This window comes from Flavobacterium sp. IB48 (assembly GCF_016405855.1).
GTDB classification, from domain to species: domain Bacteria; phylum Bacteroidota; class Bacteroidia; order Flavobacteriales; family Flavobacteriaceae; genus Flavobacterium; species Flavobacterium ginsengisoli.
The window spans coordinates 904107-1092740 of the sequence record NZ_JAEFCA010000001.1 but is presented as its reverse complement, the minus strand read 5'-3'; the positions used below and the strand labels follow the sequence as shown (position 1 = coordinate 1092740).

Sequence of the window (188634 nt, the reverse complement as noted above, 5' to 3'; positions counted from 1 at the left end):
CTAGCTTTCTCTGCTTCAGCATCAGCTTTTGCTTTCGCATCTGCTGCTAATTTCGCTTGACGAGCTTCTTCTTCCACTCTAGCTTTTTCTTCAGCAGCTTGTTTAGCTTGTAATGCTTCTGCATCGGCTTTTGCTTTTGCTTCTGCCGCCAATCTAGCTTTCTCTGCTTCAGCATCAGCTTTTGCTTTCGCATCTGCTGCTAATTTCGCCTGACGAGCTTCTTCTTCTACTCTTGCTTTTTCTTCAGCAGCTTGTTTAGCTTGTAATGCTTCTGCATCGGCTTTTGCCTTTGCTTCTGCGGCTAATCTTGTTTTTTCTGCTTCAGCGTCAGCTTTTGCTTTCGCTTCTGCCGCTACTCTTGCTTTCTCTGCTTCTGCATCAGCTTTTGCTTTTGCGTCTGCAGCCAATTTCGCTTGACGTGCATCTTCTTCTTCTTGTAATTTTTTCGCTTCTGCTTCAGCTTTTGCTTTTGCTGTAGCTTCTGCATCAGCCTTCACTCTAGCGTCAGCAATTAATTTAGCTTGTAAAGCCTCCATATCTGCTTTTGCTTTGGCATCTGCAGCCAATCTTGCCTTCTCAGCTTCTGCATCAGCTTGTGCTTTTGCTTCCGCTGCCAATCTCACTTTTTCTGCTTCTGCATCGGCTTTAGCTTTCGCTTCAGCTTCTAATTTTGCTTTTGCCGCTGCTTCTGCATCAGCTTTCGCTTTGGCATCTGCAACAAGTTTAGCTTGAAGCGCTTCTGCATCGGCTTTTGCTTTTGCTTCAGCATCTAATTGTGCTTGGCGTGCTTCTTCAGCTTGTTTTATTTTTAGTGCTTCTGCATCAGCTTTTGCTTTTGCTTCTGCGGCTATAAGTGCTTGTCTTGCCTCTTCATCTGCTTTTGCTTTTGCATCTGCAGCTGCTTTTTCTTTAAGAGCAGCTTCCTCAGCAAGTTTTGCTTTTAAATCTGCTGCTGCTTTAGCTCTATTTGCAGCATCAATAGACGTTTTAGTCTTAGCCTCTGCAGCTGCTTTTGCTTTAGCATCTGCCGCTAATCTCGCTTGCAATGCATCTGAATCTGCTTTTGCTTTAGCATCTGCCGCTAATATTGACTGCATGTCTGCCGCTTCTGCTTTTGCTTTGGCGTCAGCTTTACGTTTTGCTTCTGCAGCATCGGCTTTCGCTTTATTGTCTGCTATTAATTTTAATCTTGCAGCCTCTGCATCAGCCTTAGCTTTTTCTGCTGCGGCCAATCTAGCTTGTCTTGCAGCTTCTGCATCAGCTTTCACTTTCTCTGCAGCAGCTAATCTTGCTTTTGCTGCAGCTTCTGCATCAGCTCTTGCTTTGTCAGCAGCCAATTGTGCAGCTGTTTTCTGCGGCGCTGGAGCTGCCACTTTTGCGGCTTCTGCTTTTGCTTTCGCAGCTGCTTCTGCATCCGCTTTAGCTTTCGCATCTGCTGCCAATTTCAATTTCATTGCCTCTGCGTCAGCTTGTGCTTTATCTGCAGCTAATTGGGCAGCTGTTTTTTGCGGTGCCGAAGCTGGTTTTGCAGCTTCTGCTTTTGCTTTAGCCGCAGCTTCTGCATCAGCTTTCGCTTTGGCATCTGCAGCCAATTTTAACTTCATTGCCTCTGCATCGGCTTTTGCTTTATCGGCAGCTAACTGAGCTTGTGTTTTCTGTGCTGCTGTTGCTGTTGGCTTATTTGCCACTGCTTGTGCTCTCGCAGCTGCCGCAGCATCTACTCTCGCTTTGTTATCTGCAGCTAATTTTAATCTGCGCTCTTCTGCATCAGCTCTTGCTTTATCAGCAGCCAATTGAGCTTGTGTTTTTTGTGTTGTAGCAACTGCTCTGTTTGCCGTTACAGTTTGTGCTCTCGCAGCAGCTGCGGCATCGGCTTTTGCTTTTGCCTCAGCAGCTAATCTTATTTTAACAGCTTCAGCATCTGCTTTAGCTTTATTGTCTGCTTCTAATTTTGCTTTTGCTGCAGCTTCTGCATCTGCTCTAACTTTCTCGGCTGCTGCCAATCTTGCTTGTTTTGCTTCTGCATCGGCTTTTGCTTTTTCTTCAGCAGCTAATCTGTTCTTTTCAGCAATTTCAGTTCTATTAACTTGAGTTGCTTGAGATTTTGGTTTAGCTGGAACTGGTTTTGGTTTTGAAGGATCAATTAGAGAACCCTCATCGTCATCTCCGTAATAGTAATTTCTATTTTTGAATTTGTAAGCAATAGCAAATTCATGAGAACCGCCCAAATTAGAGAAATTGCCCATTCCTCTTTCGTAATTGTATTCAATAGCAATACTTGGAGAAATATTAACCCCAAGTCCTGCAGAAACTCCATACAATGTATTATAGCCTAATTGTGCCCAAACTCCTTGCTGAAGTGCTAACATTCCTAGACCTGAAATAACTGTTTTATCTTTTTTAATTTCTGTTCTAACAATTCCAGAAAATTTACTTCTGTCAAAAAAACCATAACTGTCAATGTATCCCGTGTACATGGCGTGCAATTGAATTGCTCTTTCTGGATCTTCTTTTACCATTCCTGATCCAAAATTGTAAAGCACTAAATTGTTAATCGCTACTCCGAAATCAAAAAAAGTAGTACCATAGTTAATCCCTGGATTTACCGTTAAAAGTGTACTTTTTGGAAAATCTCCAGTTAGAATACTTGAATCATCTGATATAATTTTTCCTGTATTAAGACCGCTTTGATAAATTCCCGCATTTAAACCAAAAGTCAAATTACTATCTTCTTCCAGAACGATATTATGAGCGAAATTGGCAATTCCTCCAAAAACAGTCATAAGACCATAATTTTGTTGAAATAGACCAACAGCAAATGCTTCGTTTTCTCTAAAACGTCCTGAATAAGTAGCAAAATAAGTTTGTGGGTTATTCTCAAATTGAACCCATTGCCTTTTGTTATAGAAACTTACATATGGATTTGATTCTCTAACAAAGCTGAATGTTGGGTTAATTATATATCTATTAAACTTTAAAGAATTTCTGATAGGTAATGAAAACGAAACAACTCCATCCTCGCTAGCGCTTTGAGAATAGAGTACATTTGATAAACCGTAAAATAAAGTGATGAATAGTAAAAGTTTCTTCATATTATTTTATAACAGTTATTGATCCTTTTTTTTCACCTGTGTCGGATTGAATGACATAGTAATAAACGGGATTTACATTCTTAAAATCTATATTGTTTTGAGGCCAATCGCCTTGGTAATTCACGACATCCAAAACCATCTCTCCGTTTGAACTAATGATCATTACCTTTGTATTTGCATTTTTATACTCATCTGGAATATTCCAATAAGGATTCATTCCGCTTAACTTAATAATGTTCGGAATAACGCTTGATGATGCAGAATCACCATTTATTTTGAATGAAAATTCTTTACTAGCAACACAGCCAGATGCCTGAGCAATTTTTGCTTTATAAATACCTTTAACAGCTACCACATATGATGGCGATGTTTCATTAGGAATTAAGTTGCCGTTCAAATACCACTCATAAGTCGGATTTGTTGCGTCTGTAGTTATAGTAACTGTTATCGTCTCGCCTTCATTTAATTTATATCCGTCTTGAGCGTCAATGCTTGCGTTGAAACTATTGCTTTTCAAATCGATGCTTCCTGTTGCTATACAACCGCCAAAATCTACGTCTACAGAATAAACACCAGACTCGTTAGTGCTATAAGTACGATTAGTAGCTCCCGTTATGGCTGCACCATCTTTTTTCCATTGATAGCTGTTACCAGATGTAGCAGTTAAAATCGTTCCTGAACCACTGGCACAAAAAGGATTTCCTAAAGATGAGTTTATTGTAATTGCAGACCCAGAAGATGATGAAGAAACTGTAACTCTATTTGAACTGAAATTCACATTCGAACATTGGCCATAATCAAGTTCTGCATAATAAACACCTGCAGCATTTACTACTAAAGAAGACGAATTTTGTCCTGAAATTAGAACATCATCCTTGTACCATTTGTATTTAATATTCGAATAGTTTGCAGGTGATGATTCTGGCACTTCAGGAGTAAGATTATCAACTGACAAAGTAAAACTGCCTCCAGAACAGAAAGTGGCAGTATTTCTATTTTGATTTATTAAAAACGAAGACACATAATCTTTGTAGAAAACTGAAAAAGAATATGACCCTGAAAAATTTTGTGCTCTAGGACTATTAATTCCGTTACTACTTACTATTCTTAAACTGTAAGTATTAGAACCTTTTAGTGTCGTAGGAATTGCAAATTTAATGGTTTGTTCTGTTCCTGATAATTGAATAACATCTAGAGTAGTAGTAGCTGTTGGATTGGTAAAACTACCAAACTCATCAGACAATTGAACAGAAAAAGTAACATTTGAAGCAAAATTTAAATATGAAAAAGTTGCTAGATATTCATTGTATTTAGCGCCATTAACAATATCTCCAGCACAAATATCTTTAAAAGGTAGTTGTTGAGGAGATATTGATGATTGCGCATAAGTATTCGATTCAGTAAAAAAGATTATGCTGAATAATAGTAAAACTTTAAAAAAAGATAAAGTAATTTTTTGAATCATATAGTGCGTGTTCTTGCTAGATCTATACGCTCAAAAAACAAGATATCTATAAATGTTTCTGAGAAATCATATTTGTAGTTTTCAATTACTTCTTTTGCTAGAATTGAAGTAGCCGCAACCGATGAAATCTCTTCACAATCGTTAGATACAGTATTTGACTCAGCCGCTATAGTAAGGCTGTCCTTGGGGGTGGACATCCCTACTATAAACTGATTAAAATTGCCGTTTTCAACAGCATTAGTATTGTTGTTTTGGTTATTAAAAGCCATAGTTAACACACACTCAGAATCAGCAGCCTCAGTAGGTTTTTCTGCTGTATTCTGTGCATATAGAGTTAACGATATAGGCGAAACCAAAAATATTATATATAAAAAATATTTTTTCGTAGATACCATTATGTCTTGATCTTTATTTGGGCCCGTAAGACGATACATAAATTGTGTCTGGGGACTTAATTAATAAAATTTACGCGTGGGAAATAAAAATCGAAACTATTTATCTATTACCGCTAGAAGCTGTGATTTTTCCTAATTGTAATCTGAAATCTGGCTTTTTAGGATTGAAGATGTCAATGAATGTTTCTTTGTTGTCACTTTGTGACATCACGTTAAAGAACACACTGTTTCCATACCAGCTTTCTAAATCTTCATTGTTAGAATTGTATTCTGTAAAGATGTTTCCATTACATAAGTTGAAATACATTTCCTCAAATTTGATTTTTTTAAGGTTGGCATCATTGATTTCAGTTTTGCTATCTAATAATACAGCAGGGTTAAATCCAGAGATTACACTTCTTTTCATTTCAAGAGAAGCATTTTCTGCTACATAAACAGCTTCTTTTACTAAACCTGCTTGAATATCAGCTTTAATGTTTTCACTGTCGTTAACCATTGTAATATTACTTGCAACAACTAAAGTTTGTTTTTTAGTGAAATCTGTTTCACTTTTCTTCTCATAAGATTTAACCTCCATACAACGAGATCCATCTTTAGTACTAGAGAAGTAAGAAGATCTAACTGCTAAAGAGTTGAAGAAACGACATTGAACTCCTTGAGAAAATTTAAAGTCGTCGTTAACTGATTTATAAGATACGAATTTTGTAGCATTTAAGTCACCACCTAAGATTCCGAAAGAATCTCCTCCAGCATAACTTACCATAATGTTTTCAAGAACTGTTTTGCTTCCAACACCAGCAAGAGTCAAACCGTTGAAAGTATCGGCTCCTTTTACTTTTTTACCAGCAAATTCAATTCTAACGAATCTTAAAATTCCTGAGTTTGAAGCTACATTGTCTCCACCGTAAGTAGTCATTGAAGGATCAAGATCAAGGTTATAAGAACCTACATTTCCGAATTTGTTAATTGGTGCATCTCCAAGAATTACAATTCCACCCCAATCACCAGCTTTTTTCATACTGCGGTTTGAAGTAAATACAATTGGATCTGTTTCTAAACCATCAGCTACTAATTGAGCACCTTTTGTAACTACCAATGTTCCTTTTGTTTCGAAATCACCAATAATTACAGTTCCAGGTTCGATTGTTAAAACAGCATTGTTTGTAACATAAACGTTTCCTTGTAGAACGTAGATGTTTCTTTTTAGCAATTTGGTATTAACAGAAATATTTCCTGCCAAAATTTGGTTTGCTTCTCCATAATCAACTTTATTAGGCTTAAATTCAGTCCAGTTGTTTAACCAATTGGTGTAGCCCATAATTCCTTTCTCTTGTTGAGCATTCATACTCGCTACTGTCAAAAGAACGCAGATCAATTGAGTAATTTTTTTCATGATAAGGGGGGTATTACGGTTAATAATAAATTTGGGTATGCGTAAATGCAAAAACTCCTCTCGAGTTTTCTGAAGTTTTTCAGGACCCTCGAGAATGAGTTGTTTTTTTATTTTGTTTTTTAAGAATGCCTAGCTGGTATTCACTTAGACTTTCTCAAAAAAGATTTTAAAAAATGCTTTATTACATTTCGTTCAAATCGTTGAACTCGTGTAATGATTTCAATGTACTTTCGTAGAATAAGATTGCAGCGATTAGATTTCCTTTATCAGAGTAAGGCATCATTTTTCTTTGAAAATCTACCGTAGTATCCAAGAAAGTTGTTGTACCAACTGCCTGAGCATCTAAAACTTTTTTGTGTTCGTTATCGTCTGGAATACCTAAGTCTGCCATAGTAACACCTGGTTTAGTAACCAAAGCAATGTAAGGGAGAGTTTTAACTAATACTTTAATACGCTCGATGTATAATTCCAAAAGTTCACCCTTTTGCATACCACTCAATTCTTTTTGATCATGGTATTTTCGGATAAGAGCAGTTGTACTGATAATACTTCTCGGTGCGTTTTTAGCTTGTGCTGAAACAGCCGCAGTAGTTAAGATAAAAAAAGCACTAAATAGAATAATTTTCCCTTTCATAGATTCTTATTTTATAATTGGTTGTTGATAAAAACAAAAATATAGAAATTAACTTAAATTACAACTGTAATGGATTTTTTTTTCAAAAAAATATCTTAAAAAAACCTTAAAAACCAGTGTTATGTCGAGAAAATGTGCGTTTTAACGGGCTTTTTGTTAAAAATGTTAATTAAAAATCCGTAAGATATTAACTATAAAAAATAAGATTTTGACTCTATAAATAACCAAAAAAAACCTTCGTTTGACGATTTTCGGAAAAAAATATTAACAAAAACATCTTGATATTTACTAACTTGAAGATATTTATTAACAAAATTCTGTCGAAAGTGACGAGAAAAATTTTGAAAATTCGATTTCTAAATTTGAAAATTATAACTACGAAATAATCTTATCTCTAAAATTTTTGACTACACATTTTCTTCTATCTTTGCCCAATGCAATTTTCTCAAATTTTAGGGCAAGATTATATCAAAAGCCACTTGATAAAAAGTGCTGCTTCTGGTAGAATTCCCCATGCACAATTATTCGTTGGTCCGGAAGGAAGTGGTACATTAATTACCGCCATTGCCTATGCCCAATACATTTTGTGCAACAATACCGGCGACGAAAATTCAAACGGAAACGATTCTTGTAATCTAAAGTTTGATAACATATCTCATCCCGATCTGCATTTTATCTATCCAACTGTTACCACCGAAGATGTAAAGACAAAACCTAAGAGTTTAGATTTCATTCAGGATTGGCGCGGTTTTATTCAAGAAATGCCTTACGGAGGTTTATTCGACTGGTATAAAATTTTGGGTGTTCAAAACAAACAAGGAGAAATTCGTGTAGAAGATGCACAGGAAGTTTTAAAATCACTTTCGCTAAAATCTTACGAAGGCGGCTATAAAATCATGATTATCTGGATGGCAGATAAAATGAATATTGCAGCATCAAATAAACTCTTAAAACTTTTAGAAGAACCATCAGACAAAACAATGTTTATTCTGATTTCTGAAAATGAAGAAGATATTATCCAAACCATACGTTCACGTTGCCAGGTAATTCACTTTAACGGACTTCCAGAAAAAGTAATCGCTGAGGCTTTAGTTGCACAAGAAAATATAGATTCGAATCTAGCCAAAAAAATTGCGCATCAAGCACAAGGAAATTTTAATAAAGCACTTCACTTATTAAAAGAAGATGATGATGATCTTCCATTCGAGCAATGGTTTGTCAATTGGGTTCGCGCCGCTTTTAGAGCAAAAGGAAATGCTGCGGCTATTCAAGATTTAATTACTTGGAGTGAACAGATTGCTGCGCTAGGACGCGAAAGTCAGAAAAAATTTATTCAATACTGTATCGAAATGTTCCGACAAGCCTTGATGTTAAATTACCAAGCACAAAGTTTAGTTTACATTGAACCGAAAGTGGATAAATTTAAATTGGAAAATTTTGCTCCCTTCGTAAACGGAAATAACATTCACGAAATATTCAAAGAACTTTCAGATGCCATGTATCATATTGAAAGAAATGGAAATGCGAAAATAATCCTCACCGATTTATCAATCAAGTTGACTCGTTTAATTCATAAAAAATAATTCATAATGAACAATGTTGCCTCAATTCTACTTTTAGCTTTTCTAGCTTTAACTTTTTTACAATCAGGTTACGAAAAAATTTTTTATTGGAAAGATAATGTAGCTTGGCTTAAAGAGCATTTTGCCAAAACTCCATTAAAAAATCAAGTTCCATTAGCTCTTTTACATTTACTAATTTTAGAATTAATTTCTGGAATCTTGTGCGTTGTTGGAGGTATTCAATTATTCACAAATAACGGAAGAGAATTTGGTTTTTACGGAGCTATATTTTCATGTATTTGTTTGTTAATGATGCTTTTCGGACAAAGACTTGCAAAAGATTACGATGGTGCGAGAACCATTGTTATATATTTTATACCAGCTGTAATGGCTGTTTACTGGTTGAATTAATCAGTTTCAATTATTAAAAAGTTAGCCACAGATTTCACAGATTTTCACAGATTTTTTTTAATCATTTTAATCCGTGAAATCTGTGGCTGAAAAACAAAATTTATTATTCAAAAAATGAATCCAAAACATCCTTCAGAATCTCTAACTATTTTAACTGATTTAGTTTTACCGAGCGAAACAAATCCTTTAAACAATCTTTTTGGTGGCGAATTATTAGCCAGAATGGATCGCGCAGCAAGTATTGCAGCTCGCAGACATTCACGCCGAATTGTAGTAACGGCTTCTGTAAATCACGTTGCTTTTAACAGAGCAATTTCGCTTGGAAGCGTTGTAACCGTAGAGGCTAAAGTTTCAAGATCTTTTAAAAGTTCGATGGAAGTTTTTATTGATGTTTGGGTAGAAGACCGCGAATCTGGAAATAGAACAAAAGCCAATGAAGCTATCTACACTTTTGTAGCTGTAGACGACACTGGAAGACCTGTTGAAGTACCAGCAATTATTCCAGAAACCGAACTAGAAATCCAACGTTTTGATGCCGCGCTTCGTCGTAAACAATTGAGTTTATTGCTTGCAGGCAAAATAAAACCATCTGACGCTACAGAATTAAAGGCTTTATTTTTATAGACTGATTTTGTGACAATTTGGAACAATCAAACTTCAAAAAAAGAAGTAATTTTACAAATTATAAAACTGATCAATAAAGTTATAGGAGAATTTTCCTATTTTTATCCAGAAAGACAAAATAATAATTTTAGATATTAAGAAAAAAATGAGTTCAGACAAAGAAGCCAAATTAAAAGCGCTACAATTAACGCTTGATAAACTTGACAAAACCTACGGAAAAGGAACCGTAATGAAAATGGGCGACAGAGCCATTGTAGAAGTAGAAACGATTTCTTCTGGCTCATTAGGTGTTGACTTAGCTCTAGGTGTTAATGGATATCCAAAAGGAAGAATCATCGAAATATACGGTCCAGAATCTTCTGGAAAAACAACTTTGACGCTTCACGCAATTGCAGAAGCTCAAAAAGCAGGTGGTATTGCTGCCTTTATCGATGCTGAGCACGCATTTGATAGAAATTATGCTGAAAAATTAAATGTTGATATCGAGAACTTAATCATTTCTCAACCAGATAACGGAGAGCAAGCTTTAGAAATTGCCGAAAACTTAATTCGTTCTGGAGCTATAGACATTGTTGTAATTGACTCTGTTGCAGCCTTAACACCAAAAAGTGAAATTGAAGGCGAAATGGGAGATTCTAAAATGGGTCTTCACGCACGTTTAATGTCTCAAGCTTTAAGAAAACTTACTGGAACTATCAGTAAAACAAATTGTACCGTTTTCTTTATCAACCAGCTTCGTGAAAAAATTGGTGTTATGTTCGGAAATCCAGAAACTACAACTGGAGGTAACGCACTTAAATTTTACGCTTCTGTACGTTTAGATATTCGTCGTTCAGCACAAATTAAAGACGGTGAAAATGTAATTGGTAACAGAACTAAAGTTAAAATTGTTAAAAACAAAGTAGCACCGCCTTTTAAAACTGCCGAATTTGACATTATGTACGGAGAAGGAGTTTCTAAAACGGGTGAAATCTTAGATCTAGCTGTTGAATTTGATATCGTTAAAAAAGCAGGATCTTGGTTCAGCTACGGCGATACAAAACTAGGTCAAGGTCGTGATGCAGTTAAAACTTTAATTAAAGATAATCCAGAACTTGCTGAAGAACTGGAAATTAAAATTAAAGAACACATAAAAGAATTGGCAAATGCCTAAAAAATAAGTCAAAAAAAGACTATTAAAAAGCCGAGAAGATTTTTACAATCTCTCGGTTTTTTTGTTTTTAAAAATAAGATGAAATTTTGACGCAACCATTCTACAAAATCTTCATCTATTAAAAAAAACAGTGTACCATTGATACTGCCATATATCAATATTGGTATTTTTTTAGAATTTACTTTGGTTGGTTATTTGAGTAAAAACCCGTTAGCTTTCTTCATCTAGCGGGTTTTATCAAATTTTTTTTTTTTTTAAATTTCACACGCAACCTTTTTAGTTTTTCTTCATCATAATAATATGGCATTAACTTGAGTTTTTAGTTAAACTATTTATTATCAACCATTAATATTTTTAACCATGAAAGAAAAAATAGAATTGTTGTACAATAAAAACCGAAGAAAAACCAAATTAAGATTTAAAAAAGTACTGCGTTTTATTTCAGAAAAAATAATTCACAGATAATAAACTTTTGAATAAAAATAGGGGGTTTTTAATTCAAAGAAAAGCCGGTAGACTGATTAAGTCTACCGGCTTTTGTATTTTACATAATGTTTTTATGGTTATTCCTTTTGATAATCCATTAAACCATTATAAATCATATTCCTAACTTGATCTCGTAATTCTTTTCTGTTGTCGCTTGTCAATTCTTTTGTTTCTACGAAAGGTAAAATTCTAGCGCGCATCTTTCCTGGACTTCCACTCAAAAAAGTATATGAAAAACGCTCTTTATTATCTGGATAAACAATCGGCACAATCGGAATCTGATGATCGATTGCCAATCTGAATGCACCGTCTTTAAACTCGTCCAGCAAAATACTTTCGTCATCTGGAACTCCACCCTCTGGGAAAATGCAAATACTTAGACCTTGATTTAATCTACTCTGAGCTCTTTTAAAAACTTCATTTTTACTTTTGGAAGAATTTCTATCAACCAAAATACAAGTTCTCTTGTAGAAAAATCCAAAAAGCGGAATCTTTACCAGCTCCTTCTTTCCAACAAAAACAAAAGGATTTTTAATTATAGCCAACGTAAGCATAATATCGGTCATCGAGGTATGATTGGCCACGATCATGTAACTTTTGCCTTTAATAAGCTTCTGTTCCCGTTTTACGGTATAAAAGAAACCCATTCCGAAAAGGATAAATTTAGCCCAAATGCGAGCCATTTTAAAGAAATATGGATATCCTTTCTCAGAAAGAATAGAAACGACCAGAAAAGGGAACATAATGAGTATCGGAATGGCCATCAAAACATAAAACCAAACTCTCCAAAGAATCCAAAAAGCAATTTTAAATATTTTCATAGCTTCAAAAGTAGTAAAACCGAAATGAATATTATAAAGATTTTTTCTTAGTCATCGCTTATTTTAACGCAAAGAACGCAAAGGATTTTCGCAAAGGATTTTCGCAAAGTTTTTGAAGCGATTATTGTGAAGGTTTGCTTTGCGATAAGTTCGCAAAGCTCTATCTATAAATTGTTAACGACTCTTCTAATACCATTTTTTAAAAGAATTTCATTGAAATTTATGAGTAAGCCAAGTTTAAAATTTCCTAGTCTTAAATAGCTTAATGTTTGAGCTAAATGATTAACAGTAAGAGATTCCACACTTTTTATCTCGATTAACAATTTGTTTTCCGCAAGTATATCAATGCGGTATCCACAATCTAGCTTAACTTCTTCAAAAACTAACGGCAAAGATTTTTCTTTTTCAACAAAAAGTCCACGTTGCTTAATTTTATAAAACAAACATTCTTTATAAACATTTTCCAATAATCCAGGTCCAAGTTTTTTATGAATTTCAATGGCTAGTCCAATTACAATATTTGATATTTCGTTTTTCTGTCATAATTAAAAAACGTTAAATTTATAAATATTTTCTTATATTTTATAAACAAAGCTTTGCGGACTTATTGCAAAGCAATTTCTTAAAGAATTAAAACTTCTTTACTTTGCGAAAACCCTTTGCGCTCTTTGCGTTAAAAAACTACAAACTTTGTAGTTAAAAAAAACATCACGACATTTGCATTTCAGAAAAAACGAGAATGGCAAAAATACTTACTGGTGTTCAAAGCACAGGAACACCGCATTTAGGAAATTTATTAGGAGCAATTATTCCGGCAATCGAGTTATCAAACGACCCAACAAATGAATCTTATTTGTTTATCGCCGATTTGCATTCAATCACACAAATTAAAGACGGAAAAACTTTAAGAGAAAACACTTATAGCACTGCTGCTGCATGGCTTGCTTGTGGTTTAAATCCTGAAAAAGTTACTTTCTACAGACAATCTGATGTGGTTCAAACTACAGAATTGACTTGGTATTTAAGCTGTTTTTTTCCGTTTCAAAGATTAACATTAGCGCACTCTTTCAAAGATAAGGCGGATCGTTTGGACGATGTTAACGCTGGACTTTTCACTTATCCGATGTTAATGGCTGCCGATATTTTATTGTATGATGCTGAATTTGTTCCTGTTGGAAAAGATCAGTTGCAGCATTTAGAAATTACTCGCGATGTCGCGGCTCGTTTCAATCACCAAATGGGTGAAACATTTGTTCTTCCTGAAGCAAAAATTCAAGAAAACATCATGTTGATTCCAGGAACGAACGGGGGGAAAATGAGTAAATCTGCCAATAATATCATCAACATTTTCTTAGACGATAAGACTCTGCGCAAACAAGTTATGAGTATTGAAACTGATAGTACACCTCTTGAAGCACCAAAAAATCCAGATACTTGCAACGCTTTTGCTATTTATTCTTTATTAGCAAATGAAGAGCAAACTGCGCAAATGAGAGCAAACTATTTAGGTGGAAACTATGGTTACGGTCACGCTAAACAAGCTTTGTTTGAGTTAATTACTGAAAAATTCAAAACAGAAAGAGAAAAATACAACTACTACATCAACAACCTTGAAGAAGTTGATGCTTTATTGAAAAAAGGCGCTGCAAAAGCTTCTGTAATTGCCGATGGTGTTCTAGCAAAAGTTAGAGAGGTTTTAGGATTTCAAAAATAATTTATAAAACCTAACAGAATTTTAAATCTGTTAGGTTTTTTTTAAAATTTAATTTCAAAAACGGCTTTTATACTTTTCATAGTTTTGCTTATAACTTCTGCCAATTGGAATTGCATAATTTTCGATTATTAACTCCGTATTGCCAAAAGCTTTAACTTCTTTTAAATTAACTAAAAAAGAACGGTGAACACGCAAAAAACCTTTCGATTCTAAAACCTCCAAATCACTTATTTTATATTTTGCAATGATTGGTTTTCCTTCTTTTAAAACCACTTTGACGTCATTGGCCTGACTTTCAAAAAATAAAATCATTTTGAGTAAAATTTTATATTGAAGTCCTTTTGATTTCAACAATATAAATTCATCTTCTTTACTTTCAGTATTTTCCCTTAAAACACGCTCAACAGCTTTAAAAAAGCGTTCGAATGTTATTGGTTTCAATATATAATCAACCGCTTCAAGTTCAAAGCCTTCTATTGCAAATTCTCTGTATGCGGTTGTAAATATAGTTTTGGGTCTGTTTTTTAATGATTTCAAAAAATCTATTCCAGTTAAATCTGGCATTTGAATATCTAAAAAAACCAAATCAACGGTTTTAGACTTTGTCAATTTGTAAGCCTCTAAAGCATTTCCAGCGGTGCCAACCAAATGCAATTCTTCTATTTTAGAAATATGATTTTCTAAAAGTTTAATTGCAAGTGGTTCATCATCAACTATAATACAATTAATTTTCATTTGCTGGAATTATTATTTCTACACTAAAGAGATTGTCTTGATTTTGAATTAAATTGGAACTTCGACCTCCGTAAATAATTTTTAATTGTTCCTGAATTATCTTTAAGCCTAAACTTTTTTCATTGTTATTTTCTTTCGGAACAAAAGAATTCTCAATCTTAAAAATCGTTTTTTCGGCATCCGTTTTAATTAAAATTGAAATAAAAATATTTCCGGAAATGCTTCCTGCTCCATGCTTAAAAGCATTTTCTACTAAAGATAAAAACAATAAAGGCGGAACAAGATTTAAAGCACTAATTTCCTCCGCAATTTTAAGTTCTAACCTAGAATCATATCTCAGTTTTTCTAATTCGGCATAATCATGAATTACTTTCAATTCATCAGAAATCGGAATTAATTTTTTCTGGCCTTTATACAAGATATAATCCAAAATATTTGAAAGACGGCTTATCGACTCAGATGTTTTATCAGAATCAATAATTGAAAGCGAATAAATATTATTTAGCGTGTTGAATAAAAAATGTGGATTTAATTGCGTTTTTAAGGCGTTTAATTCTAATTCTGCCTTTTCTTTGAGTATTTGTACCGAATATTGTTTTTCGTTCCTTAAATCAAACATAAATGCTACGGAAACAAAAACAAAACAAGCCGTCACGATTGGAACTACGTAATAGCAGAACAAATAACTCAAATCTGTCAAAATACTTATTAAATTGTCTTGAGGTTCATTTATAAAAAAAGGTTCGGCGACATAAATCGCAAAAATTCTATTTAAAACAGAAAATAAATAAATACAGGCAATTATTGAAATAACAAATAAAAAATAATGCTTTTTATAGAACATCTTTTTTATTAAAATGAAATAAATAAAATTGGAACATAATATTTGAAAAATCAAATGACTCAAATCATACGGAATGATCATAGAAAAAAGCGGATGCTCATATTCAGCATAAATTTTGGCTTCGCCAATTAAAAAAAAAAGAAGCCAAAAACAAATCTGAAAGACAACACTTTGCTTCACGTTATAGTGTAAATTACTCTTTATCATACTTCAAAAATAGGTAATTGGGGTTCATTTTTTATAAGTTGATTGTAAACAGCTTAATTTTGATGATGAACTGCAAATAATGTCATTGAAATATGAATTTAAGTTATTCAAACATCAAAACTGACTTTACAAATACCATTAAAAAATCTGAAAAAATTCGCTATAGTTTTGCCGAAAAAAACGAATGAATTCTCAAACATCTGAAAAATTTCTTGGCCTAGATCATTTGCGCTCTTTAGCAATTTTAATGGTTCTATTATATCATTATCGCATGTTTCAACATCCAGATTGGGTTGATAAATATGGGCAATTTGGCTGGACTGGTGTAGATTTATTTTTTGTTCTTAGCGGGTTTCTCATTTCAAAACAGCTTTTTGAACAACTTAAATTCTCAAGCAACATTCGCTTCAAAGAGTTTTATATCAAACGCTTTTTCAGAATCATTCCGGCTTATGCTTTAACCCTGTTTCTTTATTTTACTTTTCCTTTTTTTAGAGAAAAAGAAGCTCTGCCTCCATTTTGGAAGTTTATCACTTTTACTCAAAACATCGGACTTGATCTTCTCCATTTTGGAACATTTTCTCATGCTTGGTCTTTATGCATAGAAGAGCAATTTTATTTAATTTTTCCCATAATTCTTCTGTTATTTTTAAAATTCAAAAAAGTATCCTACATCAAATATTTTCTGCTTTTTCTCTTGTTATTCACTTTGTCTTTAAGAATTATTTCATGGCAGTTGCTAATCGTTCCAAACCTAAATAGCTCAGATTTATGGAGAATCTGGTATATGAAAATTTATTACCCGACATACACCAGATTAGATGGTTTAACAATTGGAATTGGTATTGCATTCTTCTATGAATATTCCAAGCGTTTCAAAAATTTAGTTAATTCATATGGCAATCAATTATTCTTAATTGGGTTAATAATTGTTGGATTTTCATTTTGGATTTGCAGTAATCAAATTTCACAATTAGCATCAACGGTTGGATTTACAACTGTTTCAATTGGCTATGGATTGATTGTAATGTCTGCCATTTCAAAATCTTGCTTTTTATACCATTCAAAATCGATTTTATCGACTCAACTCGCATCACTTTCCTTTTCTATCTATCTCACACACAAAGGAATTATTCACTTAACTCAAATAGTTCTGCAAAAATTAAATATTGATAACGAAGGACAAATCGCTCTGCTCATCTGTTTTATAAACTGCATTATAATCAGCTTATTTATTAAATATTTAGTAGAAAAACCTTCTTCAAAAATTAAAAATTATGTGCTAAAAATTAAATCTTAAAAACATGAAAACAGTAATTACAATTTTATTATCATTCATTTCTTTAAACTTTACTTTTGCTCAACAAACATTAAACGATCAAGAAGAAATACATCAAATACTAAATGTATTTATGCAAAGTATTGTAAAAAAAGATTCTATAACTTTTAATAGTTTGTTTTTTAAAGAAACCGTGAATTGGATTGGTGTAATCAAAGAAAAAAGTCAAGCCAAAAGACTCGAAGCTAAGCCAACAATCACAAAAAATTATTTTACTGGCACATACAGTAGCTTTATTCAATCTATTCTGCAAAGCAAAAAAAGTGAGGAAAAGTTTGAAAAGATAATTATTCAAAATGACGATGTTATTGCCAGTGTTACATTCGATTACAGTTTTTGGTCAGAAGATTCGATGACAAATTGGGGTGAAGAATACTGGCAATTAGTTAAGATTAATGGAAAATGGAAGATAACAAGCGTTCTTTTTTCTATTGAAATTTCTAAATATTATCCTAAATCTTAATTTCAAAACAATGTTTTTCTTTTAAAGTTCCTTTTACTTTTTGTAACTTTAAGTATATTAATCATTTAAAAAAACAAAGATGGATCAGTATATTGAAGATTATAATGTTCCACCGTATGTATTTCAAATCCTAAACATCGTTTTTGGATTATTGGTGATCTATATTTTATACCGATTGTACAAACATTTTACAAGAAAATAAATATAGGATTTTCTGCGTTAAATTGATTCAAAAAGTTTTCCAGGAAGTGGCCGTATAAGACCTTTCAATTCCATATTAATCAGAATTCCAGAGAGTTTGAAAATTGGAATTTCACATTCCATTGCAATGATGTCTAATAATTCCTTTCCAGCCTTTTGAAGAAAATCGTAAATCTTTTGTTCATCAGCATCTAATTCTACAAAAAGCTGTTTCTGAATATTTTTGGGTTTTTCTTTAATATCCCAATTCAACATATAAATTAAATCTGCCGCACTTGTCAGTACGTTCGCTTTCTGAGTTTTAATCAAATTATTACAACCTTGACTGTATTTATCGGTGACTCTTCCGGGCACAGCAAAAACATCACGATTGTACTCATTTGCCATATTTGCAGTAATCAAAGATCCTCCTTTATCGGCAGATTCAATTACAATTGTTGCTTCAGTCATACCAGCAACAATACGGTTTCTACGAACAAATTTTTCTTTATCGGGATTTGAATCACTCCAAAACTCTGTTATAAATCCACCATTCTCCTCCATTTTAGCCATGTATTTTTTATGCGTTCGGGGATAAATTTGATTCAAGCCATGAGCCAAGACGCCAATTGTTTGCAAATTATAATCTATAGCCGCTTGATGTGCTACAATATCAACACCATACGCAAACCCGCTCACAATTACTGGATCTAACGGAGCTATTTCTTCAATCAACTTTTTGCAGAAATCGGTTCCGTAAGAAGTGATTTGTCTAGTGCCAACAATACTAATTATTTTTCTGTTTTTAAGATCTATGTTTCCTGCTGTAAAAAGTAAAATTGGAGCATCAAAACAATGTTTAAGTCTTTCTGGATAGCTTTCATCTTGAAAAAAAGAAACCTGAATTGTATTATTTTTAATGAACAATAATTCTTTCTCTGCCCTTTCAAATATTGTTTTGTCCTTCAAATTCTTCAACAAAACAGATCCAATACCGTCAACGGCCGCCAGCTGAGAATTTTTGGCTTTAAAAATGTCTGAAGCCGATCCAAAAGAGTGGAGCAGTTTTTTGCCTAAAATATCACCCACTCCATCAACTTTCAACAAGGCAAGTAAACTAAATAAATCCTGATCGGTCATCTTTTTAAAACATTATGTAAAATAGAAAAAATAATTTTGATTTTTTGAATCGCAAATATCATTAAAACAAAGTTATTTCTTGTTAAAATAAAATCTAATTTTTCTAAAACGAAACTCACATACAGAAACTAAACAGCTAAATATTTGAAAGCGAATTGTATAAAAATAATTCTGAATTGTTAATAAAAATTGTGAATAAAATTTTGATAACTATACGCGATGCATAACTTTGTTACTATGAAAATCGAAGTATATATCTCACAGTTATTGTATCGTTATCAGTGTGTAACGGTTCCAGGATTTGGTGCATTTTTAACCGAAACTCACTCAGCGCAGCTGAATGAAAGCACTAATTCGTTTTTTCCTCCAAAAAAAACCATTTCTTTCAACAGTCGTATCAAAAATAACGACGGTTTGTTAGCAAATCATATTGCTCAAGCTGAGAAAACATCTTACGGTTTTGCAGTTAGCGCAATTGCTTTTGAGGTTTTAAATTGGAAAAAAACTTTGGAAGAAGGTGGCGTAATCCTTTTAAAAAATATTGGAGAATTGCGCTTAAATTCAGAAAGCAATATAATTTTCAGACCGAACGATCAGACCAATTATTTGGCGACTTCTTTTGGATTAAGTCCTTTTGTTTCTCCGATGGTGAAAAAAGAGGTTTTCGAGAAAAAGATCGAAAAGATTGCAGCAAAAGAAAAAGATGCCACTTTATTATACGAAAATGAAGAAGAAACCAAATCTTCAAATCGATTCTTACGTTATGCTGCAATTCTTGTTTTAGGACTTGGAATTACAGGAAGCATTGGTTATCCTTTGTACCAAAATCAAATTGACAATCAAACACTTGTTGTAGAACAAGCTGTTCAGAAAAAAGTACAAAACAAAATTCAAGAAGCAACTTTCTTTATCAAAAGTCCGCTTCCAGCTGTAACTCTTTCTGTAGATTCTGCTGCTGTCGAAACTGTAGAGCCAACAATGCCTTATCACATTATGGCTGGTGCGTTTAGAAGTGAGCAAAATGCTAGAAAAGCTTATAACCAACTAATTAAAGATGGTTTCAAAGCGAGAATGCTGAAAGAAAACAAACACGGTTTATTTCCTGTTTTATACGGAAGTTATGCTACAATGAAAGAAGCTGAACAAGCTCAAAAAGAAATACAAAAAGGTGAAAATCCACAAGCTTGGATTCTGGTAGAAAACCTATAAAATACTTTTAATCCTGTTCGAAAGAGCAGGATTTTTTTTGCCTTTCCAGATTGAATCAAATTTGGAATTGGCCTGAATATTTCTTTCAACCATTACAAGTTCCACGCGAAACATTCCTGCCGACTTATTCGTTATCTTTGGACAAACAAAAATCACAACAACCTCATTTTCTCAAGAACTTCAAAAAAAAGATAAAAACATAGAAGAACGATATTGCTCCGCAGAAATTAAAATTGACACAAATAACTCAGAAAAAGTAACTTGAAAAGCACTTCTTGCCATTTAATACAAAAGCCCGATTTCTAAACGAATCGGGCTTTTGTTTATCGTGAAACAATATTTGCGTCTTGCGATAGAATTTCTTTTTCCAATTGATATTTTAATAACATCTAAGGCGCCTATTATTATCGCCTAAATTGTAAAATGACATTCATCTTTAAAATTCCCTTTTTTATTCGTACTGATGAGTTCCAATTGATATCAAAATATCAAAACAAAAGTATTTAGTAAGATACCTATACTTCTTTCCTAGACTTCTCGCATTATTTTATCTAAATCAAATAAATTTATAAAATAAATATTACATTATTTAACAAATAAAACTATAAAAAATAATCTTTTTCTTATATTTTATCATTATAATTGCATCTATAATCCTAAATAGTTGCATAGAATATTAACCTTTAAATGCCAAAATATTAGAAGAAAAATTAAGAATGCCGCAAGATTTATGATTGTCTTTTTAATTCTTGCTACTTCTATCAAGTGTCAAAAAGATGACAATGATGTAGGACAGACAGATGCTAAAATTATGCAATCTGCCAAAGTATGGTTTAAAAACTATGAAGCAAAAGGTGAAAATTTTGCTTTACTTAAGGACTTAAATTACAATTGGAATGATGCAGAAATTACAAATTCAAAAGATGGAACACAAACAATTATAGTTCCTATAATTGAAGTAAAAAAAGATCAAACAGAGCTTTGGGAACAAAAATTGTATATTTATAAACTATCCGAAAACAATTACGAAGCGATGGTCTTTGAAATATATCCAGATGCAGATAATTCATCAATTAATAGTCCTTCTTTTAATGGCTATATAGTAGGGTGGGATTTAAAAAAGGGTTTTGTAAAAACTGCTAAGTTCGAAAACAATAGACTTATTGAAAATGGTGTTCTTACCTTAGCCCTTAAAAACAAACAAACTACAGGTAAAGCCCCTTCAAATCAAGTCGCCTGTCCTGCCGGAATAGAATGTGATGTAGATGGAGGAGGAACTACAGATACAGGTATACAATTAAAAGAAGTTGTAGTAAACAATAATTATCAAAATCCTTCGGGAGGAGGAGGTATTATTTACAATGGCACAGGTGGTACTAATCCAAATTACTCAGATGCTGGTTCTTATACCAATCATGGTACAGGTACAGGTTCTGGTTCTGAAGGTGGAGAAGATCAAAATGGAAATTCAACAGATCCTTGCGGACAAATGAAAGCATTAATAGACGTTACAAAAACAGGAAATATGAAACCTAGTATTGATTGGTTAAAGGGAAAAGTAATGGCTTCTGTCAATAGATTGGAACACGGTGTTGAAGTAAAAAAACTCATGAATCCAGATGGGACTTACAGGTATGAGTATAATCAGATATCATCACTAGATGAATTTTCAGTTCCATTATCAACAGGCTCTTCATATATTGGTGGAGCACATTCTCACCCAAAAAATGGCTATGCAATGTTTTCTTTTGGAGATGTAAAATTTTTAAGAAATGCTTATAATGATGCATCTCCAAGCAGAAAAGAAGATGTTTTTTGTATAATGGTCGCCAAAGATAAAGCCGGGAATGTAAATACTTATTCTATAAAAGTTAACGATTTTGCGTTATTAGACAGTAAGGTAAATTCAGTCTGGAATAATCCAAATTTAAATGATAAGTCAGAAAAAGAAAAATTAAAAAAAATACATGATGAACAGGCTGTATTATATGATGAAAGCGGAGGAGCCTTAGAAGAAAGTTTTCTCAAACAATTTGGCGCTTTTGGCATATCCATTTATAAAGCAGATCCATTATTGACTAAATGGAGCAAATTAGAACTTAATCCAACTACAAAAAAAGCAAATCTTGTACCTTGTACTTAACAATAATAAAATGATTATGAAAAACTATATTAATTTTTTAGCAGTATTTTTTATTTTTTTAAATAGCTGTTCGGGACAAAGTCAGATATTAGACATAACAACACCAAAAGAAGGATTTGTCGGCATAAGAGGCGTATATTATAAAGATACAAAAAATGTGTTAAACGGGTATGATGGCACTTATGTGTATACCAATGGCAATACATCCTTGAAAATAAAACTCCAGAAAAATATAAAGACTTCTATGAATGGTGCTTATTATGAAGACTTAATTGTTGGAGAATACCAATTAATTGAAAATGGAATTGAAAAAGTCAACACATTAAGTAGATTAACTCCGACAAGCAACAGTAATAATATAAGTGGCAAAAGGGTTCTGACAGGTACTGTATTAGGCTGCGATGATTGCTCAACAGATGAAAAACGCCTTAGACTAGGTTTTAGTGATGAACTGTCTCCTCAAGTAGGAGAAATTGATATAAGAAAAACTACTGTCAATGGAAAACCTGCAATTATCGCAGAAATTTGGTATACGGGACCAATGGCTGTTAGGGAAGGCCAGCCAAAACCAAAGCCAGCAATTATAAAAGGCGGTAAATATTTGATGATAAAACAATAGCCTATATATAAAATCCTCAAGTATTACTGATACTTGAGGATTAAAAAATGGAACCTATGAAAAATTAGACGCTTACCATTCTATTTTTTATTCTGCTAAACAGCACCTGTGGACAATCTGGAGAGGTTTTCATTTCAACAATAACATCATCTGGCAATAAACAGATGAAATTATTTTTGGCGCCATAGCAAAATTTAATAGATAGAATTGTATGTCCTACTTTGGCGACGCAAATATTACCTACTAAATCCATGATTCTAAACAAACAGTAGATTACCAAGAACTTGACAAAGCAATTTTCGCCATTTAACATAAAAGCCCGGTTTCTAAACGAATCGGGCTTTTTGTTTATCGTGAAACAATTTTTGCGTCTTGCGATAGAATTTCTTTTCCGGACTGATAAACCGTCAACACTGCAGGTGGCGAATCTTTCTGACCCAAAACAATAAAATAACATCTATACTTGAAATTGCCTTTTTTAAAATCAAAATAATGATTTCCTCCTGTTCCGTCTGCAACAAAAACTCCTTTTTCGATTATAAGATCTGGATTTTCAGTCATTTCCTGTTTGATGGACCATGAAGCGTAACGATAATTATCATTTCCTAAATCATCAATTCTAATTCTGAATTTGGATGTTTCCAGAATTGCAACAGGTTTTTTAAATTTTGAAAGTGAATTATTTACTGCATTTTTCTGCTTTGCGATTAGTGCATTTTTCATTTTCAGTTCTTCATCAGATTGATGATTGATACTGATGATTCTTCCATCTGTATCGATCCACATATCTCCTCGATTGAGCATAATTCCCCTCCATCCTACTTCTGACCAATCTTTTGCAGGATCCGATTTTGTTATTTTTTCAACCAGAACTTTATCAAAAATTTGATTATATCTTTTTACAAAATCGGCCTTATCCTTTACTGACGGAATTGGATATTCTCTCTTGAACGGAAATTTTATTCGCTTTGCAATTGCTTCTTTATCGGCTGTTTTCACTTCGAAAATAAATTTCGAAATGAACTTTTGATATTCTGGTTTCAAATCCTGAGCAATCAAAAACGAAGAATTAAACACCAAAATTGTTAGCAATATTTTAAATGTTTTCATGTCAAAAATAATTTAATGCGTTAGAAATTAGATTTTTGAAAAACAGAAAACAGTGTTTCACGTAGGACGCTTCAGAAATTAATTTATGCTCGCTTTAAACATTTTCAATTCGTCCCAAGTAAATTCATCTCCATATTTTTCTTTCAAAGGACTCAAAGATTCTTCTTGATAAAACTGGAACGCTTCACGCAAGGCCAAAATTTTATAATACGGAAGAACATCAGTAATTTCGATTTTCTTCGACTGAATAAGTCTTATCAAATGGCCTTCGATAGTTTGAACATTCAATTTACGCATTCTCGCAATATCTTCAATAGAATTTTTATCCATCCACAAATCGTACGTTTCTTCGACTGTCGTTTTTTTAGCCGTTTTAAGCTCGTTTTTCTCTGTCTTAGCTGATTTGTATCGAACAACGGGTTCTTCTGTTCTAAAAATGTCTGTATTTGTCGTTTTCAGCTCTTCTCTTATCCTTTCCGTTTTGTTCGCTTTGTAATTTTTAATATTTGGCGACGTCAGCTTTTCTTTACTGATTTCTTCGCCGGCAACAACAACTTCGATCAATAACTTGGCTTTCATCAATCGCAAAACGGCTTTGGTTTGAAGATCTTCTAAAAAATTAAGTTCTTCATAGAACTCTTTAACTTTTTTAAATTTTTGAATTTCAGCCATTTTGTAGATTAGATCATCGACCAACTTATCCATTTGTTTGAAGAAATAATCGTAGGCCGCATCTACCCTTTCTTTCACAAAAAACAAATCGACCGTTTCTTTGATGAAAATTTTATTGAGTTGCGAAATGAATTTCTGCGAAGGATCTAAAAGTTGCTCCATAATTTCCATGCGCTTGTGTGCCCAAACTGCATGTTTCGTTTTTTCGGAGCCAGCAGCATTTTCGTTATAACTAAAACGATGATTTCGCCATTCTTGCGCCAATTCTCCCCAATTAAAACTGTTTATCAAATAGTTATGAATAAAATTTTTGGTTTCAAAGTGAAGTGCTTTCTCCAAAGTCTCTTCTGTTGCTCTGTTCAAAGCGTAATCCATCACATCTTGATCGTTCGAAATGCCATTCATCTGCATCGGAGAAAGCAAAATAAGCCCGTTTAACGAACGCAAACGCGAAAGTGCTACGTAGGCCTGCCCGGGTAAAAAAACTTGCGATACATCGAGCGCTGCTTTGTCAAAAGTCAAACCTTGGCTTTTGTGCACCGTAATAGCCCAAGCCAACTTGATTGGGTAATGCGCAAAAGTTCCCAAAACCTCTTCTTCGATATCTTTGGTTTGTTCGTTGACTTTGTAGCGGATATTTTTCCATTCGTACTTTTCAACTTCAAGGGTCATGTTCTCTTCTGGAAAGTGAACAAAGATTTCTTCGTCAGAAAGCGATTTGATTACGCCCATCTTTCCGTTGAAATATCTTTTTTCAAAAGACAAATCATTTTTGACGAACATGATTTGTGCTCCGACTTTCAATTTCAATTCTTCTTCGACAGGAAATATCTTTTCTGGAAAATCTCCCACCACAAATGGCGTATACACATATTCTTTACCATCTAAATCACTGATTGACTGTGAGTTGATAGAATCTGCTTTGGCATTATGCGTTGTAAGCGTTATATAACCTTTGTTCTCTTTGAAATCAAAATCTGGCTTAACATACTGATTTAGAATGGCTATGTCTTCTGGAGTAATCTGATTATTTCGAAGATTGTTCAAAACTGAGATAAAAGCATCGTCTGTCTGGCGATAGATTTTTGACAATTCAATATAAATTGGCGGATACGTTTGGAGAACATGAGAATGAAAAAAGAATTTCCCTCGGTAATAATTTTTCAGCGTTCGCCATTCTTCATCGCGAATCACTGGTGGCAACTGTAGCAAGTCTCCAATAAACAAAACCTGGACTCCACCAAAAGGCTGTGTGTTTCTTCGAACCGTCTGCATCATAAAATCAACCGCGTCCAACAAATCGGCACGCATCATACTGACTTCATCAATAACCAAAAGCTCCATGTTTTTGATTACATTTCGTTTAACGTTATTCATTTTGAAATGGCGACGAAGTGATTCCTTGTTTTCAAACTTTACCGTTTCCGTAAATTGTGCGCTCGCTTCGTAAGACGGAATAAAAGCAGAAAACGGAAGTTGAAACATGGAATGGATTGTTACTCCTCCGGCATTCAAAGCTGCGATTCCGGTTGGTGCAACGACCACAGTATTTTTATGCGTTGTCGCGATAATTTCTCGCAAAAGCGTAGTTTTTCCAGTACCTGCTTTCCCCGTAAGAAAAATAGATTTCTGAGTCTGATTAATGAATTGCAAAGTATAAGCTGCCGCTTCTGAAACGTTCTGCATTGGGCTTGTATTAAAAAAATAAAATTACCGCATTTTTATAAAAAGAAAAAACCTAAATCGCAGTGGATTTAGGTTTTCAGTAATTTAGTTAGTTTGGTAGTTTTTATTTTTTTGCTTCGCCTTCTTTTGTTTCAGCTGCTGGTTTTGCATCTGCTTTAGGCTCTGCTTTGTATTTGTCGTTTAATGCTTTTACAATATCTTTTGTGATATCGTATTTCTCTTCAGCATACAAAATTGATGCAGCATCTCCTGTTCCGTAGATGTAAGAGTAACCATTTTTCTTTCCGTAGTCTTTAATGAATTTTTTAACTCCACTAACAAGAGAATCCATTTCAACACCACTTTCTTGTTGTAATTGTTGTGCTAATGCTTGTTGTGCATAACCTAATTGCTGCTCTCTTTTTTGCAATTCAGCTCCTCTTTGCTGTGCCCAAGCTTGACCGTTTGCTTGTGCCTGGCTTTGAAAATTAGCAGCGTCTTGTTTAAAACGTGAAATCTCAGCTTGTAATTGTCTACCTTTTTCTTCCGCTTGAGCTTTGTACTTTGCCTCTAAATCTTTTGCCTCAGTGTATTCTTTCATTAAAACCGAAGTATCCACGTAAGCTGTTTTTACTTCCTTTACCTCTGCTGTTTTATTACAAGAAACTGCGAAAACTGAAAGTGCGATAATAACTAATGCTTTTTTCATTTTTTTAAATTCTATTTTTTTAAGTATTGAAGACAAAAATATAAAAAAATCAATAGCATCAGCATAAAGTTTAAAAAATGCGCAAATTTTATGATATTGTTTTTATTTATCGAAAAAATAATACCAATAATTCAACTTTATAACATAAAAACCATTGTTTTTTATCATTTTTTTAAATCAAAAAAGCTATTTCTTCATGTTTTTAAGAAATAGCTTTTTGTTTATTATTTTGAACTCTATTTGTTCTTTAGAACATAAATATGCGATGAATATTCTTTTGTGTTTTTTGCTTTCAAATTTGATTTCAAACCAACGAAAAAAGCTTTAATATAATTCATCTTTCCTGTTTTGTATTTTTCGGACAAAAGGCTCACGTAAAACGAATCAAACTTCATTGGAAGGATTTTTTCCAATTTCATATCCACTCTTTCAAAAAGCACGTGAATTGATTTTTTTGAAAAATGCCAAAAGTGAATTGGCACATCATAAGCTGCCCAAAAAGTTTGATAGTGATTTGCGTCAAACGATTTATAGTTTGGAACCGCAACAATTAAAGTTCCAGTTGGTTTTAATAAACGCTTCAGTTCTTGAATCTGAAGTTCTAAATCTGGAACGTGTTCCAAAACATGCCACATTGTAATTACATCCAAAGAATTACTTTCTAAAGTGCTAGTTTCTTCTACAAATGAAATTCCTTTTTCTTTCGCAATATTTTTTGCTCGATCGCTTGGTTCTACCCCAATGGTTTCCCAACCATCATTTTTTGCTGTTAGAAGAAAATCTCCAGTTCCAGCTCCAATATCCAAAAGTTTTCCTTTTTTCGATTGCTGGCTATTGATTAGATTCAATTTATTCTTAAGCGCAATATTTTTTACAAAATGATATGCTTTTTCAAATAACGAACGTTTGTTATCTGTATGCGAAATATAATCTTCGCTTTCGTAGTATTTGCCTAAATTTTGAAGTTCGGGCTGCGGAGAAGTAATTAGCATATCTAATTCTTCATCGTAATACAAATCAAAAATTTCTTTTGAAACAGAATGGTCTTTTACCGTAAGAAAGTGTTTTTTGTTTAAAACGTTCATTTTTTAAATTTATAGATATTTGGGTTTAATTTATAGCAAATCCTAAAAACGAAATTTTATCGCTTTTAGGATTTTTGTTTTTTTCTTTTATTCTTCTAAACTCTTTTTGATTTCTTCAAAATTGATAATTCAATACAATTGCAAATCTACTTTATTCAGCCTCTTTGCAAATTAATATCCTTTTCAAATTTGATTTTCTTTCCATCTGAAACGGCTAATAATTCAAATTATTTCAAAAAAAATCATTCTTATTTCAGCAAAAGGTTTCACGTGGAACAGAAACAATTTAAGATTTCAGACTTTAGATTCTAGATTTATTCTCGATTCTGAAATAAAAAACTAAAAGCATTATAGTTTCACGTGGAACATTTAAAAGTTTTTAGTCCCAGTTTAAAGTCTCAGTAAAAACTGAAAACTGGGAATGCAAACTTTTTTACCTTCCCATATAAATCAAAAGCACGGAAATATCACTTGGTGACACTCCGCTAATTCTTGAAGCTTGTGAAATAGTTACAGGACGAATCTTGCTTAATTTCTGTTTTGCTTCAATAGACATCGACTTGATTTTATTATAATCAAAATTGTCTGGAATTTTCACTTCTTCCAAACGATTTAATTTATCTGCATTATTTCTTTCTTTTTCGATATAACCAGAATATTTAACCTGAATTACGGCTTGTTCTACAATTTCTTCATCCAAATCATTTTCTTTGATATATGCTTCAACCTTTTCAAATTTCAACATATCTTCTAATTCAATTTGTGGACGAGAAAAAATCTTAAACATTTTATCTCCTTGAGAAATTGGTGCTGATTCTTTTGCTTCCAAAATCGGATTTGTTTCTGCAATCGTAACACTAGTTTCTTTAAAGAATTGAACCATCTTTTCAGATTCGTTTAATTTCTTTTCCATTCTTCGTAAACGATCTTCAGAAGCTAAACCAATTTCGTATGACATTGGAGTCAATCTGAAATCGGCATTATCTTGACGTAACAAAGTTCTATACTCCGCTCTTGATGTAAACATACGATATGGTTCTTCTGTTCCTTTCGTAATCAAGTCATCAATTAGAACTCCGATATACGCTTCGTCACGTTTTAAAATCAATGGATCTTTTTCGTGTACTTTCAAGTGTGCATTTATTCCAGCCATCAAACCTTGAGAAGCTGCTTCTTCGTAACCTGTAGTTCCGTTAATCTGTCCTGCAAAATATAATCCTTCAACTAACTTTGTTTCCAAAGTATGTTTTAATTGCGTTGGCGGAAAGAAATCATATTCGATTGCATAACCAGGTCTAAAGAATTTTACATTTTCAAAACCTGCAACTGAACGAAGCGCTTTGAACTGGATATCTTCTGGAAGTGAAGTTGAAAATCCGTTTACATAAACTTCACAAGTATTCCATCCTTCTGGCTCAACAAATAATTGATGACGCTCTTTATCTGCAAAACGATTTATTTTATCTTCAATCGATGGACAGTATCTTGGTCCTAAACTTTTGATTCTTCCGTTAAACATCGGAGAACGATCAAAACCTTCTCTCAAAATATCATGAACATTCAATGAGGTGTACGTCATGTAACAAGAACGCTGATGCGTTAACGGAGAAGTCACATCTGAATAAGAAAACTTAGCTGGCTTTGCATCTCCTTTTTCTTCATTCATTTTAGAATAATCTAAAGAACGTCCATCTACTCGAGGTGGCGTTCCTGTTTTCATTCTTCCAGCTTCAAAACCTGCTTTGATCAAATCTTCGGTAATTCCAGTTGCAGCACTTTCTCCTGCTCTACCACCACCGAACTGTTTTTCTCCGATATGAATTAAACCATTCAAAAAAGTACCGTTCGTCAAAACAACAGATTTGGAACGAATCTCCACACCAAGTGAAGTTCTAATCCCTTTTATCTTTCCATCTTCAATTATCAATCCTTTTACCATCTCTTGATAAAAATCAAGATTTGGAGTTGCCTCCAACATCATTCTCCATTCTTCTGCGAAACGCATTCTATCACTTTGAACTCTTGGCGACCACATTGCAGGTCCTTTTGATTTGTTCAACATCTTGAACTGAATCGCAGTCTTATCAGAAACAATTCCTGAATATCCACCAAGCGCATCAATTTCACGAACGATCTGTCCTTTAGCAATTCCACCCATCGCAGGATTACAAGACATCTGTGCTATGTTCTGCAAACTCATTGTAACCAATAAAGTTTTCGATCCCAAATTTGCAGCCGCAGCCGCAGCTTCAGAACCAGCATGGCCTGCACCAACCACAATAACATCGTATTCTTCTAAAAACATTTTGTTTTATTATTCTCCAAAAACCGCTAACGCGGTTTCTAGAATTACATTTATATTTTTCTTGTTCCACGTGGAACTTTTTTTTTTGTTTCAGGTTTCAAGTTTCAAGTTTCAAGTTCAAACTGAAACCTGTAAACTGATATCTTCAAATTCAGAAAACAAATAAAAACGTTTCACGTGGAACATCTTTTTATTTACTTTCAAACAGAACTTTCAAACAGAACTTTCAAACAGAACTTTCAAACAGAACTTTCAAATCAGAACTTTCAAATCAGAACTTTCAAATCAGAACTCCGAAACAGAATCTTTACAATAAATGTTTCACGTGAAACATTTCTAAACTTCCAAAAGAACATTTTAAGATCATGTTCCACGTGAAACATCCATTCTTTTTCTTTTAAATTCAAACTTAAAAAATCGTTCCACGTGGAACGATTTAATCCTTTATTCGAATTTCTTATATTAACGTTCCACGTGGAACGCTACAAAATTCTTTCATTTTCTTCGGATATGTTTCACGTGGAACGTTATAAAAATTTAAAAATCCAAAACGTTTCACGTGGAACATATATATAAAAAAGATGTTTAATTACTGTTCCACGTGAAACATCTTCATTTTCTCTTCTTCCTTCTGTCTCATTAATTGAGCTTCTTCCTCTGACTTATCTTTGTATCCACAGTAATGTAGTATACCATGAGATAGCACTCTTTTAAGTTCTTCAGCAAATGAAACATTGAAGTCTTTTGCATTATCTGCAACGCGTTCTACAGAAACAAAAATATCTCCATTTAACTCGTTACCAACTGAATAATCAAAACTAATTATATCAGTTAAAGTGTCGTGATCTAAATATTCTACATTAATTTTATGAAGATACTCATCATCACAAAATATATAATTGATTTCTCCTTCGTTCTTATTTTCAGAAACAATTACAGCACTAAGCCAGTCACTAAAAGCCTGCTCGTCTCCTAAAGTAAAATCTGTTTCGTAATTAAAATTTATCATTTTGTATTAAAGTATTCTTGAACTTTTTGATTAAAATTCGATCGCAAAGGTAGTGATTGTCTGTTTAATATCTCTACACTGTTTAAATATTCCAATAGTGAACTTGGCAAAGCATTGGAACGATTAGTAAATTCAGCCTTATTAGTTTCAGATTGTCTTTGTGTATCTTGACCTTGTTGCTGAACTGCGTTATTCAATTTCCATAATTCTTGCTGAATATTCAATATACGTTGCAGGTTCTCATTCTTAAATCCTTTGTTTAAAATCTGCTTTTCAGATTGTTTCATTTGGTCTATTACAGATTTACCTTGAGAGTCTAAACCTTTCTTTGCTAATTCTTTTTGAAGAGCTTCACGAAGTTTAACTTGCTCTTTGTAAATCTCCATTATAGCTTCAGCATCTCCTTCTCCATCTTCTCCTTCATTACCGTTCTTCTCTCCATTTCCATTCTTTCCATCTTTACCCGAAGAACCTTTATCTCCACTTTTGTTACCTTGTCCTTCTTTACCCTGACCATCTTTTCCTTGCCCATTTTGTCCCTGCCCAGATTTTCCATCTTTACCTTCTCCAGGTTTATCTCCAGATTGCTGTCCAGGTTTCATACCTTCTTTCATCTTATCAGCAAGTCCTTTTTGTTTCTGAATAATATCTGGCAATTGCATTCCTTGTCCGTCTCCAGGTTTAGGTTTCCCCGCTCCCGGTTTAGACATTGACATCTGCATGTTATTCAATAAATCACTTAAAAAATCGGCTAACTTATTGGCTGATGAAACTGCATATTGTTGGTGTGAAACTCCTCTTGGAATCTGAACATCGGTTAAAGTTTCTATAGCCTTATCCATGTTGTATTGAACGTTTCCAATTTCTTTAGTTACGTCTTCTGCTACCTTTGGGTTACGTAATGAAAGTGCAAACAAACTATCATCAACATGTCTAAACTGCTGTTTCAAATTCTGTTGAATCTTGATGTTTTTTGTAAATGTAGAAGAACCTAATTTCATTGCTTTAAACTGTTTCATCACATCTTCTTGTGATAAAGAATAAGCTAAAAGATTATCTAGAATCTGACGAAGCATTGCTACATCTTCTTCCAATTGTTCCTGTTCTCCACCTTCCATTTCACTCTGCATTTCTTGAGCCATAGACTTCATTTTCTTTGCAGCACTTTTCTGTTTTGGTTTAGCTCCAGAAGTATTCTTTTTACTTAATTCTTCAGAAGCTTTATTAAGATCATTGTCTACGTCTTTCTCTTTAGAAGCATCTGATGGAATATCCAAAGGTTTCTTTAAGGTCTTGTTTTCCTCTTTCAAATCTTTTAAATCTTCCTGAATTTTATCAAAAGATTTATTGATTTCATCCTGTTTTTCTTTAGTATTTTCTTTCTCTTTATTTGATAACTGTTCCTGTTGTTCTGACAGTTTATTTAATTTCTCAGCAACCTGTTCTGCTTTCTTTGAAACATAAAAACGTTTGGTTAACTCAACCAATTGTTCTAGATTACGAGATTGGTTTTTACTAATTTGCTTGAACTTTTCCATCTTATCAAACAGTTCTTCACTGTTTAATTTATCATTCAGGTTCTTCAATTCATCTAATAATTTTTGATTTTTTTCTAAATCTTTCTGTGCATTATCTAAACGCTTTTGCAAATCATCAGCAGTTTTATCTTTCTTATCGTCTTTAAACTTATCTAAATTCTGATTCATTTTTTCAGAAAACTGTTTCATCATTTCGTCTTGTTGTTTCTGACGTTTGATAAAATCATCAATCTTCTGCTGATCTTTAAACTCTAAATTATCTTTTTCTTTTCCTGTATTTTGAAGCTTATCCATTTCTGAAATCTGCTTTGTTTGGTTCTTCAAAGATTTAGATAAACTATTGATGTTTTGATTTTGCTGTTGTAATTCTTGATCCTGAATTTCATCTGTTGTAGCTACACGATCTGAAAACGTAGAAGACTTTGTACTCTTAAAACCATGTGGTGCATCGTTATCAAAAACTTCAAAATAGTACTCGTATGAAACTCCTTCTTCTACTGGAAGGTTACTTGGAAAATTAAAAACAAACTGATCAAATACTCCAGTCTTAACAGGAATGTTTCCACGCTTAACAGATTGAGGTTTATTACGTTCGTAGTATACAATTTGCAATTTCGAAAGTCCGTAGTCATCACCCAATCTTCCTAGAATATAGTTCTTGTCTAGCTTCAAACTGTCTGGCGCTGGCCCCACATTTATAGTTGGAAACTGATCTTTGATTACAGACAGCTGATAATCTAGTTTTTCGTAGTTTTTAACCTTATCATTAGACGTAAGAATTTGATATTCTGTATTTTGACTAATATTTTTACTCAATTTAAAATCATTTTCAACCTTATTGAACTTAAATACTTCATTGTCTCTTTTCCATTCAATTTCTTGTGTAGATTTGGTATTCATTTTCCAAGTTACGGTCGTTCCTTCAGGTACAATTGCATTTCCAGTTCCTTGAATTGTCTCTGATTTTTTCTTTAGATAAGAAGGAAAATTTAAAACCATTTCGAAGTTTGCAATAGATGGAACTGTGATAACTTTCAATTCGTATTCTTCTGAAACTACCGAATTTCCTTCAAAAGAAAATTGAATATTCTCAGCTGGTTTCTCCACTTTAAATTCAAACTTTCCAGGTTGAGAAGATTCCATAAAATAGCTTTCATTGCCAATATGAATCGTAACATTTTCTGGAACTACATTTCCAACAGATTCCATTTTGATAACGAAATCTTTATTCTGTTCAGCTTGTAAATTCGAATTCAAAACCACAAACTTGAAAGGAGCTGGCGGTAAAAATGCAGAATTAAAATGCACTACTCTATTCAAACTTTGAGAAATAATATTACTATTTCCTGAAATATAAAACACAGCAAAAAGTAAAATTGGAACTAAAGCCAATGGTAAATACTTTTTATTAGCTTTAAAATTGATGGCATTTCCAAAAGGAATTGGCTGCAGTGAATTTGCTTTTTGCTCAATTGAAGCTAGAACTAATTCTGAACTTTCTGAATTATTTTCAGAAGACAATTGCAAAAAGTTAGTAAGCTTATCACTCACTTCTGTAAAATGATTTCCAATAATTTTTGAAGCCTGACTATAATCAATTCCCTTTTGAAGTTTGAACAACTTGAACAAAGGAAAAAGAATTAAACGGACTAAAAGGAAAACTTCAACTCCGACAAATAACCAAAATAGAAAAGTTCTTCCTAATGGTTTTAACCAAAGAAAGTACTCCACAAAAAGCGTAAATAGAAAATATAATAATCCAAAACCGGTAAAAAGTAATATCCCTTTTATCAGTTCGTTGGTATAATATTTCTTAATGAAAGCCTCTAACTTTTGATATATTGCAGATGATGTTTTCAAAATAAATCTATTTTAATTATAACCTATAAAAGTAGTAATTATAACAATAAGTCTGAAAGTCAAAAGTCGAAAGTCAAAAGTTTAGCACACAGCTAAAAACCTTTCAAACTTTCGACTTTTGGCTTTTGACTAATATCGTATCTTTGCAACAAAATTTAAACAAATGTCAAAGCAAGTTCGTGTGCGTTTTGCACCAAGTCCGACTGGACCGTTACATATTGGCGGAGTTCGTACTGCCCTATTTAATTATTTATTTGCAAAAAAACATAATGGTGTTTTTTATCTGAGAATTGAAGATACAGATCAGACTCGTTTTGTTCCAGGTGCAGAGGCTTACATTATGGAAGCTCTTGAATGGTTAGGAATTGCTCCTGAAGAAACAGTTGGGAAAAATGAAAAATTTGGTCCATACAGACAAAGCGAACGTAAAGATTTATACCAACAATATGCAGATCAGTTGATAAATTCTGGTTGGGCATATTATGCTTTTGATACTCCTGAAGCTTTGGATGCACATAGAAAACAACACGAAGCTGAAGGAAAAACATTTATTTACAATCACCACAATCGTGAAAAACTAGATACATCATTGGTAATTTCTGCAGAAGAAACTGCTAAAAGAATTGCAAATGGAGAACATTATGTAATTCGTTTTAAAACTCCGGTTGATGAAACTTTACATTTGAAAGATATCATTCGTGGTGATGTTAAGTTTGAAACTAATCTTTTGGATGATAAAGTTTTATTCAAAAGTGACGGAATGCCAACGTACCATTTAGCGAATATTGTTGATGATCATTTGATGGAAACTTCACATGTAATTCGTGGTGAAGAATGGTTGCCTTCTATGCCTCTTCACGTTTTATTATACAAAGCATTTGGTTGGGAAGCTCCAGAATTTGCTCACTTACCTTTGATTTTGAAACCAGTTGGAAATGGAAAATTATCAAAAAGAGATGGAGACAAAATGGGATTCCCAGTATTTCCTTTAGAATGGAAAACTGAAGAAGGTGTTTCATCTGGTTATAGAGAAAAAGGATTTTTCCCAGAAGCTGTTGTAAACTTCCTTGCTCTTTTAGGATGGAATGATGGAACTGATAAAGAATTATTTTCTTTAGAAGAATTAGCAGAAGCTTTTGACTTGAACAGAGTTCACAAAGCTGGAGCAAAATTTGATCCAGAGAAAAATAAATGGTTCAACCACCAATATTTAGTAAAACAAAATGATGCTGATTTAGCAAAAACCTTCTCTCCTATTTTAGAAGAAAAAGGCTTCTCGACTCCGCTCGAAGTGACAACTCGCATTGTATCACTTATCAAAGAAAGAGCAAATTTCGTTTCTGAATTTTGGGATTTAACTGATTTCTTTTTCCAAGCGCCAACATCATATGATGAGAAAGCAAGTAAAAACTGGAAAGAAGAAACTCCTACTTTAATGCAAGAACTGATTTCTGTTTTAGAAAATATCGAAGATTTTACTTCTGCAAATATTGAAGCAATCGTAAAAGATTGGTTAACCAAAAACGAAATCGGAATGGGTAAAGTAATGCAACCTTTCCGTCTAAGTTTAGTTGGAGCTCTAAAAGGTCCTCACCTATTTGACATTGTTGAAATCATTGGAAAAGAAGAAACTATTTCTAGAATCCAGAAAGCAATTGAAACTTTATAATTAAAAATTTCATTCAAAAATAGAAACGCTAAGAAACATCGACCAAATGTTCTTAGCGTTTTTTTAATGTTTGGTAATTCCTTTTTAGAAGAATTTTCGTAATTTACCAAAATTCATAAATTAAACTAAATAACCATGAGTACAGCATTTATTATCTTTTTAGTATTGGCATTCTTCATTTTCATGTCGTCGTTCTTTACTGTGAAACAACAATCTTCCGTAATTATCGAACGATTTGGAAAATTTCAGAGTGTAAGAAATTCAGGATTACAACTTAAAATTCCGATGGTTGATAGATTGGCCGGAAGAGTAAATCTTAAAATTCAGCAACTAGATGTTATCATCGAAACTAAAACTAGAGACAACGTTTTCATCAAAATGAAAGTTTCAGTTCAGTTCAAAGTGATTCAAAATAAAGTGTATGAAGCATTTTATAAATTAGAATATCCGCATGATCAAATTACTTCTTATGTATTTGACGTAGTTCGTGCCGAAGTTCCGAAACTAAAATTGGATGACGTTTTTGAAAGAAAAGATGATATTGCGGTTGCAGTAAAACGTGAATTGAACGAAGCAATGTCAACTTACGGATATGATATTATCAATACTTTGGTTACTGATATTGATCCGGACATTCAGGTAAAAAATGCAATGAACAGAATCAACGCAGCTGATAGAGAAAAAACTGCAGCTGAATTTGAAGCAGAAAGTTCAAGAATTAGAATCGTTGCAAAAGCAAAAGCTGAAGCAGAAAGTAAACGTTTACAAGGTCAAGGTATTGCAGATCAGCGTCGTGAAATTGCAAGAGGTCTTGTAGAAAGTGTTGAAGTTTTGAACAATGTCGGTATTAATTCTCAAGAAGCTTCTGCCCTAATTGTAGTTACTCAACATTATGATACTTTACAATCTATTGGTTCTGATACAAACTCAAATTTAATTCTTCTTCCGAATTCTCCACAAGCCGGAAGCGATATGCTAAATAACATGGTTGCTTCTTTTACGGCTTCAAACCAAGTGGGCGAAATGATGAAAAAAGGAAACAAGAAAATTGAAAAACCAAAACCAACTCACAGACAATCTGGTTATGAAGATGATGTTCAACCAGATGTTCAACAATAATTTAAAAATAAAAAAGAGGCTTAATCGCCTCTTTTTCTATTTATGAACCAACCTATTACATACGGTAAAATGGTCTGTAGAATTTTTACATAAGAATTTGAAAAGTAATCTGTGTAAGATGAAATGAAACCATTTACAATATTTTGCGGTGTGATACTTTCCTTTGTTTTCTGAAAACTCAAAACCAATTTCTGATAATTGATTTCTTTTTCCAATTTCAAAATTTCTAGATCTCTTTCAATCTCAGCATACGAAGAGTATTTTTTTCTTTCCATAATTAATCATTAAAAAAGATTTCTGAAAATTTCTCCAAAATTGGTCCTTCAACAAATTTGTCTTTTATAAAGAAAAGCAAAATAGTTATTACCAAATAGATTCCTCCTACCGTCAAAAATCCGAGAGCATTACTTTCAAACAAAGAACCAAAAGCATACGCTGCGGCGAAAGATCCAAAAATCATCACCATACTGAAACACAATAAAATCAAAGTAAACTTAAAGATTAAAGTTGTTGATTTCATTGCAACCTTAAAACCCCAAAGTTTGTAATAAGCTAAATGACTTTCAATGTATTCTTTAGCTTGATCCTGAACTTTTTCAGTGTTTTCTTTTAATTCTTCAAAAGCCATATTTAAAATTTTAGATAAAAAAAAAGCACAAAACTTTCTTATAAAAATAAGCAAGTAATGTGCTTTATAAAAATATTATTTCTGAAGTTTAGCGTTTTGTGCTTTTAACTCAGCCAATTTAGTTTCTAAAAAAGTAATTACTTCTTCTGTTTTATGGCTGACATTAGAAAGTAACTCATTCAAAGTTCCGTCAAGATTATGAGTAGCACTCGTAAATTTTTCACGAAGAACTTCAGAGCTGGCATCAAAAGAATCTTTCAGATTATGTTTAGCATCATCGATACCTTCCTTAATTTTTGCTCTTGTTTTTGATCCTTTATCTGGAGCAAATAAAATTCCGATTGCCGCTCCTGCAGCCGCTGCAGCTAAAATTGCTGCTGCTGTATTTAAATTCTTAGACATGATAGTTACAATTTAAAATTATTAATAAAGATACTCTTTTTTAAAATGATAAAACTTTGATTAATTGCAATTTACAAAAAATTAACAATCTTATTAATACACATAAGCTACAGCTTCGTACTTACCATCTGCTTTTTCAACAATGCTAACAAAAGGATAACCATTTGAAGCCGATTTAGATTTAATTCTCATAGCAGTCTGGTTCTGATTTGCAATTGGCGGTTCTCCTTTTGTCCTTGTTGAGACACCTGTAAAACTCGCTGCTTGTTTCAGTCCTATTGTTTTTTCTTGCGGAAGAACAGTTACCATTTTGTAATCATCTTTTGAGTCAACTACTATTTTATCAGAAACTTTTTGAGTTTGTTTTGTTTCTTTATTTGTAATAGATGAAACTGCATATTTACTGATTTTGATTTCTTCAGAACTTCCGTTTAAAGAATAGTAAACAAAACCATTTTCAGATTTAATAAAATTTACATCAAGTTGTTCTCCGTTGTGTTTTGTAATTTGATGTGTTTGAGAAATTGCAACATTTGCAAATAATAATGCTAGTGTGAAATATAAAATTTTCATGATAATTAGATTTAAATTAAAAATTGTCAGACCTGAAATTTAAAAACTAAACTTTCACTCAAATTCAATATTATGGTATTTTGTACATTATGACACAATTTGAAAAAATATCTTTTACGGGAAATATTATCAAAATTATATCATAATAAAAATCAGAACATAAAATTGTCTTTTTAGGAAATCAGTTTTGATAATCTATTGTTTTAAAAATTACGAGTTTCTAAAAACAATAAATTTCAACTTAGATTCTTTACGGCAAATTTTAATTTTTTACAAAAATCATCTCTGACTTTTGGTATTGAGTTAAAAATAGCAGTTTTATAAACAATTGTGTGTTAACAACCCGTTAAACTGACTAAAATAACAGTAAAAACTAAAATAAAGCTCTTAAATAAACGATTATCACAAAAACGAGTTATCTATCAAACACGTTTAAAAAATGCCTTAAAATTAATTTATGAAGGTTAAAAATAATATACAAAAACTATTATTTTTAATAATTCAATCATTTTTATAAATAATAATTAAAAACTAAACTTTTAAAAAATCTATAATAAAAATCTATAAATAGAAAAACTAAAATAAAGGGCTTTGTAAATAATTAAAAACTATTATATAATATTCTTTAGTTAGTTTTATAAATAATAAATACAAACTAAATTTTAGACAATAATAATAATCAAAACTTATGATTATAAAAATTAAAGTCAAAAATATAAAAAATAAGAAAAAACCTTAATTTTAGTTTTTTTAGAAGAAAACTGGAAGCAAAAAAGTAAAAAAATAAAATAAAGAGTTTTAATGAATGAAAAGTAAAAAAAGGTCTTCTCTACTCGACTATTTTTTATTCTTCTTTAAAATTAAATTATGAAAGTCACTTTTAATATATAAAACAAATAAAAATATTAAAATTAATAGATTTTACTAATAATAGATAAAATATTAAAAATCACACATTTTAAATAATTAAATTTTATTATTAAGGATTTAAAACAAAAATTAGACATAAAAAAAGTACATAATCAAAATAAAGCTTTCTAATAGATTTAAAATAAAAAAATGAATTCCTTATCCAATAAAATTTTATTTTCGATTAAATTAAATTTATGAAAGTCAGTTTTAATCTATAAAAATTATAAAATTTTACTTTTTAATAGTTAACCTATATAATAAAAAAAAGCGCTTATAAAAGCGCTTTTAATAAATTTATCTGATATTACTTCTTCACCATTTCAGAAAGAATTTCAATTTCTCTCTCAGAAGCATTTTTTGGTGGATTTGAATATAATTTCAAAATTTCATCATCAAACTGATTTTTGAAACTTTCACTTTCAATATCTCTTAAATTTAAAAGTGCTTTTGATCTAACATAAGTCGATTCACTTTTTAGAGACATTGAATATAATTTCTTAATATCTTCTTCTTCAAAATCTGTTGATTTCCAGTTTGAATATTTCAAAATAAACTGAGAAAACAACAGCGAAGCCTTATTATTGTTGATATTCTTCTTTAAAGAATTCTGTAAAAGTGAAAAAGTCGAGATATTTTTAATGTTCTCCCCTATTGCACTTTCAATTGCAATTCTTTCTGGTTTAGTCTCAACTTTAAAATATTTGTTGATATCTTTCAAAGAATTATTAATACTGTTTTCCTCTTTTTTACCCTTTTCTTCCCAAGCATCTTTTAATCCAACTGTTTTGTTAAATACTAATTTTGAAGCAGTTGAGTCTTTATCAACAGTAAAATATCCTAAACGTTGAAACTGAAATTTATCTTCATTTTGAGCTGTTGATAAACTTGGTTCAACATATCCAGTTACAATTTCTAATGAATTTGGATTCACAAAATCTAAGAAATTCTTCTCTTTATAACTGTCTGGCGCTTCATCTGTAAACAAACGATCATACAAACGAACTTCTGCTTCTAAAGCATGTTGAATAGAAACCCAATGCAATGTTCCTGACACTTTTCTTTGGCTTGCTTCTGTCCCACTTCCACTTAAAGAATCAGTATCATATGTTACGTGAATTTCTGTGATATTTCCGTTTCCATCTTTTACAACTGATTCACCTTTAATGATATAAGCATTTTTAAGACGAACTTCTTTTCCTAAAGTCAAACGGAAAAACTTAGCTGGAGCTTCTTCCAAAAAGTCTTCTCTTTCAATATATAATTCACGAGAAAAAGGCACTTTTCTGAAACCAGCATTTTCATCTTCTTGATTATTTTCTGCTTCCAACCACTCTTCTTTTCCTTCTGGATAATTGGTAATTACCAGTTTTACAGGATCTAAAACAGCCATTACACGAGGTGCAATTTTATTCAAATCTTCACGAATACAGAATTCTAAAACCGATACATTGATCAAATTATCACGTTTTGCAATACCAATTGTATTAGCAAAATTACGTAATGAAGCAGCTGTATAACCACGTCTTCTTAATCCAGAAATGGTTGACATTCTTGGATCATCCCAACCGTTAACATGCTTTTCTTTAACTAGTTGCTGTAATTTTCTTTTACTAACAACAGTATGTGATAAATTACGTCTAGCAAATTCTCTTTGTTTTGGACGTAGTTTATTTTCATCTAAAATCTGATCTAAAAACCAATCGTATAATTCACGGTGAGGCAAGAATTCTAGTGTACAAAATGAGTGTGAAATTTGTTCTAAATAATCACTTTGTCCGTGTGCCCAATCGTACATTGGATAGATTTTCCAAGCATCTCCAGTTCTGTGGTGATGTTTGTGTAAAATTCTGTACATGATAGGATCACGCATTAACATGTTTGTTGATTTCATGTCAATTTTTGCACGAAGAATGTGTGTACCAGCCTCAAATTCACCGTTTTTCATTCTTTCGAATAAATCTAAGTTTTCTTCAACAGAACGATTTCTGTACGGACTATCAGTTCCTGGAGTTGTTGGAGTTCCTTTTTGGATCGCCATTTCTTCAGAAGTCTGACTGTCAACATACGCTTTATCTTTCTTAATTAAGAAAACTGCCCAATCGTATAATTGTTGGAAATAGTCTGATGCATAACATTCTTCAGCCCAAGTATAACCTAGCCATTCTACATCTTTTTTAATAGCATCAACAAATTCCTGCTCTTCTTTTTCAGGGTTTGTATCATCAAAACGTAAATTCACAGGAGATTGATAATCAATTCCTAAACCAAAATTTAACGCAATAGAACTCGCGTGCCCAATGTGTAAATAACCATTAGGTTCTGGTGGAAAACGAAAGCGAAGTTTAGTATTTGAAAGACCTGATTTTACGTCTTCCTCTATGATTTGTTCAATAAAATTGAGTGATTTCTCTTCTGATGCCATTATTTTATAGTAATTTTAGCAAAGATAAAAAAAAGGTTTCAGGTTTCAGGTTTAAAGTTATCTAACTGGCATAAAACCTGAAACTTTAAACGTGAAACAACATAAAAATGGGAGTTATAAAATTGAAAAATATCCGTACTTTTTCTTACCACGGATGTTTAATTGAAGAAGGAAAAATTGGATCTGATTACAAAGTAGATTTAAAAATTAAAACCAATTTACAGAAATCAGCAGAAACAGATCATCTATTAGACACTGTTGATTATGTTCATTTGAACAAAATTGTAGCTGAAGAAATGGCAATTCGTTCGCATTTATTAGAACATGTGGCCAAAAGAATCAATATTCGTGTACTGGCAGAGATAGAAATGGTAGAAAAAACAACAGTTTGGGTTTCTAAAATAAATCCGCCTATTGGTGGTGATGTTGAGTCAGTTACTATAAAAATGACGGAAATTAGAAAGTAATTTCTAAAATTAAATTCCTAAAATTTTAAAATAGTTACTATGAAACTTTTGAAATTTAAAGATTTTAGTTACTTTTGCCAACCGTTCAAGTAATGGCGTCGTGGCCGAGCGGCTAGGCTGGGCTCTGCAAAAGCTCCTACTCCGGTTCGAATCCGGACGATGCCTCAAAAAGAGATACAGAAATGTGTCTCTTTTTTTTGTGTTTAATTTTTAGGAAAAATTAATTAAATATATTGGTTCAAATCCGGACAATGCTTCAAAAAGAGATATGGAAATGTGTCTCTTTTTTTATGTATAATTAAAAAAAAATTAAAGCCTATATATTAACCCGACAGGTTTTAAAAACCTCTAGGGTTTTCTATTTAACGTAATTATACACAATCTTGTCATTTCGACGAAGGAGAAATCTCCACGAGAAGCTCTACAAAGATTGGATAATTGTTGCGGAGTTACTTGCGAAGATTTCTCCTTCGTCGAAATGACAAACTGTTGTCAACTTTGTCAAAGTTTGAAACTTTGTCAAAGTTCTAAACTAACAGTTATAAACACAAAAAAACCTCTGAAATTCAGAGGTTTAATTTTATATTTTTGAGTTATTAACAACTACTTCTTCTCTATTCTTTCGAAGGCATTTTTAACCATTTCCTTTTCTTTTGGAAACCAACCTTGAACTACTAATGCAAATCCGAAAACCATTAAAACAACGCTAATTCCTTTTTTAATTTTAAGAATATTAGTTGGAGTCATTTTTGATTTTAACTGTTTGGCTAATAAAATTTTAGCACAATCAATTAATAAATAAGTGATGATTACAGCGGCAAAAAAAGTCATCATTCTAGGAGTCTGCATTTCTAGTTTTGGTCCAACAGAAATAATTACTGCTAACCAGAATCCTAAGACTCCAATGTTGATAACGTTCAATAAAAACCCTTTTACAAACAAACTTGCGTAGTTTCTTTTTAAAATATCACGGTCAATTTCTTCGTCGTTTATTTTTTCTTCTTTTTTTAGTTTTACAAAAGAAATAATTCCATAAGAAAGCATAATTATCCCTCCAAAAATAAAAAGAGCTGGATCGTCTTTTAAACTTGAAATCAATCTGTAACTTCCTAAATAAGCGATAGCAATAAAGAAAATATCTCCTAATACTACGCCTAAATCGAAAACAATTGCAGATCTAAAACCTTTTGTAATACTGGTTTCTAATAAAACAAAAAATACTGGGCCAACCATAAAACTAAGAACAAGTCCCCATGGCAGTCCAGCCAGAATATCATTTATCATCAAATATCTCGTGTTATTTTACTTCTTCGATTTTACCACCAAAAACTGTTTTCTGATTTATTTGTTTTGGTTTTCCATAAATGTAAATAGAGCCTCCTGCGCTTACTTTTGCATCAACAAGGGTAGAAGCATTAACATCAGCTTTTCCTCCCGCAGAAACGCTTACAGTAGTCTGAGACGTCTCTAATTTGCTTGCTAGTAAATATCCTCCAGCTCCTAAACTTGCATCCTGATTTGCTGCTTTACCAGTTAATGTGATCGAACCTCCTGATACTGAGCTTACTTTTAGTTTATCAACATCTAAATCAACATTTATAACTCCACCTTCTTGTGCACTTACTTTAAATGAAGTTGCTTTGATTACGTCACTACTTGTTACAGTTGCTCCTTCATTCACATCTATTAATTCTAAATGTTTATAATACAAAGTTACTTCAAGATCATTTCCTGACAAAAGTTTTGGAAATGGCATTCTCAATTTTAAAATACCATTCTTATTAACAGCTTCTAATTCTGCTTCTCTTGTTCCTTTTATTACAATTTTATTTTCAGAACCTGGAACTAATTTTACACTTAATTTATCAAATACTTTTACGGTATCAAAATCGCCCAACTCTTTGGTAACCTGACCAAAAGACATTTGTACAAATAAAATTGCTGCTCCTATAATTAGCTTTTTCATACTTTTATTTTTAAATTAATATTTATTCTGCTCTTCTTAAAAAATGAAAATCAAGTTGTTTTTTAACTAAATCGGCATTTTTTACTTTCACATAAATTTCGTCTCCCAATTGCAATAAACGGTTTGAAGTTGCTCCAACCAATGCATATTGTCTTTCGTCAAAAGTATAGTAGTCTTCTTTTATTTCTCTGATTCTTACCATTCCTTCGCATTTGTTAGAAACGATTTCAACATAAATTCCCCATTCGGTAACACCAGAAATAACACCAAGGAATTCTTCATCCTGATGATCCTGCATGTATTTAACCTGCATGTATTTAATACTATCTCGCTCAGCATTTGTTGCTAAGTTTTCCATGTTTGAACAATGCAGGCATTTGGTTTCGTAAGTTTCTTCGTCTACAGAAGCTCCTCCATCCAAATAATACTGCAACAAACGGTGTACCATAACGTCTGGATAACGACGAATTGGCGATGTAAAATGGCTGTAATAATCAAAAGCTAAACCATAATGGCCAATATTATCAGTCGAATATTTGGCTTTGCTCATACTTCTAATAGCAAGAGTATCAATAAGATTTTGTTCTTTCTTACCGTTTACTTCTTCCATCAAAGCATTGATTGATTTGGCAATATCACCTTTTGTTCTAAAATCAATTTTATAACCAAACTTAGCAATAACTGTTTGCATTGCAACCAATTTGTCTTCGTTTGGTTCGTCGTGAATACGGTAGACAAAGGTTTTCTTCTGTTTTCCAATATATTCTGCTACTTTTCTATTGGCTAAAAGCATAAATTCTTCAATCAAATGATTGGCATCTTTTGATATTTTGAAATAAACGCCTTCAGGTTCTCCTTCTTCATTTAGATTAAATTTAACTTCAACTTTATCAAAAGAAATAGCGCCTTGTTGCATTCTTTTCTTTCTTAAAATCTTAGCTAATTCATCTAGTTTTAAAGTAGCTTCAACAATTTCATCTGAAACCACATAAGATTCTCCAGTAATAGAAATATCTACTGGAATTGTATTATTTCCTTTTGTTTCAATAATATGCTGAGCCTCTTCGTAAGCAAAACGCTGATCTGAATAAATTACAGTTCTTCCAAACCATTGGTTAATAACCTGTGCCGTTGGCGAAACTTCAAATATAGCAGAGAATGTATATTTCTCTTCATTTGGACGAAGCGAACAAGCAAAGTTAGACAACACTTCAGGAAGCATTGGCACTACTCTATCAACCAAATAAACCGAAGTTGCTCTTTGATACGCTTCATCATCCAGAATTGTACCTTCTTCTAAATAATAGGAAACATCGGCAATGTGAATACCGATTTCAAAATTTCCGTTTTCTAATTTTTTGAAAGATAAGGCATCATCAAAATCTTTTGCATCTTTTGGATCTATCGTAAACGTAAGCGTATCACGCATATCACGACGTTTTGCAATCTCAGATTCCTGAATCGAAGTATCTAGTTTTTGTGCAAAAACTTCTACTTCTACAGGGAAATCTGCTGGCAAACCATATTCTGCTAAAATTGCATGAATTTCTGTATTGTGTTCCCCAGGTTTTCCAAGCACTCGAATTACAGATCCGAACGGACTATCGGCTCTTTTTGGCCAATCTTCAATCTTCACTAAAACTACATCACCGTTTTCTGCTTCACCAAGTTTATCCTTAGGAATAAAAATATCGGTATACATTTTAGGATTTGCAGTAGACACAAAAGCAAAATTTGGCTGCATATCTATTACACCTACAAATTCTGTTTTATCTCTTTCTATAACTTCAATAACTTCACCCTCAGGTCTTTTACCTTTTCTTCTGTTATAAACGTAAACTTTTACTTTGTCTTTATCTAATGCACGATTCAAATTATTGGTAGGAATAAAAACATCTTCTTCAAACTCATCACAAATAAAATATGCCGTTTTTCTGCTCGTCATATCTATTGTTCCTTCGTAGTAGTCCTGGCTTACTGCTTTAATCAAGTATTTTCCAGGTTCTGTTTCTATAATCTTCTTTTGAGCTGCAAGAATCTTTAAATCTTTTATGATCTGATTTCTGCTTTTTGTATCGTCTAATTCTAGCTTAGCTCCTATTTGTTTGTAATTGAAAGGTTTATTAGCATTTTGCGATAAAATCTTAAGTATTTTTCCAGAGAAATCTTTCTCTTTTTTTATCGGCTTTCTAATTTTCTTACTCATATATCTTTTCTAATAAGGCTTAAAATTACAAATAAGATATCAGATAATACTTTTTAGCAAATAGAATTATTAAAAATATAACTTTTCGTACATTTACAAAAAGACCTAAAATGGAAAGCTTTAAAACGATTGCCGTATTCAATTATCTGCACGAAACAGTGGTTCTCAAACACTTACTGGAACAAGAAGGAATTCCTTATTTTTTCGAAAACGAAATGACGCTCTCAGTCGTTCCATTATACTCAACGGCACTTGGCGGAATCAAACTCAAAGTTCATCCAAACGATTTCGAAGAAGTTCAGCAAATCTTGGACAATCTCAACAATCCTCTCAAAATCGTCTAAAACAAAATTCAAACAAACTCAAAACAGAGTAAAATTCAATTCATCAAAAAATTTTTTTCCTTTTCAACTTTTTTAGTTTTCAACATATATTAAATACAACAAAAAAGATTTTTAAAAATTTAAAAAAAATTTATGGTTATTATAGCGTGTTAATATGTCGAATAAATTTTTTTTTGAAGTCATTGAAATCTCGTTTTACTTATTTATTCTGAGTTATCAACATAGTTATTTTTGGTTAAATGATTAATTTTTAAGACTTTTTGCATTTTAATTAACAACGGTTGACAACCAAATTTGAATTGATTTTGTAGATAAGTTGATATGTTGATTTGTGTTGAAAATGGTATTTTTAATATTGATAACTTTTCCAAAAATTCACGAAACTTTTCTTGCATATTTAAATCACGTTTTGGATTAAGCATTTTTCTTAAACAACCAAAAAAAACTTCTAATTTTCTTTTCGAACTTATTAACATTTTCTGTTAACTTAAAGTTAATTGAATATCAAGCAATTACAAACTCCTATTAACACCTCAAAATTTTAACAAATATTCTGAATATTATTTATTGATTTTGAGATACTTATAGAGTTATCAAAATTGTTAATAACCTATAAGGTTTTGACAGTAAGATAGTTGCAAAATAAGGGTTTTTGCAATGAATTGAACGAATGTTCACGAATTTATATTGTAATGTTTATATAGTATTGAAAAAGAAAATAATTTGTGAAAATTGGTGCAATTCGTGGCAAACATACATTTATTAAGTAAATTTGCATGACACAACTAAATAGTATAGAAAAATGAAAATTTCGATAGGAAACGACCACGCAGGGCCAGAATATAAAAAAGCAATTGTTGAAATGCTTAAAGCTAGAGGATATGAGGTAACAAATTATGGAACAGATACTGATGCTTCAGTAGATTATCCAGATTTTGGGCATCCAGTTGCCAATGATGTATCTGAAGGAAAAGCTGATTTTGGAATCGTAATCTGTGGAAGCGGTAACGGAATTGCAATGACTGTTAATAAACACCCGAAAGTAAGAGCTGGTTTATGCTGGACTAAAGAAATTGCATATTTAACTCGTTTACACAATGATGCAAATATTGTTAGTATTCCAGCGAGATTCACATCTATTCATCAAGCTGTTGAAATCGTTGAAACTTTTCTTGATACTGCTTTTGAAGGCGGAAGACACCAAAATAGAGTAAATAAAATTGCTTGTTCGTAAAAAGTCAAAAAAAAAATTCGGTGCTTCGCACCTATTCATAAACACACCGGGCCGATTTTTAATTTGCTCGGTTTTTTATTTAAGTATTTATAATTCAATTATTTAACTTCTATAAAAACATTGTTTTTTTAGTTATCAACAATGTTAATATCTACTTTTTATAATTCAAAATAGCATATATAAGTGCTGACTGGATTGCTAAAATCACAGTAAACTTTACAATAAAAGAAGTTTTACTCGTTTTATGTTTAAATAATAACATTGCTGTTAATAACCCTAGTGAACCACCCGTTAAAGCCATGAGAAACAAGGTTTTTTCAGGAACACGTCGGTTATTTTTTCGAGCTTGAGATTTGTCATATCTAGCGAAAATAAAAACGAGCACATTTATAAATAAAAAATATAGTAATAAAACTTCCATTGGCTTAAAATTAGAAACAAAGATATTATTTTAGCCGAATGATTTACTATTTTGCAGAAATGCTTTAACAAGTAAATTATATCATTTTTAAGTAAGAAAATCATTTCATTAAAAGTATGACTAATATTCAATTTATTGCCAAGTCTGTTCAAGCACCGGCAGTTAGTATTCAAAACACAGTAAAATTATTAGAGGAAGACTGTACAATTCCGTTTATTTCGCGTTACCGAAAAGATGCGACCGGAAACCTTGATGAAACTGTTATTGAGCATATTGCAAAATTGCAGAAAGAATACGATACGCTTATAAAACGTAAAGAAGCTGTTTTAAAATCGATCGAAGAGCAAAAAGCACTTACGCCAGAATTGAAGAAAAAAATTGAAGACAGTTTTGATTTACAAGAAATAGAAGATTTCTACCTTCCGTACAAAAAGAAGAAAAAAACAAAAGCCGATGTTGCGCGCGAATTTGGTTTAGAACCTTTAGCAAAACTGATTATATCTGAAAGTGATGCCGATATCGATTTTATTTCGACACAATACATTAATGAAAATATTATTAACGAAGAAGCAGCTATTCAAGGCGCAAGAGATATTGTAGCAGAATGGATTAACGAAAATATTTATGTTCGTAAACAGTTGCGTAGATTATTTCAGCGAAAAGCAACTATCGCTACAAAAGTGGTTAAAAAGAAAGCTGAAGAAGAAGGTGCACAAAAATTCAACCAATATTTTGATTGGGAAGAGCCTTTAACAAAAGCACCAGCACACCGTTTATTAGCGATGCTTCGTGCAGAAAATGAAGGTTTTATTAAAATGAAAATTGATGTTGATATCGACGATGCTTACGATGTAATTGACGAAATCATCATTAAAAAACAAAATAATACGACAGCGCATTTACAGCTGGCGATTGAAGATAGTTACAAACGTTTATTGAATCCAGCAATTGGAAACGAAACGTTACAAGAAGCAAAAGCAAAAGCCGATGCCAATTCTATTCAGGTTTTTGCTAACAATTTAGGACAACTTTTATTAGCTCCGCCGTTGGGAGAAAAACGAATTCTAGCGATCGATCCAGGATTTAGAAGCGGTTGTAAGGTAGTTTGTCTGGACGAAAAAGGAGATTTATTATACAATGAAACCATTTATCCGCACGCGCCTCAAAATGAGGAATCAATGGCGATAAAGAAAATCCGTTCGATGGTAAATGCGTATCAAATTGATGCCATTTCTATCGGAAACGGAACAGCTTCTCGCGAAACAGAATTTTTCGTCAAAAAAATTGCGTTTGATAAACCAATTCAAGTATTTGTAGTTTCTGAGGCAGGAGCATCTGTATATTCTGCGTCAAAAATTGCGAGAGAAGAATTTCCAAATTATGACGTAACGGTTCGTGGTTCGGTTTCTATCGGGCGACGACTTTCAGATCCGTTGGCCGAATTGGTAAAAATTGATCCAAAAGCGATTGGAGTAGGACAGTATCAGCACGATGTTGACCAAACAAAATTAAAAGAAGAATTAGATAATACGGTTATTCGTTGCGTAAACTCGGTTGGAATTAACATCAACACTGCAAGTAAGCATTTATTAAGTTATGTGAGTGGAATCGGGGAGAAGCTAGCAGAGAACATTGTACAATACCGTTCTGAAAACGGACCTTTTGAAGATAGAAAGCAGCTTAAGAAAGTACCTCGTTTAGGAGACAAAGCTTATCAGCAGGGAGCAGCGTTTATTAGAATTACAAATGCTAAAAATCCGTTGGATAATTCAGCAGTGCATCCAGAGGCTTATCCGGTTGTTGAAAAGATGGCGAAGGATTTGAATATTTCTTTAAATGACTTAATTGCAAACAAAGATAAAACGGCGCTTATTAAGGCCGAAAAATATGTAACACCTGAAATTGGTTTACTTACGCTAAAAGACATCATAAAAGAGCTTGAAAAGCCGGGATTGGATCCAAGAAAGTCGGCTAAGGTTTTTGAATTTGATGCCAATGTAAAATCAATCAAAGATTTGAAAACAGGAATGATATTACCAGGGATTGTGAATAACATCACCAACTTTGGCTGTTTTGTTGACATCGGAATTAAAGAAAGTGGATTAGTGCATATTTCACAGTTAAAAGCTGGTTTCGTGAGTGATGTAAACGAAGTGGTAAAATTACACCAGCATGTTGATGTGAAAGTGACTGAGGTTGATGAAGATAGAAAGAGAATTCAGTTGACGATGATTTTGTAAAAATTCCAATTTTTTTAAATTCCAAATTCCAAAAACTTGCGTAATCTTGTCATTTCGACCGAAGGGAGAAATCACAAAACTATTGAGTAGGTTCATTATGAGCCATAAAAAAATCCCAAACTACATTGTAGTTTGGGATTTTAATTTTTTCGAATTTCTTATTTTGTTTCTTCTTCTTCTTGTTTTTTAGAAGCAGCAGGTTGATCGTCTTTAGCAGCGTTTTTAAATTCCTTAATTCCACTTCCTAAACCTTTCATTAATTCTGGAATTTTTTTACCTCCAAAAAGTAATATCACAATACCTACGATAACAAGGATTTCTGTAAGACCTAATCTTCCCATGACTAACTATATTTAATGCCGAAGCAAATTGATTTTTATTAATTATCCCGCAAAGGTATATAGAAATATACGAAATAGAAGTATTTTTAGTTTAAAATATTTCAATAAGACTACGTTAAATATTTTATAAAATCGTAGATTATAGCTCTTCATGAAATTTTTTGGCCAAAAATCATGATGATTAATTACTATATTTGCTAGCATAAAGAAGGATAATGACTAAGAAAAATAAAAAGAATTTTAGAAAAAAACTGTTCATTAAAAACCGATTAGTAATTTTAAATGAAGACACTTTTGAAGAGATCTTTTCTTTTAGGCTTACTTTAATGAATGTATTTGTAACGTTTACTTTAGGCGGAATATTTCTAATTTTGGTTACTACTTTCATTATCGCATTTACTCCGCTTCGCGAATTTATTCCGGGATATTCTTCTACAGAATTGAAACGAAATGCTACGAGACTGGCAATTAAATCAGATTCTTTAGAAACGGCTTTAAAACACAATGAAATTTATATAAAAGGAATCCAGAAAGTTTTAAAAGGAGAATTAGAATATTCAAAATTTAATAAAGATTCTATATTAACAGAGTCTGTTGAAGACGCTTCAGATTTAAATATGAAAGCCTCAGAGGCCGAAATAAAACTAAGAGAAGATGTCGCTGAAACCGAAAAAGAAACGAAGACAAAATCTCAAGACAAAAAGAAAAGTGACAAAAAATAATACCACTAAAAATGTCAATTAAGTCAATTGCGGCAAAAATTTTTGCCCGAAAAATATATAAACAAACTCTTAAATGGGCAAATAAGCCAATTCAAACCCAACATGAGGTTTTTAAAAGTTTGATTGAGACTGCACAAAATACTGAATTTGGAAAAGATCATAATTTTAATGAGATAAAAACTTTTGAAGATTTTCAGAAACGTGTTCCAGTTAGAGATTATGAAGATCTAAAACAGTATGTCGAAAAGGTTGTAAAAGGAGAAGCTGATATTCTTTGGAAAGGAAAACCATTATATTTTGCTAAAACTTCTGGAACAACTTCTGGCGCAAAATTTATTCCGCTAACTAAAGAATCTATGCCATTTCATATAGAAGCGGCTCGAAATGCAATTCTTCATTATATTAACGAAACGGGAAAAGCCGATTTTGTTGACGGAAAAATGATCTTTTTGCAAGGAAGTCCTATTCTAACGGAGAAATACGGAATTAAGTTTGGAAGACTTTCTGGAATCGTGGCGCATTTTGTTCCAAAATATCTGCAGAAAAACAGAATGCCATCTTGGGAAACGAATTGTATTGAAGATTGGGAAACCAAAGTAGACGCCATTGTAGACGAAACGATACAAGAAGATATGTCTGTTATTTCTGGAATTCCGTCTTGGGTACAGATGTATTTTGAACGTTTGCAGCAAAAAAGTGGCGGTAAAAAGATTAGTGAAATATTCAAAAATTTCAATCTGTTTATTTACGGAGGCGTTAATTACGAACCATATCGTGCCAAATTTGAGCAGATGATTGGTAAGAAAGTAGATAGTATCGAATTGTTTCCAGCTTCTGAAGGTTTTTTTGCGTACCAAGATTCACAGAAAGAAAAAGGAATGTTATTACTTTTAAATTCTGGTATTTTCTATGAGTTTATAAAAGCAGATGAATTCTTTAACGAAAACCCGAAAGTATACACCATTGGCGAAGTTGAGGTAGGAGTAAACTATGTTTTGATTATTTCGACAAATGCAGGACTTTGGCGTTATAATATTGGAGATACTATTCAATTTACTTCTTTAGATCCGTATAGAGTTATAGTTTCTGGACGTATTAAACATTATATTTCGGCTTTTGGAGAACACGTAATTGCTAATGAAGTCGAAAATGCGATGAAAGAAGCTATAAATTCTACCAATATTGTTATTAACGAATTTACCGTAGCACCACAAATTACGCCAGCTAGCGGATTACCTTACCACGAATGGTTTGTAGAATTTGAAAAAGAGCCAGAAAACATGGAAGTTTTTGCCGAAAAGATTGATAACTCGATGCGAAAGCAAAACATTTATTATGACGATTTAATTACCGGAAATGTTTTAAGAAAAGTAGTGATCACTAAAGTTTCTAAAAACGGATTTCAAGATTATATGAAATCGCAAGGAAAACTGGGTGGACAGAATAAAATACCTAGATTATCAAATAATAGGGATATTGCAGATAATTTGAAGTAAAATCGGCTTTTAAAAAGGTCATCTAACAATTTGTTAAATGGGAATTCATTAAAGTTTTGTATATAATTCCTAATTTCGTTTATCGAAATATTTGTATCTTCTTAAAAAAAATGAAGAAGATTTTTAAAATAAAAAAGCATGAAAGAAACTAAACATATATCAAGATCAAGAGCACAGGAATCTTCTGCGGCGATAGAAAAAATGTACATTACAATGCGCCATTTATTCAACCGTGGTTTTTACAAACCAATGGGAGTTTCTGGTGATAGTTTAAGAGAATCATTATTAGCGTTACGTCCAGAAATTTATGGGAATATTGCAGAAGAAAAAGTAGAATTAAACGGACTTTTATACGTTATTGAGCGTCTTCCAATTGGAATTGAGCAATGCCGTTTTATTAATTTAACTTCAGACGAAGGATATTCTAAATCGCATTTTCAGCCGATTGTTCCTCCAAAAAGAAGAAGAAATTGCTACAGAATAGACGAAGAACAAATGAATGTAGAAATCACACGTGGACGTTCTGACATTTATGATATTCTAACACATTTGACTTTCATTTTTATTGAATCTCATAAAATTAAAAATAGAGTTTTAATCGATGATGGTGGAGAGGTTTCTCGCGATTGGCAGAAACTGGAGCAAGCTGTTATGCAAACTAAAAAGCTAACACAGATTGAGAAAGAAAAAGCCATTTCGCATGTTGCAAATATTTTGGCTAGAACTTTTGAGGAAGTTTTGGATATCTATGATGCTTTTGGTTCAGAAACTGCACCAGATCGTTTCTTGCACGTAATTTATTGGTTAGGAAAATTAGCAATCGAAGAAATTGTTGAAAACAATAAACGTACAATTACTTTTAGTCCAGTTTTACGTGAGCGTCTTGGTCATCATATTCATGGAGAAATCTGGGCAACAAATATTAAAGAAGTTTTAAAAGCAAACGATTTGTTGAAAAGACCAATTCACGTAATTAGTGCCAATATGCATAGTGTAATGAATTCGATCTTTGCAACACCTTTGCTGAAAACAAAATATAAAGGAAAAACAGATTTCTTTATTTACGAAGAATTAAGTAGTTCTGGTTCAAAAGAAATTAGAGCTCAAGTAGAAGATTTGGCTTTAAAAAATGGAATGATCTCGTTGCCAGATTGTTCAGGAACGAATATCGATGTTCAGATTTTTGATACAGCAAAAATTGACTGGTCAAAAACAGCATTTTCACATGCAAATGTAGGCGAAGACAAACCGGTAATCATTGTAATGGATTATGCTTTTGGTGAGCAGGCTTATGAAACTATTGATGAGCTCTTAAAACCATATAAAAAAGAAACTTTACTAAATGTAAAATCGGTTTCTATTATGGGTAAAGCAGGAATTCTAGAAGGTGGAAAAGGAGATATCATGATTCCTTCTGCTCATATTAACGAAGGAACGGCCGATAACTATTTCTTCGAAAATGAACTAACAGGTTCTATGTTCGAAGGAAATGACATTGATATTTACGAAGGAGCAATGGTTACTGTTTTAGGAACGTCATTGCAAAACAGAGATTTATTGAAGTTTTTCCACGAATCGACTTGGGGTGTAATCGGTCTAGAAATGGAAGGTTCTTATTACCAAAAAGCGATTCAGTCAGCATCAAAAATTAGAAAAAGCGTTCCGCACGATATAAAAGTTCGTTACGCCTATTATGCATCAGATAATCCTCTTGAAACAGGAAGCACTTTGGCTTCAGGCGGATTGGGAACAACTGGTGTAAAACCTACTTATTTAATTACGATTAAAATTTTAGAGCAGATTTTCAATATAAAATAAATTGTGAATGAGTACAAAAGTACCGCAGGATAATACAGATCAAGAGATTGATTTAGCTGATGTTTCAAAAAAGATTAATGGATTTTTTGAATCTACTAAAAGATCTATTTTCAATGCAATTCAGTTCTTTATTAAGAATTGGAAGATTTCGGCAATTTTAATTATTGTTGGGTTTGGTATTGGTCTTTTTTTAGACAAAACTCAAAAGAAATATGACCATCAGATTATTGTGGCGCCAAATTTTGGAAGCATAGAATATCTATATTCAAAAATTGATTTGATAAGCTCAAAAATAAATGAAGACGATAGCTTATTTTTAAAGAAAAATGTAGGTATTAAAAAACCAAATAAACTGGTTACTATAGAAATTGAACCTGTTGCAGACGTCTATAATTTTATAAATAATAAGCCTGAAAATTTTGAATTAATAAAGTTAATGGCTGATAATGGAGATATAAAAAAGATTATTTCGGATGATATAACTAGTAAGAATTACCGTTTTCATAGTATTTCAATTAGAACTGATGGTTTGATTGATGATAAAGAAATTATAGAGCCTATCTTGAAATATTTAAACGAAGCGGAATATTATAAAAAAATTCAGGAAGCACAACTGGCAAATGTCAAAGCAAAAATGGCACAAAATGAAGCCACTATTGCTCAGATAGATGGGGTATTAAATGAATTTTCTGCTAACGCAAACTCTCAAAAAAGTGATAAATTAGTTTATTATAATGAAAATAATCAGCTTAATGATGTCATTAGAACAAAAGGAGATTTAGTTAATGAACAAGGAAGCCATAGACTTGAATTAATAGGATACGATAAAATTATCAAAGATATTAGTACAACAATAAATATCGAGAAAAAAGGTATTCTTTATGGACACAAGAAATTGTTATTTCCTTTCTTGTTTATTTTAATTTATATTTCTCTACAATATTTTAAGAATTTTTACAGAAAACAAAAGTCATTAATTGTAGAAAAAACAGTCTAAAAAAAATATAATAGTATTATCGAGGTAAAGCTTTTTTTTAAAGTTTAAAAACTAAATTAGCCAAAAATTTCCAAAATGAAAACAAAACTATTTTTTGTAAGTTTAATTTTATTTGTAACGTTTACTTCTTGTAAAAAAGAAGCCAATAAAGATGAGGTTAAACCAGCCGAAGTTGAAGTAAAGAACAACAATTTTCAAGTAACGTTATCAGCAATTGTAAAAGCAGACGATAACTTTCAGTTGTATTATAGCCAGGATGCTTATGAGGTTCCTTATAAAGAAGAAAATTCTGTTTGGACAGCTGTAAAAGCTAACGAGAATCAGCAAGATATTGTTTTTAACTTACCAGAAGATGTAATTCCAAATTACATTAGAATTGATTTTGGAACTAATGAAGCGCAAAAAGAAATTGTTATTAAGAATTTTAGAATGAAATACTATAGCAAAAGTTTTGAAGCTAAAGACTCGCTATTTTTTAACTATTTTATACCAAATGATTGTATAAAAATTCTAGACAAGAAAAATTCAACTATTCAAAACTTCAAAACAAAAGAAGGAAAATATGATCCGTTGTTTTATTCAGAGAAAGCGCTTTATGATCAAATTCAATTAATCGTAAAATAACTTTACTTAATAAATATCTAAGAGCCACAATTTTGTGGCTCTTTTTATCTAGTTTCGTTATAAAAGATTCTGTAACTTTCTATCTATTTTTTAAATCATCTTGAATCTTTTGTCGCATTTGTAAACCAATCTTATTATCTTGTTTAGATCAAAATACTTAAAGATATTGCAGAATAACCGAATGAAAAATTTTGTTATTTACGGCATTGGTCAGATTATTAATCTGGTTAGTCCGCTGCTGGTTGTACCATATTTGGTTGCTATTTGCGAAAAAGAAGGATTAGGAAAGATTGGGGTTGGTTTTTCGTTTGCTTTAATATTAAATGTTTTAGTTGATTATGGTTCTTACATTAACGGAACTAAAGAAATATCAATTAACAGAAACAATCCTGAAATTATAAAAAAGAAAATAGTTTCTATTTATGTAATGAAATTGTTTTTGACTGTAATTTTACTATTTGCAGCTCTTTTACTTATTTATTTTGTCCCATTTTTTAATAAGGAACAAGCCGTTTTCTTTTTTAGTTTTTTGTATGTAATAGGTCAATTAATAAATCCCACTTGGATTTTTCAGGGTTTAGAAAATTACAAATGGATCTCTTTCATCAATATTATTTCTAAAATAATCTATGTGGCCGGTGTTTTTATTTTTATCCATAAAAAGGATGATTATATTTATGCCAATGCTTATTTGGGATTAGGATTGATAATTTCAAGTTTGATAGGATTGGCTAGTCTTATAAAAAAATACAATTTAAGGTTCTACAACAATGTTACTAAAGACGCTTTACAGTTGTTAAAAGAGGAATTCTCTCTAACATTTTCACAATTGTTTCTTTCGTTTTATCAATATCTGCCCATAATGATAATTAGTTATGTGGGCGGAAATGGCATGGCAGGACAATATAGAATTATAGAACAGATTATAATGACTTTTAGAACATATCTGCAAATGTTTTTTAATTTTATATATGCCGATGTTTGTTTGCAGATACACTTGAATTTAAAAAAAGGTATTTATAATTGGCTGAAATATAATGGCTTAAATTATCTATTTGTTCTATCATTAGTATTTATTGCATTTGTTTTAACAGAGCAGATTTTGTTATATTTCAATATTCCTTCAAATGAATTAGAATCAATGGCATTCTTTTTTAGGTTAGGTTTAATTATACCCATATTTATGGCAATTTCTTTTGCTTTAAAACAATTGCTTTTTGCATTAGACAGAAATAAGGTATATATACATATTACAATTGGTTCTTCTGTTTTTAGTTTACTTGTATTTTTTCTATTAGTAAAAAACATCGGATTACAAGGTGCTTTTATTGCTACAATTATTATGGAAATACTGGTGATAATTGCCTATTGTTTAGTTTTAAAACCAATGATTAAATTGAATAAGTAATAATGAATATCACAATTTATAAAAGTTTTCCCTATCAGATTTTATTTTTGCTTTGCATTGTGGTTTCTTTGTTTGCCAATTATGAACTTACTTTTGCTGTTTGGTCTTTAACGTTATTGATAACAATTAAAAGAAAATACTCTTTTACGATAATTCAGTACAATGCCATTTTTTTGTCCATACTTTTAATTGCAATTGTTTCTACTTTTTTCAATAAAACAACCGCTTTTTTATTTATAAGAGATTTTACGTATTTGGTTAAACCTATTTTAGGATTATTAGTAGGATATCAACTCTGCAGATTTAGTAGCAAACTAGCTTTAAAAGTATTGGTTTATACCGGATTAGCAATTTCTATTATACACTTAATAATGTTACTTTTTGCAGTAATAGAATTTAGAACTTTAAGTGTAAATCTTTTAAGAGATCGTGGAGGGTATTTTAGTGATTATGAGATTTATATAATAATTATTCTCATTTTCTATAAAGACTTTAAACTAGAAATTTCAAAGAATCAAAGATTATTTTTAATAGCAACAATAGGCTTGTCAAGTTTTTTATATTTGGCACGTACAAATTTAATTCAGTTTGTAATTTTATATGTTGGGTTAAAAGGATATTTAACCTTTAATAAAAGATCTTTAAAAGTAATTTTATCCATTGTACTGGCTGCGATTATTGGCTATGCAGCTATTGTTTATATTAATCCGAAAAGAGAAGGAAGAGGAATCCAAGCCTTTTTATATAAAATAAAAATCGCTCCAAAAGAAGCTTTTAAAACTCGAATCGACAAGGATGATTGGAAAGATTTTAATGACAATTATAGATCATTTGAGAATATAATTGCCGTAAATCAAGTTTCGGCAAACGGAAATAGAGCAATATTTTTTGGAGAAGGTTTAGGATCTACATTAAATCTCGGAAGAAAAGTATGGACCAATGATCATGAATATGTTCAGTATATTCCAATTGTACACAACGGGTATATGACAGTGTTTTTAAAATCGGGAATATTAGGCGTTTTATTTCTATTGACTTTTTTAGTTGTTTTGTTCCGACAAAAAAAATCGGATATTGACAATGTGCAAACAATAAATTATTTATTAATAGGATCAAGCGTTTTTCTGATAGTATCAAACTGGGTATTTTTAGGATTGTACTTAAAACTTGACAATAAATCGATAATAATTGGATTCTTGGTTGCTCTTAGAGAAGTAATGATTAGAGAGCATAATAGTCAAAAAAGAATAAAAAATGAGTATTAAAAACACAACTAGCATTTTTGTTGACTGCCATGTTTTTGATAGTGGTTTTCAAGGAACTAGAACATATATAAAAGGTTTATATTCTGAATTAATTACAAAACAAGATCTTCATTTTTTTCTAGTCTCTTCCCATCCCGATAATTTGGCAGCTGTTTTTGGTAATCATTCAAATGTTACTTATTTGAAGTATAAATATCAAAACAAATATTTGAGATTACTTATTGATGTTCCGCAGATTATCAAAAAGTATAAAATAGATTTTGCCCATTTTCAATATACTGTTTCGCCATTTAAAAGATGTAAATACATAGTGACAACACACGATATATTGTTTATAGATTTTCCAGAATATTTCTCTTTCTTTAGTAAAACGATCAACACGTTTTTATATAAACAAAGTGCTAAATGGTCAGAAATCAGATTAACAGTTTCAGAGTATTCCAAAGAAAAAATCCAACAGCATTTTGGAATGTCAAATTATGAGATTATTCCAAATGCAATTGATGAAATCTTTTTTGAAGCATATGATAAAGAATCAATTAAGGCTGAAGTCGCAAAAAATTTTTCATTAAAAAAGTATATTATTTATGTAAGCCGATGGGAGCCAAGAAAAAATCATCAAATGGTTTTAAAAGCTTTTTTAAATTTGGAATTATATAAAGAATACGAACTTCTTTTTTTAGGAAATGATACTTTAGAGAATCCTCAATTTACTAAAGTATTTAACAAACTCGATTCTGAAATAAAAAAGAAGATCATAACTTTAAAAAACATTGATTTTAAGACCATGTTATTATTGTTAAGAGGAGCAAATGCAGCTGTTTATCCTTCTATGGCAGAAGGTTTCGGAATTCCACCATTAGAATCAGTAGCGGCAAAAATACCGACAATTTGCTCCAATAAAACGGCAATGTCCGATTTTAGTTTTTTCAAAGATTTTTATTTTGATCCTCATAATCAAGCTGAATTTAATATAAAGCTCCAAAAAATATTGAACGAAAACTTAAGTTCAGATTTCGAAAGAATGGCAGAAGACATTAAAGAAAAATACAGCTGGAAAAAATCAGCAGAGATTTTATATCATCTTATAACAAAAACGAAATAATTTGATTTACTGATTTTTAGCAGTATTGCTTCCAAATAATTTATTCTTCGTTTGCACTAAAAAGTTATAATTTTTTGCAAATTGTTTTTTTAAAAAAGAAGCATCTTCTTTTGGAAACCAATCTGTTGTACGTGGTTTTTCAATTAGCTTTTTATGAATTTGATAGGCATATGTCGCGATTGATGTTCTATAGCTTCCTTCAGGAAAATTAGTCATATCATATCCATGAAGTGTATAAGGTGCGCATTGTTGGATAATTAAACGATTAAAAGGAACATCTAGTTCAGCTTCTTCACCAGTTCTTAAATCACAAATTTTTAAACCTCCTTTGTACTCTGGTTTCCAATCTTTATTTAAATACAAAAGTAAGTTTAACTCTCGATACCAATTTTTGTTAATAGGATGGTAATTAAAGTCTAAGTGCATATCTAGAAAACTATTTTTCTTGCCCTGATGTAATCCTCCGCCGTGATTTTTTGGGTCAACAAAAATTGATTTCGATGTTATGTAAGATATGATTTTATTGAATCTTTCAGACGAGAGATCATTATAAAGCTCATTCAATTCAGGACCTAATTCTTTATAATTTGATTTTTCAAATTTATTATTTGCAAAAGAATAATCGCGGCTTTTATTGTTGAGTTCAGGAATGCTTTTATGAGCTTTTAGTAATTTTTCTTCTTCACAAAAGGCATCTATTATTAAATGTGGAAATGGTCTGGCAGTTAAATATTTTAAACGCAAATCATCTAAATGGTTTTCCAGATATTCAAAATTAATCATAGGTGCTATTTTAGCTGCTTCCAAACAAAAGTAGAAATTAAATTAAATATTCATTAATTAAAAACGAATTTGTTTGTAATTAAATTATTAAGAATTTTAAAATTGCTATTTTTGATTTCAGATTGATAAAATTTAGATGAAAATAGCCATTCTTGGTACCAGAGGAATCCCTAATAATTATGGCGGTTTTGAGCAGTTTGCTGAAATTTTTGCTGTCTATTTAGTACAACAAAAACATGAGGTTTATGTTTATAATTCCCATAATCATGTTTTTCAAGAGAAGAACTACAAGGGAGTAATTATTATTCATCAATATGACCCTGAAAACAAAATAGGTTCTGCTGGACAATTTATTTACGATTTGAATTGTATTCTCGATTCTAGAAAGAGAAATTTTGATATTATTTTACAATTAGGATACACAAGCAGTTCTATATGGTCTTTTCTCTTACCCAAAAAAGCAGTTATTATTACCAATATGGATGGATTGGAGTGGAAGAGAACTAAATATTCGTACAATACCCAAAAATTTCTAAAGTTTGCCGAAAAGAAAGCAGTGAAAAGCAGCGATTATCTAGTGGCAGATTCTATTGGCATTAAACAATATCTGCAAGAGAAATATAGCATTGATGCAACTTACATTGCTTATGGTGCTGAACCTTTCCTTAAAGAAAACGAAGAAGTACTTTCATTATATAATGTAGAAAAAAACAAGTACAACTTATTGATTGCCCGCTTTGAACCTGAGAATAACATCGAAATAATTTTAGACGGAATTGTTGATAGTAAAGATGATAAAGACATATTGGTCGTAGGAAATAACGATAATAGTTTTGGAAATTATCTTAAAAAGAAATTTAATGCTTATTCGAATATACGTTTTATAGGAGGAATTTATAATAAAGAGCATTTAGACAATTTGAGATATTTTTCTAATCTTTATTTTCATGGGCATTCTGTAGGAGGAACAAATCCATCTTTGCTAGAAGCTATGGCAGCAAAAGCATTAATTGTAGCGCACAACAATAAATTTAACCATGCAATTTTACAAGAAAATGCATTTTACTTTTTTTATGCAGCAGATGTTAAGCGCCTGATCGAAACGGTAAATAGGAAAGAAAATAACCAAATGGTTCAGAATAACTTCGATGCAATAATTCAAGAATTTAATTGGAATAAAATAAATGAATCGTACCTCAGATTATTTGAAAAAAGCCTTCAGTAAAATCGATGAATTATGGAAAAACAAAACATTGCTAATTTTTCTTTTAAGCGCAATGTTGATTACCCTTCCGTTAAAACATTCGATAGGGAGTTTAACTTGCATTGTTTTTTTACTGGTTTCTTTAGTCAAATTTAAAAAAACACATTTTTCACTTCGTAAGGTTTTGTTGCTTCCAATTCTATTGTATGTTTTAATGCTTATGTCACTTTTTTGGACTATTGGAAGCAAGGAGACAATCAAGGGGTTACAAAAAGAAGTTTTATTTTTATTGATTCCTTTAGCATTTTGCAGCTTACCAAAAATAAATCGAAACGATATAAACAAGATTTTAAGATCGTACAGTTTTGCCATAACGGGTTTTGCGGTATTCTATATTTTAAGAGCGGTTGTAAAATTTATAAATTCTGGAAACAAAGAAGTCTTTTTTTATCACGAACTAGTTACTTTAGAGTTAAATGCGATTTATATGGCTGTTTTTGCTTCATTAGCCATGTTTTTCTTTCTTTCTAAAAAAGAAAAGTCAATTATTGATAAAATAGGACTTTCGATTCTTATTGTCTTTATATTTTTATTGTCATCTAAAAATATCATTGTAGTCGATTTAATAATGACAATAATGTATTATTCGTTTTTCTCTCCTGTTTCCAAAAAAACAAAGAAAATAATATTGTTGGCAGTCATTATAGTTTCTATAAGTTCTGTACTTTTTATTAAACCGGTTAGAGACCGATTTATAATTGAATTTGAAACCATATTTGTTGATGGATCTTTGAATAAAACTATAGAAAAGAATCAGGGACCAATCTATAATATTAGTTTAAAACAAGCGTGGAACCAAGATCAATTTCAACAAAATGATTTTTTTCCAGGTACAGCATTTAGACTTTTTCAGATAAGAATTTTTAAAGAAATGCTTGAGGAAGAGAATATTTTTTTCACAGGATTTGGATTAGATGCCTCGCAAAATAAAATAAAAGAAAAGGTCAAAGAACATAACTTATACCCGAATTACGGAGAGTTTAATTTCCATAATGAATATGTTCAAATATTTTCAGAATTAGGAATATTTGGCTTTTTAATAGTAGTAAGTATGTTGTTTGCTACGATTAGAAAAGGAATTGTCAATAAAGATTTTATACATATTGCTTTCGCAGTAACAATGATAATCTTATTTTTGACCGAATCTTTTTTGAGTCGACAAAGAGGAATAATTTTCTTTATAATTTTTTACTGCATGTTTAATTTGGTAAATAATTGTAATGAACAGAAAATAATGAAATGAAAAGAATACTTATTACTGGAGCGGCAGGATTTTTAGGATCGCATTTATGTGACAGATTTATTAAGGAAGGTTACTTTGTAATCGGAATGGATAATTTAATTACAGGAGATCTTAAAAATATTGAACATTTATTCAAATTAGAAAACTTCGAATTTTATCATCACGATATCACTAAGTTTGTTCATGTTCCTGGCGATTTAGATTATATATTGCACTTTGCATCGCCAGCAAGTCCGATTGATTATTTAAAAATTCCGATTCAGACTTTAAAAGTAGGATCTTTAGGAACACACAATTTGCTTGGATTGGCAAGAGTTAAAAAAGCAAGAATTCTAATTGCATCAACATCTGAAGTTTATGGAGACCCTTTAGTACATCCGCAAACGGAAGAATACTACGGAAACGTAAATACAATAGGTCCGCGTGGCGTTTATGACGAAGCAAAACGTTTTCAGGAATCAATCACAATGGCTTACCATACTTTTCACGGTGTAGAAACTAGAATAGTACGTATTTTTAATACATATGGTCCAAGAATGCGGCTAAACGACGGACGTGTAATTCCTGCTTTTATTGGACAGGCTTTACGTGGCGAAGATTTAACGATTTTTGGAGACGGAATGCAAACGCGTTCTTTCTGTTATGTAGACGACCAAGTAGAAGGTATTTACAGATTATTACATTCTGATTATGTTAATCCAGTAAATATTGGAAATCCTGACGAAATCACAATCAAAGATTTTGCGGAAGAAATCATAAAACTTACGGGTACAAACCAAAAAGTGGTATATCATCCACTGCCAATAAATGATCCATTACAACGTCAGCCCGATACAACAAAAGCAAAGGAATTATTAGGCTGGGAAGCAAAAGTAAGTCGTGCTGAAGGAATGAAAATTACTTATGAGTATTTCAAATCACTATCTCCGGAAGAACTGGCAAAAGAAGAACACAAAGATTTTTCGAATTATATTAAATAATAAAAAAGGGACAATATTTCTATAATATTGTCCCTTTTTCTTTTTAAATCATTTTTACTAAAAAGCATTATTTTCAATTAATTTCTTCATTTGCTCATCAAGATTGAAATGAGATTTTGCATGAAGGAAAATTGTGTTTTTCATGATTTGAATTTCTTTTTTACCAAATTCTGAAATTTGCTTTAAGGTGTCGTTTAAGTTTTTAAAATCTTCAACAGGAACCACCCATCCCAAATTATTTTCTTCAACAATATTTTCACCTTCGCCACCTCCAAAATAAAGAACAGGAAAACCTAATGCACTGTATTCGAATATTTTTGAAGGTACAGATCCATAAATTCTTGTCTTTAGTGGTACTAATGCAATATCTAAATTTTGTAAAGCTTCATGCAAAATATTTCGTTCTAACATTCCATGAAAAATAATTTTTTCATTCTGATTTTTTTCTAAAAAATTTAGAATTTGATTTTTTTCGGCACCATCCCCAAAAATGTGCAGTTCAATGTTTAGATTTTTCAAATCCAATTCTTGGATAAGTTCAAAAACACCTTGTGCAACTCCCAGTAAGCCAGCATAAAATAGTTTTATAGGTTCATTCAAATTCTGTTTTTCTTCTAATATATTTTCAATAAAATGATCAGGATAATTACGGTATAAAAAACATTTTTTTTCTGGAAATATTGAATGAATATGATCTATAATTTCATTCGATTGCCCGAAAATATGGTTTGCTTTTCTGTAAATAAAGCGTTCAATAAAGAGAAGGAATTTATGTGAAATGCTATTTTTCTTTAAAACACCAAGTTCAATAGCAGCTGTGGGCCAAAGATCAGAAACATTCAAAATTATTTTTTTTCTTCTAAGTCCAAGAGCCAAAACTGCAGTAAAAGATAACAATAAAGGTGGAGATTGTACGATTACTTTCTTTGGTATTTTAGCAAACAATAAATAAAAAAATAAAGTTGTAGAAAACGATAATGTAGAAACAATTCTTTTAAAAATATTAGAGCTGTTACTCGGATAAATCCAAAGACGTTTTAAAGTTATATTCTGAATTTTTTCGATAACAGAAAATCGACCTTTATATTCTGGAAAAAGTTCACCTTTTGGATAATTTGGAAGAGGAGAAATCACAGAAACGTTATACCCGTTTTGATCCAGTTTTAAAGCGAGCTGTTCTATTCTGTTTGCCGCAGCTCCTTTTTCCGGCGGATAATAATTGGATATAATAAGAATGTCTTTCATTATTTTTTATCCAATAAAATAGAAACAATTCTTTCAGATGCCTTTCCGTCCCATAGATCTGGAATACCGCACTTTTTAGCACCGTTTTGTAAAAAACTGCCAAAAACTTTTTTCAAATTTTGTAAAGAAGTCCCCACAATTGTATTAGATCCAATGGTTTCTGTTTCAGGTCTTTCGGTATTATCTCGCATTGTAAAACATGGAATTCCAAGAACAGTTGTTTCTTCAGAAATACCGCCGCTATCTGTAATGACAGCAAAACTATTTTTAATTAAATACATAAAATTTAGATAACCTTGAGGCAAAACAAAAATAATATTTCTAAAATCAGTTTTACTTTCTTTTAAAATAGCCTGGGTTCTTGGATGAATAGGAAAGATTATCTTTTTGTCATTTGCCAGAAGATCAATCCCTTCCAATAATTTAATAAGTGACGAAACTTCATCAACATTTGCAGGACGGTGCAAAGTTAGAATGATATATTTTTTTTCGCTTAATTGATGTTCGTTCCAAAAATCTGGGGCCGAAATTCTATTAATATTTTGATATAAAGTGTCGATCATAACATTTCCCACAAAGTGAATATTGTTAGGATCTGAACCTAATTTTAATAAATTTTCTGATGCCGAAGTTGAGGTTGTAAAAAAATAATCGCTAATACTATCTGTCAGCATTCGGTTAATTTCTTCGGGCATTGTTAAATCTCCAGAACGAATTCCGGCTTCTACATGTGCCACTTTTGTATTACATTTTTTAGCAACAATAGAACAAGCCATTGTCGAATTTACATCGCCAACAACTAAAACCAAATCACAAGGGTTTTGAATTAACTCCTTTTCAAAAGCAATCATAATTGCTGCTGTTTGTTCTGCTTGAGAACCACTTTTAACTTCTAAATTGATATCGGGTTGAGGAATGTTTAGTTCTTCAAAAAAAGTATCACTTAAATTTTTATCATAATGCTGCCCAGTATGTACTAAACGAAATGAAATATCAAATTCTTCATTTTGTTTTTTCTTTATAGCATTAATTATGGGGGCTATTTTGATAAAGTTAGGTCTTGCACCTGCAATTATGGTAATTTTCATAGATTGACTTCAGAAATTAGGACAAACTTGTTTTAAGTTTCTTTAGCAAAAGTAAAGTTTAAATTGGATTCTCGATAAATTGGAGGATTTTGTTGTGTTTAAAAATTGAATTCTCAAGAGTATTATAAAAGAAATCTTATTGAAATATAAACTTGAGGTCACAAATTGTGACCTTAAAGATTTAGAAAGTTATTTTTTATATCCAATCTTCACTCTTTCAGACTCATTTTCTTTTTTCTCAGTCAATTCATCTAAATAAGAAAAAACCAATTCAATATTTTTATCGTGGTTTTCTAACTTCTTCTGAATCTGTAAAATATCAACTTTAATTTCGGTTGTATCCAAAAGCATTTGTCTCACTTTCGTAAAAATTCTCATAATTTGAATATTGGTTTGAATTGCCTTGTCGCTTTTTAAGATACTTGAAAGCATAAGTATGCCGTGTTCAGTAAAGGCATAAGGAAGGTATTTTAAGTTTGAACCTCTACCATTCTTCAAGGTCGCAAATTGCGACCTTGAAGAATTATATTCATTTTCAGTTAGTTGAAACATAAAATCTTCTGGGAATCTTGACAAATTTCTTTTTACCTGCTCATTTAATCGCTTAGTTTCGACATCATAAAGAGAAGCCAGATCACTATCGAGCATCACTTTTTGACCACGAATAAAATATATTTTATTTGAAATTGTTTCTTCAGAAAGTAAAGAGTTATCGTCCATAAGTTTTTAAATAAAAAACAAATGTAATATTTTATTTACAAATAAGATTTAAACTGTTTCAGTTTCCCGCGATTGGTTCTTTCTAAAACTGTTTTTCGAGTAAAAGTGAAATTTAGATTGGGTTCTAAATACAAATCAATTGCTTGTTTTATTTTTTCAATTTGTTCTGAAACTAATTCTTTTTCAGCTACATATTCAATTTCAAAAGTATCAATTTGGGTTTGTTTGATGATAAATTCTTTTACGTTTCCATCATCTTCAATAATGCTTTTAGTTACATAATAAAAGGTCAAACCTGGCGATTTTTTCCCACTTGGAAGAATTGCAACATCATTTGTTCTGCCGATAAGTTTTTTAAGAATTGGTTTTTGAGGCGTACTTTTTTCATCCAAAATTCCAATATCGCCAATTTCATATCGAATGAAAGGATTTGCTTTGTTGAATAGAGACGTAATCACAATTTTTCCTTCTGTTCCATGTGGAACAGGATTATTGTTTTCATCTAAAATTTCTACAAACAAAGTTTCTGCATTTACTTGCCATTCGCCTTGCGGATTTTCAAAAGCAATCAAATCCAATTCAGAAGCGCCGTATTCGCTAATAATCGGAATGCCGAATTGTTTTTCTAACAGTTTTTTATCCGCTTCAAAGAGCATTTCCGAAGTGACAAAACAAGCTTTTAAAGTTGGACAAATTTCATTTAAAACGATATTTTTTTGTTGTAAAAATTTGGCAAATAAAACAATAGAACTTGTATAACCGTTGAGGTAATCGAATTTTTTTGTTTTGAATTTTTGAAAAAATTTTTCTAGAACTTCATCAGATAAATCAAAAACTGGAAAACGAAATCGATGTGTCAAAAAATCCTTGAAACGTTCTTTTTGATAGCCAATAAAATCCATTGGAATTCCGTAAAAACGAGCTTGATACGAATGATTAAAATCAATTCCGAACCAGCCAAATCGCATAATATTGGAAGCCCAAGTCAAGGCATGTGAATATTTGTCTTTGGCAAAAACAAAAGGAGTTCCGCTTGATCCAGAGGTTTTGTTGAGATAAACAGATTTTTTAGAATAACCTTTTGAAAGTCTTTCTTCAAGGGGTTTTTGTAAATTCTGTTTGTTTAAAATCGGAAGATTTTCCCAATTTTCGGCAGTCGTATTTCCAGCTAATGCTGCATAAAAAGAATTGTTTTTAAGATGAAAATCAACAATTTCCTTCTTTTTGTTTTCGAGAAAAACCGTAAAGTCTTCTTCAGAAAAATGAACAATTTTGTCCAATTCGGCTTTAGCTTTCTTTATCGGAAAACCATTTATTTGAAGGGAAATATCAAAAAGGCGAATCATTTTTCAGAAAAATTTTCGTCAAAAATAAGGTTTAGGAATTACTAACAATGTAGAACCAACAATTTTTTGAAGATTTAATTATTTTTTACGTGCAAAAGCAAGTATTTTTGCACCACAACTAAATACAACAACACCATGACAATTTTATTATTGGGATCAGGCGGAAGAGAGCATGCTTTTGCATGGAAAATGACACAGAGTCCGCTTTGCGAAAAACTTTTTGTAGTACCTGGAAATGCAGGAACTGCTGCAATTGCTGAAAACGTTGCAATATCTGCAACTGATTTTGAAGCAGTGAAAGCATTAGTACTTAAAGAAAATATAAGTTTAGTAGTCGTAGGACCGGAAGATCCGTTGGTAAAAGGTATTTACGATTATTTTAAAAACGATGAAAGTTTAAAACATATTCCGGTTATTGGGCCATCTCAATTAGGTGCGCAATTAGAAGGAAGTAAAGAATTTGCAAAAGAATTCTTGATGAAACATAACATTCCAACTGCAGCTTATGACAGTTTCACAGCTGAAACAGTTGAAAAAGGATGTGAGTTTTTAGAAACTTTACAGCCTCCTTACGTTTTAAAAGCAGACGGATTAGCTGCTGGAAAAGGTGTTTTGATCATTCAAGATCTTGAAGAAGCCAAAACGGAATTAAGAAACATGTTGGTTCATGCAAAATTTGGAACAGCAAGTTCAAAAGTGGTTATTGAAGAATTCTTGGATGGAATTGAATTAAGCTGTTTCGTTTTAACTGACGGAAAAAGTTATAAAATTCTTCCAACTGCAAAAGATTATAAAAGAATTGGAGAAGGAGATACAGGTTTAAATACAGGAGGAATGGGAGCAGTTTCTCCAGTTCCTTATGTTGATGCTGTTTTGATGGAAAAAATTGAAACTCGTATTGTAAAACCAACAATCGAAGGTTTCCAAAAAGACGGAATCGAATATAAAGGTTTTGTTTTTATTGGTTTAATCAATGTTAAAAACGAACCAATCGTTATTGAATACAACGTAAGAATGGGAGATCCTGAAACTGAAGTTGTGGTTCCGAGATTAAAATCTGATTTGGTTGAATTATTCTTGTCTGTTGCAGATCAGAAATTAGGAGACTTTAATTTAGAAGTTGATCCAAGAAGTGCAACAACTGTAATGGTAGTTTCTGGCGGATATCCTGAAGATTTCGAAAAAGGAAAAGTAATTTCTGGTTTAGAAAATATTGAAGATTCTATAGTTTTTCACGCAGGAACAAAATTAGATGGCGAAAATGTCGTTACTAATGGAGGACGTGTAATTGCTGTGACATCTTACGGAGATAATTTCCAAGAGGCCATAAAAAAATCTTATCAAAACATAGATAAACTAAGCTTTGATAAGATGTATTTTAGAAAAGATATCGGTTTCGATTTAATCTAAAAATAAATTCACCAGCCCTTTTTAATTAAAGGGTTTGGTTTTTTATTTTAAAAATGAATGAGCCGTTGTATCTTGGTTTTCTGTTCCAGCGTCATCAAAAATACGTAATTGTTTAATCCAATAAACGATTGCGCATGCACAGATGATCATAAAAATCCAGTTAATAGTGTTTGCACCAAACCATGTTTTTAATTCTAAATGACGTAAAAAGTCAAGAGGAGCAAACAAAATGTTAACGAATAGGTATTGAATTCCTTCAAAAAAAGCTGTCATAATTTTAAAAATTATATGTTATTTATTGTTGTGTAATGCCTTGAAGATAAAATTCGGCGAACCAAATCTTTTTTCAACTTGTTAGGTCTTTCCTTTTAAACAAGTATTATCTTTACAATCACAAAAGTATAAAATATCCTTATGATAACAAGTGTTTTTAAAAAATCTACGCCATTAAATTATTCATTGGTTGTAATTTTAATACTGGTTTTCTTTTTTATGTTCCAAATTAAAGACCCATCTTGGGTTACTTCTTATTTTTTGGCGTTTCAAAAAGTGAGTTTGTTATGCTTTATTTTGGCTTCTTTTTTTATGATTAATTTCATTGTAAAAAAGAACGGACTCAGTAAAGACAACGGTTACTCGATACTTTTTTACTTATTGTTTATTTTATTTTTCCCAACGATTTTTAATAACTCAAATGTTATCTATGCCAATTTTTTCATTTTATTGGCACTTCGAAGATTAATTTCATTGCAATCTCTTAAAGCATCAAAAGAAAAAATATTTGATGCCGCATTTTGGATTTTTGTAGCTTCTTTATTTCAATTTTGGAGTATTCTCTTTATAATTTTAGTTTATATATCTATTATTTTTCATGTTTCAAGAGATTATAGAAACTGGGTTCTGCCTTTTATAGCGCTTTTGGCCGTAACTATTTTATTCTATATGACATCATTAATTTTAAATATTGATGCAATAGCTTTCATCCAAGAAAAAGCTGTAATCGATTTTAGAATAGATTATTTTAAAAATAATTACGAAAACGCAGCACTTTCAATTTACACCGCTGTAGCGTTATTTTTTGTTACTTCGATGCTAATGACGCTATCAAACAGGCCTCAAATTGTACATTCTTCGTACAAGAAAGTTGTAGCTTGTTTTTTTATAGCTGCTTTTGTTTATATCATTTCGCCAAATAAAAGCAATGATTTATTATTATTCAGTATTGCACCATTAACGATAATGGCAACAAGTCATGTAGAATACATGCAACAGAAACTTAATAACGAGATTGTTTATTATACTCTGATTGTGTGTAGTTTATTTACTTTTTTCTCTCAATTATAATTTACTTCCGTAAGCAAGATCGCCAGCATCTCCAAGTCCAGGAACAATGTAGTTTTTCTCATTTAGTTTTTCGTCTAGAGAGGCAACCCATAGATGACAGTTTTCTGGAAGATTTTTTTCAAGGTGATCAATTCCTTCTGGAGCTGCAATAACAACAACAATATGAATTTCTGTTGGAGTAGCATTTTCTATTAATTTTTCATGAACCGCAACAATTGATTGTCCAGTGGCCAGCATTGGATCAAGAAGAAGGACTGTTTTATTATTTAAGTCAGAAATTGCCTGATATTCAACTCGAATTTCAAATTCATCGTCATTATTTGGATGATATCTGCAGGCAGAAACAAAGCTATTTTCTGCATGATCAAAATAATTTAGAAAACCATTATGTAGAGGCAATCCAGCTCTTAAAATTGGACATAGTACCAAATTTGCATCAATTTCTGTCGTCTTTTTAATTCCTAAAGGCGTTTGAATTTCAACTTCTTTGTAAGGTAAAATTTTACTCAATTCATAAGCCATGATTTCTCCAATACGTTCAATATTTCGACGAAAACGCATACTGTCGTTTTGAACCTTTACATTTCGGATCTGACCTAAAAAATGATTTAATACACTGTTGTTCTCAGAGATATAATGGATTTTCATAATATTTTTTTAGAAGATCAATTGTTTATTAGGAATAATTGAAAAATTAATGTTTTTTTTCAAAGTATAAAAGTATAAAAAGTATCTTTGTTTCATAAAAAAATAAAAACATGTTTTCAAAATTAGCATATTCTGTTTTCGAGCAAAGCATCAAAGATTATCACCAGTTTGATAATGTAGATCAGCCGATCAATAATCCTTATCCAAAAGATAAGTTCGAGCATTTGTTATATTTAAAAAATTGGATTGACACTGTTCAATGGCATTTTGAAGATATTATTCGTGATCCACAGATTGATCCAGTTGCAGCATTAACTTTAAAAAGAAGAATTGATGCATCAAATCAGGAACGTACTGATATGGTGGAATATATTGATAGCTACTTTTTACAGAAATATAGTGATGTAAAAGTAAAAGAAGGAGCAAAAATCAATTCTGAAAGCCCAGCTTGGGCTTTTGACAGATTATCTATTTTGGCTTTAAAAATTTATCACATGCATGAAGAAGCTAATCGTGCTGAAGCTTCTCAGGAACACAGAGATAAATGTCAGGAAAAATTAAATATTCTTTTAGAGCAAAGAACAGATTTATCTACAGCAATTGAAGAATTATTGACAGATATCGAAAACGGTGACAAATTCATGAAAGTTTACAAACAAATGAAAATGTACAACGACGACGATTTGAACCCAGTTTTATATCAAAATAAAAAATAATTTGGCAGACTTGTCTAGCAAAATTAAGCATATAGCCGTCATGAGACTATCCGCAATGGGAGATGTCGCCATGACGGTTCCTGTTTTACGAGCTTTTGTAAAACAATATCCAACGGTAAAACTAACCGTTATTTCTCGTCCATTTTTCAAACCTTTTTTTGACGGAATTCCTAATCTTGAGTTTTTTGCTTTTGATGAAAAAGAAAGACACAAAGGATTTCCTGGGCTTTTACGCTTATATGGAGATATAAAAAAACTGAAGATTGATGCATTTGCTGATCTTCATAATGTTTTGAGATCTAAGGTCGTGAGTTTGCTTTTCGCTTTAAGCGGAAAAAAAAGAGCAACTGTTGATAAAGGAAGAGAAGGTAAAAAAGAATTAACACGTGCTGAAAATAAGATTTTCAAGCAATTGCCAACGATGTTTGAAAGACACGTAAAAGTGTTTCAAGAACTTGGTTTTTCTATTGATTTGTCTCATCCGGAGTTTCCTAAAAAAGCAGACTTAAGTGCAGAAATTAACGATTTAATTGGACACGATTATCGAAAACTAATTGGAATTGCGCCTTTTGCGCAATACGATTCTAAAGTTTATCCTCTTGATTTAATGCAGGAAGTAATTGCAAAATTGGCCGAAAATAAAGATCAGACGATTTTACTTTTTGGTGGAGGAAAGAAGGAAATCGAAATTTTAGATTCTCTTGCACAACCATTTGAAAATGTAATAAATATGGCTGGAAAAATTAAATTTCAGCAGGAATTACAATTAATCAGCAATCTTGATGTGATGCTTTCTATGGATTCTGGAAATGCACATATCGCAGCAATGTTGGGTGTAAAAGTAGTTACGCTTTGGGGCGCGACGCATCCGTACGCAGGATTTTTGCCGTTTAACCAGAAGATGGTAGATGCTTTAACTTCAGACCGAAATCAATATCTAAAATTACCAACTTCAGTTTATGGAAACAAAATTGTCGAAGGATATGAAGATGCCATGAGAACAATTTTACCACAGCAGGTTGTTGACAAGGTTGTAGAGAAACTTTCATGAAGGATTAGAATAAACTAGAAGACATCACTTTTTATAAGCTTCGGAGAAGCGAAATATTTATAGTAAAATAGCGTCTACAATATTAAAGCTCCAACGGAGCGACATTATTATAAAAAAACATGTCGCTCCGCTGGAGCTTTTTTCTTTTGTTTTATTGTGATTCTATAAATATTTTACCCCGCTGGGGTATTTGCGATGAACAATGATTTAAGCAATATTTTTGCTTAAATCATATTTTTCATTAGAATCGAGGAAAGAATATCCTATTGTTTTTTTTCTTTTTTTGTTTACTATAATGGAAACAAAGTTATTTTTATCTTCAGTTGACAATAGAATATGCTCAAATTTTTGAGATGGATCTCTATAAACTTTATAGATTAAGTCTTGATCTTTAATTTTTTTGGATAAAATTTTAGCCGATTTAAGTCTGCTTACATAAGGCCAAATATTAAAAACATTCGAATCGGTCTTTTTTACTTCTACCATTTTGTCGGTCAAAGTTGAATTGTATTTTTCTCTTTCAAGCAACTTAGGGCCTTTTCTGTTTTTCATTTTTATAATAACCGCCAGAACGCACAGCGAAGCAGTTACAACCAGCATAATAAATAGATAGAGATGAAAGTGTTGTACGTGAGCTGTCATGATATTTAATTTTTTAAATGTTTGACAAATTTGATGTAGCTCTGTAAAATCTCAAAACAATGAGATTGAGATTGCTATAATTTTACCTCTAATTTACTAAAAATTCGGCAATATTTTGATAAAATTTTGCTTTTATTTCAATTAGAGCCAAATCTTTTCATCACGACAACGTCGATAAATATAACTTTTTAGATTTGCAATGGTTTCCTGATAATTCGGTGCGTCATAACCATAGCGTTCGTGTTCCATTTGTTCTCTTTCAATGCTATCGCATCCTTTTATAACTTCTTTAATCATGTCGAGCAAGGCAAGTTCTTTATTGTCAGTTTTTTGAAATTTTAATTCAACAATTTCATCCTGAAGCTGTTCACAATAATTAGCTAGTTTGCCAACTTCTGGCTCATCCAGAAGATATTCCTTATTTCTAAAAATTTCTCGTACAGATTTCATAAACAATTAATTTTCAATTTTTTAAATTCCAAATTCCAAGTTACATCTTTTTCAAAGTTTTAAACTTTGACAAAGAGTAGAAACGCAATTAAACAAAAAAAAATCCAAACTCCAATTGTAAAGTTGGAATTTGGAATTTTTGATATTGGAATTTAATACGACTAAACGTCGTCGTAATCAACATAAATAGTTTCTGAAGTTGGATGTGCTTGACAAGTTAAAATTAAACCTTCAGCAATTTCTCCATCTGTTAAAATAGAATTTTTCGTCATTTCTGCGGTTCCTTTCGTAACACGACCTAAACAACTACTGCAGATTCCGCCTTGACAAGAATAAGGAGCGTCGACACCTTGTTTTAGAGCTGCGTCAAGAATTGTTTGTTTTTTAGACATTTCAAAAGTAGTCTCTTCATCGTCTACTAAAACAGTAATTTTTGTGTGTCCTTCTTGAGAACCTTGAATTTCGTGCTCTTCAGAAGAAGATGTAAACAACTCAAATTTAATAGCAGATTCTTTTACGTTTTTCTCTTTTAAAACATTAGAAACAGTATTAATCATTTCTTCTGGCCCGCAAAGGAAAAATTTATCAAATTGAAGTTCTTTGTGTTTGTTGTTTAAAACAAAATTAACAGCCGATTTTTCAATTCGTCCAAATAAAGCATTTTCAGCTTTTGCTTGGCTGTATACATTATGCACAAAAAATCTTCCTACATATTGCAATTGCAAATCGTGAAGCTCTTGATGAAAGATTGTACTTTCAGGAGTTTTATTTCCGTAAACCAATACAAATGAGCTTTTTGGTTCATTCTTTAAAACTGATTTTATGATAGAAAGAACCGGAGTAATTCCGCTTCCTGCAGCAAATGCCGCATAGTTCTTTTGTCTTTCAGCATCTGGTTCAAAAGTAAATTTACCTTCTGGCTGGCCTACTTCAAGAACATCTCCTGCTTTTAATTTAGTATTGGCAAACTGAGAAAAAAGACCATTTTTTACTGCTTTTACAGCAATTCTTAATTCGCCGCTGTCTGGTGCAGAGCAAATAGAATATGCACGTCTAATTTCTTGATTGTCAAGAGTTAATTTTAAATTTATATATTGACCTGCTATAAATTTATAGTCAGATTTTAGTTCTTCAGGAACATTAAAAAGAATAGAAACAGCATCTGCAGTTTCTCTTTTAACCTCTTTAATTATAAGTTTTAAGAATGAAGGCATGATAGAATTTTTATGCAAAAGTAGCAAACCACTATTAAAATTTTAGCACGAAATTATTTTTTTTAACTTTTTTTGTAACGTTTTCCTACATTTGGGCTCTTACTACAAAAATACTTAAACCATAAACCATGATTAAGAAGTTTATTTATCTCGAATGGAAGGCTTTTACTAGATCGGCATCTTTCGGTAAAAATCTGGCAATGAAAATTGTAATAGGTTTTTTGATGATCTATTTTTCTTTAATTTTTATTGGTATGGGAGTTGGAGCATTTTATATGCTTAAAGAAATGAAATTGGAACCATTGGTGACTTTAAACAAATTTCTGATTTATTATTTTCTAGCCGATTTGATGATTCGATTGTTATTACAGTCAATTCCTGTTCTAAATATCAAACCTTTGCTAGTTCTTCCTTTAAAAAAAACGACCATTGTTCATTTTTCTTTAGGTAAAACGATTTTATCTTTTTTTAATTGGATACATGCCTTATTTTTTGTTCCATTTACTGTTGTTCTAATTTTAAACGGATATGATGTTGTTCAGATTATTTTTTGGCATTTGGGTGTAATGTCTATTATTTATATCAACAATTTTCTAAATATTATTTTGAGTAATATTGACAGATTATTTGCTCTTTTTCTATTATTGATTATAGTTTTAGGAAGTGCACAATATTATCAATTATTTGATATTACAAAGTTTACAACGCCATTTTTTCAAAGTTTTTATGAAATAGACGGATTGTTTTTGATTCCGATTCTAGTATTAATAACACTGCATTATTTTACTTTTAAATACTTTGAAAAGAATTTATATCTCGATGCAGGACTCTCTGTAAAACAAGATGTTGCTTCTACAGAAAATCTTTCGTGGCTGAATCAATTCGGGACTTTGGGAACTTTTCTTAAAAATGACATTAAACTCATCAAAAGAAATAAAAGATCCAAAACCACTATAGTAATGAGTGTTATCTTTTTATTCTACGGATTGATTTTTTTCGGAAACATGAATCAGCCGCCTGCTATGCAAATTTTTGCTGGAATTTTTGTTTCGGGCGGATTTCTATTTGTATTTGGACAATTTGTACCGAGTTGGGACAGTTCATACTATCAATTAATGATGACGCAGAATATTCCGTATAGAGGTTACATTACTGCAAAATGGTGGCTTGTTGTAATTGCAACTTTCATTTCAACAATACTTGCTTCTTTTTATCTTTTATATGGTTGGGAAACTTATCTAATTGTTGTAGTTGGAGCAATTTATAATATAGGAGTCAATTCTCATTTAGTGCTTCTGGGTGGCGCTTTTACCAAAACGCCAATTGATTTAAGTAATGCTGGCGGTGCTTTTTCTGATAAAAAAGTGTTTAATGTTAATGCAATGTTATTGTCATTGCCAAAAATATTTCTGCCATCGATATTATATTGGTTTGGTTTGCATTATGCAGATAAAACGGTTGCATTAGCCTTAGTTGCAGGAGTAGGAATCTTGGGTTTTATCTTTAAAGAAAAAGTGTTTTCATTAATAGAAAAGATATACAAAAGAGAAAAATATAGTACAATAAGTGCTTATAAACAAAAGAGTTAATTGATAATTTGTCCATTAGAAAATAAACCTAACATTGCCATGATACAAGTACATCAGCTTTCAAAAACATATAACAAAACAACAGTTTTAAATATTAATAATCTAGAAATTCCAAAAGGACAAAGTTTTGGGTTGGTAGGAAATAACGGAGCAGGAAAAACAACTTTCTTCAGTTTGCTTTTAGACCTAATCCAGCCTTCAACAGGATATATAAAAAGTAATGATATTCAGGTGAATACAAGTGAAAACTGGAAATCTTTTACAGGATCTTTTTTAGATGAAAATTTTCTTATCGGATATTTAACTCCAGAAGAATATTTTTATTTTATCGGAGATTTACGCAATCAGAATAAGGCAGATATTGATGCCTTGCTGGCGAAGCACGAGGAATTTTTTAACGGAGAAATTTTAAAGAATAAAAAATATCTTCGTGATTTATCAAAAGGAAACCAAAAGAAAGTGGGAATAATTGCTACTCTTATTGGAAATCCAGAAGTTGTAATTTTAGACGAACCTTTTGCAAATTTAGATCCAACAACGGTGAGCCGACTAAAAAAAATAATCAAAGAATTAGCCGATGATCCAAACGTAACGGTTTTAGTTTCAAGCCATGATTTACAACATACTGTCGAGGTTTGTAATCGTATTGTTGCTCTTAATAAGGGGGAGATTGTCAAAGACATTCAGACCTCAAAAGAGACCTTACAAGAACTAGAATTGTTTTTTGCTGTGTAAGAATTTCTATATTTCAAAAAGAAGCGTATTTTTACAAGTGAATATACTAAAACCAATTTTTAGTAGTTATCTGTTTTAAACTCTTTTCTATTGAAAAAGAATACTCTTAAATATAGTTTTACTCTCGTTTTTTTATTCTTTTTGATAGCTTGTTCTACCAAAAAAAATACTTTTTTGGCTCGAAGTTCTCATTCGATTGGGACAAAATATAACATTCTTTATAATGGAGGAATTGGTCTAGAAAAAGGTTTAAAGTCAATTCAGGCTAATAACGAAGATAATTTTTGGAAGATACTGCCAATTGAAAAAATGCAGTTTGATGAAAATTTTTCTGAAGGGGAAAAAACTAAAAATCCTGACTTTGAAAAGGCAGAAACCAAAGCTACAAAAGCCATTCAGAAACACTCCATGAATATTGGAGGAAGAGAAAGAAACTGGCAGATTGACGAAGCGTATCTTATGCTAGGAAAAGCGAGATATTACGACCAACGTTTCATTCCAGCAATTGAGGCTTTCAATTATATTTTATACAAATATCCAGAAAGTAATAATATTTATACCGCAAAAATTTGGCGCGAAAAAACCAATATGCGTTTAGGAAACGATGCGATTGTTCTTAAGAATATTAAAATTTTACTTAAAAAAACAGATTTAGATAAACAGACTTATGCTGATGCCAACGCTCTTTTGGCAGAAGCTTTTATTAATCTGGAACAAAAAGACAGTGCTGTTTCTAGACTTAGAGTTGCAGAACAATTTACAAGAAAGAATGAAGAACGCGCAAGGTATCGTTTTATACTTGGTCAGATGTATCAGGCAGAAGGAAAACGTGACAGCGCCATTTATTTCTATGATGCTGTTATTGATTTAAATCGAAAAGCAGATCGTAAGTATATGATGCACGCTTACGCGAAAAAAGCACAAATGTTTGATTATGGGAAAGATAATGATACGATTTTCTTAAAAACATTTAATAAATTGGTGACTGATCGTGAAAATCGTCCTTATTATGATGTTCTTTTTTATGAAATGGGAGTTTATTATGATAAAAAGAAAGATCAAGAAAATGCATTATTCTTCTACAATAAATCTTTAGGCAGAAAATCTAAAGATCCCTATTTGATGGCATCTGCTTACAGAAACATCGGAAACATGTATTTTAAAAACACAGATTATTCTATGGCAGCAAAGTATTATGATAGTACTTTGGTAAAACTGGATCCTAAAACCAGAGAATTTGCTTTTATAGAAAAAAACAGAAAAAATCTTGATGACGTAATTAAATACGAAGCTATCGCAAAACGCAATGATAGTATTATTAAGGTATACAATTTGCCACCAAGCGAAAAGAAAGATTATTTTGAAGGTTATATTGCAAAGCTTAAAAAGAAAGACGAAGAAAAAAGACTTTTAGAAGAAAAAGAAAAAGAACGATTAGCCAATATCGATCGAAATTCTCAATCGGGAATTCCAGGAAATGGAGCAGTAAACCCGCAATCTTTAGGTAAATCAATTGAACCAGAAGGGATCGTGCCGCCCGGAGGAAATGATAACGCAAGTACATTCTATTTTTATAACCCTACAACCGTTGCCTATGGAAAACTACAGTTTAAAAAAATGTGGGGTAACAGAACTATGGCCGGAAACTGGAGATTGGCAGGAATGAGAGCCATTAATAATGATGCGATGAATGATTCTATTGCAACTAAAGAAGTTGCTAACGCATTAAAAGATACCATTGTACCAGAAAAATATACTGTAGCCTATTATGTAAAACAGCTTCCAACTTCGCAAACAGCTATGGATAGCATTGGTAAAGAACGAAACTTTTCATACTATCAATTGGGACTTATATATAAGGAGAAGTTTAAAGAATATAATTTGGCAAGCGATAAGCTAGAACAATTACTTCAAAATAATCCTGAAGAAAAATTGGTATTGCCATCAATGTATAATTTATACAAAATATATCAAATTACAAACCCAGCAAAAGCTGAAGCTATAAAAACAGAGATATCTTCAAAATATCCAGATTCGAGATATGCTCATATTTTAAACAATAAAGAAGAAGATCCAAATTCTAGTCCAGACAAAGAATATCAAAAATGGTATAAACTATTTGAGCAAGAACAGTTTAACGAAGTCTTGGCAAATATTGACAATCTAATTAACCAATATTCTGGAGATGATATTGTTTCAAAATACGAATTGCTAAAGGCTAACGCTCAAGGAAAAGTATATGGTTTAGAAGCTTACAAAAAAGGACTTGAGAATGTAGCTGATAATTATCCGAATAGTGAAGAAGGTAAAAATGCAAGAGAAATTCTAGAAAAACAGGTTCCTATTTTAGAGAAACTTAATTTTACAACAACAGACACTAAAAACTGGAAAATAGTGTATCGAGTTAATAATAACGATACAAAGGCGGTTAAAAGAATTGAAGAAGCAATTAGAGTATTTTTATTAGTTGAAAATTACGAAAGATTGACAACATCATTGGATAAATACAATAAAACAGAAAGTTTTGTAGTTATTCATGGTTTAAAATCTGAGGCTTATGCAAATGATGTTGCTGGAGTTTTCAGAGATGATAAGAAATATAAAATCCCAGATCAAGCAATAATTATATCAAATGACAATTATAAAATTGTTCAAATTAAAAAAAATCTAGATACATATCTTAGCCCAAAAATCCCTTAAATCTTAACCGCCATGTTTGAAAAAGTAAAAAAAAACGGAACTGAACAATTAGGAAAAACAAATAGAATTGTTGAAGGAACATCAATAGTAGGAGATATAGTCTCTAAAGCCGATTTTAGATTAGATGGCGAATTGATAGGAAATTTTACTTCGCAAGGCAAAATAGTGATTGGGGCAAAAGGAGTTGTTAAAGGAGAAATAATTTGTAACAATGCAGATATAGAAGGAGAGTTTCATGGAAAAATAAAAGTTCTAGAAACCCTTAATATTAAATCGACTGCTCAAATACATGGAGAAGTTGCAGTAGGAAAACTTTCGATAGAACCAGGTGCCGACTTTACAGCAACCTGCACGATGCTTGCACATTCAAACACAGTTATAATGTTAGAAGATGGAAAAGGAGCCGAACAATAATAGGAGAAATAAATGGTTGGCATTTATTAACATTCCCTTTCAAATGGGAGTAATCATTTTTGTATTCTCTTATTTCGGAACTTGGCTTGATGAGAAACATCCAAGCCCCAAAGTATATTATAACACCATTTTTGTATTAGCCGGTGTTGGAGTTGCATTGTATAATGTAATCCGACAAGTAAATGATATCAATAAAACAAAGTAGTTTGTAAATAAAAAAGCCTTGAGATAAAAGTTGCATCTTTGCACAAAAATTATTTCAAATGCTTTTAAAAAATTACAAACCGTTTTTTTATTTGTTTGGCCTTGCTTTAGGGACTTATATTATTCATAAAGCAATTTTTTTCTTTAGTGAAATTAGTACGAAGAATTTTCATTACAGTTTAGAATTACTGTATTTTTCTTTCTTCGCGATTTCGTCTTTATTATACCTTATATTATTAGTAGTAAAAAAGAAGAATTTTGAAATCGTCGGAATGACGTTTTTATTCGGAACCTTTACACAAATGTTATTAGCCTATTTAGTTTTGCAGCCAATCTTAAAAAACAAAACAGGGGAGAGCGATGTTGAAAAAATTAGTTTTTTTGTAACATTTGTGCTGTTTTTGTTATTTCAGACGCTTTTAACTGCCCGATTATTAAATGAAAAGCGTTAAAATAACAATTCTTTAAAACAAGGTTTAAAAATAATTTTTCATATCCTTTTGAATATTAATAAAAAATGTACCTTTGCACCAAATTTTAGAAACGTAAAAAAATAAGATTTTCCACGATATGGTGATTTCAAACAAACCACTCAGCTTTATTCTTGCAGCTTTTGTAGCTTCTCTACCTATTATGGGTTTTGCAAATCAAGAGAATGATTCGACGCATGTACAAACTGAAACTGCTCACGAAGAGAAAGTAGTTTCACATAATGCTCCCGAAGAAGGAGAGCACGTTGCTCTAGATCCAAAGGCAAAAGTTGATGCATTTATTGATCACCACTTACAAGATTCTCACGATTTTGTTTTCTTTCAAGATGAGAAAGAAAACAAACACTACGGTTTTCCATTACCAGTTATTTTAATTGATGGTGGTCTTAAAGTTTTTTCTTCTTCAAAATTCCACTTTGGAGAAACAGTTGCAGAAGTTGATGGAAACTTCTACAAATTAGTTCACGGTAAAATTTACAAAACAGATGCAGCCGGAACAATTACTTTTAATGAGCACGGTCATCCAGAAAATGAAAAGCCATTAGATTTTTCTATTACTAAAAATGTTGTTTCAATGCTTTTCGTATCAGTATTATTATTATTAATGTTTACTGGTTTAGCAAAATCATATAAAAAAGGACCAATCCCAACTGGATTTGGTAGAGTTTTAGAACCACTTGTAATTTTCATTAGAGATGAAATTGCAGTTCCAAATATTGGAGAGAAAAAATACCGTAAATATATGGGTTACCTATTAACTGTATTTTTCTTTGTATGGATCTTGAACTTATTAGGAATGACTCCGCTAGGAATCAACGTAACAGGAAACATTGCTATTACAGTTTGTCTAGCAGCCTTTACATTTATCATTACTCAATTTAGTGCAAACAAAGATTATTGGGGTCACATCTTCTGGATGCCAGGAGTACCAGTTCCAATGAAAATTATCTTAGCTCCAATTGAGATTTTAGGAACATTAACAAAACCATTCGCATTATTAATTCGTTTGTACGCAAATATTACTGCAGGTCACGTAGTAATTATGAGTTTGATTGCAATGATTTTTGTTGGAAAAAATTTAGCAGCAGATTTGCCAATCTCATTAGGATTGACATTGTTTATCTCTGTTATTGAAATTTTAGTTGCGTTTTTGCAAGCGTTCATCTTTACAATGTTATCATCATTGTTTATCGGTATGGCAGTTCAAGATCATGATCATGCTCACCACCACGAAGACGAAACTGCGATTATTTAATTTTAGAAGTTTAATTTTATATATATAAATAGTTATGGGAACAATTCCAACTTTAGTAGGTGCTGGTTTAGTAGTAATCGGTGCAGGTTTAGGTTTAGGTAAAATCGGTGGATCTGCTATGGACGCTATTGCTCGTCAGCCAGAAGCTGCTGGTAAAATTCAAACTGCGATGATTATTATCGCGGCTTTATTAGAAGGTTTAGCATTTGCTGCTTTAATCTTAGGAAAATAATAAAGAGAGAAATAACAGCATCTTTAACGGTTGGTTAAAGATGTTGTTACTTTTAAAAAAGAAATTAAATATTTAATATAGTTATATAAAATGGATAAGTTAATTAACGATTTTTCATTCGGATTATTCTTCTGGCAAGCTTTAATCTTGGTAGTTTTGATTTTACTTTTAGTAAAATTTGCTTGGAGACCAATTATGGAATCTATTACTGCAAGAGAAGAAGGTATTAAAAATGCATTGCTTTCTGCTGAAAACGCAAAGAGAGAAATGGAAAATTTACAAGCTGACAATCAAAGAATTTTGAATGAAGCTCGTGCTGAACGTGACGCGATGTTGAAAGAAGCTCGCGAAATGAAAGAGAAAATGATTGCTGATTCTAAAAACGAAGCGCAAGAAGCTGGTCAAAAAATGATCGAACAAGCTAAAGCTGCTATCGAAAGTGAAAAAAATGCTGCAATGGCAGAATTGAAATCTCAAGTTTCTTCTCTATCATTAAGTATTGCTGAGAAATTATTGAAAGAAGAATTATCTAACAAAGAATCTCAAACTAAATTGGTTGAGAAAATGTTAGGTGACGTAAAGTTAAACTAAGATTATGGCAAGTACAAGAGCAGCAATTCGTTATGCAAAAGCAATTCTAGACTTAGCAAACTCTAAAGGTGTTGCCGAAGCTGTCAATAACGATATGAAATCAATTGCTAATGTAATTGAGACTAATGAAGAGTTGAGTACATTTATTCAAAACCCAACAACAACAGTTGAAGTTAAAGAAGGTGCTCTTTTAGAAGTTTTTGCAGATGTAAATGGAGTGACAAAAGGATTATTCCGTTTATTATTCGAAAACAAAAGATTTGAAATTCTACATGCAATTGCATTAGAATACAATAAATTATTTGATGAAAGTAATGGTGTTGAAGTAGCGAAAGTTACAACAGCAATTCCAATGGATGCTGCTTTAGAAGCTAAAGTTTTAGCAAAAGTTGCAACGTTATCAGATAAAAAAATTACAATTGAAAATGTGGTAGATCCTTCAATTATTGGTGGATTTATTTTAAGAATAGGAGATAATCAGTACAACGCTTCAGTTGCTAACAGATTACAAGTATTAAAAAGAGAGTTAACCCAAAACTAAATCTAACCTATGAGGAATTTTTTAATTTTATTTGTTTTCTGTATATCATTTCTATCGTTTGGTCAAAAGATCAAAGAAGATGATAACAAAATTTTATTTGACGGTACTGCAATTGCTAAGGTCGATAAAGATAAAACAGGTACACAATTTACATATACATCATTAGATGGTTCGACAGGGATTGTTGCCAATTTGAAAACACATAAAATTGATGCTCAAAATTCTAAAAGCTGGTTAGTGGTTACGAATTTAGATGGGTCTAAAAAAACAGAGGTAAACTTTGAGTTATTGTCTTTTACATTAAATTATAAAAAAGCAATAGCAGAGCTTCTTGCTAAAAAGTATACAATTTTCACTGCAAAAGGTATTGAAAATCTTGATGCTTTTTTTGCTGAAGAACGCCCGAGTATTTCTGCAGAAATAGAAAAAGTAAAAGAAGCAGGTAAAGTTGATGCGAAACAATTAGCCACTTTAAATTACCAAATTCATACAGCTGAAAAATTGGTTTTTTCTGGTGAAGTTCCTGAAGATGCTTTTACGTCAAAATATAGTGATGCAGAGCGTAAAGAGTTTATGTCTAAAGTGGTAGCAAAATATGTTGTTTCTTGGAAACAAGATTCATCTCCTTATCCAGTTTTGAATGTTGATATTTTGTCATTAAGCGGAAGATCTTTGGTTAAAGCTGTTGACAGAGGAGGAAAAATGGTAGTAGCTTTGACTGAGTCAAATAAAACATTTACTTATGCGCCATCTTTCGAATATACAAGCAGAAGCAGCGCAGCTGATACTGAAAGATTAGTTAAAGAAGTTGTAGATAACTCGTATTTAAATGGTCAAAAATTTATGACCTTAAGTGAGGCAGAAGTACTTTTAAGTGCTCAAAATGCTGACAAGATGGCTAAATATGAGGAAGCTAAGAAAAATTCAGCTAATATTTTTGATAAAAAAGGATATGCTATTGATCCAAAAGGTGAAAAAACAGAAGGAAAAGTAACTATTGATTTTGAAAGAATCGCTGTTCCAAAATCTAGCAATGGTATGGTAGATTTAGATAGCGGTGGTGATGGGAAACTGGTAACGGTTTTTGGTCCAAATGAAAAAGGAAATTTAAGAACATTCAATTTCAAAGCAAAAGAAAACGTAATGTTTGGTGTCTATAATGATGACAATACAGAAACAAAATACAGAGCTCTTTTGGTAAAAATTGAAAATGTTGCGCCAAAAGACAATACAGCTCTTGATTTAGGAGCTTTAGCAGGAGTGTCTTTAGCTTCAGCATCTTGGAAGTATTTTAAAGAAGTACAAGTTACAGATAAGATGAGCATCTATCAGGATATACCATCAAACACTTATGTGATTAAAGTACCGAAGCAAGAAAAAGGATTTCAGATTTTAGTAAAAAAAGGTAAAGAAGATAAATTTTTAAGTAAGTTAAAAGAATATGTAGGAGATTCTGTTGCTAGTAGTGATTTGGAAAAAATTGACTACAGCAATTTGGAGGGCTTAAAAAATCTAGTTGATTTATATTCTAATTTTAAATAAAAAGTAAAAGTAGGTAAAAATAATAATTATGGCGGAAATAAAACCTGCTGAAATTTCAGCAATATTAAGAAAGCAAGTAGAAGGTTTTGAATCTGGTGCTACGCTAGAAGAAGTAGGAACAGTACTTCAAGTTGGAGACGGTATTGCTCGTGTTTACGGGCTATCTAATGTACAATATGGAGAGTTAGTAGAATTTGATAACGGTATGGAAGGTATCGTATTGAATCTTGAAGAGGATAATGTTGGGGTTGTATTATTAGGACCATCAACTGGACTTAAAGAAGGATCTACTGCAAAAAGAACTCAACGTATTGCTTCTCTTAAAGTAGGTGAGCAAATGGTAGGGCGTGTAGTTAACACTCTTGGTTTTCCAATTGATGGAAAAGGACCAATCGGTGGAGACTTATATGAAATGCCTTTAGAAAGAAAAGCACCTGGAGTTATCTTCCGTCAGCCAGTAACTGAACCATTACAAACAGGAGTAAAAGCAGTTGATGCTATGATCCCAGTTGGACGTGGACAGCGTGAGCTTGTAATCGGTGACCGTCAAACAGGAAAATCTACTGTTTGTATCGATACAATCTTAAATCAAAAAGAATTTTACGATGCAGGAAAACCTGTATTCTGTATATATGTTGCAATTGGACAAAAAGCTTCAACTGTAGCAGGAATCGCTAAAATGTTAGAAGAAAAAGGAGCAATGGCTTATACAGTTATTGTTGCAGCTAATGCTTCTGATCCAGCTCCAATGCAAGTTTACGCTCCATTCGCTGGTGCTGCAATTGGAGAATATTTTAGAGATTCTGGTCGTCCAGCTCTTATTGTTTATGATGATTTATCTAAACAAGCTGTTGCTTACCGTGAGGTTTCTCTTTTATTAAGAAGACCACCGGGACGTGAGGCTTACCCTGGAGACGTTTTCTACTTACACTCTCGTTTATTAGAGCGTGCTTGTAAAGTAATCGCTGATGATGGTATCGCTAAAAACATGAACGATTTACCAGATTCTATCAAATCTATCGTAAAAGGTGGTGGTTCATTAACTGCATTACCAATTATCGAAACTCAAGCTGGTGACGTTTCTGCATATATCCCAACAAACGTAATTTCTATTACAGATGGTCAAATTTTCCTTGATGGAGATTTGTTCAACTCTGGGGTTCGTCCTGCAATTAACGTAGGTATCTCTGTATCTCGTGTTGGAGGTAATGCACAGATTAAATCAATGAAAAAAGTTTCGGGAACTTTAAAATTAGATCAAGCTCAATTCCGTGAATTAGAAGCTTTTGCTAAATTCGGTTCTGACTTAGATTCTGTTACTTTAAACGTAATTGAAAAAGGAAAAAGAAACGTTGAGATCTTAAAACAAGGTTTAAATGATCCTTATACAGTTGAAAACCAAGTAGCAATTATCTACGCTGGTTCTAAAAACTTGTTAAGAAATGTTCCTGTTAATAAAGTAAAAGAATTCGAAGCAGATTTCTTAGCTTACTTAAACAGCAAACATAAAGATACACTTAATGCTTTGAAAGCTGGAAAATTAGATGACGCTATTACTGACGTTATCGAAAAAGCAGCAAAAGAAGTTTCAGCAAAATATAACTAATAAGATAATTGGTAAATTAGATAATTAGAAAATGTAATCATTATTCTAATTATCTAATTTCAAAATTGTCACATTTTCTAATTAATAGATGGCAAATTTAAAGGAAATCCGTAATAGAATTACTTCCGTTTCATCGACGATGCAAATTACATCGGCTATGAAAATGGTTTCTGCTGCAAAGCTTAAGAAAGCACAAGATGCAATCACTGCAATGCGTCCTTATGCCGAGAAATTAACGGAGTTATTGCAAGATCTTTCTGCTACACTAGAAGGTGAAATAGGAGGAGATTACACTACACAACGTGAAGTAAAAAAAGTATTGTTAGTTGCTGTAACTTCAAACAGAGGTTTATGTGGTGCTTTCAATTCAAATATTATTAAAGAGATTAAAAACCGTACAGAGTTTTATGCTGGAAAGCAAGTTGACGTTTTTGCCATTGGTAAAAAAGGTGGAGATGCTTTAGCTAAAACGCATAAAATCCACGGTCATCATAATGCAATTTTTGATCATTTAACATTTGAAAATGTTGCTGGAATTGCTGATAATTTAACTCAAAAGTTTTTAACTGGAGAATACGATAGAATTGAATTGGTTTACAATCAGTTTAAAAATGCTGCGACTCAGATTGTTCAAGTAGAACAGTTTTTACCGTTAGCACCTATTAATACTGATGCAGTTGCTACTTCTGGAGATTATATTTTTGAACCAGGAAAAGAAGAGATTGTATTGGCTTTAATTCCTAAGTCTTTAAAAACACAATTATACAAAGGTATCCGTGATTCATTTGCTTCTGAGCATGGAGCACGTATGACTGCGATGCATAAAGCAACAGATAATGCTACTGAATTGAGAAACCAATTGAAATTAACTTATAACAAAGCTCGTCAGGCTGCGATTACAAGTGAGATTTTGGAAATCGTTGGTGGAGCAGAAGCTTTAAATGGATAATTTATTCCATAATATATAAAAGAAAAGCCAGCGTTAGCTGGCTTTTCTTTTTATTGGAAGTTTTATTCTTTTTTAAAAATAATTTTATAAAATGGTGATTCTCAAATTACAATTAAGTTGAGAATCACTACCATTTTATAAAAATAGACAGATAACTCTGCGTGCTTTGTCTTTCATGGGAACAAACTAGCTTTATTAATCCCAATGCTCTGTTTTTTTAAGGGTTACATTTCAGCAGAATCAATCCCTGTGCTTTGTCTTTTATGGGAACAAACAAGCTTTATTAGTCCCAGTGCTCTGTTTTTTTAGGGTTACTGCAGCTGAATCAATCCCTTATGCTTTGTCTTTTATGGGAACAAACAAGCTTTATCAGTCCCAGTGCTTCTTTTTTTATAAGGGTTGTATCTAGCTTTCTCATTCCCTTTGAAACAAATTTAAATAAAGACTGTAAAAAAAATGTTACATAATTTTTAATTAAATTTTATATATTTCACATGTTTTGATAAAAAACACATTATAATTATCTAGATATAAAGGTTTTAAGTGCGAGTATATTTTGTGTTTTTCTTTTTTTATTAAGTTTAATTTATTTTTCAAATATTAAACGTCTATTTCTTAGTTTTTATTTTAAGTACTTTTGAATTCTATTTCTTTTTTATACAATGACTTTACAAATACGAGAGCTTACTACCGCTGAAGATATGGTCGCTCAGATAAATACGATTCGATTTTTATATCCGAATATTTCGCTTGAAAAATATCAATTATTTCTCTCTGAAATGGTTCCGCATAATTATATACAGATTGCGGTATTTGAAAATGATACTTGTCTTGGACTTACTGGTTGTTGGTCTGCGACAAAACTTTGGACAGGAAAATATCTAGAAATCGACAATTTTGTTGTTAATCCTGAGTTTAGATCTAGAGGGATAGGAAAAATGTTAACCGATTATATAGAGAAGAAGGCAATAGAATTAAATTGCAGCAGTATAGTTTTGGATGCATTTACAGGAAATTTTGGAGCTCATCGATTTTATTATAATCAGGGTTATGCTCCGAAAGGATTTCATTTTGTCAAAATTTTAGATGAAAAGAAAATGACTGTCTAAAAACAATCATAAGTTTTCTTTATTGCATCAACAAAAGCACCATTAAACAAAAGAAATGGTTATTTTTGTCTTATAAACATTATTAGAATTATATTTTGGGATTATATAAAAATCTATTCAAGCAAACAGCAATTTACGGACTGGCGACAGTTTTACCAAGAATGCTAAGTTTTTTATTAGTGAGATTATATACAGGGATTTTGCCTACAGCTGAGTATGGTGAAGTTTCGATTGTATTGTCTTGGATGGTTTTCTTTAATGTGGTTCTTTCTTACGGAATGGAAACTGCATTTTTTAGGTTTTACAGTGCAGAAGATGATAAGAAAAACGTAATTGCTACTTCTACTATTTCTATTTTTTGGACCTCTATTCTATTTCTTTTTGCAGGCTTGATTTTTAGAAATACATTGGCAAATTTAGCAGAAGTCGATGTTCAGTATATTACTTATTCGGTATGGATTTTAGTTTTGGATGCATTGGTTTTAATTCCGTTTTCTAAACTTAGAGCTAATCAGAGACCTATGGTTTATGCGGCAATCAAAATTGGAAATGTTGTTATAAACTTATTACTGAATATATTTTTCCTGATGTATCTTCCAAAATTGGCAGAAGCAAATCCGAACTCTATTTGGGATAATTTATATGTACAAAACTTCCAGATTGCTTACATTTTCATTGCAAACCTTTTAGCAAGTTTGGCAACTTTTATTGTGCTTTCTCCAAATTATCTTTCGCTTGAACGAAAATTCGATCCAGTGCTTTGGAAGAAAATGATGAAATACGGACTTCCGATTTTGGTGGCAGGTTTGGCTTTTGCAGTAAATGAGCATTTTGATAAAATCCTATTAGGATATTTACTTCCTGAAAACCTTGCAAAATCTGAAGTTGGAGCTTATTCTGCTTGTTACAAATTAGGATTATTTATGGTTCTTTTTGCGACAGCTTTTAGATTAGGAATTGAGCCATTCTTTTTTAGTCATGCTAAAAATGAAAATGCACCACAGACTTACGCTGTTATAACCAAATATTTTGTGATTTTAGGATCATTGATTTTATTGGGTGTAATTGTTTTTGCAGATCTTTTAAAGTATTTATTATTAGATAATAAATCGTATTGGGAAGCGATGAAAGTTGTGCCTTTAATTATTTTGGCAAATTTCTTTTTGGGAATTTATAACAACTTGTCGGTTTGGTATAAACTGACTGATAAAACAAAAATTGGGGCTTATATTTCTATTGTAGGAGCAATTGTAACTTTGATTTTAAATTATCTTTTAATTCCAAAATACAGCTATTATGGTTCTGCAATTGCAACCATTTCGGCTTACGGAAGTATGATGCTTATTTCTTATGTTTTAGGAAATAAATATTATCCGATTCCTTATGATATGAACAAGATTGGTGCTTATTTAGGTGTTTCAATAGTATTTTCAGTAATCTCATTTTACGGATTTAGAGAAAAATATTATGTTGGAATCCCACTTCTTTTAATCTTTATGTATATGGTTTACCATTTTGAAAAAGATACTATAAAAGGAATAATGAAAAGAAAATAAGACGTTTTAAGAAAATTATATTCAAAAATGAAAATTCAAATTATCAATAAATCGCAGCACGATTTACCAAATTACGAAACAATTGCATCTGCAGGAATGGATTTGCGTGCCAATATTATAGAACCAATTACGTTAAAACCTTTAGAAAGAACTATTGTAAAAACAGGACTTTTTATAGAATTGCCAATTGGTTACGAAGCGCAGGTAAGGCCTAGAAGCGGTCTGGCAGCAAAAAAAGGGGTAACCGTTTTAAATTCGCCAGGAACTATTGATGCAGATTACAGAGGAGAAATAGGAGTAATTTTAGTAAATTTATCTAATGACGATTTTGTAATAGAAAACGGAGAACGAATTGCGCAGTTGATTATTGCAAAACACGAAAGAGCTGAATGGATTGAAGTTGAAACACTTACTGAAACATCAAGAGGTGAAGGAGGCTTTGGAAGCACTGGAGTGAAATAATAAAAAAGAAAGACCAAACCCAATGAAGATTTTTTTTAATCTTCCCATAAAATCAAATAAAAAATGAAGATAATTGTGCCAATGGCAGGCCGCGGATCAAGATTGAGGCCTCATACTTTAACAGTTCCAAAACCGTTAATCCCAGTAGCAGGAAAATCTATCGTACACCGTTTAGTTGAAGATATTGCCAAAATATTAAAAGAACCAATTGAAGAAGTTGCTTTTATCTTAGGAGATGAAGCTTTTTTTGGAGAAGATGTTGTAACAAGTTTAGAAGATTTAGCTAAAGGATTAGGAGCTAAAGCTTCAATCTATCGCCAAGATCAGCCTCTAGGAACCGGACATGCTATTATGTGTGCTAAAGAATCTCTTTCTGGACCAGCGGTAATTGCTTATGCAGACACTTTAATTAGAGCAGATTTCGAATTAGATCCAGAAGCAGATGCAGTAATCTGGGTAAAACAAGTAGAACAGCCCGAAGCTTTTGGTGTTGTAAAACTAAACCAAAATAATGAAATTATAGAATTGGTTGAAAAACCAAAAGAGTTTGTTAGCGATTTAGCTGTTATAGGAATTTATTATTTTAAAGAAGTTGGAATTTTAAGAAACGAACTTCAAAATGTTTTGGACAATAATATTCAGAATGGTGGAGAATACCAGATTAATGATGGTATCAAAGCGATGATGGCAAACGGAAAAGTTTTCAAAACAGGAAGTGTTGACGAATGGATGGATTGCGGTAACAAAGATGTTACAGTTGAAACTAATACAAGAATGTTAGGTTTTCTTCATAATGATGGCGAGCATTTGGTTGATTACGGTGTTACATTAGAAAATTCAACGATTATCCCTCCATGTTATATTGGCGAAAATGTAGTTTTGAAGAATACTACAATTGGTCCAAATGTTTCTCTTGGAAAAGGATGTCACGTAACAGACAGCACAATTAAAGACAGTTTGATACAAACATATTCTCAAATTAAAAATGCTAATCTTGATAATGCAATGATCGGAAACCATGTGAGTTACGATGGTAAATTTACAAGTATTAGTATTGGAGATTATGCTGTTTTAGAATAAAATAAATTAGCAAGGTTTCGTTTTGTTTAAAATGTAGTTTTTACAAATGATCAAAAAAAGAGTTTTTACGGTTTTATTTTTTGCTTTGTTGAGCACATCATTTTCGGTTTTTGCACAGACAGAACCCGAAGATATTGCTATGGCAACAGACGAATATCAGGACTCATTTTATGAATCATTAAAACAAAAAGGAATTGAAAATTATGATAAAGCCATTGTATCATTGGAAAAATGTATAAAACTTAAACCCAATGATGCAGTTGCTTATTTTGAATTAGGAAAAAACTATTTGTCGCTTAAACAATATCAGAATGCACAAGATGCTTTTGAAAAAGCAACACAGCTTGATCCTAAAAACAAATGGTTTTGGCTTGGAATTTATGATGTAAGTTACGAGACAAAAAATTATCCTTTGGCAATTGAAATTATTCAAAAAATTATTGTTTTTGACGAAGAATATAAAGATGATTTGATTTCGTTATATATGATTACCAATCAGTATGACAAGGCATTGACCGCGATAAATGAAATGAATGATAAGTTCGGAAAATCTGCTGAACGTGAAATTTATAAAACACAGATTTTATCTCAAGGAAAATACCAAAATGCTGAAATTGACAATCTTTTGGAACAGATTAAAAAAAATCCGAAAGAAGAATCAAATTATGTAAATCTGATTTTTTTGTATTCGAAAAATAATGAAAATGAAAAATCGCTAGAAGTAGCAAAACAATTGGCAAAAGAACTTCCTAATTCTGAATGGGGTCAAGTGAGTTCGTTTAAAGGATATTTGGATGCCAATCAAGCAGATAAAGCTATAAAATCGATGAATATGATTTTAGCAAGCTCAAAAATCGATTCAAAAATTAAACACAGAACTTTGAATGAATTTTTGATTTATGTAAATAAAAATCCACAGTATTCTGCCGATTTAGAAAAAGCCATTTCTTATTTTGACAACGATAAAGATGTTGATGTTGCCAAAGAAATTGGAAAGTTTTATCATAGTAAAGGACAATTTGAAAATGCCATTAAATATTATGAAAAAGATTTAAAGAGTCATTCAGATACTGACCTTGAGACCAATATGTTATTATTGGAGGCATATTCTCAAGTTAAGCAGTATGAACCAATGACCAAAAGAGCTATGATGCTGATCGAAGTTTATCCAAGTCAACCACAGTTTTATTACTATGCAGGTTTAGGAAGCAATCAGTTGAAACAGTTTAAAAATGCAAAAACCGTCTTAGAAATGGGTCTTGATTATGTGGTTGATGACGTAAAATTAGAATCAAATTTTAATATTCAGTTAGGAGAGGCATACAATGGATTGGGAGATGCAAAGAAAAAAGAGGAATACTTTTTGAAAGCAAATGAAGTATTAAAGAAGAAAAAATAAAAGAGAATTCAAATGAAAAAATATATATCAATACTAGCATTATCTATTGCTGTAATTTCTTGTAAAACAAAAGCAGTAGCAGTGCAAGGAAATACAAGCCAGACAATTGCACCAAAAGAAGACAAAAAAGTAATCGAAAAACATTACGACAACAAGTTAGATTTTTCGACTTTGTACATAAAAGCGAGCGCAAGATATGCTGATGAAAAACAAAGCCAAAATGTTACGGCAGAAATCAGAATTGAAAAAGACAAACAGATTCTAATAAGCGTTCGTTTCTTAGGAATTACAATGGCAAAAGCTTTGATAACACCTTCGGCAGTAAGTTATTATGAAAAAATTAATAGTACTTATTATGAAGGAGATTTTACAAGTTTGAGCAAATGGCTTGGAACAGATTTAGATTATACCAAAGTTCAAAATCTATTGATTGGAGAAGCTTTTGATGATTTAAGAAAAGGAAAATATACGCAAACTATTGTAGAAAATCTATTCAGATTAGATGAAGATAAAGATGCCAACATAAAGAAAACCTTTTTCTTAGATGGGGAAAAATATTTAATTCAGAAAGAAGAGATTTCTCAGCCATCAGAAAACAGAACATTGCAAATTGCCTATTCAGAAGCTAAAAATTTTGATCAGGGAACATTGCCTACAAGTATAGAAATCAATGCAGTTCAGCCAAAAGGCAAGACAAGCATTAACTTGAATTACAACAATATTTCATTTAATGAAGAACTTTCTTTTCCGTATAGTGTACCAAGCGGTTATAAAAAAGTTACAATTAAGTAAATTTGCAAAAATAAAAAGATAAACATGCCAAAATTTCTCCTAAGTCTAGTTTTAGTTTGTGCCACTACATTTGTATGGGCGCAAGATTCTCAGCAAGAAAAACTGGAGCAGCGTAAAGCTCAAATTCAGCAGGAAATCAGAGATAACGAAAAGATGCTTCAGTCTGTTCGAAAACAAGAGAAATCTGCTGTAAATGAATATTTAATTCAGGCGAATAAAATTAAGCTAAAAGAGAAATTAATCAATACTACGGCAAAACAAGAAAAACTGATTAGTAATGACATGTATATTAATCAGGTTCAGGTAAATAAACTTAAAAAAGAACTAAAAGTTCTAAAGGAGGATTATGCAGAAATGATTTTAAAATCATACAAAAGCCGATCTGAACAAAGCCGTGCGATGTTTATTTTATCATCTGAAAGTTTCTTGCAAGCTTACAAAAGGGCACAATATTTAAAACAATATACTACTTTTAGAAAAAATCAAGGTCTTGAAATTCAGTCAAAAACAGCTCAGTTAGTTGATTTTAACGCAAAACTTGATGGACAAAGACAGGTAAAAAAGAAGATTATAGCCGAGAATCAAAAAGAAAAAATTACGCTTGAAGTAGAGAAAAAAGAACAGCAAAAATTAGTTAATGCCCTTAAAAAAGATAAAAATAAAATTGCTGCTGATATTCGATCAAAACAAAATGAATCTAAGCGTATTGATAAACAAATTGACCGTTTAATTCGTGAAGCTATTGCGGAAGCAAACAGAAAAGCAGCTGCAGAAAGAGCAAAAGCAAATCCAGGTTCGACCGAAACAAAAACGGCACCAGTTTCTTCTTCTAAAATTGTCATGACTCCTGAAGATAAAGTTCTGGCAGCAGATTTTAAAGCAAACAGAGGAAGATTGCCTTGGCCTGTAGAGAAAGGATTTATTTCTCTTGGCTATGGAGATCAGCCACACCCACTGCACCCTTCAATTACAGTTCATAATTCTGGAGTTGAGATTACAACAGAAGACGGTGCAAACGCGAGAGCAGTATTTGCGGGAGAAGTTTCTAAGGTTATCGTTTTATCGCCAGTGAATAAAGCAGTTGTAATTCAGCACGGAGACTTTTTCACGGTATATCAAAATTTAAGTTCAGTTTCTGTTAGTCAGGGAGATAAAGTGACTATTAAACAAAATATTGGAAAAGTTAGAACAAGTGGTGATACAGGAAAAACAATCATCAAATTCTTGATTCTACAAAATACATCAAATAATAATCCAGAAGGATGGCTGCAAAGCAGATAATCTTATTCTAGATTTAAACCTAAAAAAATCCTTTCTATCGCTAAAGATAGAAAGGATTTTTTGTTTTTAATTACTTACGTTATCAGGATTTTGAACTAGAGCAGGATTAGAATCTAAATCATATCGTGGAATTTTGAATAAGAAATTTTTGGAAGGAACAAATTGCAAAGGATTGTTTACGTACATATTAATTCCGTTATCATTTCCATATTTAACATGATCGGCAACGTTTTTTCCAATTCGATTGGTTCTTAATTCGTCAAAAAATAATAACCCTTCTCCAACAAATTCCCATCCTCTTTCTTTGTAAATGGCATCAGCAAATTGTTCTTTACTTAAACCTGGAGTTAGATCTGGAAGCTTAGCTCTATTTCGCACTCTATTTACGTATGCATAAGCTGCTGCAGGACCGTTAATTTCATTTTCTGCTTCAGCATAATCTAGCAATACATCGGCATAACGAATAGCATAAGAATTTGCTTGAGGTTTTTTTAGTGTGGCCGAACTTTCGGTTCGGTCATAAAATTTCAGATTTCCTGGCGAAGCTGTTTTCCATCCTTTAGACCCAGGAAAGAAACCTTTGTCGGCTGGGACAAATTCTATGGTTTGTAAAATATGACTTGGATTTCCTTTTTCAGTAACATTTACCTTCGTTAAAAAACTGCCTTCTTTTCTAGCATCATTATCACTATATGAAAGATAATGCTGTATTGAAGGACCAAATCGATGATACATATAGCAACCCAATGTTGTTTCGGTTATGTTTACACCAAACATTACGTGGTTGTTGTTGTATTCATTTTCGACACCTCCAAACTGTAATTCAAACACAGATTCAATTCCGTTTTTGTTGTTAATGTTCCACCAAAACCATAGATCTTTAAAGTCGGGCTGCAAATCATATTGACCCGATTGAATAACTTTTGCAGTGTAATCTTTAGACTTTTGAAAAAAAGTTCTGTCTCCAGTCATACTGCCTCGGGTGAGGTATAAATCTCCAAGCAAAGCTTGCGCAGCTCCTTTTGAAGCTCTCCAAATATTATCGCTTGAATAATTAGATTTTAGAGGCAAATTTTCTTCAGCATATTCTAGATCGGAAATAATGTAGGCATAAGTTTCCTCTGTTGTTTTTCGTGGAATTGCAAGGTTTTTTAATCCTTCTGTAAAAGTTTCAGGAATCGGAACACCTCCGTACATGCGTACTAGATTGTAGTATGTTGCGGCTCTTATAAAACGAGCCTCTGCAAAATATCGCTTTTTTAGAGTTTCGTCCATTTCAACATCTGCACCTCTGCCAATAACTAAATTTGCTCTATTGATAATGTTGTAGGCATCGTCCCAATTTGTAATTACCATTTTATCAGCATTGTTCATGTCTGACCAAACATTCCAGAGTTGTGCATCATCTTTAGCGTACGCGGGAGAACCAAATTCAGTTAAGACTTCCAAGTACATGATATACTTGTAATAACCATTAAATCCATTTTGATAGCCATCATAAACACCAACCAATGCAGTATTCAATTCATCAGCATTTTTATAATAATTGCTTGGAGACAGGAAAGTATACGGTTCTTCTGCTAAATCAGTGCACTGTGAAAAAAATAGTATTGCACAACCTGAAAAGATATATTTTAGAATTTTCATGAGTATTGATTTTTAGAATTAAAATTTAGCAGTAAATCCAATAAGCATTGTTTTTACGTATGGAGATGTTACGTTTCCGCTTTCAGGATTATATCCTCTGTGATTTGCAATATTGATAAAGTTCTGCGCATTCACATACACGTTTAATTGTTTTACCCAATCAGCGTTTTTGATTACTTTAGATAAATTGTAGGCTAGTTTTATATTTTTAACTACAAAATAATTCCAGTCACCATTTGTTCTATTTGATAGATATACATCTTTTGCACCAGCTCTAGGGAAATTTCCAGAAGGGTTTTCTGGGCTCCACATTCTGTCATAAGCATACTGAGTAGGAATGTAATTTCTGTTCTGAATTTGATTTTCTCCATAAATCATATAGTTATTATCCTCATCAGAAGCCAGACCTGTTGCACCTTGCCCGTAAATATCTAATGTCAGGTTTTTATAACTTAGATTAGTTGATATCCCGTAAAAGAAATCGGGCGAAGTTGTTCCGATATTTACATAATCATCATTGTTGATGATTTTATCGTTGTTTTTGTCCACATACATTTCTTCTCCAAGTTGCGCAGTAGGACGTATTTGCTGATAAGCTGTTAATTGTTCCTGAGTTTTAATAATACCAGCAGATTCTCTCGCCCAAACACTATTTACAGGCTGTCCTACAATTAGATATTTAGCAATTCCCGCAGAAGAACTTCCAACATTTATGCGGCTTACATCTCCATAAAGGCTTACAATTTCATTTTTGTTTTTAGAAATATTACCGCCTATCTCCCATTTAAAATCAGAATCTATTACTTTTACTCTTGCAGTGACTTCAATACCGACGTTTTTGACTTCGCCAATATTCTGAAGCATACTAGAATAACCAGAAGTTGTAGGGATAGGAACGTTGTATAAAAGATCTGAAGTTTGTCTCTGATAAAAATCTAAATTCAAATCAAATCTTTTCCATAAACTTAAATCGATACCGGCATTGTATTGAATGTTACGCTCCCATTTTAGATCTGGATTTCCAATTGTCTCTACAAATCCTAAAATTGGATTATTTTCGTAAACATAATTTGCTTTAACAAGTTTAGAAAGAGATTGATAATTTCCAATTTCCTGATTACCGGTAACACCATAACTCGCTCTAAGTTTTAAAGCAGAAATGACATTACTGTTTTTAAGAAAGTTTTCTTTATCAACATTCCAGCCCAATCCCAAAGAAGGGAAAAATCCCCATTTATTGTTGGTTCCAAAACGAGATGATCCATCATAACGTCCTGTTAATGTTATAAGATATTTTTCATTATAAGCATATGAAGTCCTTGCCGTCCAGGAAATTAATTTGCTCGAATATTTGTTAGAAGAATTGGTTATACTTCCTCTGTCGGCGTACGTAATATCATTTGCTCCTGTGGCATCATTTTGAAAACCAGATCCTTTAACGCCCAAATCTTCATAAACATATTCTTGCCATGAATAAACTGCTGTTGCAGTAAGACTGTGTTTATCTTTCCAGATGTTAGAATAGCTTAAAATATTATCAGTAAGTTGAGAACTTTGTCTTCTATAATATTGTCCACCAGTTCCTGTGCTTCCAGACCCAATTCCAGCTGTAGATTTAGAAGTGTAGTATTCATATTGTTTTTCATTAGAAATATCGACACCATAATTGGTTTTAAAGGTTAAATTTTTTGCAAGTTTAAAATGCGCATACACATCTCCAAGAATACGATCTGTAGAAATTTCGTTTGTCATTTCTGATGCCTCCGAAACAGGATTCCAAGTTCCTTCAAAATAAGAACTTACGGCAGGATCTTCTGTAGCATAATACCAGCTTCCATCTGGATTTTTTACAGGTATGGTTGGCCATCCGTATCGAAAGATATCTCCAGTTGGATTATCTCGAATATCTCTCTGGGAGCGGCCAACCTGTAAATGTGTTCCAACGGTAAGCCAAGGTTTGTATTCATGATTTAAATTAGTTCTGACAGTCAATTTTTTAAAACCAGAAGCTTCTACAATTCCATCTTGCGAAAAGATGTTTCCAGAAAGAAGGTAAGTTGTATTTTCTTTTCCACCACTAAAAGACAAAGAATAGTTTTGCATAAGCGCCATATTCTGAATTATTTCGTCTTGCCAATCTGTATTGATGTTTGGAGCAGGATTTGTAGCAGAATAAACCGGCTTTCCTGTAGAATACGTATAGGCGTTGTTTATAAAACTGATAAAACTATCTCTATTTAAAGTTTTAGGCAGTCGAGTAGGAGTGGAGATTCCTTGTGTACCAACAATTTCTAAATTGTTTTGTCCTTGTTTTCCTCTTTTTGTTGTAATAAGGATAACACCATTTGCGCCTCTTGATCCGTAAATAGCAGCCGAAGAAGCGTCTTTAAGAATTTCCATAGATTCGATGTCGTTAGAACTAATGTCATTTAAATTGCTGTTTACCAAGGGAAAACCATCAACAACAATTAAAGGATCATTACCAGCACTCACAGATCCGTTTCCGCGAATTCTTATTTTCGGAGAAGAACCTGGAGAAGAATCATTGTTAAGAACTGCTACACCAGCTGCTCTTCCTTGAACAGCCTCTAACGGATTTGAACTTGTAACGGTATTTAGAACATCACCCTTAATTTGTGCAATCGAACCGGTTAAATCGCTTTTTTTCATCGTTCCGTAACCCACAACAACGACCTCCTTAAGTTCAGAAACTTCGTCAGTTAGAGTAATGTTGATGATAGAAGATTGTTCGACTGTTTTTTCAATTGTTTTAGAACCAGTAGAACTAAAAATTAAGACGCTTCCGGTATTGGCGCTTATTGAATATTTTCCATCAAAGTCAGAGGTGGTATTCGTTTGCGATCCCTTTACGACAATATTCGCTCCGGGAATGGGAATTCCGCCTGAATCAGTTATTATTCCTGTAACCATTTTGGTTTGTGCAAAACTGGTCAAGTGCACAAAAATGGAAAAGACCAAAATTATCAAATGTCTAATTTTGTTTTTCATAAGTAAAAGTTTTCGGTTAGTAAAGTTGTTTAAACTTATTTATAACCGAAACTCTTTGTATCCTGCTCTATCCTGTTAATTATGAATGAAATAACTTTTGTTTTAAAATTTTAAAGCTATTTTTTCTTTTGAATGACTGATTTAGTGGTTTTTAACTTATGAAGTATTGGTTTTGTTTTTGTCAAAAAAAAGTTAATATTTTATCAATAATAAAATTATTTAATATTTAAAAATAGATGTATTTTTTTGCTTATATCATTGTTAAAATGTAAAATAACCGATAATTTGTTTTTAGGAGAAAAATGAAAAATTGCAAAATAAAAGGCGACAAAAATAACTTCTGTCGCCTTTTACTAAAATTTATTAGATTGAATTTTTAATCGTATTGTTCTAAGAAATATTTCAAAACATCTGTTGTAGTAACAATTCCTTTCAATTCTCCATTGTCTACAACTGGAAGAGCATGAAATTCTTCTTTCACAAAAATTTCGGCCAAATCTCTTATTATAGTATCAGATGAAACAGTTTTGGGTTTAGAAGTCATAACCTGCGAAATAGTTAGCATTTCTAAAATAGCTTCATCAGCTCCATCTTGTCCATCAAATAATGCTCCAAAAGTTAAACGATTAATATCCGTACGACTAATGATTCCGACAACTTCTTTACCGTTTACAACCGGAATATGACGAATTGAGTTGGCCTTTAGTTTTTCAACAACCTTTTTTAAATCGTCATTTTGATTTACTGTAATAACGCTTTTAGTCATTATATGACTTAGTGGTTCTCTCTTTTTCATAATTTGATAGTGTTAGATTTATATCAAATATGTAAATTATTTCTGAGGAAAATAATGATATATATCAGTTTTGAGACATGAACTCAAGTTAGATTTTTTATAAGAAAATGATAAAAGAGAATAAGGAATTTTATTTAAATTTAGTTTTATGCGAAAACAATACTAAATTCATTCTTTTAGTTGAGTGCAAATTGTGAGTATTGAATTTAAAAAGTAGTATTTTTGCAGTATGGAAACAAATAGACAGAAAAAAATAGGCGGTGTTATTCAGAAAGATCTGGTTGACATTTTGCAAGGTGAAGTGAGAAAAAACGGAATTACAAACTTGGTAATTTCTGTATCCAAAGTGAGTGTAACTACAGATTTGTCTGTGGCAACAGTTTATCTAAGCATTTTTCCGCAAGAAAAAGCCAAAGAAACTTTAGAAGCAATCAAAACCAATACAACTTTAATCAAACATGATTTGTCGCAACGTGTTCGTTTGCAATTACGTCGTGTTCCGAATTTAGTATTCTTTATTGATGACTCTTTAGATTATATAGAGAAAATCGACAATGCACTTGCTGGAAAAGAAAACCCAATTGAAAATCGTGATCTTTTAGAAAAAAGAAGAAAGTCGTAATTTGAATTTCCCTTTATACATAGCCAAACGTTATATTTTTAGCAGCAGTAAAAACAATGCTATAAATATTATCAACCGCATTGCCAGCATGGGAATCATTGTTGGTACAATGGCTTTGTTTGTGGTTTTATCTGTTTTTAGCGGATTAAAGGTTTTTAGTCTTTCGTTTACAAACGAAATTGATCCGGATTTAAAATTAACAAGTACCTACGGAAAATCTTTTTTATTTGCACCAGATCAGGAAAATCAGATTAAGAAAATCAATGGTGTTGCTTCTTACACTAAAATAATAGAAGAACGTGTTTTGTTTCTATTTAAAGACAAACAGCAAGTTACTTACTTAAAAGGAGTTGACAGCATTTACCCCGTTGTTAATGATATCAAGAAAAAACTCTTTAATGGCCAATGGCTTAAACCAGATAGTTTTCAAGTTGTAATTGGTTATGGATTAGCTCAAAATTTCTCAATGGGAATTCTTGATTTTGAAAATCCGCTTCAGATTTTTGCACCAAAACCAGGAAAAGGAGCAATCGAGAACCCCGAAGAAGCTTTCACAAAAACAGATGTTTTACCTGTTGGAATTTATTCTATCAGTGAAGACTTAGATTCAAAATATGTATTCGCAGATTTAAGTTTAGTGCAGGAATTGTTAATGTACAAACCCAATCAGATTTCTGGAATTGAATTTAAATTAAAAGAAAACGCAGATGAAGACGCAATAAAAAAACAGCTTAATTCTATTTTTAAAAATAAAGTTACTTTAAAAAATAGAGCACAGCTGAATGAGTCTTTGTATAGAATGCTAAATACCGAAAACATTGCCGTTTATCTTATTTTTACATTAGTTATCATTGTGGCGCTTTTTAATTTGATTGGAGCCTTAATTATGATGATTTTAGAAAAGAAAGGAAATCTTAAAACCCTTTTCAATTTAGGAACAGACATCAATGGGCTTCGCAAAATATTTTTGCTTCAAGGAACCTTATTAAGTGTTTTTGGAGGTTTAATTGGACTTGCTTTAGGGATAATCCTCGTAATATTGCAGCAGAAGTTTGATCTTATTATGATTACACCAACTTTGGCTTACCCAGTTGTCTTTACAGTAGAAAATGTTCTAATTGTAATGACAACGATTATTTCTCTAGGTTTTGTTGCTTCACTAATTGCAAGCAGTCGAGTGAGTAAAAAACTACTTGACTAATAACTACTTAAGAAATATTAAGTATATTTACCGCCTTAAAAACTACAGCATATGATTGTTTCTGCCTAATCCTATTTTATTTTTAGAATAATTAGGATACTTACGTTTTTACTTTTTTAGTTCAGATTTATACATCTGAACCAATTTTATCATTTATCCTAAAATATCATGACAGAAACATCTATAAAGGAAAGTTTTATTTCCAAAATTTTTACCACTTTAAAACAAGCCTTAAAAGGCGACGAATCTTTTGATTATACTTCTGGAAGTATAAAAAAAGCCGTAATTCTATTGGCCATTCCGATGGTTTTGGAAATGATGATGGAATCAGTTTTTGCTTTGGTCGATTTATATTTCGTGGGGCATTTAGAACATAGCAGTTTTGCTATCCAGACCGTTGGATTAACCGAATCTGTGCTAACTGTAATTTATTCGCTCGCTATCGGAATGAGTATGGCCGCAACTGCAGTAGTTGCACGACGTATTGGCGAAAAAGATCCTGTTGCTGCAGCTAAAGCGGGAATGCAAGCCATTATCATTGCATTTGCAATTAATAGTATAATGAGCATTTTGGGAATTATATACGCAAAAGATATTTTAATTTTAATGGGTTCTTCTGTAGAATCGGCCGAACATGGTTTCCGTTTTACTCAGATTATGATTGGTTCTAGCTTGTGTATCATGCTTTTATTTCTAATTAACGGAATTTTCCGCGGAGCTGGAAATGCCGCCATTGCAATGAAAAGCCTTTGGATTGCAAATATTTGTAATATTATTTTATGTCCAGTTCTAATTAATGGTTTCGGACCAATTCCTGCTTTCGGACTAGTTGGCGCAGCTTTAGCAACTACTATCGGAAGAAGTATTGGAGTTTTGTATCAGGTTTATCATTTATTTTTTGGAAATGGAATTTTAAAAATCAAAATACCTTATTTCGCACCCGATTTTAAACAGATACGAGCTTTAGTAAAAATTGCAGCACCAGGAATTCTGCAATTTGTAATAGCATCTTGCAGTTGGATTTTCTTAGCACAATTAGTCGCGACAACTGGAGGCGATCACGGTTCTGCAGGTTATCAAACCGCTTTAAGAATTATGATGTTTTTCATACTTCCAGCTTGGGGATTGAGTAATGCAGCTGCGACTTTGGTTGGACAAAATTTAGGAGCAAAACAAATTGAGCGCGCCGAAAAATCGGTTTATACAACAGCACGATACAATGTAATTTTCATGGCTACGATTATGATTATTACTTTGGTTTTTGGACAATATATTATTTCGTTTTTCACAAATGACGAACAAGTAAAAACTATTGCAATTGAAGCATTGCAGATTATGAGCATCGGATTTATTTTCTACGGAATCGGAATGGTTTTAATCAATACTTTCAATGGAGCAGGAGATACTTGGACACCAACAGGAATTAACTTTTTCGGATTTTGGCTATTTCAAATTCCGCTTGCTTTTGTTTTAGCCAAGCATTTCAATATGGGACCAACAGGAGTTTTTATTGCTATTCCTGTTGCTGAAACCGCAATCACTTTAGCGGGAATATTTTTCTATAAAAGGGGAAAGTGGAAAAGAGTTCAAGTTTAATAAACAAAAAAGACCTTCAAATTTTGAAGGTCTTTTTTTGTATCAATATTTTTTGCCAAAGTTAATCTTTGCGTATTTTTTGTCATTTCGACGAAGGAGAAATCTCCACAAAGAAGCTCGACAAAGATTGGACTTTTGTTATAAAATTTTTAAACAAACTCATATCCAGCATAAACTTCTTCAATCTCTTTCATAATAGCGAATAAATCTTCAGGGGCATCAGTTGTAACCAGTTTTTGTTTGAATTCTTTAAACGAATGAATTCCTTTAAAATAATTGGTATAATGACGTCGCATTTCAACAATTCCTAAGCGCTCGCCTTTCCATTCCATAGACCACATTAAATGATTTCTAGCCGCTTCAACACGATCAATAACCGTTGGAGCAGGTAAGTGTTCGCCTGTCTTGAAATAGTGTTTGATTTCGTTGAAAATCCACGGATAACCAATTGCAGCACGGCCAATCATGATACCGTCAATTCCGTATTCGTTTTTATATTTTAATGCTTTTTCAGGACTGTCGATATCGCCGTTTCCGAAAATAGGCATCGTAATTCTTGGATTATTTTTTACACGTGCAATATGCGACCAGTCAGAATGGCCTTTGTACATTTGTGCGCGAGTTCTGGCGTGAATAGTTAAAGCTTGAACACCAATATCCTGAAGTCTTTCTGCTACTTCATCAATATTAATTGAGCTATCATCCCAACCTAAACGCGTTTTTACTGTAACAGGCAAATCTGTTCCTTTGATAACCGCTTTCGTTAAACGAACCATCAAATCAACATCTTTTAAAACTCCTGCTCCAGCACCACGACAAACCACTTTTTTTACTGGACATCCAAAATTGATATCTACTAAATCTGGTTTTACAGTGGAAACAATTTTAGAAGACATTTCCATTGCTTCTTCATCACCACCAAAAATCTGAATTCCAACAGGACGTTCGTAATCAAAAATATCCAGCTTCATGCGGCTTTTTATAGCGTCACGAATTAATCCTTCCGACGAAATAAATTCAGAATACATCATGTCAGCTCCATGCGTTTTGCATAATCTGCGAAACGGTGGATCACTAACATCTTCCATCGGAGCTAATAATAAAGGAAATTCGGGTAATTCTATGTTGCCAATCTTGACCATCTTCGTAATTTTTTGCAAAATTACAACATTTAGTTCAATTAAAAAGATTCTAAGCTTCTAAGATGCTAAGGTTCTGAGTTTTTTATTCTTGTTTAATTTTTTAAAAAGAAAAACTTAGAGTCTTAGATTCTCAGTATCTTAGCAACTTAGAACGAAGTTCTATAATCAAAAAATCGAATTGGTTTTCGGCTCATCGGGTTAAAAACCAACGGATTCAAAACTTCTTTTGAAGCAAATTCTATTTTTGGAGTCACTCTCAATTTTGCTCTAAAGTGATCTTTTATTTCTTGCAAAAATTCTGGAGTTTGGTTTTTCACAGCAATTTTAATCAAGATTTCATCTGTTCCTAAATCGTTTGTAGAGATTTCGATAAGGTGATTTTCGATATTATCAAAACTGCTCAAAACATCGTTCATCGCTGGCGGATAAAGCGTTGTTCCTTTATATTTAATCATTTGTTTTTTGCGTCCAACAACTGGACCAACACGTAAAGTATTTCTTCCGCAAGCACAAGGCTCATCATGAAACTGAACCATGTCGCCCGTTTTAAAACGTAATAAAGGCATAGCTTCAATTCCTAAAGTAGTAAAAGTCAATTCGCCTGTTTCTCCATTCTTTACAGGCTGATTATTTTCGTCTAAAACTTCTACAATGATCAATTCTGGATGATGGTGTCCGCCTTTTCCGTGTTCACATTCTGTAAAAGCAGTGCTCATTTCGGTAGAAGCATAAGTCGAAAACAACTTAATATTCCATTTATCAGTGATTTTTTTGGATAAAATATTCATTGAAAAATCCTGTTCTCTCAAAGATTCACCAATACAGATGGCGCCTTTTATACTCGAATTATTATAGTCAATTCCGTGTATTTCAGCATATTCAATTAATTTCAAAAGGAAAGAAGGAACCGTAATCAAATAACTCGGATTGTATTTTAAAATAGAATCCCACTGCATTTCTGGAATTCCTGCACCAACTCGAATTACGCCCACTTTCAATTTTCTAAGACCTAAAAAATAAGCCAAACCAGCCATAAATTTTCGGTCAATTGTCGTCATCAATTGAACAACATCTCCTTCTGCAATTCCGGCGCAGGCAAATGAAATTGCTTCATTATAAGCCAAACGATCTAAGTCAGAATCGGTTAAACCAAAAGTAACGGGATCTCCTAAAGTTCCTGAGGTCGAAGCGTAATCTATAATTTTATGCTGCGGAACGCACAAAAAATCATCATTATATTGTTGTAAATCCTCTTTAGTAGTAACAGGTAAATGCTGTAAATCTTCCAGTGTTTTAACTTTGGAAATATCAATATTTTGTCCTGCAAAAAGTCTTTTGTAAAAAGGGGAATTTTCGCTGATGTAAGCTAAAAGTTCGGCTAATTTTTTTTCTTGAAAAATTTTAATTTCTTCTAAAGAATCTTTTTCTATTGCTGGAATCATTGTAATTTTCTTTTGACTTTTTTTAAATATTTTTCAATTTTTTCTTTATCAGGAACTGTAGTGATCTCGTGACTCAAAGCTTTTTCAAAATTCAGCTTTGCTTGTAGAAATTCCTTTTTTTGGTAAAAGTACAATCCTGTCTTATAATATACAACCCAATAATTAGGGTTTAACGCTTGATAATTCTGAAGAAACTCTAGAGATACAGTTTCTTTTTTTTCTAAAATAGAATCTATTTTATGATCTTCAATTTTGAACTTTTTAAAATTCTGAAAAGCAACTGTTTCCAAGAAAGGATCTTTTGCTATATTCAGATTTTCTTTCTGAAACGATTTTGTTTCATTTCTATTTTCGCTAAAAATTGAAGTCAAATCATAACAAACAAATTCGCCCAATTGAAACGGATTTGCCGAAACCCAAACTAATTTTTCTTTTGGTTTAAAGATAATTCCGTGATGTGCCAACAATTGATTGAGTGCTTTTTCGTTTCCATATCCTAAAGAAATGTTTTTTAAACCGTCTTTATTTCTAAGAATTTCTGATGCAATCTCAGGATTTACTTTTGGGTTTTCAGACAGCAATTCCTGCATTCTTTCGTAACGATATTCAGAATGGCTGTTGGCAATTTGTTCGAGATTTCGTTTATCTTCTTTGAAAGCTTCTCCCTGAAAATGATTGGAACAAATTAACTGATCGCTGTTTGGAACATCATAAACGTCCATTTTATCCGGAGAAACTTCAATTAAAATGGCTTTGTTATCATTGGCGCTTCCAACCATAATTGATTCAGAAACAAAGACTTTTCTTTTTTTTGCAATAACAATAGCTTCATCTAGATTTTTGGCATGCTGTAAAATTTCGCGAGTCAAGATAGAAATCGGTGTTTTCGCGCTAAGCGGAATTTTAGATTTCGAAGCATTTATCGTTACAGTCAATCCTTCGTAATTCATTCCAGAAACAGCGCCAATCATTCCTGGCCAAGTTACCATCATAAACGGATATCCTTCTTTTGGTTTGATAAAGGCTGCGATTTTATTTTCCGCGAAAGCGTCATTCACATAAAAATCAAAATTTCGAGCCAGAATTAAATTTCCATCTTCAGATTTTTCGTCCCAAGCCGCAAAAGAAGAACAGCCAACTAAAGCCAAATCCTGTAAAGCGTGTCCAATATCATGTGCGGCATGTAAGTACAAACCGCGCTGATATTGCGGTGCGATATTATCAAAGTCGTTCGAAGTATATTGAGAAACACCGTAAATCTCCGTTTGATATTCGTCAGGAACATTCAGATACAATTTTCGATTGTACCATTTTAAAAACTGACGAAGCATTTTCTGCTGGAATTTTGACGGAATTAAATCGGTTATTTTGGAGAAAAAAATGCGTTGCTGTTTGTGTAAAAGTGAATCTGTCAGAGCACCAGTCGAAAGTCCGATTTCGAGCGGATCGCCTTCTACATATAATTCCCAAAGACCTTGTTTGTTTTTTAAAAGTGAGTTTTTTCCAGAAATAAAAATACTGTCAGATAATTTGGTGACAGCAGGTTTTGTATCATTTAAACCGGTAAGATCTGGAGTGTGTTTTTTTGATTTTGAAGTACCGCAGGAAATCATCAAACTTAAAAAACCGATGAGGAAAATATAAAGAATTCGGTTTTTCATAATGAGATTATTCAGATGCTTTTTTAATTTTTTCGAGCAGATATTCTTTTCCTACAATTTCTGAGCAGGTTATAACCGCTCCGACCGTAACTCCTAAGACACCGTGCATGTTGATACTTTGGCCTGTAAGATAAAGATTTTCTACCTTAGTTTTAGTCGGAATTAAAGTTTTCATCGGATTATTAGAATCTTTAACATATCCGTACATATTTCCGCCGTCTCCGCCAATATAATCACGATAAGAAAGTGGAGTAGAAGTATGCACTGATTTGATGCAATCTTTTATGCCAGGAAACTTTTTCTCTATTTCTTCTAAAAATTGGGTTGCTTTTTTAGCTTTGAAATTCTCATAACTTTCCCCTCGATCATTTTCTTCAAAAGTAGTATTGAAAGTGTTTTCCCAAGCTTTGACATCATCATATTTCATATAAGTCAAAAACGTCATTCCGTCTGCCCATTCTTCATCTTTTTTCGACGGATTCATAGAAGCCATAAATGTTTTTGGCCATGAATTTTCATCATATTCATAAGCAGTCCAAACATCATTTGTACTTTTAAAATGATAGTAATTGTGATTGATGTATTTAAAAGTTTTAGGTTTAAAAACGATATACAAACTGAAAGCAGAAAGTACGTTTTCTAAATTTTGAATTCTATTAAAAAACGGTTTTCTAAAGTTTTCCTGACCCGCCATTTTCAAAGTCGTTTTTGGTTCGATGTTCGAAATAAAATACGATCCAGAAACTTCGGTTCCGTCTTTCATTTGTACAGAATTTACCTTTTGGTTTTCGACTTCGATTTTGGTGACTTCTTTATGTTTGAAAAACTCGCCGCCATATTTTTTAAGCTGTTTCAGCAATTGTTTGGTAATCTGACTTCCGCCATTTACGCAACGCCAAGAACTTTCGATATACGAATTGACGACAAGCGCATGAACGTAAAAAGGCGATTTATCTGGAATTCCGGCGTAGAGAAAATTGGATCCCGCCAGAACTGCTTTTAGTTTTTCATTTTCAGTAAACGAATCGATGGTTTCTTTCGCGTTGAGCGCTAAAATTTCATCATCATATTTTCCTTGCGATTCTAGATTGTAAAGCGGAAATGTTTTGCAGACTTCTTTTATTTTCTGGCAGTATTGTTCGAGATTTTCCTTTTCTTCAGGAAAGTATTGCGTTAGTTTTTCAATGAAATTTTGAAAACCTTGCGCGTGCGGATATTCGGTTTTATCATCATCAAAAGAAATAATATCAAAACCATTTTCATCTAATTTTTTCAGATTCAAATGATCCATTATTCCGATATATTTGAAATACTGATGAAGATTTTGGCCTTCTCCTAAACCTCCGATATAATGAATTCCCGTATCAAAAATAGTTTTATCTCTAACGAAAGTCTGAAGATTTCCGCCATATTGATTGTTTTTTTCGAGTACACAAACGCTGTAGCCTTCTTTTGCCAGAATAACAGCAGAAACCAATCCGCCTAAACCGCTGCCAATTATAACTACATCGTATTGTTTTTTCATCCTTTTTTCTTTAAAACTAGTAAAGCATTTTCTTCAGAAACAATTTCAAAATTCTCAAACTGACTTTTTAAACGAGAACAATTGACTAAAATTATAAAAGAAACGTTTAGAATCCGTTTTTCGATTTCATCGTGATAGTTTTCGTCAGAAATTAAAACAATATCATATTGATTTTCAATTGCCGATTCTAACTTTTCGAGATATGTTATTTTTCTCTTTTTAACTAAATAATTCGTTTTGGCAACTAGCAATTTTTCTTCATCATTTATAAAAGAAAATATTTTTCGTTGCGGTTCGTGCAAAGCCAATAAAACATCCAATTGCCCGTAATCACTTCCTAAATGAAGGATTTTTGCTTTTGGCTGAATGTGTTTATTTAAGCTGTAATATGTTTCGAGATTCTGTTTCAAATCCTTTTTTACACTTTGCCCAATTTCAATTTCTTTGTAATCATAACTGTTGATTAACATTGTTTTGAAATAATCTGGACCTTCAAGTTCTTGTCTAATTTTGCGATATTCTGCTTTAAAGAACGAACTAATTTGTTTGGTTCTTTCGGCATAATTATTTCCAAACGAAAGATCATCTGGAGCAATTCGTTCTAAAATTGTAACTGTCAATTTTCCGTGGTGAATCACAAAATCACCTTTTGGAATTAGTTCTGAAGCACCATGAATAACAACCGGAATAATATCCAGTTTAAATTCTTCGGCAAGGAAAAAAGCACCTTTGTGGAATCGCTTAATGACATTGCTTTCGGAACGAGTTCCTTCTGGAAAAACCATTAACGAATAGCCTTGTTCTATTTTTTTTCTTAAATGTTCAACGCCGCCTTCAAGACCTTCAGAAACGGGATAAAAACCTGCTTTTCTAACAACACCGCCAAAAATAGGAGAATTGTACACCCAATCGCTTACCAAGAAAATGATTTTTGGGCTTAACATTCCGATTGAAAGAATATCTAGAAATGAAGAGTGATTAGCAATAATTACGGCCGGTTTCTCAAAAGTTTCATTGAAATTATTAATGACTTTTTTGCGAATAAAAGGATTTGAATACAATACCGATTTCATGAATTTTGAAATCACATATCGGAAAGCTTTCATTTTTGATTTTTTACTAAAAGGCAAAATCGGCATAATAGTAAAACTGAAAATCGACATTACAATGCCGCCTAAACCATAATAAGCAAACGAAATTACACCATGAACAAATGTTCGCAATTGAAAAGGAGGATTTCCTTTTTTGGGACGATTCGATAAAAACAGTTTGAATAAAATCGGATAGAAAATGAAAGTAATAATCAGCGCAGCAAAAACCCCGATTAATGAAACCAGCGAAATGGAAGTAAGAGCAGGATGTTTGGCAAAAATCATTGCACCGATTCCTAAGATTGTAGTGATAACTGCTAGAATAATTGATGTTCTATAAATGGCAATTTCGTTAACGCCATTGGTATATTCTTTTTGCAAGGCACTAGTCATGAAGATACTGAAATCGACTCCGTGACCAAAAATCAAGGTGCAGACAATCATACTGAAAATATTCATTTGAATGCCAAAAATGCCCATAATTCCTGCGGTCACAATTCCTGTTAATGCAATTGGAATACAGCTTATGATTACTAATTCGATTCTTCGGAAAAAGAAAAATAGAATTAAAATTACGGCAACAAATGAATAATTGACAAGCGAATTAAAATCGGTTTTTAGAGTGCTGAAAAACGTTTCGTTCATCTGCTGGCGATCAATCGCAATTATGTTTTCTTTTGCGGAAGCCGATTTTACAAAAACATCTCGTTGTTCTGGCGATACTTTTACTAAAGTTGAGATAGTATAAAAACCATTTTTTTCGGTTATAAATTCTTGTAATTGAAGTGCTTTAATTTTTAGAAATTCAGCTGCAGAAACAGGTTTGAAATTGAAATCTAAATGATCAAAAAACAGATTGTATGTTGTGGGTTTAAAGCCAAGCTTTGAACCTTCAGCAATTAATTCAGATTTTACAAATTCTTTTTTCTGTGAAGTCCAGAACAAATTCCATTTTTTAATTTTTTCAATTTGAGCTTGTTGCGAAAGGACAATGCCTCCAACGGAGCTGAAATTTAAAATTTTATCCTGATTTTTTGCTGCAGATAAATCATCAAAAAGTTTACTATTATGCTGTAAAGCTTCTTCCATGGTTTTTCCGTAAGAAGCGACATAAATCGTTTTGGAAGTTAAACTCGTGCTTTCTTCCAATTGTTTTTCGGCAGCTTTGATTTCTTTCGGAATAAAATTCAGCTGAGATAAATCGTTATTAAAACCAACATCATTATAAGTAAAACAGCAGATAATGGTAATAATAACGCAAAGTCCGATTAAGATTTTATTGTTGTGAAAAGAAAAATGAGCCATTTTATCGATCACATTCTTTTTATGTTCTGCCGGATTTTCTTTTGGTTTGTACAAATGCGGAACAATCAAAAGCGAGAAAACTCCCGTTGCCATAACGATAACAGCAGCAAAAATTCCGAGATCGTTTAAGGCATCCGATTTTACAAAAAGCAGACATAAAAAAGCAACAGCAGTTGTAGAACTGCTCATGATGACTGGCATTGTAATGTCTTTGTACAATGTCTTTACATCACTATTATGTTTGTAATGCGTGAGAATGTGAATAGAATAATCTATCGTAATTCCCAATAAAATAGAACCAATTCCTAATGAAATTGCTGAGATTTGTTCTCTCACAAAGTATAAAAACGCAACCGCAAACAAACCGCCAAAAACGGTCGGCAGAAAAATAATCAACGGAATTAAGACTTTTCTATAAAATAAAATCAGAATCAGCATTAAAGTAAACATCGCAATAGATGTCGTTAAAATAATATCTCCTTTAATCTGATTGGCATTGGCAACGGCAATTAAAGCAGAACCAAAATAACTGATAGACGTTTTTCCTTTAAATTGTGTATTTAGATTTTCCTGAATCGATTTCAGTTTTTCTGCAAAAATGGTATTCTTTTCTGTTTCGCTCGACGGAATATTGGATGTGATAAAAAGCAGTAATTTCTTTTTATCTTTCGTCATTACAAAACCATTTTCGAGCGTAAAATCATCGCCAATATTTAATTGCTGTAATTTTTTTAGAGCAATAAAAGAAATCCCAAACGGATCTTGCAGAATAAAATCTTTGGTTATAAATCCCGAAGGAGAAATAATCGATTTGTAATTTCCTTGAACGGTTGCTGCAATACTGTCTTTTTGAAGTTTCTTTTCGATAGCAACATAATCTTTATCATCTAGAAAAAGCGGAAGATTATTGTAAACAAAATCGATAGTTTCCTGAATGTTTTCTTCGTCAATTTTTCCTTGAATTCCTGTTATATATGGCTTGCAAGATTTAGAAACGCTGTCGGAAAATATAGTTGCCATTTCTTTCAAATCTTCGGCAGAACCATTTTTATCCAAGCTAAAAATTACGGTGGTTTTATCGGCAAAGTTTAATTGTTTTAAGACTTTGGCAGTAACATCGGTTTTATCGTTGGTTGGAATAAGTTTGGTGATATCTTCTTCAAACTTTAATCTTGAAGCGAAAAATCCAAAAACTAGAAGCATCAGAACAGCCAAAATAACCGAAAGAGATTTTCTTCGGTTTACAAATAAATGAATGGCGTAGAAGTATTGATGCATGGTTGTTTTATAAAGTTTTTTGCCACGAATTTCACAAATTTCCACGAATTAATTTGTGTTAATTGGTGAAATTCGTGGCGAAAATAAATAGATTTTTATTCGATGCGTTTCTTGGTAAAAGTGGTTAAAAGCAAATAACTTATAAGACCAACTGATAGTGCTGAAACGGTTGCTAAAATAAGACTTCCTACGATATATTGCGTAGCATTTTTTTGAATATCATCGAGAGTAATTGAACTGTCCAAAACCAGTGGCGCATCGCTAGAAACGAAAATACTTCCAACTTGAAGTGAAGCATAAATAATAAACGGAATAAAAGGCGGGAAACTTACATTTGAAGTAAGGTAAGCAATGACTTTGTTGAGTCTGAACAAAGCGGCAAAAGTAAAAAGCAATATGGTTTGAAATCCCCAGAAAGGAGAAAGTCCGATAAAAATACCTAAAGCAATGGCGGCCGATTTTTTAAAATTAGAATCGTTGCTTTCTAGAATATCTTCTAAAAAGAATTTTTTAAACCCTTTTTTTTTAGCTCTTCTAAAAAAATCTCTTGGCTTTATATACAGCAAAGCATTGGTGACCAAAACCGTATTTAAAATGCTGATTCGGGTAAAATCTTGAAACGGACGAAAATGCGAAACTCTTTCGGCAGGATCGTATAAAACCTGAATCGGAATATTTTTTACCACAATTCCTTTCCACGCAGCACGCACGATAACTTCGATTTCAAATTCAAATTTATTGGTATAAAAACGTTTTGGAAGCAATCGAAGCGGATACAATCTGAATCCAGATTGTGTGTCGTCTAGCTTAATTCCAGTTTCAAACTTGAACCAGAAATTAGAAAACTTGTTTCCAAAACTACTTTTCTTAGGAACATTTTCCTGAGTCATATTTCGGCTTCCAATCAAGAGAACATTTGGCTCTTCTTGAATTGCTTCTAAAAAAACAGGAATATCTGCAGCAAAATGCTGACCGTCAGAATCGATTGTAATGGCGTATTCAAAATCCAATTCCAATGCTTTTCTAAATCCGTTTCTGAGTGCTCGTCCTTTTCCTAAATTTTTAGGATGATGAATTTGAGTCAGTTGCGAATATGATTTTAGAATTTCGCTGGTAGAATCGGTTGAACCGTCATTAACAACAATGATATTTGTGGTGAAATCTAAAATAGAATCCAGTACTTTTTTCAGTGTTTTTTGGTTATTGTAAGTGGGTACAATAACGCAAAAGTTAGTTGAACTGAGTAATTCTTGCTGTGATTTCATGGGGAGTTTTTTGAGCTTACTTTACAAATTGCTTCTCTTTTTCGGAGAAACTTTTAGATTGTAAAACAAAGTCTTTAAGATAATCTTTCAAAGCGGCGCTTTGCGAAGCATAATACGTTGTTATGAATTTTTTATCTTCTTTAATATTTTTCTTGTAGCCAGTAATACCTGGAACATCTTCCTGAACACTCAATCGGATCATTCGCATTTCAATATTACTTGGATCACTTTTTATTGTAGCTTCAAGTAATTTTGCGCCTTCTTTAAAACGATCCATTTTCTGGCTTAATTTTTTTTCAAATTTAGAATCCAATAAAATAGAAGCCGCTTTATAAGCCACCAAAATTTTATCATCATTGCTTGAAACACCTGCAAGTTTGGCTACAAACTCTTTGGCATTGCTTTCTGATTTTGCTACATCAGAATACATTTTTCGGATTGAAGCCAAATCTGGCGTTCCAGCAAAATTCACCCATAAAAGTAATGTCAGTAACAGTTTCATAATTATATTTTTTTGTACACCGTGCTCAATTTAAGAGCAGTTGTGTCGTTAAAGTAAGTCGTGTTTTTCACTTTTACTAAATTGTCTTCCGTTGTGGTAACATCCAATTCCAATCGTAATTCTGGAGTAACCTCCGGATTAATCAGCGCCATGAATTTTACATTAGCCAAAGACTGAATCATCAGCGAGCTTTTGGTAATCGATTCTGTAAGTTCTTTGATAATCTGAATCATGCAAACACCAGGCATAATAGGATTTCCGGGGAAATGTCCTTTAAAAACCTCATGTTTCTCATTGACTAAAATTGTAATAATATATTTTGAATCAGATACTTTTTCTTCTGATAGTATTTTATAAAAATCTTGTAAAATCATATTTTTTATTTTCCAAATGAATAGGAAACCCCTAATTGAAAATTAATATTCGTGTTATAATCTCCAAATAAATAATAATTATTGGAGTCATTTTGATAATAATCGCTGCTTAAAATATCAAGCAGCCCTTTTTTGAATCGCGCTTCAAATGTCAAACCAGAAGGCAGGGCATAGGCAACTCCTAAAACCAAACCAAGATCATTTTGTGCTTTTCTCACAGCAAGATTATCATTCAATAAAATATCTAATGTTGGTCCTGCTTGAAATTGAATTCCTACTGGTAAAGTAAATTTATTCATCACAGAAAGAGACAAATAGTTTATATCAAGATCTAAATGTTCTACTTTATTGGTCTGTGTATTTTCATCAAAATAATTTCGAGCTACATTATTAGAACCTTGTCTGCTGTAATTAATCTCTGGTTGAAGGGCGTAAACTTTGGTTATTTTAATTTCTGTAAAACCACCAGCATAAAAATCAGTTTTATAATCGGCATGCATTTCAGAAATCGTCGAAAAACTAAATCCGGCTCTTAATCCAGGCTTTACGGTTACTTGTGCTTGTATATTTAAAACCAAGAAAAAAACAGCAATAAAGAAGAATATTTTTTTATTCATTTTTATTTTGTTTTAAATGTATAACTAATTCCGATTTGGAAAACTTGATTTAAGATTACATCATTATAGTAATATCCATTATTGTCATAATCATATCCGTTATAACCATAAATATCAATTAATCCTTGTTTAAGTCGAGCTTCAAAAGTTAAACCATTTGGCAAAGTATAACCAACACCTCCAACAAATGAAAGATCAAAATCTTCTGGGTTAGTATTTACATAATTATCACTAACTTTTAAATCTAAAGAAGGGCCTGCCAATAGATGAAAACCTCCACCTCCAAAGTTAAATTTTGCAACCGCTCCCAGTGTTATATAATTCAACTCATACTTTTCAGAATAATAACGGCCGTTTTCAAAATATCTTCCTTCATCACCTTGTCTAGAATAATTTATCTCTGGTTGAACCGAGAAAAATTTATTGAATTTAATATTTACCAATCCACCAACATAGAAATCTGTTTTAGAACTATTGTCATCAATATTCGTTAATGTTGATACATTCAAACCACCTCTTAGTCCTGGACTAACTTTTACTTGCGCTTCTGTTTGCATTCCGATTAATAAAACAAATGCAATTAAAACAAATTTTCTCATTTTGGGTTTGGTTTAAGTTTAGGATTAGTTTAAGTTTTTATTCTGATTTGAAATAATTCAGTTCAATTTTCAATTTAATATTCTGATGAATTATCTGAATCTTTTCGGCAAAAATATTGTTTTCTGAACTGAAAAGCAGTGTAAATTTTTCTTTTGTTTGAGAAGCATGAACGATCTTTTCTAATTTCTGATCTTTTTGGGAGATGAAAATATAATTGTCACGCTTGCCATCTGCCGATTTATATATGTCTGCCGATTCATTTTCGAATTGCTCTTGAATCGAATATTCTTTCTTTAAAAGCAATCGAAAATCTTCTTTTAAAGTATTGATCAAAATTTTTCGATCTAATTCTGATACAATAGAATTGACTTTAAAATCGGTATCTGAGATTTCAAAATCCATTAATTTGTTTCCGAATTCGGTTGTAAAAACTATTCGATGCGTAGTGTCATTTATTTTCTTGGCAATGAAAATTCCAGACAGTTCATTCCCGTAAACACTGATGTTGGTTTTATAAACATAATCGGTTTTTGAGTCTGAAAAATAGGGAACAGTATAAGATGTTTTGTCTAATTTTTTAGGCGTATAATTTTTTGTGACCGAGCCACAAGAAATTAAAATAATTGCCAGAAAGCAATTAATTAGTAAAAACTGAATCGTCGATTTTTGCATTGATCACTTTATTTTTAAGTACAATTCGAGTATAATCTTCAGATGATTCTAACAATTTTACCTGAACAACTGTTGCTTCTTCTTTGTCAAAAGTCAGTTCGATTTGTTTGATGTATTTTTTAAGCGTCGCATCTTTCGGAACAAATTTTGCCAGATTCTGACCTTTTAATTTAAAATACGAAATTGTAAATTCTTTATCATCAAACATATTTCCGCTCACACTTCCCACGATCAATTTATTAATTCGGGCAAAGATTTTACTGTTTCCAATATCAACAGCACTTTTCTTTCCTTCGTCGTTAATCAGGATTTTTCCGTTTTTGAAAGTGATGCTGTAATTGTACGGTTTTTTATATTGCCATTGAAGTAAAGCAGGTTCTTTAAAAACCATTTTTCCTGAAGTTTCAATGTCCTTCGATAAAAAATCTAAATGTTTATACTGAATAAAATCGGTACTCAAAGTCTTGATTTTTTTAGCCACAACATTTACATCTTGCTTAAAAGACGCAATTTCGACATCGGTCATTTTTTGTTCCTGCGCGAACAAATTGCCTGAAATAAATAGAATGAGTAGTGCTATTTTAGTTTTCATATTTTTTAAATTATGCTTTGTTTTTTCGCCACGAATTGCACCAATTTTCACGAATTTTTAATTTAATAAAATCCGTTTTTATCCGCGTCTTCGCGAAAGCGAATCTGTTTTATCCGTGTCCAACTTCATAAGCTTTAAGATCCAAAAGTTCTTCAATCGAAACCACTTCATAATTATTTTGCTGTAAAAATTGCAAAAACTGTTCCAGTACCAAAACAGAATGTTCTGCTGTATCATGCAAAAGTACAATTCCGCCGGGAGAAATATGCTTAATGAGTCGATTGAAAATTAATTCCTGATTTTGGGTTCCTCCGTCAAGCGAACGAATATTCCAGCCAATTGTTTTATGTCCGGTTACTTTTAAAGCTCTTCTTATCGAAGGAGTTGTAACTCCATAAGGCGGACGAAAAAAGTTGATTTTTTTTGAAGTGAATTTTTCCAGAAGAGCGTCTGTTTTCTGAAGTTCTTCGGTTATTTTTTTCGCATTATAAAAATCAAAAAATTTAGAATGTGAGTAGGAATGATTTCCAACGAAGTGCCCTTCATCAATCACTTTTTGGAGAATTTCAGGATGCGTTTCGATATTTTTTCCAATGCAGAAAAAGGTCGCTTTGGCATTGTATTTTTTTAAAAGTTCTAAAACTTCCAAAGTGTAAACGCTAGGACCGTCATCAAAAGTAAGTGCAATTTTTTTTTCTGTTTCTAACGGATTACTGCAAAATGCCTTTACATGATAATTAGAAGAAATTCGTGCAGAACCAAAAGCATTTATTCCGATCCAAATAAAAATTATAGCAAAAAAGAACCAGAAATTTATTGCAGTGTAAAGATTCAGAAGAAACAATAAAAGCAATAAAAAGATAAAAAACAGCGATATGTTTTTGTGCGTTATCATTTTGACAGCAGCGTAAAACTATGGTTTTTTCCGTTTAATTGATTGTATAATAAAATCGTTTTGTAATCTGATTTTTCGATAGCATTTACTTTTACGATTTCAGGAATTTCCTGAGTTTTCAAAATTTTAGCCGCCATCCAAAAAGCAAAAGCCGAAGCTGTATCGTATTCACCGCTCAAATGTTTGTAATATAAAATCGGAATTTGAGCAAATGCATTTTCAGCAAGATTTCTATAATAATTCTCAAAATCTGCATTTCCGTCAAAACCTAAAACAAGCGCGTCAAGATCTGAAATTTCTAAGTTATTTGATTTTAAGAACGAAACAATTGCTGCTTCAACTTCATTTTCTTCCAGAGTATTTACAATAGCAATATCTAGAAGTTCGGCATAAGAATTTTCTTTTCTTTCGTTTTCTAAAACAAAAAAATTGGCACCTTCACCATATACAGCACCGCTCGTTGTAGAATTTAAAACATCGTACGGAGCAGAATTATCTGCTTTAATGCGACCGTTTAGTTTAAAAAGCGAAGTAGTATAATCTCCATTTTCATCAACACCGCCCACTAAAATCGAATTAGCTTCAGCTTCTTCAATTTGCATTTTAGCATCAATAAGAGCCGATTCAAAAGAAACAGCACCATTCACATAGGTAAAATTATAACCTTTACATTGCTGTAAAAGTGCAATTTGTGCTCCAACGGTATTGTGAGTGGATTGGATGAAAGATGTCGGAGTTAAAAACTCTTCGTTATTATCTAAAATACTTTTTAGGAATTTTTCAGAATCTTCAATACAGCCTAAACCAGTTCCAGTAATAATGGCGTCAACTTTTTCAATATTGGCATCTTTCATAGCCAAAGCCGAAGCTACGATTCCGTTTTTTACACCTTTTGCCATTCTTCGGCTGGCAGCAGGCGAAATATATTCTTTGTATACTGGCGGAACAATTGCCAGTACATTTTCTTCATGATTTACAACAGCTTCTTCCAAAAAAACAGTATCAAATGTTTTTTGAGTCGAAATACAGCCTACTCCATTTATATATGTCTTCGTCATTAGCTTTTTGAAAATATAAGGGTTGAACAGTTTCCTCCAAAACCAAAAGAGTTGGATAAAACGTGCTCGATAGTTTTATTTTTTAAAGTTGTCTGTGGTTTCAAATCAAATTCTTCCATCGGAACTTCAAAATTCAAATTGGGGTAAACCACATTATTCTGAATTGCCAAAACACTGTAAACGGCTTCAATCGCAGCTGCAGCCGCTAATGTATGTCCTGTAAAAGGTTTTGTAGAACTGAAATCTGGAACTTTTTCGTTTTCATAAATTCGAAGTAAAGCTCTTCCCTCAGACAAATCGTTGTTTGGAGTTGCAGTTCCATGCACGTTGATGTAATCAATTTCAGAAGGTTTTAAACCTGAAACTTCAAACGCTTTTTTCATGGCCAAATAAGCGCCGTCTCCATTTTCTGAAGAAGCAGTTTGATGAAAAGCATCGTTGGCATTTCCGTAACCTGAAACTCTTGCCAATACTTTTTTGTTTTGTTTTGCTACAATTTCATCCGATTCTAAAACCAAAAAAGCGGCAGCTTCTCCGAGATTTAATCCTTTTCTGGTATTGTCAAAAGGCTTGTTGTAATCGTCAGATAAAATCATCAAAGTCTTGAATCCGTTGATGGTGAATTTTGCCAAAGCATCGGCTCCGCCAACAATTACGCGATCTAATTTTCCCGTTTTGATCAATCTTGCACCCAACATAATCGAATTGGCTGCAGATGAACAAGCAGTACTTATCGTTGTTACCATTCCTTTTAAACCTAATTCTTCAGCAATTTTTTCGGCAACATCTCCGCCATCGTGGCAAGTAATGTACTTGGTCAATTCTGGTTTTTCGAAATAATCGTAATAATATCTTTCCGTCATGTCCATTCCGCCCACGCTTGTAGCCGAAATAAGTCCCGTTCTAAATTCATTTATATCGGTAATGCCAGCATTTTCAACAGCTTGTTTTGCTGCCAAAGTGCCAATCATAGCGGTTCTGGAGAAATTATTATCCTCATTTAATTTCAGTTCATCAACAAGATCTTCGTTGGTTTTTTTGATTTCGCCAACTTTGATCATATCTGCATGAACAGTCGAAATATTTTGAATACGAGAAACACCGATTTTGTTTTCAATCAAGGAAATATAGTTTTCCTCAACCGAATTACCAATCGCAGAGATAATTCCCATTCCCGTTATTGCAACACCTCTTGCCATTTTAGATTTTAGATTTATAATTGTAGATTCTTAGAACTTTGTCAAAGTTTCAAACTTTGACAAAGTTGACGGATTTTTAAACATTTAAAATTTTAGATTCAGGATGGAATCTAAAATCTAAAGTCTAAAATCTGAAATCTATTTAGTTCTGTTAGCGCTGATATACGCCGCCATAGTTTCGATAGACTGGAAAATAGATTTCCCTTCTTTCGGATCTACTAATTTAATTCCGTAATCTTTATCTAAAATCACGATCAATTCAAGTGCATCAATCGAGTCTAAACCTAAACCATCTCCAAACAAAGGATCGTTATCAGCAATATCTTCTACTGCAATATCTTCAAGGTTTAAAGTTGTTATGATTTTATTTTTTAATTCTTCTTTTAATGCTTCCATGATTATTTATTGTATAATGTATTGATAGTCTCGTTTGTATATTTTGCATTTTCTTCTGTACTAATTGTACATAAAAAAGCTTTATAATTGTCGTTAAAATATTCTACCCAACCGCATAAAACTACATCTGCTTTATTCGTATTCAGAAGAATATTCGAATAATTCGACATAAATTCGGTGTTAAAGGTGTCAAATATAAAGAAAGAATTTTCACTTTTCAGCTGATGACGGATACTTATTTCGCCCAAACAAATATTTGGCAGCGTATAAACAAAGACCGCCGGACTCGGATAATAGTTTTCTTTGTCTGAAATAGATTCCTGATATTTTACATCGGTATCCAAACTTGACGATTTATTGGCCAAAACCAAAGCGATATTATTTTCCTGCTCCGTTGAGGTAATCGGACTCAAAAGCAATTCTGACCCTAAAAAAGCCAATTTGCTCAAAGCATCCATTTTGAAAAACTTTGGATATTGCATTTCAAAATTGCGATACGCTTGTTTAGAAAAATCAGCAAAATCAGTTGGTTCAATTTTGAATACAGAAGTTCCGTTCAAAACAATTTCGTTGTTTTGAATTGTGATGTAGGATTGTATGTAGGTTTTGTTTTGAGTCATTGTTTTAATTTAAACACTAATTTCACGAATTAACACAGATTTTGATTGGGTTTAAATGACACTAATTAATTCGTGAAAATTAGTGCAATTTGTGTTTTACTTTCTCAAAAACCACCGCCGTATTACAACCTCCAAATCCAGAAGCTGTTTTCAGAAAATAATCAATTTTCTTTTCTTCGTTTTTCTCAATAACATTGATAGCTTCACTAACCCCAATTTCATCAAAACCTTTCGATTCAAAAAGTTTATTTTGGTTGGCAGATTCTATTGCAATTACCGTTTCCAATAATCCCGAAGCGCCTAAAGTATGACCGTAAAATCCCTTTAAACTATTTACTGGAACATTCTGTAAATCTAAACGAGTTAGAGCAATTGCTTCCATTTCGTCATTATAAGGAGTCGCGGTTCCGTGTGCTGAAATATAATCTAATTTGTTCGCTTCAATTTGCGCTTCTTTCAAAGCATTCTGAATACTTCTGAACAAACCTTCGCCTGTTCTTGAAGGTCCAGAAATATGATTGGCATCGTTTATCGAACTGTCGCCAATTACTTTTATTTTAGCGTTTTTCGCTTCCGCCGAAATTAAAACGGCTGCTGTCGCTTCGCCTAAACTTACTCCAGTTCTGTTTTTAGAATAGGGTTTGCAAGGCTGCTCGCTCATCGCTTGGAAAGCATTAAAACCAGACAAAACAAATTCTGAAACTTCGTCGCCAGCCACTACAAAAATGTTGTCGTAAAGTTCAGATTGAATCATTCTTTTGGCAACAGAAACGGCTAAAATTCCAGAAACGCAAGCATTCGAAACTACAATGGGTTGTGTTTGGAATCCGAAGAAATTGGCAACGTTTTTAGCCAAAACATCTAAATGTGCGCTGTTGAAACTTTCTTCAGAATCATTTGCCAAAGCGGTTACATTTCCTTTTGTGGTAGAAAGTATAAAAGCCGTTTTTGAATTTAATTCTACATTTGAATTTTTGATAATCGGCTCTAAAGCTAAAATCATCATTTTCTCTAAACGGGAATATTTTGTCTCAGTACTAATTTTTGAAAAAGCACTGTTTATTTTTTCATCAGAAATAATCGAAGCATAAAAAGGATTCGGCATCAAAGAAACATCGTTATGAAGCTGAATTCCAGATTCACCGCTAAGAATGGCGCTGATATTAGATTCAACATCAAAACCTAAAGGTGTGATGCAATTTGTTTCTGTGATGTATATTTCTCTTAACATTTTAAATTTCGATTTCTCCTGCAAGGTTTTTAAAACCTTATTAGGTATGTTTTATTTTAAGCTTTTTATTTAATTCTATGCAGATTTTAAGCTGTTAGTTGATGACAATTCTCTATAATAAGTCAAGTGGTACAACATAACTAGCCGCATAGAGAAGATTTTTCTTTTCTTTTTTAAAATTTTCGAATGCGTTTTTATACCAATTAGAATCAAAAGGATTATTACCATAATCTTCTACAACAATTACATCATAAAATTCTTCATCAAACCAGGGTTCGATACCACTAATTCCAAGATTTAAACTCTCAACTCTATCTAATACTATTTTAAAATCTTCTTCCAAAAAATACTTTATAGATTCAGAATCGAATCCTGAATTTTTGTTTTCAAGATCAAAGAAAACATTTCGATTTAAATAATCAAACTTCTTTTCATATTCCATGTCAGCTTTATTTTTTCAAACTTCTCAATATCGGACTTCGCTTTATTACCATGTTTTCTAGAATAAAACGCACCTATTAATACTACTAGTACAAATAAGATTTGTTGTGTCATCTTTATTCGATATTATGGATGCCTACAAGGTTTTGGAAACCTTGCAAGAAATAGATTTAGATTATTTTATTTTTAATTCGTGAAAATTAGTGCAATCCGTGTTCTATTTCAACAACCCAACTTTTCGTTTCCATTCCTCATAAAAAGGCGGATTTGTCAGCATTAAATTTCCTGCTGCATCTAAAAAAACCTGAGTAGTTTCTCCTGTACAAGCCACTTCTCCTTTATCATCAATAATTTTAAAACGGTAGATCATTTTGGCTGCGGGAGTATCAACAACAGTTGTTTCAATTGTTACCACATCACCATAACGCAAAGACAATTTATGTTCGCAAGTCGATTTTACAATTGGCGTGGTGTAACCCGTTTTGGCAATATCCAGATACGTAAGTCCGTGCTGACGCCCAAATGCTTCACGTCCATCTTCGAAATAAGTAATATAATTGCCATGCCAAACGATTCCAAGCGGATCAGTTTCGTTAAAACGAATCCTGATTTCGTGTGAAACGGTTAGATCTGTAGCTTCTTTAAACTGCTCTTTTCTTTTTATCATAAAATAATGCGATGGAAGTGGTAATAATGAAAAACAAAAATAATAAACTTATTCTTGGTATGATTTCGACGAAAGAAACGTTTCTAAGTAATACATCGTAAAAAGCCTCTAATCCCCAGTTCATTGGAGATGATTTTGCGATATATTGCATGATTTTTGGCATAGCAAAAACAGGAACCCAAACACCACCAATTGCTGCTAAAATGATCACACTTGTAGCACCAAAAGGAGCAGATTGTTCTTGTGTGCTGGCTACAGTTCCTAATAAGATTCCGAAGCCGATTGCTGCAAAACCTGAAAATAATGCTACAACACTTGTCAATGCAAAATGACCTTCGATATTTAAAGAAGGCAATCCGATTGATGGAAATAGGAATACTGCAACGGCAACCATCATATAAAACTGAATCATGCAAATGATCGAGTAGGTAATGGTTTTTCCGATAACAACAACCAGATTAGAAACAGGATTGGTTCTTAATCGAACAAAAGTTCCCTGTGATTTTTCTTTTACAATATTGATAGATAACGGAATGACAATAAAAAAGATTGCAAAAAGCGTCCACGCCGGAACATTATGCTGAACGGAATTTGGACGAACTTCTTTGTTGTTGATTCTCGGAATTATTTCTTTGAAAGTAATAAAGTTCTTTTGTTCAAAATCGATGGTTTCTTCTCCTAATTGTTTTTGGAAAGTGCTGTAAATCGATTTGGTTTCAATCTGCGAAATCATTTTGTCGATTGAACTCATGACAGCATTTTTGAAACTCATCTGAACCGCTGGATCAAAATACAGTTTTACTTCTTTTTCTTTAATAACTCGCTGAGGTTCGGCAGCCGTTGTACTATCGGTCAAACCTAAATTGCTCACGATTTTCTCTACATTCTGATTTACTTTTTCCTGTAAGTCGGAACTTAAGTTTTCTGGAATTACAATCGCCAATTGAAATTTTCCTTTGTAGACATTTTCTTTGGCAATTTCTTCGGTAATCGGTTTATTGTCAAGTTGGGTTACAACGGTAAAGTATTTGCTTTTTTCTAAATTTTCAAAAACGGTTTTAGAAACAGAACCGTGGTCTTTATCGACCAAAAGAATCTGAAGTTTAGAATCGGTTACGGCTTTAAAAGTGCTGTCTTGAATTAAGGTTACGGCAATTACCAAAACCAAAGGCATGATAAATAAAATAATCAATCCACCTAAATCTCTTTTTAGCAAAAGAAATTCTTTTACTACCGACATCCAAATTTTATATATCATCTCTCAACGCTTTACCAGTTAATGAAATAAAAACATCTTCGAGATTTCGAGCATCTTTTGTAGATTCAATTAATGCTGACGGAGTTGCTTGTGCGTAAATCTGTCCTTGATCTAAAATCGCAATTTGAGAACAGAAATCTTCGGCTTCAGCCAAATGATGCGAAGTATAAATAATGGTTGTTCCGTTTTGGTTCAACACTTTCAAATAATCGATAATGGCAGTTTTAGAATGCACATCGACACCAACTGTTGGCTCATCCAAAAACAAAACTTTCGGATTATGAAGAATTCCGGCAATCAGGTTGACACGGCGTTTCATTCCGCCCGAAAAAGTTTGAACTTGTTTATCGGCAAATTTCAATAAACCTAAAAGATCAAGCGTTTCTATTACTTTATCCTTTAAATCAGAACCTTTTAAACCGTACATACTTCCAAAATAGAGCAGATTTTCTCTAGCAGTCAAAGTCGGATACAAAGCATATTCTTGTGGAACAACGCCTATGATTTTTTTAATTTTTGAAGCATGATGCTGATAGTCTAAACCATCAATCGTAAAATGTCCAGAAGTTGGTTTTACCAATCCGCAAAGCATGGAGATTAAGGTTGTTTTCCCAGCACCATTTGGGCCAAGTAAACCAAAAATCTGGCCTTCATTTATATTTAGCGAAACATTGTTCAAAGAATACATTTCTGCATTTTTGTACTTTTTCGAAAGGGATTCTATTTGAATGATAGATTGCAAAATAGTGTTTTAGCTGATCGCTTTTTTTAGTTTTTTGAAAAAGATTTCTTCTCTATTGGCAATGTCCAAAAGTTCATCGGCAATAGTGTTGTAGGCGTCATCTTTGGCGCTTCTATTTTTGTAAATTCTTGAAGCTTCAACAGCAAAATCACGCCATGAATCTCCAATTTGTGTCATTTCTTTAGAAAGTTCTTTCAGTTCTTCGTTACCCAAAATAACCGAAGCTTCCTGTAAAAATGCCGCATAAATAAAACGGAAACCACCGCCTCCAGTTCCAATTTCTTCCTGCATACGAACCATTTGAGCCAGGTAATGATTGGCTTTTCTGACTCCATGCTTTTTAGGCCATTTACGAATCTGGCGAGAAACCATTTTAATGCCGCGAACACCAACAATTGGCATTGGCGCAAGCATATCTCTACATGTATTTTTGATTCCTTTTATGATGGCGCTTTTTAAATCAACATCTTTTGGAATCTGAATAGGATAGTACATTTGTCCGCGAGGTGCAAAAGCTCCTTTGGCAAAACGTACTTTATTCATGTCTTCATAAGTTAAGGTCGTAACGGTTTCCATTACTGGATCGCTCACTAAATACTCGGTTTCGGTTTTTCCGTAAACGACTAAATTGTGCGCGTTGAAATGAAAACGATATTCGTCTGGGAAATAACTTAAATTGTATACACCAACTTGTAATCCGGTTGGAATATTATTTTTTAAATTTTCGTCTAACGCTTTATTCGCATTTGCTATAGAAGAAAATTTTTGTCTTTTTATTTTTAAATTTAATCGGTTGGCCACTTTATTAAAAATCTGTCCAGGCAAAGTTCTATAACTGATTGCTGGTGCATGATTTACTTTTATAAAAGGCAGATATACAAAAAACAATCCAGAGCCAATACCAAAAACCATCGGTTCGCTAATGTTTAGTCCGCTATTTTTTAGCAGATTCGACGCTACTCCATTCTCGCAATGAGCAGACTGATGATGTGTGAAAGTTAATTCCATTTATTTGGTAATGCTGTTTTTTAATTCTTCGATTGATACTCCAAAAGTATCAGCATATTTTTTCAGGATTTTATCGTTTAATTTGGTGAAAACGCTTGGCTTAAAATGTCCTTTTACGCGCCATTTCCAAAATCCAACATAACTGGATAATATGTTAAGATCCATTTTATTGGCTTCCATAAAATACACAATCGGACTTGCTTCGCCATTTAAAACCTGTTGTTTAGCATCGGCAATTCGTTCATTTATTTCATCAATAGAATTTGAAAGCGCTATTGTTTTAGGTTCCCAGCCTGTACTTAATGTTGTGGTATAATTGCCGTTTTCATCAGTTGCGTACAAAAGTTCTTTAACGTTGTTTTTCGTTAAGTTGCTTTGATCCTGAGGTACTTTATCTTTTTCCATTATTAACGATTTAAATTTAGTAAGGCTATACAACCTAATACTGCAAAGACACTAAGTAGTATAAAAACAAGATTTAGATTAGCTAGACTTTTATTTCCTTTTCTTCTTAAAAAAGGTATTTCAATTAATAATCCAAAATAGAAAAAAAAAGTGATGAATAATGCTAAAACAAACATTCCTAAACCTGCATCTGTATGTCTATGTTGATATTTATCGCAAAGCGTGTGAGGATCGTAAATGAAGTTCCAGTATAAAACTAATAATCCAAACAATGACAATAAAATCCCGATTCGAATTCCTAAATGTGAAATGATTTTTTTAAAATTATCCAACTGAAACCGTCTTTTGAATAAACAAGTTAATTTCGCATTCTAAGAGTATCTGGTCTTCCAATAAACTTTTACAGCTCATCGTACATAAAGTATAATCGTCTCCGACAAATTTTGAAACCAAATTGGCTTTTGTTATAATGGTATCACCAACATTTGGCAGTGCATGAATTTTTACACTTTTTAAAGCGCTGATGAATCCGATTACATTTACGTTTTCATTTTCGATTCCGTTGTCGTCAAAAAAATATTTTTTTCCAACAATTGCAGAACAAGTCTGTGCGGTATTTTCGATTAAACCTGCTTCGTTAAAAACATTGTTCTGAACAAAAATATTGTCTTCTTTTATCAAAAATATGGTTTCTACAAAGTTGGCATCTATATCCAAAATCAAATCCACCATAAGCATTGGTGCTCGGTGTGGTAAGTAATTTTGTATGTCAACTGCAGAAGTTGCTTTCATGATTGTTTTTATTTTGCCAAAACGGTTTTCATTTGTCCTCGGGCAATTTCTTCATTATTTAACGTCGTAACAATGTCAACCAAAGTGATTCCTGCAAATTCCTGCAGAATCGTAACTTCAGATTGAATAGTATCGCTAAGCTTTGGAAGTTTCTTAATTTCAATTTCTTTGATAGAACCAATATAGCCTGTTGGAGCAATTTCGTTTTTCAAAAAATATTGGTATCCTGTATGCAATGCCACAGATTGTGCCATATGTTCTATTAATCCAGCTTCAAGAAAAATATCGTCTGATACAAAAATATTTTCGCGCTGAATTTCTAAACCCGAAACCAAAGAAGTTTCAGAATAAGAATGCATAGCGTCTACCATCACAAAAGGGAACTTTTGTGGCAGTAAATTTTCTACCATTTCTTTTTCTAAAAGCATTGTTTCCATTAACAAACAGTTAAATAGGCGTACGCGAAAGAGAATCTTCCGCTTTCTGGAACAGATAATAAAATTTTATCTCCTTTTTTCAAATTTCCTGAATTCATTAATTCTTCAAGAGCCAAGTAAATAGAAGCAGAGCCTACATTTCCAACTCGAGAAAGATTCATGAACCATTTGTCATCGCTCATTCCGATACCTTTTTCGTTTAATCCTTTTTTCAATCCTTCAACAAAAAAGTTTGAAGAAACGTGAGGGATGAAATACGTAATATCTTCCGATTTAATATTGTTTTTATCCATGGCGTCTTTCATGCTTTCAGCACCTTTTGACAGGATAAATTCGTCTAATAATTTAACGTCTTGTTTGATTGAGAAAACAGATTCATTCAACCATTGTTCTGGAGAATAATCGCTCCAGCCTTTAATTTCTCCATTTTCCAATTTATCTCCTCCAGCATACATACAAGTTTCTAATTCGTATGCATACGAAAAAGCTTCCATCCATTCTATTTTAAGTGAAATTGGTCCTCTTGGTTTATTTTCCAAAAGAAAAGCTCCAGCACCGTCAGATAACATCCAACGTAAGAAATCTTTTTTGAATGCAATAATTGGCTGTTCTTCAAGGCTTTTTAAATTGTCGGCCTCGTGATTGTATTTTTGAGCATTCAGCCAAGTAGAAACTTTTTCTGATCCTGTACAGATTGCGTTTTTTGAATTTCCAGATTTTATAGAAAGAAAACCAAATTTAAGAGAGTTCATTCCGGCACAGCAAACTCCTGTTGAAGAGTTTAATTCTACCGATTTGTTTTTTAACAGACCATGAACCATCGCAGCGTGCGAAGGCAGAAAAATGTCGGGAGTTGAGGTCCCGCATGAAAGTACTTCTACATCTTGAGGCGTAAAATTTTCATCGAATAACGGTAAAATGGCATTTTTGGTTAATTCGGCATTGCTGTGAGTGCTTTTTCCTTCTTTGTCAACAGCGTAATATCGGCTTGTAATTTTATTATTGCGCAAAATAATGCGTCTTGCTTTAGAAGCAGTATCATTGATAAGGCCTAAGTAGGCTTCCATTTCGTCATTTGAAACGGCTTCGTTTGGCAAATATTTTGCAGCTTTTGTAATATATACTTCAAACATAATTTAAATTTCGTCTTCTAAACTCCCTGATAATATTGAGTTTCCTTTTTTATAGATTTTAACTTAAGCGGATAGGTAATAAGGTGCAATATATACACTATTGGTGAGATTAACCATATCGCAAGGAATAAATAAACATTAAATACTTTAAGCAGCTGTTTTCGGTTTTTTTGATTTTTATAAATGATATTTGACCATTTATTAAAAATTTTATTGGCCGTTTTGTCAACCGTTACCAGATATGAACTTATTTTTACAGCCCCAGCATCGACCAATTTTGGCTGTAATTGGGCTAAATTATTTTGCTGTAAAGAATCAAGCATGATTTCTCCAAACTGACTTGATTCTTGAATATCTTTTTCTGAAACTCCAGGAAGCGGAAAAATACCTAAATATTTTTTCTTAACCCCAGAAAACATCCATTCTACAATTGTAATAACGCTGATTAGATTTCCAACACGATCTACCAAAGCTACATTTCCAACCAATTTGCCATTTGCTTTTCGCAGCAAAACTTTGATTTTTTCCTGTGCCATAATCCACATGTTTCTTGAACCGCTGATCGTAATAACAGGTGTATTGTTCAAAATTTTCTTGGCATCATCACTTTTCAAAAATGAATTGATCGGAATAGAAGGTGATAAATACCAAACTTGATAATGAAATAATACCAAGTCAAATTTTGTATTTAAAATTTCCTCAGGAACAGGTTTTAATGCAGTTGGAATCTGTAAAAATGATTCTGGAAAGGCATCAAAAAACGATTCTTTGTTCCAAGGAAATGGAAACGGTTTTTCTAATTGTATTTCGTGAAATGTAAGGTTTATTTCGTCTGAATTTAGGAATGGTTTTGCAATATTTTTTGCAATAGATTCCAACTGTCCAGATTGGGTATAATAAATTACGAGAACATTTTTCATTTAGGTTTTTTGGCTTTGGTGGTCAGCAAAAATAAGTAAATTTATTTAAACGAATTTTCTTATTCCTGCGAATGGCCTAGAATTCCTAAATTTTTGATTTATTCAAAAAAAATGAAGTTAAAAGAGTTTATTCGGTGTTATTTTGGCAATGAATTTTTGTTTTCTAACTGGTTCCAAAAATCAAAATAATTGAACCATTGTAAAGGGTATCGATGCAGAATGCTTTCTACGCTTTTTACATATTCTTTCAAAAGCGCTTTTTCATCACGATGTTTTACTTCGGCTTCTCTTGCGTACAAATGATAATGAAGATTTGGTTCTTTCATTACGTAAACAAAAACTACTGGAACTTTTAATCGCGAAGCAATTAAAAATGGACCTGCAGGAAAATTGGCTTCTTTGCCCAAAAGTGTTTCAGAAAGCGATTTTGTTCCTTCAAAATAACGATCTCCCGTAAAACAGATTAATTCGTTATTGGCCAAAGCGGCATTGATCTCAAAAATATGAGAGAGATCTTCTTTGATGATAATAAATTTTACGGTTGGTTTTTGAGAAACGCTTTCTAGATAATTTTTAATGGCAGAATGTTCTAAATCTGTCGTCACTAAATTTATCTGGAAATTAAGGTCAATGTCTCCCAGAAAATGTTCTGCAATTTCAAAATTACCAACATGAGCGCTAATTAAAACACCGCCTTTTTTCTCGGCAAGTAATTTTTTTAGTGTTTCTATTCCATCAAATTCATAGGTAAATTTGTTTCGCATTCCTGCAGAAATGGAAACCTTATCAATAATTGTTTGTCCAAAAGTATAATAGCTTTTGAAAACCATTTTTTTGGATTTGAAATAGGAGTATTGAAGTCTTTCTTTAAAATAATAGAAAATGGCTTTGTTGCTTTTTCTTAGAAATAAAAAATAATAGGAAGCAACAAAATAAAGTAAGACATAGGCAGCTTTGACACCCGCTTTTTGAATTAAAAAAACGAATATTTTATAGCCTAAAACAGTTCCTTTGGATTTACCATCCCATTGACTCATTTAAGCTGATTTGGCTTTGATTTTAGTTTCGATTAAGTCATAAAAACTTTGAAAATCAGAAATTCCAACAAAATCTGCTTCAACTAGTTTTACACCAAAGTTTGCCTCTATTGAAACGACTAAGTCAACATAATCCAGACTGTCTAACCCAAGTGTATCTTTTAAATTAGCATTTGGTTCAATGTCGTCATTATCAACTTCAAATTCATCAACTAAAAAACCATTAATTTTTGCTATAATCTCTTCTTTATTCATTGTTCAATTTAAACTTTTTAACCACCAACGCAGAGTTGGTTCCTCCGAAACCGAAAGAATTGGACAAAAATATGTCAAATTTTTTGTTTAACGTAGTTTTAACTAAATTTAATTTTGACGCATCTTCATCTGGGTTTTCCAAATTGATGTTTGGCGCGATAAAATCGTGCTGCATCATTAAGATAGAATAAATGATTTCGCTAGCTCCCGCCATCCAGCATTCGTGGCCTGTCATGGATTTTGTAGAACTTACCGGAGGATTTTTTTCTCCAAAAACTTCAAAAATAGCTTTTGCTTCATTGGCATCTCCAACAGGTGTTGAGGTTGCATGAGCATTTATATATTCAATATCTGAAGCTTCTAATTTTGCATCGTCAAGTGCACGCTTCATTGCTGTTGCTGGTCCTTCTACGTTTGGAGTTGAAATGTGCCCTCCGTTTGAAGAAAATCCGTAACCGCCAATTTCTGCTATGATATTGGCACCGCGAGCAATTGCAGATTCGTAGCTTTCTAGAATTAAAGTTGCTCCACCACCACTTGGAATTAATCCGTCGCGACCCATATCAAAAGGTCTTGAAGCTTTTGTTGGATCGCCTTCTCTGTTAGAAAAAACACCTAATCCATCAAAACTGCTCATCGCATATTTGTTGATTTCCTGTGCTCCGCCAGTAATGACAATATCTTGAAAACCGCTTTTGATTAAAAAATAAGCCAAACCAATTGAGTGAGAACCGCTGGCACAAGCCGCACTTACCGTAAGATTGATTCCGCGAAGTTTAAAAATCGTCGAAAGATTCATCGTTACCGTAGAATTCATCGACTTAAAAATAGCACCAGAACCAATTAAGGCAGTGTCTTTTTTCTCGCGTACAATGTCTGTTGCGTCAATGATTGCTTTAGAAACGCTGTCATTTCCGTACATGATGCCTACTTCGTGTTCGTCAAAAAAGGCATCATCAATGTTCGCATTTTTTAATGCTTCTATAGTTGCCATATAAGCATACTCGGTTTCTTCACCGATGCTCATACGTTGTCTTCGCGTCAATAAATTTTTAAGATCGGCTTTCGGAACCATTCCTGTTAAGGCCGACTGGAAACCAAATTCTTTTCTTTCAGAATCAAACTGAATACCAGATTTTCCTTCGTATAACGAATCTTTTACTTCGTCCAAAGAAGTTCCGATACAAGAATAAATTCCCATTCCAGTAATTACAACTCGTCTATTCATCGTCTTTCAAAAGTAATTTTTTATCCTTAAAGTGTAATTTTTTAATCTTGCCGCAAAGGCACTAAGGCACTAAGTTTTTTTAAAGTCTTTTTGCTTAAACTTTGCGACTCGGTGTCTTTGCGAGCAATTTTCTATGTATAAAAATCTTAAAATAATCTCGCAAACATAGTATTCTTTAAGAATATATTCCGCCATTTATGTTGATAATTTCTCCTGTAATATAGCTTGCTTTTTTAGAAATCAAAAAGCTTACCAAATCTGCTACTTCTTCGGCTTCGCCAAAACGGTTTACCGGAATTAGCTTCAACAATTCTTTTTCGTCCAGCTGACTTGTCATATCGGTTCTAATGAAACCTGGAGCGACAGCATTTACAGTAATGTTTCTTTTGGCAACTTCCTGTGCTAGAGCTTTGGTTGCTGCCACAATTGCACCTTTTGCAGCCGAATAATTGGTTTGTCCTGCAGTTCCTTTTACTCCAGAAACAGAAACCATATTTACGATTCGGCCGTATTTATTGCGTAACATTTTTTGAATAAAAAACTGTGTAACATTAAAGAAACCGTTTACACTCGTATTCATAACACCGTTCCAGTCTTCTGGAGTCATCCACATAAAAAGACCATCTTTTGTGATTCCAGCATTGTTTACAATTGCTTCAACCAATTTTTCAGGATTTGCTTCCTGCCAAGCAGTTAAAACATTTTGTACGTTTTCAAAATTAGAAACATCAAAACCTAAGATTTCTCCTGTTGCACCTAATTTTTGCACTTCTTGTAATGTTTCTTCGGCAGCTGTTTTATTCGAATGATAATTAATCAGAATATGATAATCGGATTCTACGGCTAGTTTTTTACAAATCGCACTTCCAATTCCTCTCGAACCGCCTGTTACTAATACACATTTCATTGATGTAGGGTTTATTTTTATTCGTCATCAATGAAACCGCATTCTATAAAGCGGTTTCATTGATGCAAATGTCTAATTTATTTGGAGATAAATATTATTTCTTTTTTTTCGCTGCTGGTTTTGCTGTTGGCTTTTTTGTTGCCGGTTTAGTTTCTTCTTTTGGTTTTTCTACGGGAGCAGCTGCAGGCTGAGGTTTTTCTGCACTTTTAGAAAACAATTCAGCATTTTCAAACCATTGGTTAGCCAAAACTGTTCCGTCAGGTTTAAGAAATCCCCATTTTCCTTCGTTTTTTACTCGTGCAACACCGCCAATAAATCCTTTATCTTGTTGTGTAAACATCGCAATAATGGCATTTGTTGTGATACCATATTGAGTTGGAATTACCAGTTTTCCAGATTCATTTATGAATCCCCAGTTACTTTCTTTTACTGGGGCGAGTCCGTTTGTGCTAAAAACTTCTGCATCGTTGTAAGTTGGTTCAATAACAAATTTTCCTTCTGGATTAATGAATCCCCATTTTTTTCCAACAAGAACAGGAGCTAGATTTTTTGAGAATGCTTTTCCTTTATCATAAATAGGAAGAATTGCCCAATTTCCCTTTAAATCAATGTATCCAATTTTTCCATTTTTCTTAGCGAACGTCAAATCTTGAGTTTCAAAATCCCAGATTTTTTCAGCTCCGTCAACTGGAATAAATTTTCCGCTGCTTACCAATCCGAAAGTTTTGTCTTTTTTAGCCCAAGTTGTTCCTTTAAAATAATTTCCAACTTCGGCATAAACTGGTTCAACCAATTCTTTTCCGTTAGTATCAATAATTCCCCAGTTTTTGTTTAGTTCCACTCTTGCGTAACCATTTTCAAAAGGCTTGATCTGATCGTATTTTGGTTCTAAAACGACAGCCATTTTGTTGTTGATTAACCCCACTTTATTGTTTTGTCTGAAGAAAGCAACGCCGTCATTAAAATCAAATACTTTGTCAGTAGTTGGTCCTTTTTGAATTTCTCCCTTTGTATTAATGTAAACCCAGTCTTTGTCTTTTTGTACAACTGCAATTCCGCTGTTAAAATCTTTAGCGTCTTTAAAATCAGCAGGGATTACCCAAGTTCCTTTTGTGTCTATAAATCCCCATTTTCCGCCATTTTCTACAGCAGCCAATCCTTCAGAAAAACTTTTAGCAGATTTATATTGAGGTTCGATTTTAAAAGATCCGTCTTTAGACAGATATCCAATTTTAGAATTTTTCTTAACTAATGCTAATTCTTGACTATTAACAAATTGAATGCAGCTTAGCAATAAAAAAACAAGTGACTTTTTCATGATTTTAAGATTCAATATTAATACTGTAAAATAAAGATTTTTAACTGTTTATCAAATAATCTTTTACTTTTTGAACAAAAGGATACATAACTTGGTCTTCCTTAAATTCTGGAATTATATTTCTGATATCGTCGTACCATTTTTTAGTTGTAGACGAAATTTGATCTTTTTGTTTCAAATAATCAATTGCCTGAACAATTGTGATTAATTCGATCGCTAAAACTTCAAATGAGTTTTCAATTACTTTTGATGTAATAACCGCAGCATTTGTTCCCATACTTACAATGTCTTGATTGTCATTGTTGTTTGGGATACTGTGCACATACATTGGATTAGATAACATTTGGTTTTCGGCAGTTGTTGAAGTCGCAACGAACTGAACGCCCTGCATTCCGAAATTAAACCCTAACGTTCCTAAGTTTACGAATGGAGGAAGAATTTCGTTGATTTTTGAATTCAATAAATAATTCAATTGACGTTCTGCCAGCATCGTTAATTTTGTAATAACGATTTTCAGTTTATCCATTTCTAGCGAAATATAATCTCCGTGGAAATTTCCACCATGGTAAACGTGTTTGTTTTTTACGTCTATAATAGGGTTGTCGTTTGCTGAGTTAAATTCGTCTTCTAAAATAGAAGCAACGTTATTTATAGTTTCTAAAACTGGTCCTAGAATTTGAGGAACACATCTTAATGAATAATATTCCTGAACTTTTTCTTTGAAGATTTCTTCGGTGTTTTCGCCAGAATATAAATGATCTTCTCTTTTACGGATCAAAGTACTGTCAGAAAGATTTTGTCTCATTCTTTCCGCAACTTCCTGTTGTCCTTTATGACGTTTGGTTTGGTTTAATTCTTCTGAAAAATGATCATCATAAGCTTGAACCAATTCGTTAATCGCACAAGAAGCTTTTAATGACCAGTCTAATAATTTTTTAGCATAATGAACATTTACAACTCCAATTCCTGTCATTACAGAAGTTCCGTTGATTAATGCCAAACCTTCTCTAATTTCTACCTGAATTGGTTTTAAGCCTTCGATTTCGAAAACTTCTGCAGTTGCGCGTCTATCTCCTTTATAAAAAACTTCACCTTCGCCAATTAATACTAAAGCCAAATGTGATAATTGTACTAAGTCACCGCTGGCACCAACACCACCGTGTTCAAAAATTAAAGGCGTAATATCTCTGTTGATTAATTCTGCCATTAAATGAATAACAGAAGAATGAACTCCTGAATTTCCTAAAGAAAGTGTATTTAATCGAGCTAAAATTGCTGCTTTTGCGCACTCTGCATTTAAAGGTTTTCCTGTTCCAGAAGAGTGACTTCTAATTAAATTATATTGCAATTGAATTTGATCAGACTCTTTAATTCTATATTGAGCCATTGGACCAAACCCCGTATTTACACCATATATTACTTTATTTCCTGAGAATTCTTTTAAGAAATTAAAACTTTCGTTTACTCGATTTAAAACCACATCGCTAATAGCAACTTTGCTTTTTCCGAATATTATGGCTTCAAATTCTGCTAAACTTAAATATTCATTTATTGTATTCATCAAATCAATTTTGGTTGTGCTAATTTAATTTTATTTATCAAAATAAATGTAGTTATTTTGATGATGGCAAATGTAGGTTAATTAATGATAATAATTCTAATATGACAAAGGAGTTTGTTGATGTTTTAGTGATTGGTGCAGGACCATCTGGATGTGTTTCGGCATCTTATCTTTATAAAAACAACGTAAAGGTTAAAGTTGTAGAAAAAACAAAGTTTCCAAGACTTGTAGTAGGCGAAAGCCTTATTCCGCGTGTAATGGATCATTTTGCTGAGGCAGAATTGTTTGAAGCTCTAGATGCAATGAACTTTGAAAAGAAATTAGGAGCTCGTTTTATCAGAGGAGAAGAAATCTGCAATTTTGATTTTAGTGTAAAATTTGGCGAAGGCTGGGATTGGACTTGGCAAGTTCCAAGAGCTGATTTTGATAATACAATGGCTCAAGAAGTCATAAGAAAAGGAATTGATTTAGAATTTGAAACTGAAGTTTTGGAAGTTTCTTTTGAAGGAAAAAATTCAAAAACTATCGTAAAAGACAAAGACGGAAACCTAAAAGAAATTCACGCTAAATTTATCATTGACTCGAGCGGATACGGACGCGTTTTGCCGAGACTTTTAGATTTGGATACGCCTTCAAAACTAGATCCGCATTCTTCGATTTTTACGCATGTTAAAGATATTAATAGAGAAGAAGGTGTAGAAGGAACTCAAATTTCTTTTGATATTCTGGAAACCGAAGTTTGGCTATGGGTTATTCCGTTTTCTAACGGAAATACAAGTTTAGGCGTTGTTGGTCCGACGGATTTTATTAATTCTCTTTCTGAAAATAAAGACAATGCAGAGGCTTTGAGAAACGCCATTCAGAAATCGGATTATTATATTAAAAGATTTGCTGGAACAGAGTTTTTATTTGAGCCTGTTAAATTAGAAAATTACTCAAGAGCGGTAAAAAGAATGTATGGCGATGGTTTTGCTTTGACAGGAAACAGTTCAGAATTCTTAGATCCAGTTTTCTCTTCGGGAGTTGCTTTTGCAACCGAATCGGGAATGCTGGCAGCAAAATTATATTTAAAAGAATCGCAAGGAATTCCTGTTGATTGGGAAGTGGAATTCACGCAATACATGAAACGTGGAATTGCTGTTTTTACGACTTATGTTCAGGAATGGTATACGGGAAATTTACAGACTTTATTTTTCCACCAACCTGAAAATCCAGAAGTAAAAGAAAAAATATGTGCGGTTTTAGCAGGTTATGTTTGGAACGAAGAAAATTCGTTTGTCAAGAAACATGATCACGTAATTGCTAATATGGCGTATTTATTAAATATGCAAAAAGAACAAAGCCCTGAATAATCAGGGCTTTTTTTTATTGAAAAACAATTCACTATGTAGGAATATGTTTTTATTTATATGCTTTTTTTACAAGTTTAGACATTGTTTTTGCAGTTTTTGCAAATCCTTCGCCAATTCGGGTTTCATTATTAAAATTGCTTCCCCATTGATCTCCAGGAGCCTCTTCACTGTTAATTTCTAACAAGACATTTGATTTGTTAGCCGTTTCAACAAACTTTAAATTGGTTGTTACTTTTGCTGGCTGTTTCATGATTCCAGCATCCCAACCTGGATAAATCCAAACTGCCTGTACAATTAAAGTATAAGGAGTATTTAATCCTTCTTGAAAGTTTAATTCTTTCTTTTCCTTAGTCAAAAAAACGTTTGCAATTTCTAAGAATTTTGGGGTCCATATTTGATCTTTTGCCACGATCCATCTTTTTTCCCAAAGATTTCCATTTCCTTTTGCCTTTTCATCTAAATCTGCTTTGTGCTCTTTTACGTATTGCGCTTCAGACTTTTTCTCCTTCATCATAGTAAAATTACTATAATCAAATACGGTATTGATTTCTTTTTGATCTTTTAAAAAGTCAAAATTGCCTTGAACAATATTAATGTCCTGAGCAAACATCGCTCCTGAAATAAAGAAGCATGCAATAATTAGTTTTTTCATTTTTTTGGTTAATTGATTAGTTTTTTTGTGGGCTAAAATAATTAAAAGGATTTAAATTGCAAGCATTAAAAAAGTAATCTTTTTCTTGGATATTGTTTAAAAAAAAAGACTGCCACAATTGACAGTCTTTTAAAAATTTATTGAATGTTAATGTTACAATCCAAAAATCTTATCCATTAAAATCCATTTTTGCCCAGGTTTTGCCCAAGGTAAAGCTTGCTGGAATTTCCACATTAAAGCTTCCCATTCCTGAACTTTTTCGTTTGCTGTGTCGGCTTTGTCTTTCTTTTCGAAAGTAAAATCTGCATCAGCTTCGATAATCATAAACAATCGATTTCCTGTGCAGTAGATATCTAGAACTTCGATTCCAGAATCTTGAATACTTTTTTTAATTTCTGGCCATACATTTTCATGCAGTTCTTTGTATTCTGCAATTAGATTTGCATCGTCTTTTAGATCTAAAGCCAGATAGAATTTTTGTGTTGCCATAATCTAAATTTATCCTTGGTAAGCGACAGCAGTTTGTTTGCTTGTGCCTAAACCTTCAATTCCTAATTCGATTACGTCGCCTGCTTTAATGTAAATTGGATCTGGTTTAATTCCTAATCCAACTCCCGGAGGCGTTCCTGTACTGATTACATCGCCAGGAAGCAATGTCATAAACTGACTTAAGTAGTGCACTAAAAATGGAATTTTAAAAATCAAGTTCGAAGTATTACTATTTTGGAACGTTTTTCCGTTTACAGTAAGCCACATTTTTAGGTTATTTACATCGCCAACTTCGTCTGGAGTTGCCATAATTGGCCCAAGAGGAGCGAAGGTATCAGAACCTTTTCCTTTTGCCCATTGTCCGCCGCGCTCGATTTGGAATGCTCTTTCGCTGTAGTCATTCAAAAGGCAATATCCTGCAATGTAGTTTGGTGCATCTTCCTCAGAAACGTAGCTTGCTTTTTTACCTACAACAAAAGCTAGTTCAACTTCCCAGTCTGTTTTTTCACTGTTTTTTGGGATAATCAAATTGTCATTTGGTCCACATAAAGAAGTCGTAGATTTGAAGAAAATAATTGGTTCTTCTGGAATTGCTGCGCCAGTTTCTTCGCAGTGATCCACATAATTTAATCCGATGCAGATAATTTTTGAAGGACGTGCAACTGGTGAACCTAAACGTACTGAATCGCTAACTTCTGGTAAAGAAGGATTATTTTTTAAAGCTTCTTCTAATTTCGCTAAACCGTCATTTTCAAAAAAAGCTTCGTTGTAATCTGTTACAATAGACGAAACATCGTATCTTTTTTCATTTAGTAAAACTCCTGGTTTTTCCTTTCCTTCTTCTCCGAATCTAATAAGTTTCATATTTTAATTTTTTTAGTAATGTGTTTATTTTTTTGCCACAGATTTAAAGGATTAGAATGATTTCTTTTAGATTGTCACCCTGAGCGAAGTCGAAGGGCGTTCCAATTGGACGTGGGCTTCGACTTCGCTCAGCCTGACAAAAGCAGGAAATAAAAATCTTTTTAATCCTTTAAATCTGTGGCTTTATTTTTTTGCTCGCAGATTTAGCAGATCGAGTAGTTTTAATCTTTTAAGTTTGTGGCTAAATAATTTTTAGTTGTTTAATTTAATAAATCCACCATCAATTGGGTAATCTGAACCTGTGATGAAAGACGATTCGTCGCTGCATAAGAATAATGCTAAAGTTGCGATTTCGTCTGGTTTTCCCATACGACCAATTGGCTGTGATTGTGATAATTTTTCGAAAATCTCTTCTTCTTTTCCAGGATAATTTTTAGCAATAAATCCGTCTACGAAAGGTGTGTGAACTCTTGCCGGAGAAATAGAATTACATCTGATTTTATCATTCAAATAATCTTTTGCAACCGATAAAGTCATCGCCATTACAGCGCCTTTTGCAGTAGAATATGCAAAACGATCCGGAATTCCAACCCAGCAAGCAATCGAAGCCAAGTTCAAAATTACACCTCCGCCAGAGCTTCTCAATGCCGGAATCGAAGCATGAAGACAGTTGTAAACTCCTTTTACGTTTACATTCATGATTCTGTCAAAATCAGATTCTGAAGTTGTGTCTACTTTTCCAACGTGAGCAATTCCTGCGTTGTTTACTAGAATATTGATGTTTCCGATTTTCTCAAAAGTTGAATTTACTTGTTCGTGATTCGAAACGTCGCAAGCGTGAGCAAAAACATTTCCTCCATTTGATTTGATTTCTTCAACCGTTTCTTTTGCGCTTTCTTCTGTCAATTCTAAAATATGAACTTCAGCTCCTTGTTTAGCAAATAAAACCGAAATCGCTCTTCCAATTCCGCTTCCACCGCCAGTGATAATTGCTTTTTTATTTTGTAATGAAAACATTTGATATAAATTTTTATGAGTTGTTTTTAATAGTCTTTTACAAAGATACGCCGCGTTTCCACGGAATAAAATCGTCTTGGTTTAATTGAACTGCTTTCGGAATAATTTCGCCGCTTGCCGCTTTGATGCAATATTCTAAAATTTCCTCGCCCATTTCTTCAATAGATTTTTCTCCGCTGATAATTGGTCCACAGTCAATATCGATAATATCTTTCATTCTGGTTGCTAGAACAGAATTTGTTGCCACTTTAATTACAGGACAAACTGGGTTTCCTGTCGGAGTTCCCAATCCAGTTGTAAACAAAATTAAAGTTGCTCCAGAAGCCGCTTTTCCAGTTGTCGCTTCAACGTCATTTCCTGGCGTACAAACCAAACTTAAACCTGGTTTTGTAACCAATTCGGTATAATCTAAAACATCAACAACAGGAGAAGTTCCGCCTTTTTTGGCTGCTCCAGCGCTTTTGATTGCATCTGTAATTAATCCGTCTTTGATATTTCCCGGAGAAGGATTCATGTGGAAACCAGAACCTACTTTATGCGCCAGTTCATCATAAGATTCCATTAAATCTATGAATTTTTTAGCCTTATCTTCGGTAACACATCTGTCAATTAAATTTTGCTCTGCACCGCATAATTCTGGAAATTCAGCCAAAAGAATTTTTCCGCCTAAAGCTACGACTAAATCTGAAGTATAACCAACCGCAGGATTTGCAGAAACACCACTGAATCCATCGCTTCCGCCACATTTTACACCAATACATAAATCGCTCAAAGGCGCATCGGTTCTTTCGTATTTGTTGATTTCGATTAAACCTTCAAACGTTTTTTTGATGGCATTTGTGATCAAAACTTCTTCGCTCTCTGTCTGCTGCTGTTCAAAAATAAACAATGGTTTGTCGAACTCTGGATTTTGTCTTTTTACATCATTTACAAAATCTTGAACTTGTAAATGCTGGCATCCTAAACTCAAAAGTGTGATTCCGCCCACATTTGGATGATTCGCATAAGAAGCCAATAAAGCGCTCAAAGTAGAAGCATCTTGACGCGTTCCGCCGCAACCACCTTGGTGATTTAAGAATTTAATTCCGTCGACATTTTCAAAAACACGTTTGTTTTTTGGCGTCGGATTCAACTCAATATTAATGTCGTTAATGTCATTTCCGTTCAAATAACCTTCCAGTAATTCGTGTGTAAATTGGTTGTATTTGTCTGTTACAGCATAACCCAATTGTTTGTGTAAGGCTTCTTTGATGACATCTAAATTTCTGTTTTCACAAAAAACAGTCGGGATGAAAAGCCAGTAATTTGCTGTTCCAACGCGTCCGTCTTTTCTTTTGTAACCTTTGAAAGTTCTGTTTTCGAATTTTGAAACATTCGGTGCATTCCATTCGTAAGAAGCGTTTCTGTATGCATAAGGATCTGCAGCATGTTTTAGGTTTTCGGTCGTCATTAAACTTCCTTTTGCCACATCGTTTTGCACTTTTCCAACCAAAACACCGTACATGTTTACTTCTTCTCCCTGCTTCATGTCCTGCATGTAGAATTTATGTTTGGCTTTGATAAGGTCTTGTAAAACATAAGTTTCGTTTTCAAAATGAATGGTTTCGCCTTTTTGAAGATCGGTTAAGGCAACCAATACATTATCATCTGGATGCAGTTTTACAACCAGTTTTTTTGTGTTATTGTCAGACATTGTGTTGTTTGTTTTTTTCTTTTTTTGTGTGACAGCTTTCTAAATTTAGAAGAAGTTAAAGACTTTATTCCCACTAAAAATTAGACAGTTTGCCGAAAATAAAAGTAGCCATTTTGGATATTCAAAATTAGTCTAATATTATCCTTATATAATCTTTTATTATCTTTGCAGAATGAAATTGGAACAAACCAAAATAGCGTCTTATCTCAACACCAAAGTTTCGGTGTTGAATCGTATTGAACCTTTTTTTCAAGCGCCGTTTCATTCGCATCCAGAATTGGAATTGGTGTATGTAAAAGAGAGTTATGGCAAGCGAATTATTGGAAATTCGGTTATGCCTTTTGCGCCTGGCGATATGGTTTTTTTAGGTTCTGATATTCCTCATGTTTGGCTGAATGATGAAAAATATTATCAGGGAATTGAGGATTTAAAAGCCAATTCGATTGTCGTATATTTTCATAAAGATATTTTTGGACCGACTTTTTACGAATTAAAAGAAACTCAGAAAATAAACGAACTTTTTTTTCAAGCAGGAAAAGGAATTTCAATTATCGGAAAAACGAATAAGCAAATTGCTAAAAAACTAGAGAAATTAGTTTCTAAAAAAGACTTCGAAGTAATTGTCGGACTTTTTGAGATTTTATCTATTCTTTCTGAAAGTCAGGATACGATTTATATCAATGATGAAATTTATTCGTTGATGCAGAAGGATTCGAAAGTAGATCGTCTTTCGGAGGTTTTTCAATATGTCAATAAAAATTATAAAAAGAATATTTCGTTAGAAGAAATTGCCGCTGTCGCAAATATGACAAGAACCTCTTTCTGTAGAATGTTCAGGGTAAAAACGAAAAAGAATTTTGTAGATTATCTGCACGAAATCAGAATCTCGAATGCTTGCAAATTGTTATTGGAAACGGATAAAAGTATGTCTGAGATTGCGTATGAATGCGGTTATAAAACAGCTTCAAACTTTAATAAACTCTTCAAAAAGGTTAAAGGAATTACGCCTTCCGATTTTAAAAATAATGCGAAGGTTAGTTTTGCCACAGATTATAAAGATTAAAAGGATTCCCTTTAGTTTGTCACCCTGAGCGAAGTCGAAGGGCGTTCCAATTGGACGTGGGCTTCGACTTCGCTCAGCCTGACAAAACTGGATTTAAAAATCATTCTAATCCTTTTAATCTGTGGCAAAAAAAAATTAAATGGAACGATCTAAATGGGTATAACCACCATCAACATAAATAATCTGTCCTGTTGTATGGCTTGATTTTTCAGACAATAAGAAAACTACCATATTTGCAATTTCTTCTGCTGTTGTCATTCTGTTTTCTAGCGGAATATTTTTGGTGATTGCCGCTAGTTTTTCTTCTTTATTTTCAAAAGTATTGATCCAGGTTTCGTAAAGCGGTGTGTAACATTCTGCTACGATTACGGCATTTACACGGATGCTGTATTTTAATAATTCAACTGCCCATTCTCTGGTTAAAGCATTTCTACCTCCGTTTGAAGCAGCGTACGCTGAGGTTCCGCCCTGACCAGTTTCGGCAGTTTTAGAACCAATGTTTACAATTGCTCCTTTTGATTCTTTAAGATACGGAAGAGCGTGTTGTGCCATTAAATAATAATGCACTAAATTTTTATGAAGAGAAGCAGCGAAATCTTCATAATTTCCGTTTTCTAATCCAACGCCATCATTAACTCCGGCATTGTTTACAAGTCCGTCAATGCGACCGAATTTTTCGATTACGGCTTCAACGGCTTTTTTGCAGTCTTCTGGTTTTGTTAAATCGGCGGCAACTTGGTGCGCTTCTTTTCCAATGGCTTTTAATTCTTCTACGGCTTTGATATTGTCATTTTCGTTACGTCCAACGATAAACGGAATGGCATTTTCTTCGGCTAAAACCTTAACGATTCCTAAACCGATTCCTTTTGCGCCTCCAGTAACGATAATGATTTTTTGGGTTAATGATAACTGCATGGTATTAATATATTATAATTTGTAATTCAGTTTTTTTGCCACAGATTAAAAGGATTAAAATGATTCTTTTTCTCTTCAATGTGTTTTTTTTTGCCACGACTCGAGCGATAGCGAATAGGCGAAGCAATTACACGAATTAACTCGAATTTTTTATTTGGAAAATTAATTCGTGGAAATTAGTGAAATTCGTGGCTATATTTTTTATTCAATGAATATACTTTAAAAAATTTACAGCTGTTGTTCATGACAAACAACAGCTGTAAAAATAGAGAGAATAGAACTGATAATTTATTACCAGAACTTAACATAAAGCGCAACAATAATCAATAATGTAATTACGATTAAGACTGTTGTTTGCGGTTTAACTTTAAACATTCCAGGTTCTGTCTCGAATGCTTTAGGGTTTACTTTTGGTCCAGCGAAACTTATTAGAATCATGGCAATCATTGTAAATAAGAATGATAATCCCATACAGATGTGGAACGGAATTTCAAAAGCTCCTTTTCCATTAGAGTATGCTGTGTATAAAAGTGTATCGTTTCCAAATAAAGCTGGAGCGTATTCGTTGAATAAAACAGATAATAAGAATCCTAGAATTACTCCCACGATTGCAGCTGTTCCAGTAGTTCTTTTCCAGAACATACCTAAGAAGAACATAGCAAAAACTCCAGGGCTGATGAATCCAGTATATTTTTGGATGTATGTAAATCCTCCAACGCCACCAATTCCTAAAACGTCATTCCATGTAAATAAAACAGCTAAAAGCATGGCAGCAAAAACGGCAAGACGTCCAATGTTTACTTGTTGTTTTTCGCCAGCATCTTTTTGGATGTATTTTTTGTGAACGTCTAATGTGTAGATTGTAGAAATACTATTTACTTTTCCAGCCAAAGAAGCTACGATTGCAGCTGTTAAAGCAGCAACTGAAAGTCCTTTTAATCCTGTTGGAAGGAAAGTTAATACAGCAGAATAAGCACCATCTTTACCTCCAACTAATTGTGGTAAATGTCCGTTTGTGTATAAAACGTAAGCAGCAATACCAGGAAGCATTACGATAAGTGGCATTAATAATTTTAACATACCAGCAAATAAAATTCCTGTACGTGCAGTTTGTAAATCTGCTCCAAGTGCTCTTTGTGTAATGTATTGGTTACATCCCCAGTAGTTTAAGTTGATGATCCAGATACCAGCGGCGTAAGATAACAATCCTGGGAAAGTTAAATATTTATCGATTTCAATCTGTGAAGATGCAGCAGTTGGTTTTGGAATAATCATTTTGAAATGCTCTGGAGCTTCTTTCATTAAAACTTTAAACCCAGCAATTGCATTTTCGCCAACGCCAAAATATTGTCCAACAGTTGTAAGAGCAATATAAGAAGTTACTAAACCTCCAATGATTAATACAGCAACTTGAATTACGTCTGTATAAGCTACAACTTTCATTCCTCCAAGAGAAATAAATAATGCAAATACAGCTAATCCGATCATGATTGCGTGAAGATATTGACCTCCAGCAAGACCGTTAATAGCAACAGCTCCTAAATATAAAATAGAAGTTAAGTTTACAAAAACATATAAGAACAACCAGAAAACTGCCATAATCAAAGCAGTAGATTCGTTGTAACGTGTTTTTAAGAATTGCGGCATCGTGTAGATCTTGTTTTTAAGATATACAGGAATAAACCATACAGCAACAATAATAAGTGCAATAGCAGCAAGCCATTCGTAAGCAGCAACAGCGATTCCTAAAAAGAAACCTTCACCGCTCATTCCGATGAACTGTTCTGCAGAGATATTAGAAGCAATAAGAGAAGCTCCAATTGCCCACCATGTTAAATTTCCTTCAGCCAAAAAGTAAGCTTTAGCATCTTGTTCGTCTTGTTTACGTTTACGGTAAACTGTGTAACCGTAGACCGAGACTACGATAAAGTAGATAATAAAAACCGCATAGTCTGCGAAAGCGAGGTTTTGGTTCATTGTTAGTAGTATTTTAAATAATTATTTATAGGGTTGTTTGTTTATGTGGTTTTAAATCAGTTTTTATGTTGTCAAATCTTGTTAAAAATGCAAGATGTGTTTTATTTCTGTTATTTTTTTGCGAAAATAAAAGCAGAAGCCAAATGTAAAATAAAAATTTAAAAATCAACCATTAGCAAATGTGTTTTTTACATTTATTCGTAGGTAATTGTGTTAAATTTTTATTTTTTGGCTTTATTACAACATTAAACGGTTAGGCTTTTACCAAACTTTTATAATGTACATCTGAAAGCTGTCTTAAAATTTCAGCACTTTTTTCAGGTGTAATGTCACGTTGCGATTCGCCTAACATTTCATATCCAACCATGAATTTCTTTACAGTTGCCGATCTTAACAATGGCGGGTAGAAATGCATGTGGAAGTGCCATTCTGGGTGAATTAAACCATCTGTTGGAGATTGGTGAATTCCTGAAGAATATGGAAATGAAGTATTAAATAAATTGTCATACTTCGTTGTAAGTTCCTTTAAGATTTTCGCGAAAGCGGTACTTTCGTCAGCTGTAAAATTGGTGATTTTGTTTACAGCTCTTTTGCTGATAATCATGGTTTCGTATGGCCAAATTGCCCAGAAAGGAACCAATGCAACAAAATGGTCATTCTCGATTACGATACGATCACCAGCTTTTAGTTCAGCTTTGACATAATCTTCTAATAATGTTTTTTGATTTTTGTCGTAGTATAATTTTAAGCTGTTCTGTGTTTTTTCAACCTGAGTAGGAAGAGACGACTGTGCCCAGATCTGACCGTGTGGATGCGGGTTGCTGCAACCCATAACGCTTCCTTTGTTTTCAAAAATCTGAACATGGTTAATGAATTTAATATTTCCTAAATCGGTATATTCTTTCTGCCAAGTTCTGATTATATTTTCAATATCAGCAATTTCCATCTCAGGTAAAGTTAGATCATGTCTTGGCGAGAAGCAGACTACTCTAGAAATTCCCTGTTCTGGTTTTGCTTTAAAGAATGTATGTTTAATATCTTCTTCAAAAATAATTTCGTCCTGCTTCATTGCGGCAAAATCATTTTCAAAAACAAAACTGCTTTCGTATTGTGGGTTATTCATTCCGTTGGCACGAACATTTCCTGGACACAAATAGCAAGTTGGGTCGTATTTAGGAAGTTCTTCGGTTGAAATAGTTTCATTTTGTCCCTGCCAAGGGCGTTTCGCACGATGAGGTGAAACTAAGACCCATTCGTTAATTAATGGGTTGAAGCGTCTGTGCGGATCTTCGTTAATGTCAAAATTTTTCATTGTACAGTGTGTGGTTTTAAAGTAGCGTTGTTCCGTTAGAGATTTTTACATCATAGAATTTTAATTCAATTCCAAATGTATCCAAATAAAGCTTAGAGAACTTACGCTTAACCTCATTTTCATTTCCTTTTTTAACTAAATTGATAGTACAACCTCCAAAACCGCCTCCCATTAGTCTAGAACCAACTATGGCATCGTCTTCTTTTGCTGTATCTACAAGCATGTCTAATTCTTCGCAGCTTACCTCATATTCTTGAGATAAACCATAATGCGTTTCAAAAAGCAATTTGCCTAAAAGTTCAATATTTCCTTCGTCTAAAGCTTTGCAGGCTTTGATAACGCGATTGATTTCTTTTACAACAAAATGAACTCTTGAAAATACTTTTTCGGTCATTTTATCTTTAAGACTTAAAACCTGCTCTTCGGTCGCATCTCTAAAACTTTTTACTTCTGGAAAATGGCTTTTTATAATCGATAAACCTTCTTCGCATTCGATTCTTCTAGTGTTGTATTCTGATGTAAAAAGAGAATGTTTTACATTAGAATCAAATAAAATTAGAGAATAATCTTTGAAGTCGGCATTGTGATATTCAAAATCTAAATTGTTGCAATCTAATTGGATTACTTTATTTTCTAGGCCGTGAACACTCGAAAATTGATCCATAATTCCGCAGTTGATTCCAACCCAATGTTCTGCTTTTTGTCCTAATAATGAAATGTCTTTTTTCTCAATTTTTAAATCAAAAAGAGATTTGATTCCGAAAATCATCCCGCATTCTAAAGCTGCCGAAGAAGACAATCCAGAACCAACCGGAATATTACTGCTGAAAACGCAATTGAAACCGTCAAAAGAAAATCCGTTATCTTGTAATTGTTTAATTACGCCACGAATATAATTAGTCCAAACTACATCACTTAGTTTTACTTCTTGAGTCAAATCGATTTCAAATTCTTCATTTAAATCGATAGCAATTATTTTAGAAGTTTTGGTATTGTTTTTTTCAAAAGCAAAACAAATTACTTTGTCAATTGCAGCAGGTAAAACATAACCATCATTGTAGTCAATATGCTCTCCTATGATGTTGATTCTACCAGGAGAAAGTACCGTTTTTTGAGGAGAAGATCCAAAAGATTTCTCAAAAAAAGCAACGGTATTCTGTATTAAAATATCATTCATTATATAGTTAGTGTATTGTGGTTTTTGGAATTGTATTAGTTTAAATTTTCAAATTTGTAAAGTGTTTTTTGCGTGTATTCTTCGCCTTTTTTCAAAACTGCATTCGGAAAGTGAGCCTGATTTGGAGCATCTGGGAAATTTTGAGTTTCGAAACAAATTCCGCTTTGTGCATGATAATCTACATTTTCTTTTCCTTTTAGTTTTCCGAAACAATTTCCGCCTACATATATATGTACACTTGGTTGATCGGTGTAGACATTCATTCTCAGTTTATTTTTTAAGCTGATTAATTGTCCAACGATTTCTGTTTTAGAATTTACTACAAAAGAGTTGTCAATAGGAAACGGACAGCTTTTTGGATTTCTAAAATCAAAATCATGATTGGTTAAATCGGTAAAGTTTCCAGTTGGAATATTGTCTGTATTAGTTTCTAGCATTTTAGCCGATTTAATAAACATTTGCTGTTCTAAAACATTTCCGTCATGTCCATCAAGGTTAAAATAACTGTGATGCGTTAAATTGATAACGGTGTCTTCTGTTGAAGTTGCTTTGTATTCTAACTTCAATTCATTTTCTTCAGTTAAAGTATACGTTAAATAAACGGTCATTTCTCCAGGAAAATTTTCTTCTAAATGTTCGCTCAAAAGACCAAAAGTAATTGATGGATTTTCACCAGAAGTTGCATTAACAACACTCCAAGCTTTTCTTCCAAATCCCATAACTCCTCCGTGAAGCGTGTTGCCATTATTGTTTCCGTCTAGCTGAAACTTTTTATCAGCAAGGCTAAAAGTCGCATTATGAATACGACCAGCGTAACGGCCAACTGTAGTTCCAAAATAAGGAGCGCTTGGCAAATTATAAGATTCTAAATATGCTTCTAGATTGTCAAAGCCTAAAACAACATCTACCAGTTTTCCATTTACTGGAATTTGGATCGAAGTTACCGTTGCACCATAATTGATGACTTGAACTTTCATTCCGTTTTTATTAACCAGATCAAAAGAATAAATTTCTTCTTTATTGGGCATTAAACCAAACAATTTGCAATTGTGAGTCTCCTTTAAATGCGATATGTGTTTTATTTCCATATAATTTTTACCAAAAATGAAATCCAAAAATAGAAACATTTATTATTTTTGCATACCAGTACCTACCAGTTTTTAATCTTTATAGTCAAAATGACTTTTATTATGAACATTATTTCAATTCAAAATAACATTGGTCTGCCAAAATATAAGCAGATTATTCTTTCAATCGAAAAAGCGATTGAAGAGGGAAATTTAATTAAAGGAGATAGGCTTCCGTCGGTAAATAAAGTCTGTTTGGCTTTCTCTTTATCGCGAGATACGGTCTTGCTGGCGTATGACGAATTGAAGAAAAGAGGTATTATTTACGCCATTCCAGGAAAGGGATATTACGTTAAAAGCGTTGAAATCACTATAACTCAGAAGGTTTTTTTACTTTTTGATGAATTGAATATTTTCAAAGAAGATATTTATAATTCGTTTTTAAAAAACATTGGAAAAAATGTTCAGGTCGATATTTTCTTTCATCATTTTAATGTTCAGGTTTTCAAAAAACTGATAAATGATAGCAATGGAAATTATACAAAATATATTATTATGCCGACAAACTTAAACGATGTCGTAGATTCTATAAAAACCCTACCAGTAAGCGACGTAATTATTTTGGATCAGACCAATTCGGATTTGAAAATGTTTCCTGCGATTTACCAAAATCACCAAAAAGATATTTATGAAGGTTTGATGAAAGGCAAATCAAGATTATCAAAATACAAGAAACTAATTTTAATTTTCCCTGGTTTTAGAGAACCTCCTGGAATGAAATTGGGCTTTGAATCGTTTTGTAAAGAGTTTGGTTTCGATTATGCAATTATTTCAGATTTTAGCAATCAGTCTATCGCTTTAGGAGATTTATATATTATTCCGCATGATCGCGATTTACTTTTGGTAATAGAAAATGCGATTAATAGAAACTTAAAGCTAGGTGAAGATTTTGGAATTATATCGTATAATGAAACTCCATTGAAGAAAATTGCAGCAAACGGAATTACTACAATTTCAACCAACTTTGAAGTGATGGGAAAAATTTTGGCCGATATGGTTTTGAAAGGAACAAAAGAGCAGATCGAAAATAGATCTGCTCTTATATTGCGTAATTCGCTATAAATTTCTCCCGCAGATTTAGCAGATGCAGGAGATTTTTTTATTAAATCAGCCAAATCTCCTAAATCTGCGAGAGAATAAATAAGGTTTATAAATTCAATACAAAATTATTGAGTAGTTTTTCTTCGTATTTTTCTTTGTTGAAAGTATATAAATAAGAACCTTTTCGAGAAGACTGCATGTCTTTTTCTTCTAGTTTATTTAAGATTTCCAAAGAGTTTATTTTACTAATGAAATTTCTTTTGTCTAATTCTTTGCTCAAAATAGCTTCGTACAATTCTAAAAGCTGGCGCATTGTGAATTTCTCCGGAAGCAATTCGAAACCAATAGGTTTGATAGAAGTTTTGTAGCGAAGTCTCTTTATTGCATTTTCGACCATTTCGTTGTGGTCAAAAATTAAGTTTGGTGCATCATTAATAGGAAACCATTCTGCATGATAATTCTGAATCAATTCTGCATTATGGTTTTCGATATTAATTAAAGCAAAATAAGAAACCGAAATGGTTCGTTCTACTGGGTCACGATCTATTTCGCTGTAAGCATACAGTTGTTCCATATAAATATCGTTAAGACCTGTATAGGTATTTAAGATTCTAGTTGCGGCAGCGTCTAAAACTTCATCTCGTTTTAGAAACCCACCAATTAAGGACCATTTTCCTTTTTCAGGCTCAAAATCTCTTTGAATCAAAAGGATTTTCAGACCATCATTATCGAATCCGAAAATGATGCAGTCTACTGCCAGTAAAACTTTATCAGCAGAGCTATAACTATTTAGCATATATAATTAATTTGGATGGGTAAATATATGAACTTATTAAAACGTATCATAATTTATTAATGTAGATTTTACACTTACATAATTAACTACTCAAATGTAGCCTTAAAAAAATTACTTTTCACATAAAAATAACATACAAATTAGTTTTTTAAGATTTTTTTAAGAAAAAAACAGGACAGTCAAGGATAGTTTTTTGCAAAAATAGATTCTGTTTAATTAGAAACCCATCAAAATAAACAATCTTTTACTTACAAAATATTCTTTTTTTCGAATTCAAAGCATTAAAAAACAGATTATTTATGCTTTTTTTCATTTACCTCTTTTTTTGCTTAAAAAACGACTTTTTGATTAAAAGTGTATTTTTTACACAATTAAAATCAATAAAACGGCCGTTTTTTTGAAAAAACTTTGATTTTTTAAATGTTAATTCAACACTTAATTTACGATATGTGTTTTTTTTAGGCTGTTTTTTTGTGATATTAATTTGTTTACGTGGTTTTTTTTTAGTTAAATTTACAAATGTAAGATTAACACTTATTAACTAAACCACTAACCAATCTTAACTAAACCATTATGATTACAAAACAAAAATTACTTTTGTATTGCAATTTTCTATTGCCAAAAACAAATTGGATTTTAGCAGTATTAATGCTATTATTCTCTGTTAATCAAATGTCTGCTCAAGGCAAAACGATAACAGGAGTTGTAACATCGGCACAAGACAACCTTCCTTTGCCGGGTGTAAACATTATAATAAAAGGAACCAAAACAGTTACTACAACTGGATTTGATGGAGAGTATTCGATTAAAGCATCTCCAACTGATGTTTTAGTTTTTTCATTTATAGGATTTCAGAATAAAGAAATAGCTGTAGGAAGTCAATCTAAACTTGATATAGCTTTAGGTGAAGATACCAATAAACTGAATGAAGTAGTTGTTATTGGTTACGGAACTCAAAAGAAATCTGACTTAACAGGTTCTGTAAGTGTCGTTAATTTAGAATCGGCTAAAAAGGTAGTTACTTATGATGCTGCAAAAATGCTTCAAGGGCAAGTTCCGGGTGTTACGGTACAATCTTCAGGAGAGCCAGGAGGTTTTGTAAATGTGAAGATTAGAGGTATAACTTCATTCAGTAACAATAATCCGCTTTTTGTAATCGACGGAATTATGGTCGATTCACCTTATGATTTTGCTCCAGGAGAAATAGAATCGATGCAGGTTTTAAAAGATGCTTCTTCTGCTGCTATTTATGGTGTGCGCGGTGCAAATGGTGTTGTAATTATTACGACTAAAAAAGGAAGACAAGGTAAAATGGATATTAAATTCAAGTCTATTGTTGGTCTTCAAAATGTTGCTAAAAAATGGGATGTTACAGATCGCGAGGGTTACCAAAAAATTACTAGCGAGGCTGAGAGAAATAGAGATATTAGAGCAGGCGTTCCTGTAAGTATCGCTCCAGGAAATGATCCTAATAGCCCATCTTATATTTCAAATGTAAATACAGATTGGCAGAAAGAATCTTTTCAGACAGGTGTTGTGCAAAATCAAGCTTTGACATTAACTGGAGGAGCAGAAAGTATTGCATATAGTTTTAATGTTGACTATTTTAAAAATACAAGTTACATTAAAACACCTCAGGACTATGAGAGATTGTCAACGAATTTAAATTTAAATGGGAAAAAAGGGAAATTTAAATATGGTGCAAAAATAGCTTACACACAATCTGATAAAGAAATTTTTAATGAGTATAATGCAGGTCAGACTGTTGTAAGTGACATTTTAGGAGCTATTCCAACTATGCCAGTTTACGACGCAAATAGACTTGGAGGTTATGGTGGTACAGACAACTTAACTCAGAGAGCTATTTCTATGAACCCAATAGGATACAACAATCTAATTACTAATAATGGAAAAAGAAACCGTTTTATTGGAGATGCTTGGGGAGAAATTGAAATTGTAAAAGGTCTTAAATATAAATTGGACGTAAGCTACGACAGAACAGATTGGGAAAACAGAAAGTTTATTCCGCCAAGTGACTTAGGATGGTATTACATTACAACAAATGATGAGGCATCTCTAGATGTTGAAACGGGTAATGAGTTAAGAACTTTCTTGAATAATTTATTAACGTATGAAATTACTTTAGGTAAACATAAAATTGATGCTCTTGCAGGTTGGATTCAAGAAAAAAGAGATTACCACCGATATAATATGAGAGGTGTTGGTTATACTCCAGGCGAAATCCCAATGCTTCAATATGCAGATTCTAGAAACGCATCTGAATACAAATTTACGATTACAGGAATATCATATATAAGCAGATTAAATTATGCTTATGATGACAGATATTTATTGCAGGCTAATTTTAGACAAGATAAAACATCTCTTTTCAGCGAAAAAAATAATTCAGCAAACTTTTACTCTTTTTCAGGAGGATGGAAACTTAGTAACGAAAAATTCTGGACATTACCAGAATGGATAAGCAATATTAAACTAAGAGGTGGTTATGGTACTTTAGGTAATAATACTATTTCTCAATATTTCTTTGCTTCAACAGTAAACAGTTTTGCAGGTTATGATTTTAATAATGAGCTTGCTCCTGGAACTACTGTAGTAGCAGCACTTGACCCAAATGTAAAATGGGAAAAATCTACAAACTCAAATGTTGGTATTGAATTAGGTTTCTTAAACAACGATTTACAATTTACAGCAGAATATTTTGTAAAGAAATCAAACGATTTGTTATTAGGAGTTCCGCTTCCATATTCAACAGGAGCATTTCCTGCAAGTGTGACAACAAATGCGGGAGCAATGAAAAACTCAGGGGTAGAATTTACAGCATCTTATAGCAATCATCATCATAAATTTAAATATGATATTTCTGGAAACTTCGGAACACTTAAAAATGAAGTTACTAAAATTGGTGTAAATGGAAATCCTATTTATGGAGCAGTTTCTAAAACTGAAGTAGGAAGATCTGTGGGTGAATTATTTGCTTGGGAAGCAATTGGAATTTTCCAAAATGCTGCTGAAGTTGCATCTTCTCCAACCCAAACAGGTGCAGCTCCTGGAGATGTAAAATTTAGAGATGTAAATGGCGACGGAGCGATAACAGACGCAGATAGAACTTTTCAGGGGGTAACAATTCCTAAATATGGTTTCGGACTTAATTTTAGTGCAAGTTATTCAAACTTTGATTTCTCAATGTTTTGGCAAGGAGCAGGTGGTAATAAAGTATTTAGTGCTATGTACCGAAATTTAATGATCGGACAATATACAAACCATCATACAGACGAATTAAATTACTGGACACCAACTAATACCAATACAAATATTCCTGCTCCAGTTATTGGAGATCCAAACGGAAATAGCAGAGATTCAAACAGATTTATTGAAAGTGGTGATTATGTGAAACTGCAAACAATGGAAATCGGGTATAATATTCCAATCAAAGATAAATTTATTGAAAAAGCTAAGGTTTACCTAAATGGTCAAAACCTGTTGATTATCTCTAAATATAAAGGATACGATCCAGACTTTAATAGTGACGGATTGCTTTCAAGAGGATATGATGCAGGATCTTTCCCAAATCCAAGAACAATTTCTTTAGGAGTAGAAGTAAGCTTCTAACCAGGTCTAACCATTAAAACGTATTAAAATGAAATCTAAAATTTTTAGCTATATAACCGTTTTTCTTTCACTAGCCTTGGTAACCACAAGCTGTGTTGATAACGAAGATTTGACTCAATTAGACCCAAATAATAATGCAGTCGATAATTTTTGGAAAACAGATGAAGATGCATTGCAAGGTGTAAATGCAGCTTACGGAAGTTTATTAACAGATGGTACTTACATGAGAAGTACACCATTATTATTAGATGTAAAAGCAGATGATTCGCGTACAAATAGCCCTTGGGGTTCTATGTATAATGTTGGACATTTCAATTCTAATGTTGCAGATGCAGCTATTTACGGATGGGCTTACGAAACTTATTACCAAGGTATTTATCGTGCTAATCAAGTTTTAACAAATGTACCAGGAATTGATTTTGAAGACGAAGCTTTAAAAAACAGAATAATAGGACAGGCTTATTTCTTAAGAGGATTGTTCTTTTTCCATGCTGTAAACATGTTTAAAAATGTACCTCTTCCAACAGAATTGGCGGTTTATTATCCTCAAAAAACACAAGAAGAAGGTTGGGCGCAAGTTATCTCAGACTTTAAAGCCGCTGCCGAATTACTTCCAAATTCTTATACTGGAATTTCAGGATTAGATGCAGGACAAAAAGGACGCGCTACAAAAGGTGCTGCTTTAGGATATTTAGGAAAAGCATATTTGTTTACTAAAGATTTTTCTAATGCAAAAACAACTTTTAAACAAGTAATAGATTTGGGAGTTTATTCTCTAGTTGCAAATTATCGTGATAACTTCACAACAGCAAACGAAAATAATTCAGAATCTCTTTTTGAAGTGCAATTCAGCCGTGATGCCGGAGGAGTTGATTTAGGTTGGGGAGGTGCGCCAGCTTCAGGATGGGGAAAAACATCGGCAAGAGCAATTACGTATGCGCCACGTGCTTTTGGATGGACAGACGTACAGCCAACTTGGGCATTATTCAATGAATTTAAAGAAGAAAAAACAAAAACAGGAGCAGATGACCCTCGTTTAGATGCTACTATTTTCTACAACAAACCAGGCGGAATGCAATTGTATGGAAAAGATTTTGCAACATTTTATGCTTCAAGTCCAGCCGATTTAAATGATTTATTCTGTAGAAAATATCAAAACTCTGACGGACAATTTGCAGATGAATACGATTGGCGTTCAGGAATCAATGAGCGTTTATTAAGATACGCTGATGTTCTTTTAATGTATGCAGAATGTTTAAACGAAACAGGAGATACACCAGGAGCATACACTTATATTCAGATGGTAAGAGATAGAGTAAATCTTCCTGATTTGGCAACTACAAAGCCAGGAATGTCTCAAGCGCAAATGAGAGAACAAATTGGCCACGAAAGATTCTTAGAATTCCCTCTTGAAGGACACCGTTTTGATGATATTCGTCGTTGGGGATGGCTTCAGGATCCAACTAAATTAGCTTGGTTAAAATCGAGAGATGCTGAGTTTAATTCGTATACAGCAGGAAGAGAATATTTCCCAATTCCACAATTAGAAATGGATAACAATCCAGGAACAATCCAAAACGACAGTTATTAAGTTTACAGTCTCGGTTCTGTATACTCTAACTGAAAACTGAGACTAAAAATATTTTGAGTTAGTTAAATACCTAATATCATGTGAAGGTGTGGATTCTTCACATGATATTATGCCTTAGAATTTGGAATACAAGAAAATTAATTTTTAACAGTAACTAAAATTAGAACAATGAAAACAATTACAAGTTTGGTTTTATTAGCGATATTATTTGGGAGTTGTCAAAATGAAGAGATTGTCCCAACACAAGAAGGAACAACAGCAGTTGTAAATGCTCAGGATTCACAGGTTACCAATTCAACAGCAAAGACAGTCAGCGGAAATGTGCCATCGCACGATCCAAGTACGATTGTAAAAAGCGGTGTTAATTATTATGTTTTTACTACGGGAGATAATATTCCAATGACTTATTCAACAAATTTAACCAGCTGGACATGGGGAACATCAGTATTCTCATCAACTCCAAGTTGGATTACAGGATATGTTCCAGGATTCGTTAAAACGTTCTGGGCACCAGATGTTGCTTGGTTTAATAACAGATGGAATATGTATTATTCATGCTCAACATTTGGTTCGGCGACATCAGCAATCGGATTGGTTACAACGCCAGCTATTTCGCAGAGCGCAGGAACAACATGGACAGATAGAGGCGTAGTCGTTTCTTCGTCATCAGCATCAGACGTGAATGCAATAGATCCTTCTATTTTGGTTGATGGAAGCAATGTCTATATGGCTTACGGTTCGTGGCATGCAGGCATTGGAGTTATCCAAATTAATCCTTCAACAGGAAAAACAACTGGAAGCAGAACGATTGTCGCTGGAGGAAACAGCGCATCTTGGGAAGCTCCTTGTTTAATTAAAGAAGGAAGCTATTATTATATGTTTGTAAACCGAGGCACTTGCTGTAATGGTGTAAACAGTACTTATTATATTGTAGTAGGACGTTCTACAAGTCCGTTTGGACCTTTCGTTGATAAAAACGGAGTGGCATTAACCAATGGCGGAGGTACAACCGTTTTAGCTACGCAAGGAAATTATATTGGTCCTGGACATTTGTCTAGAATTACAGGAACGCAGAAGGGATCTGTTCATTATTATGACGGAGCTGACAGCGGAAACCCAAAACTCGAAATCGTATATTTTACTTGGTCATCTGGATGGCCAACACTTTCTTATTAAAAAACTAAAATTCAGAGGAAAGTCTTCGGGCTTTCCTCTACAATAAAAACCATTATGAAAAAAGCACTTTTAATCTCATTTCTTATTTCGTTTTGTAGTCAGCTGAATTTCGCGCAGACGACAATTACTATTAAAAATTCTGCTGATGCACCTACAATTGACAAAAATATCTACGGTCATTTTGCAGAACATTTAGGCCGTTGTATTTACGGAGGATTTTTTGTGGGAGACACTTCAAAAATTCCAAATACAAATGGAGTAAGAAATGATATTATTAAGGCTTTAAAAGATTTAAAAATTCCAAACTTAAGATGGCCGGGAGGATGTTTTGCAGATACATACCATTGGAAAGACGGAATTGGACCACAAGAGCAAAGACCAACTATTGTAAACAAATGGTGGGGCGGAGTAACCGAAGATAATAGTTTCGGAACACACGATTTCTTGAATATGTGCGAACTTTTAGGAGCAGAACCGTATTTATCTGGAAACGTAGGAAGCGGAACTGTTCAAGAATTGGCAGATTGGGTTCAGTACACAAACTTCAGCGGTAAAAGTCCAATGAGTGATTTACGTGCTAAAAATGGAAGAAAAGAACCTTGGAAAGTAAAATACTGGGGAATTGGAAATGAAGCTTGGGGATGTGGAGGAAATATGACTGCAGAATACTATGCAGGAGAATACAGAAAATATGCGACTTTCATGTCGGACTGGGAAAATACGGGAGGAATTACAAGAATTGCTTCAGGATCAAACAGTGCAGATTACAATTGGACAGAAGTTTTAATGAAAGGCATTCCGCTAAATATGTTAGGCGGAGTTGGAGTTCACCATTATGCTGTAATTGATTGGGGTAAAAAAGGAGATGACAGAAATTTTACTGAAGAAGGCTATTTCAAAACGATGCAGTCTGCTCTAAAAATGGAAGAATTGGTTACGAAACATTCTGCTATTATGGACAAATACGACCCTGAGAAAAAAGTAGCCATGATTGTTGACGAATGGGGAGGCTGGTATGAAGTTGAAAAAGGAACAAATCCAGGGTTTTTATATCAGCAAAATACAATGCGTGATGCAGTTTTAGCTGGAGCAACTCTTAATATTTTCAACAACCATTCAGACCGTGTTCGTATGGCAAATTTAGCACAATGTGTTAACGTTTTACAAGCCGTAATTCTTACTGATAAAGCTAAAATGATTGTAACGCCAACATACCATGTAATGAAAATGTACAGCGTGCACCAAGATGCAAAATTATTACCAGTAAGTTTCGAATCGCCATCATACACTTTTAATGGAGAAAAACTTCCAGCAGTTTCAGCATCAGCATCAAAAGATAAAAGCGGAGCGGTTCACATTTCATTAGTTAACGTAGACGCAAAAAACAAAAACAAAATCGAAATTGATGTAAAAGATTTAGGTGTGAAAAACTTTACAGGAACGGTTATAACATCGGCTAAATTACAAGATTACAATTCATTCGAAAATCCAAATAAAATTGTCCCAACAGCTTTTAAAGGTTTCGAAAACAAAAAAGGAAAACTTGAAATCACTATTCCTCCTTTCTCAGTAGTTGTTTTAGAAGGAAAATAAAATAGAGGCAAATGAAAAAAGAAAACTTCATTTTAAAAACCATTTCGTTCGTCGGATTTTTTGTTGCAACGATTTTAATTACAAGTTGTTCCAAAGACGATCCAGCGGTAAAAACACCAGATCCAGATCCTGTGGTGACGCCTCCTGTGGTCACACCAACGTTTAACGGACCAACTTATGCTGACAATTATACTGCATTTGCAAGTTGGGCAAGTAGATCACAATGGAATCTGGCAAATGTACACGATCCATCAGTGGAGAAATCTGGAGAATATTATTATATGTATCAAACAGATGCTTCTTACGGAAATGCGCATGATGGTAAAGGGCATTTTTTCTACAGAAGATCCAAAGATTTAATCAGCTGGGAATTTATGGGGCCTTCAATGCTTCAGGCTCCAGCTTGGGTAAAAGATTCTTTAAATAACAAAAGAGCGAGAATGAGTCCGGCTCTTCCTCCTATAGAAAATCCAAATTACGGATTTTGGGCGCCTTGTGTTCGAAAAGTTGGGAACGTTTTCAGAATGTATTATAGCATTGTAGTAACAAATCCAATTACGGGAACAGATACCAATACTTCTTGGACAGAACGTGCTTTTATCGGTTTGGCTGAAACAACAGATTTAGCTTCTAATAATTGGGTTGACAAAGGAATGGTAGTCTGCTCAGAACCTGACGGTGTAAAAAGTTATGTTAGAAACGGAGGAAACGATTGGGATGCTTATTTTAAATTCAATGCCATTGATCCGAGTTTTATTGAAACTCCCGAAGGCGAACAATATCTAATTTACGGTTCATGGCATTCTGGAATTGCAGCTCTAAAATTAAATCCGACAACAGGAAAACCAGATAAATTAAAAACAATCGACGATTACGGAGTTCGAATTGCAGGTCGCGGAAATGTAAATACAAACCGTTGGCAGGCGCTCGAAGGGCCAGAAATTATCTATAATCCAGAGACTCAGTATTATTATTTGTTCTTAGCTTATGATGAATTATCGGTTGCGTATAATACACGTGTGGCACGTTCCAAAAATATTCTTGGGCCTTATGTGACCAATACAGGAATGAGTATAACAAACGGAGCAGAATGTTATCCTTTGATAACACATCCATATCAATTTAAAAATCATACGGGCTGGGTTGGATTTTCGCATTGCGCTGTTTTTCAAAACCCAGACACTAAACAATGGTTTTATGCTTCACAAGCACGTTTGCCAGAAGGAGTTGCCGGAATTGCCGTTTCAAATGCAGTAATGATGGGACACGTGCACGGAATTCAATGGACAGAAGATGGCTGGCCTGTAATAGAACCAGAACGTTACGCAGGAGTGCCAACAACCACTTTTGCAGAAGGAAATCTAGTTGGAACTTGGGAACAGATTACGCTAAATTACCAATACAAAACCATGCAGAAAGCAGTCACGATTTTTTTAACTGCCGATAAAAAAGTAAGCGGAGATATAACGGGAACTTGGTCTTATGATCCCGCAAAAAAAATAGCAACCATAAACGGAGTGAAATGCAATGTAGTTGACGCTTGGGATTGGGAATCGGCAACCAGAAAAGTGACTTTAACCTATACCGGAATCAATAGTGCAGGAATATCCGTTTGGGGTAAAAAAATAAATTAAAATAGAGCCACAGATTTCGCAGATTAAAAAGATTAAAAAAAATCTGTGTAAAGTAAAATAGTCACAAATTTCAAGAATTTCCACAAATCTTAATTCGTGAAAATTGGTGCAATTCGTGGCAAAAAAACAGACTTAGATTTTAAAAATAAATCCATTTAATCTGTGAAATCTGTGGCAAAAAAATAAAGTAACAATGAAAAACCTATTTACAAGCCTGTCCATTTTGTTTTTATCGATTGCAGGAACTGCACAATCGGTAAAATTCAACAATCCTATTATTACAGATAAATATACTGGAGATCCTGCAGCATTGGTTTACAAAGACAAAGTGTATTTGTATGCAGGCCATGATGAAGCACCAAACGATTTTAATTTTTATAAAATGAATGAATGGCTGGTGTATTCTTCTTCTGATATGAAAAAATGGGAATCGCATCCGGTTCCATTGAAAGTAACAGATTTTAAATGGGCGAAAAGTGACGCATGGGCTTCTCAGGTAATAGAAAGAAACGGAAAATTTTATTGGTATGTAACAGTTGAACATGGTACTGTTCCAGGGAAATCAATTGGAGTTGCTGTGGCAGATAATCCGCTTGGACCTTTTAAAGATGCATTAGGAAAAGCATTAATTACCAACGATATGACCAAATTTAGCGATATAAGCTGGGACGATATCGATCCGACAGTTTTTATCGATACAGATGGACAAGCCTATTTATTTTGGGGAAATACCGCCTGTCATTATGCTAAATTAAAAGAAAACATGACGGAAATAGAAGGCGAAATTCATCACATAAAACTGCCAAATTTTACCGAAGCACCGTGGATTCATAAACACAAAGATTGGTATTACTTGTCATACGCTTATGAGTTTCCAGAGAAAATTGCCTACGCCATGAGCAAATCAATTACAGGGCCTTGGGAATTTAAAGGGATTTTGAATGAATTAGCGGGAAACAGTAATACGAATCATCAATCAATTATTGATTTTAAAGGACAATCGTATTTCATTTATCACAACGGAGCATCAAAACCAAATGGAGGAAGTTTTAGAAGATCGGTTTGTGTCGATAAATTATTTTATAATAAAGATGGAACGATGAAACGCGTCGTAATGACATCTGAAGGAATTCAATAGGTTGTCAGTCTGAGCGAAGTCGAAGACAGTCGCAGTTTTCAGTTAACCAAAAACTTAAATTTCTTATATAACTTATATGGTTTACAAAAACATAAAATATACAATTTCGGCTTTTCTAATGTTCACATTTTCTGTGGTTATGGCGCAGGAAATTGTCGTGCATGATCCTGTTGTTATCAAGCAAAAAGGCACTTATTATTTGTACTGTACAGGAAACGGAATCAGTGTTTTCAGTTCAAAAGATTTGAAAAAATGGAATAAAGAACCACAGGTTTTTGCCGAAAAACCAATTTGGGCAGATGGCGTTGCGGCTGATTTTAAAAATCATATTTGGGCGCCGGATATTTCATTTCACAACAACACCTATTATTTGTATTATTCTGTTTCTGCTTTTGCTAAAAATACATCAGCAATTGGTGTTGCCACTAATACGACTTTAGATCCAAAAGATAAAAACTACAAATGGGTCGATCAGGGAATTGTAATTCAATCACAGCCAAACAGAGATATGTGGAATGCCATTGATCCCAATTTGGTTTTTGATGAAAACAATACGCCTTGGCTTTCATTTGGTTCTTTTTGGGAAGGATTGAAATTGGTAAAATTAAATCCCGATTTAAAATCAATTGCTCAGCCTCAAGAATGGCATACAATTGCAAAACGCAAAAGAACTTTCGAATTAGCAGATTCAGACCCAGGAGATGGCGCGCTAGAAGCTCCTTTTATCTTTAAGAAAAACGGTTATTATTATCAATTTCTTTCTTGGGATTTATGCTGTCGCGGAGAAAAAAGCACTTATAAAGTCGTTGTTGGAAGATCTAAAAATGTAACGGGACCTTATTTGGATAAAGAAGGAAAACAACTCAATCAAGGCGGAGGAAGTTTAGTAGTTCAAGGCGACGAAAACTATTTTGGAGTAGGACATAACAGCGCTTATACTTTTGACGGAAAAGATTATATGTTTTACCATGCTTATGAAAAGAAAACCAAAGGAACGCCAAGATTAGTAATTCGAGAAATGCAATGGGACGCCGATTTATGGCCTGTTTTAAAATAGAATACAAAAGTAATGATGAAATACAACTTACCAATTTTAACGATTTTCATGTCACTACTAGTTTTGGTTTCCTGTAAAGAGACCAAAAACAATGTGGTGCAGAATAAAACATCGGCCTTAAAAGCAGGTTACGAAATCGAACCAGTTAACATTCAAAATGTAAAACTGACAGATTCTTTCTGGCTTCCAATTATTAAAAGAGTACAGGAAGTAACGATAGAATACGCTATTAAAAAATGTGACGAAGAAGGTCGTTTTGAAAACTTTTTAATTGCCGGAAAACAAAAGACAGGAACAACAAGAGGAGATATGCCTTTTGATGATACCGATGTTTACAAAATTATTGAAGGAGCGTCGAATACTTTAATTAGCGCACCAAATCCGAAATTGGAAAGAGTTTTGGATTCTATGATTGCCATTGTAAAAATTGGTCAAGAGCCAGATGGATATATTACAACTTGGAGAACTATAAATCCTGCAAAACCGCCAGCACCTTGGGTTCCTGTAATTGAAGGAAAACGTTGGGAATCTTTACAGATTAGCCACGAATTGTATAATCCTGGACATTTAATTGAAGCTGCTATCGTGCATTACGAAGCAACAGGAAAAACCAATTTCCTAGACATTGCCATAAAAGCTGCCGATATGTTGGTAAGAACTTTTGGCGATAATCCAGGACAGGTAAAAGGAGTTCCAGGACATCAGATTGTAGAAACTGGGTTATTGAAATTATATCAAATTACAGGAAAAGAAGATTATCTGAAATTGGCAAAATACTATTTGGACAATCGCGGAAATCCTAATAATCATAAATTATACGGAGAATATGCTCAGGATCACATGCCGGTTATAGAACAAAAAGAAGCCGTAGGACATGCCGTTCGTGCCGTTTATATGTATGCAGGAATGACCGATATTGTGGCACTGACTAAGGATAAAGCCTATGAAAATGCTGTAAATACGATATGGAATAATATGGTGAACAAAAAAATGTACATCACAGGCGGAATCGGATCGAGACATGATGGAGAAGCTTTTGGAGCTAATTACGAATTGCCAAATCTAACGGCTTACAATGAAACTTGTGCAGCAATTGGTGATGTGTATTGGAATCACAGATTACATAATTTATACGGAAAATCAGAGTATTTTGATGTCATCGAAAGAACCATGTACAACGGATTAATTTCGGGTATTTCGCTTGACGGAAAACAATTTTTCTATCCAAATGCCTTAGAAGCAGATGGTGTTTATAAATCAAACAGAGGTTCTTGTACACGTCAAGGTTGGTTTGATTGTTCTTGCTGTCCGACAAATTTAATTCGTTTTATTCCATCAATTCCAGGATTGATTTATTCGAAAACAAAAAACGATTTGTATGTGAATTTATATGCTTCAAACAATGCTTCTTTCACATTAGGAAAAACAGATTTACAGATTTCGCAACAGACTTCTTATCCTTGGAATGGAAAAGTTGGAATCTCAGTTAATCCTAAAAAAGAAAGCAAATTCACGATTAAACTTAGAGTTCCAGGTTGGGCAAGAAATGAAGTTTTACCAGGAGATTTATATACGTATAAAAAAGCTTCTACTCAAAAACCAACTATTACTGTAAATGGAGAAGTATTGGCAATTCAGCCTGAAAATGGCTATTTCAATGTGACCAGAAATTGGAAAAAAGGAGACAAAATCGCTCTTAATTTCCCGATGGAAGTTCAAGAAGTTGAAACGAATTCTAAAGTTGAAACAAACAAAAACAAAGTGTCTTTAGAATATGGTCCGCTAGTTTATGCTGTTGAAGAAATCGACAATAAAAACAACTTTGATAAAATAGATATTTCTTCTTCAGATACTTTTAAAGTGAGAAAAGAAGCGAATTTACTGCAAGGTGTAAATGTGATCGAAAATTCAAAATTCGAAGCCATTCCCTATTATTCTTGGTCAAATCGCGGAGTTGGGAAAATGAAAGTGTGGATTGATTTTAAAGACTGAATTAATTCCTTACCAATAAATTAAATACAAACAAACCAGTATAACATGCAAACAAACATATTAAAAAATTGGGCACTTTCAGCCATTGTTTTTGTAAGTGTTTCTTCCTGTACAGATAAAAAAGCAGAAAAAGAGTTGTCTAAAAAAGAAGCGGCTACTACAAAAACAACCTTAACTAATAAACCTATTGTTTTGCAAAGAGCAGATCCTTTTATCTATAAGCATACAGATGGGTATTACTATTTTACAGGATCGATACCAACCTACGATGCTATAGAGTTAAGACGTGCCAAGTCTATTGATGAACTTCAAAATGCTGAAACCTTTAGAGTCTGGGAAAAACATAAAAGCGGACCAATGAGCCGTCATGTTTGGGCTCCTGAAATTCATTATTTAGATGGAAAATGGTACGTGTATTTTGCAGCAAGCGAAGAAAATGATATTTGGAAATTAAGACCGTATGTTTTGGAGTGTACAGGTCAGGATCCTTTACATGATAAGTGGATTGAACTTGGACAAATGCAGGCGGCTGATGCAGATCCAAAAAGTTTTACCGATTTTTCTCTGGACGGGACTGTATTTGAGCATAAAAATAAACGCTATTTCTGTTGGGCAGAAAAAACAGGCGGACAGTTCGCAGCTTCTAATTTGTATTTGGCCGAAATGGAATCGCCCGTAAAACTAAAAACAGTTCAATTTATGCTAACGACTCCAGATTATGATTGGGAACGCATAGGTTTTTGGGTAAATGAAGGTCCTGCAGTTCTTAAACACAAAGGGAAAATTTACATTACTTTTTCAGCAAGTGCTACTGGTTCTTGTTATAGTATGGGAATGATGGAAGCAGATGAAAACGCTGATTTACTAGATAGAAATTCTTGGAAAAAATCCAGATATCCAGTATTAAAAACCAACGAAGCAAAGAAAATTTATGGACCAGGACATAACTCATTTACAGTAGATGAAAACGGAGAGCCATTAGTAATTTATCATGCAAGAGATTACGAAAAAGCTGTTGGCGATCCAAAAGTTGTACCTGCGACAGATAAAAGACCGTTGAAAGAAATTATTGCAGATCCGCTGTATGATCCTAATCGTCATGCAAGAATGATGAAATTAAAATTTGATAAAAACGATACACCAATATTCGAATTTAACTAAAAACGTCAAATAATAATGACGAAAATTAGTCCGAAAGTAAGTCAGTTTAAAGTAAATGGAAGCAAAGTTTAGTACAATTTTCCAGCTTATTCTGTGACCATCTTGAAGATTAAGATGAAATAATCGCAACATTATAAATGTAACATTGACATTTATTTTCTGTTTTAGGCTTAAATCTTTGTTTTGATGCATTTTTTGTAAAAATTACGAAGCAGAATTTTATTAAGTGTTTTTTGTACACTTATAAAATTTTAATAATTATATTTGTCAATATTTTAAAATAAAATACGAATGAAAAATTATGTAATAGGATTGGACTACGGAACAGATTCTGTTCGTGCGGTGCTTATTGACACAGAAAATGGGCAGGAGTTGGCATCGAATGTTTCTCATTACAAAAGATGGAAAAACAAGCAATATTGTGACGCTTCTATAAACCAATTTCGTCAGCATCCTTTGGATCATATCGAAGGATTGGAAATTACAATTCAAAATGTTGTAAAAGAAAGTAATGTTGATCCGGCATTGGTTCGCGGAATTTGTATTGATACAACAGGATCTTCTCCAGTTCCAGTTACAAAAGACGGAACGCCATTAGCATTGACAAAAGGTTTTGAAGAAAATCCAAATGCCATGATGGTTTTATGGAAAGATCATACTTCTATAAATGAAGCAAACGAAATTAACGAACTGGCAGTAAGCTGGGGTGGAGAAGACGTAACAAAATACGTTGGAGGAATTTATTCTTCTGAATGGTTTTGGGCAAAAATCCTTCATATCGCAAGACAAGACGAAGCGGTTAGAAATGCAGCACACACTTGGATGGAACACTGCGATTTAATGACGTATTTATTGATTGAAGATAAAGATTTAAAAACCTTCAAAAGAAGCCGTTGTGCAGCAGGACATAAAGCAATGTGGCACGCAGACTGGAACGGATTACCGCCAGTTGAATTCTTAGAAAAACTGCATCCATATTTAGCGACTTTACGTGGCAATTTATATGATGAAACTTATACGTCAGACTTAGTTGCTGGAAAATTAAGCCAAGAATGGGCAGATCGTCTAGGACTTTCTACAGAAACAGTTGTAGCTGTTGGAACTTTCGATGCACATTCTGGAGCAGTTGGAGCTAAAATCGAAGAGAATACTTTAGTTCGTGTTATGGGAACTTCAACTTGTGATATTCTTGTTGGTTCTTATGATGAGGTTGGAACAAAAACAGTTAGAGGAATTTGTGGACAAGTTGATGGATCTGTAATTCCAGGATTTATTGGTCTTGAAGCAGGACAATCTGCTTTTGGTGATTTATTGGCTTGGTACAAAGAACTTTTAATGTGGCCTACGGAACATTTATTAGGAACATCTTCTGTTTTAAATGATGCTCAAAAAGAGCAGTTAAGAGAAGAATTCAGTGATAAATTAATTGTTGAATTGACGAAAGAAGCAGAGAAAATACCAGTTTCAGAAAGTCTTCCAATTGCTTTAGACTGGATTAACGGAAGACGAACTCCAGATGCAAATCAAGAAGTAAAAAGTGCCATTTCAAACCTTTCTTTAGGAACAAAAGCGCCTCATATTTTTAAAGCTTTAGTAAACGCAATCTGTTTTGGAGCGAAGAAAATTGTAGATCGTTTCGAAGAAGAAGGAGTGAAAATTGACAGCGTTATCGGAATTGGCGGTGTTGCTCGTAAATCGCCTTTCATTATGCAGACTTTGGCTAACGTTTTAAACAAACCAATTAAAGTTGCAGCTTCAGACCAAACTCCTGCTTTAGGTGCAGCAATTTACGCAGCTGTTGCAGCTGGAATTTATCCAAATATAATAGAAGCAAGCCAAAAAATTGGAAGCGATTTTGACGGAGAATATTTCCCTCAGACAGACAAGGTTGAAGCGTATCATAAATTGCTTTTAGGATACGAAAAATTAAGTGCTTTTGCAGATCCAACTATTAAAATTTCTCAAAATGAGTTCTCTTTATAAAGATTTAAAACAAGAATGTTACGAAGCCAATATGCAGTTAAATGCATTGAATTTGGTGGTATATACTTTCGGAAATGTAAGCGCTGTGGATAGAAAAAATGGTGTTTTTGCCATTAAGCCAAGCGGTGTTCCTTACGAAGATTTAAAACCTGAAGATATCGTAATTGTCGATTTTGATAATAATGTTATCGAAGGCACAATGCGTCCGTCATCTGACACAAAAACACACGCTTATTTATATAAAAATTGGCCAAATATTGGTGGCGTTGCACATACTCACGCAACATATTCTGTGGCTTGGGCACAATCGCAGCAAGATATTCCAATTTTCGGAACAACACATGCGGATCATTTAACAGCTGATATTCCGTGTGCGCCCCCGATGGCAGATCATTTAATTGAAGGAAACTACGAGCACAATACCGGAATTCAGATTTTGGATTGTTTCAAAGAAAAAAATCTTTCTTATGAAGAAGTAGAAATGATTTTAATTGGAAATCACGGCCCGTTTGCATGGGGAAAAAATGCTGCAAAAGCGGTTTACAACAGTAAAGTCTTAGAAGTTGTCGCAGAAATGGCGTACCTGACTTTACAAATAAACCCAAATGCACCAAGATTAAAAGATTCATTAATTAAGAAACATTACAACCGTAAACACGGAAAAGATTCGTACTACGGACAGTAAAGGTTTTGTTTCAGGTTTCAGGTTTTTTTGTTTCAAGTTGTTGGGACGTAAAATTTGGAATGTGAAACAAACAAAACAGAAACAATAATATAACAAATCGAGTTTTCAGATTCCAATAACGTGAAACCTGAAACTTGAAACAAAAAATAACAAAATGATAGACATTTCTCAAAAAGAAGTATGGTTTGTAGTAGGAAGCCAAGAATTATACGGTGAAGAAACACTTAGAAAAGTAGCAGAACATTCTCAAATAATGGCAAAAGGATTAGATGCTTCATCTTCAATTCCAGTAAAAGTGGTTTACAAAGATGTGGTAAAATCTCCTTCGCAAATTTTAGATGTTTGTTTGGCAGCGAATTCTGAGAAAAATTGTATCGGAATTATTGCTTGGATGCATACTTTCTCTCCAGCAAAAATGTGGATTGGCGGATTAAATATCCTTAAAAAACCATTATGTCACTTGCATACGCAATATAATGCTGAAATTCCTTGGGGAAGCATTGATATGGATTTTATGAACTTGAACCAATCAGCTCACGGAGATCGTGAATTTGGTTTCATCATGTCTAGATTACGTAAAAAACGTAAAGTTGTAGTTGGACATTGGGAAGATCAAAGAGTTCAGAAACAATTAGGAATCTGGTCAAGAGTTGTCCTGGGATGGGATGAACTTCAAAACCTAAAAGTAGCTCGTATTGGAGACAATATGCGTGAAGTTGCCGTTACAGAAGGTGATAAAGTTGAGGCGCAAATTCGTTTTGGAATGTCTGTAAACGGATACGATTCTTCAGACGTTACAAAACATATTGAAAAAGTAACAGACAAACAATTAAACGATTTATTAGCAGTTTATGAGTCTTCTTATAACTTAACTGATTCTTTAAAAGAAGGCGGAGCACAAAGAAGTTCGTTAGTTGAAGCTGCGAAAATCGAATTAGGATTAAGAGCTTTCCTTGAAGAAGGAGGATTTGGAGCTTTCACAGATACATTTGAAAACCTTGGAGTTTGGAAACAATTGCCAGGAATTGCAACACAAAGATTAATGGCCGATGGTTATGGTTTTGGTGGAGAAGGAGACTGGAAAACTGCTGCAATGGTTAGAGCTTTAAAAGTAATGTGTATTGGTTTAGAAGGCGGAACTTCTTTCATGGAAGATTACACGTACCATTTTACACCACAAAAATCATACGTTTTGGGTTCTCACATGTTGGAAATCTGTCCATCAATCGCTGACGGAAAACCTTCTTGCGAAGTGCATCCATTAGGAATTGGCGGGAAAGAAGATCCAGCTCGTTTGGTGTTTAATTCTCCTGCAGGAGACGCCATCAATGTTTCTTTGGTTGATATGGGAACTCGTTTCCGTTTAATTGTAAACGAAGTTGAAGCTGTTAAACCAATGGCAGAATTACCAAAACTTCCTGTTGCTAGAGTTTTATGGGATTGTAAGCCAAATTTAGAAGTTGCAGCAACAGCTTGGATTTTAGCTGGAGGAGCTCACCACACGGTTTACAGCCAATCGATTACAACAGAATATATGGAAGATTTTGCAGATATTGCTGGAATCGAATTATTGGTAATTGATGAAAAAACAACCGTAAGAGAGTTTAAAGATAAAATCAATGCTAATGAAGCATATTTCCATTTATTCCAACACGGACTATAAGACAGTAAAACGTAATTTGTTAGATGTTAAATGTGAAAAAAAAAGAAAAAGGTGATTTTTACATTTATAAAATGATTAAATTTCACATCTGACATTTTATATCTAACATCTAACTTTTACAAACCAAAAAACTACAATTTATGAATGTATTAAAACGCTCTCTTTTCATATTAAGCATGCTTGGTATTGCTATAGTTTCAGTTCAGTGTAAAGGCGATAAAAAAGCTAATACAGAAAAAGCTGAAACCGATGCAAAAGCTTTAGTTACAATTGACAAATCGGAATACGGAACTACTGCTAAAGGCGAAAAAGTAGAAAGCTATAAACTGAAAAACCAAAATGGGATGGAAGTAGACATCATCACTTTTGGCGGAAGAATTACAGATTTGAAAGTGCCTAATAAAGCAGGTGTTTCTGAAAATGTAGTAATCGGATTCAGTTCTCTAGCGCAATACGAAAAAGAAAATCCATTTTTTGGAGCTTTAATTGGAAGATACGGAAACCGAATTGCAAAAGGTAAATTTTCATTAGACGGAAAAGATTATCAATTGGCAATTAACAATGCGCCAAATGCTTTACACGGTGGTCCGCAAGGATTTTTTAATGTGGTTTGGAAAGCTGATGAGGTTAAATCTGGTGAAACAGCATCTTTAAAATTGTCTTACTTAAGTAAAGATATGGAAGAAGGTTATCCTGGAAACTTAAAGGTTTTTGTGACTTATACATTGACAAATGACAATCAGTTAGAAGTTTTATACGAAGCAACAACAGACAAAAAAACGGTTGTTAACTTAACGCAGCATTCATATTTCAATTTATCTGGAGATTTCACCAAGACAATCTTAGATCACGAATTGACATTAAATGCAGATAAATTAGTTCCAGTTGATGCAGATTTGATTCCGACAGGAAAATTAGAAGATGTTGCTGGTACGCCTTTCGATTTCAGAACGCCAAAATTAATTGGAAAAGACATTAATGCTAAAAATGATCAATTACAAAAAGGAAAAGGTTATGATCACTGCTGGGTGTTGAATAACCCTGAAAAAGGAAAAACAATAATTGCAAAAGTATATCACGCAGCAAGCGGAAGAGTTATGGAAATGACAACAGACGAGCCTGGAATTCAGTTCTATTCTGGAAATTTCCTTGACGGAACGTTGCCAATGCCAAACGGAGGAACTTTTGCACATAGAACAGGATTATGTTTAGAAACAGAACATTATCCAGATTCTCCAAACCAGAAAAATTTTCCAACAACGGTTCTAAACCCTGGAGAAAATTATAAAACTAAAACTACTTTTAAATTCTCGGTAAAAAAATAGTTTTAGAATCTGTTAATTAGTTTAGTAATTCTCTAAAAACCTCGAAAGTGTCTGACTTTCGGGGTTTTTTGTTTTGAAGATTATTTAGTTTCAAAGAAATATTTTTTCAACCCTATTTCTGTCATTTGATTCTTATATTTGGAGTTAATAATCAAACCTAAAAATTTAAAAGAGAGGCCAAAAATTACTTAAATGAGAATAACTATAAATCAAAAAAACAAATTTAATACAGCAATTTCGTTTTTATTTTTTCTGTTTTTTCAATGCATAAATGCGCAGATAACATTGACTCATAATGTTGGAACAACACTTGTTAAGACTAGTATGTATACTTGCGATAGAGATGAAGCCTGGTCGAAATTATTTACATTATCAGATTTTGGTATAAAACCAAACGAACAATTTGTTATTAGATCGGGACAAATTGGAATTAGTAAATCTGATGAAGGTTCAAATTTATATTTTACTGTCTATAGTATCGACGACAATTTTCCTGTTTTCTTTTATTCTTCATTTCCAAGAACGGTGCTTGGAAGCCGTAGTTTTAATCCAACGAGAGTTATTAATGGTGCTCCAGAAATTTTCCAGTTTGATTTTGATGAACCAATAGTTGTTCCGGCTGGAACTAAAAGAATAATGGTCACAGTGCATAAGATAAAAGATATTTATAATCCAAAGTCGGGAGAAGTCTTTATTGCGGGTACTGCACAAGACAATGGAGAATCGTGGTATTTAGGCTGTGACTTAAATCATGGACTATCGCGTACTACAGATTTGACTATTCCTGTTCCAGATGCAAATTTTTATATCAATGTGACGGGCGAAGTATTTGATACAAAAAGTTTAGGACCAATCACTAGAATCTCACATAACCTCAATGACGAATTAATAGATACTGGTATACATTCATGTACATCGGCATATATTTATTGGGCAAGAACTTTTAACTTAAAAGATTTTGGTATATCAAATAATGAGGAATTTATAATTAATTCGGGGCAAGTTGGAATTAACAAAACAGGTTGGCTAGCTGAAATTAGTTTTAATATCTATGAAATTGATGATAATTTCCCATGTTCTTTCTCTGAAAAAAAATTAATAGGAAGCAGTCAATATGAAGAGCTGCGGCCGAGTATTGATGAGAACTCTCAGATTATACAAGTAGATTTTGATAAACCAATCAAAATTCCAGCTGGTGTAAAAAAAATTCTGGTAGAAGTTCATAAAGGAATTGTTTATGGAGATGGAGTTGCCTTTATAGCGGGTACAACACAAAGTGAGGGCGTGTCATGGCAACGAGGTTGTACAACACTAGTAGGATATCCTGATCTTGGAAATGGCTATGTTTCGACTGCTGATTTTGGAAAACCGCAAGCCAATTTTTATATCAACGTGACAGGAAATGTAAATAAGGTTAAAAATAATGTTTTTGAAATGAACATTTCGAATATATGTTCTGAATTCTTAAAAGAATTTAGTGTTAGTGATCAGTCAAAAATTGCTTCAATTATATGGGATTTCGGAGATCCAGATTCAGGAGCAAATAATGTTTCTACAGATTTATCTCCCTTTCATGATTTTTCGGCCGATGGAAAATATACTATTACCGCCAAGGTTACTGGCAAAGATGGAACTGTTGAAAATTTATCGGAAACAATTGATGTGAAAGAACCGCCTAAAGCATATGGAATCAATAATATTTACGCTTGTGAAAATAGTTTAAACACAGGATTTTCTACCTCTTTTGATACTTCAACAGTTACGCAGCAGGTTTTGGGAACTCAAACTGAAAAAATAGTTACTTTCATAGACAGCAAAGGCAATAAGTATGAAACATTGCCAAACCCATTCGCAAATACAGTTAAAGATAGAGAAACGATTACTGTTAGGGTAAGTCACGATGACAATCCTTGTTGCTATTCTGAAACTACATTTGATTTAATTGTAAATCAATTGCCAAATTTATCTCCAATTTCAGATTTGGTTGTTTGTGATAATGGAAATGGTTTTGCTCAATTTGATTTAAAACCAATAGAGACAATTTTAGAAACTTCTGCTGACTTAAAAGCTGAATTTTATCATCAAAACGGGCAGAAGATACAAGGGTCATTAAATGCAGTTGCGAATCTAATAGCCAAAGAAGAAAAAATTACTGTCAAGGTTGTCAATACGAATACGAATTGTTATAATGAATCGACATTTAAATTAATAGTAAGTCCGGTTCCTGCTGCAAATTCTTTACAAGAATTAATAGGCTGTGATGATAACAATGATGGAATTTCGGAATATTTTGACACTTCAAATGTTGAATTAACCGTTTTAGGAAATCAACAAGGAATGAAAGTTTCTTATTTTGATAATAATGGAAATCCATTAGCAAGTCCGTTGCCTAATCCTTATACAAATACAACTAAAAATCAAGAAATAATAACTGTTAGAGTAACTAATATTTTAACCAATTGTTATAAGGAAACGACATTAGTTTTAAAAACAACTTCGCAACCTCAAATTAATAAACCATCCAATAAATATGCCTGCGATGAAGGAAATGGTTTTGCCACTTTTGATATGTCCGGCATAGAAAAAGAAATTATAGGAAATCAATCAGGGCTTAAAGTAATGTATTTTGATAATAACGGAAACCAATTGGCAAGCCCATTTCCAGCCTTATTTCGAAATACACAGTCAAAATCCCAAACAATAAAAGTAAAAGTAGAAAACCAAACCAATAGCCTTTGCAATTCTGAAACAAATTTTGATTTATTGGTGAACGAATTGCCTACTGTAAAGGTCGAAAAAACATATTTTCTATGTAATCTAGAGACTTCTTTACATGTAAATGTTGAGAATAATTTAGATAGTTACAGCTGGAAATTTGGCGAGGATAATGTTATTTCAAATACTAACGAAGCAGATTTGGTAAATGCAGGAAAGTATACTCTTGTGGTTGGAAAAATTCAAAACGATATTTATTGTGAAAACAAATTTGAGTTTGAATTGATACGATCGACTCTTCCAACTATTAAAGAAGTAAGATACAAGGAATTGTCAGATAACAATTTTATTGAAATTATCCCAACATTCGAAGGGAATCTAGAATATTCTATAGACGGAATAAACTATCAGGATAGTAATTATTTTTCTAATGTTCAGGGCGGAACTTATATTTCTTATCTGAGAGATAAAGAGGGTTGCGGTGAAGACACTAAAGAAGTTACAGTAATTGATTATCCTAAATTTTTCACACCAAATAGCGATGGCCATAATGATCTTTGGCAGATAGCAAGTAGTAAAAAATACCCAAATTCAAAAATATCTATATTTGACAGATATGGCAGATTATTGAAAGAACTTTTTGCAAATGATCTAGGTTGGGACGGATTCTACAATGGAGCAGAAATGCCGACAGATGATTATTGGTTTAGAGCTAATTTTGATAATAAGACTATTTTTTCAGGGCATTTTTCATTAAAAAGATAATTTACTGGAATAAATTTTATAGCAACGGTTTTTAAATCTATCAGAAAATTATAAAACAAAAACTATTTTTAAGGTTTCTGTTCAAAAGAATTGTTTAGTTCTAATTTTAAGAAAAAATGAAGATCTTAATAGGAATTATTATTTGATATTCTTTAGTGTAAATGTTTATTTTTACGCGAATTATTGTATCATTTATGCTAAAAATATTATCCGTAATTTTCTTTTTTTCGTTAGGTTGTTATGCACAAGGAGAGGCAAACATTTGGTATTTTGGAGATTTGTCAGGGGTTGATTTTAATGGTGTATCACCAGTTTCTTTAAAAGACAGCCAAATGTATGCAGATGGCGGATGTTCGAGTATTTCTAATGCAAACGGAGAATTGTTATTTTATACTAACGGAGTGGTTGTTTGGGACAAGCTTCATAATAAAATGTCAAACGGAAGCAATTTAGGAGGCAGTTATGTAATAGGCCAATCAACAATTATAATTCCCAAACCAGGATCAAATAATATTTATTATATAATAACAAGTCCTGGATTAGATATAAACATGAATTCGTCTACAAAATACACAGAAGTAGATATGAATTTAAATGGCGGATTAGGAGATGTGACTGTCAATAAAAATGTACCAATTGCAACTGGTACTTGCAGAAATATAGCGGCTATAAAAAAACCAAATGATATCGATTACTGGTTTATTCTCCATAATGAAATTGATGACAAATTTTATGTTTACAGTATTACTTCTGCGGGAATTATCACTAATCCAATAGTAAGTAGCTCTAAATCTGCAAATGATGGAGGTTTGTTTTTTTCAGGATATTTAAAGTTTTCACCAGATGGATCAAAAATTGCAATGGCAGCCTATGGTGCAGGAACAACTTTATTTGACTTTGATGTCAATAACGGATTAATATCTAATCCACAGATTATAAATAATCATTATGACTGTTATGGAGTTGAATTTTCTCCTTCAGGAGATGTTTTATATACAACCAGATCAGATATATATAAAAATCAATTAATTCAATACGATTTAACGGCTTCAAATATTCAGTCTACTGAAAAAATTATAGGTAGCGGTCACAATATGGGATTTTACGGTTCTATGGGGTCTTTGCAATATGCTCCCGATGGCAAAATATATCTTTCATTTACCAATTCTTATGCCTTGGGTGTTATTAATGACCCTGATAATGTGGGGCCAAGTTGCAATTATAATCCAACGGCTCTTAATATCTTTGGAGAAACTAATGCAGATCTCCCACAGTTTGTAAGGTCAGTACTTGATTTTTCAATAAAAACAAAGAATAATTGTTTGGGAGAAAACACCTCGTTTTCATTAACAGGCAGTCAAAATCTTGTGTCTATAGTTTGGGATTTTGGTGATGGGACTACAAGCACAGATAAAAATCCTTCTCATACGTATACTTCAGCAGGAAAATATATTGTCTCTGTATCTGCTACAAGTGCACTTGGAAAAAACCTCAAAAGGAAAAAAGAGGTTCATATTTCAGAAATACCTGTAGCAACCCAACCTCAAAACGTATTAGTTTGCGACAACGATAATGATGGGTTGTATTCTTTTGACTTAACTACGCAGAACAAAGCTATATTAAATGGACAAGATTCTGATTTGTTTATAGTAAATTATTTTTCTAATAATAAAATAATTGATTCACCTGAAAATTACATTAATTCGGTTTCTTATCAGGAGGAAACTATAACTGCCGAAGTTTCAAATAAAAACAATACAGAATGTAAAAGCATCACAACTTTTAAAATTGATGTATTTGACACGCCATTTCCTAATTTATCCACAGCAATTCAGGATTTAGTTTCATGCGATAATTCAAGTTTTGGAAGTGACAATGATGGTAAAGTTATTTTTGATTTGACTCAAAGAGCTACGGCAATTTTAAACGGGCAGTCAGCGATGCAATTTCTCTTATCCTATTATAAAGATGAAACCTTAACACAGCCTATTCTTACTCCAGAAAATTATCAAAACACAAACTTAAAAGAAACTATTTTTGTCAAATTGGTTAATAAAGATAATCCCAATTGTGTAGCGGTTACTTCATTCAAAATTGAAGTTTTGGTTTTGCCAGATATCAATAATGCAATTGATTTAAAGCAATGTGATGATAATATTGATGGTTTTAGTGCTTTTAATTTAGAAGAATCCATCAGTAAAATAACTTCCAATTTAAACAATGAAGATATTTCTTTTTTTAAAACTGCCCAAGATGCACAAAATAGTACTAATCCTATTTTGAATACAACAAATTATATTAATCAGGTTGCTAGTGTCGACAGAGTATTTGTTCGTGTAACCAATAAAAATGGATGTTACAGAACCGCACAATTAAATCTTATTGTATCTACAACTCAAATACCAAAATCTTTTAGAAAAAGCTTTGTGCAATGTGATGATGCAATTTTAGGTACAAATACAGACGGAATTGCATCTTTTGATTTTAGTGACGTAACCAATCAAATTCAAAATATATTTCCAGCGGGACAGCAGTTAGATATTACGTTTTATACAAATTTATCGGATGCACTTGCAGAGAAAAATAATATTTTAGACATCTCAAATTATAGAAATACAGGATCTCCAAATACTCAAGATATTTATGTACGTGTAGATAATAAATTAAGTAATGACTGTTTAGGGTTAGAAAATTGCATTACCCTTACGATTGAACCAATTCCATTAATACAACCAATGGAACAAATTCATTGTGACGATGATCATGACGGATTATATGCCTTTGATACATCAGCAATTGAAAACAATTTATTGAATGGTTTGAACAATGTTACAGTTTCGTATTTTGATCAAAATAATAATGAGTTATCAAGTCCGTTGCCAAATCCTTTTATAACATCGACACAAACAATAAGTGTTGTTGTTAGCAATAATAATTTACCATCTTGTTCTTTTGCAAGTACTTTGAAGTTTATCGTTGATGACTTGCCTCAAGCTTTTTCTATTGACGCATCCTTAACTACTGTTTGTGATGATGAAGTAGATCCAGCTCTGCAAGACGGAAAATACGCGTTTGACACTTCTGATTTTCAAAATACAATTCTTGGAGGACAAACCGGAATGATTGTAAAATATTCAGATGGTAATAATATTGAATTGCCGAGTCCGTTGCCCAACCCTTTTATTACTTCTTCTCAAAATATAAAGGTTGAAGTTAGCAATCCTTTAAATTCTTCTTGTATTGCCAGTACAATTATTCCGTTTATTGTACGACCAAAACCGGTTATTAAATTAGAAGGAGAGGAGCTGGTGTGCAGTGATCTGCCAACTTTTACAAAAATTATCAATGCAGGTTTATTAGATGAAACTCAAAAAGGAAATTATAGCTATAGCTGGACATTTAATGGTAATTTAATTGAAAGAGAAAACAATTATGATTTGACTGTAAATAAAAAAGGAATTTATAAAGTAGAAGTGCTTGATAACGAAGGGTGTTCTGCAACAAGAACCATTACAGTAAATGCATCTGATAAAGCAACATTAGAAATAGAAGTTGTCGATATGTCTTCAGATAATGCGATAACAGTTTTGGCTACTGGTGCTGGCGATTATGTTTTTTCTTTGGATGATAAAAATGGTGATTATCAAACAAGCAATATATTTACAAATGTGCCTGCAGGAATACACAATGTTTTTGTTAAAGACTTAAATGGTTGCGGTGTTGTTGCACAAGAAGTTGCAATTTTAGGAATTCCTAATTATTTTACTCCCAATCAAGACGGGTATAATGATACATGGAATTTAAAAGGAATAAATCCTATATTCACCTCAAAGACTAGTGTACAAATTTTTGATCGCTATGGTAAATTTATAAAACAAATTAATCCAATAGGAGAAGGTTGGGACGGAACATATTTAGGACAGCAAATGCCTTCAGCAGATTATTGGTATTCAATTCAACTAGAAGACGGAAGAATCTTTAAGGGGCATTTTAGTTTAAAGAGGTAAAACATACTAAGGCATATTCTGCAATGGTAAAAAAGTAAAAAAATGGCATATAAACATCTATTTAAAGCATCGTTAAGTTGGATTTCAAACAAAAGTTCAGAAAATACAACTTCAAAAATTTACACCAAAAACCATCAAATTCAAATTGAAGGAAAACCCGTTTTAGATATTTCAGCCGCAAAAGCCTTCAAAGGCGATCCAGTATTATATAATCCAGAAGATTTATTATTGAGCAGTTTAGTTTCTTGTCACATGATGTCATACTTATATGTCTGCTCCCAAAACGGAATAGAAGTTTTAGAATATTCAGATAATGCTGAAGCAACTTTAGAAGTAAATCAAGATGGAAGCGGGAGTTTTACAGAAGTTAGATTGAATCCAAATGTTACGATTGGAAACTCATATAAAATAGAATTGGCTTTAGAACTTCATAAAAAAGCAAACCAACTATGTTTTATTGCTAATTCATGCAATTTTCCTGTTTTGCATGAGGCGAGTTGTAAAGTTGTTTAAAAAATAAAAATCAATATGGTTTTCCGTAATATTCTAAAGGGACTATTCGGGTTATTTGCTTTAGAGATTTATTAAATCTCGACGAAAGATTTTTTAACTTTAAAACAATTAAATTATGGAAGCAATTCAAGCAATTAAACCAGGCCCAAAACCTAAAACACCAGACGGGACACCAGATGAAAGAAGAAGGGTCGCTCCTCGAAATCAACCAAAACATCCAATTTTAAAACCTCATATCCATAAACCAAAGGATTAGACACAGGAGTGTTGTTTTGAAATAAGGTAATAAAAAAACCTCTTCCGTTAAGAAGAGGTTTTTAAGTACCCGGAGCCGGAGTCGAACCGGCACGGTTTCCCACAGGTGTTTGAGACCAGCGCGTCTACCAATTCCGCCATCCGGGCTTAGCAGACGAAAAAATAAATGATAAATCAATTATTTTAACGCAATAGAATGAAGTCATAAATGGCGTCATTCCTTTAACACGGTGCAAATGTAAAAAATAATTTTAAACGAACTACTAAAAATACTTAAATTTTTGCTTTCAGTGTTCAATAAATTTTATAAATTTGCAGCTCGTTAAAACGAAGCACACACAACTAACTACATCCGAGACATTTATACGCTTCCGCTTTATCCAGGTATAAAGTAGAATTTTTTAAACGTAACGGAATAAAACAACACATTACAATGTCGCACCTAGAACCAGAAGCTAAAATTTTTGCTTGTTCACAAAGTGTTTATCTTGCAGAAAAAATTGCAAAAGACTACGGGATTCCGTTAGGAAAAGTAACGATGTCAACGTATAGTGACGGAGAATTTCAGCCGTCTTACGAAGAGTCAATAAGAGGGTTGCGAGTATTTATCGTTTGTTCGACTTTTCCAAGTGCAGATAATCTGATGGAATTGTTGTTAATGATTGATGCTGCAAAACGCGCATCAGCAAGACACATTACAGCAGTTATGCCTTATTTTGGTTGGGCAAGACAAGATAGAAAAGACAAACCAAGAGTTCCGATTGGAGCAAAGTTAGTAGCAAACCTATTAACTGCTGCAGGAGCAACAAGAATCATGACAATGGATCTGCATGCAGACCAAATTCAAGGATTCTTTGAAAAACCAGTAGATCATTTATTTGCATCTACAATCTTTTTACCATACGTAGAAAGTTTAAATTTAGAAAATCTAACAATTGCATCTCCAGATATGGGAGGTTCAAAAAGAGCATATGCTTATTCTAAGTTTTTAGCATCAGATGTAGTTATCTGTTACAAACAAAGAAAAGCAGCCAACGTTATCGACACTATGGAACTTATTGGTGAAGTAAAAGGACGTAACGTAATCTTAGTAGACGACATGATCGATACGGGAGGAACATTAGCGAAAGCTGCCGACCTAATGATCGAAAAAGGAGCGCTAAGTGTAAGAGCAATTTGTACACACGCTATTTTATCTGGCGGTGCGTATGAGAAAATTGAAAATTCGAAACTAACAGAATTAATCGTAACAGATTCTATTCCGTTAAAGAGAGAATCAAAGAAAATAAAAGTGGTAAGTTGCGCGCCTTTATTTGCAGAGGTTATGCAGATGGTTCACCACAACAATTCCATCAGTGGAAAATTCATTATGTAAAAGCAGTAAGTCGCAAGCTTATTTACTTTGCATAAAAAAGCCTAAAGCATATTGCTCAAAGCTTGCAGAAAACAAGAATATTTATTTAATAACTATATTTTTTTACAATGAAATCGATTACAATTAAAGGATCAGAAAGAGAAAGCGTGGGCAAAGTGTCAACTAAAGCCTTACGTAATGCTGGAGCGGTTCCTTGCGTGTTATACGGAGGAAATCAAGCAGTACACTTCTCAGCAGACGCTGCAGCGTTCAAAAACTTGGTTTACACTCCAAATGCACACACAGTTGTGATTGAGCTTGGAAAAGGAAAATCATTCAATGCAATTTTGCAAGATATCCAAGTTCACCCAGTTACTGACAAAATTTTACACATTGACTTCTTCCAATTATTTGATGATAAAGAAATCACAATGGAAGTTCCTGTGAAAATCGTTGGTACATCTAAAGGTGTTCTTGCGGGAGGTGTTTTACGTTTGAACCAACGTAAATTAAAAGTTAAAGCTTTACCAGCAAATCTTCCTGATTTCGTTGAAGCTGACATCACTCCACTTGAAATGGGTAACAAATTATATGTTACTAAAGTTGGAAAACCAGAGTACAAAATTATGCACCCAGACAACACAGTTGTTTGTCAAGTGAGAATTTCTCGTGCTGCTATGAAAGCTGCTCAAGAAGCTGCAAAAGCTGCAAAAGCTCCTGCAAAAGGAAAGAAAAAATAATTTTTTTCACTCAATACAAAAAGCCTCAATCTTACGATTGGGGCTTTTTTTTTGAAGATTCTAAGTTTCTAAGATGCTGAGAGACTAAGTTTTTTTCATCGTTGTCAGGCTGAGAGAAGTCGAAGTCCGCGCAAAGTATGGAATTTAGATTGTCGAGTTTCTTGTTAGGCTTCGACTTCGCTCAGCCTAACAACACGAAATAAGGAATCAAGATAAATCGGTATGATCAACTAACCTGCGAGAGAACTCTTTTTGTGTTCTTTGCACATCTCGATAGAAACTATTTCTTAGCGTAAATCCTTCGCGCTCTTTGCGGTTAAAAATAATTAGTCCTATTTTTGCCTAATGATAAAATGGATAACAAAACTGTTTTCATCAATACCAAAAGAAGAGAACGCAGAAGACATTATGAAACTGGAGGTTCACGAACACCAAAAAAACAATATAAAAAACGTGAGTAAAAAATATTTAATCGTAGGATTAGGAAATATCGGAGCTGAATACGTAAACACGAGACATAATATCGGATTTAAAGTGCTTGATTTTTTAGCTAAAAAAGAAAGTCTTTCATTCGAAACCGTAAAATTAGGTTCAATGGCAGAATACAAATTTAAAGGAAGAACCTTTTTTCTTTTAAAGCCAAACACTTACATGAATTTAAGCGGTAAAGCGGTAAAATATTGGATGGATAAAGAGAATATTCCGCTAGAGAATATTTTGGTCATTACAGACGATTTAAACCTGTCATTCGGAACAATTAGAATCAAGCCAAAAGGAAGTGATGGAGGCCATAACGGACTTAAAAACATCAATTTGGTTTTAAATACACAAAATTATACTCGTTTTAGATTCGGGATCAGTGATCAATTCAAAAAAGGACAGCAGGTGGATTATGTTTTAGGAGAATGGAATGCTGAAGAAGAAGCAAAACTGCCAGAACGTTTAGAAACCTCTGCCGAAATAATTAGAACTTTTGGAACAGCAGGTCTAGAAAACACTATGACAACTTTTAATGGAAAATAAAGATTTTCAGGTGTTTATGTGATAAAAATGTAAATTATCAGTTAATTAAATTCAATTATAACGAAATAGTATTTTCAATTCCAAAGTTAAATGTCTAAATTTGGGATAAATTATTTATAAACCATAAAAATCATAATACCATGGCTTTTGAATTACCACAATTACCATATGCATACGATGCATTAGAACCACATATTGATGCGCGTACAATGGAAATCCACCATACAAAGCATCACAATGCATATACTACAAATCTTAACGCAGCAATCGCTGGAACAGATTTAGAGGGAAAAACAATCGAAAATATCTTAATCAATTTAGATAAATCTAACGCTGCAGTTCGTAACAATGGTGGAGGTTTCTACAACCACAACTTGTTCTGGACTGTAATGTCTCCAAACGGAGGAGGTTTGCCAACAGGAGATTTATTGGCTGCAATTGAAGCTTCTTTCGGATCTTTCGAAGAATTTAAAGCAAAATTTGCTAAAGCTGGCGCAACACAATTTGGTTCTGGATGGGCTTGGTTAACAGTTCAAAAAGGAGGAAAATTAGAAGTTGTAGGTACTCCAAATCAAGATAATCCATTAATGCCAGAAGTTGCTGGTCACGGTGGAACTCCAATCTTAGGAATGGATGTTTGGGAGCACGCTTACTACTTAAACTACCAAAACAGAAGACCAGATTATATTGAAGCTTTCTTCAGTGTAATTAACTGGACAGAAGTTGCTAGAAGATTTGCTTTAGACAAATAAGAAAATAGAGTAAAGAATAAAGAAAAAAGACGAGCACTGTGCTCGTCTTTTTTTTTATCTGTACATATTTCGTCTATATAATCTTTGTTCTATTTTCTTTCATCTATTCTCTCAAAAAAAGAAAAATAAAAAAGGTGGAAATTCTTCCACCTTTTTTGCCCCAAATCTACCATAAACTTAACCTACTAATGTTATGGTCTTGTAAAGGTATGGTGGATATTTTTTTCATAGAAACTTATCAGATAAAAAGCAACAATATCCGATTAAAGACGTATAAAGCTTGTTTTTGAAAATCATGAATTTATTTCAATAAAAAAGGCGGATGTTAC

General features: G+C 32.8%; 164 protein-coding genes and 2 tRNA genes. 79 read left to right on the top strand and 87 right to left on the bottom strand.

Annotation, left to right across the window (positions count from 1 at the left end; translation table 11 throughout):
• From JC605_RS04745 to JC605_RS04725, 5 genes are all read right to left on the bottom strand, one after another.
• Nucleotides 1-3092 (bottom strand): type IX secretion system membrane protein PorP/SprF (locus JC605_RS04745; RefSeq protein ID WP_198855094.1); only part of this gene is annotated, 3092 nt, incomplete at its 3' end.
• 1 nt (nt 3093) lies between these two features.
• Nucleotides 3094-4557, bottom strand: coding sequence for a gliding motility protein SprC (gene sprC / locus JC605_RS04740; RefSeq protein ID WP_198855093.1), 1464 nt, complete (start codon nt 4555-4557; stop codon nt 3094-3096).
• On the bottom strand, nt 4554-4952 hold the full coding sequence (locus JC605_RS04735) for a hypothetical protein (RefSeq protein ID WP_233074026.1): 399 nt from the start codon (nt 4950-4952) through the stop codon (nt 4554-4556). Before JC605_RS04735 ends, sprC begins: the two co-directional genes overlap by 4 nt.
• A gap of 100 nt (nt 4953-5052) precedes the next feature.
• Nucleotides 5053-6345 carry a hypothetical protein gene (locus tag JC605_RS04730; RefSeq protein ID WP_198855091.1) on the bottom strand — a complete coding sequence of 431 codons (1293 nt, stop codon included), beginning with the start codon at nt 6343-6345 and terminating at the stop codon, nt 5053-5055.
• A gap of 181 nt (nt 6346-6526) precedes the next feature.
• Nucleotides 6527-6979, bottom strand: coding sequence for a hypothetical protein (locus tag JC605_RS04725; RefSeq protein ID WP_198855090.1), 453 nt, complete (start codon nt 6977-6979; stop codon nt 6527-6529).
• A 434-nt stretch (nt 6980-7413) separates the two neighbouring features.
• On the opposite strand from JC605_RS04725, the gene JC605_RS04720 reads away from it, so the two are divergent.
• The 4 genes from JC605_RS04720 (at nt 7414) to recA (ending at nt 10729) form a co-directional block, all read left to right on the top strand.
• Entirely contained in the window at nt 7414-8562 is a 1149-nt protein-coding gene (locus JC605_RS04720) for a DNA polymerase III subunit delta' (protein ID WP_198855089.1), read from the top strand.
• A gap of 6 nt (nt 8563-8568) precedes the next feature.
• Nucleotides 8569-8952, top strand: coding sequence for a DoxX family protein (locus tag JC605_RS04715; RefSeq protein WP_095930182.1), 384 nt, complete (start codon nt 8569-8571; stop codon nt 8950-8952).
• Between the two features lie 114 nt (nt 8953-9066).
• Nucleotides 9067-9576 carry an acyl-CoA thioesterase gene (locus JC605_RS04710; protein ID WP_095930181.1) on the top strand — a complete coding sequence of 170 codons (510 nt, stop codon included), beginning with the start codon at nt 9067-9069 and terminating at the stop codon, nt 9574-9576.
• A 145-nt stretch (nt 9577-9721) separates the two neighbouring features.
• Nucleotides 9722-10729 (top strand): recombinase RecA, encoded by a 1008-nt coding sequence (recA, locus tag JC605_RS04705; protein WP_125718440.1) that lies wholly within the window; start codon nt 9722-9724, stop codon nt 10727-10729.
• Nucleotides 10730-11292: 563 nt separating this feature from the next.
• Here the strand turns inward: recA and JC605_RS04700 are convergent.
• Together JC605_RS04700 and JC605_RS04695 are read right to left on the bottom strand one after the other, a co-directional pair.
• A complete protein-coding gene (locus JC605_RS04700; RefSeq protein WP_198855088.1) occupies nt 11293-12036 on the bottom strand; it encodes a 1-acyl-sn-glycerol-3-phosphate acyltransferase in 744 nt (247 codons plus the stop codon).
• A gap of 164 nt (nt 12037-12200) precedes the next feature.
• Nucleotides 12201-12563 (bottom strand): GxxExxY protein, encoded by a 363-nt coding sequence (locus JC605_RS04695; protein WP_198855527.1) that lies wholly within the window; start codon nt 12561-12563, stop codon nt 12201-12203.
• Nucleotides 12564-12775: 212 nt separating this feature from the next.
• On the opposite strand from JC605_RS04695, the gene trpS reads away from it, so the two are divergent.
• Nucleotides 12776-13750 carry a tryptophan--tRNA ligase gene (gene trpS, locus JC605_RS04690; protein ID WP_111377745.1) on the top strand — a complete coding sequence of 325 codons (975 nt, stop codon included), beginning with the start codon at nt 12776-12778 and terminating at the stop codon, nt 13748-13750.
• Nucleotides 13751-13804: 54 nt separating this feature from the next.
• Here the strand turns inward: trpS and JC605_RS04685 are convergent, their stop codons facing one another.
• The gene (locus JC605_RS04685) at nt 13805-14485 is read right to left on the bottom strand and encodes a LytTR family DNA-binding domain-containing protein (protein WP_198855087.1); all 681 of its coding nucleotides are present in this window, start codon (nt 14483-14485) and stop codon (nt 13805-13807) included.
• Nucleotides 14475-15329, bottom strand: a complete 855-nt coding sequence (locus JC605_RS04680) for a sensor histidine kinase (protein ID WP_233074025.1) — start codon at nt 15327-15329, stop codon at nt 14475-14477. The genes JC605_RS04685 and JC605_RS04680 overlap by 11 nt, the downstream gene beginning before the upstream one ends.
• Before the next feature lie 391 nt (nt 15330-15720).
• On the opposite strand from JC605_RS04680, the gene JC605_RS04675 reads away from it, so the two are divergent.
• The 3 genes from JC605_RS04675 to JC605_RS23830 all read left to right on the top strand — a co-directional run bounded on the left by JC605_RS04675 (nt 15721) and on the right by JC605_RS23830 (nt 17540).
• Nucleotides 15721-16836 carry an acyltransferase gene (locus tag JC605_RS04675; protein ID WP_198855085.1) on the top strand — a complete coding sequence of 372 codons (1116 nt, stop codon included), beginning with the start codon at nt 15721-15723 and terminating at the stop codon, nt 16834-16836.
• Between the two features lie 4 nt (nt 16837-16840).
• Nucleotides 16841-17338 (top strand): hypothetical protein, encoded by a 498-nt coding sequence (locus JC605_RS04670; protein ID WP_198855084.1) that lies wholly within the window; start codon nt 16841-16843, stop codon nt 17336-17338.
• A gap of 79 nt (nt 17339-17417) precedes the next feature.
• Nucleotides 17418-17540 (top strand): hypothetical protein, encoded by a 123-nt coding sequence (locus JC605_RS23830; protein ID WP_255562385.1) that lies wholly within the window; start codon nt 17418-17420, stop codon nt 17538-17540.
• 17 nt (nt 17541-17557) lie between these two features.
• Here JC605_RS23830 and dprA read toward each other — a convergent pair whose 3' ends face one another.
• Nucleotides 17558-18658, bottom strand: coding sequence for a DNA-processing protein DprA (gene dprA, locus JC605_RS04665; RefSeq protein WP_198855083.1), 1101 nt, complete (start codon nt 18656-18658; stop codon nt 17558-17560).
• Nucleotides 18659-18895: 237 nt separating this feature from the next.
• Here dprA and JC605_RS04660 point away from each other — a divergent pair, with 237 nt between their 5' ends.
• The 3 genes from JC605_RS04660 (at nt 18896) to JC605_RS04650 (ending at nt 22629) form a co-directional block, all read left to right on the top strand.
• Nucleotides 18896-19867, top strand: coding sequence for an SPOR domain-containing protein (locus JC605_RS04660; RefSeq protein WP_198855082.1), 972 nt, complete (start codon nt 18896-18898; stop codon nt 19865-19867).
• Nucleotides 19868-20597: 730 nt separating this feature from the next.
• A complete protein-coding gene (locus JC605_RS04655; protein WP_198855081.1) occupies nt 20598-22010 on the top strand; it encodes a hypothetical protein in 1413 nt (470 codons plus the stop codon).
• Nucleotides 22011-22026: 16 nt separating this feature from the next.
• Nucleotides 22027-22629, top strand: a complete 603-nt coding sequence (locus JC605_RS04650) for a DUF6705 family protein (protein WP_198855080.1) — start codon at nt 22027-22029, stop codon at nt 22627-22629.
• 348 nt (nt 22630-22977) lie between these two features.
• Here the strand turns inward: JC605_RS04650 and JC605_RS04645 are convergent, their stop codons facing one another.
• From JC605_RS04645 to JC605_RS04615, 7 genes are all read right to left on the bottom strand, one after another.
• Nucleotides 22978-23739 (bottom strand): hypothetical protein, encoded by a 762-nt coding sequence (locus JC605_RS04645; RefSeq protein WP_198855079.1) that lies wholly within the window; start codon nt 23737-23739, stop codon nt 22978-22980.
• A gap of 78 nt (nt 23740-23817) precedes the next feature.
• Nucleotides 23818-26097: a helix-turn-helix domain-containing protein gene (locus JC605_RS04640; RefSeq protein ID WP_198855078.1), complete on the bottom strand. Its 2280-nt coding sequence runs from the start codon at nt 26095-26097 to the stop codon at nt 23818-23820.
• A 103-nt stretch (nt 26098-26200) separates the two neighbouring features.
• Nucleotides 26201-26785: an OmpH family outer membrane protein gene (locus tag JC605_RS04635; RefSeq protein ID WP_198855077.1), complete on the bottom strand. Its 585-nt coding sequence runs from the start codon at nt 26783-26785 to the stop codon at nt 26201-26203.
• 236 nt (nt 26786-27021) lie between these two features.
• A complete protein-coding gene (locus JC605_RS04630; RefSeq protein WP_198855076.1) occupies nt 27022-27870 on the bottom strand; it encodes a bifunctional 2-polyprenyl-6-hydroxyphenol methylase/3-demethylubiquinol 3-O-methyltransferase UbiG in 849 nt (282 codons plus the stop codon).
• Nucleotides 27871-28303: 433 nt separating this feature from the next.
• Nucleotides 28304-30175: a tRNA uridine-5-carboxymethylaminomethyl(34) synthesis enzyme MnmG gene (mnmG, locus tag JC605_RS04625; RefSeq protein ID WP_111377752.1), complete on the bottom strand. Its 1872-nt coding sequence runs from the start codon at nt 30173-30175 to the stop codon at nt 28304-28306.
• A 589-nt stretch (nt 30176-30764) separates the two neighbouring features.
• On the bottom strand, nt 30765-31184 hold the full coding sequence (gene ybeY, locus JC605_RS04620) for an rRNA maturation RNase YbeY (RefSeq protein ID WP_177211524.1): 420 nt from the start codon (nt 31182-31184) through the stop codon (nt 30765-30767).
• Nucleotides 31181-34582: a hypothetical protein gene (locus JC605_RS04615; protein WP_198855075.1), complete on the bottom strand. Its 3402-nt coding sequence runs from the start codon at nt 34580-34582 to the stop codon at nt 31181-31183. The genes ybeY and JC605_RS04615 overlap by 4 nt, the downstream gene beginning before the upstream one ends.
• Nucleotides 34583-34745: 163 nt before the next feature.
• Between JC605_RS04615 and gltX the strand changes: the two genes are divergently transcribed.
• Both gltX and JC605_RS04605 read left to right on the top strand, forming a co-directional pair.
• Nucleotides 34746-36251, top strand: a complete 1506-nt coding sequence (gene gltX / locus JC605_RS04610) for a glutamate--tRNA ligase (protein ID WP_198855074.1) — start codon at nt 34746-34748, stop codon at nt 36249-36251.
• Between the two features lie 135 nt (nt 36252-36386).
• A complete protein-coding gene (locus tag JC605_RS04605; RefSeq protein WP_198855073.1) occupies nt 36387-37370 on the top strand; it encodes an SPFH domain-containing protein in 984 nt (327 codons plus the stop codon).
• 20 nt (nt 37371-37390) lie between these two features.
• Here JC605_RS04605 and JC605_RS04600 read toward each other — a convergent pair whose 3' ends face one another.
• From JC605_RS04600 to JC605_RS04580, 5 genes are all read right to left on the bottom strand, one after another.
• Nucleotides 37391-37645, bottom strand: coding sequence for a DUF6327 family protein (locus JC605_RS04600; protein WP_177211520.1), 255 nt, complete (start codon nt 37643-37645; stop codon nt 37391-37393).
• Nucleotides 37646-37647: 2 nt separating this feature from the next.
• A complete protein-coding gene (locus JC605_RS04595) occupies nt 37648-37998 on the bottom strand; it encodes a competence protein (RefSeq protein ID WP_198855072.1) in 351 nt (116 codons plus the stop codon).
• Nucleotides 37999-38073: 75 nt separating this feature from the next.
• Nucleotides 38074-38400 carry a YtxH domain-containing protein gene (locus JC605_RS04590; protein ID WP_111378726.1) on the bottom strand — a complete coding sequence of 109 codons (327 nt, stop codon included), beginning with the start codon at nt 38398-38400 and terminating at the stop codon, nt 38074-38076.
• 93 nt (nt 38401-38493) lie between these two features.
• A complete protein-coding gene (locus JC605_RS04585; protein WP_198855071.1) occupies nt 38494-38973 on the bottom strand; it encodes a hypothetical protein in 480 nt (159 codons plus the stop codon).
• Nucleotides 38974-40189: 1216 nt separating this feature from the next.
• Nucleotides 40190-42307, bottom strand: coding sequence for a glutamine--tRNA ligase/YqeY domain fusion protein (locus tag JC605_RS04580; protein WP_198855070.1), 2118 nt, complete (start codon nt 42305-42307; stop codon nt 40190-40192).
• A 107-nt stretch (nt 42308-42414) separates the two neighbouring features.
• Between JC605_RS04580 and folB the strand changes: the two genes are divergently transcribed.
• Both folB and JC605_RS04570 read left to right on the top strand, forming a co-directional pair.
• Nucleotides 42415-42774: a dihydroneopterin aldolase gene (gene folB / locus JC605_RS04575; protein ID WP_111422890.1), complete on the top strand. Its 360-nt coding sequence runs from the start codon at nt 42415-42417 to the stop codon at nt 42772-42774.
• A gap of 94 nt (nt 42775-42868) precedes the next feature.
• Nucleotides 42869-42939: transfer RNA gene (locus tag JC605_RS04570), tRNA-Cys, on the top strand.
• A 438-nt stretch (nt 42940-43377) separates the two neighbouring features.
• On the opposite strand, the gene JC605_RS04565 is transcribed toward JC605_RS04570, so the two are convergent.
• Genes JC605_RS04565 through rnr form a run of 3 tightly spaced genes read right to left on the bottom strand, consistent with a single transcriptional unit; the run spans nt 43378 to nt 46946 of the window.
• Nucleotides 43378-44058 carry a LysE family translocator gene (locus JC605_RS04565; RefSeq protein WP_198855069.1) on the bottom strand — a complete coding sequence of 227 codons (681 nt, stop codon included), beginning with the start codon at nt 44056-44058 and terminating at the stop codon, nt 43378-43380.
• Between the two features lie 13 nt (nt 44059-44071).
• Nucleotides 44072-44740, bottom strand: a complete 669-nt coding sequence (locus JC605_RS04560; RefSeq protein WP_198855068.1) for a head GIN domain-containing protein — start codon at nt 44738-44740, stop codon at nt 44072-44074.
• A 22-nt stretch (nt 44741-44762) separates the two neighbouring features.
• The gene (rnr, locus tag JC605_RS04555; protein WP_198855067.1) at nt 44763-46946 is read right to left on the bottom strand and encodes a ribonuclease R; all 2184 of its coding nucleotides are present in this window, start codon (nt 46944-46946) and stop codon (nt 44763-44765) included.
• 110 nt (nt 46947-47056) lie between these two features.
• On the opposite strand from rnr, the gene JC605_RS04550 reads away from it, so the two are divergent.
• Together JC605_RS04550 and rpiB are read left to right on the top strand one after the other, a co-directional pair.
• Nucleotides 47057-47290, top strand: a complete 234-nt coding sequence (locus JC605_RS04550) for a putative signal transducing protein (RefSeq protein WP_017498760.1) — start codon at nt 47057-47059, stop codon at nt 47288-47290.
• A gap of 802 nt (nt 47291-48092) precedes the next feature.
• The gene (gene rpiB / locus JC605_RS04545) at nt 48093-48524 is read left to right on the top strand and encodes a ribose 5-phosphate isomerase B (RefSeq protein WP_091129181.1); all 432 of its coding nucleotides are present in this window, start codon (nt 48093-48095) and stop codon (nt 48522-48524) included.
• A 151-nt stretch (nt 48525-48675) separates the two neighbouring features.
• On the opposite strand, the gene JC605_RS04540 is transcribed toward rpiB, so the two are convergent.
• Nucleotides 48676-48945, bottom strand: coding sequence for a DUF1294 domain-containing protein (locus JC605_RS04540; RefSeq protein ID WP_198855066.1), 270 nt, complete (start codon nt 48943-48945; stop codon nt 48676-48678).
• A 116-nt stretch (nt 48946-49061) separates the two neighbouring features.
• Between JC605_RS04540 and JC605_RS04535 the strand changes: the two genes are divergently transcribed.
• The gene (locus JC605_RS04535) at nt 49062-51185 is read left to right on the top strand and encodes a Tex family protein (protein ID WP_198855065.1); all 2124 of its coding nucleotides are present in this window, start codon (nt 49062-49064) and stop codon (nt 51183-51185) included.
• A 158-nt stretch (nt 51186-51343) separates the two neighbouring features.
• Here the strand turns inward: JC605_RS04535 and JC605_RS04530 are convergent, their stop codons facing one another.
• Nucleotides 51344-51526 (bottom strand): twin-arginine translocase TatA/TatE family subunit, encoded by a 183-nt coding sequence (locus tag JC605_RS04530; RefSeq protein ID WP_111378739.1) that lies wholly within the window; start codon nt 51524-51526, stop codon nt 51344-51346.
• Nucleotides 51527-51741: 215 nt separating this feature from the next.
• Between JC605_RS04530 and JC605_RS04525 the strand changes: the two genes are divergently transcribed.
• The 8 genes from JC605_RS04525 to JC605_RS04490 all read left to right on the top strand — a co-directional run bounded on the left by JC605_RS04525 (nt 51742) and on the right by JC605_RS04490 (nt 60961).
• Nucleotides 51742-52248, top strand: coding sequence for a peptidase (locus tag JC605_RS04525; RefSeq protein ID WP_198855064.1), 507 nt, complete (start codon nt 51742-51744; stop codon nt 52246-52248).
• An 11-nt stretch (nt 52249-52259) separates the two neighbouring features.
• Complete coding sequence (locus tag JC605_RS04520; protein WP_198855063.1) at nt 52260-53744, top strand: GH3 auxin-responsive promoter family protein; 1485 nt, start codon at nt 52260-52262, stop codon at nt 53742-53744.
• A 138-nt stretch (nt 53745-53882) separates the two neighbouring features.
• The gene (locus tag JC605_RS04515; protein ID WP_198855062.1) at nt 53883-55562 is read left to right on the top strand and encodes a hypothetical protein; all 1680 of its coding nucleotides are present in this window, start codon (nt 53883-53885) and stop codon (nt 55560-55562) included.
• A gap of 7 nt (nt 55563-55569) precedes the next feature.
• Nucleotides 55570-56559 carry a hypothetical protein gene (locus tag JC605_RS04510; RefSeq protein WP_198855061.1) on the top strand — a complete coding sequence of 330 codons (990 nt, stop codon included), beginning with the start codon at nt 55570-55572 and terminating at the stop codon, nt 56557-56559.
• A 75-nt stretch (nt 56560-56634) separates the two neighbouring features.
• Nucleotides 56635-57183, top strand: coding sequence for a hypothetical protein (locus tag JC605_RS04505; RefSeq protein ID WP_198855060.1), 549 nt, complete (start codon nt 56635-56637; stop codon nt 57181-57183).
• Between the two features lie 181 nt (nt 57184-57364).
• A complete protein-coding gene (locus JC605_RS04500; protein WP_198855059.1) occupies nt 57365-58591 on the top strand; it encodes an oligosaccharide flippase family protein in 1227 nt (408 codons plus the stop codon).
• Nucleotides 58592-58593: 2 nt separating this feature from the next.
• The gene (locus JC605_RS04495) at nt 58594-59856 is read left to right on the top strand and encodes a hypothetical protein (protein ID WP_198855058.1); all 1263 of its coding nucleotides are present in this window, start codon (nt 58594-58596) and stop codon (nt 59854-59856) included.
• The gene (locus JC605_RS04490; RefSeq protein WP_198855057.1) at nt 59846-60961 is read left to right on the top strand and encodes a glycosyltransferase family 1 protein; all 1116 of its coding nucleotides are present in this window, start codon (nt 59846-59848) and stop codon (nt 60959-60961) included. The genes JC605_RS04495 and JC605_RS04490 overlap by 11 nt, the downstream gene beginning before the upstream one ends.
• 6 nt (nt 60962-60967) lie before the next feature.
• Here the strand turns inward: JC605_RS04490 and JC605_RS04485 are convergent, their stop codons facing one another.
• Nucleotides 60968-61744, bottom strand: a complete 777-nt coding sequence (locus tag JC605_RS04485) for a 2OG-Fe(II) oxygenase (protein WP_198855056.1) — start codon at nt 61742-61744, stop codon at nt 60968-60970.
• Between the two features lie 136 nt (nt 61745-61880).
• On the opposite strand from JC605_RS04485, the gene JC605_RS04480 reads away from it, so the two are divergent.
• From JC605_RS04480 to JC605_RS04470, 3 genes are all read left to right on the top strand, one after another.
• On the top strand, nt 61881-62969 hold the full coding sequence (locus JC605_RS04480; protein ID WP_198855055.1) for a DUF1972 domain-containing protein: 1089 nt from the start codon (nt 61881-61883) through the stop codon (nt 62967-62969).
• 181 nt (nt 62970-63150) lie between these two features.
• Nucleotides 63151-64251 (top strand): O-antigen ligase, encoded by a 1101-nt coding sequence (locus JC605_RS04475; RefSeq protein WP_198855054.1) that lies wholly within the window; start codon nt 63151-63153, stop codon nt 64249-64251.
• Nucleotides 64248-65231, top strand: a complete 984-nt coding sequence (locus JC605_RS04470) for a UDP-glucuronic acid decarboxylase family protein (protein ID WP_198855053.1) — start codon at nt 64248-64250, stop codon at nt 65229-65231. The genes JC605_RS04475 and JC605_RS04470 overlap by 4 nt, the downstream gene beginning before the upstream one ends.
• Nucleotides 65232-65288: 57 nt before the next feature.
• On the opposite strand, the gene JC605_RS04465 is transcribed toward JC605_RS04470, so the two are convergent.
• The 4 genes from JC605_RS04465 to JC605_RS04450 form a co-directional block, all read right to left on the bottom strand.
• Nucleotides 65289-66476, bottom strand: coding sequence for a glycosyltransferase family 4 protein (locus JC605_RS04465; protein WP_198855052.1), 1188 nt, complete (start codon nt 66474-66476; stop codon nt 65289-65291).
• Nucleotides 66476-67564 (bottom strand): non-hydrolyzing UDP-N-acetylglucosamine 2-epimerase, encoded by a 1089-nt coding sequence (wecB, locus tag JC605_RS04460; protein WP_198855051.1) that lies wholly within the window; start codon nt 67562-67564, stop codon nt 66476-66478. The genes JC605_RS04465 and wecB overlap by 1 nt, the downstream gene beginning before the upstream one ends.
• Before the next feature lie 189 nt (nt 67565-67753).
• Nucleotides 67754-68284 carry an ORF6N domain-containing protein gene (locus JC605_RS04455; RefSeq protein ID WP_198855050.1) on the bottom strand — a complete coding sequence of 177 codons (531 nt, stop codon included), beginning with the start codon at nt 68282-68284 and terminating at the stop codon, nt 67754-67756.
• A 35-nt stretch (nt 68285-68319) separates the two neighbouring features.
• Nucleotides 68320-69630 carry a phenylacetate--CoA ligase family protein gene (locus JC605_RS04450; RefSeq protein ID WP_198855049.1) on the bottom strand — a complete coding sequence of 437 codons (1311 nt, stop codon included), beginning with the start codon at nt 69628-69630 and terminating at the stop codon, nt 68320-68322.
• 135 nt (nt 69631-69765) lie between these two features.
• Here JC605_RS04450 and purD point away from each other — a divergent pair, with 135 nt between their 5' ends.
• Nucleotides 69766-71040 (top strand): phosphoribosylamine--glycine ligase, encoded by a 1275-nt coding sequence (gene purD / locus JC605_RS04445; protein WP_198855048.1) that lies wholly within the window; start codon nt 69766-69768, stop codon nt 71038-71040.
• Nucleotides 71041-71082: 42 nt separating this feature from the next.
• Here the strand turns inward: purD and JC605_RS04440 are convergent, their stop codons facing one another.
• Nucleotides 71083-71313, bottom strand: a complete 231-nt coding sequence (locus JC605_RS04440) for a uracil phosphoribosyltransferase (RefSeq protein ID WP_198855047.1) — start codon at nt 71311-71313, stop codon at nt 71083-71085.
• Between the two features lie 141 nt (nt 71314-71454).
• On the opposite strand from JC605_RS04440, the gene JC605_RS04435 reads away from it, so the two are divergent.
• Nucleotides 71455-72384 carry a DUF6427 family protein gene (locus JC605_RS04435; RefSeq protein WP_198855046.1) on the top strand — a complete coding sequence of 310 codons (930 nt, stop codon included), beginning with the start codon at nt 71455-71457 and terminating at the stop codon, nt 72382-72384.
• On the opposite strand, the gene upp is transcribed toward JC605_RS04435, so the two are convergent.
• The gene (upp, locus tag JC605_RS04430) at nt 72379-73032 is read right to left on the bottom strand and encodes a uracil phosphoribosyltransferase (RefSeq protein ID WP_198855045.1); all 654 of its coding nucleotides are present in this window, start codon (nt 73030-73032) and stop codon (nt 72379-72381) included. The two genes, JC605_RS04435 and upp, sit on opposite strands and share 6 nt — an antisense overlap.
• Nucleotides 73033-73142: 110 nt before the next feature.
• On the opposite strand from upp, the gene JC605_RS04425 reads away from it, so the two are divergent.
• Nucleotides 73143-73748 (top strand): DUF4254 domain-containing protein, encoded by a 606-nt coding sequence (locus tag JC605_RS04425; RefSeq protein WP_198855044.1) that lies wholly within the window; start codon nt 73143-73145, stop codon nt 73746-73748.
• Between the two features lie 40 nt (nt 73749-73788).
• Nucleotides 73789-74799: a glycosyltransferase family 9 protein gene (locus JC605_RS04420; protein WP_198855043.1), complete on the top strand. Its 1011-nt coding sequence runs from the start codon at nt 73789-73791 to the stop codon at nt 74797-74799.
• Nucleotides 74800-75006: 207 nt separating this feature from the next.
• Here the strand turns inward: JC605_RS04420 and JC605_RS04415 are convergent, their stop codons facing one another.
• The 3 genes from JC605_RS04415 to JC605_RS04405 all read right to left on the bottom strand — a co-directional run bounded on the left by JC605_RS04415 (nt 75007) and on the right by JC605_RS04405 (nt 77105).
• On the bottom strand, nt 75007-75441 hold the full coding sequence (locus tag JC605_RS04415) for a hypothetical protein (RefSeq protein ID WP_198855042.1): 435 nt from the start codon (nt 75439-75441) through the stop codon (nt 75007-75009).
• A gap of 141 nt (nt 75442-75582) precedes the next feature.
• The gene (locus tag JC605_RS04410) at nt 75583-75891 is read right to left on the bottom strand and encodes a hypothetical protein (RefSeq protein WP_198855041.1); all 309 of its coding nucleotides are present in this window, start codon (nt 75889-75891) and stop codon (nt 75583-75585) included.
• A 161-nt stretch (nt 75892-76052) separates the two neighbouring features.
• Nucleotides 76053-77105 carry a 2Fe-2S iron-sulfur cluster-binding protein gene (locus JC605_RS04405; RefSeq protein ID WP_198855040.1) on the bottom strand — a complete coding sequence of 351 codons (1053 nt, stop codon included), beginning with the start codon at nt 77103-77105 and terminating at the stop codon, nt 76053-76055.
• 128 nt (nt 77106-77233) lie between these two features.
• Here JC605_RS04405 and JC605_RS04400 point away from each other — a divergent pair, with 128 nt between their 5' ends.
• The 19 genes from JC605_RS04400 (at nt 77234) to JC605_RS04305 (ending at nt 97633) form a co-directional block, all read left to right on the top strand.
• Nucleotides 77234-78694, top strand: a complete 1461-nt coding sequence (locus tag JC605_RS04400) for a DUF5687 family protein (RefSeq protein WP_198855039.1) — start codon at nt 77234-77236, stop codon at nt 78692-78694.
• A gap of 39 nt (nt 78695-78733) precedes the next feature.
• A complete protein-coding gene (locus tag JC605_RS04395; RefSeq protein WP_198855038.1) occupies nt 78734-79429 on the top strand; it encodes an ABC transporter ATP-binding protein in 696 nt (231 codons plus the stop codon).
• A gap of 90 nt (nt 79430-79519) precedes the next feature.
• Complete coding sequence (locus tag JC605_RS04390; RefSeq protein WP_198855037.1) at nt 79520-82129, top strand: tetratricopeptide repeat protein; 2610 nt, start codon at nt 79520-79522, stop codon at nt 82127-82129.
• Between the two features lie 12 nt (nt 82130-82141).
• Complete coding sequence (locus JC605_RS04385) at nt 82142-82543, top strand: polymer-forming cytoskeletal protein (protein ID WP_198855036.1); 402 nt, start codon at nt 82142-82144, stop codon at nt 82541-82543.
• Nucleotides 82521-82748 carry an AtpZ/AtpI family protein gene (locus JC605_RS04380; protein ID WP_095930601.1) on the top strand — a complete coding sequence of 76 codons (228 nt, stop codon included), beginning with the start codon at nt 82521-82523 and terminating at the stop codon, nt 82746-82748. Before JC605_RS04385 ends, JC605_RS04380 begins: the two co-directional genes overlap by 23 nt.
• Before the next feature lie 569 nt (nt 82749-83317).
• Complete coding sequence (gene atpB, locus JC605_RS04370) at nt 83318-84493, top strand: F0F1 ATP synthase subunit A (RefSeq protein ID WP_198855034.1); 1176 nt, start codon at nt 83318-83320, stop codon at nt 84491-84493.
• A 34-nt stretch (nt 84494-84527) separates the two neighbouring features.
• The gene (atpE, locus tag JC605_RS04365; RefSeq protein WP_008465835.1) at nt 84528-84725 is read left to right on the top strand and encodes an ATP synthase F0 subunit C; all 198 of its coding nucleotides are present in this window, start codon (nt 84528-84530) and stop codon (nt 84723-84725) included.
• A 90-nt stretch (nt 84726-84815) separates the two neighbouring features.
• The gene (locus JC605_RS04360) at nt 84816-85316 is read left to right on the top strand and encodes a F0F1 ATP synthase subunit B (RefSeq protein ID WP_198855033.1); all 501 of its coding nucleotides are present in this window, start codon (nt 84816-84818) and stop codon (nt 85314-85316) included.
• A 4-nt stretch (nt 85317-85320) separates the two neighbouring features.
• A complete protein-coding gene (atpH, locus tag JC605_RS04355; protein ID WP_198855032.1) occupies nt 85321-85857 on the top strand; it encodes an ATP synthase F1 subunit delta in 537 nt (178 codons plus the stop codon).
• Between the two features lie 9 nt (nt 85858-85866).
• Nucleotides 85867-87399: a hypothetical protein gene (locus tag JC605_RS04350; protein ID WP_198855031.1), complete on the top strand. Its 1533-nt coding sequence runs from the start codon at nt 85867-85869 to the stop codon at nt 87397-87399.
• Nucleotides 87400-87427: 28 nt separating this feature from the next.
• On the top strand, nt 87428-89005 hold the full coding sequence (gene atpA / locus JC605_RS04345) for a F0F1 ATP synthase subunit alpha (RefSeq protein WP_111368389.1): 1578 nt from the start codon (nt 87428-87430) through the stop codon (nt 89003-89005).
• An 88-nt stretch (nt 89006-89093) separates the two neighbouring features.
• Nucleotides 89094-89954, top strand: a complete 861-nt coding sequence (gene atpG, locus JC605_RS04340) for an ATP synthase F1 subunit gamma (RefSeq protein ID WP_198855030.1) — start codon at nt 89094-89096, stop codon at nt 89952-89954.
• Between the two features lie 662 nt (nt 89955-90616).
• A complete protein-coding gene (locus tag JC605_RS04335) occupies nt 90617-91063 on the top strand; it encodes a GNAT family N-acetyltransferase (RefSeq protein WP_198855029.1) in 447 nt (148 codons plus the stop codon).
• 95 nt (nt 91064-91158) lie between these two features.
• Nucleotides 91159-92619 carry a lipopolysaccharide biosynthesis protein gene (locus JC605_RS04330; RefSeq protein ID WP_198855028.1) on the top strand — a complete coding sequence of 487 codons (1461 nt, stop codon included), beginning with the start codon at nt 91159-91161 and terminating at the stop codon, nt 92617-92619.
• A 27-nt stretch (nt 92620-92646) separates the two neighbouring features.
• Nucleotides 92647-93081, top strand: a complete 435-nt coding sequence (dut, locus tag JC605_RS04325) for a dUTP diphosphatase (protein WP_198855027.1) — start codon at nt 92647-92649, stop codon at nt 93079-93081.
• A gap of 63 nt (nt 93082-93144) precedes the next feature.
• Nucleotides 93145-94161 carry a sugar phosphate nucleotidyltransferase gene (locus JC605_RS04320; RefSeq protein ID WP_198855026.1) on the top strand — a complete coding sequence of 339 codons (1017 nt, stop codon included), beginning with the start codon at nt 93145-93147 and terminating at the stop codon, nt 94159-94161.
• Between the two features lie 46 nt (nt 94162-94207).
• Nucleotides 94208-95560: a lipopolysaccharide assembly protein LapB gene (locus JC605_RS04315; RefSeq protein WP_198855025.1), complete on the top strand. Its 1353-nt coding sequence runs from the start codon at nt 94208-94210 to the stop codon at nt 95558-95560.
• A 12-nt stretch (nt 95561-95572) separates the two neighbouring features.
• A complete protein-coding gene (locus tag JC605_RS04310) occupies nt 95573-96352 on the top strand; it encodes a DUF4292 domain-containing protein (protein ID WP_198855024.1) in 780 nt (259 codons plus the stop codon).
• A 24-nt stretch (nt 96353-96376) separates the two neighbouring features.
• Nucleotides 96377-97633, top strand: coding sequence for a murein hydrolase activator EnvC (locus tag JC605_RS04305; protein WP_198855023.1), 1257 nt, complete (start codon nt 96377-96379; stop codon nt 97631-97633).
• Between the two features lie 66 nt (nt 97634-97699).
• Here the strand turns inward: JC605_RS04305 and JC605_RS04300 are convergent, their stop codons facing one another.
• From JC605_RS04300 to JC605_RS04290, 3 genes are all read right to left on the bottom strand, one after another.
• A complete protein-coding gene (locus JC605_RS04300) occupies nt 97700-99280 on the bottom strand; it encodes a RagB/SusD family nutrient uptake outer membrane protein (protein ID WP_198855022.1) in 1581 nt (526 codons plus the stop codon).
• Nucleotides 99281-99298: 18 nt separating this feature from the next.
• Nucleotides 99299-102289 (bottom strand): TonB-dependent receptor, encoded by a 2991-nt coding sequence (locus JC605_RS04295; RefSeq protein ID WP_198855021.1) that lies wholly within the window; start codon nt 102287-102289, stop codon nt 99299-99301.
• Nucleotides 102290-102665: 376 nt separating this feature from the next.
• On the bottom strand, nt 102666-103085 hold the full coding sequence (locus JC605_RS04290; protein WP_198855020.1) for a CBS domain-containing protein: 420 nt from the start codon (nt 103083-103085) through the stop codon (nt 102666-102668).
• 229 nt (nt 103086-103314) lie between these two features.
• On the opposite strand from JC605_RS04290, the gene rbfA reads away from it, so the two are divergent.
• The 3 genes from rbfA to JC605_RS04275 all read left to right on the top strand — a co-directional run bounded on the left by rbfA (nt 103315) and on the right by JC605_RS04275 (nt 106504).
• Complete coding sequence (gene rbfA / locus JC605_RS04285) at nt 103315-103707, top strand: 30S ribosome-binding factor RbfA (protein ID WP_095930618.1); 393 nt, start codon at nt 103315-103317, stop codon at nt 103705-103707.
• A gap of 1 nt (nt 103708) precedes the next feature.
• Nucleotides 103709-104908, top strand: a complete 1200-nt coding sequence (locus JC605_RS04280) for an FtsX-like permease family protein (RefSeq protein ID WP_198855019.1) — start codon at nt 103709-103711, stop codon at nt 104906-104908.
• 168 nt (nt 104909-105076) lie between these two features.
• The gene (locus JC605_RS04275; RefSeq protein ID WP_198855018.1) at nt 105077-106504 is read left to right on the top strand and encodes an MATE family efflux transporter; all 1428 of its coding nucleotides are present in this window, start codon (nt 105077-105079) and stop codon (nt 106502-106504) included.
• Between the two features lie 149 nt (nt 106505-106653).
• Here the strand turns inward: JC605_RS04275 and dusB are convergent, their stop codons facing one another.
• The 35 genes from dusB to hutH form a co-directional block, all read right to left on the bottom strand.
• Nucleotides 106654-107646: a tRNA dihydrouridine synthase DusB gene (gene dusB, locus JC605_RS04270; RefSeq protein WP_177211474.1), complete on the bottom strand. Its 993-nt coding sequence runs from the start codon at nt 107644-107646 to the stop codon at nt 106654-106656.
• 146 nt (nt 107647-107792) lie between these two features.
• Nucleotides 107793-109088, bottom strand: coding sequence for a phenylacetate--CoA ligase family protein (locus JC605_RS04265; protein ID WP_198855017.1), 1296 nt, complete (start codon nt 109086-109088; stop codon nt 107793-107795).
• Nucleotides 109085-110749, bottom strand: a complete 1665-nt coding sequence (locus JC605_RS04260) for a C45 family peptidase (RefSeq protein WP_198855016.1) — start codon at nt 110747-110749, stop codon at nt 109085-109087. Before JC605_RS04260 ends, JC605_RS04265 begins: the two co-directional genes overlap by 4 nt.
• Nucleotides 110750-110756: 7 nt before the next feature.
• Entirely contained in the window at nt 110757-112274 is a 1518-nt protein-coding gene (locus JC605_RS04255) for an NAD(P)/FAD-dependent oxidoreductase (protein WP_198855015.1), read from the bottom strand.
• A complete protein-coding gene (locus tag JC605_RS04250) occupies nt 112271-115948 on the bottom strand; it encodes a 1-acyl-sn-glycerol-3-phosphate acyltransferase (RefSeq protein WP_198855014.1) in 3678 nt (1225 codons plus the stop codon). The genes JC605_RS04255 and JC605_RS04250 overlap by 4 nt, the downstream gene beginning before the upstream one ends.
• Before the next feature lie 95 nt (nt 115949-116043).
• The gene (locus JC605_RS04245; protein WP_198855013.1) at nt 116044-117213 is read right to left on the bottom strand and encodes a DUF2062 domain-containing protein; all 1170 of its coding nucleotides are present in this window, start codon (nt 117211-117213) and stop codon (nt 116044-116046) included.
• A gap of 16 nt (nt 117214-117229) precedes the next feature.
• Complete coding sequence (locus JC605_RS04240) at nt 117230-117715, bottom strand: hypothetical protein (protein WP_177211468.1); 486 nt, start codon at nt 117713-117715, stop codon at nt 117230-117232.
• A gap of 2 nt (nt 117716-117717) precedes the next feature.
• Entirely contained in the window at nt 117718-118089 is a 372-nt protein-coding gene (locus JC605_RS04235) for a 3-hydroxyacyl-ACP dehydratase (protein ID WP_198855012.1), read from the bottom strand.
• A gap of 5 nt (nt 118090-118094) precedes the next feature.
• On the bottom strand, nt 118095-118706 hold the full coding sequence (locus JC605_RS04230; protein ID WP_198855011.1) for an outer membrane beta-barrel protein: 612 nt from the start codon (nt 118704-118706) through the stop codon (nt 118095-118097).
• A gap of 2 nt (nt 118707-118708) precedes the next feature.
• Entirely contained in the window at nt 118709-119305 is a 597-nt protein-coding gene (locus JC605_RS04225) for a porin family protein (RefSeq protein WP_177211465.1), read from the bottom strand.
• A 37-nt stretch (nt 119306-119342) separates the two neighbouring features.
• Entirely contained in the window at nt 119343-119978 is a 636-nt protein-coding gene (locus JC605_RS04220; RefSeq protein WP_198855010.1) for a hypothetical protein, read from the bottom strand.
• Nucleotides 119944-120570 (bottom strand): outer membrane lipoprotein carrier protein LolA, encoded by a 627-nt coding sequence (locus JC605_RS04215; protein ID WP_198855009.1) that lies wholly within the window; start codon nt 120568-120570, stop codon nt 119944-119946. The genes JC605_RS04220 and JC605_RS04215 overlap by 35 nt, the downstream gene beginning before the upstream one ends.
• Before the next feature lie 109 nt (nt 120571-120679).
• Nucleotides 120680-121465 (bottom strand): polysaccharide deacetylase family protein, encoded by a 786-nt coding sequence (locus JC605_RS04210; protein WP_198855008.1) that lies wholly within the window; start codon nt 121463-121465, stop codon nt 120680-120682.
• Nucleotides 121462-122523 (bottom strand): beta-ketoacyl synthase N-terminal-like domain-containing protein, encoded by a 1062-nt coding sequence (locus JC605_RS04205; RefSeq protein WP_198855007.1) that lies wholly within the window; start codon nt 122521-122523, stop codon nt 121462-121464. The genes JC605_RS04210 and JC605_RS04205 overlap by 4 nt, the downstream gene beginning before the upstream one ends.
• On the bottom strand, nt 122523-123722 hold the full coding sequence (locus JC605_RS04200) for a beta-ketoacyl-[acyl-carrier-protein] synthase family protein (protein ID WP_198855006.1): 1200 nt from the start codon (nt 123720-123722) through the stop codon (nt 122523-122525). The genes JC605_RS04205 and JC605_RS04200 overlap by 1 nt, the downstream gene beginning before the upstream one ends.
• Before the next feature lie 138 nt (nt 123723-123860).
• Entirely contained in the window at nt 123861-124118 is a 258-nt protein-coding gene (locus JC605_RS04195) for a phosphopantetheine-binding protein (RefSeq protein WP_111378796.1), read from the bottom strand.
• Nucleotides 124119-124120: 2 nt separating this feature from the next.
• Nucleotides 124121-124738 (bottom strand): 3-oxoacyl-ACP synthase, encoded by a 618-nt coding sequence (locus tag JC605_RS04190; protein WP_198855005.1) that lies wholly within the window; start codon nt 124736-124738, stop codon nt 124121-124123.
• Between the two features lie 79 nt (nt 124739-124817).
• Nucleotides 124818-125969 (bottom strand): beta-ketoacyl synthase, encoded by a 1152-nt coding sequence (locus tag JC605_RS04185; RefSeq protein WP_198855004.1) that lies wholly within the window; start codon nt 125967-125969, stop codon nt 124818-124820.
• Between the two features lie 112 nt (nt 125970-126081).
• A complete protein-coding gene (locus tag JC605_RS04180; protein WP_198855003.1) occupies nt 126082-126411 on the bottom strand; it encodes a hypothetical protein in 330 nt (109 codons plus the stop codon).
• A gap of 216 nt (nt 126412-126627) precedes the next feature.
• Nucleotides 126628-127077: a thioesterase family protein gene (locus JC605_RS04175; protein ID WP_111423009.1), complete on the bottom strand. Its 450-nt coding sequence runs from the start codon at nt 127075-127077 to the stop codon at nt 126628-126630.
• Complete coding sequence (locus JC605_RS04170) at nt 127052-128335, bottom strand: ABC transporter permease (protein WP_198855002.1); 1284 nt, start codon at nt 128333-128335, stop codon at nt 127052-127054. Before JC605_RS04170 ends, JC605_RS04175 begins: the two co-directional genes overlap by 26 nt.
• Nucleotides 128325-129023 carry an ABC transporter ATP-binding protein gene (locus JC605_RS04165; protein ID WP_008465897.1) on the bottom strand — a complete coding sequence of 233 codons (699 nt, stop codon included), beginning with the start codon at nt 129021-129023 and terminating at the stop codon, nt 128325-128327. Before JC605_RS04165 ends, JC605_RS04170 begins: the two co-directional genes overlap by 11 nt.
• Nucleotides 129024-129086: 63 nt before the next feature.
• On the bottom strand, nt 129087-130085 hold the full coding sequence (locus JC605_RS04160) for a BtrH N-terminal domain-containing protein (protein ID WP_198855001.1): 999 nt from the start codon (nt 130083-130085) through the stop codon (nt 129087-129089).
• Complete coding sequence (locus JC605_RS04155; protein WP_198855000.1) at nt 130086-130490, bottom strand: hypothetical protein; 405 nt, start codon at nt 130488-130490, stop codon at nt 130086-130088.
• 2 nt (nt 130491-130492) lie between these two features.
• Nucleotides 130493-130822, bottom strand: a complete 330-nt coding sequence (locus JC605_RS04150) for a hypothetical protein (protein WP_198854999.1) — start codon at nt 130820-130822, stop codon at nt 130493-130495.
• Nucleotides 130815-131282, bottom strand: coding sequence for an ABC transporter permease (locus JC605_RS04145; RefSeq protein ID WP_198854998.1), 468 nt, complete (start codon nt 131280-131282; stop codon nt 130815-130817). Before JC605_RS04145 ends, JC605_RS04150 begins: the two co-directional genes overlap by 8 nt.
• A gap of 8 nt (nt 131283-131290) precedes the next feature.
• Complete coding sequence (locus JC605_RS04140; protein WP_198854997.1) at nt 131291-131719, bottom strand: hypothetical protein; 429 nt, start codon at nt 131717-131719, stop codon at nt 131291-131293.
• Nucleotides 131719-132852 carry a beta-ketoacyl-ACP synthase III gene (locus JC605_RS04135; RefSeq protein WP_177211451.1) on the bottom strand — a complete coding sequence of 378 codons (1134 nt, stop codon included), beginning with the start codon at nt 132850-132852 and terminating at the stop codon, nt 131719-131721. The genes JC605_RS04140 and JC605_RS04135 overlap by 1 nt, the downstream gene beginning before the upstream one ends.
• Before the next feature lie 17 nt (nt 132853-132869).
• Nucleotides 132870-133772, bottom strand: a complete 903-nt coding sequence (locus JC605_RS04130; RefSeq protein ID WP_198854996.1) for a dialkylrecorsinol condensing enzyme DarA — start codon at nt 133770-133772, stop codon at nt 132870-132872.
• Nucleotides 133773-133909: 137 nt separating this feature from the next.
• Nucleotides 133910-134809: a lipid A biosynthesis acyltransferase gene (locus JC605_RS04125; RefSeq protein WP_198854995.1), complete on the bottom strand. Its 900-nt coding sequence runs from the start codon at nt 134807-134809 to the stop codon at nt 133910-133912.
• Nucleotides 134810-135064 carry an acyl carrier protein gene (locus JC605_RS04120; RefSeq protein WP_008465907.1) on the bottom strand — a complete coding sequence of 85 codons (255 nt, stop codon included), beginning with the start codon at nt 135062-135064 and terminating at the stop codon, nt 134810-134812.
• Entirely contained in the window at nt 135057-136292 is a 1236-nt protein-coding gene (locus tag JC605_RS04115) for a beta-ketoacyl synthase (RefSeq protein ID WP_198854994.1), read from the bottom strand. The genes JC605_RS04120 and JC605_RS04115 overlap by 8 nt, the downstream gene beginning before the upstream one ends.
• A 175-nt stretch (nt 136293-136467) precedes the next feature.
• A complete protein-coding gene (fabG, locus tag JC605_RS04110; RefSeq protein WP_111378968.1) occupies nt 136468-137199 on the bottom strand; it encodes a 3-oxoacyl-ACP reductase FabG in 732 nt (243 codons plus the stop codon).
• A gap of 94 nt (nt 137200-137293) precedes the next feature.
• Entirely contained in the window at nt 137294-138517 is a 1224-nt protein-coding gene (locus tag JC605_RS04105) for a WG repeat-containing protein (protein WP_198854993.1), read from the bottom strand.
• 40 nt (nt 138518-138557) lie between these two features.
• Complete coding sequence (hutH, locus tag JC605_RS04100; RefSeq protein WP_198854992.1) at nt 138558-140078, bottom strand: histidine ammonia-lyase; 1521 nt, start codon at nt 140076-140078, stop codon at nt 138558-138560.
• A 101-nt stretch (nt 140079-140179) separates the two neighbouring features.
• Between hutH and JC605_RS04095 the strand changes: the two genes are divergently transcribed.
• On the top strand, nt 140180-141430 hold the full coding sequence (locus JC605_RS04095) for an NAD(P)/FAD-dependent oxidoreductase (RefSeq protein ID WP_198854991.1): 1251 nt from the start codon (nt 140180-140182) through the stop codon (nt 141428-141430).
• Between the two features lie 49 nt (nt 141431-141479).
• Here JC605_RS04095 and JC605_RS04090 read toward each other — a convergent pair whose 3' ends face one another.
• From JC605_RS04090 to JC605_RS04070, 5 genes are all read right to left on the bottom strand, one after another.
• Nucleotides 141480-142082, bottom strand: a complete 603-nt coding sequence (locus JC605_RS04090) for a hypothetical protein (RefSeq protein ID WP_198854990.1) — start codon at nt 142080-142082, stop codon at nt 141480-141482.
• Between the two features lie 153 nt (nt 142083-142235).
• Nucleotides 142236-142571: an L-rhamnose mutarotase gene (locus JC605_RS04085; RefSeq protein WP_198854989.1), complete on the bottom strand. Its 336-nt coding sequence runs from the start codon at nt 142569-142571 to the stop codon at nt 142236-142238.
• 9 nt (nt 142572-142580) lie between these two features.
• The gene (locus JC605_RS04080; RefSeq protein ID WP_111423052.1) at nt 142581-143435 is read right to left on the bottom strand and encodes a fumarylacetoacetate hydrolase family protein; all 855 of its coding nucleotides are present in this window, start codon (nt 143433-143435) and stop codon (nt 142581-142583) included.
• Between the two features lie 252 nt (nt 143436-143687).
• Complete coding sequence (locus JC605_RS04075) at nt 143688-144452, bottom strand: SDR family NAD(P)-dependent oxidoreductase (RefSeq protein WP_198854988.1); 765 nt, start codon at nt 144450-144452, stop codon at nt 143688-143690.
• A 37-nt stretch (nt 144453-144489) separates the two neighbouring features.
• Nucleotides 144490-146145 (bottom strand): UxaA family hydrolase, encoded by a 1656-nt coding sequence (locus JC605_RS04070; protein ID WP_198854987.1) that lies wholly within the window; start codon nt 146143-146145, stop codon nt 144490-144492.
• A gap of 172 nt (nt 146146-146317) precedes the next feature.
• Between JC605_RS04070 and JC605_RS04065 the strand changes: the two genes are divergently transcribed.
• Nucleotides 146318-147208: an AraC family transcriptional regulator gene (locus JC605_RS04065; protein WP_198854986.1), complete on the top strand. Its 891-nt coding sequence runs from the start codon at nt 146318-146320 to the stop codon at nt 147206-147208.
• A gap of 135 nt (nt 147209-147343) precedes the next feature.
• Here the strand turns inward: JC605_RS04065 and JC605_RS04060 are convergent, their stop codons facing one another.
• The 5 genes from JC605_RS04060 to JC605_RS04040 form a co-directional block, all read right to left on the bottom strand.
• Entirely contained in the window at nt 147344-148123 is a 780-nt protein-coding gene (locus JC605_RS04060; RefSeq protein WP_198854985.1) for an SDR family oxidoreductase, read from the bottom strand.
• 291 nt (nt 148124-148414) lie between these two features.
• The gene (locus JC605_RS04055) at nt 148415-150100 is read right to left on the bottom strand and encodes a sodium/sugar symporter (RefSeq protein ID WP_198854984.1); all 1686 of its coding nucleotides are present in this window, start codon (nt 150098-150100) and stop codon (nt 148415-148417) included.
• Between the two features lie 253 nt (nt 150101-150353).
• Nucleotides 150354-151412 (bottom strand): UDP-glucose--hexose-1-phosphate uridylyltransferase, encoded by a 1059-nt coding sequence (locus JC605_RS04050; protein ID WP_198854983.1) that lies wholly within the window; start codon nt 151410-151412, stop codon nt 150354-150356.
• A 16-nt stretch (nt 151413-151428) separates the two neighbouring features.
• Nucleotides 151429-152589 carry a galactokinase gene (galK, locus tag JC605_RS04045; protein WP_198854982.1) on the bottom strand — a complete coding sequence of 387 codons (1161 nt, stop codon included), beginning with the start codon at nt 152587-152589 and terminating at the stop codon, nt 151429-151431.
• 35 nt (nt 152590-152624) lie between these two features.
• Nucleotides 152625-153677: an aldose epimerase family protein gene (locus tag JC605_RS04040; RefSeq protein ID WP_198854981.1), complete on the bottom strand. Its 1053-nt coding sequence runs from the start codon at nt 153675-153677 to the stop codon at nt 152625-152627.
• 102 nt (nt 153678-153779) lie between these two features.
• Here JC605_RS04040 and JC605_RS04035 point away from each other — a divergent pair, with 102 nt between their 5' ends.
• On the top strand, nt 153780-154778 hold the full coding sequence (locus tag JC605_RS04035) for a GntR family transcriptional regulator (RefSeq protein ID WP_198854980.1): 999 nt from the start codon (nt 153780-153782) through the stop codon (nt 154776-154778).
• Nucleotides 154779-154863: 85 nt separating this feature from the next.
• On the opposite strand, the gene JC605_RS04030 is transcribed toward JC605_RS04035, so the two are convergent.
• Nucleotides 154864-155553 (bottom strand): NUDIX domain-containing protein, encoded by a 690-nt coding sequence (locus tag JC605_RS04030; protein WP_198854979.1) that lies wholly within the window; start codon nt 155551-155553, stop codon nt 154864-154866.
• Between the two features lie 573 nt (nt 155554-156126).
• Here JC605_RS04030 and JC605_RS04025 point away from each other — a divergent pair.
• The 17 genes from JC605_RS04025 to JC605_RS03945 all read left to right on the top strand — a co-directional run bounded on the left by JC605_RS04025 (nt 156127) and on the right by JC605_RS03945 (nt 184437).
• Nucleotides 156127-159183 (top strand): TonB-dependent receptor, encoded by a 3057-nt coding sequence (locus JC605_RS04025; RefSeq protein ID WP_198854978.1) that lies wholly within the window; start codon nt 156127-156129, stop codon nt 159181-159183.
• Nucleotides 159184-159211: 28 nt separating this feature from the next.
• The gene (locus JC605_RS04020; protein ID WP_198854977.1) at nt 159212-160774 is read left to right on the top strand and encodes a RagB/SusD family nutrient uptake outer membrane protein; all 1563 of its coding nucleotides are present in this window, start codon (nt 159212-159214) and stop codon (nt 160772-160774) included.
• A gap of 168 nt (nt 160775-160942) precedes the next feature.
• Nucleotides 160943-161950, top strand: coding sequence for an arabinan endo-1,5-alpha-L-arabinosidase (locus JC605_RS04015; RefSeq protein ID WP_198854976.1), 1008 nt, complete (start codon nt 160943-160945; stop codon nt 161948-161950).
• A gap of 54 nt (nt 161951-162004) precedes the next feature.
• Entirely contained in the window at nt 162005-163543 is a 1539-nt protein-coding gene (locus tag JC605_RS04010) for an alpha-N-arabinofuranosidase (RefSeq protein WP_198854975.1), read from the top strand.
• 11 nt (nt 163544-163554) lie between these two features.
• Entirely contained in the window at nt 163555-165177 is a 1623-nt protein-coding gene (locus JC605_RS04005; RefSeq protein WP_198854974.1) for an arabinan endo-1,5-alpha-L-arabinosidase, read from the top strand.
• Nucleotides 165178-165370: 193 nt separating this feature from the next.
• Nucleotides 165371-166315: a glycoside hydrolase family 43 protein gene (locus JC605_RS04000; RefSeq protein WP_198854973.1), complete on the top strand. Its 945-nt coding sequence runs from the start codon at nt 165371-165373 to the stop codon at nt 166313-166315.
• Nucleotides 166316-166391: 76 nt separating this feature from the next.
• A complete protein-coding gene (locus tag JC605_RS03995; protein ID WP_233074024.1) occupies nt 166392-167372 on the top strand; it encodes an arabinan endo-1,5-alpha-L-arabinosidase in 981 nt (326 codons plus the stop codon).
• A gap of 12 nt (nt 167373-167384) precedes the next feature.
• A complete protein-coding gene (locus JC605_RS03990; protein WP_233074023.1) occupies nt 167385-169364 on the top strand; it encodes a glycoside hydrolase family 127 protein in 1980 nt (659 codons plus the stop codon).
• Nucleotides 169365-169409: 45 nt separating this feature from the next.
• On the top strand, nt 169410-170525 hold the full coding sequence (locus JC605_RS03985; protein ID WP_198854972.1) for a family 43 glycosylhydrolase: 1116 nt from the start codon (nt 169410-169412) through the stop codon (nt 170523-170525).
• Nucleotides 170526-170816: 291 nt separating this feature from the next.
• Nucleotides 170817-172508 (top strand): ribulokinase, encoded by a 1692-nt coding sequence (locus JC605_RS03980; RefSeq protein ID WP_198854971.1) that lies wholly within the window; start codon nt 170817-170819, stop codon nt 172506-172508.
• Complete coding sequence (locus JC605_RS03975; protein WP_144216206.1) at nt 172492-173193, top strand: L-ribulose-5-phosphate 4-epimerase; 702 nt, start codon at nt 172492-172494, stop codon at nt 173191-173193. Before JC605_RS03980 ends, JC605_RS03975 begins: the two co-directional genes overlap by 17 nt.
• 154 nt (nt 173194-173347) lie before the next feature.
• A complete protein-coding gene (gene araA, locus JC605_RS03970) occupies nt 173348-174856 on the top strand; it encodes an L-arabinose isomerase (RefSeq protein ID WP_198854970.1) in 1509 nt (502 codons plus the stop codon).
• Nucleotides 174857-174996: 140 nt separating this feature from the next.
• Nucleotides 174997-176181 carry an aldose epimerase family protein gene (locus tag JC605_RS03965; protein WP_198854969.1) on the top strand — a complete coding sequence of 395 codons (1185 nt, stop codon included), beginning with the start codon at nt 174997-174999 and terminating at the stop codon, nt 176179-176181.
• Nucleotides 176182-176373: 192 nt separating this feature from the next.
• Nucleotides 176374-179661, top strand: coding sequence for a T9SS type B sorting domain-containing protein (locus JC605_RS03960; RefSeq protein ID WP_198854968.1), 3288 nt, complete (start codon nt 176374-176376; stop codon nt 179659-179661).
• Between the two features lie 194 nt (nt 179662-179855).
• On the top strand, nt 179856-183668 hold the full coding sequence (locus JC605_RS03955) for a T9SS type B sorting domain-containing protein (protein ID WP_198854967.1): 3813 nt from the start codon (nt 179856-179858) through the stop codon (nt 183666-183668).
• A gap of 42 nt (nt 183669-183710) precedes the next feature.
• Nucleotides 183711-184181 (top strand): OsmC family protein, encoded by a 471-nt coding sequence (locus tag JC605_RS03950; RefSeq protein WP_198854966.1) that lies wholly within the window; start codon nt 183711-183713, stop codon nt 184179-184181.
• A gap of 115 nt (nt 184182-184296) precedes the next feature.
• Nucleotides 184297-184437: a hypothetical protein gene (locus JC605_RS03945; RefSeq protein WP_198854965.1), complete on the top strand. Its 141-nt coding sequence runs from the start codon at nt 184297-184299 to the stop codon at nt 184435-184437.
• A gap of 66 nt (nt 184438-184503) precedes the next feature.
• Here the strand turns inward: JC605_RS03945 and JC605_RS03940 are convergent.
• Nucleotides 184504-184583: transfer RNA gene (locus JC605_RS03940), tRNA-Leu, on the bottom strand.
• A 286-nt stretch (nt 184584-184869) separates the two neighbouring features.
• Between JC605_RS03940 and JC605_RS03935 the strand changes: the two genes are divergently transcribed.
• The 4 genes from JC605_RS03935 to JC605_RS03920 all read left to right on the top strand — a co-directional run bounded on the left by JC605_RS03935 (nt 184870) and on the right by JC605_RS03920 (nt 188305).
• Nucleotides 184870-185811 (top strand): ribose-phosphate pyrophosphokinase, encoded by a 942-nt coding sequence (locus JC605_RS03935; RefSeq protein ID WP_198854964.1) that lies wholly within the window; start codon nt 184870-184872, stop codon nt 185809-185811.
• 107 nt (nt 185812-185918) lie between these two features.
• Nucleotides 185919-186530: a 50S ribosomal protein L25/general stress protein Ctc gene (locus tag JC605_RS03930; RefSeq protein ID WP_026727205.1), complete on the top strand. Its 612-nt coding sequence runs from the start codon at nt 185919-185921 to the stop codon at nt 186528-186530.
• 345 nt (nt 186531-186875) lie between these two features.
• Nucleotides 186876-187553: an aminoacyl-tRNA hydrolase gene (gene pth, locus JC605_RS03925; protein WP_198854963.1), complete on the top strand. Its 678-nt coding sequence runs from the start codon at nt 186876-186878 to the stop codon at nt 187551-187553.
• A gap of 140 nt (nt 187554-187693) precedes the next feature.
• Nucleotides 187694-188305 carry a superoxide dismutase gene (locus tag JC605_RS03920; RefSeq protein ID WP_091490394.1) on the top strand — a complete coding sequence of 204 codons (612 nt, stop codon included), beginning with the start codon at nt 187694-187696 and terminating at the stop codon, nt 188303-188305.
• Nucleotides 188306-188634: the final 329 nt, after the last annotated feature.

Bases quoted from the DNA above. Each gene is read 5' to 3' on its own strand.
- sprC (WP_198855093.1), bottom strand. From the start codon at position 4,557: ATGATTCAAAAAATTACTTTATCTTTTTTTAAAGTTTTACTATTATTC.
- JC605_RS04735 (WP_233074026.1), bottom strand. From the start codon at position 4,952: ATGGTATCTACGAAAAAATATTTTTTATATATAATATTTTTGGTTTCG.
- JC605_RS04730 (WP_198855091.1), bottom strand. From the start codon at position 6,345: ATGAAAAAAATTACTCAATTGATCTGCGTTCTTTTGACAGTAGCGAGT.
- JC605_RS04725 (WP_198855090.1), bottom strand. From the start codon at position 6,979: ATGAAAGGGAAAATTATTCTATTTAGTGCTTTTTTTATCTTAACTACT.
- JC605_RS04720 (WP_198855089.1), top strand. From the start codon at position 7,414: ATGCAATTTTCTCAAATTTTAGGGCAAGATTATATCAAAAGCCACTTG.
- JC605_RS04715 (WP_095930182.1), top strand. From the start codon at position 8,569: ATGAACAATGTTGCCTCAATTCTACTTTTAGCTTTTCTAGCTTTAACT.
- JC605_RS04710 (WP_095930181.1), top strand. From the start codon at position 9,067: ATGAATCCAAAACATCCTTCAGAATCTCTAACTATTTTAACTGATTTA.
- recA (WP_125718440.1), top strand. From the start codon at position 9,722: ATGAGTTCAGACAAAGAAGCCAAATTAAAAGCGCTACAATTAACGCTT.
- JC605_RS04700 (WP_198855088.1), bottom strand. From the start codon at position 12,036: ATGAAAATATTTAAAATTGCTTTTTGGATTCTTTGGAGAGTTTGGTTT.
- trpS (WP_111377745.1), top strand. From the start codon at position 12,776: ATGGCAAAAATACTTACTGGTGTTCAAAGCACAGGAACACCGCATTTA.
- JC605_RS04685 (WP_198855087.1), bottom strand. From the start codon at position 14,485: ATGAAAATTAATTGTATTATAGTTGATGATGAACCACTTGCAATTAAA.
- JC605_RS04680 (WP_233074025.1), bottom strand. From the start codon at position 15,329: ATGTTCTATAAAAAGCATTATTTTTTATTTGTTATTTCAATAATTGCC.
- JC605_RS04675 (WP_198855085.1), top strand. From the start codon at position 15,721: ATGAATTCTCAAACATCTGAAAAATTTCTTGGCCTAGATCATTTGCGC.
- JC605_RS04670 (WP_198855084.1), top strand. From the start codon at position 16,841: ATGAAAACAGTAATTACAATTTTATTATCATTCATTTCTTTAAACTTT.
- JC605_RS23830 (WP_255562385.1), top strand. From the start codon at position 17,418: ATGGATCAGTATATTGAAGATTATAATGTTCCACCGTATGTATTTCAA.
- dprA (WP_198855083.1), bottom strand. From the start codon at position 18,658: ATGACCGATCAGGATTTATTTAGTTTACTTGCCTTGTTGAAAGTTGAT.
- JC605_RS04660 (WP_198855082.1), top strand. From the start codon at position 18,896: ATGAAAATCGAAGTATATATCTCACAGTTATTGTATCGTTATCAGTGT.
- JC605_RS04655 (WP_198855081.1), top strand. From the start codon at position 20,598: ATGATTGTCTTTTTAATTCTTGCTACTTCTATCAAGTGTCAAAAAGAT.
- JC605_RS04650 (WP_198855080.1), top strand. From the start codon at position 22,027: ATGAAAAACTATATTAATTTTTTAGCAGTATTTTTTATTTTTTTAAAT.
- JC605_RS04645 (WP_198855079.1), bottom strand. From the start codon at position 23,739: ATGAAAACATTTAAAATATTGCTAACAATTTTGGTGTTTAATTCTTCG.
- JC605_RS04640 (WP_198855078.1), bottom strand. From the start codon at position 26,097: ATGCAGAACGTTTCAGAAGCGGCAGCTTATACTTTGCAATTCATTAAT.
- JC605_RS04635 (WP_198855077.1), bottom strand. From the start codon at position 26,785: ATGAAAAAAGCATTAGTTATTATCGCACTTTCAGTTTTCGCAGTTTCT.
- JC605_RS04630 (WP_198855076.1), bottom strand. From the start codon at position 27,870: ATGAACGTTTTAAACAAAAAACACTTTCTTACGGTAAAAGACCATTCT.
- mnmG (WP_111377752.1), bottom strand. From the start codon at position 30,175: ATGTTTTTAGAAGAATACGATGTTATTGTGGTTGGTGCAGGCCATGCT.
- ybeY (WP_177211524.1), bottom strand. From the start codon at position 31,184: ATGATAAATTTTAATTACGAAACAGATTTTACTTTAGGAGACGAGCAG.
- gltX (WP_198855074.1), top strand. From the start codon at position 34,746: ATGTCAAAGCAAGTTCGTGTGCGTTTTGCACCAAGTCCGACTGGACCG.
- JC605_RS04605 (WP_198855073.1), top strand. From the start codon at position 36,387: ATGAGTACAGCATTTATTATCTTTTTAGTATTGGCATTCTTCATTTTC.
- JC605_RS04600 (WP_177211520.1), bottom strand. From the start codon at position 37,645: ATGGAAAGAAAAAAATACTCTTCGTATGCTGAGATTGAAAGAGATCTA.
- JC605_RS04595 (WP_198855072.1), bottom strand. From the start codon at position 37,998: ATGGCTTTTGAAGAATTAAAAGAAAACACTGAAAAAGTTCAGGATCAA.
- JC605_RS04590 (WP_111378726.1), bottom strand. From the start codon at position 38,400: ATGTCTAAGAATTTAAATACAGCAGCAGCAATTTTAGCTGCAGCGGCT.
- JC605_RS04585 (WP_198855071.1), bottom strand. From the start codon at position 38,973: ATGAAAATTTTATATTTCACACTAGCATTATTATTTGCAAATGTTGCA.
- JC605_RS04580 (WP_198855070.1), bottom strand. From the start codon at position 42,307: ATGGCATCAGAAGAGAAATCACTCAATTTTATTGAACAAATCATAGAG.
- folB (WP_111422890.1), top strand. From the start codon at position 42,415: ATGGGAGTTATAAAATTGAAAAATATCCGTACTTTTTCTTACCACGGA.
- JC605_RS04565 (WP_198855069.1), bottom strand. From the start codon at position 44,058: ATGATAAATGATATTCTGGCTGGACTGCCATGGGGACTTGTTCTTAGT.
- JC605_RS04560 (WP_198855068.1), bottom strand. From the start codon at position 44,740: ATGAAAAAGCTAATTATAGGAGCAGCAATTTTATTTGTACAAATGTCT.
- rnr (WP_198855067.1), bottom strand. From the start codon at position 46,946: ATGAGTAAGAAAATTAGAAAGCCGATAAAAAAAGAGAAAGATTTCTCT.
- JC605_RS04550 (WP_017498760.1), top strand. From the start codon at position 47,057: ATGGAAAGCTTTAAAACGATTGCCGTATTCAATTATCTGCACGAAACA.
- rpiB (WP_091129181.1), top strand. From the start codon at position 48,093: ATGAAAATTTCGATAGGAAACGACCACGCAGGGCCAGAATATAAAAAA.
- JC605_RS04540 (WP_198855066.1), bottom strand. From the start codon at position 48,945: ATGGAAGTTTTATTACTATATTTTTTATTTATAAATGTGCTCGTTTTT.
- JC605_RS04535 (WP_198855065.1), top strand. From the start codon at position 49,062: ATGACTAATATTCAATTTATTGCCAAGTCTGTTCAAGCACCGGCAGTT.
- JC605_RS04530 (WP_111378739.1), bottom strand. From the start codon at position 51,526: ATGGGAAGATTAGGTCTTACAGAAATCCTTGTTATCGTAGGTATTGTG.
- JC605_RS04525 (WP_198855064.1), top strand. From the start codon at position 51,742: ATGACTAAGAAAAATAAAAAGAATTTTAGAAAAAAACTGTTCATTAAA.
- JC605_RS04520 (WP_198855063.1), top strand. From the start codon at position 52,260: ATGTCAATTAAGTCAATTGCGGCAAAAATTTTTGCCCGAAAAATATAT.
- JC605_RS04515 (WP_198855062.1), top strand. From the start codon at position 53,883: ATGAAAGAAACTAAACATATATCAAGATCAAGAGCACAGGAATCTTCT.
- JC605_RS04510 (WP_198855061.1), top strand. From the start codon at position 55,570: ATGAGTACAAAAGTACCGCAGGATAATACAGATCAAGAGATTGATTTA.
- JC605_RS04505 (WP_198855060.1), top strand. From the start codon at position 56,635: ATGAAAACAAAACTATTTTTTGTAAGTTTAATTTTATTTGTAACGTTT.
- JC605_RS04500 (WP_198855059.1), top strand. From the start codon at position 57,365: ATGAAAAATTTTGTTATTTACGGCATTGGTCAGATTATTAATCTGGTT.
- JC605_RS04495 (WP_198855058.1), top strand. From the start codon at position 58,594: ATGAATATCACAATTTATAAAAGTTTTCCCTATCAGATTTTATTTTTG.
- JC605_RS04490 (WP_198855057.1), top strand. From the start codon at position 59,846: ATGAGTATTAAAAACACAACTAGCATTTTTGTTGACTGCCATGTTTTT.
- JC605_RS04485 (WP_198855056.1), bottom strand. From the start codon at position 61,744: ATGATTAATTTTGAATATCTGGAAAACCATTTAGATGATTTGCGTTTA.
- JC605_RS04480 (WP_198855055.1), top strand. From the start codon at position 61,881: ATGAAAATAGCCATTCTTGGTACCAGAGGAATCCCTAATAATTATGGC.
- JC605_RS04470 (WP_198855053.1), top strand. From the start codon at position 64,248: ATGAAAAGAATACTTATTACTGGAGCGGCAGGATTTTTAGGATCGCAT.
- JC605_RS04465 (WP_198855052.1), bottom strand. From the start codon at position 66,476: ATGAAAGACATTCTTATTATATCCAATTATTATCCGCCGGAAAAAGGA.
- wecB (WP_198855051.1), bottom strand. From the start codon at position 67,564: ATGAAAATTACCATAATTGCAGGTGCAAGACCTAACTTTATCAAAATA.
- JC605_RS04455 (WP_198855050.1), bottom strand. From the start codon at position 68,284: ATGGACGATAACTCTTTACTTTCTGAAGAAACAATTTCAAATAAAATA.
- JC605_RS04450 (WP_198855049.1), bottom strand. From the start codon at position 69,630: ATGATTCGCCTTTTTGATATTTCCCTTCAAATAAATGGTTTTCCGATA.
- purD (WP_198855048.1), top strand. From the start codon at position 69,766: ATGACAATTTTATTATTGGGATCAGGCGGAAGAGAGCATGCTTTTGCA.
- JC605_RS04440 (WP_198855047.1), bottom strand. From the start codon at position 71,313: ATGACAGCTTTTTTTGAAGGAATTCAATACCTATTCGTTAACATTTTG.
- JC605_RS04435 (WP_198855046.1), top strand. From the start codon at position 71,455: ATGATAACAAGTGTTTTTAAAAAATCTACGCCATTAAATTATTCATTG.
- upp (WP_198855045.1), bottom strand. From the start codon at position 73,032: ATGAAAATCCATTATATCTCTGAGAACAACAGTGTATTAAATCATTTT.
- JC605_RS04425 (WP_198855044.1), top strand. From the start codon at position 73,143: ATGTTTTCAAAATTAGCATATTCTGTTTTCGAGCAAAGCATCAAAGAT.
- JC605_RS04420 (WP_198855043.1), top strand. From the start codon at position 73,789: ATGAGACTATCCGCAATGGGAGATGTCGCCATGACGGTTCCTGTTTTA.
- JC605_RS04415 (WP_198855042.1), bottom strand. From the start codon at position 75,441: ATGACAGCTCACGTACAACACTTTCATCTCTATCTATTTATTATGCTG.
- JC605_RS04410 (WP_198855041.1), bottom strand. From the start codon at position 75,891: ATGAAATCTGTACGAGAAATTTTTAGAAATAAGGAATATCTTCTGGAT.
- JC605_RS04405 (WP_198855040.1), bottom strand. From the start codon at position 77,105: ATGCCTTCATTCTTAAAACTTATAATTAAAGAGGTTAAAAGAGAAACT.
- JC605_RS04400 (WP_198855039.1), top strand. From the start codon at position 77,234: ATGATTAAGAAGTTTATTTATCTCGAATGGAAGGCTTTTACTAGATCG.
- JC605_RS04395 (WP_198855038.1), top strand. From the start codon at position 78,734: ATGATACAAGTACATCAGCTTTCAAAAACATATAACAAAACAACAGTT.
- JC605_RS04385 (WP_198855036.1), top strand. From the start codon at position 82,142: ATGTTTGAAAAAGTAAAAAAAAACGGAACTGAACAATTAGGAAAAACA.
- JC605_RS04380 (WP_095930601.1), top strand. From the start codon at position 82,521: ATGGAAAAGGAGCCGAACAATAATAGGAGAAATAAATGGTTGGCATTT.
- atpB (WP_198855034.1), top strand. From the start codon at position 83,318: ATGGTGATTTCAAACAAACCACTCAGCTTTATTCTTGCAGCTTTTGTA.
- atpE (WP_008465835.1), top strand. From the start codon at position 84,528: ATGGGAACAATTCCAACTTTAGTAGGTGCTGGTTTAGTAGTAATCGGT.
- JC605_RS04360 (WP_198855033.1), top strand. From the start codon at position 84,816: ATGGATAAGTTAATTAACGATTTTTCATTCGGATTATTCTTCTGGCAA.
- atpH (WP_198855032.1), top strand. From the start codon at position 85,321: ATGGCAAGTACAAGAGCAGCAATTCGTTATGCAAAAGCAATTCTAGAC.
- JC605_RS04350 (WP_198855031.1), top strand. From the start codon at position 85,867: ATGAGGAATTTTTTAATTTTATTTGTTTTCTGTATATCATTTCTATCG.
- atpA (WP_111368389.1), top strand. From the start codon at position 87,428: ATGGCGGAAATAAAACCTGCTGAAATTTCAGCAATATTAAGAAAGCAA.
- atpG (WP_198855030.1), top strand. From the start codon at position 89,094: ATGGCAAATTTAAAGGAAATCCGTAATAGAATTACTTCCGTTTCATCG.
- JC605_RS04335 (WP_198855029.1), top strand. From the start codon at position 90,617: ATGACTTTACAAATACGAGAGCTTACTACCGCTGAAGATATGGTCGCT.
- dut (WP_198855027.1), top strand. From the start codon at position 92,647: ATGAAAATTCAAATTATCAATAAATCGCAGCACGATTTACCAAATTAC.
- JC605_RS04320 (WP_198855026.1), top strand. From the start codon at position 93,145: ATGAAGATAATTGTGCCAATGGCAGGCCGCGGATCAAGATTGAGGCCT.
- JC605_RS04315 (WP_198855025.1), top strand. From the start codon at position 94,208: ATGATCAAAAAAAGAGTTTTTACGGTTTTATTTTTTGCTTTGTTGAGC.
- JC605_RS04310 (WP_198855024.1), top strand. From the start codon at position 95,573: ATGAAAAAATATATATCAATACTAGCATTATCTATTGCTGTAATTTCT.
- JC605_RS04305 (WP_198855023.1), top strand. From the start codon at position 96,377: ATGCCAAAATTTCTCCTAAGTCTAGTTTTAGTTTGTGCCACTACATTT.
- JC605_RS04300 (WP_198855022.1), bottom strand. From the start codon at position 99,280: ATGAAAATTCTAAAATATATCTTTTCAGGTTGTGCAATACTATTTTTT.
- JC605_RS04295 (WP_198855021.1), bottom strand. From the start codon at position 102,289: ATGAAAAACAAAATTAGACATTTGATAATTTTGGTCTTTTCCATTTTT.
- JC605_RS04290 (WP_198855020.1), bottom strand. From the start codon at position 103,085: ATGAAAAAGAGAGAACCACTAAGTCATATAATGACTAAAAGCGTTATT.
- rbfA (WP_095930618.1), top strand. From the start codon at position 103,315: ATGGAAACAAATAGACAGAAAAAAATAGGCGGTGTTATTCAGAAAGAT.
- JC605_RS04275 (WP_198855018.1), top strand. From the start codon at position 105,077: ATGACAGAAACATCTATAAAGGAAAGTTTTATTTCCAAAATTTTTACC.
- dusB (WP_177211474.1), bottom strand. From the start codon at position 107,646: ATGGTCAAGATTGGCAACATAGAATTACCCGAATTTCCTTTATTATTA.
- JC605_RS04265 (WP_198855017.1), bottom strand. From the start codon at position 109,088: ATGATTCCAGCAATAGAAAAAGATTCTTTAGAAGAAATTAAAATTTTT.
- JC605_RS04260 (WP_198855016.1), bottom strand. From the start codon at position 110,749: ATGAAAAACCGAATTCTTTATATTTTCCTCATCGGTTTTTTAAGTTTG.
- JC605_RS04255 (WP_198855015.1), bottom strand. From the start codon at position 112,274: ATGAAAAAACAATACGATGTAGTTATAATTGGCAGCGGTTTAGGCGGA.
- JC605_RS04250 (WP_198855014.1), bottom strand. From the start codon at position 115,948: ATGCATCAATACTTCTACGCCATTCATTTATTTGTAAACCGAAGAAAA.
- JC605_RS04245 (WP_198855013.1), bottom strand. From the start codon at position 117,213: ATGAAATCACAGCAAGAATTACTCAGTTCAACTAACTTTTGCGTTATT.
- JC605_RS04240 (WP_177211468.1), bottom strand. From the start codon at position 117,715: ATGAAACTGTTACTGACATTACTTTTATGGGTGAATTTTGCTGGAACG.
- JC605_RS04235 (WP_198855012.1), bottom strand. From the start codon at position 118,089: ATGATTTTACAAGATTTTTATAAAATACTATCAGAAGAAAAAGTATCT.
- JC605_RS04230 (WP_198855011.1), bottom strand. From the start codon at position 118,706: ATGAATAAAAAAATATTCTTCTTTATTGCTGTTTTTTTCTTGGTTTTA.
- JC605_RS04225 (WP_177211465.1), bottom strand. From the start codon at position 119,305: ATGAGAAAATTTGTTTTAATTGCATTTGTTTTATTAATCGGAATGCAA.
- JC605_RS04220 (WP_198855010.1), bottom strand. From the start codon at position 119,978: ATGCAAAAATCGACGATTCAGTTTTTACTAATTAATTGCTTTCTGGCA.
- JC605_RS04215 (WP_198855009.1), bottom strand. From the start codon at position 120,570: ATGAAAACTAAAATAGCACTACTCATTCTATTTATTTCAGGCAATTTG.
- JC605_RS04210 (WP_198855008.1), bottom strand. From the start codon at position 121,465: ATGATAACGCACAAAAACATATCGCTGTTTTTTATCTTTTTATTGCTT.
- JC605_RS04205 (WP_198855007.1), bottom strand. From the start codon at position 122,523: ATGACGAAGACATATATAAATGGAGTAGGCTGTATTTCGACTCAAAAA.
- JC605_RS04200 (WP_198855006.1), bottom strand. From the start codon at position 123,722: ATGGCAAGAGGTGTTGCAATAACGGGAATGGGAATTATCTCTGCGATT.
- JC605_RS04195 (WP_111378796.1), bottom strand. From the start codon at position 124,118: ATGGAAGCATTAAAAGAAGAATTAAAAAATAAAATCATAACAACTTTA.
- JC605_RS04190 (WP_198855005.1), bottom strand. From the start codon at position 124,738: ATGACTCAAAACAAAACCTACATACAATCCTACATCACAATTCAAAAC.
- JC605_RS04185 (WP_198855004.1), bottom strand. From the start codon at position 125,969: ATGTTAAGAGAAATATACATCACAGAAACAAATTGCATCACACCTTTA.
- JC605_RS04180 (WP_198855003.1), bottom strand. From the start codon at position 126,411: ATGGAATATGAAAAGAAGTTTGATTATTTAAATCGAAATGTTTTCTTT.
- JC605_RS04175 (WP_111423009.1), bottom strand. From the start codon at position 127,077: ATGATAAAAAGAAAAGAGCAGTTTAAAGAAGCTACAGATCTAACCGTT.
- JC605_RS04170 (WP_198855002.1), bottom strand. From the start codon at position 128,335: ATGATATATAAAATTTGGATGTCGGTAGTAAAAGAATTTCTTTTGCTA.
- JC605_RS04165 (WP_008465897.1), bottom strand. From the start codon at position 129,023: ATGTATTCTTTGAACAATGTTTCGCTAAATATAAATGAAGGCCAGATT.
- JC605_RS04160 (WP_198855001.1), bottom strand. From the start codon at position 130,085: ATGGAATTAACTTTCACACATCATCAGTCTGCTCATTGCGAGAATGGA.
- JC605_RS04155 (WP_198855000.1), bottom strand. From the start codon at position 130,490: ATGGAAAAAGATAAAGTACCTCAGGATCAAAGCAACTTAACGAAAAAC.
- JC605_RS04145 (WP_198854998.1), bottom strand. From the start codon at position 131,282: ATGAAAGCAACTTCTGCAGTTGACATACAAAATTACTTACCACACCGA.
- JC605_RS04140 (WP_198854997.1), bottom strand. From the start codon at position 131,719: ATGGAAACAATGCTTTTAGAAAAAGAAATGGTAGAAAATTTACTGCCA.
- JC605_RS04135 (WP_177211451.1), bottom strand. From the start codon at position 132,852: ATGTTTGAAGTATATATTACAAAAGCTGCAAAATATTTGCCAAACGAA.
- JC605_RS04130 (WP_198854996.1), bottom strand. From the start codon at position 133,772: ATGAAAAATGTTCTCGTAATTTATTATACCCAATCTGGACAGTTGGAA.
- JC605_RS04125 (WP_198854995.1), bottom strand. From the start codon at position 134,809: ATGAGTCAATGGGATGGTAAATCCAAAGGAACTGTTTTAGGCTATAAA.
- JC605_RS04120 (WP_008465907.1), bottom strand. From the start codon at position 135,064: ATGAATAAAGAAGAGATTATAGCAAAAATTAATGGTTTTTTAGTTGAT.
- JC605_RS04115 (WP_198854994.1), bottom strand. From the start codon at position 136,292: ATGAATAGACGAGTTGTAATTACTGGAATGGGAATTTATTCTTGTATC.
- fabG (WP_111378968.1), bottom strand. From the start codon at position 137,199: ATGAAATGTGTATTAGTAACAGGCGGTTCGAGAGGAATTGGAAGTGCG.
- JC605_RS04105 (WP_198854993.1), bottom strand. From the start codon at position 138,517: ATGAAAAAGTCACTTGTTTTTTTATTGCTAAGCTGCATTCAATTTGTT.
- hutH (WP_198854992.1), bottom strand. From the start codon at position 140,078: ATGAATACAATAAATGAATATTTAAGTTTAGCAGAATTTGAAGCCATA.
- JC605_RS04095 (WP_198854991.1), top strand. From the start codon at position 140,180: ATGACAAAGGAGTTTGTTGATGTTTTAGTGATTGGTGCAGGACCATCT.
- JC605_RS04090 (WP_198854990.1), bottom strand. From the start codon at position 142,082: ATGAAAAAACTAATTATTGCATGCTTCTTTATTTCAGGAGCGATGTTT.
- JC605_RS04085 (WP_198854989.1), bottom strand. From the start codon at position 142,571: ATGGCAACACAAAAATTCTATCTGGCTTTAGATCTAAAAGACGATGCA.
- JC605_RS04080 (WP_111423052.1), bottom strand. From the start codon at position 143,435: ATGAAACTTATTAGATTCGGAGAAGAAGGAAAGGAAAAACCAGGAGTT.
- JC605_RS04075 (WP_198854988.1), bottom strand. From the start codon at position 144,452: ATGTTTTCATTACAAAATAAAAAAGCAATTATCACTGGCGGTGGAAGC.
- JC605_RS04070 (WP_198854987.1), bottom strand. From the start codon at position 146,145: ATGTCTGACAATAACACAAAAAAACTGGTTGTAAAACTGCATCCAGAT.
- JC605_RS04065 (WP_198854986.1), top strand. From the start codon at position 146,318: ATGAAATTGGAACAAACCAAAATAGCGTCTTATCTCAACACCAAAGTT.
- JC605_RS04060 (WP_198854985.1), bottom strand. From the start codon at position 148,123: ATGCAGTTATCATTAACCCAAAAAATCATTATCGTTACTGGAGGCGCA.
- JC605_RS04055 (WP_198854984.1), bottom strand. From the start codon at position 150,100: ATGAACCAAAACCTCGCTTTCGCAGACTATGCGGTTTTTATTATCTAC.
- JC605_RS04050 (WP_198854983.1), bottom strand. From the start codon at position 151,412: ATGAAAAATTTTGACATTAACGAAGATCCGCACAGACGCTTCAACCCA.
- galK (WP_198854982.1), bottom strand. From the start codon at position 152,589: ATGAATGATATTTTAATACAGAATACCGTTGCTTTTTTTGAGAAATCT.
- JC605_RS04040 (WP_198854981.1), bottom strand. From the start codon at position 153,677: ATGGAAATAAAACACATATCGCATTTAAAGGAGACTCACAATTGCAAA.
- JC605_RS04035 (WP_198854980.1), top strand. From the start codon at position 153,780: ATGAACATTATTTCAATTCAAAATAACATTGGTCTGCCAAAATATAAG.
- JC605_RS04030 (WP_198854979.1), bottom strand. From the start codon at position 155,553: ATGCTAAATAGTTATAGCTCTGCTGATAAAGTTTTACTGGCAGTAGAC.
- JC605_RS04025 (WP_198854978.1), top strand. From the start codon at position 156,127: ATGATTACAAAACAAAAATTACTTTTGTATTGCAATTTTCTATTGCCA.
- JC605_RS04020 (WP_198854977.1), top strand. From the start codon at position 159,212: ATGAAATCTAAAATTTTTAGCTATATAACCGTTTTTCTTTCACTAGCC.
- JC605_RS04015 (WP_198854976.1), top strand. From the start codon at position 160,943: ATGAAAACAATTACAAGTTTGGTTTTATTAGCGATATTATTTGGGAGT.
- JC605_RS04010 (WP_198854975.1), top strand. From the start codon at position 162,005: ATGAAAAAAGCACTTTTAATCTCATTTCTTATTTCGTTTTGTAGTCAG.
- JC605_RS04005 (WP_198854974.1), top strand. From the start codon at position 163,555: ATGAAAAAAGAAAACTTCATTTTAAAAACCATTTCGTTCGTCGGATTT.
- JC605_RS04000 (WP_198854973.1), top strand. From the start codon at position 165,371: ATGAAAAACCTATTTACAAGCCTGTCCATTTTGTTTTTATCGATTGCA.
- JC605_RS03995 (WP_233074024.1), top strand. From the start codon at position 166,392: ATGGTTTACAAAAACATAAAATATACAATTTCGGCTTTTCTAATGTTC.
- JC605_RS03990 (WP_233074023.1), top strand. From the start codon at position 167,385: ATGATGAAATACAACTTACCAATTTTAACGATTTTCATGTCACTACTA.
- JC605_RS03985 (WP_198854972.1), top strand. From the start codon at position 169,410: ATGCAAACAAACATATTAAAAAATTGGGCACTTTCAGCCATTGTTTTT.
- JC605_RS03980 (WP_198854971.1), top strand. From the start codon at position 170,817: ATGAAAAATTATGTAATAGGATTGGACTACGGAACAGATTCTGTTCGT.
- JC605_RS03975 (WP_144216206.1), top strand. From the start codon at position 172,492: ATGAGTTCTCTTTATAAAGATTTAAAACAAGAATGTTACGAAGCCAAT.
- araA (WP_198854970.1), top strand. From the start codon at position 173,348: ATGATAGACATTTCTCAAAAAGAAGTATGGTTTGTAGTAGGAAGCCAA.
- JC605_RS03965 (WP_198854969.1), top strand. From the start codon at position 174,997: ATGAATGTATTAAAACGCTCTCTTTTCATATTAAGCATGCTTGGTATT.
- JC605_RS03960 (WP_198854968.1), top strand. From the start codon at position 176,374: ATGAGAATAACTATAAATCAAAAAAACAAATTTAATACAGCAATTTCG.
- JC605_RS03955 (WP_198854967.1), top strand. From the start codon at position 179,856: ATGCTAAAAATATTATCCGTAATTTTCTTTTTTTCGTTAGGTTGTTAT.
- JC605_RS03950 (WP_198854966.1), top strand. From the start codon at position 183,711: ATGGCATATAAACATCTATTTAAAGCATCGTTAAGTTGGATTTCAAAC.
- JC605_RS03945 (WP_198854965.1), top strand. From the start codon at position 184,297: ATGGAAGCAATTCAAGCAATTAAACCAGGCCCAAAACCTAAAACACCA.
- JC605_RS03935 (WP_198854964.1), top strand. From the start codon at position 184,870: ATGTCGCACCTAGAACCAGAAGCTAAAATTTTTGCTTGTTCACAAAGT.
- JC605_RS03930 (WP_026727205.1), top strand. From the start codon at position 185,919: ATGAAATCGATTACAATTAAAGGATCAGAAAGAGAAAGCGTGGGCAAA.
- pth (WP_198854963.1), top strand. From the start codon at position 186,876: ATGATAAAATGGATAACAAAACTGTTTTCATCAATACCAAAAGAAGAG.
- JC605_RS03920 (WP_091490394.1), top strand. From the start codon at position 187,694: ATGGCTTTTGAATTACCACAATTACCATATGCATACGATGCATTAGAA.